The sequence below is a fragment of the Pedobacter sp. Leaf216 genome, from assembly GCF_001421515.1.
Classification (GTDB): domain Bacteria; phylum Bacteroidota; class Bacteroidia; order Sphingobacteriales; family Sphingobacteriaceae; genus Pedobacter.
The window spans coordinates 1-230,686 of sequence record NZ_LMKM01000007.1; the positions used below are offsets into that span (position 1 = coordinate 1).

The following is a 230,686-nucleotide window of genomic DNA, read 5'->3' on the forward strand; positions in this document are numbered from 1 at the left end:
GTCACCCACGACACCCTTGTCTCGAGCTAACACTTCCTACTGCTAAGCGTGTTCGGGACTTGAACCCTATAGTCGATTGCCATGCCCGGCGCACGAAACAAAAAAAGTCCTGATTTGCATCAGGACTTTTTATTATAATTTCGTTACTAATTATTCTGCAGGTGCAGCTTCTTCAGTAGTTTCGTCTTTTTTGGTTGCTTTTTTAGCAGGTGCTTTTTTAGCTGGAGCAGCTTCAACAGCAACAACTTCTTGCTCAGCAGCTGCTTTCTTAGCAACTGGTGCTTTAGCTATAGCAGCTTCGATTTCAGCTTCAGTAATTGGAAGGATTGAAACGTAAGATTTGTTATCTTGTTTCTTTCTGAAAATTACAGTACCATCAACTAAAGCGAATAAAGTATGGTCTCTACCAATACCAACACCTTTATCAGGGTGGTGTTTTGTTCCACGTTGACGTACTAAAATGTTTCCAGCGATAGCCAATTGCCCACCGAAAATTTTAATACCTAAACGCTTACTATGCGATTCACGTCCGTTTTTCGAACTACCGGCTCCTTTTTTGTGTGCCATGATTTTATATTTTGTAACTCGCTAAAAAGCGAATTATTGGGTTAACAATTAATTATAGAGTGATGTCAGAAATCTGAATCTTAGTGAAAAACTGGCGGTGACCATTTTTCTTTTTGTAACCTTTTCTACGTTTTTTGTGGAAAATAATCACTTTATCACCTTTTAAATGAGATACGATCTTAGCTGAAACTTTAGCACCTTTAACTGCAGGAGCCCCTACAGTAATTGCACCACCGTTGTCAACCAACAATACATTATCAAATTCAATACTAGCGCCTTCATCTCCTTGTAATCTGTGTACAAAAAGGTGCTGGTCTTTAGCAACTTTAAATTGCTGCCCTGCTATATTTACTATTGCGTACATTGTTTAAATATTAGTTTTTTAATTTTTATTTAACGAGGTGCAAATATAGAACAAATTCAATTAACACACAAATACATATCGAAAATATTTTCTATATATATTTTATTTTTATGCCAACCTTTAATTTCAGTCTGTTTTAAGATTAACGATGACATGAAACCGTAACAAATTTTAGTTCTTCTTATTATTTACCGCTTCTTTTTTCAGCTTGATTTATCGTTTCTTCGATAATTTTTCTCATCTGTACAGCAGCATCCAACAATTTTGGGTTACCATCAAAATCACCATAAATCACAACGTGTTTAGATTTTTCTTTATACTTGAAAAGAATCTCGTAGCGCGGAACAGCCAAAGCTTTAGCACTCTTTTTTCCAATGGTATCAGGAAAATTCCAAAGGCCGATTTCATTTGCTTTTGAATGCATAAACAAAATATCGTCGCTTTTTAAAAACACCTTTTTCCGAACAACAGAATCTACATTATTTACATACTGATATTCGCCAGTAGCAGAATTATAATGATTTTCTAATGTATCCTTTATCCCCCATTTGTAGTCCATCGATACAAAATCCTTTTTCCTGAACGGTGCATTTTGAATGATTGGCTTGTAATAAATATAACAATAAATAATCATCGGAAGGATGATGCTAAGGGCTAAGAATATTTTTTTTCCTTTACTTGACACTTGATATTAAATTATTGATTGAATGTTTAAATTATTATAAGGAATGAACTATTGAGATTAAATAAAATGCTAAACCGCTGATTCTTTTAACTCCCCTTCCCATTTACTCACCACTGCAGTGGCAATACTATTTCCAACAACATTAGTTGCCGAACGGCCCATATCCAATAATGGATCAATGCCTATTAATAACGCCAAACCTGCTTCAGGAATATTGAAGCTGGCAATGGTACCAGCAATTACCACCAGCGATGCCCGTGGTACCCCTGCAATGCCTTTACTGGTAAGCATTAAAATTAAAAGCATCGAAATTTGTTGCTCAAAACCCAAATGGATTCCATAAGCTTGGGCAATAAATAAGGAAGCAAACGTCATGTACATCATCGAACCATCGAGGTTAAAAGAGTATCCAAGTGGCAATACAAAACTTACAATTTTATCTTTACATCCAAACCGCTCCAGAAGCATCATAGTTTTCGGATAAGCTGCCTCGCTACTTGCGGTACTAAAGGCCAAAAGCGCAGGTTCTTTCATATCGTTAACCAAACGGAAAATGCGTTTTTTTAATACCAAAAAGCCTAAGAAAATCAATACCATCCACAGTATGCCCAACCCTAAATAAAACTCACCGATAAAAATGGCATAGGTATTCAATACATTCAGTCCTTGTTTGGCTACAATGGCTGTCATGGCTCCAAAAACAGCTAATGGTGCAAAATTCATCACATAACCGGTCATCTTTAAAATAACGTGCGCAATGGCATCAAAAGCTTTAATTACGATCTGCCCCAAATCACCAATTGCAGCTGTGGCTACACCAAAAAATAAAGAGAAAACAACGATCTGTAAAATCTCGTTGGTTGACATAGATTCGGCGATACTCTTAGGAAAAACGTGTGCGATGAAATCTTTTACACTCATTGCAGCTTTCTGGATTCCGGTATTCACCAATTGATCTGGCAACGATAATTTCATATGTCTTCCAGGTTCGAATAAATTGACAAGAATCATCCCCAGTACTAACGACATTAGCGACATGGCTAAAAACCAACCTAATGTTTTACCGCCTATTCTCCCAACTGCTTTAATATCGCCAACTTTAGCCACACCAACAACAAGGGTTGTAAATACCAATGGAGCAACAATCATTTTAATCAGGCGAAGAAAAATATCGCTTAACAGAGTGAAATATTCTAGTTTTTTCTCTCTAATATCTTCATTCTCTTTTTTGATTTTGGCGTTAGCTTTACGCTCTGCTTTAAGTTGCGTATACACAATACTGGTGGTATCGGTTGTTTTAGCAATACTTACCTCTATACTTTTAACTTTTGCATCAGCATTAAGTATATTCTGGTTGTAAACATCGATTGAATTGACATTTAAAATATAGCCCAGTGCAATACCCGCAATCAGCGCTAAGAAAATAAAAAGCGTGAGTTTGTTTTTCTTCATGAATATAAAAAGTTTGTGGTACTCTTAATTTGGTAAAACTACGATATTTACGGCTTGTAACAAATTTTGATAACAGCTGGAATTAAAAAATATATTATTTTTGGCACTTTGTTGTAACAAAAAATGCTCAACATCATCTAAAACGCAACCTTCAACCCCTAAATGGAACAAAAAGACAAGCTATTTAAAGAAATTTTTGATTCAAACTCCAAAAAGATTTTCCATTTATGTTATGGTTATACTGGCGATACCGACGCTGCCAATGATCTTTTACAGGAAACTTTTTTAAAGGTTTGGCAAAACCTGGATAAATTCAGGAACAAATCTTTAATTTCTACATGGATTTACAGAATTGCCGTAAACACCTGTTTAACCTACTTAAGATCAGAGAAACGACAGGCAAAAGACGAATTAACGGACAACATAATTGAAAATAAAATAGAAGAGTTTTCGGAGAAAAACGAACAGGTTGCCCTTCTTTATAAATGTATATCCAAACTCGAAGAAAATGACCGCTTGATTATAACAATGGTATTAGATGAATTACCATATCACGAAATTGCCGATATCTCTGGAATAAGTGAAGGCAATTTAAGAGTAAAAATTCACCGAATTAAACAAAAGTTAACAGAATTATATAGTCAGTATGCAAGCGTTTGATCAAATACAGGAGCTGTGGCAAAATCACAAAGTAGAAGTTAAGGTTTCTGCAGATGAAATGCTACAACAAGTGAAGAAAGAAGTAAATGGATTAAAGCTTAAATCTGCTTTGAACATCCTGGGGATGCTGGCATCATTTATTGCTATTGCTGCACTATGGATATTTTTTCATTTCGAATCGTGGACAACCCACGTGGGCATCAGCATCACAATTATTGCAATTGGTGTATATACATTGATTCTTTACCGTGATTACCGTTTAATCTCGAAAACCGATTTTACGGCTCATCCCCATCAGTATCTGAATAACCTAAAAACTTATCAGTTAAACCGCTATAAGCTTTACAATTCTTTATACTGGTTTTATGCAATTGCCCTCTCATTAGGCATTATGTTCTATTTCGTAGAAATTCTTTCTCGTTTTAATACCATTCAAAAGGTACTGGCAATAGGATTTACAGCATTTTGGATGGTATTTTGCTCAACAATTCTGAGAAAAGCGGTAATAAGCCGAGAAAAAGAACGCATTGCTTTATTGATTGAAAAATTTGAACGCATTAGCGAACAGATTTCTACCCCGGAATAATTTTAGGCACGGTTTTTTCATTGTAAAAACTGATACATTGAAAACATTATGATTTATCGCCAGATAATGAAATTGTTAAATCATAATCGCTTCACTACAGTTGAAACTAAAATTATACCGTTGAAAAAACAAATTTTATCCATACTTTTTTTGCTGGCCCTGCCATGCACATTTGCGTTTAAACAAGACTTGAGCCAACCAGTACAACTTGACTGGGAAACTCATTTTAAAGGTAAACCAGATATGCAATCGCCCTTTTTTGCTTTAACGGCAATGACCTGGAAATACAGCTACTCAAGCACTGTTTACCGCAACCGGGTTGCCATCAATTTAAAGAATGAAGCCACAATTGATAAAACAAGATCGTGGGTGAAATGGGACAAGATTAAAGATCCTGACATTAGGGCAAGTTTGTTGCACCACGAACAAGGACACGCTGATATTCAATATGTTTTACTTTTAGAAGCCGAAAGGGTGCTGAAGAACAGAAACTATTCAGTAAACAACTACAAAGCACAAATTTCAGAACTGGCAAACCAGATCAGCGAGTATTTTGATACCATGCAACGCAATTACGACGAGGAAACTGAACACGGCAGCAACCATAAAATGCAGGCCAGATGGGATGAAATTATTCAGGATAAAATTGAAGAATCAAGAGCAGCAACAGCAGAATTACAAAAATAGCTTCGGCACAAATATGATGCAACCTACAGCGACGGCCAAAAATGCTGCAACCAAAACAGCCGCCGCAGCCAAATCTTTTACCAATTTGATTTTTGGATGATAATCTGGTGAAACAACATCTGCTAGTTTCTCAATGCTTGTGTTTATTATTTCAGCCATAAAAACTGCAACAATTACAGATAATATTGCAATCCATTCTAAGCCAGAAATTTTTAAATAAAAAGATAACGCAACCGCAACAATTGCTGAAACTAAATGAATCCTCCCATTGTGTTCATTAACAAAAAACAACCTTAATCCATTAAAAGCATATTTAAAGCTCCTTACCCGCTCTATAATTGAAAATTTCTGGCTGCTCATTATTTTAATTTTAGCTAGGCATTAAAGATGCTGAAACAAGATAATGCCTTATATGTGCGAAGCATGTGATTTTTAACCCTTAAAAGTTAGCTTTTACCTTTCCCTTCTTCAGGCTTTACTTCGCTCGTAGAAAAACTGCTACCACTTAATTTATATTGATAAGTCTTGCTAATTGTTTTAGTGCTATCTACAGTATCTTTAACAGGAAAAGAGCGAAAAAGATCGCCATTTTTAATAAAAAATTTATCATTCCCTGCATATCCTTTTTTCTGGTTAGCACTTAAAGAAGGAAAACCTATCTTATTAAAATCTCCACCGGCGTATTCGAAAACATTCAGATCGGAAACGTTTTTTTTGCTTAGTAACTGGATATAGATTTCCGGGTTACCATCATTATCCAGGTCCATATTCCATGCATCCGTTATTATTCCTTTGCGATCTACCGCAGCAGATTTATAATTGTTACGTACGGAATCAGACATTAAAATTTGATACCCGCCAATTGAATCAACGCCTTTCCCCCAGCTTAAAATCTCAAAATTCAAACCCGGTTTTACTTCTATATCCTTATAAAAACGGAAAGGGTTCTTTTCAATTTTAGTAGCTTCTGTTATAACTGGTTTTGGTTTTTCTTCTGTGCATGCAAAACAAAACAGCATCCCTGCTATTAACAAAAGATGCTGTTTTGTATATTTCTGTAGTTTCATTCTATTTGGGACGTTTGGTTGCCCCAAATTAAGTATTTTAGCTTACCTAAGCAACATTATTTCTTGGCCTCTGCCTTTACTTCTGGCGCACCATTATTTAAAACAGTCTCTGCAGTAACACTTCTTCTACCACTTGGTGCAATAACTATGGTTTTTAGAACTCTCTTCTCTCCTTGCGGAACAGTAATTTTTAGAGGAGCAGTATATAAGAATGCATTTTCGGATGGACGCGCCAAATCGATAGTATAATAAATTTTTGCACCGGTAACAGGTGCTTTCAAATCAATGGTAAAATCGCCACCGGTTAAAGGTTTATCACTTTGACCTATTGGTGTAGGCACCCAAAAATTTATGTTCATTTTATCTAAACGCGCCAAATGCACTGGTAGGCGTTGCTCAGAAAAATTCTTAATATCTTTCCGCTCCACCGGCGACCATGCAATTTCAGCCAAGGCCAACAAACGCGGGAAAGCATGATTTTCTGCCTTCGCTGTTGTTTTAATGTACTCTGTCCACATATTTGCTTGCACCCCTTTAATGTATTTACGCTCATCGGCAGTTAACACTTTAGGAATTGGATCGTAAGCATAAATCTTTTGGTATGGCGCAAATCCACCAATAGTAACCGGCTCATCAGGAGAATTGGATTGTTTATGGTCAATATATAAACCCATCGAACCTGGAGTCATAATTACGTCGTGTTTTTGTTGTGCAGCAGCAATTCCACCATCTTCACCTCTCCAACTCATTACTGTTGCATTTGGGGCTAAACCACCTTCCAAAATCTCATCCCAGCCAATAATTGAGCGTCCTTTTCCATTTACATGTTTCTCTATGGTTTGAATAAAATAACTCTGTAATTCATGCTCATCTTTCAAACCTTTTTCTTTCATTAAATTCTGACAGAATGTCGATTCTTTCCAATAGGTTTTAGGAGCTTCATCACCACCAATATGAATGTATTTAGAAGGAAAAATAGCAATCACTTCATCCAAAACATTTTCTAAAAAGGTAAAGGTATTGGCTGATGGTACAAAAATATCATCAAAAACACCCCAGGTTTGTTGCACCTGCTTTCCTTTTCTACTGCCTGCCCATGGTGTTTTATCACTGATAAAAGTATCACGCTCAGGGAAACAGCTTAACTCAGGGTAAGAAGCAATGGCAGCTGAAGCATGACCAGGCAATTCGATTTCCGGAATTACGGTGATGTATTTGCTCGCTGCATAGCGAACAACTTCTTTAGCTTCTTCTTGTGTGTAAAAACCTTTAACAGGTGTAAGGTAATTGCCATTGCCTGGATAATTCCCAATAATACTTCCATTGCGTGAAGAGCCGATTTCGGTTAGCTTTGGATATTTTTTAATCTCTAACCTCCAACCTTGATCATCTGTTAAATGCCAGTGAAAAGTGTTGATTTTATAATAAGCCAATTGATCGATATATTTTTTGATGAAAGATATTGGGAAAAAATGACGGCACACATCCAACATGGTTCCACGATAAGCAAACCGAGGATAATCGTTAATGTTTACCGCAGGTAATGTAATTTTATCTGCAACTTTATCTGGCAACATTTGCATCAGTGATTGTACGGCATAAAAAAGTCCGGCACCCTTTCCTGTTAAAACGATTTGGTTGGGTGTAACTTTAATGGTGTAACCTTCGGCAGGCAATTTATCTGCGCCAACAGAAGTAAGTATAAGTGCTTTTTGATTGGGTTGAGTTACTTTATTTTCTCTCAAGGCAAAACCGGCTTTTGTAACGATAAAAGCGTTTAATAAATCAGACATCTTTGCTCCGTCGATGCTCTGGTTTACCAAAACAGTGGTTTTATCCAAAATAAAATTTCCATTTGCTCTTGTAATGGCTACTGGTGCAGGTATGATTCCCAAATTGGGATCGCTCTGCGCAAACGCACTTGTGCTGATTAATACTCCAATAAAAATCGATAATGCTTTGTTCATGTTGTGTTTTTGGTTTTAAATTTATTTGATTATTACAACCAATATAGAGATTATGGGCAGATCCTGAACCTCACATTTTTGTTACAATTTAAATCAACCGTTTGACTGGACTGCCCAATGCAGATAAATTTTAACCCGAAGGCTTATGCGTTTTTTCTAATGCTTTTGATAATACATTTATAATAAAAATCCTAGTATTTTTTTGAAAATCAAATGCAGTAGCGTTTTGGGTTGGAACAGTCCCGCTCCCGCTTCTGCCGATTGAAAAATCTGCATCCCGCTTTGATCGGGTTTAGGTGGCGCAGACAATGGTACTTGTTATGGTTGCAATGTGCAGAAGACAATTGATGAACGGTGTTATTCAACTTTCAATAGCAGCAAAAACCTGCGTATATAAACCTTATTGCATTGCAAAGCCCGGAGCGCAGCGAGGACTTGTAATGGAAAGCAGGACTAACAATAAAAAGAGCTGCTGAAATTGCTTTCCAAAAAAATCAATCACAAAAAAAGAGAAACCGTTAATGATTTCTCTTTCTAAAATAATATTTAAATGTGTTTATGCTTCTACAGGGTGTTCTTTAGCAGCCAAATACCTTTCAGCATCAAGTGCGGCCATACAACCAGAACCCGCTGCAGTTACCGCTTGTCTGTAATACATATCCTGAACATCGCCACAGGCAAAAACGCCTTCGATATTGGTTAATGTAGAACCTGGTTTAGTAGCTAAGTATCCGGTTTCATCCATATCCAACTGGCCTTTAAAAATATCGGTATTTGGTTTATGACCGATGGCCACAAAGAAACCTTCTACTTCGATATCAGATTCTTCACCTGTTTTGTTATTTAAAACTTTAACAGCAGTAACATTTTTACCATTACCTAAAATTTCCTGGGTTTCGGTGTTGTAATGTACCACAATGTTTGGGGTTGCTAAAACACGACTTACCATTGCTTTTGAAGCCCTGAATTCGTCTCTGCGAACCAATAAATGAACAGTTTTACATAGTTTAGCTAAATAAGTTGCTTCCTCAGCAGCGGTATCACCAGCACCTACGATAGCTACATCCTGTCCTTTAAAAAAGAAACCGTCGCAAACGGCACAAGCAGAAACCCCGAAACCATTATATTGTTGCTCGCTTGGTAAGCCTAACCATTTTGCTGTTGCACCGGTAGCAATAATTACAGTATCAGCGGTAATGGTTTTAATTTCATCTACAACTACTTTATGTGGTGTAGAAGAAAAATCAACTGAGCTTACATAACCAAAACGGATATCGGTACCAAAACGTTCTGCTTGTTTACGGAAATCTTCCATCATTTCTGGCCCCATAATTCCTTGTGGGTAACCCGGAAAATTCTCAACATCAGTAGTTTGCGTAAGCTGTCCACCAGCTTGCATACCAGTATACATAATTGGTTTTAAATCGGCTCTGGCAGCATAAATTGCAGCAGTATAACCTGCAGGGCCTGAGCCTATAATTAAACACTGAACGTGCTCGTTTTCTTGTGACATTATATTGTGTGTTTGAAATTCATTAATTGTAGCGCAAATTTAATGCTTTAATTAATTGTTAACAAACTTACATTGTCAACATAGTTTACTTATTAACAGCTGAGGTTAAGAGGCAGGGCATAAAGCAACTTTAGGCCTAATAAAATGTATGATTTGTGGTTTCAGGTGTTTCCATTAGGCTGAGATTAAATTTATACGACAGTTGAGATACCATAGCAATTAAACTCTACAGCTCAATTGAATACTAAATTTATTTTGATTAATTTCTTTAGAATAGAATAAATTCTCGTTTAAAGCAAATTCTATTAAGTGGATTGCTTCTTCACTTTTGAGATACTTTTGTTTTTTAATTCCGAAGCTTGCTTTCTCATTTGTGCTAAGGAAACTTTGCACTTTTTTAAGTTGGCTTGCTGCCCCAGTTGATCCATCTCCGAAAATGATATTTTGTAATTCATTTTTAATACTTTTCATTAAAAGCTTGTTCCAAAGTTAATAAATATTTTTTCTTTCGAAAATGTCTTCTGCATCACCTAGCAAAATCCCACAACACCTAAGTTTGTATAATACCCACATTAAATTTCTTTTTAACTGGCGATTGGTTGGCTGCCTCAATGCCCATTGAAATTACTTTTCTTGTTTCCAGTGGATCGATAATGCCATCTACCCAAAGGCGCGAAGCTGCATAATATGGAGTGGTTTGGCTATCGTACTTATCAGTGATTTCTTTTAACAACTCTGCTTCTTTTTCTGGCGTTATTACCTCCCCTTTTGCTTTTAAGGAAGCATCCTGAATTTGCAATAATGTTTTAGCGGCCTGTGCGCCACCCATTACGGCTATTTTTGCAGTTGGCCAGGCATATATCAATCTTGGATCGTAAGCTTTACCGCACATGGCATAATTACCAGCACCATAAGAATTTCCCAATACAATTGTGAATTTTGGCACCACAGAGTTGGCTACAGCGTTAACCATTTTAGCGCCATCTTTAATAATACCGCTTTGCTCAGATCGGCTGCCCACCATAAAACCGGTTACATCCTGCAAAAACACCAATGGAATTTTCTTTTGATTACAGTTCATTATGAAACGGCTGGCTTTATCTGCACTATCAGAATAAATTACGCCACCAAACTGCATCTCCCCTTTTTTTGATTTTACCACTTTGCGTTGATTTGCTACAATACCTACAGCCCAACCATCAATACGCCCCAAACCACAAACAATGCTTTGTCCGTAACCTTTTTTATATTCTTCAAATTCCGATCCATCAACCAATCGATTAATGATATCCATGATTTCATAAGGTTTATCACGGTTTTCAGGTAAGATACCGTAAAGTTCTTCCTCATTTTCTTTTGGCTTTGCAGGCTTTATCCGATCAAATCCTGCATTTTGTGGTGCACCTAACATACTCATGATGTTTTTGATACTATCCAAACAAGCCTGATCATTGGGATGTTTATAATCGGTAACACCCGAAATTTCGCAATGTGTAGTTGCTCCACCCAAAGTTTCATTATCAACTTCCTCACCGATAGCGGATTTTACGAGATAAGATCCTGCTAAAAATACCGATCCGGTTTTATCAACAATCATGGCTTCATCGCTCATAATGGGTAAGTAAGCCCCACCTGCAACACAAGCACCCATAATAGCCGAAATCTGAACAATTCCTTCTGATGACATGATGGCATTATTGCGGAACATTCTTCCAAAATGCTCTTTATCCGGGAAAATTTCATCCTGCATGGGTAAATACACTCCGGCACTATCTACCAGGTAAATTACAGGCAAACGGTTTTCCATCGCAATTTCCTGTGCACGAAGATTCTTTTTCGCCGTCATCGGGAACCATGCACCAGCTTTTACCGTGGCATCATTGGCAACAATCATACATTGCCTTCCACTCACATAACCAATTCCACAAACTACCCCCGCAGCTGGGCAGCCCCCTTGTTCCAGGTACATACCGTCAGCGGCAAATGCACCAATTTCTAAAAAATCAGCGTCTTTATCAATCAGGTATGCAATACGTTCGCGGGCCAACAGCTTACCTTTTTCTTTTTGCTTGGCAGCATTTTTTTCACCACCGCCCAAGTATATTTTTTTGAGTTTGGTTTTCAGTTCGTAAACCAACTGTTTGTTCACATCCTCATTTTTATTGAATTCGATATTCATGGAGGCAATTTAAATTTATTTTTAGAAAAACAATATTGACCAAAACGGTTTCTGGTACAAAGCAATTTTTAACCACAGCAAAAACAAGAGAAATTAATGAGGACAAAGAGATCTCAACGCTTTATTTAAGATTGGATTACCTACAATTTGAGCGATAACTAAAGTATTTTCTCCGTTTACCGCTATGTAAAAACTCTGCTTCCGCTGTGGTTAAATATCCGTTTAAAATGATATTTTTGGCTAAACCCTAAAAATGGAACTAACCATCAATATTCCTGCGTTATTATTTCCAGCCATCAGCTTAATCATGCTGGCTTATACCAACCGTTTTCTGGCCTTGGCCACGCTTGTTCGCAGCTTAAAATCGAAGTATGAGGGTGGTGATAAAAATGTGGTGCTTCATAAGCAGATTGAAAACCTGCGCTATAGATTAAGATTAATCAAAAACATGCAGGCTTTTGGAGTAATAAGCTTTGCATGTTGTCTTTTTTGTATGTTTTTTATTTATTTGAAGTGGAATACCTTTGCAGAAATACTCTTTGCACTCAGCTTGGTATTTTTTATGATTTCTCTTGTCATTTCGCTCATTGAAATTCAAATCAGTACAAAAGCACTCGAACTCGAACTAAGCAGTTTAGAAGAACTCGAAAACCCAACACTTGTAGGAAGATTAAAAAAGAAATTTGATAAGAATTATACTTCAGGTGAGCAGTAAAGCTTGAGTATGAGCCTATTTTTGAGTAACGACACCGTTAATAATCAGTTTCTTCCAATTTCCAGAAAATCCTACACCTTTAACATATTTTACCTGATATGGATGGCCTTTTAAGTTCTCCTGATAAACGATATCGAATGAAAAAACCATTTCTGAATCTGTTTTTTGAACAACAGTAACTTCATTGTCATTAACATCTTTTGCGCCGGTAGTAAAAAACTTATCCCCTACCTTTGCATTAAAATCGGCTTTTAGATAACTTTTTGCTGGTGCACTGGGATAGCTTTCTATTAACCGGTTTTGCTCATCAATTCTTAAGTAGGAAATGGCTTCAGCATCGCCACCTATCAATGAATAAAACTTGTAAAAAAGTTTATTATTTAGGCGAAGTGTATCTGTAATTTCGGTAAAATTTTCATTGTTGTGGTACCATAGATTTCCGATTTGCATGGGCAAAAAAGAATTATTGTTTGCTTGTTCTTTTTCTTTTTTACATGCGCCAAAAGCACAGCACACAAATAACATTAAAATTAAGCTGGCATTTTTGCAAATATTATTCATGAGCGTTTTTTTTATCAAAACGTTCATTACTTTAAAAACGCTACATAGTAAATAATTAATTTATAAAATGATACAAGAAAACCACTTCGCCACTAAAGGCAGGTTTTTTCTGATCTTCAATTTCCATTTCAATAGCCATATTAACCTTTGTAACTCCTCTTAAGTTGATAATTGATGCCAACCTAGCTTTTAACCTTACCTTGCTGTTTACGGTAACAGCTTGTGCAAACCTTAAACTTTCGATGCCATAATTGATCTCCATTTTTAATTTTTGAATATCCACAATCTCTTTCCATAAATAAGGAATTAATGATAATGTTAAATAGCCATGCGCAATAGTTGCTTTAAAAGGTCCTTCATTTTGTGCCCTTTCTTCATCAACATGTATCCATTGATGATCTAGTGTTGCATCAGCAAATTTATTAATCTGTTCTTGTGTAATGGTATGCCATGAAGAAACGCCTAATTCCTTGCCAAGGTATTGTTCAAATTCTGCGTGGGATGTAATGATTTGCATTAGATATGTATTTTAGCACCAGGCGTTTTGCGCATGGGGGATTGATAATTGCTTATAAATTATTAATTTTTAACTCAGGTTCCTTTCTCTAAACCAAACCTCATCGGGTACGGCAGAGAAATTATCCATCTTATTGATCAGATCTTCAGCATTGGATTCGTTAAAAACGAGGTCGCGATTGGCAGGTTTTAAAAACTTACTTTGCACCATCATCTCCATCTGGGCAAATAAAGGATCGTAAAAGCCATTTACATTAAGTACACCGATTGGTTTATGGTGTAAACCTAACTGCAACCATGTCAATACCTCAAAAAATTCTTCCAATGTACCAAAACCGCCAGGTAAAATCACGAACCCATCGCTTAAATCAGCCATTTTTTGTTTTCTCTGGTGCATATTTTCAGTTACGATCATTTCGGTTAAGCCGTTATGACCAACTTCTTTATCCATTAGAAACTGAGGGATAATGCCAGTCACCAAACCTCCTAATTCGAGTACATCATTAGCTAAAACACCCATAACTCCAACACTACCACCGCCATATACCAGCCTGATTCGTTGTGTTACCAGCGTTTCTGCCAATTGTTTTATTGCATTCCGTAATTGTACATCGCCATTAAAGTTTGAGCCACAATACACACAAACGGATTTAAGCTTGTTCATCTGATTAAAATTTTTCCGAAGTTAATACTTTATCGCTTGTATGTAAATTTTAATTCTGCACAAAGCTGTTACAGATTGTGATTAAGTATCATTAAGCCTTTATTATGGTATATAATATGGTATCGGATAAATAGATATTTGGATAATGCATTAGCTGTTACTTCATTAGTGCAATGGCACTAGAAGACTCAGTGGTGTGTTTAACATCATTAAATTGTAAACTCAAAACAAAAAAGGAGTAGCATTTGGCCACTCCTTTTTAAAAATATGATTTAGTTTACCTTAAAAAGCATAGCGAATGGTTGCACCGTAAGTTCTAGGATCGCCAAGTACACCAGCATACAAACCAGAGTTACCTGCTGCAGCCTGTAATTGTTCGTAATAGTTTTTATTGGCAATGTTTCTGCTCCATACAAACAATGAAAATTTATCAGATTTAAAACCTAACCTCGCATTGAATAAGGCATAACCTTTAACATTTAAAACGCTTGAAGGTGTTGGGTTTGAAGAGTACTCAGAACGGTAACTTGCATCGCCAGCGATAAAGTAACGGCCTGCTCTGGTAGCTAAATTGCCAGGTGTGCTAAACTCCGATCCACCTGAAATATTCCATTTTGAAATACCTGGTAACCTGCCTCCTGATGCATCTTTAAATGCCACTTGCGTTGCTACACCATTTACCAGTTCGGTATGTCCCGTTTCTTCCAATGGAAGCGGAGCATTGGTAAATTTTACATATTTACCATCTAGATAGGCTACTGCTGCATTTAATGTTAAAAATCTTTCCAATTGATAGGTTCCATCAATTTCCAAACCTTTTACTTTAACTTTTTCTGCATTTGCCAGATAACCTCTGTTTACCCCTAATTGTGGCGATTGTACATTGGTTTGATAATCTTTAATATCTGTATTAAATGCAGTAACATTTAGTATAGCACCTTTAACAGGTTTTGTTTTTAAACCCAATTCGTAGTGTTGAACATATTCTGGTTTAACAACGGCTAGCGACAAATCTGCTTGTCCGGTTGAGGTAGTTGGCAAACCACCAACATTTACACCAACTGGTTTATATGCAGTAGAAAAAGTACCATATACGTTTAATTTGGTATTCGGACGGTAAGAAACTGTTACGTTACCAGATAGATTATTGTTATCTACCTTGGTTGTAAACTGCTGATTGCTATAAACTGCCGATTTTAAAGCAAGCAAAGCAGCATCTGTAGTTTGTAAGCCACCGTAAGTTACACGGTCATAATCAACATCTTTTTTGTCGTAAGTATACCTTAATCCTGGTAAAACGTGAAAATGTTCAAGAAATTCCCAATCTACCTGGGCAAAAATGGCTGCACTTAATGATTTAATAGTTGAATTTGTTTTAATGCCGAAACCATCTAATAAGCCTGGAGTTGAATATAAGGCCTGACTACCAGTGTTGCTGGTTTGTACAAACCGCCACTGGTCTTTACCAACTTCTTCGGTTTGAGATAAGCCTTTTAAGTTTTGTGCAAGCGCAAATACACCAATTACACCACTCAATTTATCAGTAATGTTTCCTGCGTACCTGATTTCCTGCGAATATTGATCATGACGGGAAGTCCCTTGTGATTTTGTTAAAGCAGACAGCTCCGAGAAATCCCTGTCGTTTGTAGGATCCCAGTTCCAGAAACGCCATGCCGTTGTCGAAGTAAGTGTTCCACCACCTATTTTGTAATCTACGTTTAAAGAGATACCACCAATCGATTGGTTATGTTTCCAAGGGGTATTGGTATTGATTTCTCTTGAAAAAGGATCAATTTTAGGCTGTTGATAACCTAAATCGGATACAATTTTTGCATACTGGCGATAAGCACTTCGCTCGGTAGTGGTTACTCCTGCAATAACCAATGGATAACCTGCCGGATGCTGAATGCTTACATCTCCACTCAATAAAATCTGTAATTTATCTGATGGAGTAAAATACAGTTGTCCTTTAAAACCTAGGTTGTTCTGCCCGCTATATTTACGTTCTTCCCTGGTGTTCCAGATGGTACCATCGCGCTGTGTACCGGAAATTGAAATTTTTGCGGCCAGATTTTTTGCTACGCCGCCTGAAACTGATGTTTTAGCTTGCAAAAAGTTATAATTACCAACACTCATTTCTACTTTTGCACTTGGCGTTTGAGTTGGTTTTGTGGTGGTGATGTTGAATGCACCAGCCGTAGTATTTTTTCCGAATAATGTACCTTGTGGGCCACGGATTACTTCAATCTGTTCGATATCAAGAAAATCGGTAGAAGTTGCTGCCGGACGGGCATGGTAAACGCCGTCAACATAAAAACCCACCCCTGGGTCGATACCATCATTTGTTAAACCAAATGTTGACCCCAATCCCCTGATATTTAAAGTTGTATTTCTTGCATTTGAAGCATATAACTGTACTGATGGCACCAATTCTTTTAATCGGTTTACATTAAATGCACCTGCATTTTCTGCTGCCTGACCACCGATAACGGTAATTGGAATTGGCACATCCTGTAATACCTCTGAACGCCTTCTGGAAGTTACCACGATTTCATCCAAAAGTGCGTTTTCTACCAAAACCAATTCTATCGGCGTATCCTGAAGTTTTAATATTTGAAAATCCTGAGGTTTAAAGCCTACTGAGCTTACTTGCAGGTAAAATGGGGTTTCTTGTTTGATGTTAATGCTGAAAGCTCCATTATCATCGGCTACCACAGCTTGGTTAGTGCCCCTTACTTTTACAGTTGCATGCGGAATTGTAGTACCATTAGATGTTTTAATTACCCCGGTTAAAGAACTTTGGGCAAATGTATAGCTTGCAAAGAGTAAAAATGAAAAGAGAAAAAATAAACTTTTGTTCATGATTGTTTATATAGTTTGTTTAAGTGTTGTTTAATAATGACCCGTTCGAAAATATTCGATTAATGTTTGTGAATGACTACAACAACAATAAGAGCGCGATTTTTGATCCATATTCATAATAATTATATAAAACCTATAGATTTAGTCGACAAATATATTAAAATTTTCTAGCTGCCAAATTTTATTTTGTTATTTTTCTGTTTTCTTAGAAGTCTAAAGATTTACGGGCCTTCATTTTGGACCTGTATTTTTGCGTTAGGGATTGGAAGGGTTTAGTACCGGTTCTTCACCGTACCGCAGCAAAGCGCAGCCCTGTAAAAGCCCGCCCCTTGCGCAGCTTGGGTAACGCCCGTAATAATTTTATGATTAAATTTATAAAATAGCTATACATAAAAACGGGGCAATCGTAAAAGATACCCCGCTGTATTAATCTATAAAAATTCTGCCTAATGAGATTGCTTCGTTTCCTGTAATAATTAATTATTGGAAAAAAACTTAACTACCTGGTATAATTAGGGGCTTCTTTCGTAATTGTGATATCGTGTGGATGGCTTTCGCGCATACCTGCCGCAGTAATCTGTACAAATTGCGCTTCTTGTAAGGCTTCTATATTGGCTGCTCCGCAATAGCCCATACTCGCACGTAAACCACCGATGTATTGGTACATTACTTCTGCCAATGTACCTTTAAATGGCACTCGACCAACAATTCCTTCTGGCACTAATTTTTTAATGTCATCTTCCACATCTTGGAAATAACGGTCTTTAGAACCTTGTTCCATGGCCTCAATTGAACCCATGCCACGGTAAGATTTAAATTTACGTCCTTCATAGATAATGGTTTCGCCTGGCGATTCTTCTACTCCTGCAAATAGCGAACCTGCCATTACAGTGCTTGCTCCAGAAGCAATTGCCTTCGCAATATCACCTGTATGTTTAATACCACCATCGGCAATAACGGGTACACCTGTGCCTTTTAAAGCCTTAGCGCATTCGTAAACAGCATATAATTGTGGTACACCAACACCGGCAATAATTCTGGTGGTACAAATAGAACCCGGACCAATACCTACTTTAACCGCATCAGCACCGGCATCTGCTAAAAATCTGGCTGCCGCACCAGTAGCAATATTACCTACAATTACCTGTAGATCAGGATATTTAGCTTTAACCTCTTTTAATTTATCTACAACACCTTTAGTATGGCCATGAGCGGTATCAATTGTAATTACATCAACACCTGCATGTACCAAAGCATCAACACGTTGTAAAGTATCGGCAGTAACACCAACGGCAGCACCTACACGTAAACGGCCACGCTCATCTTTACAGGCAACCGGGTAATTTTTAACTTTTGATATGTCTTTAAAAGTAATTAAGCCACTTAAGTAGCCATTTTTACTTACTACAGGCAGTTTCTCTATTTTGTGGTTTTGAAGAATCTCTTCGGCCTGTACCAACGTGGTACCTTCTGGTGCAATAATTAAATTTTCTTTGGTCATCACCTCAGAAATTGGTCTTTTCATGTCTTTTTGGAAACGCAAATCCCTGTTGGTAATAATTCCAACCAATTTATTATCGCTGCTTACCACCGGAATACCACCAATTTTATGCTCTTTCATAATTTTGAAAGCATCGGCCACAACTGCTGTTTCAAGCAAAGTAACCGGATCTTGAATCATGCCACTTTCAGAACGTTTAACCTTACGAACTTCTGCAGCTTGTCTTTCGATAGTCATGTTTTTATGCAACATGCCAATACCACCATTTTGCGCAATGGCAATGGCGAGTTCGGCTTCTGTTACTGTATCCATTGCGGCAGAAATCAATGGAACATTAAGTTTGATTTTTTTTGTTAAAAAAGTGGATGTATTTACTTCACGGGGCAGAATTTCAGAATATGCGGGTACTAATAGTACGTCGTCATACGTTAAACCTGTAGCAATAAACTTTGTGGAATCGAGTTGCATAGCAAATAAATTAGGATTTATTATTTGCCAGGCAAAGATACGAAAATTGAGGGAATATAAAATTATAAAATCAAAAATGCTTAAATATTGAGCTTGGCTGACAAATGTCAGCTTGCTAAAAATTACTGTTGAAAAAAAAATACTGCAACATTATTATCAGCAAAAGCATAAATATTTGATTAAAGTTTAAGTTTTATATAAATTCATCAAACCAAATATATGATATGTTAGATTTTTTTGAAAGTGTAAAAGAATGGCTCACAGGTTTTTTCGGTCTATCAGGCCTATTTAACCTGCTTAAAACAAACGATTACAGTCAGTTTATGACCTGGAATGGAATTGGTGCCCTCATTGGCCCTTTAGTCCCTTTTTTGTTGGTTTTCGAAATCATCAGGATGACATTTTACCGCCGTTTTAAGGTGGTTGATTACCGGATTTCGTTCTTTTCACTGGTAATCAATTCTTTCATTGGTCGCATAATTTCCATCGGTATGGTTTCACTCTGTATCGGGCTTTTTGGAAAATATGCCATATTTAAAACTGAGATTACCTGGTACTGGCTTATTTATGGTTACGTAATATGGGAATTCGGGCATTTTATATATCATTTTTTAGCACATAAGGTCAGGTTATTCTGGTGTCTTCATTCCACTCATCATGCGCCCGAAACGATGAATTTATCTGTTAATTTTGCCCACTTTTTTCTGGAAGCTCCCTATGCCGATCTCATCCGTACCACCACCTGCATTCTTTTAGGGGTGAGTCCTGCACTGCTCTTTTTAATTATGTTTATTGATGGTTTCTGGGGCTCATTTATTCATATCGGCGAGAATATTTCTAAAGATGGCCGTTTTGGTTTTTTGAACAAAATTATCCTCACTCCCTCCCACCACCGTGTGCACCATGCAAAAAATGCCTTGTATATGGATACCAACTTCTGCAATCTGCTACCGATTTGGGATAGAATTTTTAAAACCTACCAGGAAGAGGATAAAACCATTAAAATTGAATATGGCATTACCCGTGAAATGAAAAAGAATAGTTTTTTAGATGCTTATTTTGGTGAAATTATTCTTTTAGCCAAGGATGTATGGCACGCTCCGGGATTGAAAAACAAATTTCTTTACATTTTTATGCCTCCTGGATGGAGCCACAACCAAGACCATAAGACAGCAAAACTGGTGAGAATGGAATATTTAGAAAAACGCAGACAGGAAGTTTCTTAACTGACAACAGTTTTTATGGATAATCGGTAGAATGTTTATATAATTGCACTTACTCAAAAAATCCTGATAAGTTGGCACATTAATGATCATGCAGACGAAAAAGGGGCAATTTTAACCAAACTACATTAAATTAGATATGATAACCGAGAACCAATACTTTGACGGAAATGTAAAATCGTTAGGATATGAAACCACAGAGGGTAAATCGACCATTGGAATTATAAACCCTGGAGAATATACTTTTGGCACCGCACAAAAAGAAATTATGCATGTTATTGAAGGTGAACTATTTGCACAGCTTCCAGGTGAAACAGAATGGAAAAGTATTAAAGCGGGTAGCAGCTTTGAAGTAGCTGCAGATTCATCATTTAAGGTTAAAGCAAGCGTTCAAACTGCATACCTTTGCCAATACCGGTAAAAAGCCGTAAATTATTATAAGATATCATTCTGAGCCTGTCGGAAAACACATTTAACATGTTCAGCATTTCGACAGACTCAGTTTTAATATTTAGTGAAATAATTAAGACTCTTTAAATTAAGTAACTTATCTATTTCTTCCCAATTACTACTTCGGTAAATTGATCTGTAATGAGATATTTGTTTGCAAGGGCAAGCAATTCTTCAGCAGTTACAGTTTTTACTTTTTCGATATAATTGGTATAATAATCGTAGTTAAGCCCTGAGAAGTAAATATTTTTAAATTTATCGGCATGTGAAAAAACGTTTTCCAAACTGCCCAACATCGAACCTAACATGTAATTACGAACAAGATTTAACTCCTCTTCTCCTACCGGTTCATTTTTTAAAATATCAATTTCTTTATAAATCTCTGTTAACGCAGCCGAACAAACATCAGCCCCAACTTCTGTGGCAATAAAAAGATAACCAGCTTGTTGTAACGAAGAAATACCAGAACCGATACCATAAGTATAGCCTTTATCTTCACGGATGTTGTTCATTAAACGTGAACCAAAATAACCGCCTAAAACCGTATTCAAAATTTGCAAACCAGAAAAATCTTCATGTTTACGGTTAATGGCCAACTGCCCAATACGGATAGCCGATTGTAAGGCATCTGGTTTTTCAGTGTAAACAAACTGCTTTTCTGTGGTAGTGAAACTAAAACTGTTTTTTACAGCATTACTCTTTTCCCAATCCTTTCCAAAAGTATCGTTTAAAAGATTGAAGCTGCCATCATCAAATTTTCCAGAAATAACGATAGTACAATTGTTTGGCGCATAAGCTGCTTTAAAATAATCAACCAGATCATCTCGCTTTAAAGCATCGTAATGGTCTGCATTGATGTTAACACCGTAAGCAGTATCGCCAAATAAAGCATTGGCAAATTCTTTTCTCGAAAGAACATCATTTTTCTTGAGGTTTACCTGCAGCTTTTGTTTTTGGTTTTGAATATAAATATCCAGTTCCTGCTGAGGAAACTGACTTTCAGATAGAACATCTTTTACAAGCGGTAGCACCGAATGGAGGTGTTTATTTAGGGTGTATAGTGTTACCGTAGATTGATCCTGAACATATTCCGTTTGAAAAAATGCGCCATAAAAATCAATCTGCTCGGCTATTTGTTTTGCCGATAGTTTATTGGTTCCATTATTGATAAGCGAACTTACAGCAATGGCCTGTAATGGTTTTTCGAGTTTCCAGTTTACGTTTTCAAATATAAATTCGATTCGCACCAAATCCTGTTCACCAGAATATATTGTAAAAACAGGTACACCATTGTCTAATTCCTTTTTCGATGGCTGGATAAAATTTATTGTCGATACCTGCTTAAAATCAGGCGCTTGTTGTCTGTTAAGCATTTTCTTCGGTTAAATAATATAAGGTAGATGATGAATTAGGACTGAAGGTTTCGTTAGAAATTCTTTTGATATCCTCTGCATTCACATTTAAAAATTCCGCAGTTTCATTATTTAATAAAGCCGCATCGCCCAATAGTTCATAGTAAGCCAGGTTCATTGCTTTATCTAACAAGCTCATTTCAGAAAATACAAGCACTGATTCTACTTTATTTTTTACTTTGGTTAATTCGATATCGGTTACAAGTTCTGTTTTTAACTTATTTAACTCTGTCCAGATAGCTTTTTCGGCAGTTTCAACAGATACGCCTTCTATAAGTTTTCCTTCTACAATGAATAATCCGGGATCTAAACTACTTGATATATATGCATTTATATCACTAAATAGCTGTTGTTCTTTTAACAAACTGTTATACAAACGTGATGATTGTCCACGTGATAAAATATCAGACAATAAATCAAAAGCATAATAATCCTGGTTTAACCTTCCCGGCATTTTAAAAGCCATATAAATGGCGTTTAAAGGTACGTTGGCTTTTACCGTTTCATGTCTGGCCTCCGTTTGCGGTTCTTCCTGTATCAAGTCACGGTTGTATTTATCTCCGGCAGGAATCGGTTCGAACCACTTTTCGGCCAGCTTTTTCACATCCTCGGTTTTCACATTCCCACCAACAACCAAAATTGCATTTTGTGGGGTATAATGCTTTTTAAAAAATGATTTTACATCATCCATCGTTGCATTTTCTATATGAGAAAGTTCTTTGCCAATTGTTGCCCAACGATAAGAATGCTTTTTATAAGCTAGTGGACGTAATTTTAACCAAACATCGCCATAAGGCTGGTTTAAATAACGTTGCTTAAATTCCTCACTTACCACATTCCGCTGTGTATCTAAACTTTTTTCAGAAAAGGCCAAGCTCAGCATACGATCGCTCTCTAACCAAAATGCCGTTTCGATATTTTCTGCAGGCAAAGTGATGTAATAATTGGTGATATCATTACTGGTAAAAGCATTGTTTTCGCCCCCTACACGTTGCAACGGTTCATCATAGTTAGGAATGTTTACCGATCCGCCGAACATTAAATGCTCAAACAAATGTGCAAAACCCGTTTTTTCAGGATCCTCGTCGCGGGCACCCACATCATATAAAATATTTAAAACTGCCATTGGAGTTGTTGCATCTTCATGCACCAAAACTTTTAAGCCATTGGCCAGCGTAAAACGATTAAAATCTACCATATCAATTTTTAGAACCGTAAAGATATTATTTTAAGGGAAACTGGAAGATGGAAAATGTAAGAGGAAGGACACAAAATCAAAACATAAGAATATATTACTTATAAAGTGGTAATTCTTTTACTAAAGCCTGACGACTTACACCTTTTGACTAACGACTTTTATTTATCTTTGTACTATGAATACAGCCGATTTACTGCAACGGGCATTACATTTTGATTTTTTGAGCCTCGAAGAAGGTGTACATTTATATCATCACGCCGATACGGCATCATTGATGTTTGTAGCCAATGAGTTAAGAAAAATCCAGGTGCCAAGTGGCAAAGTAACCTGGCAGATAGACCGGAATGTAAACACCACAAACGTTTGTATTGCCAACTGTAAATTCTGTAATTTCTTCCGCAGACCAGGTCATGATGAAAGTTATATTACTGATATTGAAACCTATAAAGTAAAAATTGAAGAAACTTTTCGCTTAGGTGGGGATCAATTGTTGTTGCAGGGCGGCCACCATCCGGATTTGGGATTATCTTTTTATGCTGATCTTTTTAAAAAACTCAAAGAATTATATCCTGATTTAAAACTTCATGCCTTAGGTCCACCGGAAATTGCACACGTTGCAAAATTGGAAGGGATGACGCATACTGAAGTGTTAAAAGCTTTAAAAGAAGCAGGAATGGATTCTTTGCCAGGAGCTGGAGCAGAAATTTTGAACGATCGGGTTAGGCGTTTAATTTCAAAAGGAAAATGTGGCGGGCAAGAATGGCTTGACGTAATGCGTGCCTGTCACCAATTGGATATTACTACTTCAGCTACCATGATGTTTGGCCATGTAGAAACCATTGAAGAACGTTTTGAACATTTGGTATGGATCCGCCAGGTACAAAGCGAAAAGCCTGCTGATGCAAATGGATTTCTTGCCTTTATACCTTGGCCTTTTCAGGATGATGGAACTTTACTAAAAAGATTACGTGGAATAAGCAACAATGTAACTGCTGATGAATATATCCGCATGATTGCTTTGAGCCGTATTATGTTACCGAATATCAAAAATATCCAAGCCAGCTGGCTAACCGTTGGTAAAGCAACTGCACAATTATGTTTACATGCCGGAGCAAATGATTTCGGATCGATTATGATAGAAGAAAATGTAGTATCAGCTGCAGGTGCACCACACCGTTTTACAGCTAATGGCATACAACAATCTATCAAAGCGGCAGGTTTTGAACCACAATTGCGTGGCCAGAAATATAATTATAGGGATTTACCTGAGCATTTGGAAGAACAGGTGATTACGTACTAAAAATAAATCTTTAAGAAGGCCTCATAAGTATATTATTTATGGGGCCTTTTCATTTAGCATGATTTTAATTCTATCGATACGTTCATTTTAATTATAATTTATCAATAGAAATAACCCATCTATAGCAACGAAATATGTGACAATATTAGCTGTGACAAATAAAATTGTCACACAAAAATTTGTCACAAAATTTATTTTCAACTAAATGACAAACTCTTAGAAATACCACTTGATTTTAACGATTGCTATAAACAATAAAGGGAAGTAAAACCTAAGTTCTACCTCCCTACCTTAAACTAAACATTACCTAATTAATAATGTAAATATTTTGCGGTTATAATTACAATTTCTTACCGTCTCTTAAAAATAAGTTTGCAATGGTAGCTACACTAGCCTTATCCAATGGCTCATCAAAACTTTCTACAGCTATTGCTTTGGTTATACCAGCATTACCGCCAAGGCCTATAATATTTGCACCAGCTTGAACTGTTAAATCTTCACCAGCATATACTGCATCAACCTGAGGCACACCTGAATCATTTGCTTGACCTGAAGCACCTAAGCTAACCCATGGTTTAAATACTGGGGTTCCTCCTGAAGCAGCTGTACGCATTTGACGGATGTGTGAAGCGTGACGAGCTTCTACCGAGTGGATTTGTAAAGCAATTTGTAATACACTTGGGCTCACTAATAAATTACCTGCCTGGCCTTTGTATGCTCTAACACCAGTATCTTCAAAACCTTGTGCTACAGCTAAAAAAGTACCATAGTCAGAGTATACAGTTGAAAACGTTCCACCTGCTCTAAAATCTGTATCAGCATAAGCAATTGGAGCACGTGCAGAACTTCCTAAAGCACCTACTAATAAATCAACGTGTGCCTTCTCATGATCGCGGATAGTTGTAATCGCTGCCTGACTTGCTGCATTTGGAAAAGCAAATGTAACATCTGTTACGGCAGATCCAGGAGTTTTACCTACAATACAGTGATTATAAAAATGGTATTCTAAATACTCTAAAGATAATGCAAAGTTTAATACATCAACAACTGCTGCTGGTAAAGTTGTTTGTCCGTAAGCTTTTTGGAACATTGATCCTAAAGCTAATGGCACAGCTGCCAGGGAGATTTTTTTACCTACGTTGAAAAAGCTTTTCATTGCAGCTCTTCTAGGATTTAACCTTTCATAGATTTCACCATCTACTTTTTCAATTTCTTCTAATATATTTACGATATTCATGATTTTCTGATTTTAAAAATTAAAGATTGATTACATTAATTTTGGTTTTAACATATTTTCCAGCAATGGCCAACACTTTATCTGGTGTTAAAGCAGCATCCAAGCCTTTGGCATTGTCAGCACCTAGTGCAGTAAGACTATTTAAATCAGCAAACGTTCCATTCGAAATCAAATCACGTACATACGCCGCGTGACGGGCTTCTACTGAAACAATTTTACCTGCTAATAATAAATAAGTTGCACTTTTAAGTCTCGGACCAGCACCATTGTAAGCTGAAACCCCTAAATCTTCGAAAGCCATAGCAGTACCTAATACACTGGTTGCACTAGTAAAATCAATTGAAGAAAAATCAACTTCCAAACTACCAATTGCAGCAGTGCTTAAAGCTGCTTTAAAAAACTCTCTGTGCGCAATCTCGTGAAACTGGATATCTTGGAAATATGCTTTCTGAGCAGCTGTAAAACTTGCTGGAGGTGCTGAAGCAACTTTAACATAAAATGCAGCTTCTAATTGCTCTAAAGCATAAGCATAATTTAATACACCGAAATCATCTTTAAAATCTAATGTTGCGCCGCCATTCATTGTTGGGTTTTCGTAACCGCGATCTTTTTTACAACCGGCCGCTACTAATGCAATACCTGCTGCACCAGCACCTGCATACTGAAGAAAAGATCTTCTGCCTACAGTTTTGTCAAATAAACTTTCTTCCCGAAGTTCACTTTTTGTTTCTAGTTCATTGTTTTTCATAGTCATCTATGTTTAGTGGTTTTGAATTCGTTTGGTGATACATACGTGACAATTTGCACGCTGGTTTTTTTGATTTGCATTTTTTTTTATAAGCGCATTTTAATACATTCACCAACCTATAGCCATGACTACATTAAAAGCCATTATTGTTGATGATGAGGAGTTTGCCCGATCGTCGTTATTTTTTTTACTGCAACAGAATTGTACACAGGTAGAAATTACCGGTATAGCCAGATCTGTAGCGGAGGCAAAGGATATTTTAGCAAACCACCGGATCGATTTAATCTTTCTGGATATTGCCATGCCAGGAGGTAATGGTTTTGAACTGATACCTGATGCACATAAGCATAACGCCGCCGTTATATTTACCACTGCGTACGATCAATATGCACTAAAAGCCATTAAGGCAAATGCACTGGATTATTTATTAAAACCAATCGATATTGATGAACTTAAAGTTGCTGTAGATAAGGTTTCTCAACATATAAAGCTTTTTAAAGGTCAAAATGAGAACGACGAAAGAATTAACAACCTGGCATCGAGTTTAAGTTCGAGATCGGAAATTAAAAAGCTTACCCTCCCCTATGGTCAAGGCTTTAAAATGATTGATATTGATGACATTATTTACATAGAAGCGGACAGCAATTATTCTATCGTGCATTTAAACAACCACGATAAAATTACCGTATCGAAAGTTTTACGTGAGTTTGAAGAACTTTTACCGAGCGATCAGTTTGTTAGAATTCATAAATCCAGTATCATTAACCTTAACCATTTAAAAGAATACAATTCTAAAAACGGACTTCAGGTTTTTTTAAAAAATGGAGAAAGCATTAACATCTCCAGAAGAAGAGCAAGCGATTTTTTCGAGAAAATAAAATTATTTACAAAAACAAATAGTGATCATTAATCAACACATAAAAGTTTTTTCAGTTAAACCGGGGTTAGCCATCGGACGTACTTTTTATGTTTTTTTGCTATTGCTTCTTGCTTCAATATGTTCAAAAAACACAGCAGCTCAAACTACTTATCTCCCCCATTATACCTCTAAAAACGGTTTGGCCAGCAATAATTGCTATTACATTTTACAGGATAAAAAAGGTTTTATATGGATTGCTACAGATAATGGCTTAAGCCGTTTTGATGGCACAAATTTTCAGAATTTTACAATTGAAGATGGCTTGCCCGATACCCAGATTCTTCAAATGAAAGAAGATAAAGAGGGACGCTTGTGGTTTTTTGCACTCAATGGCCAGCTGAGCTACCTAAAAGAAGGCAAGTTCTATAACCAGGATAATGACGAATTGCTAAAAAAGTTAAACTTCAATACGGTAATTGTTTCATTTTTGGTGGATAGGAGCGGAAAAATATGGTTAGGCACAAATGCCAATTTAATTGTATGCTGGGATGGTAAAACGATCAAAAAATACATTTCTCCTAATCCGAATGATAAGTTTATAAATGCCTTTATACATGAGGATGAACAGGGCAATATAATTGCATACAGCGATTTAAGCGTTCAACAATTTAATGGAAAAACTTTTTCCATGGTGAAGTCGAAAGTTCAGCCACTTTCTTATATGACGGCCGCCAACTCCAGTCACAGATCTTTATTCTACTTAGATGCCGGGGGCTTAAAACAGTATCGGCATGGAAGCATTAACGACCTTATTCCTATCCCTCAGAACCTGATCAAAAACATGTCGGGGTACTTTTATTACGATAACACCAATAAAGAAGTATGGTTATCAAATGCAAATGGTGCCTTTGCTTTAAACAAGAGTGGAAAAACTGTTCAATATTTACAGGATATTTCGGTTAACCAAGTTATTAAAGACAACAATCAAAATATGTGGTTTGCCACCAATCAGGGCATTTATATGCTTCCTAATGCGAACAACAGGCTATCGATTATTGATGCAGAATCGGGTTTGAGCAGTAACGTTATTAAAAGCATCACAAAAGATGCTAAAAACCGACTTTGGCTGGGAACGGATGATGCGGTGATTGACGTTTTAACAATCAATAATTACCAGGTAGATGAAATTGGTTTAGATGATTTTAAGAAATACAAAACAATTAAACAGATTACCTTCGATCCAAAAGATCAATCCATTTATTTCGCATCCGATTATGGAATGGGGGTTTTTAAAAATATCTACAGCAAAAATAATGAGGTAAGTTATTTAAAGGAATCAAATAATTCGATGTTTGTAATCAAACATTTCAGTGTAAGTGAAAATAATGATCATTTAGCGCTCGCACTTTCTTCAGGTGTTGTTTTCTTATCAGACAGGAGAAACAAATTTGAATTTAATGCTGCAAAATACCGCGAAAAAGAAGATTTCTTTAAAGATAGGTCTTATCATGTTTTTTATGATCGCGAAGGCAGTTTATGGTTTTCCAATATTAACGGTTTATCTCAATTTTCAAAAGGAAAACTGATTAAACACTATGAAAATCATCCATTACTTACCAAAAGGATAAATGACATAAAACAACTTGCTGATGGAACGTTAATTTTAGCTACAGATGGATATGGCTTAATCTTTTATAAAAATAATGAAATCACCAGGCAGATAACCCAAAAAGATGGATTAACCAATAATATTTGCACCAAAATATTTGTTAAAAACAACGAAATATGGGTTTTAACCAATAAAGGCGTAAATAAAATAGCAGATTATCCAAATCAACCCAGCGTGGCCAATTTCGATTATGGAAAAGACCTTTTAAGTGATGATATCAATAGTTTATTTATTGATGACAGTACAGCCTATTTTGCCACAAACAAGGGCTTGATTTTATTTAAATACAATAACAAAAATATTATTAAAAATTTGCCGAAAGTATATGTTACCTCTATCATTAAAGACAATGAGCGGCTACCTGTGAACCAGGGAAATTTCACATTTGAAACAGGCAATAACACCATATTATTTACTTTTAGTGCTGTAGATTTTACCACAAGTGATATTACATACCGGTACCGTTTAAACGAAAATTCGGCATGGGTAGAAACCAGAACAAGGCGACTGGATTTTTCTTCTCTCCAACCTGGCGATTATGTTTTTGAAGTTAGTGCAAAAAGTCAGAATGGGAATTGGGGCCAACCTGCCAAAATCTCCTTCACTATTAAAAAACATTTTTGGCAAAGTTTGTGGTTTTTATCAATTTTAATACTCCTTGTAGCATATATATTCTACAAAGTGGCTGTTTACATTACCCGTAAGCAAAAAGATAAGGAGCAAGAACAACTGTTATTGAAAAATAAAGTTTTGATGCTCGAACAACAAGCTCTGCAAGCCATGATGAATCCGCATTTTGTATTTAATGTAATGAATTCCATTCAACATTATATCAATACTCAAAATACAGCCTCTGCAAACAAAGTGTTAACAGGTTTTGCCAGGTTGATCAGAAAAAACCTTGAAATTTGTACAAAAAGCTATATTTCTTTAGAAGAAGAGCTGGAATATTTAAACCTTTACTTAAAATTGGAAAAAAACCGTTTTGGCGATAAATTGAAGTACATTTTTAATATTGACGAAGAAATTGATAAGGAGGAAACGTTCATACCGTCTATGCTTCTGCAACCTTATGTTGAAAACGCGATCTGGCATGGCATAATGCCCAAAGAAACCGGGGGTGAAATACAGATCAATATTAAATTGCAGGATGAATTTTACTTAAACATTGAAATTATTGATGATGGAATTGGAATTGATAACTCTTTAAAGGAGAAAAAGGATACCCACATCAGCAAAGGTATGCAACTTACAAAAGAAAGATTACATCTTTTAGGGCAGATTGGAGCAAAACCTATACACCTGAGCGTAAAACAAAATACGATAAATGGTACAACTGTATCCATTTCTATACCGTTAAAATAGAAAATTTACCGTTTACTCAATTATTAATACCACTCACTAAATAGAATCATAATCAAACCTGCTTTAGCCTTAAACTTGTGTTAGAAATAAACGATAGTGTTTATCAAAGACGTTCTTATAGAATTGATATAGATATTTAATAACCTAACCTAAAACTATATCTTAATTCAGGTTTCATTTGTGTGTTGAAAGCGGTCTTGTTTTTAAAAGCGAGACCGCTTTTTTTATGCCCGAAAATTCTATTTTTGCATATGGCCAATCATAACATCACCAGGCACATCGAAGCCCTTATATTTTCTTCCAGCCAAAGCATCGGTACACAAGAAATTATACTTGCCTTAAATGCCGTTTTCGAGGAAGAATTTATAGAAACACAGGTATTTGAAAGTATTGAGCGCATTAAAAAAAAGTATAGCCATGATGAGTATGCCATCGAACTGGTATTTTTAAATAACGGTTATCAGTTTCTTACCAAAAAAGATTATCACGAAACAGTTAATCAACTTCAATTACACCGCTCAAAGAAAAAATTAAGTCAGGCCGCCATGGAAACATTGGCCATAATAGCTTACCGCCAACCCATTACCAAATTGGAAATTGAACAGATCAGGGGAGTTAATTCAGATTATTCTGTTCAAAGGTTACTGGAGAAAGAACTTATCAGCATTGAAGGGAAGGCTGAAACACCTGGCAGGCCCATTCTATACACCACCAGTACGCTATTTATGGATTACTTCGGATTGAATAACCTTAGCCAGCTTCCACAGTTAAAAGACATCGTAAAAGAGGAAAATTCGGTGGGGGAAAATGTTGAATAAATAAATTAATTTCTTTGCTTCCAGATTGTTATTAAAAAAAGTTTTTTTGTATTTTTAAACTATAAAAGCAATTTTTATTTTTGTGTTATGAAAGCGCCAAAGAAACTACCAACTAAGCCAACTACCAAAAAACAGGTAGATGAAGATGATGATCTTGAAGATGATGACGATATTCAGACAACGAACAAGAAGCCTCAGGATGATGAAGATGATGATGATTTTGATCTGCCATTAGATGACCTTGACAATTTCGATAATTTCGATGACGACGACGACGATTATTAATATTTAAAAAAACATATATATGAAAAAGCATCCGCCCGCTTGGTTGGATGCTTTTTATTTTAAAATCTGCCCATGCAAATTATAGCTGTAAACAATTCATCATTAAAAAAGGACTTTCTAGATACCCCAAAAATTCTCTACAAAAATGATAAAAACTGGATCTGTCCTTTAGATAGCGAAGTAGAAAATGTTTTTAATCCAGAAAAAAATACCTTTTTCGCGCATGGAAAGTGTACACGTTGGGTTTTAAAAGATGATGCAGAAAATTTGATTGGCCGTGTAGCAGCTTTTATTAATGAGAAAAAAGCTTACCATTATGATCAGCCAACTGGAGGAATTGGCTTTTTTGAATGTATTGATGATGAAAAAGCAGCTTTCCTTTTATTTGATACAGCTAAAGCCTGGTTAATCGAAAATGGAATGAAAGCGATGGACGGTCCAATTAATTTTGGCGAAAACGATACTTTTTGGGGCTTATTGGTAGAGGGCTTCACTCCTCCTTCTTTCGGAATGAATTATAACTTCCCATACTATCAGATTTTTTTTGACAAGTATGGTTTTGTTACCCAATACGAACAGTTAACCAACCATATTAACCTTACAATCCCCTTCCCAGAGCGTTTTACCAAAATTGCCAACTGGGTAAGAAATAAACCAGGTTATACTTTCGAATATTTCAGCAAGGAAAATTCGACTAAATACATTAATGATTTAATGGAAATTTACAATGATGGTTGGCAGGATTTTGAAAACTTTGTTCCAATTAAGAAGGAAACACTCGAAGAAAGCTTCAAAAGCATGGAGCCTATTATGGATGAACATTTGATTCAATTTGCTTACTTTAATGGCGAACCGGCATCTTTTGTGGTATTGATTCCTGATGCCAACCAAATGATTAAGGGTTTTAACGGAAAGTTAGGTTTAATAGAAAAATTAAAGTTTGCTTATCGCCGCTGGGTTGGTGTTACACGTATGCGCGCAATTGTTATGGGCACTAAACCTAAATTTCAGAAACATGGCTTAGAATCGGTACTTTTTATCCGTTTAGGTGAATATGTGTTGCCTAAAAATCAATATAAAGAGCTTGAATTGAGCTGGGTTGGCGATTTTAATGAACAAATGATTGCTATACACAAAGCTACAGGCGCAACTTTTGGCAAAAAGCATTTAACAATGCGCAAAGTATTTTAAACTTAACAGGCCCTTCACCTGCAAAGGTTCGTTTCTCCACAAACCTTCTTTTTTTTTGCAACGGAAACACATATAAATCAAAAAAGCCTCATCGTCCTCGTTTGTAACGAGGATGAAGGAGAAAGGCGATTTCATCGCCATCGAACTTTCTTACTTCGCATTATAAATGTGGACCTCGTTAATCCACGTTGCAAATGAGGATTATATTACTAATCCAAGCTTGGTGACTCCCCAAGCTTTTTAAATTTTCTGATATAGGTTTCTCCATTTCTTTTTTAAAAGATGTGGTTGTTGAGCTACCAACCATGGAATACATGAATTTGAGTCTATGCACTTGTATACTTCGGCAGGTTAATCAAAAGCACACTACCTAATATAATTACCAGTCCAATTACCTGCGTAAGGCCAATTACCTCGTTGGTAAAGGTTAAACTCAATAAAACTGCAACCACAGGATTTACATATGCATAAGTACTTACCTGAGTTGCAGGACGTACTTTAAGCAACCATACATAAGCACTGAATGCAGCAATTGATCCAAAAAGAATCAGGTAAATAATTGATAGCCATGCATCTAGTGATATATGATTCCAATCCAATAATTCAAATTCTGATTTCAACATTGCTCCTGGTAAAAATGCCAAACTAGCCATCAACATTTGCCAGCCTGTATTTGCGGATACCGAACTCTCTGTAGTGGGGTGATATTTAGAATAAAGCGATCCCCCTGCCCAGGCAATTGGCCCGAAAACAAGCAATACCATGCCTATAATCTGCAATTTACTTTGTTGTTTATCCAATGCCTGCACGATTTGATTGCCAAATAAGAGCACAACACCTAAAAAGCCAATAACCAATCCGGACACAATAAATTTATTGCTCAGATTTTCTTTCCAGTGCGATTTATCCAATATTACAAACCAGATTGCAGCAGAGGCTACCATTATGGCCACAAGGCCACTAGGTATATACTGTTCTACCCAAATTACAATGCCATTTCCCAAACCCAGCATTAAAATTCCGCTGACAGCAGCAATTTTTATCGTTTTAAGGTTAAAGATTTCCTCCCCTTTAACCTTGCACCAGGTCAACATTAAAATTCCGGCAACAGAAAACCGGAAAGCTCCCAAAATGAACGGAGGAAAGCCGACCAATGCCTTTTGGATGAAAAAATATGTTGAACCCCAAACGATGTATACGATAGCAAAAGCAATGTAAACCATTACCGGAGATGCTGTTTTGTTTAAATTTGCCATAAATTATTTTTGTGGGATAACCAATTGTTGCTGCTCTTTTACCGTTTCTAACACGATTGTAGTTTTCACAGATAAAATATTTGGAACCTTACTAAATTCATCACGGAGCAAGGCCATTAACGAAGCTGAATCAGCGGTTCTTACTTTAACAAGAAAACAGTCATCTCCCGCAATTACGTGCACTTCCTGCACATCAGGAATTTTTGCCAGCTCGATAGCGGTATCATTACAACTAAAACTCTGTGATGATTTCATGGAAATAAAAGCAAGCAATCTCAAATCTACAGCAATGGGATTTACCTTTGCATTGTACCCGGTAATTACATTTTTCTTTTCAAGCTTTTTAACCCTTTCCAGTACAGCTGAAGGGACTAAATCTAAAGCCCTAGCTAAATCTACATTTGAAATGCGCGCATTATCTTGCATCAGTCTGAGGATAGCCAGATCGATATGATCTAAACTAAAATTGTTATCGATTACCATTCGATAAAATTATAAATATTTTGAATAAAATTCATAATAATTATAATAAAAATGAATATTATTCTATTATAAAGTGATATTAGATAATTAATCTGAAAAATATAAAATAAACCGAATTTTAAATACCAAGCTTATCGTATAGGTCGATTACTTTTTTACGCAGTTTATTGATTTCATCTTCCTTTTCTAGCAGTTCTTTTTTTAGCAAAGTCAATTCAGCAGAGGGTTCTGCTCCTGCTGTTTTACCATCGATCAATTGTACAACAGGAACTTTAAAGGTTTTGGAAATCTGGATTAAACGGGAAATATTGAGATCGGTTTGACCCGTTTCTATTTTACAAAAAGCCGGGGTAGAGATATTTAATTTTTTTGCAGCATCAGCCTGACTTAAACCTAAGGCCAATCTGCTTTGTTTGATATGTTCTCCAATGCTTTTCATTGATTAGATATGAGATTTGAGATACCAGATATGAGACAAAAAAGGGATTTGAGATACTTGATATTAAATTTGAGAGGGGTTTGATCTTTAAAATCTTACCTCTCAAATCTCATTTCTCAAATCTCACTTCTCCAAGGCAGCCGCCAATTCAGGCAGATCGAAACCTGCATAATTACCAGAACTCATCATTAGCAGATTGGTGTTTTCATAATGGAGACTTAACAGATAAGCTTTTAATTTTGTCGCATTATTAAAAAACTTCAGCTTTGGATTGGCAAATGCTTGCTGAACATCATCCTCAGAAAATGGTTCCATCCGTTTTTGTTCAAAAGATTTTATATCGATAAATACAATTGCCTCATCGGCTTTATTCATTGCTCCGGTATACTCTTTTAAAAAATCTTTGTTCAAACTACTAAAAGTATGCAACTCAATACATGCTACCAATTTGCGGTTAGCAAACTGCGCTTTAACGGCATCAATTGTGGCTTTTAATTTTGATGGAGAATGCGCAAAGTCTTTATAAACATTTGTTGAATCATCGGCAGAAATAACCTCCAACCGCTTGGCGGCACCCGTAAATGAGGCAATGGCAGCATCAAACTCATCTTCGCTGATATTTAACTGCTTACACACCAGTTTGGCTGCATTTAGGTTCATCAGGTTATGATCACCAAAAACCTTTAATGCTGTTTTTTCAGGCAGCAAATAGGTTATTCCGTTTCTAATTTCATGCTCAGGGATAGCGTATCCAATTTTGGTAACATTTGCTTTTGAATGTTCTACGATTTCATTTAAATCATGATCAGCCTTACAATAAATTAAGGTTCCGTTTTCCTCAATCGTATCAATAAATTTATCAAATTGCAAGGTATAATCTGCATACGTAGGAAAAACATTAATGTGATCCCAGGCAATGCCGCTAATTACAGCAACATTTGCTTTGTACAGATGAAATTTAGGTCTTCTGTCAATTGGAGAGGATAAATATTCATCTCCCTCAATAATCATTACCGGCGCTTCTTCGGTAACTTTAACCATGGTTTCAAAACCAGCCAGCTGTGCGCCAACTAGATAATCAAAATCATGTTTATAGTAATTAAGCACATGCAAAATCATACTGGTAATGGTAGTTTTACCATGACTGCCACCAATCACTACACGTAATTTATTTTTGCTTTGCTCGTAAATATATTCCGGATAGGAATATATTTTAATACACAGCTCCTTTGCTTTCAGTAATTCAGGATTATCGATCCGCGCGTGCATACCCAAAATTACGGCATCAAGATCTTTCGCAATGCGATTTTCATCCCAGCCCATTTCGGCAGGCAATAAACCATATTTATCCAAACGGGATTTGGCAGGTTCGAAAATAACATCATCAGAACCTGTAATCTGATAACCCTTTTTATGTAAAGCAATAGCCAGATTGTGCATTGCACTACCACCAATCGCTATAAAATGTATGCGCATATTTTTTCTGTTTAAGATTTGGGATGCTAGATTTGAGATATGAGACACAAGATTGGAGACTGGAGATATGAAAACAAGTCTTGCGTTTTAGACCTTAATCCCATCACCCTAAACCTTCCGCCCTCTACCCTTCTACCTTTTTCTCAAACTGAGCCGCAACCCAGTCGCCATTTTGTTTATGATCGACGTATTTAATGCCGTATTTAGCACATTCTGCAGTAATCATACCCAAATCAGGATCTAAATAAAAGCCACTGAAGAAAATTTTACCTTCAGCTTTTAAAACCCCGGCATAACGGTGGATTTGATCTAAAAGAATATTTCTATTGATATTGGCAAAAATAACATCATATTCTTCGTCGGGGATTACTTCTTTACTGCCACATAATGCCTTTAAATTATTTACATTATTAAGCGCAGCATTTTCTATGGTACTTTCATAGCAAATGTCATCATAATCAATTGCCATTAAGCTTTTAGCACCTAATTTTGAGGCCAAAATCGCTAAAATACCAGTACCGCAACCCATATCCAAAATATCTTTATCCTTTAAATCGGCTGCTAAAATATATTGCATCACCATCGTTGTGGTTTGATGATGACCGGTGCCAAAAGCCATTTTAGGATCTATTACAATCTCGTATGGATATGAAGGTTGAGGCTCATGAAAGGTTGCCCTCACGTAACAAACGTCATCAATAATCAGCGGACTGAAGTTTTTTTCCCATTCAGCATTCCAGTTTTCGTCGGCAACATCTTCCAAAACATAATCTGTTGCAAACTCCTCACTATAATTTGCTAAAAGTTCTTTTAACTCTTTTTCGTTAAAATTATCCTTGATAACGAAGGCTGTAAATCCACTTTCACTATCTTCGAAGGTATCGAAGCCTAAATCGGCAAGATCGCTGATCAGCAAATCCTGTTGATAATCTTCGATACCTTTGAATGTAAATATTGCTTTTATGTATTGCATTTAGCTGTTTAATGCTTTGATAATATCTGTAAAATCACGTGATTTCAATGATGCGCCACCAATTAAGCCACCATCAATATCTTTTTGAGAGAATAAACTTGCTGCATTACCAGGATTACAGCTACCACCATACAAAATGGTTGTATCATCAGCAACATTAAAACCATAATTGGCTTCAATTTCACTGCGAATAAAAGCATGTATATCTTGTGCCTGCTCTGGCGAAGCAGTTAAACCTGTGCCAATAGCCCAAACCGGCTCATAAGCAATAACGATCTTTTTAAAATCTTCTTCAGTTAAGCTGAAAATGCCTTCTACCAATTGTTTTTTTAATACTTCGTAGTAGCTGCCGTTGTTTCTTTCATCTAAAGTTTCGCCAATACAGAAAATAGGAATTAAACCGTTCGATAAAGCTACTTTTGTTTTTTCAGCCAATAAAGCATCGCTTTCTGCAAAATACTGTCTGCGTTCTGAGTGACCTAAAATAACATATTCTGCACCAACAGATTTTACCATTTTAGCCGAAGTTTCGCCAGTATAAGCACCACTTTCTTTATCGCTGATGTTTTGAGCGCCAATTTTAACATCGTTACCACCCAATTTTGCCAAGCTGTTTAAATGAATAAATGGTGAGCAAATAATGGCCAGTTGATCGCCTTTGCGCTCATCTTTAACCATATTTACAATTTCGCTGAATAACGAAACGCCTTCATTATAATCTAAGTTCATTTTCCAGTTACCGGCAACAATCTTTTTTCTCATTTTGTATTATTTAATGGTTGGTTGATCTTTTTCAGATCGGTTTTATATTAAAATCGTCTATACGATTCAGTTAATTCAAATATTTTGGCAACAATGTTTTTTTCAGTTTCATCAAACAACAAATCTTTTCTTGAGAATACCTTTTCTGTTGTTCCGAACATCTTATCCAGCCTGTAGGCTTCAAAACCACTAGCCCCTCCCCAACTAAAATCAGGAACATGGTTTGGCGGGAAACCTGCACCGAAAACATTCGTTCCAACTCCAACTACACTTCCGGTATTAAACATGGTATTAATACCGCTCTTTGCATGATCAGCCATGATTAAACCACAGAATTGCAAATTGGTATTGCGCATTTTTTTGCTTTCATAATCGTAAAGTTTTACTTCAGCGTAATTATTTTTGAGGTTCGAATTATTGGTATCAGCACCAATATTGCACCATTCGCCCATTACTGAATTACCAAGATAACCCTCGTGGCCTTTTGCCGAATTGCCCCAGATAACAGAATTGTTAATTTCGCCTCCTGCACGGCTGTTTGGACCTATTGTAGTGCCAGAATATATTTTAGCACCCATTTTTATTGATGAATTTTCGCAAAGCGCAAAAGATCCTCTTATTAAACTACCCTCCCAAACTTCGGCATTTTTACCCAGATAAATTGGGCCATAGGTGGTATTAAAAACGCTGCATTCGGCTTTGGCACCTTCTTCAAGAAAAATATCATCGCCCAATAATTGATTCGTGCTACTTAATTTAGCTGAAACTCGGCCTTCAGTTAATAATTTATAATCTTTCCTGATTTCGCCTGGATTATTAATAAAAATATGCTCAGGATACACAATTTGCACAAAATCACGTGCATATTCAATTGGTTTTAATGACTTAACAGACTCTATATCATGATTTGCTGAGATATAAGCAATAATTACATCTTTTTTATAGAGCACTTCTCCATTCCTTAAACTATTTACAGCATTTACTAAAGCTTCATCCGGACAAATGGAACCATTTATACATAAATCGGCATTAGGTTTCGGGGCGAATTTTACAGAAAGGTAATCTTGCGTGTGAAAACCAAAATCAGCTTTTAAATATTTGGCCCATTTTTCGGCAATGGTTAAAATACCAATGCGTAAATCGGCTACCGGCCTGGTAAAGGTAAGCGGACGTAGCGACATCCAGGAAGCATCATCAAATAGATTGATTGTCATAAGCCACAAAAATAAAAAAAGTCCCGATGCTTTTGGCAAAGGGACTTCAAAAAATGCTTTTTACTGCTAAAATTATTTCTTAGCGTAACGGTTTTTGAATTTATCGATACGTCCTGCTGTATCAACCAATTTCATTTTACCAGTATAAAAAGGGTGTGATGTATGAGAAATCTCTAATTTATAAAGAGGATATTCGTTACCATCTTCCCATTTAATTGTTTCTTTAGTATCTACGCAAGATTTTGTTAAGAAAGCATATTCGTTAGACATATCTTTAAAAACAACTGGTCTGTAGCTTGTTGGGTGCAAATCTTTTTTCATTTGAATATTATTTTTAGTTATTTGTGTGAAAGCATCAAGAACATTTTTGCAATTTGCTGGCAACAACGCTTATGACATTTCCTATTAGTCTTTCTACCTCTATTTTAGAGGATGCAAATATCTTAATTTTATTTCTGATTTACAAGCCAAAATTAAAATTTTAAATTATAAGACATTTCGGTTCTTAATTTAGAAAAACAGATCAGCTTATGTTTAGTTAAACTGATACCGCAGTTAACCATAACCGCAACAAAATTAAACTTTTTTGGATTTAATATTGTTTTTCAGATATTTAAAAAATATATGTAATTTTGATATATGAGAAAAGACAGCGAATTTGATGGAATTATCCATGCCAACAGCAGCGGAAAACTCTACATTAAAAGTCCCGATTTCTTTGCACAGCCAAGGGTTATCCAAATGGTAAGCTCCTTAATGGAATCGAGCATCTTTAAAAAAATAGAAAAAGATAAAAAAAGAAAATAGTTATAATGCCCTTTAACCTACTGCTCTTTCCTCTTGTAGGTGGCTATTATATCTTAATCAGGTTCAGATACCTGAGGTATGTGCAATATCGGCTCGAAAGTCAACGCATACTATTAAACTCTGCTTTTGCCGGCATCCTTTTACTTGGTGCATGTTTTATATTCAGGGCAATACTGATCGCCATTTGGCCGGAAACAGTTGAACAACTAAGTAAATTACTCCCTATACGTACCGCTTATTTCGGAACCACCAGCATGTCGTTATTTGTAGCCGTAGCTGCAACAGAAATTGCTAATCTTTTTATTAACCGTTTAAAGGCCATTAAAAGCGCAATTGCTACCTCAGGAAATGAATTTGAGTTGTTATTAAGTTCGTCTTTTTTTGATGCGCACCTTTTACAGTTTACCATGGATAGCGGCAAATTTTATGTAGGCTGGGTTAAAGAGCTTCCCAAACCTTTTACCACAAGTTATATCCGCATTACCCCTGCATTTAGCGGCTACCGCAAAGCTGATGATAAAGAACTGGTTTTTACCACGCAATATTTAACGGTTTACGCCAGTTATATTGAAGATGGCTCTGTTGAAAATACAAATGAATTAAAAACCGACCTTGTTTTAAAAGCAGATAAAATTAATTCAGTTTCATTTTTTGATATGGATATGTATAACCGCTTTAATCCGGCGCAGGAATAAATACGCTAAAAACTAATCTTTCTTAGGGCTGTATTTTGCCCATGTTTCTATTTTGGCTTTCTGACGGGCAATATAAGCATCGGCAATTACTTCAGCCGAACTTGAGCCTTCCACAGTTTGTAATAATTCTTTTAATTTATATTGATCTACATCTGCTTTATATAAAATCTGAATCAGTTTCGGAAAATCGTTATCGATAAGGTAAGCGAAAGCATCTACCACTGCACTACGCAGCTGACTTTCTGAAAGGTTAGCTGGTATATCGAAATCTTTATTGATAATGCTAATTAATGACATGGAAAAGGTTTTTAGAGTTGTAGAAACAATGATCAGTTTTATAACATTAGCCTTAGGCAATTTGCACCAACAGAAGAACCACAGGCCAAAATTTAATAAACCTGATAAAAGCGGCAGCTTCCGATTCTTCATTGGAACTATAGCGGTTAGCAGGACTGAAAAGGCAATGGAATACAGCCCTTTCGTTTTCAAAATTATAATGAAGTTATTAACCGCTTTAAGATCCCCGCATGCGCGAGGATGATGGCATTAAAAAACAAACTTCACCTTATATCCATTTAATTTCCTGGCAAATCTCAATCAGCACGCCATTGGTATCTTTTGGATGCACAAAACACACCATTTTATTATCCGCCCCTTTTTTGGGCGAATCGCTAAGCAGCACAAATCCTTCTTTGTGTAACCGTTCCATTTCGGCCAGGATATCATCAACCAGAAAAGCAATGTGGTGGATTCCCTCCCCTTTTTTCTCGATAAATTTAGCAATTGCACTATCCGGAGCCGTAGCCTGAAGGAGCTCAACCTTATTTTCGCCTGTTTTAAAGAAAGCCGTATTTACAAATTCTGATGCAACCTGCTCTGTTTTATAGCAATCGGTATTTAATAGTTTTTGATAAAGATCTATCGAACTGTTAAGGTCTTTTACCGCGATTCCGATGTGTTCTATCTTATTCATAGATTATAAGGTTATGTGAATGTAAAAATGCGGCTTTTCTCTATAAGGTCATAGCTAATATTTATAATTGTTAAATAAGTTTTTTCGTATCTTTGTGTTATAATTAACAGAATAGAGATGAAACAGCCGATATATTTAGATAATAATGCAACAACCCCACTAGATCCAAGGGTGTTGGAAGCAATGCTACCTTACTTTACAGAGAAATTTGGAAATGCCGCAAGTCGTAATCACGCGTTTGGCTGGGTGGCTGAAGAGGGTGTAGATTATGCTCGTGAGCAGGTAGCCAAATTAATCGGCTGTACTGAAAAAGAAATTATTTTTACATCAGGTGCTACCGAAGCCGATAACCTGGCAATTAAAGGTGTATTTGAAATGTACAAAGAAAAAGGTAACCACATTATTACTGCGGTTACTGAACATAAAGCAGTTTTAGATACTTGTAAACACTTAGAAAAAAACGGTGCCCGTGTAACGTATCTAGGCGTTAAAGAAGATGGTTTAATTGATTTAGCTGAATTGGAAGCTGCCATGACTCCTGAAACGATTTTGGTTTCGATTATGTATGGCAACAACGAAATTGGCGTAATACAACCGGTTAAAGAAATTGCAGCTATTGCGCACAAACACGGTGCTTTATTTATGACTGATGCTACGCAGGCAGTTGGTAAAATACCTGTTGATGTAAATACTGACGGTATTGACTTAATGGCTTTCTCGGCACATAAAATGTACGGTCCGAAAGGTGTTGGCGTACTTTACGTTCGTCGTAAAAACCCAAGGGTTAAAGTAACTGCACAAATGGACGGTGGTGGCCACGAGCGTGGAATGCGTTCTGGTACATTAAATGTTCCTGGTATTGTTGGTTTAGGAAAAGCCTGCGAACTTTGCCGTTTAGAAATGGAAAGTGAATCAATCCGTTTATCTGCACTACGTGATAAATTGGAAAGTACGCTAAACCAAATGGAAGAGAGTTATGTTAATGGTAATACACAACACCGTTTACCACATGTAGCCAATATTTCTTTCAAATATGTTGAGGGTGAAGGTTTAATGATGGCCATGAGTGATTTAGCAGTATCTTCTGGATCGGCTTGTACTTCAGCTTCATTAGAACCATCATATGTATTAAAAAGCTTGGGTTTATCTGATGATTTAGCGCACTCTTCTATCCGTTACGGTTTAGGAAGATTTACTACAGAAGAAGAAATTGACCAGGCTATTGGAGTTACCCAAAAAGCAGTTAACCACTTAAGAGAACTTTCTCCACTTTGGGAAATGTTTAAAGAAGGAATTGACTTGAGTAAAATTGAGTGGGCAGAACACTAGGACAGTTTGGAATTGGCAGTTCGCAGTATTGAGTTGCTAAATGATAATTGAAAACTGATAATTAATAAATAAAACTATCTCCGAAGGGAGTTTTAAGAAATAGAAAACATGGCATATTCAGAAAAAGTAATTGACCATTACAATAACCCACGTAACGTAGGTACATTAAATAAAGACAGCAAATTTGTAGGAACAGGATTAGTTGGCGCACCTGAGTGTGGCGACGTAATGCGCTTACAAATTGAAGTTGGAGAAGATAACGTAATCACAGATGCCAAATTTAAAACATTTGGTTGTGGTTCGGCTATTGCTTCCTCTTCATTGGCTACAGAATGGTTAAAAGGAAAAACAATTGATGAAGCATTATCTATCGATAACATGGATATTGTTGAAGAATTGGCTTTACCTCCAGTAAAAATTCACTGCTCAGTTTTAGCAGAAGATGCAATTAAATCGGCTATTAACGATTACCGCGTTAAAAATGGCTTAGAAGCAATTGTATTGGAAAAATCACACCATTAGAATAGATGTGAGACAATAGATTTGAGATGTGAGAGCACCTAACTTAGGGCGCTCAAATATTTCTCAAATCTAATCTCTCAAATCACAAATCTCGATCACAATGATTACAATAACAGATAAAGCAAAAGATAAAATCACACACTTAATGCAGGATTCAGAAATGGGTTCTGATTACTTTTTGCGTGTTTCGGTAAAAGGTGGTGGTTGCTCGGGTTTATCATATAACTTAGATTTTGATAACGAAGAACAAAAGGGCGATCAGTTTTTTGAAGACAGAGGAATTAAAATTGCTTTGGATATGAAATCATTCCTTTATTTGGCCGGTACTGAATTAGATTTCACTGATGGTTTAAATGGAAAAGGTTTTAACTTTATAAATCCAAATGCCAGTCGTAGCTGTGGCTGTGGCGAAAGTTTTTCAGTTTAATCTAATCAATAAATTATACAGGAAGGTTTCATTTTATGGAACCTTTTTTGCGTTTTAAGAGATTTCATTATCCTTTCATTTTTTTCTATAAGATTTACTCAGATCTTAAACCTGTTCCATAATTTTAGTTATTTGGTGAAGGAAACATTCAGCACCTTAAATAAAAATCAATTTAATCTGCACCTATTTTCTTTCTAATCTACCGAAAAAATCAACAACCAAAGCAATCTTAAAGCTACCTGACCAACGAAACACTAGCCCCAATTTGTATTTTTAAACCAAAAAGCCTTATAATTGTCAATTATATTAGCGAACCAAATTACGAGCATGCCATTAATAAACGAATTTTCAACTGTTCCTACCTTATTGAGAAATGTTGTAAAAAACATTCATAAGCCACAAGAAACTTTTTTGATTCACAAACAAGGTGCAGAATGGACTGAAATTTCTTATGAAGATACCTTAAAAAGGGCTGATGCGGTTTCTGCTTTCTTTTTAGAAAAAGGAATAAAAAAAGGAGACCGCTTAGGTTTGATGATTGAAAATTCGCCAGAATATGTTTATTATGATCAGGGCATACAACAGATCGGTGTAATTAACGTATCCATTTACCCAACCCTTTCTGAGCAGGAAGTAGCTTACATCATTAACGATTCTGGCATAAAAGCCATTCTTGTTGGGAATAATTTTCTTTATCGTAAAGTACTCAAAGTTGCAGCCAATTGTAAAGCATTAAAATATATCATTCCTGCTTTTAAGGATTTTGAAAAAGTTGTTATTCCTTCGGAAGTAAATGTAGAGATAATTGCATTTTCCGACATTCTTGCGCTGAAACATCAGGTAACTGCAGCAGAAAAAGCAGAAATCGACCAATGTAGAAGTCTGGTTTTACCTGATGATGTTTCTTCATTAATTTATACCTCAGGAACCACAGGAACACCAAAAGGCGTAATGCTTACCCATTATAATTTTGTAAAAAATGTTGAAGTTTGCTTACAGCAAATACCCGTAATCGATCAAACTGAAACCTTTTTATCATTTTTACCACTCTCTCACGTATTCGAACGAACCGCAACTTATCATGTTTGTTGTGCCCAAGGCTGTAAAATTGCTTTTGCGCAAAGTTTAGAGTTGTTGGCAAAAAACATGGGCGAAGTTAAACCTACGGTAATGAGCTGTGTACCGCGTTTGTTAGAGCGGATACATGATAAAGCAATTAAAGGTGGAACCGCTGGCGGAGGTACAAAAGCAAAAATATTTGCCTGGGCTTTAGAAACCGGCAATAAATTCCGCGTAGCAAAAGAAGCAGGTAAAAATCCAGGGTTGCTGTTATCCGTTAAAAAAGGAATAGCAGAGAAACTGGTTTTCAGTAAAATTAAAGAGAAAACAGGCGGCCGGCTGAAATTTATGATTTCTGGCGGTGCTGCCCTTCCGAAAAATGTAGGTGAGTTTTTTGGCGATCTGGGTATTAAAATATTGGAGGGTTTTGGCTTAACAGAAACATCACCTGTAATGTCGGTAACTGAATACCACAGACAGGTTTATGGTACTGTAGGTCGTGTTATCCCTGGTATCGAAGTGGGTATTCAGGATGTAGAAAGCAAAGAAATGTTGAGCATTCAAACACATAATACTTTTAATGAAGAATTTGAATGTGCCGAAGGCGAAGTAATTGTTCGCGGCCATTGTGTAATGAAAGGTTACTTTAATAAACCTGCTGAAACTGCAGAGGCGATAGATAAAGACATGTGGTTCCACACTGGGGATATTGGGCGTTTTTATAAGGGTAATTTACAGATTACAGACCGGTTGAAAAATATGATCGTAAATGCTTATGGTAAAAATGTTTATCCTACCCCGGTTGAAAACATTTATTTAAAAAGCCCGAAGATTGATCAGCTGTTTTTAATTGGAGATAAACGCGAATTTATCACTGCTATTATTATTCCGAACAGAGAAACTTTAGAAGAAACATTTAAGCTTAAGCCCTCATTTTTCGATGAGTCAGACCCTTTTATCCGTGAACAGGAAATTTTGGATTGGATGGAACTGGATATCAAAAAAATATCAAATGAACTAGCCAAATTTGAACGCATCAAAAATTTTAAGATCAAACGTAATCCTTTCAACATAGATGAAGGTGAAATTACGCCAACAATGAAAGTGAAACGCCGTATTGTAGAAAAAAAATATGCTGAGGCGATTGATGAAATGTATGAGGAAGGTATTGAGGCCGAATAGAATGCCTTTAAAAGGTAATCTGTAGTATATAAAGCATATTAAAATAAAGGATCACATATTGTATTGATTTACATATTGTAAATAATGGCCTATTCAGAAATACAGCCTCATTTGGCCTTAAAACCTTATATTGATGCCTATTGGGTAGTTGAAGTTACTGAATATACGCTTTACAAGAACAAGATTTTACCAGATGGATGTATAGACATCATTTTTAATATTGAAGATGATTACCGTACTGATGATGGATGTGTGTTAATGAAAAGTGAAGCCATTTATCTTGTTGGTACAATGATGCGCTTCAAAGAATATAATACAATTGGTAAAGTAAAAATTTTGGGCGTTCGGTTTAAACCTGCCGCATTCACCCATTTCTTCAAATTTCCATCATTACATGAACTTACTGATGAAAGTATTGAGTTAAAAGATAGGCTGCTCCCTGTAATACATTACATAGATGAGTACACTTTTGCAACACTCGATCATTTTTTTCTCAATAAATTATCTTTACCTAAGTATTCTATCCTTACTATTGTTGAGGATATCCGGGCTCAGCATGGCAAATTAAGAGTAGTTGAGCTCGCTAAGAAACATTACACCACAACAAGGCAACTTGAACGCTCTTTTAAAAATTCAATGGGCGTTAGTCCAAAAGAATTTATTAATCTTGTGCGTTATCAATTTGCGCATCGCCAAATTAAGAAACATAATCAGAATAAATGTTTGGGCGAAATAGCATTCGAATCTGGTTACTATGACCAGGCTCATCTCACCAATGAGATCAAAAAATTTACCGGCTCAGTTCCTACACTTTTATAGATTTTGTCGCATTTTTCCAAAAACAGGGTTATTTCTAGCCTTATATTTGATAAAAAATAACATCATGGTAAAATTTGGCTACACAATACTCTACGTTAAAGACGTAGTTGAATCGATAGAATTTTATGAGAAAGCTTTCGGTTTCAAAAGAAAATTTATTACTCCCGAAAATAATTATGGAGAATTATTAAGTGGTGACACTACCCTATCATTTGCCGATATTCACCTTGCCAATTCAAATCTATCAAACGGTTTTAAAGAAAGTTTAAAAGGCGAAAAACCTTTTGGAATTGAGTTGGGATTTACAACTGAAAATGTTGAACTTATTTTTAACCAGGCAGTTGAAATGGGTGCTACTCCACTTGAAAAAATTAAAATAAAACCCTGGGGACAAGCAGTTGCCTATGTACAGGACATCAATGGCTTTTTAATAGAAATATGCTCTCCTATGTAGTAATTGATAAAAGAAATCATCTTTAAGGTTGAATTAAGGAGGGGTGAACCACTACCCCTCCAAATCATCAACTTATTAACCTAATAACTTAAACCAAAAGTAAAGATCATTATTGGTAATTCCAAGTAAATGCAACAAAATTGCTTTAATAATTCGTTGATATAAAACCTACTCAAATAGGTAATTAGAAAGTTTTGTACATTAACACTTCCACCGAATCATTGGTTCATTCGGCAACTCTTCTACCCTACTTACAGATTTTAATATAAAATCCTCACTAAAATCATGATTGTAGATGTGGAAATCAATCGGCCATTCATCTTTAATCATACCTGATACATATTTGCTAAAAATGCGCTCAAAAGCTTCAAAATTTACTGCTGGCTTACAGATAAGCATAAATTCGCAATCTGATTTGGCAATAACCTCCGCAATTAACTTGGGCCATCGGTTACAAATTTCTGCTGATAAAATATGATAGTTTTGCCGGTCGATCAATTTCCCAGCTCCTTTAATCATTTCAGGAGGAAGGCATTCACCTAAAACTGCTTCCCACTTCCCTGCTCTTTTTTCTATGCTGCCTAAAAACTCATCTCCATCTAAAGTAGACCAAGAACCGCCGTTAGTAAACTGGATTAACTGGTAGGTAAATTTATCCCCATCCGGTGTTTCAAAAAAGTAATTTAATTCAATCATTGATTATAAACATGGCACATCTGCGGCCTTAAATAGAACGCATTCTAATATTACAAATATGCATTTTAAACCACAATATTACTAATATTTTTAGTAAAAAAATATCAATCACATCTTACTATTAGAAAGTAACAGAAATTTTAATGAAGGGCTAACCCTTACTTCCTGCCATCTGCAATGGCATATTTACCCTACAAGTTGCACATTTACAGTTGTTAACATCAGTAACATGTTGATTACGCTCAATAGGTTTAGAAATCCTGTCTGTATTTTTATACCACACACAAATAAATTAATGAGGGTTTTTACTAAATCGATTTTCTTGTTCCTGCTACTGGCAGGACTTTACAAAAGCAGTAATGCGCAAAGCTACACTGTAAAAGGCACGGTGCTGGATACTGCAGGCCTGCCGCTTCCAGGTGCTGTGGTTAGGATAAAATCAATTACAGATAGCATAGGTACTTCTGCCAACCCAGATGGCACATTCACAATTGGAAAAATTAAATCCAAGCAATTTACCCTATCGGCTGCATTTATTGGTTTTGATACTTTTATCAAAAAGTATCTGATTGAAAAAGGCAACAGTATAAATATAACCGATATCAAACTGAAACCATCATCGAACACATTAGATGCTGTAGTGATTTCGGGCGTACCGCCTGTTAAAGTTACAGAAGATACGGTAAGTTTTAATGCAAAAGCTTTTCCTGTAAGGGATGGGGATGCTGTTGATGAGGTACTGAAAAGGCTTCCGGGAATAAAAGTAGATAAAGATGGTAATGTAACCAGTCAGGGAGCTCCTGTTACCAAAATACGTGTTAATGGGAAAGATTTTTTTGGAACAGATGTAGCTACGGCCATTAAAAACCTTCCTGCCGATATTATAAAGAACCTTCAATTTATAGATGATTATGGTGATCAGGCAAAACTCACTGGAATTAAAACTGGCGAGCCGGAAAAGATACTGAACCTTACCATCCAGGAAGATAAAAAGAAAGGCTATTTTGCCAGGGCATCTGCCGGTGTAGGCAATTCAGACCGTTACAATACCAACATCAGAGGCAATAGCATGAAAGGCGAACAGCAAATCTCTTTTGACGGAACATCTGCCAATGCCAATATGCGCGGAGGCGGAGGCGATGGGGTTACCACCAGGAATGCAATCGGATTAAACTACAAAAATGAGTTCGGCACTAAATTATCTGCAGATGCTGCTTATAATTTCAATAATGATAAAAATAACACCATCAGCACCACATACACACAAAATTTTTTACAGGATGCTGCTCAAAATCCAATCAGCCGACTTGAAAATGCAAATAACAACAGTATAAGCAACAATCGCAATCACTGGTTTGGCGGTAACCTGGAGTATAAAATCGATACAATGAATTACCTCAAAATCTCACCAAACCTTTCTTATAGCATCAATAATGGAAATAATACTGGAGGTTCTATAATTACAGAGGATACACTGTCTACGCGGAAAGAAAGTTCAGGATTCAGTAATTCAAACAATGTAAATGCAAGAACGAACTTATTTTTTAACCATAAGTTCGCAAAAAAAGGACGCAATCTAACAGTTTGGAGCAGTATTAATTACACTAATGGCGAAAATTACCGCGATTCGTACAACAGCTACATCAATACGCATAGCAATGTTGCCGATTCTGTAATCCAAAATCAGCTGAACAATCAGGATAACAGAAACTTCGGACTAAACGCCGGTGCATCGTATATGGAACCGCTTTGGAAAAAAACTTTTTTCGAAGTAAATTACAATTGGAACCGATCGGCAACCAATAATGCTAAAGATACCTATGATGTTGTTGATGGTAAACAGGTTTTTAACCAAAACTTAAGCAACATTTACGATTACCAGTTTATTACCAATAAAGTTGGATTAAATTACCGTTACATAGGCGAAAAGCTAAATTATACCCTCGGTTTAAATGCACAGCCTGCATTGCTACGCGGGCAGAATTTAAACAATGATATTCAAACAGTTAACCGAACTTTTAACCTCATACCCTCAGGGCGTTTTTCTTATAAATTTTCCAACCAGGAATCATTTGATATTAATTACTGGGGCAGAAACAATCAGCCTGGCTTTCTCCAACTGCAACCTATAACCGACAATTCTAACCTTCAGAATACCATTACAGGAAACCCAAACCTGAAACCTGAATTTATCCACAGCATTAACGCACATTACAAACAAGCAGATTGGAATGCGGGGAAAGTGATTCAGGCCAATTTAAAATTCGAACAGACAAACGACCGGATTGTAACCACTAAGGAGCGTGTACCCAATACCGTGAACCAGCGCACGAGTTATATCAATGCAGATGGTTATTACACCCTGCAAGGCGACTACAACATTAGCAAACCGCTTTCTGCTGAACGTAAATTTACCATTGGTTATTCTGGTTCCGGACAGGTAAATAATAATATCACATTTACAGACAACAGTAAAATTGAAGCAAGGAATATTGCATGGCGACAGGAACTTGAATTTAGGGTTGATTTAAAAGACATAACAAATTTTGAGATCGAAACTTCTTATTCGCAAAACCTTACCAATTACAGTAGCGATACATTTGCCGATCGCCAGTCGAACCGCTTTGAATACGGTATTGAAGGCCGGAATTATTTTTTTAAGAGCTTAACACTCGGTTATGATTTTAGCAAACAAATCAATTCTGGTTTTGATAATGGTGCAGTGCGAAACCCTACATTATTGCGCTTATCAATGGAATATAAATTTATGAAAAACGATATGGCTGCACTCCGGGTAGAAGGATTTGACCTTTTCGATCAGAATTCGGGTATATCAAGAGATGTTTTCGATAATGTGATTGTAGATAGGCAGGTAAATCGCCTGGGCAGATACTTTATGCTGTCATTAATATACAGGGTGCGCAAATTCGGCTGATCATACCTCGAAACATTATAAAGGGTAAGTGTTATAAAATATTTAATAAAATAAATAGCTTTATATTTTACTTGCACCACATGAATCAGGATTTATTTTTTGAACAGGTTTGGGATTTAACCCGCGAAATCCCTAAAGGAAGGGTAACATCTTACGGTGCAATTGCCAAAGCCATTGGTGCTCCAAACCTATCAAGAATGGTTGCCCGCGCCATAGGTGCATGTGGTAACGCCAGGCCGCCTGTACCCTATCATCGCGTAATCAGTAGCAATGGTACACTGAGTGGAGATCCATCTTCTACTCAAAAAAGACAACAATTATTGGAGCATGAAGGGGTTGAGGTCAGGAACCTTAAAATTCAAAACCTTAAAAAGATATTTTGGGATCCATTAAATGATCTCTAGTGATTAAATGCGCTGTAATCTCCAATAAAGCATTTATTAATTACAATACCTTTCTTATCTTTGCCAAAATCTATTTTTAAAAGATAATTTTTATTGGTAACGATTAATTATTCTTTTAATAACTAGATTGCAATTACAAATTTTAAACAAATTGCAAATCATTACTTTTGCAAAAAATACCCAAAATGAGTATAGGATTATCAGAACAGGAAATATTACGACGTGAGTCGCTAAAACAATTACGCGCATTGGGCATTGAGCCTTATCCTGCAGAAGCTTTTGAAGTTAATGCATATGCTGCAGATATATTAGCCAATTATGAAGCAGATAAAACGGCATATAAGACAGTAATTTTGGCGGGTAGAATTATGAGCCGCAACATTATGGGTGCTGCTTCTTTTACTGAGCTGCAGGATTCTACCGGTAGAATTCAGATTTACCTAAAGCGTGATGAGCTTTGTCCTGGCGATGATAAAACCCTATACAATACCGTATTTAAAAAGCTTTTGGATATCGGTGATTTCATTGGTGTGAAAGGTTATGTATTTACCACGCAAACAGGAGAAATTTCTGTACACGTAACCGAATTTAAAGTTCTTTCAAAATCTTTACGTCCGCTACCGATTGTAAAACGTGATGATGAAGGAAACGTTTACGATGGTTTTACCAATCCTGAATTGCGTTACCGCATGCGTTATGTAGATTTAACGGTAAATCCTGATTACAAACAAATTTTCATCAAACGAAGCAAGGTAATTAACAGCATGCGCAATTACTTTGATGAGCAAGGCTGGATGGAAGTAGAAACCCCTATCCTTCAACCTATCCACGGTGGTGCTGCTGCACGTCCTTTTGCTACACACCACAATACATTGGATATGCCGCTTTATTTGCGTATTGCTAATGAGCTTTATCTTAAAAGATTAATTGTTGCTGGTTTTGATGGCGTTTATGAATTTGGTAAAATGTTCCGTAATGAAGGAATGGACCGTACGCATAATCCAGAATATACCTCGATGGAGATATATGTAGCCTATAAAGATTATATCTGGATGATGGCTATGGTAGAAGAATGTTTAGAAAAAGTAGCCATCGCTACAAATGGCTCGGCAGTAGTTAAAGTTGGCGAAAACAACATCAATTTCGAAGGACCATACGAAAAATTAACGATGTACGAATCAATCCAGAAATATACTGGGATTGATGTATCTGCAATGACCGAAGATGAACTTCTACAAACTTGTGCATCATTAAACATTGAAACCGATTCTACAATGGGTCGTGGTAAATTGGTAGATGAAATTTTTAGCGCAAAAGTAGAGGCCAATTTAATACAGCCTACTTTTATTACCGATTATCCAATTGAGATGACTCCGCTTGCTAAAAAGCACCGTACTGCGGCCGGATTAGTTGAGCGTTTCGAAATATTTGTAAATGGTAAAGAAATTGGAAATGCTTATTCAGAGCTTAACGATCCGATTGATCAAAAAGAGCGTTTTGAAGATCAGTTGAAACTTGCCGATCGTGGCGATGCAGAAGCAATGGCCATGGATGATGATTTTGTTCGTGCTTTAGAGTACGGTATGCCGCCTACATCAGGTTTAGGTTTCGGTATCGATCGTATTGTGATGTTAATGACCAACCAAAGCACCATTCAGGAGGTTTTATTCTTCCCGCAGATGCGCCCGGAGAAAAAGAAAATCGAAATGACACCAGAAGAAACTGAATTGTATTCATTAATTACCGAAGGTGAGCAATATTTACTAACTGAGGTAAAGGCAAAACTGGCAGATTGGAGCAATAAGAAGTGGGATACTACATTGAAAGCCTTAACCGGTAAAAATATCTTAAAGGTTGCTAAAACCGACGAAGGTTTATTCTTATCACATAAATAGTCAAATTGATGTTCCTAAACGGGAATAATGGATTTGATTTTAACAAAAACATAACATAAACTTAAAAGGCTTGCTAACAATTGTTTAGCAAGCCTTTTCTATATTTACAGCAATCGATAAATAAATCATTGCCCTATGAATACGTCAAGTTTAGAAATCAACGAAAGAGAGTACTGCATCAAATTAAGTAAAGATGCTTTTGACTTAACCCTGGTACGCCAATTAATAAAAAGAATCCAGGCCGAAGCCTTATTTTTCTCAAGAGTTCAAGCCGAAGAAGAAGATATCTTAAGCAAAAGAGCCCAAAGAGAAGAATTTGAGGGATTTGATTATTTAGGAGATAAATAAAATACGACCGTCACCCTGAATTTATTTCAGGGTCTATAAGATGCTGAAATAAATTGAGCATGACGAAAAATTTAATCAACCTCCAAAGTTCCCTCTACCGAATCATCCATGGTTTTTCCGGTAATAACAGATGCTGCCATTTTCAAAAATGCAACTGCTGTACCGTGTTTGGTATCCCAATAATATCCTTCTGAAGGGATAACTTTGATCAATGTAATATTTGGATCGTCTTTTCCACCTTGAAACCAGGTTTTAATAAACGGACTCCAAAGTTCATCTATTTTCGCCTGATCCCTGCTAATTTCAGAGATTCCGTAAATATTTACAAAACCCGAATGTGCACCGGCCTGAAACAATAAATGTGTAAAAGGATCGGTTGAAATCTCTTCATTTTTATGACTGTCTTTCATACTCATAAACCAGATGTTCCCTTCATCATCAATTTGTTGGATGGCCATAGGCCTAACAGATAAAGGTATACCCGTTTTAATATTGGTACAAAAAAAACAGCTTTCGGCTTTGTCTGCCAATTCTCTTAACTTATCGATAGCCGCTTTGCCACCTAAATCTTTAATATTATTTTCTTCCTGAGTATTGTTAGTACTCCCTTCTTGTGATGTTGCCATAGTTAATATATTTTTATATAAACTACAATGGAAGATGGAGTTTAGTTTTGAGTTTTTGTTTTGTGCATAGCAGGAAAAGCAATAAGTGCATGGCAAAAGCATTCGGAGTGAAATCAATCCATATTTTGTTGAATAAAATTATAGAACATTTAATGAAACAGAATAACTTTAGTTGATGGAAGTAAAAAAACCAAAACCTTTTAACGCTCAGATTCAAATTATAGGCATCAATCCTTATGTATTTGTACCGGAAGAAACATTAAATTATATTTTTAATAAGGCCGGAAAAAACAAAGGCAAACTGCCGGTTATAATGAAAATTGATGGCTTTGAGTTTAAGCAAACCCTCATTAAGTATGCTGGCGATTGGCGCTTGTACCTGAATATGCCCATGCGTAAAGCTGCTGGTAAGGTTGTGGGGGACACTGCAGATTTTGAAATAGAATTTGATACTAAAGAAAGGTTAATAGCCGTGCATCCAAAATTGACCAATGCTTTGGCAAAAAATAAACAAGCAAATGAAATATTCGAGAACCTTCCTCCTTATTTGCAAAAAGAGATTATCCGTTATATCGCCAATCTCAAAACAGATGAAGCTGTAGATCAAAATGTTAAACGGGCCATTCGTTTTCTTTTGGGTAAAGAAAGATTTATCGGGAGGGATAAACCTTAATCAGAAATAGACATCTTGCGATTATATTTTCAAAAAAAAAGCCACTTCAAATGATGAAATGGCTTCTCTAAGTATTATTCAAGTCTATCGGTAACGAACTTGCTGTTGTTTATCCATCATGCCCATCTGATCTTTCATTTGTTTAATTTGATCAGCCAATAATTTATTTTTATCTGCTTTTTTTGCTTCGGTCAGATACATGGTTGCTTCGCGTTTGTTGCGTTTAGCCATTGCAATACCCGCTAAACTTAATTTTGCTAAAGCAATATTATGATCCATCTGCATACCTAAAGCAAGCGATTTTTTAAAATATTTTTCACTTTGCATTGGAGCAGTTCTGCTTTCAATTAAACCAATTAACAAATTATAATAACCATGTTGAACCTTTATCAACTGACTTTCGTAATTGGTAATCCGATCTAAAAACATTTTAGCTTTAGGCATGTTGTCTTTCCTAAGAAACCATTGTGCTAAAAGCATGTTTTCGTTAAAGAAGTAGGTTACCAGCACAATTATTCCCAATAAGATGGCAACAATGCCCCAAGGCCAAAAGCCGAAAATAAATAAAGCTACTGCGCCACCCAGTAAAGCAAACCCCGCAATTAATCTGATAATATTTGGCATAAATTTTATTCTAATTATTTTTTTTTGCAAATATCGTGTTTAAATGGCAGAATTTAGATTTTAAAACAATAATTTCATTAAAAATTTCAAAGCAACAATAAAGCATCTCACAAATATGAAAATCCTCTTATCTATAACCCTAATCGTACTTGCAATGAACGTTTCTGCACAGGAATTGAATAAAAAAATCCACGATCAAGTCCACAATAAAGATATTCTGATTAACGCCTGCACCCGCGAAGGTATAAGCACTTTTCCAGAATTTAAAGAAATGTACGATCCACTTTATGCAGCTTACATACCAGATGCAGCAACAATGATCGAACTTAAAAAACTGATTAAAAATGAAAAAATTAAAATCGTTTTTGGTACCTGGTGCGGAGATAGTAAAGTGAATGTCCCTAATTTCTTCAAAATTTTGTATGCACTTCATTTCAAAGAAAAAAACGTAGAAATTATTGCTGTTGACGGTAATAAAAAGGCCGAAAATGGCATTTTAGACGGCTTGGATATTTTAAGAGTTCCCACATTTATTGTTTTGGATAAAAAGGGTAAAGAGCTGGGTAGAATTATTGAAGGCCCGAAAACAACCCTTGAAGGAGATTTGTTAGCAATTTATAAGAAAAAATCATAAAATTTGAAAGAATTATGGTTGATAGGTTGATGGATTACGGCTCATAGTTTGATGGTCAATGGTTCATAGTCTTTTGGTCAATGGTTGATAGCCTGATGGTTTATAGATTGATGGATCATAGTTTGATGGTCAATGGGGTTGATAGCCTGATGGTTCATTGTTCATAGTCTGATAGTCCATGGTTGATAGTTTGATGGTCAATGATTCATAGTCTTATAGTCCATGGTTAATAGCCTGATGTATCATGGTTTATAGTCTTATGGTCAAGATTACAGTCACTCCATCGGCTTCTGCTCAACACCTTACCATTGACTATCAACTATTATACTATTAACCATATTACATTATACATTTTACATTTAAAAACATGTCTGCAGCATTAGAACCAGGTTGGTTAGCCGTTTTAGAAGAAGAATTTGAAAAAGACTACATGAAAAACCTGAAGTCTTTTTTACAGGAAGAAAAAAATAACGGGGTAACGGTTTACCCTAAAGGGGCAGATATTTTTAATGCTTTAAATACTACTCCTTTTGATCAGGTTAAGGTGGTTATTTTAGGTCAGGATCCTTACCATGGTGTTGGGCAGGCCCATGGTTTATCTTTTTCTGTTCAGCGTGGTGTTACCGTTCCGCCCTCATTAAAAAATATTTACAAAGAATTAGAAACAGATATTGAAGGTTTTAAAACACCAAATCACGGGCATTTAACGCATTGGGCAGAACAAGGCGTATTGCTGTTAAATGCAACGTTAACGGTTCGGGCATCTGAAGCTGGCTCGCATCAAAACCGAGGCTGGGAAATTTTTACAGACGAAATTATTAAGGCGCTATCTCAAAAACGCGAACACATTGTTTTCTTATTATGGGGAAAATATGCACAACAAAAAGCAGCTTTAATCGACCAAAAGAAACATTATGTATTAACCGCAGCGCACCCTTCACCGTTTTCGGCGTATAATGGTTTTTTCGGCTCGAAGCATTTCTCAAAAGCAAATCAACTTCTGGTACAGAATAACCTTAAACCGATTGACTGGAACCTGCCAGCCTAATGAATGTTTATTTTATAAGCGGTTTGGGTGCCGACAAAAGGATTTTCTCAAAATTAAAGCTTGACGATCAACTCAATGAAATACACATCGATTGGATTCAGCCTAATAAAAGTGAATCACTTTCTTCTTATGCAAAGCGGTTAAGCAATGTTATCGACACCACAAAACCCTTTGCATTAGTTGGTGTTTCTTTTGGCGGAATGATTGCTGTTGAGATTGCCAAAATTTTAAACCCAACAAAAACAATCATTATCTCGAGTACAGTTTTGGCTGCTCAGTTACCAATGCTTTATCGTTTTGCAGGTAAACTCGGCCTATTGAAACTGATACCTGCAAAATTCCTGAAATCATCGAACAAACTCACACAAAACTACTATTTCGGTACACGCTCGGGGAGTGAAAAAAGCTTATTAAGCAAGATTATAAATGATACTGATCCTTACTTTTTGAAATGGGCCATTGGCAGTATTTTGGCTTGGAAGAATAATATCCGGCCATTAAACACTTATCACATCCATGGCACAAATGATAAGATTTTATATTCCAAAAAAGCAAAACCAGATTATGTGATTAAGAGCGGCACGCACTTCATGGTTTATCAAAATGCTAAGGAAATATCAGGAATTATTGACCATATTATCTTGAATAACGGAACCGACTAATTTCATCTTATGCGTCACCCTGAATTTATTTCAGTGACTTAACAGATAGATAGGTGCTGAAATAAATTCAGCAAGACGCAATACTTATCAAGACGTAAAACTCACAAGACACATTTACCCCACACGTCACCCCTAATTTATTTCAGGGACTTAACAAATAGATAGATGCTGGAATAAATTCAGCAAGACGAAATTCTTAGTAAGACGTAATATTTAGCAAGACGCATTTACTCCACACGTCACCCTGAATTTATTTCAGGGACTTAACAAATAGATAGATGCTGAAATAAATTCAGCAAGACGAAATTCTTAGCAAGGCGTAAAACTCACAAGACGCATTTACCCCACACGTCACCCTGAATTTATTTCAGTGACTTAACAAATAGATAGATGCTGAAATAAATTCGGCAAGACGAAATTCTTAGCAAGGCGCATTTACCCAACACGTCACCCTGAATTTATTTCAGGGACTTAACAGTTAGATAGATGCTGAAATAAATTCAGCAAGACGAAATTCTTAGTAATACGCAATAACCCAACACGTCAGCATAAAGTTATTTCAGAGACTAATAAGCTGTTTATAGTTTTAATACTCCAATGGCACAATCGGTTCCTTTTTCGTGGTCGACATGATCATCATCGTTTGAAAGGTTTTAACCACAGATATCTTACTGATTTTATCCATAATTAAACGTTCGTATGCTTTGATATCTTTTACGTAAACTTTCAATAAAAAATCGGCCTGCCCCGTAACATGATGGCATTCCGTAATTTCTTTAATCTGGTTTACTTCATCTAAAAAGATTTGTATAGTGTTGTTCTTATGAAAATCCAGCTGAATCTGAATAAAGGTTTTAATCCCTAAACCCAGCTTTTCTTCATCTACCAGTGCATGATAACTTTTAATATAGCCTGCCATTTCGAGCTTGCGTACACGCTCTAAAGTTGGTGCAGGTGATAAACCAATTTCCTGGGATAAAAGTAAGTTGGTAATTCTTCCGTTTTCTTGAAGAATTCTTAAAATTTTGAAGTCAATTTTATCTAATTCAGATGCCATATGGTGTTAAAGGTATTTGAGAATACAAACATAACCAAATTATATTCTAAATTTTAACATAATTTATCATATATATTTTAAATAATTATTTTTAGATTTACCTAAAAATAAAATTAGATAAATATAAATGCAAAGTTATACCGAAGAGAACTATCTAAAAACTATTTATCATTTAGCAGAGAAAACTACTAACGTTCAAACCAATGCCATTGCAGAACAAATGCAAACCAAACCTGCATCTGTTACCGATATGATTAAAAAATTGGCCGATAAAGGTTTAGTAGATTACATCAAATATCAGGGCGTTACCTTAACTGAAACCGGAAAAAATACTGCGATTGATATTGTACGTAAACACCGTTTATGGGAAGTTTTTTTGGTTGATAAATTAAATTTTAAATGGGATGAGGTGCATGATGTAGCCGAAGAACTCGAACACATCAAATCTATCGAACTGATTGAAAGATTAGATGAATTTTTGGGTTTCCCTAAGGCAGATCCGCATGGAGATCCCATACCTGATAAAAACGGTAGGTTTGCTAAAACCCAATTTATAAAACTTATTGAGTTAAAAGTTGGAGATGCTGGTACCATTACAGGCGTTAGTCAGCACAGCTCTGCATTTTTAAAACACTTAGAAAAATTAGGGCTCACTCTGGGCAAACAAATCCAGATCAATGATGTTACCGATTTTGATGGTTCGGTAGAAATCCTGTTATCCGATAAACAAGTTAATATTAGTAGAGAAGTTGCAAAACACATTTTAATCAGCAGTAATGGCAAAAACTGAATCCTTAAGTGAAGTACATCAAAGCGTAAATACAGATAAAAGAAAGGGCTGGAAGCGGATTTTGGCTTTTATTGGTCCCGCTTATTTAATTAGCGTTGGTTATATGGACCCTGGCAACTGGGCTACAGACCTTGCCGGGGGTAGCAAATTCGGTTATCAACTGATCTGGGTTTTACTGATGTCGAACCTCATTGCGCTGCTCCTCCAATCGTTAAGTGCCCGTTTGGGTATTGTTAGGGGGTTAGATCTTGCACAGGCATCTAAACAAGCCTATCCGCGCTGGGCAAACATTCCACTATTCGCTTTGGCGCAAACGGCAATTATAGCCTGCGATTTAGCCGAAATTATCGGTATGGCCATTGGTTTACAACTCCTGTTTGGTTTGCCACTAATCTGGGGAATTTCTATCACCATATTTGATACCATTTTACTGCTCTTTTTACTTAACAAAGGCATGCGTGCCATGGAGGGCTTTATCGTATCGATGGTTTTTATTGTGGGCATTTCGTTTTTAGTAGAAATGTTTATTGTAGAACCCTCTCTAAAAGAAGTTGCAAGAGGTTTCGAACCTTCTATATTAAATGGAGATGCTCTTTATATCGCCATCGGGATTATTGGTGCCACCGTAATGCCACATAACCTGTACCTGCATTCATCACTGGTACAAACCAGAAAAATTGAGCGTAGCAATAAAGGAATTAAAGAGGCTTTAAAATTTAACCTGATTGATACCACTGTAGCCCTTAACCTTGCCTTTTTTGTTAACGCTGCCATTTTAATACTTGCGGCTGCTGCCTTTTACAAAAATGGCTTACATGAAGTTGCCGAAATACAGGATGCACATAAATTATTGTCGAATATTTTTGGCAATATCGCCCCAACCCTATTCGCTATTGCATTAATTGCCGCCGGACAAAGCTCTACGGTTACGGGTACTTTAGCCGGACAGATTATTATGGAAGGCCACATTAACTTAAGGATCCAACCATGGCTTAGGCGTTTGATTACCCGTTTATTGGCCATAATACCAGCCTTTTTTACCATTTTACATTATGGCGATGATGCCCTGGGCGGCTTATTGGTGCTCAGTCAGGTGGTATTAAGTTTACAGTTGGGCTTTGCAATTATTCCGCTTATCCATTTCACATCAGACAGGAAACTGATGAAAGATTTTGCAATTAAGCCCTGGATTAAGGTATTGGCCTGGGCAAGCGCGCTTGTTATTATTGCCCTTAATGTAAAACTGGTTATAGAAGAAATAAGCGGATGGGCAAAAGGCGGCAACAACTGGTGGATTTACGTAATCGTATTGCCAGCATTAATCCTGATTGTTTTATTACTTCTTTATGTATTTCTTCATCCTCTTTTAGAAAAGAAGAAAAATGATGCACGGCAGATGGTGCCACATGGAAATGCATTGGATATTGGTAAAATAGATAAGATAAATTATAAAAGAATCGGTATCGCAGTAGATTTTTCTAAAAATGACCGGAATACCATTCGTCATGCGTTAATTCAGGGCGGAAAAGAAGCACATTACTTCCTGATCCACGTGGTAGAAACGGCTGCTGCAAGATATCATGGCAATAACGTTATGGACCATGAAACTCAAAGTGATGCAGCTAACCTTGAAAAATACAGAACCAATCTTGAAGATCTCGGCTACGACTCCACACCGTTTATTGGTTTCGGAAATACAGGAAAAGCCATTGCCGATATCAGCAACAGGAATGAAATGGAATTACTGGTAATGGGTGCACATGGCCACAAGGGTTTAAAAGACCTTGTTTTTGGCACCACTGTTGATTCTGTTAGGCATAAGGTTAACATCCCGGTACTCATTATAAGGTAATTTTAATGAAACCTCGCTGCGTTGGGCAGCGAATAATTATGAGGGTCATGAAACCTTCCTGCCATGGGCAGCGAACAATCATGAGGGTCATGAAACCTTCCTGCCATGGGCAGCGAACAATCATGAGGGTCATGATACCTTTCTGCCACCTGCTGCTTGGAATAATTATAAACAACTTGTTTTACCTAATGCAGGGCTAAAATTATGATTGTGCGCTAAAATTGAACACAACCAAATTGATTAAACAGCACTAAAGCAATGGGCATTATTTGTTTACCACTGTCATTAATTTTTTAATGCCACCATCGCCAGATTCGTACATTAACAGTTTACCTGCCTGAGAATATAAATACATTGCCGGGTATTGTTTAGGTAAGAAAGTTGGAATAAACATGCGTTTTTTATCCTGCAACACCAATACATTGGGTTTCGCATTTAAACCTTTAGCGTATGAATTGAAAAATTGCGGAATAATATAGCCCTCATCCATCGTAATCATGTAAATATTTACATCCTTAAACTTTGCATAATTGGCATTTAAAACTTTACTCTCTCTTTGGCAATGTTCGCAGGTACAATCAAACAGAATAAAAAGGTTTTTCTTTCCTTGTTTAATATCAGTATTGGAAAATGCCTTTCCATCTAAACGGTAAAAGGTAAATTGGGGCAATAAGGTAGGCTGCTGTGCCTTTACCTGGAAAGTGATGGCGAATAATAAGATTAAAAGTAGGTTTCTGAATTTCATTTTAGATATTTAAACTCCAAACTTAAACGAATAAATACGAACATAATAATATATCCTTAGCTTTTACAAACAGATGAAAAATTTTAATAGCCAAGTAAGCTTGCATGCACAATATAATGTATTTTAAAGCTTTAGTTACGTTGTAATATTTTAAAAATGATTGCCGGCATTCCATAGCAATTGCAGCCCCGCCATCCACTTTATTCCGATGAAAGATCGGAATGTTCGCTCCTGTCGGGTTTAGGAACAAGGGTTTGGTAGGCATATGAAAGGTTTGAGTATGATGCAGAGGCCTGTGTTAAATAAACCCGATTGACGCGGAAACCAAAAGCTTTTTTGCTTTTGTTGAAGCAAAAAGCGGGATTGAAGTTGCCAAAAGCATTCACCGCACATTTTCAAATGATATCCACATATGGAGGATTTATGTTTCTTAGCGATTTGGCCATTCAAATTTCACATATTTAATCGCTGCTATAAAAAATTAAAAAAAATTATCACGCCAATTTTTAGGATATTTGCAACCCAACATTTATATTTCACATACTTGTTGGGCATTACAACATCACATACTTTATTAAATTTTGAAAAACGATATCAACATAAAAAATAAAAGAGCTTATTTCGACTACAATCTTTTAGATAAATACGTAGCGGGAATTGCCCTTTTAGGAACTGAAATAAAAGCAATAAGACAGGGGAAGGCCAACATGACGGATGCATTTTGCATGTTTATAGGAGGCAACCTCTACGTGCGCAATCTTCATGTTTCTGAATATTCTCACAGTTCTTTTTACCACCACGATATTAAGCGCGACCGTGCCCTATTGTTACAGAAAAAAGAAATTAGAAAATTAAAGCTAAAGGGAGAAGAAAAGGGCTATACCATAGTACCCCTGCGTATTTTTATTAACGAAAGAGGCTTTGCTAAAATGGAAATTGCACTTGCTCAGGGTAAAAAAGAATTCGACAAACGCGATAGCATTAAAGATCGGGATACAAAACGGGAGTTGGATAGAGCGATGAAGAGGTAAATTAGTTTGGAGATGAGGGTTTGGAGCTGGGAGTTAAATTAACTCAAAACTCCAATCTCCAAACTCCCAACTCAATCACCATGCTTGGTCGCCTACTAAAGGTACAAACCTGAAAGTATCCAGTACAATTTTCTCGTAATCGGTTTCACTTACGCGGATAACAGTTACCATTTTCTGTGTTTTCTCGTCGCCAACCGGAATTACAAGAATGCCACCTATCCTTAATTGCTTTAATAAAATTTCAGGAACCAAAGGAGCTCCGGCAGTAACGATTATTTTGTCGTACGGCGCATGAGCTGCGATACCTTTTGAGCCATCTCCGCAATAAAAGGTTGGCCGGTACCCCATTCCAGGCAAAACCTGAACGGTTCTGTTGTAAATATTTTCTTGTCTTTCAATCGTAAAAACATTTGCGCCCAGTTCCATTAAAATACAGGTTTGATAGCCAGAACCGGTTCCGATTTCGAGTACCTTATCTCCTTTTTTAATGTGTAAAAGTTCGCTTTGATAGGCAACGGTATAAGGTTGTGATATGGTTTGCCCATCACCTATCGGAAAAGCTATATCCTTGTAAGATTGGTTCCAGAAAGTTTCGTCAAAAAAGAAATGCCTGGGAACTTTACCAATAGCCTTTAATACATTTTCATCTTCAATCCCTCGAGATCTCAACAACTCTACAAGTTTTTTTCTCGCTCCACGTTCCCGGTAATTATCAACAAATTTATACGCCATGAGCATCAAAATTAGCTTTTTTTAAACGGTGATACAATGGCAAAATGTGAGAATGATTAAATTAATAAATGGATTACCTGAATTAGAGATTGATACATTTTCCACATTGGGAATATTATGGAATGAATGAATTTTGAATGAGTGAGTTTTAAATAATTGGTTTTCTTTGAATCATTCAATCATTCCATCCCTCAATTATTCACCCAGTTTAATACGGATCTACATCGATTTGTGTAAAAACACCTTTAAACTCTTTGGTCGCGTTAAATTGCGTAAGGGTTTCTCTTAAGGCATCTTTAACTTTCTGAATGGCAGTATGCTTATCGGCTTTTATAATAATCTGTTTAATATAAAGATTGCGCACACGGCTAACCAAAGGTTGTTCGGGCCCTAAAACCCTTTTGCCAAACTTTGCTTTTAAGATATTGGCCAGCGTAAATGCAGCGTGATCCAGAACATGCGAGTCCTTGTGTTTTACATAAAGAAATATCATCCGTGAAAATGGCGGATACAGGAATTTCTCCCTTTCTACAATTTCATCGTTATACATCCCTTCATAATCGTTATTTACAACCTGTTTGATGATGCGGTTTTCGGCATCGTAGGTTTGGATGCACACATTCCCTTGGTCGGCCCTTCGCCCTGCCCTACCCGCAACCTGGGCCAATAATTGAAAGCTGCGTTCGTAAGCACGGAAATCAGGGTAACCCAAAAGCGTATCCGCATTGATTACCCCAATAAGGTTCAGGTTATCAAAATCCAATCCTTTTGCCACCATCTGTGTACCGATCAGAATATCCGTTTTCTTCTCCTGAAAGTCGTTTAAAATCTGTTGCAGTCCGTTTTTTGTGCGGGTGCTGTCCATATCCAGTCTGGCAATTGTTACCTCAGGATAAAGCAACCTGAGTTCTTCTTCAATACGCTCTGTACCAAATCCTTTTTGTTCTACATGCACTGAGCCACAAGCCGGACAAATGTTAACACTACTTTGCTGATAACCACAATAATGACAATGTAATTTACCACTGCTTTTATGGTAGGTTAAACTTACATCGCAGTTTACACATTTAGGGGTATAGCCACAGGTAGCGCAAATCAAAATGGTTGCATAACCCCTCCTGTTCTGAAACAGAACGATTTGTTCTTTTTTTGCTAGCGCCAGATCTATATCTTTAATCAACACGCTCGAAAAATACGAGCTCATTGTTTTTTTCTTCGTTTCTTCGGAGATACTTACCACCTGCTGGTTCGGAAGCTGAACCCCACCGAAACGTTCTTTCATTTCTACAAGGCCATATTTACCTTGCAAGGCATTATAGTAACTCTCTAATGAGGGTGTGGCCGATCCTAATACAACTTTAGCCTGATGGAGATAACCCAGGTAAATAGCAGCATCACGGGCCTGGTAACGTGGTGCCGGATCATACTGTTTATAAGAAGGCTCATGCTCCTCATCAACCACAATGAGTTTTAAATGTTCAAAAGGAAGAAAAACAGCCGAACGTGCACCCAAAATCACTTTATAAGCACCTGTACGTACTTTATTCCAGATTTCTACGCGCTCACTGTTGTTAAATTTGGAGTGGTATACCCCGATTGAGTTGCCAAAATAACGTTTAATCCGCTCTACAATCTGCGTAGTTAAAGCAATTTCGGGCAGCAAAAATAGCACCTGGCCATCTGTATTTTGGATAATCTTTTCGATCAGTTTAATATATACCTGCGTTTTTCCTGATGCGGTAACGCCATGTAATAAAACCACCTCTTTTTCTTCAAAATGTTGGTTAATCTGATTTAAAGCTTTCTGCTGACCTTCATTTAGCTCAAAATTTACACTAAATTCTTCATCATGAGCAGCCAAACGACTAACAGGTCTTTTCATTATCACAAAAATATCTTTGTCGGTTAATGCTTTTAATGCCGCAGGGCCGCAATTACTCTCTTCTAAAAGCTGTTCTTTAGAAATGGGAAGATTGGATTTTTGTAATTTCAGATAGGCCAACAGCGCATCAAGCTGTTTAGGTGCTCTTTCCAGAACGTTAAAAAGTTCTTTCAGGTGCTCCTCTTCGCTATAAAAATCGTTTAAAAGGATAAATGATTTTAGTAAAGGTTTATATTTCTGCACCACTTCTTCAGCAACTAACACCAGTTCTTTATCCAATAGGTGATTAATAATCGGATAAACTGTTTTCTGCCCCAAAAGTTTAGAAACATCATTAACTGTTAGTTTTTGCTGTTGCTTTAAGGCATTAATAATAATTTCTTCCTTATCAGTAAGTTCAGTATCCTCATTGTACTCCTCGCGCAACATCAGTATGGTTTCGCTGGCCAGCTTTAAACTTGCCGGTAAGGCAGCTGCCATTACATCGCCTTCGTTGCACATGTAGTAATTCGTCATCCACGACCAGAATTTAAGCTGCGTTGGCGTAATTACCGGTTCGTGATCTACTACATCAATAATATATTTTGCCTCGTAAACGGTAGGTGGTACTGTAGAAATCCCACTGATAAGTGCGGTATAAATTTTATGTTTACCAAATTGCACTACAACACGTTTCCCAACCGCAATCTGGTCATTGAGATCAAAAGGCACACGATAAGTATAGTTTTTTGCCAAAGATAATGGCAAAATGACTTCTACAAAAAGTGTTTCTCTTTCTGCAAAAATATCGTTTTCGTAAATATTCATTATTTATCTTTAAATGCTGCAAAAAAGAGCATTATCCATCCCAATACAAATAACAAACCGCCAATTGGCGTTATCGGGCCAATAAATTCAGTAAATCCTAAATGGGATATGCTTCTGGTGGCTAATAAATACAATGAGCCCGAGAAAAGAATAATACCAAATGTAAAGCAGAAATAGGCAATATTAATCAGCTTGTTCCGGTAACGTGCAAAGGTAGAAAGGTATAACAAAGCAAACGTATGATAGAACTGATAATCAACACCTTTTTGCCAGATTTCTAATGACGGACCATCAATTAAGGCCTTAAGGCCATGGGCACCAAATGCACCCAGTAAAACAGCAACAGCACCAAAAAAAGAAGCAGTAAGGATTATTCGTTTATTCATAATTATTGCCAATAGCAATCGCTAAATTAATAAATTGAGAAAGAACTTCTCACTAATCAATGTAATAAATTAAATTTGTTGCATAGCAGATGAAAAAAATCGTAATTCTAACAAGTGCATTATTTTTGGGTGTAGCCTTTATGGCCTACATCTATTTTTCAAAATTGGGAACAGATAATGATGCAAAAGATCTTGCCTTGCAATCTGCCACAAACAATGCGGCACTGGTATTTTCTTTCCAGAATGATAAGGGTTTTTATGACATTATGGAAGGCCAACAACTGATCCAGCAGGTTTTAGGTAAAGACAAAACAAACCTCTTAAAACAACTTAAAACAGCTATCATTAACGATAATCAGCTTAACCGATACCTTAAAGATCAACAGATTTACATCAGTGTACTTCCGGATTCGAACAAAACACTAAATTTTCTGATTACGCTACAACTCCAGGAAGAAAAGGACTTAAAAAAATTGTACGAGCAATTGAAACTTAAAAAAGCAATTTCCGAACAGTCGAAAAACCGCTATACCGTTAAAGTGAATGATAGTTTATCTATTTATTTGGGTATCAACAACCAGGTGCTCACTGCTTCTACCTCTTTAAAACTGATTAATGATGCCAATGTGCGTTTAACTGAAAATCCATTTACTGATTACATTAAAGAGAACAACAGGCAGATTAAAAATGTATTGGCCCATGTGTATATCAACTTCAATCAAGCTCCATTATTGCTGAAAAGCATTGTAGCAGGTAACCTGAACGGCGAAATATCGATTTTTAATCAACAGAACAGTTTTGCCGTACTCAATTATAATTTTAGTAAAGAAAAAGTACTTTTCAGTGGAAATACAGAATTGAAAGACCAGCTTAACTACCTTAAACTTTTCGAAAATACCGCTGCCCAAAACACATCTATACAAAATATTTTACCTGATAATACAGCAAATTATGCTCTTTATGCTTATGATGATTATAATCAATGGCTCAAAAAGCTAAAAGCCTGGCAAGAGCAAACCAAAGTAACAAACAAAGTTAATGGCGTAATTGGAAACGTTAAAAATAATTACAGGATAGATTTAAACGCCGTATTTTCTACCTACACTAAAAACCAGTTTATCCTGTTTCAGCTCAGTACTACTGAAAAACTGGGCGCTGTGGCATTATCGAACGGAGAAAAAGTAAAACAGCTGCTATTGGATGTTAGTGCCGATTACAATGAAGACATTAAGTTGTTTAAATCATCAGACATTTTATACAGCTATTTTGGCGAGCCTTTTAAAAAATTTGGGAGGCCTTACTATGCCATTGTTGATAATAATTTGGTGGTGGCCAACAACGCAAGTACAGTGCAGTCATTTTTAAATGATTATAAAAACAACAGGCTTTTAATCCAAACGCCACAATACCTGGATGCGGTAAACCAAATTTCGACAACTTCTAATGTTAGCTATTACATTAACACTAAAAACTCGGCAGAAATTTTCAGGAACAATATTCAACTTCCATTTTACAAACATTTAAGGGCAGATAGTGGTTTAAAAAGTTTCGATACTTTTTATTATCAGATGAGTGCAGACAAGAGCAAGTTTATTACTAACTTGCTTTTAAACAAATATTTAAAACCGGAAATACCAGATTCGTTAAGTAACCGTTAATTAGAAACAAGCCAGAAAACCATTTTACATGAAGAAACTTTTACTTGCGTTACTGGCTTTGGCCTGCTTCGGGGTTGCAAATGCTCAACAGTATGCACTTTTCGGAACGAAAACAATGTTTGATGCTTTCGAAAACCCTTCCCAAAAATCATTCACCCTTGATTCATCCCGGAAATTTTCTTCAAATTTTCTGCTGCCTTATTTTGGCGTAAATGCGATTAACAAGGGAGGTTCTAAATTTTTTATCCGCAGACTGACGCAGGAAGGCGAATATAATACCTCAGGGATACCGATAGGAACAGGAGAGATTAATCATTTCTTCCAGAACAGTAACATTTATCTGGCTACCTTCCGCCTGTTTAAATCCTATAAATACCAAAAAGAAATGGGATTTTCCTGGCAGATCAGGTCTGATGCAAATATTGATTATACGAATGAAACTCTTGCAATTTTCGATTCCTTTGAACGGTTTAACAAAGGCCAGCAATACTATGGCCTATTCGATACCAAAGGATACGAACAAAGTTACCATCAATTTAGCTTTACTTACCGTGAAAACTGGAACAAAAGGCTGGCTTTTGGGCTTAAGGCCAGTATATTAAGCGGAATACTTTACAACAAACTCGATATTTCCAATTCATACTTATATATAGATCCTACCGCATCGGCATTATTGATTGGATTAAATGGCACATATTCGAGTAATTTCTCCGATTTTAATGAAGTAGATAAGAAAAATTTCTTTCCAAATTTTAAAAACCCAGGTTTATCACTAAGCTTTGGAACAAATTACACCACAAAAAAAGGGCTGTTTTTAATGGCTAATATTAAAGATTTAGGCTTTATCTGGTGGAGAAGCAATACCCAAAGAACTACAGTTAACCAATCTAAAATAATCGAGGATTTAGGAGATCGAAACAATACCAACCAGGAAATAAAAGATATTTTTCTCCTTTCAGAACAAAGCAAAAAATTTTTAACACCAACAAATGCAAAATTAGATATCTATCTATCTAAACGCTATGGTTTTTATAAACCTGGTTTAGCGGTTTCTAAAAGTTTGTTTTACAAAGGTGGAGATATAGCCCTTGTAAATGCTTTTATTGCCAATAACTTTTCGGGAAGTATTACTCCTTTATATAATTTTAACGACGTTTTTATGGTCGGACTGCAAGGGAAATACCAAACTCCTAATTTCGAAATCTTTATGGGTACCGATAATTTAGTTGCAACCAGTTTTCAAACCTACGGCCTCCTTAAAAAAGATGCAACTATAGGAAGTGGTCCAAACGGGGCTTCTTTTTACATGGGTGTTGGCATAAAATTCGGCAATGTGGTTAACCATCCACAGTTTGCAGATGTAATACCAGGCATTAATGATAAGGAAGAAGGAAGTTTCTTTAAAAATCTATTTTCTGTTTTTAAGCGGAAATAACCCAAACTAACTTTGCGCCTGCTGCTTTTTAGATTGCGTAACCACAAAATCTTTTAAATAAAAAGGCTCAAAATAAGCTACATCTTCAAAATTGCCTTTATTAAAAGCTTCGGTTGCCAAACGCGACATATAAGTTGCCGAATTGTAATTTGCTGCATCAAACGCTGTATGTACATGCGTTAATACTGCTGCACATTTTGCAGCACCATCGCCTAAAAAGGTTATAGGTTGTTGTGAAAGAAAATCGCCAAAACTTGTTTCATCAATAATTTTAGCTTCAGTTGGCGTAATTACATTTAAAGAAGGGTCAAAAATAGAGGTATAAACTTCCATTCTGCGGGCATCAATCATCGGGCAGATTAAACCGGTATAATGAGGATTTTTAGCAAGAAAGCCTGCAGCCATCATGGCTAAAGTTTCAATTGCAATTAAAGGCTTATCCAAAGCATAACAAAGTCCTTTAGCCGTAGAAACCCCAATGCGAAGACCGGTATAAGATCCTGGCCCCTTACTTACTGCAATGGCATCTAATTCCTGATAGTTCAATCCAGCAGCTTTAATTACTTCATCTATAAATAAAGTGAGGTTAGCCGCATGCAGGTTTTGCCCCTGCTCTTCTTTTAATGAAATTGTTTCGCCGTTTACAGATAACGCCACAGAACAGATAGCAGTAGCCGTTTCTATTTGAAGTATATTAGCCATTGCCCAAAGATAAGTAAAAATGGAACAAAGATAAGTTTGGAGTTAGTCGTTTGGAGTAGATAACCTATTTAAGCACCTCGTTTGAAAAACTATCCCTCTTGGCATATCATCCTGAGGGGTGATTTATTTAACTAATATAAGTGACAGAAGAATTTCAGGTAAATAAATTTACGCCGAGGGGCGTCATTGCTGAGAAAGCTTTTTCAGCCAACGAAACAATCTTATAACAATCGCTACTAGCGTGGGCTTGTAGGATAGCTTCGTACCAGCAATGTCGACCGCTTTACTGATACCTGTGAATGGTAGCGTAGTCGAAAGATAAAACAAATGACTAATGAATAACGGAATGAATAAACCTACTAAGGAACAGGATCGTGACCGTGTGCACCCCAGGGATGACAGCGGCCAATGCGTTTTAAGGCAAGCCAGCCACCTTTAAATGGTCCGTGCTTTTTAATGGCTTCAATTCCATATTGCGAGCAGGTAGGTGTAAACCGGCAGTTTGCCCCTAACATTGGCGAAATAGCGTATTGATACACTTTAATCAGTCCTAAAAAAAACCACCCGAAAATTTTATTGATGAATTTCATTAGGTTGGATTAAATTTTGAAAGCGTTTAAAGGTTGCAATCAATTTTTTCTCGATAAAAGCAAATTCATATTTATCTTTTCCCACAAACTGAATAGAAAATAAAAGCAAGCCCTTATCTGTAGGCAGTGGCAGATACAATTTATCTTGTTTGTTTAAGCGATAAGCTTCGCGGATACGGCGTTTAAGCAGATTACGATCTACTGCCCGTTTATATCTTTTTTTAGGAACATTAATCACCACCTGCGCTTGTACATCAGCCGGATGATCTATAAAAAGATAGGAAACCCGAAATGGGTATAATAAAAAAGAAGAACCGTTTTTAAACAACAGGTCTAAATGTTTCCTGCTGCATAACCGTTCTTCTTTTCTGAATGTGTACATATATTTTTGATTGATAATTGCAGATTTTGATCTGCCGATTCCGAGTTAACGGAAAAGCAATCAAAAATTATGCTTTATGCTTGCGTTCGTCAGAAACTGTTAATCTTTTTCTTCCTTTAGCACGACGTGATGCTAATACTCGTCTGCCGTTAGCTGTTGCCATTCTTTCGCGGAAGCCGTGTTTGTTTCTTCTCTTTCTTTGCGAAGGTTGGTATGTTCTTTTCATGACTGTATATTATCTATTGTAAAATTAAGAGGTGCAAATATAAAGCGATTTCTCTACAAATGCAAGAGTGATTAATTATTATTTTTTCTATTTGATGCAAATTTATAAAATCTTTCGAAAAACGCGACTAATGGTCTGTTTATAATTGATTGTTTGCGTTATTTGTTGCTCTTCATTAAACATTCCTTAGGGCAATCGTCATGCTGATCCGATAGCTATCGGATTTATTTCAGCATCTTTTAAGCTACCTTGAAGCGTTTACTAATAAGGAACCTTAATTACATATAATGAAAAGCAGAACTAATAATAACTTTAGCACTCAATTGCTTTCCAAAATATATTAGTCCGGTAAAACACCAACCGATTGATTGAATTGAAGGGTTAGTTACAAACCCAGCGCTGCCTTTAACTTTACATAACCAGTTTTACTTACCGGCAACCAGATATCTGATTTTAACAACACTACGTAACTATCTTTCTCTTTGAGCTCTATTTTGGTTACCTGTGCAAGGTTAATGATGTAAGATCGATGTATGCGGATAAACTGGCTCACTTCGAGTGTTTGTTCGAAATAAGCCATTGTTTTATTTTTGTAAAAAGCACCATCTACCGTACTCAATTTCACATAATCATCATCTGCTTCGAGGTAGTTGATATCGGCGACAGGAATAATCTTTATTACGCCATCTTTTTTAACCACTACCCTATTGTTTTGCGCCGGACTTAAAGCTGCTGCATCCAAAATAGCCTCTGTATTTGCGGTTTGGTTTAATTTGTTGGGTATTTTTTTAATTGCGGCATCAAAACGCGATTTATCAATAGGTTTCAGCAGATAATCTACTGCATTAACTTCAAAAGCTTTAATGGCAAACTCATCGAAAGCAGTGGTAAAAATTACCGCAGGTTTATCTTCAACCAGTTCGAGCATTTCGAAACCGCTTATTTTGGGCATCTGGATATCCAAAAAAATTAAATCAGGCTTATGCAAGGTAATCGCTTTTAAGCCTTCAAACCCATCACCACATTCGGCTACAATTTCTATTTCTGCATGATCTGAAAGGTAATATTTTACAATATCTCTTGCTAAAGGCTCATCGTCAATTAGTATTGTTCTGATCATTTTTTTGTGGAATTTTTAGGGTTGTAATATATAAATTATTTGCCTCAATATCGGTTTGCAACAGATGAGTATTCGCAAATAACAGATATAACCTTCGTTTTATGGCAGTTAAACCAAATCCTGTCCCTCCCGCTGCTTTCATTTCCGGATCGAAAGGATTTTGTACACGCAACTGCAGAATATTGTGTTCAACCGTAACATCTACTTTAATCGTAATGCCGGCAGAAGTATTGTAAAGGCCGAATTTTATGGCATTTTCTACAATAGGCTGCAACAACGTACCTGGCAAACAAAGGTTTAAGGTATCTTCGGCTACATTTACTTCGATATTTAACCTATGGCTAAACCTTACCTTCTCAATATCAAGGTACAATTGAATATACTCCATTTCTTCTTCTACCGAAACCCACAATTCATCATCACGTTTTAAAGTTCCACGAAGAAAAGAAGCCAGTTTGGTAATCATTACTCCTGCCTCTTTCGGGTTTACCATAGTTAAGGCAAATACCGAGTTTAAGCTGTTAAAAAGGAAGTGTGGTTGTAATTGGTGCCTTAATTTATTCAGTTCGGCCTCTTTAGCCAAACTTTTGACCGCAGAAAGCCTTTCGTGCGTTTCTGATTGTTCTTCCAGTCTGTACCATAGAATATTGGCCAAAGCACACCAGGCCAAACACATAAATGAAATCAATCCCCTAAAAGCAAAAGAAAAATTGTAGAAATCTTTATACTCTTTATAATCTGCAAAAATATAGAGCACTGCATATTTAGCAGCAAAAATAATTACAAAGGTAAGTGCAAGCGTAATAATGAGCACATACAATATCCGTTCATTTTTAGGTTGATAGTAACCCAGCATATTGCTGATACCAATACAGGCCAGGGCCAGTAAAAAATTATTGATCAGGCTATCCGTTACCGAAATCCACCACGAAAAATTTACTACATAATGCAATCCAACACCACACAATACAGTCCATACTATTGCAATGGAAAGGGATGTTTTCTGTATTTGCGGAACGGATAAAGGTCTAGTTGTCAAAATGGTTTTGATTAGTTAATGATTTATTGCGGTGTTTCAGCTTTTCCAGATAATGGTCTACTGATTTCGGCTCAACAATTTTCGAACTGATTTCCACACCATCGGTAAGTTCTGCCACTTCCGATATTCCACCTACACCGATAAACTTCCATACTACTTTTTCTCCCTGGCAATTGTTAAAAGAGGGATTAAAATGAACGGCATTTAATTTGGCTTTATCTAAGGCCTGCGTTATACTTTCTGCTAGGATTAAACGCGTTTGCTCATTAAACTGGGGACTATGTTTCCCCTCACCACAAATTACCTGATAGATACAATTTACTGCAAACCATTTCATAGGCGATGTTTTATTAAATGTTTAGAAACTTTTTATCTCGATCCCCCCAAACAAAGCTGTCCCATCTAAAATTAATGTTTTTGTCATTTCAGCTACCGGCATCAAATGCGATCTTTTATCTTCCACGCTACCGAACAATGCAGTAACGTTCGATTTTATGGCCCAATTTTGTGGCACGATTAGTTTTACGCCTCCAAAAACAGCAGTAACATCAAGCGATACCGTTTCGGGGAAATCAGCCTGCGTCATTACAATATCCGCCCCTCCAAATACAGCCGTAATATCACCCCCCTGAAAGTTTTTAGAATAAACCGTTTGATTACTGCCTCCAAATACCGCCATTACATCAATAACATCGTTATTATTTGCAGTTTTGTCATCGGTGGCAGTGCCAAAATCAAATTCAGGTCTATTCTTGTCTTTACGTTTTTTCTTAAAAAAAGCATTATCCTTTGGCCTGAAGATTAAGAAACCGCCTACTATTACCAAACCCATACCCAAGGCATATTTAGAAAGATCAAAATTTAAACCCGGTATATTTGTTAAAGTATTATAAGCACCAACCAAAATTAAAACCAGCCAGCCTATTCCTTTAAAGTTACGACGAACGCCGATAAATACACCTAAAACGATTAAAAAATTAGACCAACTAAAAATCCATCTTGGAATATTTAGCCCCATATTGTTTAATAAAAATGCAAACCCTATAATTACGATGAGGAAACCGCTCCAAACCCTTCCCGAATTTTTAAGCTGATTGTTATCGTTATGATTAATATTTTCCATGTGTGTTCATATTTAATAATCCAAAAGTATCGATAAGCTCCCGAATCAAATAGATGATCCATGCAACAAGCGCATAAATGGCGGTAAGTAACCTTATTTTATCGGTGAAAATATTTTTGTTATTTTGAGATATGAAAATTTCCCTGTTTATAATGATGTTTACGATTTCTACCGGCTTATGTGCGCAGGAAATTAATAAGCAGTATAAGATTTACGATGTAAAAAAGCAGAAAACAATTTCGATAGATGAAATTGTTAATGATATGAACACAACTGATGTTTTATTTTATGGCGAAGACCATAACGATTCTATAGGACATTACCTGGAAGCAGAACTCTTTAAAAAACTTAACACCAAATACCCAAAAACAGCATTATCGTTAGAAATGTTCGCTACAGATGTACAGCCGGAAATGGATGAATTTTTGGCAGGCGTAATTTCTGAAAAGAATTTTATAAAAGAAGCCAGGGCATGGGGAAACTATAGCGACTATAAACCTATGGTAGATTATGCCAAACAGCACCAACTCCAGGTAATTGCGGCAAATGCAGCCACGCGCTATAGCAACGCAGTTACCATGGGTGGATTGAAAGCGTTGGAAAAATTTCCTAAAACATCATTTAATTTTTTGCCAGCATTGCCTATCGATACCGCACAAGGCAGATATTATGAAAAGTTTAACGAAACCCTGGGCGGCCATAACATGGGGACGATGAAAATTTACCAGACTCAAAATTTATGGGATGCAACAATGGCGTGGGCTATCAACAAATTTATTAAAGCCAATAAAGGGACAAAGGTATTACAGCTTAACGGGCGTTTTCATAGTGATGAAAAATTGGGCACCTTAGCAAAACTGGCAAAAGCCAACCCCAAATTAAAAATCCTGAACATTTCATCCTTTTCTGATGAAAGCTTTTCCAATCCTGATTGGGGAAAATTTACAAATCTTGGCGATTACATTATTATAACCAATCCAGCCGTAAAAAGAAGTTATCAATAACAAAAAAGCCGTCTCGATGTATTAACGAAACGGCTTTTTATGTATTATGCTTTAGCTTTTAGCAAATCTCTGATTTCTGCTAAAAGCACTTCTTCTTTTGTTGGTACAACAGGTGCAGTAACGGCTACCGCTTCCTCTTTCTTCTTCATTCTGTTTATGGCTTTAACCATAATAAAAACAATAAGTGCCAGCAGCAGAAAATTGATGGCAACCGTAATAAAATTGCCATAGGCAAAAATTGCAGCATCGGGGGCAGCTTTTTTCGCATCAGCTAGTGAGGCTCCTGCCGGGATAAGTTCTGCACCTTTTCCCATAGCAAAATAAATGCTGCTAAAATCTGGCTTACCAACCATGGCGGCAACAACCGGCATAATCAAATCTTCAATTATACTGGTAACGATTTTACCAAAGGCACCGCCAATAATTACGCCGACAGCTAAATCGAAGGCATTACCTTTTACGGCAAACTCTTTAAATTCTTTTACAAACCCCATATTTTGTTTAGTATTAGTTTAAATATTTACTAAAGTAGCAAACATTAAATTCAATACAAACGTTTAGGAAATAATTTTAAAACCAAACATATAGATAGCATTTAAGGCAAATCAGCATAATATCTGAAATCTATTGTTTATTTTTGGCCCATTCTTTTATAATTAATATGCTAAAGCAACACTTACAACAAAAATTATTACAAAAGTTATCACCTCAACAAATACAGTTTATCAAGCTGTTACAGGTGCCAACCGTTGCTTTAGATACCCGCGTAAAAGAAGAACTGGAAGAAAATCCGGCACTTGAAGATCCGAGTTTAATGACCCAGGATGAGCCAAAAAGCGAATATGACGACTTAAACGACGGTCCGGAAGATTACGAACAGTCATCAGAAGATACCAGCATGGACGAATTTAATGTAGATGATTATTTACAGGATGATTCGGCAAACGATTATAGCACCAATTATAACAATGGTGACGATGACGAGGAGAAAAAAGAAACGCCAATCGCTATTGAAAGTACTTTTTTTGAAAGTTTACAAGAGCAGCTCGACCTTATTCCCCTTTCCGATCAGGATTTTATCATTGGAAAGCAAATAATAGGAAGTTTAGACGATGATGGTTATTTACGCCGCCCGCTAGGTTCGATGATTGATGACCTTGCTTTTTCGCAAAATGTGATGGTTGAGGAAGAAGACGTACTGGAAATGTTAAAACTGATTCAAAGTTTTGATCCTCCGGGTATTGGTGCGAGAGATCTGAAAGAGTGTTTATTGATTCAGTTAAAGAGAAAAGATCCGGGCAACCCCATCATTATCAAAGCAATGAATGTGGTAGAAAACTACCTGGATGAATTTACGCGCAAGCATTACGATAAATTAGAAAAAAGTTTAGGTTTAGATAGCGAAGAACTAAAAGAGGTTGTAAACGAAATTTTGCGTTTAAACCCTAAACCGGGTGATGCCAACCAGGTAACCACCAAACAAATGCAGATTATTCCTGATTTTCACATCAGCAATAATGACGGTGTATTAATTCTTACTTTAAACTCAAAAAATGCTCCTGAATTAAAAGTAAGCCGTTCGTACCAGGAAATGTTTGAGCATTACGATAAAGCTTCATCAAAAGATAAAAAACTAAAAGAAGCCGTTCAGTTTGTTAAACAGAAATTGGACTCGGCCAGGTGGTTTATAGATGCCATTAAACAAAGACAACAAACTTTGTTAAAAACGATGAATGCCATTATGCATTATCAATATGAATACTTTTTAACAGCTGATGAGCGTAAAATGCGCCCGATGATTTTAAAAGATATTGCTGATAAGATTGATATGGATATCTCAACCGTTTCGAGGGTGGCCAACTCTAAATATGTACAAACAGAATTCGGTACATTTTTGTTAAAATCATTTTTCTCAGAAGCCATTCAAACCGAAAATGGCGAAGAAGTTTCGAATAAAGAAGTTAAAAAAATATTGGAAGATTGTATCGGTAACGAAGACAAACGTAAACCTTTGGCAGATGAAAAGCTAACCGAAATTTTAAAAGAAAGAGGTTACAATATTGCGCGGAGAACGGTTGCTAAATACCGTGAGCAGATGAATATTCCAGTTGCAAGGTTAAGAAAAGAACTATAGGTCAGTTTGTAGTTTTTAATTTTTGGTTTTCAGTTTACTACAAATTTTCCAAAACTTAAATGGCGAACTTTATAATTGACCTCCGACCCCAATCATTTGCCCTCTGACCCTAATCGTTTGCCCTCTGACCCCAATCGTTTGCCCTCTGACCCCAATCGTTTGGCCTTTGACCCCAATCGTTTGCCCTCTGACCCCAATCGTTTGCCCTCTGACCCTAATCATTTGACCTCTGACCCCAATCGTTTGACCTCTGACCCCAATCGTTTGACCTCTGACCCCAATCGTTTGACCTCCGACCTCAATCGTTTGACCTCTGACCCCAATCGTTTGACCTTTGACCCCAATCGTTTGACCTCTGACCCTAATCGTTTGACCTCTGACCCTAATCATTTGCCTTCTGACCCTAATCGTTTGACCTCTGACCTCAATCGTTTGACCTCTGACCCTAATCGTTTGCCCTATGACCCCAATCGTTTGAACTCTGACCCCAATCGTTTGACCTAAAAGCTCCGACTCACTACTTAAAAGCTCCGACTCGCTACCTAAAAGCTCCGACTCGCTACCTAAAAGCTCCGACTCACTACCTAAAAGCAACTTATCTGCTATTGTTGGCTATGGTGCTTTAACTACAGTGGTATTTTGCACCAGCATAGGAAATGATGGAAGGAGAAAACGTTAAAGCTTTATCAATAGCTTTCCCCTCCCTCACTGCATTGAGGCAGCATTAAGATTCCCGCATGCGCGAGAATGACGACCGTGTTAGAAACTTACTAGAAAAATTGCTTCAGCTCGCTCTCTCCCAGCTTCGCAATGACGGATTTAACGCATTTCCTGCATCCTGCTATTTGAACTATGCTATCTGCTCACTGCTTTCCGGCATAGGAAATGATCGAAGGATAAAACGTTAAAGCTTTATCGTTACCTTTTTCTTTCATTACTGAATTGAGGCAGCACACACTTTCCGCCCCTTCGGCGGAACTTGTGCTGACGACCAAAAAGCTTTWACGAATTTATCCGACATCAKTTCCAAGCCTTTCAGTTATGCCTTGTTTTTTGTTGTYTTTATAGGTAGTCATGCTTTCGCTGCGCTCAGGTTTGTTACTTTTGGGCCAAGCCAAAAGTAAAAGCCCTTCGGTGGCCGACCTGTACCGATTTCATATCGGTAACCGAGGCAAGCCCGAGCGGAGCGAAAGCTTGTTACTTTTGGGCCAAGCCAAAAGTAAAAGCCCTTCGGTGGCCGACCTGTACCGATTTCATATCGGTAACCGAGGCAAGCCCGAGCGGAGCGAAAGCATTACGATTCCCGCATACGCGAGAATGACGGCCGTGTGTTAAAAAACTTAAAAGATTGCTTCAGCTCGCTCTCCCCCAGCTTCGCAATGACGGATTTAACGCATTCCCTCAATGTTTTAAACAGCAGAAAAGTTTTTGAAATAATCCCGATAGCTATCGGATCAGCATGACAATCGCCTTAGGCATAGAGACGAACATGTATGTAAAACCCAGCTACCGCATTACGATTCCCGCATGCGCGAGAATGACGACCGTTTAGAAACACGACGAAAAAGATTGCTTCGGCTCGCTCTTCCCCAGCCTCGCAATGACGAATTTAACGCATTCCCTGCATCATGCCATTTGAATTATGCTATCTCCTCCCTGCTATCCGGCATAGGAAATGATGGAAGGATAAAACGTTAAAGCTTTATCGTTACCTTTTTCTTTCATTACTGAATTGAGGCAGCACACACTTTCCGCCCCTTCGGCGGAACTTGTGCTGACGACCAAAAAGCTTTAACGAATTTATCCGACATCAGTTCCAAGCCTTTCAGTTATGCCTTATTGTTTTTTGTTTTTATAGGTAGTCATGCTTTCGCTGCGCTCAGGTTTGTTACTTTTGGGCCAAGCCAAAAGTAAAAGCCCTTCGGTGGCCAACCGAGGCAAGCCCGAGCGAAGCGAAAGCATTAAGATTCCCGCATGCGCGAGAATGACGGATTTATGGTGCTAGCAAGCCCAAAGATCTCTCCACTACGGTCGAGATGAAGATATTATACATCCCTTCAACGCTGAAAAACTACAAACCGCTTCCCCTCATCACCACATTTTAATATAAGACGGTACTTTATAAATATTATTCAGCAACAGCCCTAAAACAATTTCATGACTCCCATTACTTACCTGGTTCAGTTCCGAAGTAGTAAAATCGTAAGAGTAGGTTAAGTTAACCATTTTACCAATATTAAAACCTGCCATTGCGGCAAAAGAATCATCTTTACGGTAGCTCGCACCCAACCATATTTTATCTTTAAAAGCCAGTTTCAGGTTTAAATCGACAGATACCGGTGCTGGAGAAACGTATTTAACCATCACCGACGGGATAGCTGCAATTTCATCATCAACAAAAAATTTATATCCCGCTGTGGCAAAATAATGCGGCACTTCTTTTCCTAAATTATAATTATTATCACCTGAAAAACTTAGTTTTTGTGGCAAAATCTGCTGAACAGATAAACCTGCAAATAACCTTGCGCCGTATAACCATAAACCAATACTTAAATCAGGCTTAATCTGGTTAACCAAGGCTCTGTTTAATACCGGATCAATCGGCATATCAAAAGTAAGCGCATTAACATCCAATGAGATACTCGAAATCCCAGCGGCAATACCAGCCGATAAGTTAAAATTATTGCTTAACTGCAAATGGTAAGCATAGGTAACATTTGCATCCAACCTTTTTATCGGCCCGGTTTTATCCAGTACAGCTGTAACCCCCATCCCATGATGTGAAGGCGACGACATGTAGTTTTGCATGTAATTCCGATCCATCGGATTTCCGGTTTGCTCCGGAAAAGAAGTTAACGCATTACTCCATAATTGCTTATCTCCCAAAGCCCAATGTGCAGAAACAAAAGATGTTTGCGGCGCATCGGTAATACCCGACCACTGCTTGCGGTAACCTGCTTTAAAATCAAGGTAATTTTCGATGCCCGAAAGTGCCGGATTTAATAAATATTGATTAAAAATGTACTGGGTATATTGTGGTTTTTGTTGCGCAAAAGCTTTAACCGACACTAAAAGTGCAAATATGAAGATGATTCTTTTCAATTTTATCTGATTATAGTAAGCGGTCCGGTTATAGTTTTCCTGCCATTACGCGGATTGATAATAAAGTAGTAAACCCCTACAGGTAATGGTTCGTTCTGGTAGGTACCATCGAATGGAATTTTATACCCAGTACTAAAAAACACCTTATTTCCGTTTCTGTTAAAAACTTCTACAGTTGCATTTGGATAAGATTCTAAATACTTAATAATCCAGGTATCGTTTACATTATCCCCATTTGGCGTAAAAGAATTCGGAGGCGTTAAAACCTGTAGTACCTTAACCAATACTTTAGAAGTGGTAACACAACCTTCGGGCTGCGTAGTGGCCGTTAAAGTATATTCAGTATCCTCATCCGGCGAGGCCACCGGATTTAAGACATCGGTTCTATTTAGCCCCTTTGCCGGAGCCCACTCGTATTTTAAATTATTTCCTTCAGCACTTGCCGGAATTTCAACCTGTCCGCCAGCCAAAAGATAAATCAGCGTACCAGCATTAGCCACTGGCGATTTGTATACTGTAATGGTATTTGAGATAGAAGTGGAACAGCCATTATCTCCGGTAAAGGTAAAAGTAATGGTGTGTGGCCCAACTCCGGCTATTTTAGGGTTAAAAGTGCCATTTGCACGCATACCATCACCACTGTATACGCCGGGAGGCCCATTCAGTTCTAATCCGGTTTTCTGTTTGCCTTGCGTGATTAAAACCGTACCATCGGCCTCACAAACAGGGGGAATATCATCAAATACCAATTGAGGAACTGGTTTTAAGGTAAGTGTTTGATCTGAAAATTTAGAGCAGTTTTCTCCTGAATAAGCTACAAGCCTAATGGTAAAAGTTTGGTCAGCAGCACCACCAAAGTTATCATATTTAAGAACAAAAATTTCGTTATCATCCGGATAATTGATTGTTTTATAAATGGAAGATTCCCTGCCAAAATCTCTGTAAATTTCAATCTTTGTAATGCGACCGGTAAATACTGAAGCAGTATTCTTAATCAAAATATCTTCGGTTGCGCAGCTATTATTATTTATAATTTCAAAATCAGCAGCTTTTACATCACCATTAACATTAAAGGTTTGTGCGAAAGATGTTTCGCAGCCTTCGGCATTTTTAAGACTTAATGTAACCGTGTAAGCTCCTAAACTTGTTGGCGTAAAAGCCCCATCAAAACCGGTAGATGTAGCAACTGTATTGCCATTAAAGGCATAAGTCCATTTTGCAGTTAAACCTGTTGTGCTAACATCGGTATTTTTTGAAGTATTTTTAAACCTGGCTACCCCATCAGCCAAACAGAAATCAGGAAGTGTAAAATTCAAATCCTTAGGAGGATCATATACATTTATATTAACGCGCTTAACATTTGAGCACCCAAGATCACTTTCAACAGTTAAAGTAATTATATAAGCACCCGGAGCAGCATATTGATGCACAGGGGCTACATGATTATCCAGTATTGCAGGAGTAGTTCCATCACCAAAATTCCAGGTCCACTTTACAATGGTTCCGGTGGCCTCGATGCTTGATTGATCTGTTAAAACAGTTGGCGTATTGGTGCACAATCCGTTCACATCAAAATTGGCCAATGGCGAAGGATTTATTAAAATTTCGACAGGATCCGAAGTGTCCGAACAATTCGAACCCGTGGTAACAGTTAACCTTACTATATATTTACCAGCTTTGGTATAAATATGCTCCGGATTTTGTTCGGTAGCAGGCGTACTACCATCACCAAAATCCCATAACCACTTGGTTACGGCAAAATCGGCATTATTAGGTATGCTCGCATCTGTAAATTTCACAACAGCATTTGAACAACCAACAACAGGATCAAACTTTGCAGTCGGAAGATCGTAAATATTAAACGTATAATTGGTTGTTAAATCACCCGATACGCATGATGATGTATTGGGCACATGGGCAACAATTTCTAAACTGTGCTTACCTTTTTCAGCATAGGTTTTGGTATAAGGCGATTCAAAAGTAAAGATGTTCGATCCATCAGGCAAAGTTTTAGTTTCGATAAGCACGGGTGGATTTTGATTAATAACAGTTTCATTATCCAGCGACCAATTGATGTAATCAGGCTTATATGGAAGCGAAAGCTTAATATTGTACGTTTCCCCTACACATCCATTTTGTCCCTCTTCATTTTTAGCAGTATTAAAAACTGTGAGGTAGTTGTTCGACGATAAATTTGTACCCGCAGAATAAGCATAAGATTCATGATCGCCAAAGCCGTAAGCAATCGCATTAAAACCATCATCTGCGGTAAGCGTTATACTCTCCGCATTAACAGGTATTTGTGTGTAAGAATAAGTAGGATTGCCATCCAATACCGTCCAGTTGGTACCAGGGGCTATCCCATTATACCTAAAGCCCGCTATCTTGTCAGTCTTAATTAATACGTTTACATATTTGTTACTAATATTCTGTAAACCAGATGAAAAAACGGTAACACTTTTAATGTTAAATTCTATCGGGTTTAAGATTACCATTTCAGGGTCGCCGATTATCCCCCCTCCGCTGGCTGCAGAACAATCTTGCGATAAGGAGTACTGCGCTACACTGATTAACTTATCAGCAGTGATAAAAGTAGAAGCTGTTAACTGATCGCTTTCTATAAATCTGCCTTTATTAACGGTATAGGTATTGCCATTATAAGTAACACTGGTATTGTCTTCCTGAGCAAGAATCCTGACGATGTATTTCCTGTTGATAAAAGGTACAACACCATAATTTTTCCCCCAACTGTTTGTAGCATAAAGCTGCTGAAACAGTGGATCCTGAGAAGTATTACATACAATTCCTATTACCGAAGTTCCAGAAAATGCAGCAAAGCGTTTGCAGGATGATGTTGCAGGATCAGTTTCTACAAAAACCCCAGTTAAATCCTGTGTTCCCGAAGCCAGATATTCATAAACGTCGCCAGCCTTACGTAAGGTTATAGGAATTGTAGTGCCATTACTTTCATGTAAAATAATATTTGTTTCATCTTCTACCGCCACTAAGGTTAAAAAATTATTCCCACCACTGCTTTGAGTAAAATTCATGGAGTAATATGTTTGCCCTAAAGTTTCGAAAGGCAAAATTAAAGAAGCTGCAGACCTTGCTGCACCATAAATATGCGTGTAAACAGAAACCTTTGGTTTGCCATCTGTAACCTTAACGTGTATCCCCTTATTTGTTAAAACCTGGTTTGCCTCTGTTTGTCCATCAATATAGGCATTGGCTCTTGGTACATCAAACCTAACAGCTGTATTGGCAGGGATAACTTTAGTAACAGGGGCAGCGTTACCGCAGGTAACAGTTACCTCTGAAGTGGATCTTGAAGTTACAAAAACCGCTATATTTCCATATGGAACTACGCCATTAACAGCTCTTGAGGGCACATGGGTTGGAAAAACCGTCCAAAAATCAGTTCCTTCATTAGAAATATTTTGTCCGGATGCTTTAAGAAATAACAAAGACACCAATAAAACCAATAACCAATGCCTTTTCATTACCTATCAGTTTAGTTGAAAACGTTATACATTTTTGTTTGATATAGTAGGCAATATACTACAAATCAGCACACAAGAAAAACAATTAATAGAATTTAACAAATTTGAAGCAAATAGCTCCTGAGGAGTATTCAATTAGAAGTTTAGGGAATAATTTTGCAGAGAAAATCCTTTGAAATCGGATAGAACAGAAAACAAAAAAGCCAATCTTATTAAAATTGGCTACAATATAAATATTCAGTTGTTACTTTGATCGGATTGATCTCCGCTCCCATATTTTGCAGAGAAATCTTTTGCTTGCTCATCTGCATTAACGTTGTTATGATCTTCCGGTTCTAAATTTTCATCTAATCGATCATTCCAATCATTCAATCCCTGATCAGGATGTTGTTTATTTTCTTCAGTAAAATCGGATTTAGATTTGGCCTGGTTTTGTTTTTGATTATCCATTTTGAGGTTTATTTCATTTAAAACATCACCTTAACTAGAAAGTTTTATTCACCGCAATTATTTAACGGGAGGTTCATCTTTAGCATCTTTAAATTCTTTAACACTCTTCCCTATCCCACGCATTAACTCTGGTAACTTTTTACCCCCGAAAATGAGCAAAATCACCACTCCTATTAAAATAATTTCTATTGCCGACATATCCCTATATATTTTGAACAATATACGTTAATTCTCCTGAATTGGTTTAATTAGATTTTTGTAATGAGATCCTACCGGAACAAGATGCTTTACCATCAGCAAGAAAGATCCTGAAAACATAAAATACCCACAAACAATTACAATTTATCTCAGCACTTCAATGAGCAATGCGATAATAGTATATTCTACTTTAAGCCCTAAACAGAAATAGCATTTAAAGTTCTTTTTTTAATTTTTGGTACTGCACCATGTCTTAAAAATTCAGCGTAACCTTTTAATTGTTTAATGGATTTAATGGCCTCATATCCTTCATATGATGTTCTGATTTTATTCAGCAACATGGTATCTGTTTTAAACATATCGTTTTCCACTAAAATCCCTTTACTTAAAAAATTTTTAATCAATTCGGCCATCTTCCCATTGGCATAAAGGTGCAGCGGGAGTTTAAACACTTCATTATTTAGTTTTTCAAAAACCTCATTAATCCAGTTTGCTTCAGTTTCTGCATTTACCGCAATTTTCCCGTCTTTTAAAACAATAGCGGTTAAAAATTCGCGTGCGCGCTGGCGCGAAATTATCCCTCCATGCACCCCATCCCGTAAAGTATAATCCAACCGATCTGCACAAAGTGCTGGCAAAGGCTGTTCTAAAATATCAAATGTGCCATATAAAATCTGGTTAACATCATATCCATATTTTAACAATACATCAGGCACTTCCGATTTGCACAAAACCGCTGCAAAAACTTTTTCATGGTAATCTTCATCTGTATTATCAAAAACATAATCGCCAACATGAGAAAAAGCGGTATGCGAAATATCATGTAGCAAACCCGCAATTTGCTCAAGTTCAGAACCACCAAGCATTCTAATCAACATGGTTACCCCGATGGCATGTTCTAAACGCGAATGGCAGATATCAGGATTAACCAAAAATATGGCACCACTTTGATGTACCCCCGCCAATCTTTTTAAAATAGCTGTTTCTAAAAGATCTGAAAATACTTCAGGTAATTCCATTTTGCCGTATAAAAAATCATTAAGCTGAATCATATTTTCAAATTTAAATTTAGGGATTAATCAGGCTCAAAAATACTAAATAATTTAGTTTTATCATTTAAATTTATCCACATTAAAAATTACTAAAACTAAAATTGTTAGCCTAAAAACCAACTTTCAAATATTTTGAAAGCTATTATTACAATTTAATGATCAACAAAGCCTATGGCGAAAAAACAAGCCAGTAAATTAAACGTTATACTTGTAAAAAAACAGCTATGGCAACAGCTCAACAAATAAGAAATGCATATTTAGATTATGTATTAAGCAACAATGAAAAACCAAAATCGGTTTATGTTTTCGCAAAGAAAATTAAAATTACCGAAGCGGATTTTTATCAATTCTTCTCTTCTTTTGAAAGCATAGAAAAAACCATTTGGTTTGAGCTTACGTTTGAAACCATCAGCAAAATAAAAGAACAGGAAGTTTGGCTCCAATATACAGCAAGAGAAAAAATGCTTTCTTTCTTTTACAGTTACCTGGAAAACCTTAAAAATCAACGCAGTTTTATTATTTACAGTTTAAAAAATCACCGTGGTAAATTTGCAACCCCTGATGTTTTAGCCGGTGTAAAACCCATTTTTGAAAACTTTGCACAGGAGATTATTGAAGAAGGTTTAGATAGCGGAGAACTTGCTGAACGCCGTTTTTTAAGCAAAAGATATAAAGATGCCTTATGGATCCAATTTGCTTTTATTGTTAATTTCTGGATTAACGATGACAGTGAAGGTTTTGAAAAAAGTGACGAAGCAATAGAAAAAGGCATTAACGTAACTTTTGATCTTTTTCAGCATTCGCCAATTGACAATTTACTAGAATACGGCAAGTTTTTATCTAGAAATGGAAAGTTTGCAGATAAGATGAGGTTTTAAACGATAAATGAAGACACAAAAAAGTATTCCTACCACGAAAGTAGAACGCTCTGCAAAATTTGTTAAAACAGGAATCCAAATCGGGGGCAATTACATAAAACATTATTCAAAAAAACTGTTCAATCCGGATATGGATCGCGATCAGTTGAATGAGGATAATGCAACCGATATTTATAAATCGCTAAGCGAACTAAAAGGAAGTGCTTTAAAAATTGCACAGATGCTGAGCATGGATAAAAATATCCTGCCAAAATCTTACGTTGATAAATTTACGCAATCGCAGTACAATGCCCCACCCCTTTCTGGTCCTTTAATTGTACGCACATTTACCAAAAATTTCGGCAAAACACCTGAAGATATTTACGATAGTTTTAACCTTATTTCGAGCAATGCCGCCTCAATTGGCCAGGTTCATCAAGCCATGCTAAATGGAAAAAAACTTGCAATAAAAATTCAATACCCAGGGGTTGGCGACAGTATTTCTTCTGATTTGAAGCTGGTAAAACCTTTCGCATTCCGTTTACTCGGCATGTCTGAAAGGGAATTAAATGTTTACATTAAAGAAGTTGAAGAACGTTTATTGGAAGAAACAGATTATGAACTGGAAGTTAAACGCTCCATTGAATTTTCTGAAGCCTGCAAAAACCTCAATCACGTTGTATTTCCAAAATATTATCCAGAGCTATCAGGAAAACGGATTATTACCATGGACTGGATTGAAGGGCTCCATTTAAAAGAGTTTTTACAAACAAATCCTTCGCAGGAATTGAGGAACATAATTGGCCAGGCCCTTTGGGATTTTTATAATTTTCAACAACACGAACTCAGGGCAGTACATGCCGATCCACATCCGGGAAATTTTATTATTACCCCTGATGAAAACCTTGGCGTAATCGATTTTGGATGTATTAAAGAGCTACCTGATGATTTTTACTATCCATTTTTCGCATTAATTTCTACTGATGTGATTAACGATAAAAACAAAACGGTTGATGCCTTTAGAAAACTGGATATGATTCATACAGATGATACTCCCGAACAAGTAGAATTTTACCACAAATCATACAAGGAAATGATCAGCCTGTTTGCAAAACCATATATCAGTGAATCTTTTGATTTTAGCAAACCTGATTTCTTCGAGCAACTGTATATTTATGGTGAAAAGATTTCCAAAATGCCTGAGTTTAAGCAAGCCCGTGGCGTAAAACACTTTATTTATGTAAACCGCACCAACTTTGGTTTATATACCATATTACATGAATTGAAAGCAACTGTTAAAACAGATACTTTTAAACCACATGTTAATCTTTAAAAAGAAATATAAATCGTCATTCTCGAGTAATTGGGAATGACGATGATCTATTATTCAGAAAAATCTCTTTTAAGCGGTCCCTCAATGTTACTACCAGCACCTCACTATCTGGTATAGGAAATGATTGTATTTTGTTAAGCGTTTTTCTTTACCACTTCTACCATATGGTCGATATCAAATGGTTTTTCGATATAATCATCAGCTTTGCAATCTTCAGCCTGCTGTGGGAGATTATTGGATGTAGAGGTTAATACGGCAGATACATCTTCAGTATCGGGATCAGATTTTAATGCTTTAATTACTTCCGAACCTTTTTTTCTTCCTTTGATGTGGTCATCTACTATAACCAGGTCTGGATCTATTCTATCTATATTGTCTATCGGTTCAGTGGTAAGTGATGCTGTAACATCAAAACCTTCTTCTTCCAATACCTGGTCCATTATATCAAGGATATCTTTATTATCCTGAACAAGTACAACCTTTTTCTTCATAAATAAAACAGACTAAAATCTTGTTAAAGATAAAGAAAAACTAGAATCCTGGAATGCTTCTTAAAATATTTTACAATTGGAAAAGAAAATTTCAAGTTTTGTCTTGAATTAATGCCTGTTCGTCGACTATTAGTTATCGGTTGTATAATAATGCAATATGGGCTGCAACGTTTTTCATTTCATGGCGTCTTATCTACAAAACTTAAACAAAAACACTTAAACATTTAAATAACAATTAATTAACATTTAATTTTTAAATAAAGATATTATGAAAACCTCATTCAAAACCCTAATCGCAACTTCATTAACAGCAATCGTTCTTACTTCAGCTGCATTTACCACAAGTGTATCAGCAAGAGAAAAAGATCCTGAAAACATTATCAAAATTGCCGCTTTTAAAAGAGTTTCTGTAAAAGGAAATATCGAGCTAACCATTATACAGAGAAATGCTATCGGTGTTGCTTATAATGATGACAATACCGGAACTGCTAAAGTGATGCAAGATGGAGACAATTTAAAAATTACTTCAACAAGCATTGAAAAAGTAAAACTTACAATTTATGTAAACGACTTCTACAGAATTGAAGCATCAGAAAATGCCGTTGTTAAAACTGAAGGAAAATTAACTACAAAATATCTTCAAATCTTTTTAAAAGGAAATGCCCATGCAGAAATCAATACCAGCACTGAAGGTTTATATACTGTAATTGCAGAAAATGCAGATTTAAAATTAAGCGGCTCTACCGATAACCATTCATTGGTGATGGGCAACTCGCAAAAATTAACCATTGATAGGTTTGCAGCTTTAAAAACCAACATCAGTTCGATAGAAACTGTTGCGGTAGAAAAAGAGATTGCCTCAATTAAATAACATTAAAACACACAAATGAAATAAGGCTTTCTGATCAGATCAGAAAGCCTTTTATTTTTTTACAGATAATGATTTTGAAGTAATATTCACAAAACCAAAGATGGCCTACAATTAAAAAGCTTATTGAAGCAAAATAAGGCTAGTGATGTGCGTAAGCGGTTTCCAATTCGGCAACTTCTACTTCGCCATCGGCAGTAATTTCCAAAAGCTTTACTGCTTTTAGTTCATTTACCATCACCGGATCGTATTTAGCACGAACTTTTACATAGTTTTTTGTAAATCCATGCATGTAACCTGATTTTTGATCAGCTTCGAAAAGCACTTCACCTTCAGTGCCAATTTGCGATTGGTAGAAAGCCCTGCGTTTTTTATCAGATAAGATATGGAGCATTTTACTCCGTTCATTGCGTACGCTACCGGCAACAACACCTTTCATTTCGGCAGCAGCGGTAAGTTCACGTTCTGAATAGGTAAATACATGCAAATAAGAAATATCAAGTTGGTTTAAAAACTGGTAAGTATCCAGGAAATCCTCTTTGGTTTCGCCAGGAAATCCAACGATAACATCTACACCAATACAGCAGTGTGGCATTACCTCTTTAATTTTAGCAACACGCTCTACATATAAATCGGTACGGTACCGACGGCGCATTAAACCTAAAATTTTATCAGAACCTGATTGTAAAGGAATATGAAAATGTGGAACAAATCTTTTTGATGTAGCCACAAATTGAATGATTTCATTACTTAAGAGATTAGGCTCAATTGATGAAATACGGATTCTTTCAATTCCTTCAACCTCATCCAAAGCTTTAACAAGGTCGAAAAATTTATCTTCCCGCTGGCCATTACGAATCCCAAAATCTCCCAGGTTTACCCCTGTTAACACAATTTCCTTTACACCGCTTTGGGCAATCATTTTTGCCCGGTTCACCACATTTTCGATGGTATCGCTACGGCTTGCGCCACGGGCCAACGGAATGGTACAATAGGTACATGGATAATCGCAACCATCCTGTACTTTCAAAAAAGTACGGGTTCTATCGCCAATAGAATAAGAAGCAATAAAATTGTGGTTTACTTTTTCTATATTTTGCTGATGAACAACCGCTTTAGGTTGTTTTGTTAAATCGGTAATATACTCAACAATCCTGAATTTTTCTGCAGCACCTAAAACCATATCAACGCCTTCTATTTCGGCAATTTCCTGTGGTTTTAACTGTGCGTAGCATCCTACTATGGTTACAAAAGCGTTAGGAGAATATTTTAATGCTTCTTTAACAACTTTACGGCATTTTTTATCTGCGTGTTCGGTTACCGAGCAAGTATTGATCACATAAACATCAGCCTGATCCTGAAACTCTACTACAGCATATCCTGCATCAGTAAATAACCTACCAATGGTTGAAGTTTCTGAGAAATTGAGTTTACAACCTAATGTATAAAATGCGACCTTTTTCATTGAGGTTGCAAAGATAAGAAATTTGTTTGGAGTTGGGAGTTTGCGGCAGTTATACCGCACATATTACAGTGAATTAACAAAAGATAGGTTTAGATTTGAGCGTTTAGAGCTTAAAAACTTCCTAAATGGATTAACTTACAGCTGAGATACAACTCAATACGCCCAGCTAATTTTCCTGCCAGCGGTAACTTTCCTGCTCAAAGCCGGCTAAATCCAATACCCTGCTCACAACTGTTCCGGCTACATCTTCAATGCTTTTGGGTAAACTGTAAAAAGAAGGATTTGCAGGACATATTATTCCGCCTGCCTCGGTAATAGTTTTCATATTATTGATATGGATTAAACTAAAAGGTGTATCTCTAACCACAGCAATTAACTTTCTACGCTCTTTTAATATTACATCAGCAGCCCTGGAGATCAAATCGTTGGAAATACCATGTGCAATACGCCCTAGCGTACCCATAGAGCATGGAACGATAATCATCGTATCATATTTTGCAGATCCTGATGCGAAAGGGGCATTAAAATCATTTTTATTGTAGAAAGTAAAATCACTGAATTGGTCATAATCCTGGTTTCCAAGTTCAAATTTCCATACTTCTTTAGCATTGTCGCTCATTACTACCCCTACTGCTTCAATCTGGTCTTTAAGTTTCAATAACTGTCCAAATAACACCTTTGCATATATCGAACCGCTAGCCCCGGTAACCGCAACAATCACTTTCTTTTTTATCATCATACAAAAATAGGTTTTCTGAAAGATACTAAATAAAAAAGGGCCAGAACATTGTTCTGACCCTACATCTACCTATGAAAAACATACCCTCGAAAGGGTAAGAACAAATATATATAAATTTTTAAAAAAATATAAGTGAGAAGTGTTAAATCGTGTAAATGACGGACATAAATCAAATACTAAATATAACACACTGAAATACAGGTAAATAATTTTCGCGAAAAATGTCAAAAAACTGATTTTCGTGTAAAAAAAGCTTGATTTTATAAAACATTATCAAAAAATATGTCTTACAAATCAGTCACTTTTACTCAATAAGGCAATACACCTAATGATTTGTTCTGTAATTTGAGCAATTGCCTTTACAATTATTTGTTATTAAAATAACAGTAAATTAAAAATTATCGATGTTAAAATTCATTGAATATTTGTTAAGACGGAGATAAAGCACTCGTACCGGAAGCCAGTTTAGATCTGATTCGGCTCAACGTTTCTAACCTCATGCATAAAAAAGAAGCAATGTATTTTAATGGCACTCTATTGATCAGATCAGGGTAAGATTTCACAAAACGTAGGTATCGTTTTTCGGCTGATTGCAACCTCGAAATTAATGCCCGCTCACAGGCTTGCAGATAATGGAGTTGTGTCATTTTCCGGCTCACATAATTGGCAATATGGTGATTGAGGTATAACTGCTTCGACATGCTGTAAGGCACCGCAATTGCAACCACATCTTCAATGGCCTGCACATATTCTTCACTTGGCAAAGCTTCATCCCAAAAATTGCTGATGTTGCCTACAAATTCATTTTCCTTGGCAATCCAGGTCGTAATTTCTTTGTCATCATCTTTCATATAACCCCTGGCAACACCATTTAACAACAGGTAGGTGTATTTATCGCGGTGTAGCGGAGATGAAATAAATTTATTCTTTTTAAAACTTACAGGAAAAGTATGGTTGTTGATGATGAACTCTATCTCTGGCGTTAAATCATGAAATGATCTATAAACCCTGATTAATGGGGAGTATCCATTAAATGGCAACCATTTATCTTCTGTATAAATGTTTTCGGGACTCATAAGCTTATCTAAAATGTAACTGCAAACAGCCACCGTTTGGTGGCAAACGAAAATACTATCTACCCTATTTTTTGAACAGTAAAATAAACGAAAATGTTTTGTGAAAAACCTTTTCTTAGTTGAAGTAGCGTGCAATTTCTAGCAAAACACGCCCCTATAGCATGTGTTAGACGTTTTTGTAGTATAAATGTTATACAATTACAGCAAACGGGTTGGCAATTAAAGTCTTAAGAAGTATATTTGGGTAAGCGCCACTTAAATTTATGATCGATTTAACTTCCTCTTTTTTAAAAGCACTATTAAAGCATTCTAAATCGCCGATCATTATATTTAAGATAAAACCAATTCTTGTAGTTGTTGAGCATAATGATGCCTACCGGAATTTAATAGCGCGGATTGGAGTGGATTTAGCTTTTTATGATATCAATATTATTCCCAACCTCATATCCGATCAGGAAAAAGAGTTGTTGATTGAAACTGTGAATCAGGTTAGCGAACGAAAGGAAGAGGCAAACCTGATTATCCATCCCATTTATTCCAATTCGCCGAATGTAAATTGGGAACTGACATTCTCCCCCGTTTTACAAAGCAACCAGCCTATTGAGTACATCATCTGCTCATTAAAAGAAATACCAACGAATGAAAACGGCATTGAACAGATTTTACTGGAGCTATCAGAAAGTGAAGCCAGGTTTAGAGGTTTTTTTGAGCAGGCACCTTTAGGCATGTGTGTGTTGCGAGGTAAAGAGCTTGTAACTGAATATGCGAATGATAATATTTTAAAACTTTGGGGAAAAACAAGAAAAGAAATCATCGGTATACCCCAAGTTGAAGCCAGGCCTGAATTAGGTTTACAAAAATCGCTATTGAACCGTGTTAAAGGCATTTTTAAAACTGGTGAGCCCCTGGTTTTAAATGAGTTGAAGATTGCAACGGCACTTACTGATGGCTTTTTTATTGCTATGTACCAACCTTTAAAAAACGACAAAAATGAAGTAACCAGAATTTTAGTCATTATTAAGGACATTACAGAACAGGTAAATTTTAAAAAAGAGTTGCTTAAGGCGAAAGATATCCTCAAAATAGCCATGGATGCATCAGAAATGGGCTCCTGGAATATAGATATTGAAAGCCGAAAAGTGCTATTATCCGATAGGGCACAACAAATTTATGAGCTGGAAAGCAATAATTTAGGCATTGAAGAAGCTAAAGCTTTAATCAGCGCTGATGATTTTTCTGCACTTACCGGAGGAATCCGATATGCATTGCACCATCGGAAAGCTTTTAATATAGAATACCGGATTAATATAAATGGTATCAATACCAAAACCAAATGGCTAAGAACGGCAGGTAAAGCCTATTATAATGAAGATGGCAAAGCCATTTACATTGCTGGGGCTGTGCTGGATATTACTGAGCATAAACAGGATGAGATTAGAAAAAACGACTTCATTGGCATGGTAAGTCATGAATTGAAAACACCTTTAACAGCCTTAAGTGCATACGTACAGCTTTTACAATTTAAATTAAAAGATACCGACAATTCTTTTACGATTGAAACGCTCGATAAGATAAATGTGCAGTTAAAAAGAATGTCGCTGATGATAGATGGTTTTTTAAATGTATCACTGCTAGAATCTGGTAAAATTTTACTGCATAAAACGGATTTTGATCTGGTAGACCTTATCAAAACTATAGCTGAAGAAAACAGGGTGATTTTACCAAGTCATTTTATACAGGTTGTTGGTTTGGAAGAGATTATTGTGAATGCAGATCGTGAAAAAATTGGCAATGTGATTAACAACCTGATCAGTAATGCTGCCAAATACTCCAAAAAAGAATCGTTAATTGCTATAAAGTGCGAGAAACAAAAAGGCGAAGCAATTATTAGTGTTGAAGATGAAGGTATTGGAATTAAAGAAAGCGATATCCCTAAGCTTTTTGATCGTTTTTACCGCGTAGAAAGCATAAGTACGCAAACCATAGCGGGCTTTGGGGTAGGTTTATATATTTGTGCCGAGGTAATGGAAAGACATAAAGGCAAAATATGGGTGGAAAGTAAATTTGGACAAGGCTCTACATTCTTATTTAGCTTGCCTGTAGAAGAAATGCTTACGAACGAAGGTTAACCAATTCCTGATCAAGTATTACGTTTGCAGCCATTAATCCGTTTCTTGTAAGTACAATTTCAAAAGTTACCTTCGAATTTACAGTGATGTTAACTAAGGTTTCGGCTAAAAGAAATTGAATATCCTGGCCATTTGCATCAATAATAACTCCATAGCCACGTTCATTATCGATCAGTGTAACGTTTCCGTTTCTTCTATCATTCATAAGGTTTTATAAAAAGTGGACAATTATACTAAAAATTCGTAGAATTAAAAATACATCAGCATAAAAATAAGCACAACTTTTAGTACTATTAAAACGTTTTACGAAAATTCCAGTCAACCATTATGAAGTATAAAATTATTGTTCTAATGCTTTACACTTCCGATCAGCAAATTGTTTGTATTAAGTGATTAAATATGAATCCCTTGGTGATTTATAATTACTAAAGGATAAAATAATTCGCAAAAAGCGTATAAAACAAAGAATTACGCAACTAACTGATTAACATATTGTTATTTTAAATAAAAAAAGTTATTTTTATAAAACAAAAACGAGCTTGTATTGTTATTTACCGAATTAATCATCCCAATTATGAAAAATCTCAACCAAACATCAAGCATTAAAGAAGAAATTATCTTATTATCTGAAGAAACAGACCGTAATTACTGGGCAGACCGTTTAGGAGTAACATCAGAAGCACTTAAATCTGCAGTAAGGGCAACAAGATGTATTACTTTAAACCAGGTAACTGCTTATTTAAATCAGCAAAAGCAAACCATCAGTATTTCTTAATTCTTTATAAACTACATTATAATATTGTATTTATTTGCGCAGAAGCATTGGCCATTGGTTGATGCTTTTTTTATTATATGAGATTGTTTAAACCTTTTATCAAAAGTCATGGTTCTTTATACAAATACCTATAAAAAATAGAATTATGGCAACCACAACAAAAACAAGCACAAAGTCTACCGCTACAAAAGCAAAGACAGCAGCAAGCAAAACAGCAGGTGCTGCTACAAAATCATCATCAGCAAATTTAAAATCTTCGACAAAACCTCAGAATAAAACTGGTAAAATGGAAGATTCTGAATTCCACAAGTTTTTTGTAGATGAGTTAAAAGATATTTACTGGGCAGAACAACATTTGGCTAAAGCATTGCCTAAAATGAAAAAAGCTGCAACCAGTAGCGAATTGGCTGCTGCATTTGATAAACATACTGCAGAAACTGAAACCCACATTGAAACATTGGTACAGATATTCTCTCTTTTAGACGAGAAAGCCAGTGCGAAAAAATGCGAAGCCATGGCTGGATTATTGGAAGAGGCCAATGGAATTATTGAAGAAACAGAAAAAGGTACAATGATTCGCGATGCTGGATTAATTTTAGCAGCGCAAAAAGTAGAGCATTATGAAATTGCTACTTACGGTACCTTAAAAGTTTTTGCTGAAAATATGGGCCATACAGAAGTGGCTGATTTATTGGCGCAAACTTTAGAAAATGAAAAAGCTACAGATGTAACTTTAACAGAAATTGCTGAAAGTTTCATCAATCAAGAAGCAGCTGCAGAATAACACACTGTTATTTCACATTTAAATAATTTGTATTGAATAACAGTAACGATTCTAATTTTCGCTGTTACAATACCGAAAGCAATTTGAAGATAACGCTCCTAGCGATCGTTTTCAGATTGCTTTTTTTGTGTTCCGAGGTCTTATTCAGGATGCACAATGAAGTTTATTCTTTTTCGAAAAAATGATTATAATTACGAAAGAAGAACGAGATCTGGTATACGTATCTTTCTATGTTTTAGGCTAAATATCGATTTTCTTTAATATTTATTTGTTTTAGCATAATAAAGTCGTCAATCTAATGGTATAAACGATTAAAAAAGCTATAGGAAAGAACAAATTAAACTACTGAATTTAACCAAAAGTTTTAAAGAAGTATGGAATACAAAATGCTATAAAATTGCTTTCAACCAGCGTTCCATTATAACTTAAAAAAAAATCAATCAACATATTATATAAACAAAAAAGGGTTGAAAAATTAATTTCAACCCTTTTTTGTTTTTTATCTAAAATTTATTTTTGAGATTGCTCAGGTGCTTTACCAATCAGATCCATAAACTGATCTAACTTAGGCGTAATAATAATTTGGGTACGTCTGTTTTTGGCCTTACCTCCTGCTGTTGCATTATCGGCAATCGGATTAAATTCTCCACGTCCGCCAGCTGTTAAACGCTTAGGGTCAACCGCATATTTTGTTTGTAATACCTGTACAACTGATGAAGCACGTAAAGCACTTAAATCCCAGTTGTTGCGGATATTGGTTTGGGTAATCGGCACATTATCTGTGTTACCTTCGATTAAAACATCATAAGTATCGTAATCTTTAATGATTTTGGCTATTTTACTTAAGGTTTCTCCTGCTTTATCAGATACTTCATAGCTACCAGATTTGTATAACATGTTATCAGCCAAAGAGATGTAAACTACACCTTTAAGTACCTGAACATCAACATCTCCAAGTTCTTCACGACTTAACGAACGGGTTAAGTTATTGGTTAACACCATATTAAGTGAGTCGCTTTTATTTTTAGCATTTACCAATTGTTTAATGTACTTGTTCGAACTGTTTATCTCATCAACCAGTTTAGAAATGTTTACATTCCCCTGGCTACTCGAATTTAAACATTTGTTAAGCGCATCCTGTAAAGCGGTAACATTGGCTTTTTCTGAAGCAATCTGCTCTTCTAAACTTTTAACTCTGCTAGTGGTGCCGCTTAATTCGCGTTGGCTATCCTGATATTTATTGCTTAGTTCCTGATTTCTTTCTCTCAGTTTTGAATAAGTATCCTGGAGCTCTGCATATTTTTTATTGCTTACGCAACCTGCTGCAAGTGCAATTCCAAAGAGCATTAGTGGTATTGATTTGTATAATTTCATAATTTTATTTTTAGTTATTGATAATACGTTAACAAATTCCTTGCCGCAATGTTTTTTATCGTGTTTATGTTGTGTTAAAAAGCGTTAATCTTAACAGAATCAAAGCTGGCCAAAGCTTTGTAAGCTCTTAAACCTATGCTGCCAGATTTGTATTGGGCATCTGTTGCAGATAGTATTGGTTTCGCTGATCCGTTGATAAAAACGTCAAATTTATCCCCTTTGGCCACTATCTTTAAAGTATACATTTTGTTCATCTCAACCGGGTATTTTCCCGAGTTCAGAACAATCCATTTTTGATCGCTCGCCTTTCCTATTTGTACGGTACCATTAAGTTGATTCAAGCCAACATAATAACCTTCATAGGCATCAGCACCGATTGCCGGATTAGAAACCCTGAACATCAGGCCTGCATCGCCAGCAGTATTAATTTTAACATCGGCCTGGTAGGTAAAGTCTTTAAAATCTGTTCCATTGGCCACATATTTAGCACCGTTTATGCCATAACCGCCTGAACCTGCATTTGAAGCTGAATTTACCTGACCATCTTTCCAGAACCAACCGCCACCATAGAAAACCCAATCAGAAGCCATTCCATTTTCAAAATTTTCTGTTAAATTCTTATTCAATTTTTTAGGCTGACCAATTACCGGAAAACAGCTCAAACGGATATTTTCAGATCCATAAGGTACCAAGGTAATTTCTTCATCCTTTTCATTTGATATAACGGGGCTGTAAGGCACATCAAAGGCTGAAACCTTATTGTAACCCATGCCCCAGGATGGAATTTTTTTACCCATCACTTTTAATTTTACCGGAGAATTTGTTGCAATAAAAGGATTTTCAGTCATGGTTGATCTTACTACTTTAACTGCGTGATTGAGGTTGCCGTTACTTAAAGATAAACCATAATTCCATGCTGATTCCGGCCGTATTTCATAATCTGTAAAACCAGGTACAGGATGCGTTTTGGTAATATTATTTGAAGCTTTTATTTCGAGTGCATACACAATAGGGCCACGTGTGATACTTACCGAGTTATTTACCTGTTTTTGCGAGGCGATTTCCATCGGAAAATCAAGTGTCAATTGATCCTGATCTTTCCATTGGCGGTTAATTGTAAACATTTCTCCAGCTTTTATACCAGTTAGTATTTTGCCATTTAAGGAAATTGTTGGTTTTACACTCCATGACGGAATTCTTAAGATAAGCGGGAATGCTGTTGAAGTTTGAAGATTAATTTTTAGTTTGATCTGTTCTTCAAAAGGATAATTTGTTTCTTCGGTAACTTTGACTTTTTTATTTCCGGCAACCAACGTTTCAATCTCCATTGGTCCGTAAGTAATTATTGCAAGGCCATGATCGGGTGTTGCTACCACGCTACTTTTAACAAAGTATGGCCAGCCCATGTGCATATTATAACGGCAACAGCCATAACCAGAATAGGGACTGGAAACAACACCGGAACTATAATCCTGATTAAAACCATGTTCTCCATGCACGCTTTGCACCTGATTTGGCAGGGTGTAATAGGAATGATTTTTAAAATCTCTGCTGAACTGAGCGGGTAAGGCATTAAAAGCTACTTTTTCCAACTGATCGCCAATGTTTGCATCATGAAGCACTTTTGCAGCTGTTTCCAAACTTTGCATCCATTCTACCACTGTGCAGGTTTCTACACCTTCTACACTACTGGTGCCTGCTAAAAATTCTGTTCCCGAACCTAAGCCTTCTGGTTGACCATGATCGTGCATAATGTGTTTTATGCCTTTGGCCAGTGCATCCCGGTTTGTTAAATTATCCTCTAATTGTGCGTAAACAACTGGAAATTTTAATGCCTGAGCAACATTTACCATATGTTTTGGCTGAAAATCATCACCATAAAAGTAAAACTCATTATTGGTGTAAATATCGATCCAGGGGTAAGCCTGCTGCTTTAATTTTTCTACCAATTTTAACAGGTCCTGATCTCCAGTTTTATTGTAAAGCCAAATGGCAATTTCCATGTTATCACCAGCTCTGGATTTTCCCCACTCTTTTAATGGATCGGCATCGAGATTTGCCAGTTCGTATTTAAAATATTTAGATAAAAAAGGAATTACCCTTTTATCGCTTGTAGCTTCGTAATAACTTTGCAGCGCATACATCATTGGCATGCGTGGCCACCAATCTTTCATTTTTGGCGGGCCGAACAATCCATTGGTTTGCTGACTATTTAAAGTCCATTCGATATATTTTTGAGCCTTTGCTTTAAGGGCAGCATCATCTAAGGTATAAGCTAAAGCCACCAAACCTTTAACATAATAAGGTACACGCTCCCATCCATTACCATCTCCGCCGAGCCAATCAGAATCTTTTCCTAAATTATCTTTTTCCGGATAGAGTTCTTCTGCCATACCAGTTGCCCCATCCCTTTGTTGCTCAAGCTGTTTTAACAACCATCCTTTGGCTTTTATGCTGCCTATTGGCAATTGTACATAAACGCCTTGTTTTAGTGGTGTTTTATTAAATTCGGTTAAATTTTGTGCTTTTAAGGTATTAATGGATATACAGGAAACCAAGAAACAAATTGAGGTTACTACTTTTTTCATAAAGGGATTATTGGTTAGATCATTATGCCATAAAACTAATCATTATGAACGAATAATAAAACGTTTTACTAAACTACCTTTTAAATAATCTCAATCAAATACTGATCTTGAAAACCTTGCTGAACAGCTCATTACCGCAATTGGTTAAATAAATAATTTGCACAGTTAGTTAGGTAGTATTTTACAACTATTATGCTTTATTCATCAATGTTACCTCTTGTTTGTGGCTAGTTATAGCGGCAACTAACCCTGAGTTTGGTAGAAGATGAGATTAGTTTTATATTAGATTTAGAGAGCGTTAATTTAGAATCGGGGGGTAGCCATTGGTTATTCCCCGTTCTTATTTTTTAGCTAATCTTTTATACAGAAATGCTGGTGCAGCTGGCCGAAATTACTTTCCATTCTTCGCGCACTTTCCCCCAAACACGTAACCACTGGTATTTGCCATTGAGTAAAATATCAGAATAACTTCCTTTTATAAACAGGCATGCCGAAACAATTACTATGGATTCGAAAACACGTATCTCGCGCCTGGATACGTCGATTTTATTGATCCTTACCATACCGGTTCGATAAGCCTCCATATCCATTTCCTTATCCAGTACGTTACCATATTGATCATGAAAAAGCATTCCATCGGCAAACAACAAATCGAGTGTTGGCAGATCTGTTTTTTTAAACCCATCTAGTAATTTTTCTTCAAGCTCGGCAATCAGAAGAATTGTTTCCTGATCGGATAAAGTGTTTGGCATAATTTCCGGTTAGGCAGTAAAAGTATAAAGTAAGCCACAAAGAATTATGGAACTTTAAATATTGCCTGCATTACACGGATTTGCACACACAAATTGCACAAATTTTAGGTAAATTATTTCTTTCCGAAGGTAATGCCCTGCCAGGTATCGGTTCTAAATGGCGAAGCTGGCAAACCATCGTTACTAACAAGATTGGATATCGGATTATTTCCCCAGGCGTAGCGGACGGCTACAGGATTTGCAACCAGGCTGCTACTCACTACTACTTGGTTGCCTTGAATGATTGCTTTTGCCCAATAAAACTTTTTATCAGCCCCTGCAATGGCAAAACCTGTTAATTCTTTATCTCCACCGGCCTTTAATCCGTTTTGCGTATTTAAAAAAGACAACCGAATCTGTTTCCCCTCGGTTTTACTGCTTTGGTAAACAGGACCTGAATAGTTATTTTTTTGTCCGTAAGTTTTAGCAAGTGCAATTAACCCCAATCTTCTGCCTACTTCCTGCTTATTTTTAGGGTGAATATCTTTTGCTTCGCCAATATCGATAATGGTGGCCATACCTGTATTTGGTAATGCCAGTGTTTTTTGCTGTGCTTCTCTCAATTCGGCCCATGCCGATTCTACCGGAATGTTATCTACCTGCATGAAGTTAGCCAGTTGCACAAAATAAAATGGAAAATCGCCTTGCCCCCATTTCTGACGCCAATCTTTAATCATTATAGGAAACAAATCACGGTATTGATAAGCTCTATCGGCATTGCTTTCTCCCTGATACCAAATGGCACCTTTTATTGAAAACTGGAGATAAGGGTGCAACATGGCGTTATACAAAACGGTTGGGCGATTAGGGCCATTGTCTTCATAAGGTTTTGCTTCTATATTTTTAAAATCAAGGCCAACTTTATATTTCCAATCGCCGGTTAATGAAATTTTATCTCCTGCATTATTGGTTAAATTCAATTCTTTGGCTTCACCATATATACCACCGCCACCACTGCTATCAAAAACCCTTACGGTTATAATATTCTCCCCTGGTTTAAGTAAATCTGCAGGAATGGTATAGGTACGGGCGAGGTTCCATCCTGCTGTTTCGCCAACTTTTACACCATTAACAAAGGTGATATCATTATCATCAATGGCACCTAAACTCAATTTGATGCCACTTGTTTTCCAATTTTGAGGGATGGTAATCGTTTTGCTAAACCATACGATACCATCGAAATTTTTAAGTGCTGCATCTTCCCATAAGGTTGGCAAATTCATGTTTTTCCAATTGGTGGTTTCTGCGGCGGCCCATTTTAACTGTCCGGCCTGGTATCCCGAATCTTTATCGGTGGTTATTTTAATCCAGTTTTGTAATTTTTCCTCGTAAGAAACAGTTGAAGGATTTGTAGCTTCTGCTTTAATCTTATCCACTGCGGCAGAAAAATCGGTCATTTTTTTAAGTGATTCGGCACTTGTCCAGGCTTCGGCAATTGTTCCTCCCCAGGAGGTATGTATCAATCCGATCGGAATTTTTGTTTTTTCGTAAACTTCCCTGGCAAAGAAATAAGCTGTAGAAGAAAATTCGGCAATGTATTTGGGGCTACATTCCTGCCAGCCATTATTTGCGACTTTAGCATCAGTCAAAGGAACATTACTGGTAATGTGCTCTGCCTGCAACAAGCGGATATTTGGGTATTTAGCATCGGCAATTTCTTTTTCATAATTAAGAATTTTACCCCATCCGGCGAGGGGCATTTCCATATTAGACTGGCCTGAGCAAATCCAAACATCACCAATTAGTACGTTATTAAGCACAAGTAATTCGCCATCAGAAATGGTGATGGTGTATGGGCCACCGTAAGCGGGCGTTGCAACTTTAATTTTCCAGTTGCCGTTGGCATCGGTTATGGTTCCATAATTTACTTTATTCCATGATACATTTATTTTAACAGCTTTACCAGCAGTGGCTTTACCCCAAATGGCTGCATTCGTTTTTTGCTGCAAAACCATGTTATCACTGAAAACCGAAGGCAATAAAATTTTAGCTTGTATAAACTGTGAACTGAATACTAGAAACGCAATTAGAATTACAGATTTTAACCTATAGTTGCTCATATATTACCTATTTTTTGATGATTAGAAAGCGAATGTACATTTTCTGTGGCTCAACATCAATACATATATCTGCTGATCATTGATTTATGATAAAAATGAATCAAAATTCATTCAATTAGTTTGGGTAAGAATATCATTTTGCTTATTTTGCAGGTCTAAAAGAACAGCTCTGGATTTAAGATCAATTCTACCGGACGTTCTCTCAAATTACAGCATAAATGGTTAAGATTTTTATAGGTGGCCTTCCGGACAATATCCAAGAAATGGATTTGGCAATACTGGCCAGCCTCCACGGTAGAGTAGAAACGATTAAAATTGTTCGCGATAGATCAACGGGAAAGTGCAAGGGCTATGCTTTTCTTGAAATATACAGCCTGCCCGATGCTAAAAATATTGTTTCTACCTTGAATGGGGAAACTTTTAAAGGCAATGTGATTACAGTTAAAATTTCTGAAGAAGAAACTCCTGCCAAAACAGCAAAACCACAAGGCAGTCAACCATTTAAAAGTAAAAGACCAAGGTTACAGCGTTAATCTTTTTTCATGTTGTCATTTTAAATTTCTTCATCTATAATACAGAAGTTCCTGATCTTTATTTGCCTCTATTGATTAGTTTTTGATCCAAAACTTTGTATTGCCATACTAAACGTATATTTTGTGCCTGTTGTTTTGATACTGATTAAACAACCGACATAAACAGATATGGAAAATTATGCCATTGTAATATTTATTTTAGCGGTAATGATTGGCCTCTCATCCATTGCCGATCGCATTAAAATCCCCTATCCTATTTTATTGATTGTTGCCGGTATTGCCGTTGGTTTTATACCCTCTTTACCGCCTATTGATATTAATCCTGAAATTATTTTTCTGATTTTTTTACCTCCATTGCTTTACGATGCTGCTTTTAACATTTCGTTTAAGGAATTTAAAACGAATATCAATACCATATTTGCGCTGGCCATAACACTGGTATTTATAACCGCTATTGGCATTGCTGTGGTTGCACATTACATGATCCCTGGGATGAGCTGGCCGATATCTTTTGTATTGGGTGCTATTTTATCGGCTACAGATGCTGTTGCGGCCATGAGTATCACCAAGGGCTTAGGTTTATCGCACAAAACGAATACGATACTGGAAGGCGAAAGTTTGGTAAATGATGCTTCTGCATTGGTAGAATATCGTTTTGCTGTAGCTGCTGTAACCGGCACCGCTTTCGTTTTCTGGAAAGCATCGCTTGAATTTGCCATTTTAATGGTTGGAGGCTTTTTAGTGGGTGTAGTAATGGCAAGAATACTGGCTTTTATTATTGAAAGAATACATGATAACCGACTGGCAACCATTAGCTTTTTATTGTTAATGCCTTTTGTAACCTATTTAATTGCAGAAGAAATACATGTTTCCGGAGTAATTGCCGTGGTGATGCTGGGTTTGGGCATATCGAGATTCAGTAATATGGTATTTCCTGAAGCGCTTAAAAACCAATCGAAAAATATATGGGACATCATTATCTTTTTATTGAACGGACTCATTTTTATCTTAATCGGATTGCAGTTTCCTTATGTATATAAAAACATAAACAGTGGAGATATATTACCTTATATCGGCTATTCGCTGGTAATTACTGTTGTGGCTTTACTACTGAGAATGGCCCGTGTTTTTCTGCAAAGGTTTAATCTGCAAAAAGCTTTTCAGAAAGGGAAACACCGGATTACCGAAGATGCATTATTGGATTTTAAAAATAGTTTAATCATCAGCTGGTCGGGTATGCGCGGAATAGTATCATTAGCCATTGCAATTGGATTACCTGCAACATTAGCTGATGGAAGTGCTTTTCCGCAACGTAATGCCATTATATTTATATCGGTGGTGGTGGTACTTTTTACACTAATCGGGCAAGGACTTACTTTACCCTGGTTGGTTAAAAAGCTGGCTACTGATGAGGAAAAGTAATTGCTGTTAACAATCTAAAGTAACTGGCAAGTTCAAATTTCACTGTAAAGCTATTTCAGCATCTTACGGAAAGATCATAAATAAAAAGGGATAAAATCTTCTGATTTTATCCCTTTTCTAAATATTAAACAATTGTTTACCAGTACACACTGTAAAGTGCAACCAATAAGCCAACAATCAATAGTGCACCTACTGCAAAGCTGGTTGATGTTTTGAACATTTTGGCATCAATTGCAAGTCCTTTTTCCTCTGCTTTAGCTTTATTACTGGCCATACTGATGATGAACATACCTGCAATACAGAAAATAAATACGAAGCCCATACGATCTAAAAATGGAATTTCGTATACGCCAGCTGCATTTTTAACAGAGAAACCTGATTTCGACAACCAAGAAAGATCGGCCATGTTAGGGAGGAATTTAAGGAAAATAGATAAGCCGAAACCACCGATGGTTGCAAACAATGCAGCACCTGATGTTGCTCTTTTCCAGAAGAAACCTAAAATAAACATGGCAAAAATACCAGGCGATACAAAACCTGTATATTCCTGAATGTATTGAAAACCACCTTTTTTATCAATCCCTAAAAATGGTGCAATGATTACACCAAGAAACATAGCCACAACAATAGAAATTTTTCCTGTTGTTACCAGGTTTTTTTCTGAAGCTTCTACATTTAAAACTTTTTTATAAATATCCAAAGTAAAAATGGTGGCAATACTATTTGCCTTACCAGCTAATGAAGCCACAACGGCAGCTGTTAATGCAGCGAACGAAAGTCCTTTTAATCCGGCAGGAAGCAAGTTTAACAATACCGGGTAAGCACGATCCGGATTTACAGAACCGCCCTGAATCATTTCGGATTGAAATGCACCATCTTTATATAAAACATATGCTGCAATACCTGGCAATACCACAATAATTGGCATTAACAGTTTTAAGAAAGCGGCAAAAAGAATACCACCCCGTGCAGTTTCCAAATTGGCACCTAAAGCACGTTGTGTGATGTACTGGTTACAGCCCCAATAATTCAGGTTTACAATCCACATACCGCCAACCAATACGCTTAATCCTGGTAAATCTATATAATTCTCATTATCAGGCTTTAAAATCATGTGAAAATGTTCTGATGCTTTAGAAGTCATTAAACTATAACCTTCAAAAATACCAGTTGTGCCATAATGGGTAGATACAAGATTTAAAGCCAGGTAAGTTGTTGCCAAGCCGCCTAAAATCAAGAAAAACACTTGTATTACATCTGTATAACCAATTACTTTCATCCCGCCAAGGGTAATGATAATGGCAAAAATTGCAATTGCATACATACAGAAGTTAAGGTCGAAACCAGAAATACTGCTTACTGCCAAGGCACCTAAATAAAGGATTGAGGTAAGGTTAACCACCACATACAGCAATAACCAGAACACAGCCATAATCATAGCCACGGTACCGTTATAACGCTGATGCAGAAACTGCGGCATGGTGGCAATTTTGTTTTTGAGGTATACAGGAATGAAAAATACCGCAACCACCACTAAGGTTAGTGCGCCCATCCATTCGTAAGTTGCAATGGCTAAACCCATTTTAAAGCCTGAACCGCTCATTCCGATAAACTGCTCTGCAGAGATATTTGATGCAATTAACGATGCACCAATGGCCCACCATGTTAAAGAACCTTCTGCAAGAAAATAATCTTTGGAACCTGTGGATTCTGATTTTTTCTTATTGTAAATGTAGAGCCCGTAAGCCGCTACAATAACGAAATAGACTGCAAATACAATGTAATCTTTCGTGTCTAATAAATTGTTTTTCATTGATTTATTTTGGTTAGTATACCTTGAGTTATTTTATATTTAATTGTATAAACTGGTTCCATTATCGGTTTGTACGGTATAAGCATCAAGCTTTAAACCAAACTGCAACAAATATTTAGCGGCTAGTTCTTCTGTAAGCTCGTCAATTTTTTCTTCTTTAACAATATTAATGGTACAACCACCAAAACCGCCACCCATCATCCTGGCACCCAACACATAATCGAGCGGTTTAACAGCCTCTACCAGAAAATCCAATTCTTTGCAGCTTACTTCATAATCTTTGCTTAAACCTTCATGTGTTTCAAACATCAGGTTACCCAAACCTTTTAAATTACCGTTTTCGAGCTGTTCTGCAGCGGTAAGCAAACGGCCGATTTCTTTAACCACGAAGCTGCATTTGGTATACACTTCTAAATCTTTTGGTTTTACAAGTGTTTCCAGCATGCTCAAATCAACATCCCTTAAGGTATTTACATTTGGGTATTGCTCCCTAACCCAGGCCACCCCCTGCTCGCATTGTGCTCTTCTTTTATTGTATGCAGAATCTGCAAGCGCATGTTTTACATTGGTATTTAAGAGCAGAAGCTTATATCCATCTAATTTTAGCGGAATGTAAATGTGTTTCATCGATCTGCAATCGAGCATAATCGCCTGATCTTTTTTACCAAATACAGATGCAAACTGATCCATAATGCCACAGTTTACGCCTGCAAAGGTTTGTTCTGCCTTTTGTGCAATTAAAGCAATGTCCATTTTCGGAACGTTAAGCGAAAAAAGCTGATCGAGTGCAAATCCTGTAGCACACTCTACAGCTGCAGATGAGGATAAACCTGCTCCCAGCGGCACATCTCCATCAATGTAATAGTTAAAGCCACCCAACTGGTAACCTCTTTCTTTTAATTGATCGGCAACCCCTAAGATATAATTGGCCCAGCTATTTTCGGATTTTTTCAGGTTTTTTACAGATGAAATATCAAATTCCTGGTAACTTTCTGAAAATAAATGGATTTCATCATCTTCTCTTTTAGATATGGCTACATAAATGGCTTTATCAATCGCAGCCGGCATCACAAACCCGCCATTGTAATCAGTATGCTCACCGATAATATTGATCCTTCCCGGCGAACGTACCAAAATCGGTTCGGCATTGAAAAGTTTTTTAAATGTACTTTTTAAATGTTGTGCATTCATTATTTAATAAATTTTAGTCTTCAGCCTTGCTGATTTTATAGTGGATTGTAGACATTTCTTTTAAACGGTTGGCGGCAAACTCGGGGGTGATATCACGCTGTGGATTAGCCAGCATCTCATAACCTACCATAAATTTTTTAACAGATGCCGAGCGTAATAATGGTGGATAAAAATGCATGTGCCAGTGCCATTCGGGGTAATAACCGTTATTTACAGGTGCCTGGTGCATACCTGCCGAGTAAGGGAAAGAGGTTTCGAAAAGGTTGTCGTATTTGGTTGTTAATATTTTAATTGCTTCGGCCAGTGATTTCTTTTCGTCAGCAGTGAAAAGCTTAATGCTGTTAACATGACGTTTACTGATAATCATGGTTTCGTATGGCCAAACTGCCCAAAAAGGCACCAATACAGCAAAATGATCATTTTCGAATATAATGCGCTCATTTTTCTTTTGTTCAAGCTTTAAATAGTCGGCAAGCAAACTCCTCCTATGGATGGCGTAATAAGTTTTCTGACGCTCAGTTTCTTTGGCAATTTCTAAAGGGATATCACTCTGCGACCAAATCTGGCCATGTGGATGAGGATTACTGCAACCCATTATTTCGCCTTTATTTTCAAAAATTTGAATGTATTTAATCCATTCATGTTCGGCCAGGCTATTAAATTCATTCTGCCAAACGTTTACCACGGCAGTTATCGCCTCTACACTCATTTCTGGGAGTGTTAAGTTATGCTTAGGGCTAAAGCTGATTACCCTGCAAAGGCCGCGCTGGTTAGTGGCTACCAACAAATCATCTTCGTTCATCCTGCCTTCGGGAGTATCTTCGAGCAGGGCAGCAAAATCATTGTTAAAAACAAAGCTTTCAGTATAATCAGGATTGCTATCGCCATCTGCCCTGCCATTGCCCGGGCATAAATAACATTTAGGATCATATTCTGGGCGGTTATTAGGCGTAATGTCTTCAACCTTACCCTGCCATGGTCTTTTAGTGCGGTGTGGAGATACTAATACCCTTTCGCCAGTTAATATATTTAACCTGGTATGCGGGTTACTATCGAGTTCGAATGTTTGGTTCATTTTATATTTTTCAATTGGTTAGAAAAAAGAAAGCCACTTAGCTTAACCCATCTAAGCCGCCAAATTATAAAATTAATATTAATTGTCAAAACGACAATTAATATTAATTTTTATATTCGTAAAAATTTGAACATATTAAGCCCTTTAAAACCTCTGACAAAAAATGATTGAATATTCCAGGCAGCCGCATTATCTTGTTGCTGTTGATTGTATTGTATTTGGATTTGATGGCGAACACCTTAAAATTCTGTTGGTTAAACGTGGTTTAGAGCCCGAAATAAACAAATGGAGTTTAATGGGCGGTTTTGTTGGTGCAGATGAAAGTCCGGATGATGCAGCGAACAGGGTACTCAAAAAAATGACTGGTTTAGAAGGCGTTTACTTAGAGCAGATGCAAATTTATGGCGAGCCCACCCGCGATCCTATAGAGCGCACACTTTCTGTAGGTTATTTTGCTTTAATCGACATCCATAAATATGAGGCGCAGTTAAATGATGATTATGAGGCAGAATGGTTTTTGATTAACGAACGGCCTAAACTCATATTCGACCATAACCAAATGGTTGCCGATGCGCGAACAAAACTCAGGTATAAGGCTGCGCTCCATCCTATTTTGTTCGAAATGCTGCCTAAAAAGTTTACCATTCCGCAATTGCACATTCTTTTTGAGGAGGTTAACGATACTAAAATAGATACGCGCAACTTCAGCCGTAAAATTACTTCAACGGGTTTATTGATTAAGTTGGCAGAAAAAGATAAAACAGGATCAAAAAAAGGTGCTTTTTATTTTAAACTGGATAAAAAGAAATATGCTGCTAATGCCCAGGCCTTTTTAAACTTAATGCCCAATTTAAAGAGTTAGCCACACGCTGTGTCTTCAGCGCTTCTGGTGCTATAATAGGTAAAACAAAACCACGGTTTCATTCCTTTGGTAGGATATACTTTAATATGGCCAACCACGAGAAAAGAACATTCCAGCCGATAGAAAACTATGGTGTTATCGGCAACCTGAAAACTGTTGCGTTAGTTTCGCTACAAGGCTCAATAGATTTTTTGTGCGCACCCAGGTTCGATTCGCCCACTGTTTTTGCCACCATGCTGGATTCGAAAAAAGGTGGTTATTTTTCTGTGGAGCCACAATTGGAAAATTACACCAGCAAACAGCTTTACCTGCCCGGGACAGCGGTTTTATTAACGCGCTTTTTTGCTGAGCAAGGCATTGCCGAACTTACCGATTACATGCCACTTTCGAAAGAAACTGATTTTCCAAGTGCAATAGTGCGCCAAATAAAATCAGTTAGGGGCGATATTACTTTTAAAGTATTTTGTGTGCCGAGTTTTGGTTATACCGAAAGTGAGCACAGTACAAAGCATGAAAACAATGAACTCGTATTTTTCTCTGAAGCAGAAAAACTGACCATCAAATTGAAAGCGGATGTGCCTTTACACATCAAAAAAGGAAGTGGTTATGCTGAATTTACCCTTCAGGAATCGAAAACGGTTCATATTGTTATGGAAATTATTGAGGCGGAAAAGGCAGACGCTCAATTAAACCATTATACTGAGCACGGTTACCGCAAGACAATTGATTACTGGAGAAGCTGGATTAATCAAACTACTTATAAAGGCCGATACGATGAAATTATCAGAAGATCGGCTATAACATTGAAATTATTAACTTCTGCTGAATTTGGATCTGTAGTGGCTGCACCAACTTTCGGGCTACCGGAAACCATTGGCGGCAACCGCAACTGGGACTACCGTTTTACATGGATCAGGGACGCTGCGTTTACCATGTATGCGTTTTTAAGGCTTGGCTTTTTTGATGAGGCTACCGCCTTTATGGAATGGATATTTAATTTATGCCACAAGATAGATTTACAATTGGTATATCAAATTGATGGCAATCCAAAAATTAAGGAAGTTGAGCTGGACCAACTTGAAGGTTACCAGAATTCTAAACCAGTACGCATTGGCAATGAAGCTGCTCAACAGTTGCAGATAGACATTTATGGCGAATTGATTGATACGGTTTATATTTATAACAAATCGCACAAACCGATTACTTACGAATTTTGGACATTGATAGAAAAGCAGGTCGAATGTGTAATTAAACAGTGGAAAAAGCCCGATCATGGTATCTGGGAAATCAGGAACGATAAAAAAGAATTTTTACATACGCGTTTAATGTGCTGGGTGGCCATGGATAGGGCTATAAAAATTGCAGAAAACCGATCATTCCCCTACCCTGAAAATGAATGGCACAGCATCCGCAGCGAAATTTACAAAGATATTTACCACAATTTCTGGAATGAAAAACTCGGTGCCTGGGTACAATATAAAGGCGCAGAACATGTTGATGCAAGCGCATTACTGATGCCTTTGACACATTTTATATCTCCCCTTGAACCACGGTGGCTTTCGACCATGAAAAAGATTGATGAAGAACTGGTGCTTGATGTTCTGGTTTACCGCTATATAAACGGAATGACTAAAATTGATGGCTTGGAAGGCGAAGAAGGCACTTTTAACATGTGTTCGTTTTGGTTTATTGAGGCATTGGCCAAAAGTGGAGAACTGGAACGTGCAGTAGAAAATTTCGAAAAGATGATCAGTTATTCCAACCATCTTTTATTGTTTAGTGAAGAACTTGGCCGAAAAGGTGAACACCTGGGTAATTTTCCGCAGGCTTTTACGCACCTGGCATTAATCAGTGCTGCCGTTGAACTAAATAAACAGCTTAATCGTGAAACCAGTTAAGTTTATTTACTGCTCTTCGTAATGGTAGGTTAAACCACCATCAACAAAATAGGTAGATCCAGTTACGTAGGCAGCATCATCAGAAGCGAGAAAAGCCACTACACCGGCTACATCTTCTACTTTTCCCATTCTTCTTAATGGAATATTTTGAAGCACTTTTTTCAATTGCGCTTTGTCTTCGAGTAAATCCTGGTTAATTGGTGTTGATACCGCGCCAGGTGCTACATTATTAATCCTAATGTTAAAAGGAGCTAATTCTGTGGCCAAATTTCTGGTTAGCATTCTTAAACCGCCTTTACTGGCACAATAGGCTGCAAAATGTGGAAATACAATCTCTTCATGAACGGAACTCATGTTAATTACCGCTCCTTCCACTTTATTTTTTCTACAATAATTTACAAACGACTGGATTCCGAAGAAAACCCCTTTTAAATTGGTGTCCATTACCAGGTCATAATCTTCTTCTGTTACTTCCCAAAAGTTTGCATTTTTTTCTACCCCGGCATTATTTACCAAAATATCTAAACGGCTAAATGTATCAACAGCGTCGGTAACGAGTTTAATGGCTTCTTTTGCTTTACTTAAATCGGCTACCAAAAAAGCGGCCTTTCTTCCCATCCCTTCAATTTCAGCAATAAGTTTTTCTCCTCTTTCATCAAATTTATGGCCGTTTAAAATAATATCACAGCCATCTTTAGCCAATCTTAAGGCACATGCTGCACCAATGCCCTGGCTACTTCCAGTAATTAAAGCTACTTTGTTTTCAAATCGGTTCATATCAGAATATTATAATAGATAAAGTAAATTTCGAGGAATATGTTTGAAGAAAATTATATTAAAAAAAGTTCTGATTAAAAATAAACTGAGTGAAAACAATGCAAAAAACAGACTTCATTTTTAAAGGATAAAATGTAAAAATATAAGTTCTGCAAAAAAAGATCGTTATAGCTGTAATCATTTATTAGTATGTTTGGGCAACAAACGCACAATAAACTTAAATTAATTTTAAAACATGAACATTACCAAAAACCTTTTATTTACCACGCTTATTGCATTGTTTACACTCACCATGTATTCTTGTAAAACAAAAAAACTGGCAGCAAAACCGGCTACGCCTGTTGCAAAACCAGCACCACCGGTTGAAGAGAAAAAACCAGCTCCGGCTCCTGAAAAAGAAGAAGCTCCGGCTCCTGAGGAAAAACCAAACTTTAATTTAGATAATATTCAGTTCGAATTTAATTCGTTTGTACTTAAAACTTCTTCATTCGCTATATTAGATAAGGCCGTTGCTGAAATGAAAAAATCGCCAACCACCAAATTTATTCTTAATGGGCACTCCTCTGCTGAAGGTACGCCTGATCACAATATGCAACTTTCTATAGACCGTGCAAATGCAGTAAAATCGTATTTTATTAATGCAGGTTTAAATGGCAGCAATTTTACTGTTGTTGGGCATGGAGAAAAAGAACCAATCAGCTCAAACGACAGTGAGGAAGGCCGAATGGTGAACAGAAGAACAGAAATTAAAGTTCAGAAGTAATTTTATTTAGACCTCGCAGGTTTTAAAAACCTGCGAGGTCTTTAAGTTATAAGCCTTTACACTACGCTCAGGGTAATAGACTACAGTAGAATAATCGGTATTGCGAAATACGAAACATCTAAGCACGTTTGAGTAGTAATCGTTGTAAGATTGCTTCGTCGGCTGAAAAAGCCTTCTCGCAATGACGATACAAGTATTAGAAGGAATTTTATTTAGACCTCGCAGGTTTTAAAAACCTGCGAGGTCTTTAAGTTATAAGCCCTTCGACTACATTTAGGGTAAAAGATGAGTAGATGGATCGGTATTGCGAAATACGAAACATCTTAAAGCTTGATGAGTAGCGATCGTTATAAGATTGCTTCGTCGGCTGAAAAAGCCTTCTCGCAATGACGATACAAGTATTAGAAGTAATTTTATTTAGACCTCGCAGGTTTTTAAAACCTGCGAGGTCTTTAAGTTATAAGCCCTTCCTCTACGCTCAGGGTAATAGACTACAGTAGAATAATCGGTATTGCGAAATACGAAACATCTAAGCACGTTTGAGTAGCAATCGTTGTAAGATTGCTTCGTCGGCTGAAAAAGCCTTCTCGCAATGACGACATCAATATTAGAAGTAATTTTATTTAGACCTCGCAGGTTTTAAAAACCTGCGAGGTCTTTAAGTTATAAGCCTTTACACTACGCGCAGGGTAATAGACTACAGTAGAATAATCGGTATTGCGAAATACGAAACATCTAAGCACGTTTGAGTAGCAATCGTTGTAAGATTACTTCGTCGGCTGAAAAAGCCTTACAGCAATGACGATACAAATATTAGAAGTAATTTTATTTAGACCTCGCAGGTTTTAAAAACCTGCGAGGTCTTTAAGTTATAAGCCCTTCCATTACGTTCAGGGTAACGTATTAAACAATATTTATTTTTGGTATACCCTAACGTAATCTATCTCCATACGATTGGGAAATTTGGTATCGTTCAAGGGGCCACCGTTCATACCACCCATTGCCAAATCAAATAATATATAATGGGGTTGTTTAAAGGGATGAAAATCTGATCCGTCGTCGTTTTTTAGGTCGCTTAACAAAGTTTTGTTCAAAAGCATTCCATCTACAAAAAGGCTGATTGCTTCACTATCCCAATCCATACGCCATGTATGAAATGCTGAAGCCCATTTTTTACCACCGAGTTCGCTAACTGGCTTGGTATTGCTATACCATTTTGCTTTCTTATTGGCACCCAAGCTTGCAATATTGGCCAGTAATTTACCTTTGTAATATTCCATAATATCAATTTCTCCATTGGCAGGCCAGTGGCCTTTCACACCCAGCGTCCAAAATGCCGGCCAAAGGCCATCAGAAATATCAATCTTCCCCCTCATTTCGAACCGGCCATATTGCCAGCTTTGCAAACCTTTGGTAATGATACAGGCAGAAGTATACTGGATGTTTTTCAGTTTTTTACGCCAATCGTTACTTCCTTCAACATACAAGGGATTAGGTTTTTCTTCTTTTCGGGCTTCGATAATCAGTTTACCATCTTTGCAAAAAGCATTTTCTGGTTGATACCATTGTAACTCCTCGTTGCGCACAAAACCTTTCTCATAATCCCAATTGGCAGGGTTGGGTTTTCCATCTTTTTCAAACTCATCACTCCAAACGAGTTTGTAACCTTCGGTGAAGTAGGCATTAGAAAAATTTTGAGCTTTTTTTAGCGCACAGGATTGGATTAGTAGAATAATACATATAAAGGGAAATCGAAATTTGCGTTGCATATCATTTTTTTTGATTTGCTAATTTAAAGTTAATCTTAAATAAAATATTCTCTGGGATTCATTGTGAATATCCCAGAGAATTGGCAATGGATTATAAGGTAGGTTAAAGAGATTTTAATGTAACTTCTTTCACAATCCAAAATTGATTTCCTGTAGTCATGGTAGCCAGAAAACCCAGCGAAACCGTTGTTGATTGTGCTAATGTAAATTGAAACTTATTATTGGCAAAATTGGTATATCCCAGTGAAGTAGCAATATCGGCAACATCCGGTAAAGTATTGCCGGCCGCAGCTACAATATAAACGGGATCAAGTGCTTCATTTTTAGCCATGGTAATTTCGAAACTGTAACTCCCTGCAGGTAACGTAAAGGTTTGAAAAATTTTACCATTGGTAATTTTAGCGGTTCCATCCCATCCCATTTCCATGGCCAAACAGCCTCCAGAATCAGCACACCAACCGCCTAAACCACCATGATTTTTAATGTTCGGTGTAACTATCCAATCGGCAATATTTCGCCACCTGCCACCACTTGCAGCAGCCAAAAAGGGATTGCCTTTATTTTTAAAGTAGGTTGCGGTAATGTCCGCACCTACCCTTTGGGTTTGGAAAGCTGTAGAAAAAGTATCAATCGAAACTGTGTCTGGTAAAAACAGCGTCCGGTATCTCAAATTTGTTCCCGGTTTAATATCGGCAATGGCTGTTGTAGTTTCGTCAATCTTGGTTCTGATTTTTTTCAGCACGTTATTCAGATTGGTATATTCTACCTCTGTGGCAAATACGCCTGTTAGCCGATCCATCCCTTGCCATGAAATTTTAGTTGCGCCACTCGCATCGGTAAATGCAGATTCTATTGGCCGATTAAATAACGAAGCCTGATACCTGGCCCCGTAAGATCTTCCTGTTTTATATACAGGAATTGATTTATTGCCAATGCCATCGTAAGTATAAATTTCAAAATTTTGAACACCTTCTTTTACATTTTCAACAAAATATTTCAAGGTATCTATTGCATACTTCTTTTTAACTGGGATAATGACAGAATCGGCCCTGTTATTCCAGAAAATTTTACACTGCGTTACTTTAGGATCGGATAAAAACAAGCCGCGGATATATACACGGTTACTACCAGACATTATTTTAACGGAATCTAGTTTACCAGTGTAAGAAATTTCACCTTGCTCAGTAAACTTTTTGTAATCATCAGATTTTGTACAGGAAAAATAGACCCCTGCCAAAATTACCATAAAAGCCAGTTTTATGGATTGTAAATTTATTGTTCGATTGTTCATCTTAAAATTCTTTTAAATAATTGCCCTTATCTTGGATCTCCGTAAAGCTGAACTTCTGATATACTCATAAAAGAAGTACCTTGCCAATTGTTGATGGATTTAATCCTGATATACCTAACTTTTTTAAGGCCAACAGCAAAATTGTAACTGATACCTGCATTGGCAAATGCATAATCTTCGCTGGTTTGCACACCATAAGCACTTTTAGAGGGTTTTTGTGAAGTATATTTACCCAACAATACCCAGTTATTGTAACTCCCATCAGCAGGAGGATTATCAGTTCCCCAGATTTCAAAATCCTTTAAATTGCCACCATAATAGTACGTACGCCCAGCATTTAGGTATTCAGGATAATTCCATACCACAATGCGGCTTAAGGTTGCAGTTTTACCAAGATCGAAAGTTACCCACTGTGGCGTTAATACAGTTGTTTTGGTTAAACATACACTAGGCCAGTCGATAATGTTACCATCCCACATTTTTGATACTCCGGTATTTGAATATTCTTGTGGTGTATCGCTCGGTAGAATAACTTCTTTATAGGTAGATTTAGATAACACGGTTTCATAAAGGGGCTTTAAGGTTGTAAAAAGGGTATCACTGTAATTTAACCAGCGATCTCTAATGGTAATGGCAAATTTCTGACTTAGGGTATCCAACCCTCTGATAGATTGATCGATATCGATAGCTGCCGTATAGATATTTTTTGATGTTGGCACGTACTTTCCTTTTGAGAAAACCAGTACTTCGATTGCCAGATCTGCCTTTGAGGGGTTACTGCCTTTAAAGTTTAGGCCACCAAAATCTGCTACAGCCTTAAGGCTCCTGTAAACACCCCATATCGGATTTTCTAGTGGCTTAACTTTAACAATAATTGGCTCTGAAGCAGTTTCACTTCTGTTTACACTATAAACTTTCACTTCATGCTCTTTGGTATCACCAAAACCTTCTACCAGAAGTGTATTGCCATAATAAGAAGTTTTTACTTCCATTTCCTGGCCATTTGCCAGGTAATATACAGCCTTAACATATAACAAGTCTTTATCACTAGGCAAACTAAACGTTATGGATGCATTACCTGGTCCATTTGTAACCGATACATTTGAAATTTTTCCGGGAGGCGTTGTATTGTTTTCTAATGGTGAAAGTACATCTTCCTTGCAGCTCGAAAACGCTACTGTTAAACCAAACAGCAATACCATCAGGCTTTTATTGATCTTTTTCATTTTGAATATTTTTATAAAAATTAAAACTACCAGCCTGGGTTTTGTACCAGTTTAGGGTTAACAGTTAAATCGTATGTTCTTAAAGGCCATAAATAATCGCGTGGTGCAACAAAGTTTTGGTTAAAAATGGTTCTAACGCGGTAATACTCTGATGCTGTTGGCTGGTAAACACTCCAACCTGTAATCGACTGATTGAACATTTCAGCAGCACGTTTCCAGCGTTTTATGTCCCAATAGCGGCTCCCTTCAAATGCCATTTCAATAAGCCGTTCCTGTTGAATAATTTCACGTAAACCATCCTTTGATGTATACTTGGCAGGATTATTTGAAAAATTTGACCATGAGGTTTGCACCGTTTGCAGCCCTGCCCTGGTTCTAATCCGGTTAAGGTATTCGTAAACATCAGCAGATGGGCTTGATAAACTTTCATTCAAAGCTTCGGCATACATTAAATACAAATCTGCCATTCTTACCTGTGGCCATGGGTAATCGCGGTAACTCGCACCATTTGTACCATTAATCATATTCCAGTCTACCAGTTTCTTTATAAAATAACCTGTTTCATTATACCAGCCGAAGTTATTGGCACCGGCTACCTGATTAGATTTGCCTTCTAAAACAAAAGTTCCTTCATCAGAATTTGTTGGACTATCGTACTTGTACCAGATACCTCCATCGAAACCTAAATCAGCATAAAACCTTGGCTCTCTGTCGAAATTAATTCTTGCAGTGGTGTAGCCCTCTTTAACATAAAACCGCTCGCTTTTAACAGCAGTACGTAAAGTATATTTATTGGTGAAATCGAGCGTTTTATCTTCATTAATCGGCACCCCGTTTTTGCTGTAAAACATTTCAGCAATTTTTAAGGGTGGTGCCAACTGTTGCCTGGCACTACCTACCACCACAGTTGCAGCCAAACGTGGCATAGCCGCTCTTTGCATATTGAAAGTACGGGAATTCGGATTTGCCCAAACATGTTCTAAATTCACATTAAAACGCTCTGTTACGGCACCTTTTATAGTCAACTGTCTTAGTGTGGTATCTGATAGTTTAAACGTAGTACCCGGAAACTGGTACAATTTAAATCCCGCAGCTTCTGCACCATCAATTGCTGCTTTGGCAGCATCAGCTGCTCTTTTCCACTTTCCGGCATCGTAAATGGTATTAAAAAGTACAACACCGTCTTTATCCCTAAAATTGCTATAATCTGTATTTCCATTAAAGAGCGGGCTTGCTGCCATGAGTAAAAGTTTGGCTTTAATTGCAAGGGCGATCGGTTTGGTGATGCGTCCTAATTCAGTACTTTTATCAGTAATGATCTGAGGCAGATTGGGGATAGCCTGATCCAGTAACCCGGCCACGTAATTTACACATTCATCAAAAGGCATTCTTTTAACCCGCACATCTTCTTCGGTAGCACTAATCCCCAAATTGGCATCAATAATCGGAATTGGGCCATACATCCTCAGGAGATAAAAATTATAATAAGCCTTTAAAAACTTCACCTCTGCTATCCAGCGCTGCCTTTCATCCAGGCGTAAATCTGGTATTTTACTTGCATCCTGTACGTTTTCTAAAAAGATATTACAATTTCTAATGGCTTTAAACAATCCATAATTGCCATCGGGGTTATCAGTATAATTAAAAACATTGCCACCACCCTGGTAACGGCCGTTCCAGGCATCAAGAAATGGGTTTTCTGCACCCTGGCTTCCCCTGGCCATTCTCCAGCCATAAGAAATAAATTCCCTTTCATCTAATGAGGTCCAAATTTCGTCTCCTGCCATAAAACCCGCATTCAATAACGGCTCCCCATCTTTTGGAAGAAATGAATAACAGGTAAACAGGTATTTTTCGGCCTCATTTCTTAAAGTGAAGGCATTATCGATGGTTGCCACGTTATCAGGCACAATATCCAGATACTTTTTACAAGAACTTGTGGATAAAATGATAAAGAGCATGGTTAGCATAAGTTTTGCTACACTAAGCTTTGCCATATATTTTCTAAATAATATATTATTGATTTTCATATTTTCTTTTTTAAGTTCAATCGTTAGAATGAAACATTTAAACCTAAATTATATACTGTTTGAACAGGATAGCCCAAACCATTTCCGCCCATTTCAGGATCCCAAAGTTTAAATGCACTTAAAGCCCAAAGGTTAGTGGCATTGGCATAAATCCGGGCACTGCTGAGGCCAAGTCTTTTTTGAAGCTTAGTTTGTAAGTTGTAACCAAGCTCTACACTTTTTAGCCTTAAAAATGCGCCGTTGCGCATCCACCAGGTTGAGGTACGGGTATTATTGTTCACAAAATTAGGACTCAAACGTGGCCAGAAAGCGTAACTATCTCTATTCTGCTCAGACCAATGGCTGTTTGCAATTACATCCAATAAGCCGTTTTGCGTTACATTTGGGTTTCCGCTTTCATTATTAAGCACAAATGGAGAAATGTTGCCCGGATTGATAAAAAATGATGACCGTGCAGAACCTTGTAAGAATGCAGAAATATCAAAACCTTTAAATCCAAAGGTGCCACCAAAGCCATAAATAATTTCCGGACTTGTAGGTAAACCTATTGGTACCTGATCTACATCACTGATTATACCATCTCCATTTACATCGCGGTACTTAATGTCTCCGCCACCATAATCTAACCCAGGTACGCCTGCAAATTGCACCGGTGAATTTTTGGCTTCGGCATCATCAACAAATAAACGTTCGGCTATGTAACCAAATGCTTGTGTAGTGGGTAAACCGATGTGGTAACGGTAAGCTTCATTTGCTTTGAATGATGGCTCATCATAGATTAAAATTTTATTTGTAGCGTAAGTAAAATTACCCCTTAACTGAAGAAACATACTGTTGCTAAATGATTTGTTGTAACTCGCAGAAAAATCTACTCCTTTACTTTCTGCTTTGTTAGTATTTGCCCTTACTGCGGCCTGTAAGCCCATTGTACTTGGAATAAAAGTTCTATCCGTTAAAATATTCGACCGTTCGTTCTTGTATATATCAAAGGTTAAGTTTAAGCTGTTAAACAAGGTCATATCCAAACCGATATTTGTTTGCTTGGATCTTTCCCAGGTAATTAATGGGTTAGAATACCTCGAAATCGAAATCCCATCACGGTAGTACAAGCCATCCTCACCAAAACTTGCTCCAAAGGTTCCATTATTCATGTTTACTTCCGATAGGTAGAAAAAACGATCAGCAGCATTACCAATCTGATCATTACCAACCAAGCCATAAGTTGCCCTTAACTTTAAACTGTTAATCACTTTTGTAAGTGGCTTAAAATATTTTTCGTTCGAAACAACATACCCTAAACCAAATGATGGGAAGAAACCGAAGCGGTTGTTCTCTGCAAATCGTTCTGAACCATTATAACCAAAGTTAAACTCGGCCAGATAACGATTATCGTATCCATAGGTAGCCCTTCCAGATACACCCTGGTTGCGTGATGGAAGCGAAAGCTGGAGACTGCCGGGATTGGCCGCCAGGTAATTTCTCATTGTGGTAATGAGCATTGCGCCTACAGCATGTTTCTCTTTAAAAGTACGGTTATAGTTTGCAGAAAATTCGGCATAAAAGGTAGAGTTAAGGTCTTTAGTGCCTTCCGAATAACCTAAATATTCGGTACCAACATTGCCAATGGAAAGCGCACCACCACCATTAATTAAGCTTAGGCTGATAGATTTATCCGGTTGCTCGGTAGCGGAATAATAAAATGGATTGTAAGCACGCGAAATATCGAAATACGAGTACCTCCTGGCATAAGTCATCATCCTTGCGGTTAAACCCGGTGTAATGAATTTTAAATCCTGCTTAATTTCGATCTGAGTTTGTAAGGTTGAGGAATTTTTATCTTGATAACCTTTCACCATTTCGGCATAGGGGTTCATATAAAGGCCTCCGCGTGGAGAAATGGCATTGCCAAATAGCGGGTGATTGCTAAAAGGCGATAAGCTGGCGGGATAAACAGCCGGAAACATAACCGGATTAGACCAAATTGCCCTGTTAAAGGTTGCTCCACCACCCCCAACAGGTCCGGTATAATCATCAAACTGGCCATAAACACGTATAATTGCTTCTGTAGTATTGGTTAGGTTGATGTTAACGTTAGAACGTACTGAGTAATTTTTCAACTTAATGTTGCTGTTAAAATTATTTAAATCTGCTACTTTTAATACTCCATTATCAATGTTATAAGTACCCGCGATATAGTAGCTTGCTTTTGTACCACCGCCAGAAATATTAAGGTTATAACGCTGGTTAATGGTATAATCCTTTATCAGCTGTTCTATCCAGTTGTTGTTGGGATAAAGCAATTCATTTTCTCCTGCGGCAGTAGCATCGATTTTGGTTTGCAGATATGGCAAAATGGCTAACCTGTTGCGTGTTAAAGCGGCTTCGTTGGCCAATTTCATATAGGTTACATTATCTGCAAACTGGAAGTTTTTGGTGTTTGAGGATAATGATGATTCTGCCCTAAAACCAAATTTGGTTTGTCCGGCTACGCCAGATTTTGTGAGAATGAGTACAACGCCATTTGCACCTCTTGCACCATACACTGCCGAAGCTGTAGCATCTTTAAGTACGTTAAACGATGAAATATCATCTGGTTGCAGGCGCGCCATATCATTTTGGCTTGACTCTATTCCATCAATAAGAATTAATGGATCTTGCTTACCAGCACCAAAAGTGCCCAGGCCGCGAATAAAAAACTGTGCATTATCAGCACCAGGTTCGCCACTTCTCTGGTACGCAATCATCCCGGCAACCCTGCCGGCCATCATCGTAGTTAAGTTACTGGTTGGGCCTTTAAGCTCCTTAGGATTAATGGCCGTAATAGAACTGATTACACTCGTTTTTTTCTGGGTACCAAAGCCTACAACAGCAACTTCATCCAAAGAATTATCATCTGATAAAAGCGTTACGTTAACCACATAAACACCTTCGGCATTTTTATCATAATTGGCTATGGCTACATTTTTAGCTTTGTAACCAACTAATGAAAATAACAGTTTACCAGTTCGTGGTAACTTAATCGAATAACGGCCAAATTCATCTGTTGATACTCCCCTGTTGGTACCAGAAACCTTTACATTTACTCCTGGCAAGCCGCCTAAAGTATCTTTAACTAATCCTTTTACGGTTACATCGTTTTGTGCTGATGCAGTAACGCACGAAACGGTGGTAAATAAAAAGAACAACAGTTTTAAGATCGATTTTAAATCAATACCCTGCTTTTGGCGCGGGACCTTCTTCGGTAATTTTTTCTTCATAAAATTGGTTTAAATTGGTTAGTTTATTATTAATCAGCGCATTACTTAGCTTCCTTAAGCTTCAGTTAGGCAATAGGAAGCCAATCCGGTCGAAATATTCAATCGGTAATGCTTTGTGGGAATTTAGCCCAATGCTTTTGATGTAATTGTTTTACAGCAGTAATTGCAGTTTAAAACTGTGCCTTAATGATAGGGATGGTTTGTTTTAAATTTCTTCATAAAGATAGATTTCTGAGTTTGTAGTGAGTTAGGTTTGAGGGTAGACAAGAACGACCGGGCTATTCATCATTGCGTGCACAGCAATAAAGTAATTTTAATCGTGTTGTTCTGGTCATGATCTTATCAATGGTATTTGGTATGCTGAAGAACTGGCGGTAACAATCGTTAATGAAGTTACAACCATCAATTATCCTAGGTAGTTAATCTTGGAAAGGCGCATCGGAGCTTGTTATACTTGGTTGAAACAAATTAACCATAAAAAATGCCAATGTAGTGAGGGGTAATACGGTAATAAATAGGGGTTAAATCGTTACTTTTTAGTGTTTTTTGATGCAAACAATCACTTTGACGAAAATTAAACGTCAAAACAACGTTTAATAAAAAACATTTTGAATGTATCTTAAAGTCTCTATGCATATATTAAAGTGCCCGATAACTGAATATATTACCTCCACACTTTGAATTTATTTAAAATAAACCTAAAAATGCTTGTTATGGCATTGCGTATTATATTTATTAAAAAACTTACCCTAAAATAAAAATGCGCTGCAACTTTCTAAATTGAAAGATGCAGCGCATTGAATTGGAGCGTTATTACTTATCAAGCTCTTATTATCGTAATTCCATAGTAGGTTTCGAGCCAAATGTCCAATGTGCAAATAAGTTTGGCTTTCGTTTATGTAAACGCCTTATCCATTTCATCGCACTGGTCAAACTAACCCTTAACCCTTTGTATTTTCTGATTGCCCAGTTGGCCAGCTTCGCGTTAACCCTACGCAAAAAGCCTTTCAACTTWGYGCTATAGAATTTTCCGTAATAGTTGATCAAACCCTGCAATACCGGATTCATTTCTTTGGCAACAGATTCTATCTCAATACCTGCAATTCGTAGTATCGGCAACTTGTTGAGCTTTTCATTCATTGCTTTCATTGCTTTCATACTTACTGCGGGAAGAAAGTTGGTAAAACTGACATGCCTCTTGGTGTTCAATGCCTGTCTGGGCTTGAATGTATAACCAAGAAAGTCAAACGATACCGCCTTCTCTGTTTCTCCCCTGCGGTTGCTGTCCTTGCAATAGACAATCTTAGTTTTCTCTTCATGCATCTCCAGTCCACAATCCTTTAGCCGTTGTCCTAATGATTCCTTCAAGTGGATGGCCTGTTCCTCTGTTTTGCAGTGAATGACTGCGTCATCTGCATAACGCTCAAAAGCATGATCCGGATAGTTGGCTTTTAGCCACACATCCATTGCATAATGCAGATAAAGATTTGAAAGAACCGGACCAATAACAGAGCCTTGAGGTACTCCTTTACTCCTTGCAACTACTGTTCCATCTTCCAGTTGTAAAGATGCTACCAGCCATCTTTTGATGTAAAGAACCATCCAATCTTCTTCTGTGTGCTTTTCAACGGCTAACATCAGCAAGTCATGCGGAATATTGTCGAAGAACCCTTTAATATCGACATCCAGTAACCAGTTGTATGCCCAGCACCTTTCACGTGCCTTGGCAACTGCCTGTAATGCTGATTTCTTTGGGCGATAACCGTAAGAATCTTCGTGGAATAAGTTGTCGACCACTTCTCCCAGTCTTACTGCTACCACTGCCTGTCCAATCCGGTCGGTTRTCGTGGGAATRCCCAATGGCCTTTTACCGCCATCTTTCTTGGGGATCTCTACCAACTTGATGGCGGGTGGTACATAGCTACCAGAACTCATCTGGTTCCATAACTTGTAAAGATGCTTTTGGGATTGCATGTCAAATGCTTCCATACTCATCTTGTCTACACCCGCTGCGCCTTTGTTGGCTTTGATCTTCAAGTAGGCTTCCTGGACCGACTTTCTTGAAATACAATATGGTTTTGGCCTGTACATCCTCTATACCTCCTGTAGTATTAACCTTGAACAGTTTCTATCAATGTACAGCGCCTGATAATGCCACTCCTTCGTTCCAGTCAAGTTTCCAAGACTATCATCACTACTACAGGTGGCTCTGCCCCCGTGGATGGCATCGGTACTTTCGACCTTACGGGTTCCTCCGCTTGGACTTTTCCCTTCACATCCTTCCGACAGGTTCACAAGTTCCATCTGATTGCCTGTATAAAGCTCATGCTGCCTATACGCCGGATGCCACAGAGACGGTAAACAGGTCGTCCTCCCTGCTGATAATAAAGTGTTACTGTACTTTAGTTTTGACATCATCTAATCCTTTCGACGCCTCTTCGGCAGTTCATTTGCATTCATCTTCTTTATACTTACCTGACACCTTTAAGATGCCTTTTCCTCTGACGCTCACCACCAGGACACTTAATCCAAGCAGCTCAGAGGCGGTTTGGTACCTGCTCCTGTAAGCCGATACCGAGGGGCCTACCCTCATCAATCAGACAGCACTGATTTGCTCGCGCAAATCATTCATGTCGCTCAATAACCNTTTGGTACCTGCTCCTGTAAGCCGATACCGAGGGGCCTACCCTCATCAATCAGACAGCACTGATTTGCTCGCGCAAATCATTCATGTCGCTCAATAACCTGGGTTTTGTGTTAAATTAAAATTGGCGTCAATAGCCACTTGCGGAATGGGTAAAAGCTTGGCAGTTGGTTTATAACCTGCTTTTATTGCGCTTAATACGGCATCGGCTTCCCCGGTACGTTTTAAGTTGAACCACCGGAATGCCTGCTCACAAAAAAATTCTTTTCGGTTTTCCAGAGCAATATCGGCCAGTAAAGCAACAGGTGTTGTAGCAACACTTTCGGTTGCCGCAGCTCTTGAACGGATGGTATTCAGATCTGCCAAGGCTCCGGTTAAATTAGATCCAATTCTTGCCCTTGCCTCTGCACGGATTAAATACAATTCGGCCAGCCTGATTACGGTTTGATATTCTGTAACACCTGCCGCTAATGCCAATGCCTGCGTACGGTACTTATACTTAAAAGGGATGGAATAAACATTGCCTGAAAGCGTGGTATGGTTCATCCAGTTAATACGCCTTAAATCAGTATTTTCAAAAAGGGCTGTAAAACGGGGATCAATCCGGTATGCAAAACTTGTTACTGCTGTTATGGTAGCAGGAATAAATGTTGCTGCCTCATTGGTGTATTGGTTAAGGGCGGTTATAGGCGGAGGGGTTTGCCAAATGCTTTCTGCACTATTTTTAATAAACAAAGCAGTTCCCATTGTTGCCCTTGGTATTAAACTGTAAAGACTTGATGCGATCACTTCAGATGCATTCGTTTCTGCCAGCGCATAGTCGCCAGTAAACATGTATACCCTGGCCAGCAAGGCAGTAGCTACAAACCTGTTTACGCCTATCCTATCGCCTGTGGTTGCTGAGTAGTTGCTCAAAAGATTATTCTTTGCATCGTTAAGGTCAGCAATAATTTTAGCATAAACATTTGCCGAAGTTTCTCTTGGCTGGAAGGCGGTAATTGTTGGATCTGTAACCAATACAAGCGGTACATCGCCGAAAGTATTAACCAGGTTAAAGTAACAGTAAGCCCTAACAAATTTTGCCTCTGCTATGTACTGCTTTTTAATGGCCACACTTGTGCCAGTAGAATTTTCCAAACCCAAAATAATTGCGTTTGCCCGGTAAATTATCGAATACCATTCTGAAAATAGCGCTGATTGGCCTGTACTAAGCACATTGTAGCTGTTGTTGTTATATTCTTGCAGCCCGGCAACTGTAGAAAGGTACAATAGATCATCGGCTTGCAATGAGCTGTAAAGTGTAACATTTATCGATTGCGTGCTCATTTGAGAAAGGCTGCTGAACATACCTGATCGTGCACTTGTTGCCAGCTTATCAGAAGAAAAAACCTGGTCGGTTGTAACCTGATTAAGAGGTTCTTCAATATCGATAAGCTTTTTACACCCTGATACTGTAATCACTAAAACAACGAGAACGTATTTTATGATGTTGTATTTTGATTTTAACATGATGATTAAGATTTAAAAGGTAAGTTGTAAACCAGCTACCAGCGTGCGTAGCGGTGGCGTTGCCACACCCTGAGATTCGGGATCAAAGCCCTCATAATTGGTTATCGTAAAAAGGTTTTGGCCCTGTGCATAAACACGGATGCTTGTTCCCTCTCTTTTTGAAATCCATTTTGTTGGTAAGGAATATGACAGGTTCACATTTTTTAACCTGATAAATGAAGCATCTACCAATGAAGCATCAGAAGCTGTATAGTAGCTATAGGCCAGGTAAGCTGCAGAACCTGCTGCTCCCCTTGTACCTGCAGTTACCAGATAATCCTGAGCACCCAAGGCCAGATAACCATTTACTACACTTAAAGCGGCATTGCTAAAGAATCCAGGGGGATAAAAAGATGAGGCCAGCAAACTTCTGCCCTTTTGTTTTACAAATTGAAACGTGAAATCAAGCGTCAGTTTTTTATAGCTCAATGCATTGGTAAGCCCTCCACTAAATTTTGGGTAAGCCGTGCCTGCATAGTAACGGTCGCCCCTACCGGTTGAGGCAAAGCCGCCTGTAGGATTATTAATGCCGCCAACACCGTTAAAATCAGTAAATGAAGGCAAATTGGTGGCCGGATTAATCCCTGCATACTGATACAGATAATAAGAACTGATTGGATTACCAACCACATAAGTGGTAAAATAAGATGATTTTTCGATGCCAGGAAACGACAGCAATTTATTATGATTCTGACTGATATTGAAGGAGGATGTCCACGAGAAATCTTTTTTACGGATATTTGTACTCGTTAAAGACAGCTCCCAGCCTGAGTTTTGAACAGTTGCAGGTAAATTGCTCTGGTATCCTGTAAAGCCTGTTTGCGCACTTGTTGTTAAATTAATTAACTGGTTGCTTGTACGGTTACGGTAATACGAACCACTTAACGACAAACGGTCATTAAAGAATGCAAGATCAAGCCCTATATCCAGTTTTTTAGTTTCCTCCCATTTATAATCCGGATTGGGTAAACGCGATGGATTAAGACCGGTTGAACCCGCATAAACATAGCCAGAATTGGTATAAGTATCTAAATAACCATAGTTATCAATGTCATCGCTCCCTATTACGCCATAACTGCCCCTAAGTTTTCCAAAACTGAACCAGCTTATTTTATCTTTTAGAAAGCTTTCTTGAGAGAAGATCCAGGCAGCACCTACCGAACCGAAGTTGCCGTATTTATTGTTGGGCCCAAATCTTGATGAACCGTCTCTTCTAAAGTTAACATTAAGGATATACTTATCAGCTACGTTATAATTTAAACGCCCAAATAAAGAAGCATATTTATAATCAACAGAGCTACTGGTTGTGGTTACTGTAGTTGCAGCCGTCACCGTTCTTAAAAAATCATCAGAAAGAAATCCGGAAGCACTTGTACTGTATGGTAACCTGGATTTTTTGAACTGATAGGTTCCTCCAACAAGCGCATTTAAAGTACCTTTCCATATCTTATTGGTATAAGTAACCTGAGGCTCAGCAATGTAATTATTGGTGTAGTTGTAAGTGTAATTTGCTGTACCTGAAGTGGGTGCAAAATCGGGGTTTAAAGAAGAAAGTGGCCTGGTTACAACCTGATTTAAATCTGTTTTACTATACCCTAAACTTGCTCTTACATCAAGTCCTTTTAAAATAGTATATTTCAGAGCCAGGTTAGTTAATAAATTAGAACTGCGGTTATCGTTAGCCTGTTTTAAATATCCTAATGGATTATTGATCGAACCTTCCCAGTTTAGGCTGCCATCAGCTTTGTACAGCGGAAAGTTTGGCGGCAAACTGTAGGCCCATGTTGCTAAATCAGTTGTAGAAATTGTATTTTTATCTGCAGAGTAAATGGCATTAAAAGATAAGTTAAAACGCTGATCCAATGATGAATGATTTAAATTAACTTTCATACCACCACGCTGGTAGCCTTGGTCACCAGGAAATACATTCCCTTCTTTATGGTATGTTCCGCTGATGAAAAAATTTGTGCTATTGTCTCCACCCGAAAGACTTGCATTAACATCATGTGTTTGTGCAGTATTCCCAAGCATTTCCTTTTGAAAATCGGTATAGCCGTTCTGATCCCAAACCAACAGGTCGGGTGCAGTTGTTGCTGATGGCGTAGCCGGATTGGTGGTATTGTTGGCAAAAGCTTTTCTACGCAGTGCTAAATATTGTTCAGTGCCAACTGTTTCTACAAAATGCGAAACATTGGAAACCCCGGTTGATGCATTTACATCAAATTTGGTTCTGCCCGGTTTCCCTTTTTTAGTGGTAATCAGCACTACACCATTTGCTCCCCTCGAACCATATATTGCTGTAGCATCCGCATCTTTTAATACTTCTATGCTTTCAATATCTGATGGGTTTATGGTATTCATTGGGCTGGTATTACCCTCTGCGGATGGCAACGCCGCACCAGATTGACTTGAAGCAAAAGCAGCCGTATTAATGGGTTCAGATAAAAAAGGCACTCCATCAATTATGTATAACGGACGGTTTGCTTTTACCCCATTTAAGCCAATGGCGTTTGCGCCGCGAATTTGAATATTAATACCTGCACCCGGCAAACCATTGGTTTGGGTTACCGTTACCCCAGCCATCCGCGCGGCCATGGCCTGCAAAACATTTGTGATAGGTTGGTTGCCGATATCTTTTGCACTGATGCCAGATTGTGAACCGGTGCTTAACCTGCGGGTAGTTGTTCCATAGCCAATTACCATAACTTCATCCAATCTTGCCGGATCCAGCACCATGTTTACAGTAAGTGTTGAGGTAGCAGTAATTTCTATGGTTTTATAACCCACGTACGATAAAATCAATGTCGGGTTATCATCAGTAGCTGAAATATAAAATTTACCATTGTTTCCGCTAACGGTATTTCTGGTGGTACCTTTTACCTTCACAATTACGCCGGGTAATGGCAGCCCTTTTTCATCAACCACAATACCTGTTACCGTAATGTTATCAAAATAGCCGGTTACCTTATCTATTAAGGTCTTTTCCTGTATAACTATTATTTTGTTTTCAATAGTAAAAGATAAAGATTGATTGGCCAGTGTGCGCGCTAAAGCCTCTTTAAGCTCAACATTTTTTAAGTTGACACTTACCGGTAAAGATTTGGAAATCAGATCCTGATCATAGATAAAATCATAGCCGGTTTGGGTTCTGATTGATTTGAATATAGCTGTAAGCGTTGCGTTTTTCTGATTAATCGTTATTCTTTGAGCAAGAGTTGTTGCACTCACTTGCATCATTGCAGCCAATAACAGAAACGTAGTCACACGCATAATCAGCAGAATTTTTTGGATATGGTCTGGCGACCCACCCAGTTTGTTTGGGTAAAATTTGTACATTTGTTTGGTTTTTAAGTTGTATAGTCAGTCGATTGATATAGGGCGCTAAAAATCTTTGACCAGAGGTGTTCCACCACTTCTGGTTTTTTCATTTTTTAGAACCACGCTTTTTTATTTGGTTACCGTGATCCTCCTTCCTTCAATTTTAAAGTGAACTTTACCTGTTTCTTCCATCACACTGAGAATAGAAGATATATTTTTCGACCTGGATATCCAGCCCCCTAGGTTTAATTTTCTTGGTGCATCCTCACTATAAATGATTTCCACATCATACCAGCGGGCAATTTTGCGCATAACCGACCTAAAATCGTTGTGTTCAAGAATAAAATCACCGTTTTTCCAATCTATAAAGTCTTCGGCATTTACGTTTAGCACTTTAATGTTTTCATGGTTACCAATTGCCTGCTCACCGGGTTTTAACATAAAACCATTGTTAACTTTTACACTGCCTTCAAGCAGGGTTGTTTTGGTAACAGCTTCATCTGCATAGGCATTCACATTAAAATGTGTACCCAGCACTTCAATTTTTTGATTTTTACTTTCCACCACAAAAGGAATCCTTTTTCCCTTTTCAAGTATTTTACTCACCTCAAAATATGCCTCTCCATTGAGTTTAACATTTCTTAGCGCATCAGGAGAAGTAGAATAAGTTAATGATGATGAAGCATTTAGCCACACTTTTGTTCCATCAGGTAGGTAGAGCTGGTATTGCCCTCCGGCAGGGGTTTCAATCGTATTGTAGGCTGTTTCGTCAGTTTCGACTTTGTTTTCAGGTATCTGATAAATAATTTGACCATCTGCTGTTTTAGAAATTTCTATACCATTCTGACTGGCAAGATGACCTTCGCGGATCTGCTCAAGATTGATGCGCGTACCATTAGCCAACGTTAAAACAGCTTTATTTTTGCCCGCTTTAATATCCTTTTCAGGAGAAATACTGGCTAAATTAGAAGTGGAAGCATTTTGCTTATAAACCACAATACTTATCAGAGAAATAACCGCCAAAGCTGCTGCAACATATATTAAAATATGCAGTTTTAGCTTTTTTGCGGGTTTGGTAGCCGCATACACACCCTGCCAAATCTGTTGCGAACCGCTTTCGAGAAAAGGCTCAGTATATTCAGGAAGATGCTTATTGTTTAAATTGATATAGGCAGACTCTAACCAGGCTTCCTCTTCAGGTGTGGCATTTCCGGCAATATATCGATCTAAAACCTCATTGAATTTTTGCGCTTCCATTTCAGCTTATTACGTGTTGATTATAAGTAATACAACCGTAGCCAATGGATTGGGGATATGAAATTAAAATTTATTTAACATTAAGGTAATAAAGGACGATTATTGCTGGTCCGATTTTGTTTTTTAAGATGCGGAGCGCCTTTTTCATTTGATCAGCCACGGTTGATTCGGTTATACCCAACCTGGCTGCAACCTCTTTATTAGAAAGATTTTCATTTCTGCGCAATTCAAAAACGGTCCGCATACGGGGCGGTAAATTGGCAATTTCTGCCGCGATCATTGCTGCAAACTGCTTTTCTCTAACCAGGGTATCCGTATAAATACCACTATCATCATTGGCTTTAGAAAACTGTGCGGCATAAGTATTTACCAGGTTTTTATGTTTAATCAGATTAAAAATTCCGTTTCTTAAAGCAATAAATAAATAGCCCGATAAATTGTTCCCCTGTTCTATAGAATCACGTTTATGCCAGATTTTCATAAACATTTCCTGTACAACATCTCTCGCATCGCCCTCATCACGGAGTTTATTAAAAGCATGTGCATACAGAAGATTGCTGTAACGGTTAAAAATTTCCGTAAAAGCAGAATGATCATCCTTTTTAAGGTGATATATCAGATCATCATCCGTTAAACTTGCATATGGAATGCCCGCAACCTTCATTTATAAGATAAAATATTTATTGATCAGGAATAGGTAGAAGAGCAATCAAAAATAGTATTTATTCATACAATTACTCTACGTTTTGTAACAAAAAAAACACATACCATTATTTTCATGCATCTTTACATTCATTAAACAAATTAATTATTCCTAAAATTACTTTGATGTGCATTTATTGAAGATTAAATGCAAGTAATTCCTTATCTATTATATCAGAAGAGGGTTAGCCATGAATTTTTAAATCATTAAAACTAAAAAAGCCTGCAAATCGATGATTTGCAGGCTCATTATGTTAAGGATACTGAGTTTTAAATGATAAATTTTCTTTTTTATTCAATAACAATATCGAAAATGTAATATGTATCGGTTAATAACCTTGGTTTTGCTTAATTGATTTCGTTACATCAAGCGTAGCCTGCGGAATCGGAAAAATTCTTCTGAATGGCTGTGTGGTAGGTTTTGCGCTAAATGGTTGCTCAAACTTACCAAAGCGGATCATTTGTGGCCGCCTTAATAATTCCCAGTAGGTTTCGAAAGCAATTTCCTTATAAAGTATAGCCTCATTAAGCGATGGTATGGCAACACCAGGTGCATTACCATAAAGTGCTTCCCTTGTTCTGGAAGTACGCAACCTGTTGATATCAGCCAATGCTTCGGTAGTTAGTCCTTTGCGGAAATAAGCTTCAGCACGCATTGTATAAATTGCACCCAAACGGATTAATGGAATATCTACATTGCTACTTCCGTTACCTTCTTCAGGATCGAATTCGTATTTAAAACAGCGTGCCCCCCTATTGATCTCGTTCTGTGCAAAAACAGCCTGCGTTGGTTTCGAAAAGTTAAGTGCAGGAGTAAAATCCATCTTTGTTGAGGTACTTTTCTCCATTACCAGCTCAGATACTTTGATCCTTCCATCCGAAGTCATTTCAAATGTATTTGTAGAGGTAAGTTTTGGTCCGTATTGCTGGCCAACCATAATCCCCCTGTTAAAGTGGAACCAGGGCACACCCGGGCTGCTGTTGGGAACAAGATCCGTTGCGGGCACACTACCCGGTCCGTTGTTCATAAACCAGGTACCATCTGCATATTGGTATTTTCTTTCAAACCTTGGGTCTTCATGGTTACCATCCCAGCTGGCATAAAATTCAGGACTGATACAGGCTGCATTGGTTCCCCGGTTTAACGGTGATGGTTTCTGGTTACGCTCTACACATACATAGGCAAAAGAATTGGAGCCATTATGGATGTAATCGATTTTCTGCGTTACTACAAAAATCAGTTCCGAACCACCGGAGTTTTTAATAGCAAAATTGTCGAAATAGTTGCTCAACAAACTAAACTTGCTCGAATTGATCAACAACGAAGTATAACTGATTACCTTATCCATATCGGTTTCGCTTGTGTTTACCGATTTTTCATTAAAGTTAAATGAGGCCGCATAACGATCTTTAAACACTGCCCGGTTAAGGTACATATTGGCAAGCAACCCATAAGCAGCTTCTTTTGTAAACCTTCCGTTATGTGTAGATTGCTGCCCCAAAGTGGCCAGATCAGGAATCAGTGCCTCAACCTGTAAAATCAAATTATCAATCTCGGTTGCTGCCTGTTTCATCTCAAGCGGAGCTTTTTCATCCATCGGATCACGGTAAGGTGCCTGCCCGAAAAGATCAAGCGTGGTATAAGTATAAAAGGCTAGCAAACCTTTGGCTTCTGCTAAAAACAGTGTTCTTTGCGGTATGCTGCTTTCGGTAACCTGTTTAATTGCTGTTAACGATCTGGTAATCCCGTTGGTAAGCATGTTCCAGTTATCAGTTACAATAGGATTGTCTGATGCCCATGTAAACTCGTGCATTGAACGCCATTTACCACCATCGCCCCAATCACTTCCACGTGTAGCCAATATGGCTTCATCAGTGGTATATTCCTGTAATGAAAATACAGCGCCATGATCTACAAAAGTACCATCGCCTAAACGGTCGTAAGCAGCCGCTAAAGCTCCCGCAGGGCTTTGCGCATTGTTGCCTAAAACTTCATCGAGTACCTTTTCATCCAATTTGGTACAGCTGGTAAAAATGAGCGCTGTAACCAGGAATATGATATTTTTTGTTTTTAATAATTGATATGTTTTCATTGTTATAATTTTAGGGTAGCACCAAAAATAAATGTTCTTGCAGTTGGGTAACTGGTATAATCAATACCCAGCGATTGGTTACCGCCGGTTGCTTTCGGGCTGTTGATTAAAGGATCGTAACCACTATAGTTGGTGATGGTAAATAAATTTTGGCCGGTAACATACACGCCAAGTCCTTGTAACCAGCTCAGTTTTTTAAGCTTAATGTTATAACCCAAACGCACAGAATTAAGCCTGATAAAATCAGATTTCTCCAGGTACAAAGAAGATAACTGAGGAGGATTAGCAGGATTGGCACCTGATTCGAAGTATTGTTTGGCCACATTCCGATCTGAAGCAAGGTTATTGATATTTAACGCATTTAAACCAGTATTGTTAACCAGGTAACCTCCTGTTTGCCCGATGAATGAGAACGAGAAATCGAAGTTCTGGTAAGTCATCTGGCTATTTAAGCCATAAGTAAACGTTGGAATCGCGCCCTGAAAAATTACACGGTCTTTGTTATCAATTATACCATCGCTGTTTACATCCTTAAAAATATTTGCCCCTTTACTGTCAAAGCCCATATGTTCCAACAGGTAAAACGAACCCGCTGCGTAACCACTTCTGTAAATATTTGCAGTTACTCCAGAAAGACCCGGACCAGAAATGGTACCTGAAAGAATTTCTGAAACCGGAAGATCTTTTATTTTATTGTTTAAGGTTGCGCCGTTAACATCTACGTTCCAGTTAAATTTTCCTGTATTGATTACTTTTGAACCCAACATAAATTCAAATCCTTTATTAATAATCTTTCCATCAATATTTACCCAAACAGTTGATGTTGGGCTTAATACCTGTGAAGGAATATTTAGAATTGCATCGGTTGTGGTTTTGTTAAAATAATCTAACGTACCGTAAAATTTACCTTTAAAAAGTTCAAAATCAAGCCCCACGTTGTATTGGGTAACCACCTCCCATTTCAAATCGGGATTAGGTGTTCTGGTTACAGAAATGCCGTTAACCAATGCCAGGTCGTTATATAAATAATATCCATCGCCTGCAGATAGTGCGTAACTGGCCTGGGTAAGCTTATTCTGTACTTCCTGATTACCCGTTTGGCCCCAGCTTGCCCTTAACTTAAGCTCGTTAAGAAAAGGAATCTTTTTAAAGAAATCTTCCTGTGCCATGTTCCAACCCAAGGCAAACGATGGGAAATAACCGTATTTATTATTTGCACCGAAACGCGTAGAACCATCTGCACGCACAGATGCTGTTACCAGGTATTTATTGTCGTAAGCATAATTTACCCTCGAAAAAAACGATTGAAGCTCATTAATCTGCGCAAAACCGAAAACACCAGTCTGCTTTCCGGCGTAGCCAGGGTTATTTTCAGGTAAAATACCATTGCCCTTTGCTGCTATTCCATCAAGGTTAAAGCTACTTCCTCCCCTTTCGAATTTCTGATAAGAGAAACCGCCGATAGCTTCAAGTTTGTGCTTTCCTGTTAGCAAACTGTAATTCAGGTAATGCTCCATCAACGTACTTTTCGAATCTAAGTTGGCCTGGATGTACTTACCTATAGGGTTTAAATCAGTTGTATTAGGAAAAATAGTGGTATTTCTTTCGCCCACAGAACGATCAAGCCCTAAGTTAAACTTATACTCAAGTCCTTTTAAAATTCTGAACGATAAATCCAGGTTACCCAATACCCTCAATGTGCGGGTACGGTCGCGGTAAATATCCAAAAGATAAGCCGGATTGTAGTTTGCGTTTGCTTTAAAGTTGGTAAAATTTCCATTTTCATCGAACACCGAACGGGTTGGGTTAGACATTAATGCCTGGATAATCAACTGACCATTAGAACCACCATCATCACTGGTTGGTACGCCATCGTCGCGGGTTTCGCTTCCGGTTAAGTTGATGCCAATTTTAAGGCGTTTATCATCTAAAAACGACTCAGAAGCATTAATCCTTGCCGAAGTACGTCTGAATTCGCTATTCTTTACAATACCTTCCTGGTCCATTTGTGCAGCAGAAACATAATAGTTACCAGTTGCTGTGGCTTTTGAAAATGATACTGCATTGTTTAGCGTTTTAGCCTGACGGTAAATTACATCCTGCCAGTCGGTATTGCCGCCATGATCAAAAGCTTTGTCTTTAACCGCATTGCGGTATTCGTCTGCACTCAAAATGTCGAGTTTATGGGCAACCGTAGAAAGACCAAGGTAAGAATCGTAGGTAAAAGTTCCCTCGCCTTTTATTCCCTTTTTAGTGGTTACAATTACCACACCGTTTGATCCACGTGCACCGTAAATGGCTGCTGCAGAAGCATCTTTTAATACAGAAATGGATTCGATATCACTGGTATTTAAAAAGTTTAACGGGTTTTTTGCTTTAGAAGAACCGAAACCAACGTTCGAGCCACCAGGGCTTACATCATCATTGGTTAAAGGAACTCCATCTACTACAAAAAGTGGCGTACTACCGCTACGGATAGAACCTACCCCGCGGATGGTTACATCAACACCTCCGCCAGGTTCGCCACTGCCTGCAACCACCCTTACACCGGCAATTTTACCCTGCAATAAATTATCTGCAGAAGTAACAACACCCTGTCTGAAGTTTTTTTCATCAAGCTGTGTAACCGCACCTGTAACGTCTTTTTTGGTCTGTTTACCATAACCAACAACCAAAACCTCATCCATGGTAGATGCATCGGGTTCTAGTTTAATATTCAGTACATCGGCATTTGCTGCTATCAGTTTTGTTTTGTAACCGATAAACGAAACCTCCAATGTTTTGCCTTTTACGGCATTGATTTTAAATTCACCTTTGGTACCGGTTGAAACAGCATTGGAAGTGCCCTGTTCTTTTACCGTAGCACCAATTAATGGCTGATCGGTTTCATCGGTAATCCGGCCAGAGATTGATCTCCCCGGTTGTTGTGCGAATACAGCTATCGACACCATCAAGAGTACAACTGAAAACATAACTTTCAGAAATAAAGGTGGCGACAAGCGAAAATTAAGCGTATAAATTCCTGTCATGAGCATAATTAATAAATAGTAAGTGTTTGGTTTTTGGGATATTTGTGAACTAACGAAATCGCACAAAGATGTCTTTTTGATGTAAGCAGTATTATCCAGTAAGATTATTAAATTGTTAAATTATACCGACTTCAAAGCGTGCAATAAGTGGCAATTTGGAAGGATGCGCCGAACCAACGCGAATAAGTAATGGAGAGATTTGTGAATTGTATTATAGTTTTGATCGCTGTAGATGCTTGCGCTCGTTTCAAACGAGCTTAAATAGCTTTAGGATTAAATTGGAATAAAATGATAAGCGATTAAACGTCATATATATATATTCCGTAGAAGATTACAGAATTCCATCGACGCTTAAATCAATAAAGATTAACTTAAATATTTAGTGATGGCCAGAAAGGTTTTCGCCGGCAGTTTTATCTAACCTTAAAAAAATTAAGCTCGTAACTGCGGTGATAGAGGCCAATGTTAAAAATGTATATTTAAAAGCGATAAAAACATTTTCGGTTTGCAACCATGATTTATCGCTGTATTTTGCCAGTAAAAAAGCACCTACCGAAATACCCAAACTCATTGATAATTGTTGCATTACAAGCAATAAACTGTTGCCGCTGCTAGCAGTTTCATTATCAAGTGCCGATAAAGATATTGTATTCATACTGGTAAGCTGGATGCTGTTTACCGCGCCATAAATTACCAAAAGGGGGATTAGGTTTGCAAGTTTTGTATGTGCATCAACCAATGAAAACAAGCCAATTACGATAGCTATTATCATGGTATTGATGATCAGCGTGTTTTTATAACCCAGTTTTTTAACAATAGGCACAACCCACGATTTTATAATTACCGATGTTAATGCCACCGGAATTAACATAATGCCCGAGGTCATTGCAGATTGCTTTAAGCCAAGCTGAAACAAAAGTGGCAGCAGCAGCGGCATACCACCGATTCCTAAACGTGTTAAAAGATTGCCGAATACACCAATTCTTAGCGTTTTTATCCGGATAAGACTCAGGTTAATCAATGCCCTTTCTTTAAGCCGCCTAAAATGAAAATAATACAGGTTCATAAGCACAAAGCTTGTTGCAAAAACCGATAATAAGATCGATTCATGAATAATATCGTGTGTACCTAATTCTATACCCAGCGTAAGCAGCAGCAACGAACCGCCAAATAACAGCATGCCCAAAAAGTCAAATCCATCTTCAGGGCGTTTATATTGCGGCATATTTTTGGCAGCATAGTAAATTCCGAATATGCCTATCGGGATGTTAATAATAAAGATCCAATGCCAGGAAGCAATTTCTACCAGCCACCCGCCGAGCGTAGGACCAATAATTGGCCCAACCAAGCCAGGTATTGTAATAAAATTAATTACCCCAAGCAGTTTCTCTTTTTCATAAGTATACAAAATAGCCAGTCGCGAAACAGGAACCATCATGGAGCCGCCAATTGCCTGGATTACCCTGGATACGATTAAAGCTGTTAATGATTGCGACAGGGCACAGCACAACGAACCCACCGTAAAAATTGCAATCGCGATTACAAATACATTTTTCGACCCAAAACGATCTGATAACCAGCCGCTAAGCGGAATAAGCAAGGCCAACACCAGCACATAACTAATAATGATACTTTGAAGAGTGAGTGGTGGTTTATGTAAATCGGCCGCGATAGAAGGCAGTGCGGTGTTAAGAATGGTACCATCAAGAGATTGCATAAACATTGCCAAAGCGGCTATCCATGGGAGTTTCTTCTGTATCGACGTTTGTTCCATATTGTGTTAACATAAAGCGGCCACCTGTAGTTTGCAAAAAAATGCTAACCAATTGTTTCGCTGTTTCTACATTAAATCATTCCCAATTCATCAATTCGTTTTAAATAATCTGCCATTTAAAGATAATCATCCCGATCATTTTATTGCTGCGCATTGGATAATCTGCTCTTATTATGCTTAATTGCCTTGCAACAAATTTAGATCATCTTCGGCAGGCTAAACCAAAACCGTGTATACTCCTCAGGTACACTATCAACACCAATTTCTCCCCCATGTTTACGGATAATATTGGCTGAAATAAACAAACCCAGCCCTAAACCCGAATATTGATTTTGCTGCTCATCTGCCTGATAATAACGATCGAACAACAAAGGAATTTTCTCAGCAACAATTCCCGGTCCCTGGTCTACAACCGAAACTTCCACTGCAGTATCCGTGTCAATAAGCTCAACTCTAATCTCTGTAGTTGCAGGAGCATATTTAATTGCATTACTGATTAAATTGGTAATTACGCGGCCAATCCGTTCTGAATCTGCATGAATTTTAATATTTTCTTTGCCTATAACACTTACCGCAGGGAAATCCTCTAAGGTAAAAAGTTCAGCTATTTCTCTGGCCAGCTCAAACAGGTTAAAGCTCGTTTTACGGAGTTTTACCTGGTCTCTGTAGTTTTTACCTGCATTAAGCAAGTCGTCAATAATCAACGATATCCGGTTTATACCTCTACTGGCCTGAGCAACCAATTGCTTGGTACGGCTCGATTGATGATCGGTATCACGCTGCAACATTTGCAATGAACCCTTTAAACTGGTAACAGGGGTTTTAAGCTCATGGCTGGCAATACTAATAAAGTCATCCTTATGCCGTTCCGCAATTTTGTCTTTCGTAATGTCATTAATAACTCCGATCACCTTCACAGCCCTACCTTGCTCATCATTTTCGGTTTTACCCTTAATATTTAACCATTGGAGCACGCCATCAACCCTTTTTACCCTGAGTTGCACATCTATACCGCCATTAACCTGAATATTCGCCAGGGCTTCTTCAAATACAGGTAAATCTTCGGGCATAATGTGCGGGTAATAGTTTTCAAGCTTCCATTTCGGCTTCCTGTTTTGGTAACCGAAAATTTTATCATGGTCAGGAGAACGGAAAACCTCTTTTGTATCCACATTCAGTTCCCAAATGGCGGTATCAGTATATTTAAGTGCAACATTTAGGCGTTTTTGACTCTCTTCCAGGTGCTTTAACCCCGAAATATCATCAAGTACAGTAAAACCAAAAGTTTCTCCCTGATCAGTATAAAGTATAGTGGTTACATCAACCCAAACACGGCTCCTGTCTTTTCGGTAAAGGCAGGCCTGGAGTTTAAAAAACGGCACCTGGTTAGACCAGATTTCTTCCTGGAGGCGATGCCAGTGAGGGATATATTCTTCACAAGCGTGATCAAGAATTTTTGTTCCTTCGATTTCTTCTGGTGGATAATCTAAAAGTTCGCAAAGGGCTTTATTTACCTTTAAAATGGTAAGATCAGACCTGATGATTTTTGAAGCAACACTGGTAAGCTTAAATATCGTGTTGAATTTATCATCACATTCTTTGAACCTTTTCTCAAAATTATTTTGCTCTTTTTTTTCCTGCATAACAACTTTCAGCTAATAATCTGATAACAATTTATTACCAATTATGTTTAGCACACAGGTACAAGAAGCTACGAATAAGATAATTACAATAAAAAAAATAAACCTTCAAACTATCCGCATGAAGGTTTACTTTCGAAATTCTGCTATTGATTTCTTATTGAAAATCTATTTCATCAAACTGATATTGGTAAGCCCCCCATCTGAAAGAATTTCGGTGCCAACTATAAAAGATGAATCATAGGAAGCTAAAAATACAGCAGCATTGCCGATATCTGCAGGCAAGCCCTGTTTACCAACAGGTGTGATGTAGATCCACATTTGTTTTACCTGTTGGTTTATTTGGTACCGGAAAGTAGAAGCAAATACTAACCGATACCGCCTGAAACCAGGGACTATTTTTTGGCATTTCTCACTGCACAATATCACCAACGGGCCTGTGCATGAGCTACTGATTATAATTTAAGATTGTGGTGAAGCAATACTTCTTTAATTTCTTTTATTGATTTTGTTCCTAAATTACGGTTGATTTTAAGTTTAGGAAGCCCGTAATTCATAATATCTTTAACCAGTTTAATGTCTAATTTCGAGAAAACTTTTTTTACCCTTGAAGAGAAATATAGATTATCAACAGGTGTTTCGAGCACTTGAATTGATAATTTTTCGTTAGCAATTTTTTCTGCTTGTGTTTCCACCTGGTAATGGAATTTTTTAACAGTTTGCAGGGCAGAAATATATTCCTCATAAGTAATTTCTTCGCCAACGTTGCCAATATCATCTAATTTACTCATACGATTAAAGTGTATTTAAAGTAGCTATCTACTTCTATTTATTTTGTCTACGTTTCCATTAAGGGATTTTAGGTAAGGTATTTTGGTTTATTAAATGGTTGCTTTAATTCGTTATTTGCAGCTTACAGGGAATATGCTGCGCATTAACATGAAGTTGCTATTTCTTAATTTTCGAGGTATCAATTTCCCAGTTATCTGTACGGAACGGAGCAACAGGTAAGCCCGATTTAGCAAACAAATTCCCTATCCCTGCATTGCTAAATTGATAACGCACCGCAACATGCTTTTTAACAAAGTCGCTGTATACCTGAATGGTATTGCCTTTAATCTTAATTTTCGCAGGATAAAATTTTTGATCGATACCAGCTATAAAAAGCTCTTTTGGCGTTTCTCCTTTTAACACCAAGCCACTTTCGGCATAATTAAAATCGATTAATACGTTACTTTTATTCACACCAAAAGATTTAAAAAGTGGGCTTTTAGTGCCAGGCTTATTTAATTGATAGGTTTCTGCCAAGGCAAGATTGGCAAGGCGGGCACCAACATCTTTTTTATTTGTAGGGTGAATGCTTAGCGTATCGCTAACAAGATCGGAAATTACAACCATTCCGGTTTTTGGTAAAGCCAGGTTTTTAGTCTGAGCTTCTCTTACCAGTGCACCAACATTATATTTATCGTATTTAAAAGGTGCTATTTGAACATAATAAAAAGGGAAATCATTTTTCCACGCTTTGCGCCACGCCCCTACCATTGTATTGATAAGCTCGCTGTACGTGCCTGATGTTTCCCGGTTACTTTCTCCCTGGTACCATATAGTGCCTGCGATATTGAAATTTACAATTGGCGCAATCATTGCATTATAAGTAAAACCCGGGTTTACGGGCCACCATTGCGATTGTACATTTTTTGCGGCTGCCTCCTTTAACGCAGTGTTATTTTCTACAAGGGTATCCGGTGTCCAAACTTCAGCAGGTGTACCACCCCAATTGCTGCTGATTAAACCAATGGGTACATTGAAATCCTGATTAAGCTGCTTGCCAAAATAAAAACCTACTGCACTAAATTTCTTAATGGTGTTGCTGTCGCAAACCGTCCAGGTACCCTCACAATTATCCTGCATAGTATTGGAAGTGGTTTTAGGAATATTAAATAACTTGATATTTAATTTAGCAAGTTGATCAAACTCGTCTTTAATACTCTTAATACCTGAGTTGTAGTTCCACTCCATGTTGGATTGTCCGCTGCAAACCCATACTTCGCCAATAAAAATATTTTCGAGTGTTATTTTGTTCTGCCCCTGGAAAGTGATGCTATACGGGCCGCCCGCCTGTGGCGTTTGCAGTTCTGTTTGCCAGTTTGCATTACCACCGGCCATAACTTCTACCGTGGCACTGTTCCACGAAGTGGTAATTTTAACTTTTTCATTTGGCGAAGCCCAACCCCACAATTTGGTGGTAGTTTTTTGTTGCAATACCATATTACTGCTCAAAATGTTTGGCAGGCGAACATCTGCAAACAGAGAGAAACTGACTAAAAATAGAATAAAAAATAACGTTTGCTTTTTCATTTACGAATGCTTTGTGTGTTGTTTGGTTAGGTTATTTATTTCAAAAACGGAATTTGTTTAGCTAAACTAAACAAAGTTTATAAATATTGCAAGTACTTACCTTAGAAATTAATGCTTAAAAAACTTTTTTATAATGGAGAATGGTTAATGCCTTTGCAATATAATGTTCAATTATGCTGGGTTTTACATACAAAACAGTAAGATGATGCCATAACTAAACTTCCAAAAACGCATCAACATTCTCACCATTTATCAGAAGGAAAAGATCAGTGAAAATAGGAGTTAAAAATGCCCTTACACCTGTTTGAGATTAAAATAATGAGTTATAAAAGTATAAAATATTGCAAAAGAAGGCGAATTTATGTTTAGTATTTATAAACATAAATTTACATAGGTATAAAATTATATTGGTACCGCAAATTTTAATGAGTACCGAGATTTGCGAAAGTTATGCTTAACACAATTCGAAGTCAAAATCTATTTAAATTTTTTAAAAAAATCTTCCGGTACGGGATAAAACTCGTAAAAACTATCGAGAATGTGATTTCCAACCCTAAAAATTACACATTTACGGCTAATAATTTCTTGTAATGCCAAGTTCGAGGCCACGCAGCTCTGCCAAACCGCGCAATCGGCCTATGGCTGAATAGCCAGGGTTACTTTGTTTGGCCAGGTCATCCAACATCTGGTGCCCATGGTCGGGCCTGAAAGGAATGCTGGTATCACGCAATGCATTTTCTTCAGTAAGGGCTTTCATAATTGCATACATATTCACATCGCCACCTAAATGATCGGCTTCATAAAAACTGCCGTCCTCATCTTTGGTTACATTACGCAGGTGCGCAAAGTAAACACGTTCCTTTACTGCCTTAAAAATTTCCAAAGCATTATTATCCACGCCTGCACCTAACGAACCTGTACAAAAACACACCCCATTAAATGGCTTATTTACCTGTTGCATGATATAATTAAAATCATCAAGTGTACTGGCAATTCTTGGTAAACCTAAAATCGGGTAAGGCGGATCATCAGGATGAATGGTCATTTTAATACCTTCATTGGTACATACTTCTGCTATTGAGGATAAAAAATAAACCAGGTTTTCTCTCAAACCTTTAAATCCGATTGCTTTATATTCGCTGATGCTGTTGCGGAGCGTTTCGAGTTCAATTTCCTTTTCATTAGGAATCCCCATCAGCACATTTATCCTTAAATCGGTTAATTGCTGTTGGTTTAAGGTGGCGTATTTGGTTTCTGCACGTGCTAAAACTGAGCGCGGGTAATCTGCATCGGCACCTGCTCTTTTAAGGATATAGAGATCAAAAACCGCCAGGTCAATCCAATTAAAATACAATGCCTTAGAACCATCTTTCATTTCAAAATCAAGCTGGGTGCGGGTCCAATCCAACACGGGCATAAAATTATAACATACTGTTTTAATACCACAGGCAGCAAGGTTTTTAAGCGATGTTTTATAGTTTTCAATAAATATATCCCTATCGGCCCTCCCGGTTTTAACAGCCTCATGCACGGGTACACTTTCTACTACCGACCAGCTTAGGCCTGAAGCTTCAATAATCGATTTCCGTTCCTCAATATCCGCCAGGGGCCAAATTTCTCCATGTGGAATGTGGTGCAATGCCGTAACAATACCCGTGGCACCCGCCTGTTTAACATCCTGCAAGGTAACCGGATCGTTTGGCCCGTACCAGCGCCAGGTTTGCACTAAGTTTTTATATTGTATGTTCATCAGTTGTTTAAGAAAATAAATTAAGCCTGTTCCACATGTGCCATTTGCCGATTTAAAGCCATCTTATCTTCATTTAATTTAATGTAAGAAGATACGATACTCAGCATTGTTTCATGGGATCGGTTTGTACTTTGCCAATCGGTACTTACTGATACCATGTAGGCAATACCATCAGCCAGTGAGGTATAAGCAATGCTAAAGGTTGTTGTAAAAAGCCATTCGGGAAGGTTTTCATCATCCAGTAAGATTTTACAATTTGCGATACTAACTCCCGGCCTTTTGTGATCGGTATTTAAGGTATAAGCTATCGGTAAATCTATAATGCCAAAATCGGGCAGGTGTACCAGTACATTTATCGTTTCTGACATCTGTTTATCTCCTCTCATAACCGCTATCCTATTTTAATTGATCATTGAATTGTTGCAGACTTGAGCGCAATACCTGCTGATGCGATTTTTGGCAATGATGAATCGCGTATTTCTAACTGCGTGGTTAAAACTGCCTTAATTCTATTTTTATTGAAATTATCAGTTAAGCGGTACATCAAAATTTCCATAATCTTATCTGCAATTTGCTCAAGGGGCTGGGCGATTGCCGTTATAGCCGGCACAAAATATTTTAACAATTCCAGGTCATCGAACGATACCATGGCAATATCTTCACCAATTTTAAGCTTAAGTTGCCCTATGGCATCCAAACCATCCATTGTAAGGTAATTGCATGAAAAAACAATGGCATCTATCTCGTTGTGTTGTTTAAGAAAATCGATGATTTCGGCAACACTTTCTGTTTTACCCTGGTAATTAATCTTTTTAATAATGGGTGTTAATCCAGCTTCATGTATGGCTTTTTCGTAACCTTTGGTACGGTCTAACATCTGCGACTGATCAGTTTCTATCGTTACAAAAGCAATTTTACCAAAGCCGTTATCAATCAGATGTCTGGTTGCGTTGGCTGCACTGTTTTCATTATCAATCAATACATAATCACTTTCAAAACCAGGGATGTAGCGATCGAAAAGTATCACCGGTATATCACTGGCAATTACTGCACGCACCTCTTTTTCGAGTCCGTGAGGTAAAGCAATGATAAAAGCATCAACATGGCGTTCATTAAACACCTGCAAAACTTCTCCGCCTCTTTTTTTACTGTTTTTGGTGCTGCTGAACAGGATATTATAGCCAAATGCAGATGCTTTTTCGTCGATATATTTTGCAATTCCGGAGAAAAAAGGTTGAGAAATCTCGTCTACAATAAAGCCGATCGTCATTGTTTTACCCGTACGGAAACTTTTGGCCAAAGCATTAGGATGATAATTAAGCTCAGTTACCAATTGCTCAACCCTATCAATCAGTAGCTGACTGATATTTTTTTCCCTGGCCTTACCATTAATAACAAATGAAACTGTTGTAGTCGAAGTTCCCAATTGCCTGGCAATGTCGGTTATAGACAACCTTTTTTCTCTCACTTTACTATATTTTAGTTAATACATTTCTGGCCAGATGCAATACCATATCCTAATAGATTACGACAAAATTTGGCTAGTTCACATTACCGATCAAAAGCTATAAGCTGTTATCAATCAGTAAATGATAAAGCGAAGTTGTTAAAAAAAGTAAGCCTTTAACTTAATTTTAGGGTATTTATTTGCGTAAACGTTTAAGTAAAAACAGTGATTTTTTACATAGCTGGCCCGACTGATAAGCTTTAATCAATGACACAGTTTATTGAACAGACCCGAAGGCTCAACTGCGACTTCAGAACTACCTACTGCGACTTCAGAACTATCTACTGCGACTTCAGAACTATCTACTGCGACTTCAGAACTATCAACTGCGACTTCAGAACTATCTACTGCGACTTCAGAGACTTCAGAACTATCTACTGCGACTTCAGAACTACCTACTGCGACTTCAGAACTATCTACTGCGACTTCAGAACTATCTACTGCGACTTCAGAACTRTCTACTGCGACTTCAGAACTATCTACTGCGACTTCAGAACTATCTACTGCGAGTATAGAACTATCTACTGCGACTTCAGAACTACCTACTGCGACTTCAGAACTATCTACTGCGACTTCAGAACTAYCWACTGCGACTTCAGAACTATCTACTGCGAGTATAGAACTATCTACTGCGACTTCAGAACTACCTACTGCGACTTCAGAACTATCTACTGTGAGTATAGAACTATCTACTGCGACTTCAGAACTACCTACTGCGACTTCAGAACTATCAACTGCGACTTCAGAACTATCTTCAGAACTACCTACTGCGACTTCAGAACTATCTACTGCGACTTCAGAACTACCTACTGCGACTTCAGAACTATCTACTGCGACTTCAGAACTATCAACTGCGAGTATAGAACTATCTACTGCGACTTCAGAACTGTCTACTGCGACTTCAGAACTATCAACTGCAACTTCAGAACTATCAACTGCAACTTCAGAACTATCTACTGCGAGTATAGAACTATTAACTGCGACTTCAGAACTATCTACTGCGACTTCAGAACTATCAACTGCGACTTCAGAACTATCAACTGCGACCGTTGTAGAAACTTGGTGATAGCTAATCCAAAGATCTCTCCACTACGGTCGAGATGACGAATTTATGCGTTTCCTCATAGTTTTAGAATAATCAATTTACACATGCCTGAATCTGCGCTTCGCCATTTGAACCTCGCTATCTCCTACCTGCTATCCGGCATAGGAAATGATGGAAGGAGAAAACGTTAAAGCTTTATCATTACCTTTTTCTTTCCTCACTGCATTGAGGCAGCACACACTTTCCGCCCCCTTCGGCGGAACTTGTGCTGACGACCAAAAAGCTTTAACGAATTTATCCGACATCAGTTCCAAGCCTTGGACTTTTGTTACTTTTGGGCCAAGCCAAAAGTAAGAGCCTCCTCGGTGGCTAACCGAGGCAAGCATGAGCGGAGCGAAAACATAGCAACCACATTACGATTCCCGCATGCGCGGGAATGACGACCGTGTTAAAAACTTATTAGAAAGATTGCTTCGGCTCGCTCTTTCCCTGCCTCGCAATGACGGATTTAACGCATTCCCTGCATCATGCTATTTGAATTATGCTATCTCCTCCCTGCTATCCGGCATAGGAAATGATGGAAGGAGAAAACGTTAAAGCTTTATCGTTACCTTTTCTTTATAATTGCATTAAGGCAGCACACACTTTCCGCCCCCTTCGGCGGAACTTGTGCTGACGACCAAAAAGCTTTAACGAATTTATCCGACATCAGTTCCAAGCCTAAGCCCGAGCGAAGCGAAAAACAGCAACCGCATTACGATTCCCGCATGGGCGAGAATGACGACCGTCTAGAAGCATTACTAAAAAGATTGCTTCGGCTCGCTCTCCCCCAGCCTCGCAATGACGAATTTAACGTATTCCTTGCCTTATGCTATTTGAACCTCGCTATATGCTTCCTGCTTCCGGCATAGGAAATGATGGAAGGAGAAAACGTTATAACCATACTTACTTCTCAACAGTCGATTCATTAAAATTTACGATTCTAATTTTACTTACATTTTTCTGTTCCAAAGCTTTCCCTGCATAATCCGGTTTATTGGTTCCCCAGGCAACATTGCTGTTCAGCACACTAATGTATCCGGTATTTTCGAAATAAAACCCGGCAATAGCGCTCTTAACCAACCCCTCAACATTACTAGGTCTGCGGTCGTAAATTCCACCAGCCTCATTTGTGGTTTTATCGAGATGCACACTCACCTGATCGAAATAAATTTCAGCAATTTTATCTTTACTTTCTCCACTAATATATACCCCACTTTCTCCGGTACAGCGAATATTACTGAAATAAATATTTTTAACAGCCCCTACCTTACCTTGGATTTGTCCTTTGGGTAATCGCCAGCCTGCATCTTTGTTATTGCTGGTGGCACGGGGGTAAGCGGTTATATAAATGGGTTCGGCCTTGCCCCACCATACATCCGAAAAAAGTTTCGATTCGATAAGCAAATTAGAAAAAACCACATTGCTTACCGTTCCTTCATCACGGTTTTGAATGCCTATACCCCGGTTACTTTTTTTGATGTTGCAGTTATTAATCAGCACATTACTGATGCGGTCCATATTTTCCGAACCAATTTTAATGGCACACGAACTGGAGGTCATGGTACAGTTGCTGATCACAATATTTTCGCAGGCACCATACTCTTCATATTCACGTCGGTTTTTAAGGCATATACAATCATCACCAGATTCGATGTAACAATTGTTAATCCTTACATTTTTACTGTGATCGAGGTCGATGCCGTCGCTATTGCGGATTTTGATGCTATTCAATAAGGTAATATTGGAGATGGATACATCATTACAACCAACCAGATGAACCGTCCAATAAGCAGAGTTTTGAAAAGTTACCCCATCGATATTCAGTTTATTACAGCCAATTAAAGTAAGCAAATGCGGTCTGGGATCTACAACATTAAAGGGTTTCAGCACATACGAATCGCTCAGTTCCTCACCCATAAAAGATATCCCGTTACCATCAATTATCCCTGTGCCGCTAATGCTTACCTGTTCGAGTTTTTCGCCGCCAATCCAGATCGTTCCCTCACCTTTATTTTCTTTAAAAGCACTTTTGGTATATATTTTTTCATCCGGACTTGCCAAAAGTTTAGCACCACCTTCAACCCTTAAATCAATAAATGATTTTAAATTAAAAGGACCCGTTAAAAATACATGCCCAGCAGGTACAATTACCTGTCCGCCGCCAGCTGCTGTACAGGCATCAATCGCTTTTTGAATGGCAGCAGCATCATTCGTTTTGCCATCGCCAACTGCACCATAGTTTTTTATATTGTAAGTTTTATTTTGTGCCATTGCTGTAAAAGAGAGCAGCAGAGCAGCAAAAATCAGTATGTTAATTTTCATCTGAGTTTGTTAGGGATATTGTTGTAAAACATAATTTGATTACCAGAAAACGGTATAAAGTGCAGCCAGTATACCACAAATAATTACAGAGGCAATGGTAAATGCAGGCGTAACCTTAAACATGCTACTATCAATTTCAAGGCCCTGAGGATTATCTTTACTCTTAGGGTCAGTAAGGGTAACAATAACCATTAATACCAGGATAATCATAAACACCCACGACATCCGGTTTAGAAAAGGAATTTCGGCAATGGCCCCACCAGTTAACGTTGGTAAAAATTTAAATAAGGTAGATAAAGGAATGGTTAACAAAGCCGCGGTGAGTGCTGCACGCGAAGTGGTTTTTTTCCAGAAAAAGCCCAGTAAAAAAATAGCAAATACACCAGGCGAAATAAAGCCCACATATTCCTGTATAAACTGGTAAACCTGGTCGAAACTGCGCAAGGCCGGCGCAATAACTATGGCAATTAATGAGGCCACCACTACCGACCATCTGCCTACCGAAACCATTTGCGTTTCTGAAGCTTCGGGTTTAATAAATTTCTTATAAATATCTAAAGTAAAAATAGTGGCTATGCTGTTGCATTTTCCCGCCAGCGAAGCAACAATAGCTGCTGTAAGGGCTGCAAAAGCAAGTCCTTTGATCCCGGCAGGCAGCAAATTCATCAACACCGGGTAAGCATGATCGGGTTTTACCGTTCCGGCAGCATCCAACATCTCCGAATGGAAATAACCACGTTGATACAGCACATAAGCTGCAATGCCCGGAATAACCACAATTACCGGAATCAATAATTTTAAAAAGGCAGCAAAGATTAATCCACTACGGCCCGTTTTTAAATCGGCACCCAAAGCGCGCTGAACAATATACTGGTTGCAACCCCAGTAATTTAAATTATTAATCCAAAGGCCACCAACCAAAACGGCAATGCCCGGCAGTTCATGATAAAACTTATCCCCTTTAGCAAATATCATATGGAAGTGATCCGATGCTTCACTGCGAAGTAGAGGAAGGGCAGCAAAAACACTGGGGGCATCCAACTTTTCTGATACCAGCTTAAGCGCCATGTAACAGGTAATCAAGCCTCCTGCAACCAGCACAAAAACCTGTATTACATCCGTATAGCCAATTACTTTCATGCCGCCAAGCGTAATAATGGCCGAAAAAATAGCCAGAAATATAATGCAGAGGTTAAAAGGAACCCCGGTAATGGTTTCTATCGCAATAGCACCAAGAAAAAATATTGAGGTTAAATTTACAAACACATAAACAAGCAACCAAAAAACAGCCATTAGTGTACTTACCGTATTGTTATACCGGTTAGATAGAAACTGCGGCATGGTGTAAATTTTATTCTTAATGTAAATGGGAAGAAAAAATACCGCCACAATAATTAAGGTAGCGGCGGCCATCCATTCGTAACTGGCAATGGCAAGCCCCATGGCAAAACCCGAGCCCGACATGCCGATAAAGTGCTCGGCAGAAATATTAGATGCAATAATTGATGCCCCTATTGCCCACCAGGTTAGTGAACCTTCAGCCAAAAAATAATCTTTGGTATCCGTACGTTTTTTCTTCTTACTCCGATAAACCCAAAAGCCATATGCCGAAACAATAATAAAATACATCAAAAAAACGGCATAATCGAATGCTGACAAATGGTTCATAAAGATCTTTTTATATTTGGTTTTTTTAAAAGTCAGAAAAAAACCCAAAGTTGCAGGCTTAATTCTATTATTTAATTACGTAAACGTTTTCGCGTGGCCAGCTTAAATAGCTGTTCCTAAATAACGCTAACAAGCAGTAGAGTCGCGTTTGATCAGCATTGACTTTAGCACAATATTCTGTTCATCATCCAGTTGTTTGTTATGAAGAATTTTGAACAGGCACTTTGCAGCTTCACGGCCAATTTCGAAGGCCGGTTGGGTAATGGTAGTAAGTGAAGGATTTAATAATGGAGCCGTACTAAGGTTAGAAAAGCTTAGTATTTTAACAGCAGAAGGAATTTGTAAGCATAATTCTTTACAGGCACAATAAGCAGGAATAATAAATTCTTCAATAGATGAGAACAATGCATCAGGCTGGTGTACCTGGAGTAACGTTTTAATTTGCTGCAGGTTGGTTTCTTCATCATCGCTATATTTAACAACAAGCTGTTCGCTAACCTCCAACTGGTGTGCTTTTAAAGCATCAGCATAACCTGCAAACCTCGCCTTCCCTGCCGGAAGGTTTTCTAGCCCATATAAATAAGCAATTTTGGTACAACCGCATTCAATTAAATGTACTGTAGCCTCAAAAGCAATTTCGTAATCATCAGTAGTGACTTTTACAGCATCGAGGTTTTCGTAAACCCGGTCGAAAAACACCAACGGAATTTTCTTTACCAGGTTGGTATAATATTCACTGTTATATTCGCTGCTTGATACTGATGTAAGTATTCCATCAACCCGGCCGCTTAATAAACTATTGGTAAAAGCCACTTCTGCTTCAATATTTTCGTGCGTTTGGTAAATAAGGACATGGTATCCATACTGACGGGCAATTTCTTCAATCCCTTTTATAGATAAGGAAAAAAAGTTATTGGCTACACAGGGAATAACCACGGCAACAGTTTTGGTTTTATGGCTCCTCAGGTTACTTGCCGCGGGGTTTGGCGTGTAGTTCAGTTCCTTTGCCAGCGTCCACACCCTGTTTTTGGTTTTTAAACTGATTTCGTAACTGTCGTTAAGCGCTTTTGATACGGTGGCTATAGAAATATTCAACTCCTGAGCCAACCGCTTAATATTTACTGTTTCCGCCATGTTTTAAGTTTGTTAGTTAATTTTTTTAAACGGAATTAATGCTATCGGCAATGGTTTATTATTGAATCGACAGCACTATCCATTTTCTTCACCAGCATATCTATCAAAAACAAAAGTTACCAGGTAAGCCAGGCAATTCGATGTTCATAACAAGCTATTTGGTTACAGCATTACAATACCATTTTGACTAAGAAAAAGTATCCTGCTACAAACGAAAATATAAAATAATCGTAACAAGAACGTTTATTTTTTTTCTTTTGCGCATTTCAGGCTCAGGTGTTTTAGGCAGAAAGTAGCACCCTTGCAATCAATACTTACTATAACCTATTAAATTTAAACAAATTAACCCGGATTATACAAGCCTAAATAAGATTTTACTTAATCGTTTACGTAAATAAAATTGGCAAAAAATAAAAGTTTAAGCTTTCAAAAACTCAACTTTAACCTACGAACCAACAAAAATTTTTAACCAAATCAATTTCTTGCCTTATGAGAAACCAAAATCCAGCTTCGATGGATGATCAAAATCCATTACAAAACCTTGATCAATGGGAAGAGGATATTTTGATCCGTTACCCCGACCCTAAAAACATCAATGCAGAAAAAAAAGAAGAACAGTTTAGAAACTACGAAGAAACTGAAAAGGACAGTGTAAAAGAATTTTACAGACTTAACCATACTTACCAAACCTACGATTTTGTAAAACAGAAAAAAGCAGATTATTTAAAGTTCGACAAACAGGAAATGCCGATCTGGAGTGCTTTTGATTTTCTGAATAAACTGGTAGATGATTCTGACCCCGATACAGATCTTGATCAGATGCAGCATTTATTACAAACATCAGAAGCCATTAGAAATGATGGACACCCCGATTGGATGGTGCTTGTGGGCTTAATTCACGATATGGGTAAAGTACTTTGTTTATTTGGAGAACCGCAATGGGCAGTTGTGGGCGATACCTTCCCGGTGGGTTGTGCCTATTCGGATAAAATTGTTTACCCGGAGTTTTTTAGTCAGAACCCTGATATTAACAACGAAACTTATCAAACCAAATTAGGCGTATACACGCAAAATTGTGGTTTGGATAATGTAGACATGTCGTGGGGCCACGATGAATACGTATACCACATGATGAAACCTTACCTGCCTGAACCAGGATTATACATGCTCCGTTACCATTCCTTTTATTCGCAACACAGGGAAAACGCATACAACCACCTGATGAGCGAAAAAGACCATGAAATGTTTAAATGGGTTAACCTTTTTAACCCTTACGATCTGTACTCTAAAAACCCGAACCAAAAAAGCTGGGCCGAACTGGAGCCTTACTATAAAGCACTTGTAGCTAAATATCTACCCGCTACAATTAAATTTTAACATTCTATCTCAAAAACAATATATAACCAAATTAAAACCATTTATGAACTTAAATTTACTAAAATCATGAGATTTAAATGTACAAGCTTAAAGTATGGCAGCATCTTTTTGCTGTTTTTACTCATCAGCCAGGCGTTCAATGCGGCCTATGCCCAGAACGAACGAAAAATTACCGGAAATTTATTGGATACCAGAAACCTGCCTGTTATAGGGGCCTCTGTTTCGGTAAAGGGCACCAACAAAATTACAGCTACCGGAGATAACGGTGCTTTTAGCATTACAGCAAAAAACGGAGATAAACTGGTGTTTACCTTTATGGGTTACGAGGCTAAGGAAATTACCATAGGTGCAGCCGCTAACTATAAGGTAACCATAAGCGAAGCCAATACATCACTTACAGATGTGGTGGTGGTTGGATACGGTAAAGGCTCCCGCAAAGGGCTTTCGAGTGCCATTACTTCAGTTAAGCCTGAAGATTTAAATAAAGGAGCCATAGCAGATGTTGGCCAGTTATTGCAGGGTAAAGTTCCGGGGCTGAACATCAGCTCCAGTGGCGATCCAAACAAGCCGGCGGCAGTTATTTTACGTGGTGCCTCTACCATTAACAGTCCGGGAGCACCTTTTTATGTAATTGATGGTGTACCTGGAGCAGATATTGCAGCAATTGCACCTGCAGATATTGCCACAATTGATGTATTAAAAGATGCCGCAGCAACAGCCATTTATGGTAACAGGGCAGCAAGTGGTGTAATTATAGTAACTACAAAACGTGGTAAATCGGGCATACCGCAGTTAAGTTACAGCGGCTATGTGGCTGCCGAAAAAGTAAGTAACCAGCTTGATTTAATGAATGCCGATCAGTTAAGGGCATTCCTTACTGCTAACAAAGTTGCTTTTTCGCCAAATGATGATAAAGGTGAAAATGTAGATTGGATGAAAGCCATTGAGCGTTCTACAGCATACTCACAAAACCATAACCTTTCATTTAGCGGTGGTACCGATCACAGCAACTACAGTGCAAGTTTAAACTACTTTAATAAAGAAGGTATTTTAAGCCAAAGTTCATTAAACCGCATCATTGGCCGGTTAAATATAGATCAGTACGCATTTAATGATAAAGTAAAATTTAGCTTAAACCTGTCAAATTCTACTAGCAAATCAATCAACGAGCCGCTACAGAATATTGTATTGTTACAAGCGGCTAAACGCTTGCCGGTTTCGCCTATTCTTAATGCAGACGGAAGTTATTTCGAAAACCTGAATAATACCGGATATTTTAATCCTTTAGCCATTGCCAACAATGCGCAAGACGAAACAAAGTACAACGTGTTAATCGGTGGTTTTAACACCGAAGTAAAACTCCCTTTCGGTTTTACCTATAACCTAAATCTGTCTTACCAGAAAACTACTGCCGCACATGGCGAATTTTATGGCAGTTATTTCGGAAAATATCCAACATCGAACTTTTACAATAACCCCGATCCAGGTATCGGCATTGCGCATACCTTAATTGGTAGTGTGTTCGGCACCAATGGTTCGGCTTTAAGAAGTAATTTTGAAAACACCAATAAAATATTGGAAACCTTTTTAACCTGGGATAAAAAACTGGGCGACCATACTTTAAATGCAGTATTGGGTTACAGTTATCAGGATAATATTGTAGGTGATGGTTTTCAAACCTCAAGTACAAACTTCCCTACAGATTTTGTTGGCTATCAAAACCTTACACTCGGTAATCCATATGCCATTCCATCTTACCGCATTAACTTAGGGAATGACCTTACTTACCAAAGAATTTTGTTGATCTCAGACTTCTTCAGGTTAAATTACAACTACAAGAGTAAATACTTTTTACAGGGTTCAATCAGACGTGACGGAAGCTCTGCATTTGGAAAAAATAACCAATGGGGTTATTTCCCATCTGTTGGTTTAGCCTGGAGGGTTATTGAAGAGGATTTTATGAAAGGACAATCATTTGTGAGTGATTTAAAAATCCGTGCCAGTTATGGTGTTACCGGAAACTCATCAGGTATTGGTGCTTATTATGGCCAGTTAATTTATGGCATTAGCGGTACGTATTATAATAATGGCGTTCAGGCCGCTGCATATGCGCCAATACAAGGTGCAAACCCTGATTTGAAATGGGAAAGAACATCAACCAAAAACCTTGGTGTTGATTTCGGGATCTTAAACAACAAAATTACCGGTAGTGTAGATGTGTATGATAAAAATACCAATGGCATGCTCTTCAAATACAGTGTACCACAAGCACTTGTACCAGGCGGCCAGTTATTTGCAAATGGTGGCAGCATCAACAATAAAGGTATCGAAGTAAGTATTAATGTATCGCCAGTTGCTACCAAAAGTTTTTCATGGATAAGCAGCATTAACATGGCCTACAATAAAAACAAAATTACCAGTTTGCAAGGTCCAATCTCCAATGCAGATTCTGTGCGTTACTCAGATCCTGAAGGACCGGGACAAACCAATGCTACTTTACAAATTCTGAAAGTTGGTTACCCGCTTGGCCAGTTTTTTACGCTAAAATATGCAGGTAAAGATGCGAGTGGCAACTCATTGTTTTACAAACGCGATGGCTCTACCACAACTACACCAAGCATTGGAACCGATTATTTTTACCAGGGCAATGCACAGCCAAAAATATTAATGGGCTGGAGCAATACCTTTAAATACAAAGCATTTGAGCTGAACATCTTTTTAAGAGGAACATTTGGCAATAAGATATTTAACGCTACCAAAGCAGATTTATCTTACACAGCAGGCGCAGCAGTTAATAACATATTAAACAGTGCTGCTGATGATAAAGTATCAGATACAAGAAACTCATTCTACTCAGACCGTTATATAGAAAGTGGCTCTTACGTGCGTTTGGATAATGCAACCTTAGGCTACAATTTTAAAAACGCAATTAAGTATGTAAGTAATATAAGGTTATATGTATCAACCAACAATTTATTTACCATTACTGGTTATAAAGGGATCGACCCTGAGATTAACCAGGGAGGTGCTGCCCCGGGTATAGATTACAATAACTTCTACCCTAAAACACGTACTTTTTTATTCGGTGTTAACGCATCATTTTAAACACAAAATTTAAAGACATGAAAAAGATATTATTTGGAATATTATTTGCACTAACCGGAGCATTAATATTTACCTCCTGTCAAAAAATAGAGGTACCAGTTACATCCGAGCTTACACCAGAAACTTATCCTCAAACAGCCGCACAGTTAACATCGGCATCCGGGGCGGTATACATCAATTTAAGAAGCGATTATGCCACAACCTACTTCTTTTTACAAAGTTCATCAACAGATGAATCGGTACTGCCAATTTTTGCTTCCGATTGGATTGATGGAAACAAATACCTTGAACTGCACCGCCACACCTGGACAAAAGATAACGCATGGGTTGCAGCAGGCTGGAGTTACCTCACCAATATTATAGGTACAGCCAATCAAACCATCTCCATTATCGGCCAATCTGCACCGGCTGGAGCAGCAAAAAACACCAACCTTGCAGAATTAAAAACCATGCGCGCCTTATCGTACTTTATGATGATGGATTTATATGGAAACGTTCCGTTAGATACCCTATATGGTGCAACAGCGTTAAAAACAAATGCTACACGTGTACAGGTTTTTAACTATGTAGAAAGCGAACTAAAAGCAGCTATCCCTTATTTAAAATCGACTACCGGCGTAGCAACCTATGGTTTACCTACCAAATACCTGGCCTATTCTATATTGGCGAAAATGTACTTAAATGCTGCCGTTTATACAGGTACTGCACGTTATGACGATTGTATAGCGGCCTGCGATCAGATGATCAGCTCAGGGTTATACAGCATAGAGCCCATGTCTAGCTATCTGCAAATGTTTTATCCAACCAATGGCCCATCACAAAAGGAATTCATTTTTGCAATCCCTTTTGATGCCTCAACCTCATCTGGCAATATGTTTATGGCCCGTTACGATTTAAACCGTAACCTTGGTATTCGTTATCAGTACTCTGGCTCTACACCCGGCACATTTACCAACCCGGTGATGAACCAAAGCAGTGGCGGTGGCTTATCAAACAATAAACCAAGCGGACCAAGAATGACCACTACTGAATTTTATGCAAATTTTACCGATGCAAATGATATCAGAAACAAACAATGGCTTACCGGCGCACAATACTGGCCAGATGGAAGCCCGATATTGGTGAGCACCACTAATTTAGGCTATGATCAGTTTTATACCGGTGGCACTCCTGCAGGTACGTTAACTTATCAGTTAAACTTAAGTCCGTTAAGCAGTTCGCGTTTGGGTGCAAATGCATACGATTTAGGCAAAGATGAAATTGCCTGGAACACCGGCTACCGCAACATTAAATTTATAGCCGATTATACCAATCCAACAAACAGAAATCAAAATAACGACATGCCATTGTTCCGCTATTCAGATATCATTTTAATGAAAGCAGAAGCCATATTTAGAGGTGGTACGCCAACATTGGGTGCTACCGCATTAGGCCTGGTAAACAGTGTAAGAAGCAACCGCACAACTTCTGCAGCATTGGGTACCTTAACTTTGGATGCGCTTTACAATGAGCGTTCTAAAGAATTTGCTTGGGAGTGCTGGCACCGTAATGATATGATCAGATTTGGAAAATTTGAGAACACTTACGGTTTATCTAAAACAAATACCGACACTTACCGCCGCATTTTCCCAATTCCAAGTACTGCAATAGCAACAAACAATACCCTGGTACAAAACCCTGGTTACAATTAATCTACGGTGAGTGCAACAAGAATTTCTCTGGGGTAACAGCCAGAGAAATTTTTAATTTTTCATCTTTTTGCCGATGATTTACCAAAACATTAAACCAATTTCCATGAGGAAACATTTACTTTTATTCATTCTCCTATTTAACTATTGCTTTTCACAAGCTCAGGTATTGCTAAAAACACCATCTGAAGCCACTCCCCCAACAAAAATATTAACCAAAGAAGCTTCATCGCTTAACTTTATTGCCATGGGCGATTGGGGCCGTAACGGTGCCGACCACCAGAAACAGGTAGCCCAGCAAATGGGAGTAACCGCAGCCGATGTAAAAGCGCAGTTTATCATTTCTACCGGAGATAACTTTTACCCAAGCGGCGTAATCAGTGAGCACGACCCGCTTTTTAAATATTCATTTGAAGATATTTATACTGCATTTTCTTTGCAGTGGGATTGGTATCCGGTATTGGGCAACCACGATTATAAATCCAACCCAGATGCACAGGTTGCCTATTCTAAAATCAGCAGAAGGTGGAAAATGCCTTCACGCTATTATGCAAAAAAAATTCCCATCAATGGCGATCCCAACAATCAGGTTCTCATTGCTTTTATTGATACCAACCCATTGATGCCCGAATTTTACAAAAACGCAGAGTATGGCCCCAATGTAAAAGGCCAGGATACCACCCAACAAAAGCGCTGGCTCATTAAAACATTAAGTGATCCCGATCCAAGTATCCGATGGAAAATTGTTGTGGGCCATCATCCCATGTATACCGGGGGCAGCCGTACAGATGGATATGATACAAAAGCAATCCGCAGTTCACTCAAATCACTGTTCGATCGTTGTGGCGTAGATGTATACCTTACCGGGCACGAACACAGCTTGCAATACATTAAGCCCGCCGGAAAAACGCATCATTTTATTTCAGGAGCAGCTTCAGAAAAAACGCCTGTAAAACTCATCGATGATGCACAAATGGTAGCCTCTGTATATGGCTTTATGCTCTTTTCGGTAAGTAAAGATTTAATCAGGGTACAAACCATTAACGATGAAGGAGAAATCATCTACAATACGGTACTTAAAAAATAATCACTGTTTCCCTCCTTTAACAATACTAAGGAAAGAAGTTAACATTGCCGATCATTAGATTTTAATAAATATTATGACCAATACCGAACCAGTACAACAAAATCTGCTTCCAAAAAAGAAAAGGCTTCTTTCATTAGATGCTTTACGCGGTTTTGACATGTTTTGGATCATCAGTGGAGAAGGCATTTTCCATGGATTGGCCAATGGTGTAATGGTCGATCACGCTTTAACCAGAAACCGCAGCAACTGGATAATCGCCACCAATAACAGCCTGTCATTTTTTGAACGGATTTTGGTAGGCATCAGCAATCAGCTGCACCACACAGTTTGGAATGGTTTTACCTTTTATGATCTTATTTTTCCACTTTTCATCTTTATTTCAGGTGTCTCTATGCCTTTTTCATATGAAAAGTATTTAAACTCCGGTAACGATAAAAAAACTGCTGCAAAAGGAATATATTATGCGCTGATTAAACGAACATTGATTTTAATCATGCTTGGCATGGTGGTAAATGGCTTATTGCAAGGCCATGGATACACAAACACCCGTTTTGCCAGTGTACTTGCCCGAATCGCCTTATCTACATTTTTCGCCGCATTAATTTACCTTAACGCTTCGCAAAAGAAACAGGTATTGTGGTTTGCCGGAATATTAATCGGATATTATATTTTAATGATTACCATACCAGTACCTGGGTTCGGGAAAGGTATTTTAACGCCAGAAGGTAATCTGGCTGCTTATGTAGACCGATTATGGTTACCAGGAAAACTTCACCGCGTGGTTTACGATCCCGAAGGCTTATTGAGCACCATTCCGGCCATTGCATCAGCATTACTGGGTGTGTTTACAGGATCATTCTTAAACGCAAAAAACAACCACCTTTCAGCCATAAAAAAAACATTTTACCTGCTATTGGCGGGCCTAACACTTGTTCTGCTAGGCATCATGTGGCATACGGCTTTCCCTATCAATAAAAACATGTGGACCAGTTCTTTCGTGTTAGTGGCTGGCGGTTTAAGTATGGTTTTATTTGCTCTATTTTACTTTATTATCGATGTTAAGGGCTTTCAAAAATGGAGCATGCCATTTATTTGGATAGGTACAAATTCGATTTTAATTTACGTTTGTGCCCATGGCCTGTTCAATTTCGAAGCTAGCTCACAGTTTATTTTTGGCGGGCTGATCACATACATTCCTTTGGCCTGGCAACAGGCGGGTATATGGTTTGGCGTTCTCCTTGTTCAACTAGCCCTATTAAAATTCCTTTATGATAGAAAATGGTTTTTAAAGGTTTAAGCAATGCCATAAAAATCTGAGACTTAGCCGGGATAATGAAAGAGGATATATTTTACGCTAAATCCTAACGCTGAATATCGAAACAAACAAAATAACCAGATGAAATTTAAAATATTCCTTTTCGCATCACTTTTAACCTTATTATGTGCTAAAGCAGGTGCACAAGATTACCTTAAAGCCTCAAACGAACTCATTAAACGAGTTTTACCCAATAAATACCAGGCTTTTGAAACGCAAAGTATTGCTGCGGAAAAAGGTTTGGATGTTTTTGAAATTGAAAGCAAAAAAAATACCATTATATTACGTGGAAGCAGTGGTGTGGCTATTGCTTCGGCATTTTACTACTATTTAACCGAATACGCCCATTGCCAGGCAACCTGGAACGGTACAAACCTGAATTTACCCAAAAATTTACCAGTTGTAAAAAACAAAATCAGAAAATCTACCCCCTACGAATACCGATATTACCTTAATTATTGCACTTTTAATTATAGCATGAGCTGGTGGGACTGGCCCCGGTGGGAAAAAGAAATAGACTGGATGGCACTCCATGGCATTAATATGCCTTTAGCCATTACCGGAGAAGAGTATACCTGGTATTTGGTGTATAAAGAAATGGGCTTTTCTGATAACGACCTGAAGGATTTTTTTACAGGTCCGGCTTATTTTTCTTGGTTTTGGATGGGCAATATTGATGGCTGGGGCGGACCACTCCCCCTCACATGGATGAAAAGCCACTTCGAATTGCAAAAGAAAATTTTAGCCAGACAGCGTTCAATGGGTATGAAACCCGTTCTGCCGGCATTTACCGGACATGTACCGGCGGCATTTAAAAAGAAGTTTCCCACTGCAAAACTAAAAGCCACCAACTGGACAAATGGTTTCGCAGATACATATATCCTCGATTCTGAAGATCCGATGTTTGCCGCAATTGGTAAAAAATTTCTTCAAAAACAAACGGCATTGCTCGGTACCGATCACCTTTACTCTGCCGATACCTTTAACGAAAACGAACCATCATCTGCTGAGCCCGACTTTTTAGGTAAATTAAGCGCAAGAATATACGATGGCATGAGCCAGGCAGATCCAAAAGCAATTTGGGTAATGCAAGGTTGGTTATTTTACAGTGATCGAAAATTTTGGAAAGCACCTCAAACAGAAGCCCTTTTAAAAGCCGTACCCGATGATAAAATGATACTACTGGATTTAGCCACCGAAATTGAACCCGTTTGGAAACGAACTTCAGGTTTTTATGGTAAACCCTGGATTTGGAACATGTTGCACAATTTTGGCGGAAATACCAATCTCTTTGGCCGGATGGATGTAGTGGCAAATGCACCTGCCGAAGCTTTAAATGATCCACAAAGTGGTAAAATGAAAGGAATTGGCCTCACCATGGAAGGAATTGAACAAAACCCGGTTTTATATGAACTGATGATGGCCAATGTTTGGCAATCTAAACCGATAGATTTAAAAACATGGTTACCCAATTTCGTATTAAACCGATATGGCAATAATAATATCAATGCACAAAAAGCCTGGCAGATATTAAGAAAAATAGTTTACAAAGTACCGGCCGATAAATACATCAGAGATGGTGCAGAATCAATCATCCAGGCCCGCCCAACGCTTGATTCACTAACCCGTTGGGCAAAAACAACATTAAATTACAACGAACGCGACTTGCTGCCCGCCTGGGATGAGTTGCTAAAAGCTGCATCAGCTTGCCAAAATAGCGATGGATTTCAATACGATGTGGTGGATATAACCCGGCAAACTATGGCAAATTATGCCCTGCATTTACAGCGCAATTTTGTAACGGCCTACCAAAAAAAGGATATGGCTGCTTTTAAAACAGAAAGTTTAAAATTTATACAACTGATTGATGATTTGGATAGGTTATTGGCTACCCGAAAAGATTTTTTGCTAGGCCCGTGGATAAATCAAGCCAGAGCCTGGGGAAACAACCCGGCAGAAAAAGCACTTTACGAAATGAATGCCAAAGATTTGATCACCTTATGGGGTGATCAAGAAAGTCCGTTAAATGAATATGCCTGCAGGCAATGGAGCGGTTTATTAAGTGATTTTTATAAACACAGGTGGGAACTTTTTTTCAAATATGCAACAACGGCAATTAATCAGCAAAAGGCAATCGAAATTAAACAGTTTAATGAAGAAGTAAGCAAATGGGAATGGAAATGGGTAAACCAGAGAAAAGATTATTCAACAAAAACTGAAGGTAACCCGGTTACAACAGCCATTTTAATGCACAAAAAGTACCGCAGCCTGATGCAAAAAGCCTATCAATAAAAAAATGAAGCACAATTATGAAAATCCTTCCCTGTTTATTTATTTTATCAGTGTTTTTTTCAAATGCAGAAGCACAAAACAAATCATTCAACATTGTTGATTTTGGTGCAAAAGCAGGTCTGCAATTCTCCAACAGCAAAGCCATTCAGCAAACCATAAATGTAGCTGCAAAGGCAGGAGGACGTGTATTTTTCCCTTCGGGGCAGTTTGTTACCGGGCCAATTGAAATGAAATCGAACGTAACACTTTATCTTTCCGAAGGTGCAGAACTTTTAGGCAGTACCAACCGGTTAGATTATGGTAAAAACGATGCAAAGGCACTTATTTCGGCCAAAGCACAACACAATATTGCCATAACAGGCAAAGGAACGATTAATGGTCGTGGTGCCGAAGTGGTAAAAAACCTGTTATTGTGCCTGCACCAAGGCCTACTGGAGGATGAAACCTGGAGAATAAAGAGGCCATCAGAAAATAACCGCCCAAGGTTAATCGCTTTTTCCAATTGTGAAGATATAACCGTAAAAAATGTAACCCTAAAAAACAGTGCGGGCTGGGTACAGGATTTTGTAAACTGCAACCGCCTCAATATAGATCGTGTTACCGTAGAAAGTACCGCTTATTGGAATAATGATGGTATTGATATTGTAAACAGCAAAAACGTAAACATCACCAATTGCAATATCGATGCGGCTGATGATGGCATTTGCTTAAAATCAGAAGGAAGCCCAGGTATTTGCGAAAATGTATCGGTATCAAATTGTACCATCCGCTCCAGTGCCAGTGGTTTTAAACTCGGAACAGGTTCCTATGGAGGCTTTAAAAATATCAAAGTAAGAAATATTACCGTTTACAATACCTACCGTTCGGCCATTGCGCTCGAAGCTGTTGATGGTGGTTTTATCGATAATGTAGATATTGAAGGCGTTACAGCAAAATACACCGGAAACGCTATTTTTATCCGTTTAGGCCATCGGAATAAAACCAGCCAGTACAGCAGCATTAAAAATGTCCGCATTGCGAAAGTAAAGGCAGATATTCCGGATGCTAAGCCTGATGCAGGTTACCCGCTTGAAGGGCCGTTGCCTAAAGTACCGCCGCACAATTTACTGCCCGCTTCCATTACAGGAATCCCAGGCCATCTGGTAGAAGATATAGTGCTCGAAGATATTGAAATTACTTACGGCGGTGGTGCTTCCGAAAAAACAGCCAATATTCCTGTTGATCAACTCGATAATGTAGTGGAAAATGAAGCCGGATACCCTGAATTTACCATGTTTGGTGAGTTGCCGGCCTGGGGTTTTTACATTCGCCACGCCAAAGGCATCTCCTTTAAAAACATTAAACTGAACTATAAAACAACAGATTTCAGACCAGCAGTAATTTTCGATGATGTTACCTCAATCAATCTTGATAATTTACAGGTTGAAAAAGGAGAAAACCCCCACCAGGTGATTCTGAAAAAAACGGAAAAGGTTTCCATAAAAAACATCAAATTACCCCTTAATGATAAAGAATCAGTAAAGGTACTTCAATAACAAAAGTTTATATTCACATTTCCATATGTTGTTAACTGATATAAAATATAAAGCTCCAAAACATAAAAATACAGTGAGAATTTTTGTGTGCTTAATGGTCTTTTTTACCACCGGGGCCATTAATACCATAAATGCGCAGCAAAAAAGCTTAATTCCTTATGTGCAGCCTTTTTCAGGTACATCGGCCAGCACTACGCTGGCCAGTCAGCATGTTGAAGATAAAACCGAACGCCTCGCCAATACCATTCCAGCTGTTGCGCCACCCTTTAGTATGACACAGTGGACGCCCCAAACCCAGCTCACCGAAAAAAAATGTCTTGCCCCCTATTACTACAACAACAAAAAATTTTACGGTTTCCGCGCAACCCATTGGATAAGTGGATCCTGCACTCAGGATTATGGAAGTTTTACCATTATGCCCATTTCTGGTCAACTTAAAACCAATGCTATGCAATACGCCGAAGATTATGTTCATGAAAACGAAGTGGCTACCCCTTCCTACTACAAACTGAAACTACCTCGGCAACATTTGCTTACCGAACTTACGGCCAGCTTACGATGTGGAGTGATGCGGATTACAGCCTTAAAAACAGATAGCGTTTATATTTTAGTGAGTCCAAACAGCGATCAAAACAAGGGCTTCATCCAGGTTGATGCAAAAAAAGGTGAGATTTCAGGCTACAATCCTGTGCACCGCATTTATCAGGGATGGGGAGAACCGGCAGGTTTTAGTGGTTATTTTTTCATCCGCATAAAAAAAACATTTACATCCGCCGGGGTTTACGCTGAGGGTAATATCTTCAACCAGCAAAACATCAGTAATAAAAAAGATATAGGAGCTTATGCAGGTTTTAAACTTCAAAAAGGAGAACAGTTACTCATTTATTCAGGTACTTCGTTCACAAGCATCGCCGCTGCTAAAGCTAACCTGGAGCGCGAAATTAAAAATGAAAGTTTTGATGCTGTTTTGGCACAAACCAATCAGAGTTGGGAAAAATCCTTGTCACAGGTACGTATTTCTGACGACAATGAAAAAGGCAAAAAAATATTTTATACCGCACTCTATCACGCCATGCAACACCCACGTTTATACAATGATGTTGATGGAAAATATCCACAATTTGATGCAAAATACCAGAACAATTCCATTAAAGAAGGCAATTATTATGATGATTTTTCCATGTGGGACATCTACCGTGCGCAATTGCCGTTAATTGAGTTACTAAAACCAGATTTAGCAAATAGTTTAGTAAATTCCATGGTACTTAAAGGGCAACAAGGTGGTTGGATGCCTATATTTCCTTGCTGGAACAGCTATACCGCTGCAATGATTGGCGATCATGCCACTGCATTTATTGCTTCAGCATACAATAAGGGCATCCGCAATTATAATATTCAGGAAGCTTACCGCTTAATGAGGCAAAATGCTTTTAACATGCCCGATTCTGCTGATTATTTGAATGGAAAAGGCAGAAGAGGGATAAATAGCTATTTAAAATATGGTTATATCCCGATGGAAGATAGTATTCCGAATGCCTTTCATAAAAAAGAGCAAGTAAGCAGAACTTTGGAATATGCCTACGATGATTATGCATTATCGACTATTGCGAAAGATTTAGGCAAAAAAAGCGATTACCTCCAACTTGCAAAACGATCACTCAATTACCAGAATGTGTTTAATCAGAAGGTTGGAATGGTTAGCGGACGATATGCTGATGGCAGGTGGTATGCCCCTTTCTATCCCGATCACCGCGAGCCTTATATAACAGAAGGAACACCTAGGCAATATACTTTTTATGTTCCGCATGATATGCCCGGCTTAATTAAATTAATGGGCGGGAATAAAAAGCTGGAAAATGAACTCGATTCGCTCTTTGATAAAAAAGAATATTGGCATGGAAACGAGCCTGGCCACCAGATTCCTTTTTTATATAATTACACCTCTTCGCAATGGAAAACACAATTGCAGGTTTCGCGCATTTTAGCCGAAGAATATAGCGATGGTGCTGGCGGATTAAGCGGAAATGATGATGCGGGGCAGATGTCGGCCTGGTATGTATTTGCAGCACTGGGATTTTACCCTGTTGATCCTGTTTCAGCAAATTACCAGTTAACCAGTCCTTTATTCAAAAATGCTGTAATATCATTCAATAATGGTAGGAAATTAACCATTGAGGCGTTAAAAAAGAGTGATAAGTCTATATATATATCAAAAATTGAAATAAACGGCAAAACTTTTGATAAAAATCAGGTTACTCATCAAATGCTTACCAACGGAGGCAAAATGATTTTCTACCTTGAAGATCAGCCAAGAAAAAAATAATAGTTCTTCGACTACGCAATCATTGAAAGGCTTGATTAAAGCGGCCGTTATTGAGGGGCACTAAGCAATATTAAAGTGCTCGCTGGCAGCTAAAGTTTTAAGATTGTGGAGGCGAAATCTTAGGATATAGGCTAAATACTTTATAGAACATAGCCAATGCTTTAAGATTCCCGCATGCGCGAGAATGACGACCGTGTTAGAAACATTTCTAGAAAGATTGCTTCGGCTCGCTCTTTCCCAACCTCTTAATTAAGGAGTTATGTTGATAGCAAATCCAAAGATCTCTCCACTGCGGTCGAGATGACGACTTTAACGCATTCCCTGCATCATGCTATTTGCACCTCGCTATTTGAATTTTGCTATGTGCACCCCGCTATCCGGCCTAGGAAATGATGGAAGGAGAAAACGTTAAAGCTTTATCAATACCTTTTTCTTTATAATAGCATTAAGGCAGCACACACTTTCCGCCCCCTTCGGCGGAACTTNCTGACGACCAAAAAGCTTTAACGAATTTATCCGACATCAGTTCCAAGCCTTGGACTTTTGTTACTTTTGGGCCAAGCCAAAAGTAAGAGCCCCCTCGGCGGCGGTGAGCCGAGGCAAGCCCGAGCCAAGGGCAAAAATTGCAACCGCATTAAGATTCCCGCATGCGCGAGAATGACGATGGTAGTAGAAACTTACTAGGAAGATTGCTTCAGCTCGCTCTCTCCCAGCTTCGCAATGACGGATTTAACGCATTCCCTGCACCTCGCTATTTGAATCATGCTATCTCCTCCCTGCAATCCGGCCTAGGAAATGATGGAAGGAGAAAACGTTAAAGCTTTATCATTACCTTTTCTTCCATCGTTGCATTAAGGCAGCACACACTTTCCGCCCCCTTCGGCGGAACTTGTGCTGACGACCAAAAAGCTTTAACGAATTTATCCGACATCAGTTCCAAGCCTTGGGTTTTTGTTACTTTTGGGCCAAGCCAAAAGTAAGAGCCCTTCGGTGGCTGACCTGTACCGATTTTACATCGGTAACCGAGGCAAGCCCCAGCGGAGCGAAAACAAAGCGATCGCATTACGATTCCCGCATGCGCGGGAATGACGACCGTGTTAGAAACACTGCTAAAAAGATTGCTTCAAATTCAGCACAATAATCGCCTTAAACATCCACCTAACAATCCTGAAACATAGCAAAGGCTTTCGCATTCCTTTGATAAAGCATATTTTTAAAGATTTAAACAAAACTAACAGGCTTAAAACCAAACAATTTGCACACTTTTCTGTATAGCTTAAGATACTAAGCTTTTACCTATCGGTTTAGCATAAAAATTTAATAAAAAAGCATAAAATATATTGATTGAAGCAATGAAAATACGAACCGAAAAACAATGGCAACAGAAAAAGAGCTAAATGCCAATCACAACGAGCTGAAACCTGTTGGGCGGTTTGCAGCTTGGTTCATTTCCCTTTATGAAGTTTTTAAATTCATTGGCCGTTTTTTCAGGGAAGCCTTTCTTCCACCCTACGAGCTGAAAGAACTGGTAAGGCAATGTTATGAAATTGGTTACCGCTCTGCCTTACTTATTTCTACAACAGGCTTCATTACCGGCCTGGTATTTACAAAACAATCAAGGCCATCACTTTCAGAGTTTGGCGCAACCTCATGGCTACCTTCGTTGGTTGGTATAGCCTTGCTGCGAACGCTTGCTCCCCTCCTTACCGGGTTAATTGCTGCAGGAAAGGTTGGTTCCAGCATTGGGGCCGAACTGGGTTCGATGAAGGTAAGCGAACAGATTGATGCGATGGAAGTTTCTGCAACCAATCCGTTTAAGTTTTTGGTGAGTACACGTGTTTTGGCAGCCACGATTACCATGCCCATTCTCACTTTTTACACCGCAATGGTGGGTATGTTAGGTGCGCTGCTTAATGTTTCGGTAAATGAAGGAACAAGTGCAACTACATTTTTTCAAAGTGCACTCGAAAGCATTACTTATCTGGATATTGTTGCCTCAACGGTTAAAGCTATACTCTTTGGCTTCACAATAGCCATTGTAGGTTGTTATCAGGGCTATCATTCTTCTAAAGGTACCGAAGGTGTAGGTAAAGCAGCCAATTCTTCGGTGGTTACCGCCATGTTTCTAATTTTTGTTGAGGAAGTAGTATGCGTGCAAATTTTTAGTTTATTTAATACATAAGCCCGCATTTATGAAAGAAAAACAGTTTACAGATGAAAGTGTAGAAAAGGTTATTGAGATTAAAGGGCTAAACAAATCCTTTGGCAGCTATACTGTACTCGAAAATGCTTCACTCGATGTATACAAAGGTGAAAACCTGGTGGTTTTGGGTAAATCCGGAACGGGTAAATCAGTATTGATTAAAATTATTATCGGCCTGCTTAAACCCGATTCGGGACTGGTGAGCGTACTGAACCAGGTAGTGGATGAAATTTCTTATAAAGAACTTTTGGCACTCAGACTAAGGGTTGGCTTTTCTTTCCAGAACAGTGCCCTTTATGATAGTATGACCGTAAGAGAAAACCTTGAATTTCCTTTGGTACGCAACCGGAAAGACCTAAGCAAACAGGAAGTAAATAGCTCTGTAGAGGAAATGCTGGATGCTGTAGGACTTTCGCAAACCATTAACCAAATGCCTTCTGAACTTTCTGGTGGACAGCGGAAACGCATAGGCATAGCACGGACATTAATTTTAAGACCTGAAATTATGCTTTATGATGAGCCTACTGCCGGCCTAGACCCGATAACCTCACGTGAGATTAATAAACTCATTAACGATGTTCAGGAACGTTACCATACCAGCGCAATTATTATTACCCACGATCTTACCTGTGCCAAAGAAGTTGGCAATAGGGTTGCCATGTTAATTGAACGGAATTTTGAAAGACAGGGTTCTTTTGAGCAGGTTTTTAATTCAGGAGATCAGCAGGCACAACCATTTTTTGATTACAACTTTATACAATAACCATGAATGAAAACAGAAAAAAAGTAACAGTAGGAATTTTCATCGCTATTGGCATCCTGATTTTTGTATTGGGAATATTTACCCTGGGCAGCCAGAAAAAAACTTTTGTTAAAAGTTTTACCCTAACTGTTGTTTTTAACGATATACAGGGACTAAAAAAAGGCAATAATGTTTGGTTTTCGGGGGTAAAAATAGGTACAATTAAGAAAATTGAATTTTTTGGCACTTCCCAGGTTAAGGTATACCTAAGTGTGGAGGAAGATATTCATAAATACATACATAAAGATGCTGGCGCGAGCATTGGTGCAGATGGACTGATTGGAAATAAAATTGTAGTAATTACCGGAGGAAACCCAAAATTCCCTTTTGTTGAAGATGGTGATATGCTGAAAGTTAATTCTGCACTTTCTACCGATGATATTATGAAAACCTTACAGGTGAACAACAAAAACCTGGTTGATGTTACGGGCGACTTCAAAATACTGTCCAGAAATCTGATTGATGGAAAAGGTGCTGCCGGAGCTTTGTTATCGGATGAAGAACTTGCCAAAAACTTTAAATCGATGGTGGCAAACCTCAATAAAACTTCCATAGCAACAGCGCAAAGTGCCGAACTCCTTGGCCGTTTTGGAAAAACATTAAATACTAAAAACGGACTGATGGATAAAATGCTGACGGATACTGCTGTGTTTAAAAAGCTGGAACGTTCTGCTGCTACTCTACAAAAATCGGTTGAATCGGCTTCAAGTTTAGCGGCAAATCTTGATGCTGCCTCTGCAAAACTAAAAACATCTGACAACGCCGCAGGGCTTTTGTTAAACGATCAGAAAACTGCCGAACAGGTTAGAACAATTATGTTAAACCTCGAAAAAAGCAGCAAAAAATTAGATGAAGACCTGGAAGCAGTACAAAGCAATTTTCTGCTCCGTGGTTTTTTCAAAAAAAGAGCAAAAGATTCATTAAGAAAGCAGCAGTAACAATTGCCCTCATTAATTAATTAAAAATGGGATTGTATAATCCAGAAAAACTATTTAGCTGTCGATTTTAACGATATTGAGTACAGCTTTTTGTAAAAGCATGCGTGTTGGATGGAGTTTACCTTGCACTTTCATGTATACAAAATTACAGAATACGGAACAGGAAATTAATAGAAATAAACAGAAGCGGAAAGTAATGGGATTTCCTAAACTTTCCGCTTTAAAATTATTGCTTAATCAAAATCAATCAATGCTTTTATTACCGATTGATCTCCTGCCAACTGACTAAATTGATCCTTAACCGCATTTAGATTAAGTCTATGGGAAATAAAATCCAAAGGTTTAACCACTCCTTGCTTTATACAATCTATTACATGGGCAAAATCTTTAGGCAATGCATTCCTGCTGCTCATCAGCATAGCTTCCCTTTTATGAAATTCTGGATGTACAACCTCAATTGTTCCTTTTTGAAGGCCTATCATAATAAACTTGCCACCATGCGCTAAAAACTTGAAACTGCCATTAATTGCATTTAAATTGCCCGTACAATCGATTACCACGGTGGCCATATCGCCATTTGAAATTTCTTTAAGCCGGGCAAATACATCTGTTTTAATGGGATTAATAACATATTCAACGCCGAGTTGATCACTGCAAAAAGCCAATCTGTTATAATTTACATCAGCAACAATAACCCTGGCACCCGCAATTTTTGCAAATGCAATTGTTCCCAAGCCAATTGGTCCGGCACCAATAATAAGAACAGTTTCTTCTTTCCTAATATCGGCAAGGCCAACACCATGTGCACCAATAGCCAAAGGCTCAACGAGTGCAAGTTCATCAACAGAAAGGCCCTGCCCGGCCACAACAGCATCAGCCGGAACTGAAATATACTCCTGCATGGCACCATCAATATGTACGCCGAAAACTTGCATATTTACGCAACAGTTTGATTTACCATTTCGGCAGGCAATACAATGGCCACATGAAAAATATGGACTGATGGTAACCAGATCACCTGGCTTAAAATTATTTTGACTTGCAGTTTCAACAACTTCTGCCGCAATTTCGTGCCCTAATATCCTAGGATAGGCAAAAAAGGGCTGTGTACCTTCAAAAGCATGATAATCCGTACCACAGATTCCTAGCCTCTTCATTTTAAGCAGCACATTATTTTCTTTTACAGCAGGTAAATCTTTTTCTACATAGTTAAATTCACCCGGGGATTTACAGATCAGTGCTTTCATTAAAGGTTTAAAATTTGAAGTTCAATTAATCCAAGGTTTTCCATTTCATACCAGAATTCAGCAGGAAGGGCTTTTGATGCAAGTGCAACATTCACCGCTACTTTATCGGGCCTGGTGGTATTTAATGCAATACTGGCCACACCGGGGAAACGGTATGAAAAATTAAAACAGGCTTCTGCCGGCAGCACATCAAACTTACTGCATACATAAAAAAAATCTTTCCTCCAGTTCAGCAATGTTCTACCTGCAATGCTTTCGTAATCAACCTTTTGATAGTTATAAAAATCACCACCGGTTAAAAATCCACCATTAAAAACAGCAGAATTAATCACTTTTATGTTTTTCTTACCTAAATTTTCTACGAATTTTATCAAAGCTTTTGGATGCGACTTAACTGTTAAACTATTCGCAATCATAACCCAATCCAGATCAACATCCCTGGCAATCATTTCGATTACTTTCCAATCTTTTGCACCTACGCCTACAGAGGTTACCAGTCCTTCATCTTTCAATTCACCAAGAGCCCTGTAAGCACCTAAAATGTGTTGATATCTTTCTTTGTATTCTGCCTCATTATTGCCTGTAAAAAGGTATTCATCAGGATCATGTACCGATACCATTTGGGCACTATAATCTCCCAATAAACTATTTCCCTGTTCAAAACATTTCATAATGCCCTCATAACTGATTATTTGTACGGCATCGTGTTGAATATTTTTCCAGATACCAGGCTCGAAAGTTGGCTCGGGGGTTACAAGCGGCATCCGGTACCAACCAAGCTTATTGCTGATGATTACCTTTTCGGGATCGGCTTTTAGCTTAGCAAGGCATTTACCAAGCGATTCCAAAGCCAAACCTGCACCATATTTCCCGGCGGTATCAAAAACTGTTAATGGTGCTGATGATTTTACACATTGCTCCACAATTTCCAACCTAACCTCATCATCAATTGCCTGGTAAAGGTTCCCTAAACTGCTTGTGCCGAAAATAACAGCTGGTAAAACGCAATCATCCTGCCTGTTATTAGTTTGCCCGTTTTGCTGTTTCATAACACCTCACTTTTTAATCTAAAAATATTTTTCATCAACAGCCATTTTTCACCGGGCCTGGCCAGTGGCAGTGCCTGCTGATATTTCCACATCAGTGCTTCCCATTCCTGTACCTTTGGATTTGCAGCGTCCATGGCGGCTTTTCCTTCAAAACTAAAATCTTCTCCAACTTCCATTATCATAAAAAGCCTGTTGGAAATTCGGTATATTTCCATATCAATAATCCCCGCACTTATAATACTTTCCTTAATTTCAGGCCAACCATTAACGTGGTAGGCTTCATATTCTGCAATCAGATCAGGATCATCGATCAGATCAAGTGCTAAACAATATCTTTTCATTTTTTTATAAAATCTGTGAGGGTTCGTTAATTGTACTTTTTCCTTTACTCCGGTGCCCTTTTAAGCCAAATAGCACGATAACCGCAAAACATGCCATGGGTACGTAGTAGCCATTTTGTATATTTCCGGTTTCATCACTTAAATACCCGAAAATTCTTGGCAGAACGGCCCCTCCTACTATCGACATAATGATAAGACTGCTGCCTAATTCAGTATCGGATTCGAGCCCTTTTATACCCAAAGAAAATATGGTTGGGAACATTACCGACATAAAAAAGCAGATGGCTATTACCGCATATATGGTTACCATCCCCGTACCTATAATGGCCACTTCGCACAACAGTAAACTAACAAAAGCGTAAATGGCCAGCAGGTTATGAGCCCGAAAAAAGCGCATTAAGAAAGTGGTGAAAAATCTGCCTGTTAAAAAGGCAAAACCACAGATACCCAGGTAATAGGTGGCTTTTTCTTCGGAAATACCTGCAGATTTTGTAGCATAAAGGATAAACAGACTAAAAACAGAAACTTGTGCACCTACATAAAAAAACTGCGCCACAATTCCCCACGATAACTGGCTATGCCTAAACACGCTCCAAAAACTTTTTTGGGCAGTTCCTTCCACTTTTGTGCGGATATCCGGCAGTTTAATGAAAAAGAACACAATAGCCAGAATTAAGAGAATACTGCCGAGCACAAAGTACGGAACTTGAACAGAAGCTGCCTCTGAGGCCAGTGTTGATGCTTTTAAAGCAGGGGTCATTTTTGCAAGTTCGCTCTCTGGAACACCTTTAAGTAAAATCAGTTTACCCCCAATAATTGGTGCCAATGAAGCGGCTAAGCCATTGAATGACTGTGCCAGGTTTAACCTAAAAGTAGAAGTTTCTGGTGGCCCAACTAAAGAAATGTATGGATTTGCTGCTGTTTCCAATATAGTAAGGCCGCAGGCGATAATAAAAAGTGCCATTAAAAAAAATGTATACGACTGTACGGCGGCAGCTGGCAAAAAAAGATAACATCCTGTCGAAAAGATCAGCAACCCGATAATGATCCCTGTTTTATAGCCATATTTTTTCATGATTATACCTGCGGGCAGTGCCATAATGAAATAAGCAATAAAAACAGCCGAATCTACAAGGGTTGCCTGAACGGTTGTGAGGGTGAAAGAGCGTTTTAAATGCGGAATTAATATTGGGTCGAGATTATGGGCAAAACCCCATAGAAAAAATAGGGAGGTAATTAGTATTACCGCCAGACCGATGTTTTTGGTTTTCATTTGTTTGGAAAGAGATTATGGTTGTTAAACCTATTTTTTAAATTCAATTTTGAAACCCGTTACCTGCCACACCGGATAATCTGCTGGTTTGGTAATCACAAGCGCATCATCCTCTTGCACCCATTTTAACTTTTTATTGCTGCCAAGCAGGCTAACAGAGGCAATAGCATGATCCAGGTATTTGGATTTTGCACCAAGTAAATTCAATCTAATCTCTCCTTGAGGAATATTTAAACAAAAAGCAAATAGGTTGCCGTTTTTGGTGGTATACCTAATATCACTGGACAGGTATTCGCGGGTATCAGTTAGGCCGCCAAAACGCCCTTTCTTTTGATTGGATTTAATGGTTGATGGTCCTTCCCCATATACTTTCCATGGCCTTGTACCATAAATACCTTCTCCGTTTAGTTTGGTCCACTCGCCAATTTCAGTTACAATTTTTACCACATCCGGCTCGAGGTCTCCCTCTGGGGTTTGCACCACATTAATTAATAAATTACCGTTTTTGCTTACAATATCAATCAGTAACTGGGCAATTTCATTTGCGCTTCTGTAACGTTGCCCTGTTCGGTAATACCAATCTCCAATGGAAGTATCTGTTTGCCATGGAAACTCGCTGATAGAATCCAACACACCACGTTCTACATCTTGTGCCCACTTACCTTCTGAAGGTTCTTTAGGGGTATAAACAGCTTCGAGTTTACCTTTATTTTTTGCGATATCCTGGTTGTAAAAATGCGCTAACATATTTCTTCCGGTATCTTCAAAAGGAAGTTTACTATCTGAATAAAGCAAATCAGGATGATACAAATCAATAAGTTCGTTTACATTTTCCAACCATTTTTTGTGCCAGCCAGCATTATTTGTCAGCCATTCCTGAACATTGCTGGAATCTGCAGGCAAATGATAAAGGTCGGCATACTGAGGATTACGCCCATCATAAGGAACACCCGCAAACTGGCCATCTTTATCTGCACCATGACTGGCCTGAAACCAGTTAAAACTAGCCGCAAGGTGCTCGGAAACGCCAAAGCGAAGACCTTCTTTTTGAGCAGCTTTTTGCCATAATCCTACAACATCTTTATGTGGCCCCATATTTACCGAATTCCACTTATGGATTTTTGAGTTCCATAAAAAGAAATTATCATGGTGGGAGCCCATGGATACAAAATATTTTGCGCCGGCTTTTTTATAAAGTGCCATCAATTGATCAGGATTCCATTTTTCTGCTTTCCATAATGGAATAATATCTTTATAACCAAACTTGGAAGGCGTACCATAAGTGGCCACATGGTACTTATTTTGATCGCTGCCCTGTACATACATATTTTTGGCATACCAATCTCCCCGCCTCGGAACTGCCTGCGGGCCCCAATGCGACCATATTCCGAATTTCGCATCACGGAACCATTCCGGATACTTATACTGTTTTAACGATTCGTCAGTAGGTTTAAATTTTCCCTGTTCTACCTTTGTCTCTTTTTGTTGTGCAAGGCTGCTAAGTGCCAAAAACGCAAGCGTAAAGCTGAATAATAATGTTTTTTTCATTTCCTGGTTAGTTAAATATTATGGTTACGGTCTTTTTAAGGTTATTAATAACAGGTAGCCGGGTAAACTGCTTAATGATAATGCAGAAAGCTTCTTTTATTTTTTGAAGTTTGGTATTGAATAACAGATCAAAATCGCATTCGCAACTTGGTTTTATATTTGGTTAACTTTACCAAAGCTAGGTAACTCATCCGTGCTAAAATTGGAAAAATTAGACTTTTTGTTGTAAAAATCCGACATTTAACTAATGATCAAAAGAATATTGCAGAACACTTTTTCCCTGCTGAATGTAGATTATGTAAAACTGACCTCGAAGTGGGATTACAAAAATGTAATCAGCCCCTACTATCGGATTTATTATATAGATAACGGTTTGGGCGAAGTTTCGGATCAAAGCGATGTATTGACACTTGAACCAGGATATTTATACATTATCCCAAGCTTTACGCTGTGTAATCTGAAGTGTAAAGATTATTTAAGTCAGTATTTCGTTCAGTTTTTTGAAGAATCTGCAGATGGGGTTTCCCTTTTTGCACAGCGGCGGGCACTTACAAAAGTAAAGGCAACTTCGATGGATATTGATCTTTTTAAAAGGCTTCTGGAAATTAATCCCGGTCGCGGGATCAACAGGTCTGACGACCCTAAGGTATACGAAAAAAATATTTATTATAAAGAATACCAAGAACTTAACAACAGGCAAAACCTGGCCAGTTATTTCGAAACTCAGGGCATTTTATTACAGCTAATGGGCCGTTTTTTAAAGGGCCAGCAGCATCAGGCACATGGAATGCATCATGCGCCGCTAAAAATTGCTGAAACAATTGGCCATATCCTGGTTAACCTGCACGAAGAACTATCTGTAACCGCACTGGCATCACGCGTTAACCAGCATCCCGATTATTTTTCAAGGCAGTTTAAAGCTTTTACAGGTGAACGACCGGTAAATTACATCCTTGGCAAGCGTATTGAGCGCGCGCAGCATCTGTTGGCCACAAGCCAGTTAACATATTCTGAAATTGCCATTCAAACAGGCTTCGAATCGCTTTCCTACTTTTCTAAATCCTTTAAAAAAATTACAGGTTTATCACCGCGTGAATATAAGAAACAGGTTTACCTGGTTGGTTTTGCAATGTAACAACCATATACCTAATAAAATATAGGCTATATGAATCTAATGTAGATTATCCACCGAGCAATAACGATAAAATGCAGAATTTTTGCTCGCCGCAGCTTAACAATTAAGGTTAAATCATTTTATGGCCCGTGTAGCTTTATCAAACGACAAAACGAGTGCTTTTTGATTAACCTGTTTTAAAGCAACATCATGACTAGCTTTACCATTGCCTACTGTAAAATAAACCTCGGCTTTAACGGTAGCCCCTTTTTCGAGCCCTTCCTCAAATAAAGCAATGCCGAACAAAGTGCTGTCGACCTTTGAAGATGCGATTACACTCACAGTACCCAAATCGTAATTGCCGTTATTTTTTAAAGTTACCACGCCATCTTTATAGGTATAACTCACACCTTTTAGTGTTTCGAGGTAAGTTTTATTCTTACTGGTAATTGCCTGGTAAGTTTGTGCATAACCAGAAAAACCAGCCATTGCAAGTAATAAGATTAAAATAGTTTTTTTCATGTTTTCAAAATTTAACGTTGCAAAAATCAAACTCACTTTACCAAATTGGTGGTGTTATTTCATTTGGGTCAGGGTAGCTTTAAGTTTTCCTATTTCATCATCAGGATCTCCCTGAGAGGCAAAAATCTGCGCTACATCCATATCTTTTCCGTAAACGGTTGCATTTGCAGCAGCATCAATTTCCAGTGATGCACCATTAACTGACAGGCCTGCAAAAAGGCCCTTACTACGGGAGTAGGAATAAACCTCTGCATCGAGTTTATAATCAGTATTTACGGCAGAACTCCGCCCCAAAGGCCCGGCTGCAACAGAAAGATCGCCACCAAGTGTAAAACTACTTTGCTTAATGGAAGTTAAACTATTGGCATGCGTAAAAACCAGCACAAGTTCTGTTGATTGTACCCCTGCTTGAAGGCCGATACTGCCGCCTGTAATGGTAACAAATACAGGATTGCTCCAGCTTCCATCTGCTCTTTTCACCATTGCAATACCTCTCCCTCGTTTACCACCTACCACAAAACCAGCGTTAATAAGCTTCGGTACAACAACAATACCCTGGGTTAGCTCAAGTAATTTGGAGGGAATAGACTCTTTCATTTTTCCGAAACCGGAAAGCACCTGAGTGGATTGTTGTATTCTTTTTTGCTCCTTTTGCTGAGCAATGGCTGAAACAGGAAATAGTAATGCTGCGCAGCAGAGTACCGCGAGATTCGTTTTAATTAAATTAACAATATTCATATCGGATAAAAAAACAAACTATAATACGCTGATTTACGCTTTTAAACGGTCTGGAACTGCAATATTATATCTTTTATTTCTTTTCCCTACCGGTATTTTGGTAAATTACGTTTCTGTGAGAAAATTCTTTCTTACACAATATGTTTATGTAATCATTTACTTTAAACCAGGTGAAATTTGTTGTTGATTCTATTAATCACGTAAATAATGTTCTATAAACCATTTCAGGGCAGGATTTTTATTAGATGCCTTGTAAGCCAGTACAACCTCGGTATTAACCGGAATTCCATGAAGTTCTACAAAGGAGATTTTCATACCGCTATACTGCTTTTTTAATGAAAGCGGTAAAATAGATACGCCAAGCCCGGCTTCAACCAGTTGCAATATAGAATGTACATTATTAGCTTCGTGCGTAATATCCGGTCGGAAACCCAGTCTCTGACAGATTTCCATCAGCTTTTCATTATACTGGGGAGCATAATCTTTATTAAAAAAAATAAACGGACGGTTTTTAAGGAAATCTCCAAGTGCTTCAATTTCGCCAAGTTTTTCATCTCTAAAAGGAATAACCACTACAAAGGGATCAAAAAACAAAGATTCGACCTTTAATTTTTCTGATAATACGGGTGCGCGCAAAATTCCGGCATCTAATTTCCCTTCTTCCAGAGCTTTGATTTGGGTAAGCGTAGGCACTTCGAACAGACTTGTTTTTAAATAAGGAAAAGCGATTTGCATGGATTTTAAAATTTCGGCCATGTGCGATTGGTATACAGAACTGATGTAACCGATTTTAAGTTCGCCGCTTAATCCTCCATGAATTTGGCGCACAATTTCTTTGCTTTCGGCTAATTTAGTAAACAGGGCATCAACCTCGTCTTTAAAGTATTTGCCAGCATTGGTTAAGGTTACCTGCTTGTTGTTCCGTTCAAACAACCTAACGCTGAGTTCTTCTTCTAATTCTTTTATCTGGCGACTTAACGGAGGCTGCGATATGAAAAGTTTGTTGGCCGCTTTGGTGAAATGAAGCTCTTCGGCTACGGTTTTAAAATATAAGAGATGTCGGAGTTCCATGTTTTATAATACCTATTAAGTATCAATATATGCATAAATTAATATTTTACAAATATGATGAGTGATGTTAACTTTAACAAAAAAATATTTTATGAATCCACATAACACCCAAAAAGCAACCATTGAAGAAATAAGAAGCCGCTTTGATGAGGATGTAGAACGCTTTTCTAATCTGGAAACCGGACAGCAAACCACAATTGATGCACCCTTAACCATGGAACTTTGTACAGAGGCTGCAAAGTATATTAATCCTGAAGCAAAGGAATTACTCGATATTGGCTGTGGAGCGGGTAATTATACCTTAAAGATGCTGAGTAAAATTGCAAATCTTAACTGCACATTAAACGATCTGAGCCTGCCAATGCTTGAAAAAGCTAAGGAACGGATACTGGCACAAACTACTGGCCGGGTAAACCTGATACAGGATGATATGCTTAATTTAAATTTGCCTGCGGAGCATTTCGACATTATACTTTCTGCGGCAGCATTTCACCATTTGCGTAGTGATGCCGATTGGGAGCTCATGTTTACCAAAATTTACCGGGCTTTGAAACCTGGTGGAAGCATCTGGATTTCTGATCTTATTGCCCATGATTCGCCACTGGTTGATCAGCTTTTCCGTAAACAATATGGCGCATACCTGGAAACTCTTGGCGGGCCCGAATACAGACAAAAGGTATTTGATTACATTGCTTATGAGGATACTCCGCGCTCGCTTAACTACCAATTGAGCCTGTTGCATAAAGTTGGCTTTACAGTAACCGAAGTTCTGCACAAAAACGGTTACTTTGCTGCTTTTGGAGCGATTAAATAAGGTGGTTTCATCCTGAGCCCTCATGTGTCTACCATCATCTTATGCGTCTTCCTGAACTTGTTTCAGGATCTTAATCATGAGTTAACCACAGCTACTTAGTGCGTGTTTTTTATTGTATTTGCCACAGAAACACAGAAAGCACGGAAAATTCATAGATCTTAATCCCTTAATTGTGTCATCCTGGGGGTTAATTTATTGTATAAAATCAATATGAGTGACATAATTTTTAAATAAATACCCAATGTTATCGTCATTGCGAGAAGGCTTTTTCAGCCGACGAAGCAATCTTACAACGATCGCTACTAGCGTGTGCTTTAGGATTGCTTCGTACCGCGCAATAACGACCGCTTTACTGAAGCCTGTTAATGCTAGCGTACTCAAATACCCACCCAGCTTTGTGTTCTTTGCGCCTTCCCCTTGTGTTCTTTGTGGTTAAAAAAACGATGCATTGCGTTTCATAAATTCGCTATGATGAACGATCGCCAATAGCTTCTACACCCCACAAATCACGAAGATACCCGCTAATTATCTGCCTGAGCGCAGTCGAAAACCTCTTATTTAATCTCTTTTGTGCTATAAATCCTCCTGATTAAACTCGGAAGCACTATTAACAAAAGTGCCAACGCAACAATAAAGCCTCCTATAACGGCAATGGCCAATGGCTGGTGCAACTGTGCGCCTGCTCCTATACCGAGGGCCAACGGCAATAAAGCAATAATTGCCCCTAAAGCCGTCATTAGTTTTGGCCTTAACCGCGTAGAAATGGCGAAAGTAATTGCATCATCCATATTTTTTTCATCTAATGATTCTTTAAACTGCAAAAAGGTAAACACGGCGTTTTCCCCAATAATTCCAACAATCATAATCAGACCGGTATAACTGCCAACATTCAAAGGTGTACCTGTAAGTAACAGGGCTATATAACTGCCTGCAATCCCTAATACAGCAATCAACAGAATCAGGAAGGCAATCTTAAAATCCCTGAAAAGGAAAAGAATTACACTGAAAACCAGCAAGCTCGACGCTATTAAAATGGTTAAGAGTTCGGAAAAGGATTGTTGCTGCTCTTTATAAGCACCACCATACTCAATATGGTAACCTGATGGGAGGTTCACTTTGCTGTTAACTGCCAATTTAATATCTCTCATTACACTCCCAAGGTCCCTGTTATCCAGCCTTGCAGAAATGGCTCCGATGGTTTGCAGGTTTTCTCTTTCTACCTCGGCATTTCCCGGTTGAAGATCAACTTTGGCGAGATTCTGAATCGGCACAGCCACACCATTGGGAAGAAATATTTTAAGTGATGAAATATCCGATACACCAAAAACCCTGCTTCCGGGATATACCATCCGGATGGGAGAAAGTTGCTGTTTATCATATAAATCTCCAATGATATTGCCCTGCATAGCGGTTTGCACCTGTGCCTGGAAAGAAAGCGGCGTAATGCCATATTGGGCAAGCATGGTAAAGTTAGGCTGAATATTTACTGTTGGCCCTGAAAGGATAATGCCATCAAAAACATCTGCTGTGCCGTTTACCTTCGAAACCAGACCTGCTACCTGTTTAGCCAATTGCTGCAATTTCTGCTGGTCGTTACCAAAAACCTTAATTTCAACAGGCTTTGTTGAGCTCATTAAATCGCCGAGCATATCGCCTATTACCTGACCAAAATCGACAACCAGCGCAGGTTGGGTATGCTCAATATGTGCTCTTATTTCGGAAATTACCTCATCGGTACTTTTTTTACGGTTTGGCTTCAACTGGATCAGATAATCTCCGGTATTGGGTTCGGTGATGAAAAACCCCATTTGTGTGCCTGTCCTTCTCGAATAGGCTTGTACATCCGGAATTTTAACCATTTCTTTTTCCACTTCCCTTAGCATTCTGTCGGTTTCTTCTAACGATGTACCTGGAGGCGATGCATAATCGAGCACAATACTGCCCTCGTCCATTTCGGGTAAAAACCCGGTTTGCAACCTTGGGTATATCAGAATGATGGATGCAACAAGGAACAGGATAAAACCATAAGAAATATAGGGCCTTTGGATAAAATAACGAACCCAGTTTTGAGCCTTTACCTCATGCACAATAACCGCTTTACCAGATGCATTTTGATGCGAATTTTTAGTTAGCAGTAAATAAATTACGGGCAAGCCGATCCAGGTTACAAAAAATGAGCATACGAGTGCAATAATCATCGTATTGGTCATTACCTGGAAATATGACCCTGCAACACCCGTCATCAGTACGAAAGGCACAAAAATAACTATGGTACTGATGGATGAGCCGAGCATAGCCGGAAAAAGATAACCAATCGCTTTGCTAATTAGCGGTGCAGTTGGCTCATTTGGGTGTTCCTCGTGTGTACGGTGAATCTGTTCTACTACTACAATTGCATCGTCGATAATTAGTCCGATGGCCGCTGCAATGGCCCCGAGAGTCATGATATTTAAAGAGTAACCCACAAAATAAAGCACAATTACGGTAAGGCAGAGCGTAATTGGGATGGTGATGAGTATGGTGGCACTGGCCTTTAGCGAGCGCAGAAAAATAATGGCCACTACAATGGCCAGGGCAAGGCCGATTAATAAACTATCGCGCACACTTTTAACCGATTCGTTTACAAAATCGGCCTGTACATAGTATGGTTTAAGGCTCACCACTGCCGGAAGAATCTTTTTAAGCTGTTTAACCTTTGCGGCCATTTCTGCAGAAAGATCAACCAGGTTTGCATTTGGCTGTTTAATTACGGCAATGAGTATCCCATCTTTTCCGTTTGCGTTAATGCGGGTATACTCTACACTTTGCTGAATATCCACTTTGGCCACATCTACTATTCGGATGGTTCTATTTCCTTTTCTGGTGAGCACCAGTTCTTCCAGATCGCTTTTCGTTTTTACGGTGGCATCGGTTACCGATAAATAAAGGAAATTATGATCGGATAGGTAACCGTTTGATTTAATAAAATTGGTTTGCGAAAGGGCAGCGGTAACCTGATCTGGCGAAATGCCAAGCGACTGCATCTTTTGTACATCGAGTGTTAACCAGTATTCTTTCGTTTTGCCACCAATTACACGGATTTCTGAAACACCATCTACCTGAGAAAGAAAGGGTTTTACTGTGTAGGTAGCTATTTTTTTAAGTTCGACAGGTGAATAGTTATGGCTTTCTAAACTGTATCCGCTTACGGGAAGTATAGAAGGGTTCATTTTTTCTACTGAAATATTTACTCCAGCAGGCAAGGTTGCAGAAATTTTAGCAATCTGCGATTCAATCCTTTGTTGACTGAGATCAATATCTGCACCTGGATTCATAAACGCAGAAAGCTCACAACTGCCGCGGCTGGTGGTACTTCTTACCAATTGCAGATCGGGTACCTGTTTTACGGCGTTTTCGAGTGGCCGGGTTACAGTAACCACCATTTTATCTACCGGCTGAAGTTCTGCATCGGCAATGATTTTTATTTTAGGGAAGGTAATTTCGGGAAAAAGACCTGTTTTAAGCTGCTGAAATGAATAAATACCGCCAACAATAATGATAATGAGTACGGCCAGGATGGGATTTTTATGGGAAATAAAGAATTTATTCATGGCTATTTCTGTATTTTAACCCTGGCTGTATCGGCAATGCCATAGTTTCCGGTTTTAATAATGCGATCGGTTTTTATAAACCTGGGTGCTATTACTTCAACCAAAGCATTGGTTTCTATCCCTTTTTTCACATTTACTTTTACGGCAGTAGAATCATTGATCATTTTCATCACCCAAAATTCGTCTTCTGTTTCGTTTGATAATACGGCCGATTTTGGCAATACCTGTGTGTTTACATGGTTAAACTTTAATAACCTCACTTTGGCAATTAACCCTTGTGGAATATCTTTTGCGGAAGCTATTTTAATGATGTAACGCTGGGTTTGGGCAAGCGAATCTACCGATGGCATGGTGCCAGAAACCGCTCCGGTTAGTCTTTTCCCGTCAGGCAGCTGTATATCAACCGTTTTATTCTGTAAGATAATCTGATTCAATTCGTAAGGAAGATCGAGTAAAAACACAAGGCTGTTGCGGTTGCTGATGGTGGCCAATGCTTCGCCATCCTGTACATAATCGCCATTTTGATGGTTTACCTGCACAATGGTGCCAGCCTGGCCCGAGCGGATATTGGAAACACCTGAAAATTTAAAGCCAGGATCGAGTTGGTTTACGCTATTGCCGATAGATCGGGCTTCTTTTGTAATGAGCGTAAACAGTAAGGTTCCGTTTCCAACCTGCTCTCCTGTTTTTGCATTTGTGCGCTGCACGTATCCATTGATGTTTGCTTTTACAAAACTTTTTTCAAGGTAGGCTGATACAGCGGTAAGTTCTACAAACTGAGCAATGGAGCTATCTTTTGGGTTGGTAATCTGCACAGGTGTTACGGGAGATGGCTCATCGGTATCGGCGGCAGCATCATCGTTACGGCAGGCCGAAAAAAAGGAAAGTACAGCCAATGCACTAAAAATTAATTTTAAATATTTTCGCGTCATTATCTGTTCCAGTAATTAAATTGATTAATCAGTTTCAATCGGTTGATATTTGTTTGTTGCAATAAGTTTTGGGCAGAAAGGTAATTGTTAATGGCAATGATAAAATCAGACACCTTTAAATCGCCTGTATGGAGCAATTTACTATCCACTTCGATAAGGCCTTTACTAAAGCGGATTTGCTCATTTATTTTATCAAAAAGAGCATTTGTTTGGGTAATCTGCTGCCTAATGAGGTTAATTTGCTGGCTTTGCTGTTTACTAAAAAAATTTCTGTAGCCTGCAACGGTATTGGCTGAAAGCGCCAGTTTATTGTACTGCATTTTTTTTTGGTGGCCATCATAAATTGGAACCGAAAATGTAAAACCCACACTTGTGCCAAAATTTTTATAGGGTTGTAGCACCAGCGAGGAGCTGTAACCACCGTTGGCATAAATACCCAGCTTTGGCTTATAATTTAGGTCGATTCCGTTTTTGAGATTGATATTTTTGAGGCTATCGAGTTCGAAGCGTTTGGTAAAAAAACTTTTGTTTCCGGCAAATGCTTCTCGTTCAAGTTTAGGTTCGGCAAGGGTGGCTTGTGTGGTATCGGCTATGCCAGCGAGGTAATTAAGCGTTGCATAATCATTTTTAAACTGCAGTTCTGCCTGCTTAAGGCTAAGTTGCTGTTGCTGAAGGGTAACCAGAAAGGTAAGGTATTCTGATTGTTTATAAATATTGCTCCTGGTTAGGGTTTTTAGTAGTTTTTCTTCCCGATTTAACAGCATAACCACTTCACGGTTAAAATCTACCTGTTGCTGACTGGCAAAAGCGGTAATGTATTGGTCTACAATTGATCTGTTTAAATCGAACAGCGAAAGTTGCCCTGCATACCTTATCGAATCGCTTTGAATTTTTATGCCTTGTAACTGGTTATTGATTCGTTTTTTATTTAAAAGATCATAATTTACAGTGAGCATGGCTTCGAGGGCCTGGCCATTGCTTAGTACTTCATCATAGCCATAACCCCGTACTATTGGCGCATATAAGCCATTGCCATTGCCGGTAACCTGAGGTTTTGCGGTTGCACGAACAATAAGGCTATCAATGCCGGCACTTTTACTTTGGTTTTCATAATCTTTTAATACCGCACTGGATGCTTTAGCCTCACCTAAATAATAATCAAGGCTTTTAACCGGTACTTGCGCCCTTACTGCAGTGGCTATAACAACCAGCAAAATGGTAAAGCGCAGTTTATAGATCATGTTCATTGCTATTTTTAATCTTAAGCAGATTTTAATTTTAACTGTTGTATATGGCTAAGTTAATATCCAATTATGAAGTAATTCTGTAGTTATCTTTTTAGGGCACATTTGATATAATCATGGGCATTATTATAAAAAGCGGGGGCATCATTATAAAAAGCAGGGGCATCATTATAAAAAGCGGGGGCATCATTATAAAAAGCGGGGGCGTCATTATAAAAAGCGGGGGCATCATTATAAAAAGCGGGGGCATCATTATAAAAAGCAGGGGCATCATTATAAAAAGCGGGGGCGTCATTATAAAAAGCGGGGGCATCATTATAAAAAGCGGGGGCATCATTATAAAAAGCGGGGGCATCATTATAAAAAGCGGGGGCATCATTATAAAAAGCAGGGGCATCATTATAAAAAGCAGGGCATCATTATAAAAAGCAGGGCATCATTATAAAAAGCAGGGCATCATTATAAAAAGCAGGGGCATCATTATAAAAAGCGATGTGGTATTTTTTTTTAGGGCATAACCTGAATTCTTTTTGTGGTTTTTAATCAGCTAAAACCTTCCTGAAAGCATCAATCCGGTACTGCCGGGCTGATGAAAAGGCATTAATGTAAAATTGCCTTCTTTTTTTGTTGTAAAAAGGCTTTTCATATAGGGATAAATCAGGTAAGCAATTTTTGTAGAGGCAATACCGAAGCCCGCTCCGGCTACCACATCGCTAAACCAGTGTTTGTTGTTGTACATCCTTAATGTTCCTGTTGCAGTGGCTACAAAATAACCTGCATAACTAATCCATGGGTTAACATCTTTATACTCTTGATGAAGAAATTCTGCCGCCATAAATGCAGAGGCGGTATGCCCTGAAGGGAAAGAGTTTGTGCCTGAATTATCTGGCCGCTCCCTGCCTACTCCCTGTTTTACAAAATGGGTAGAAACGCCCATTATTGCAGCCGAGGTTAGGTAGAGCATAGAGGCATCGAAAAGATTGTGTTTGCCTTTTATACCCGATAAATTAAGGGCATACACTGCCGCAGCCGGTGCCAGTTGTAAATAATCATCAACATGGGCGGCAAAAAGCGGGTGGTCTTCCTGCAATTCGGCCCTGGTGCTAACATCAAGCTGCTTAAGTGGGCCATGATCGTAAACTGCTGCAAAACCATAACCCATTAATACCACAGGGGCAATAAAAACCACTGGCCTAAATTTGGTTTTTGCAATCGGATTTCCGGCATACCATCTTCCTGCAGAATCAGCTGGAAGTTTTGCTACAGAATCAATCACCTGTGCGGAACAAATTGATGTTGTAATGGTAAATAACAAGACAAAAAGGGATATTCTGCGCATGATGTAGTTTTAATTATTAATCAAAACTATAAGGCAATTATGTAGCAATTCTGTAGTGAAGTGCCTTATCCTAAATTAATTGAAAAAATATGCAGGTTTTCTTTATGGCTATATTCAATATCGAACCCGTAAAGATTGCAGATTTGTTTACTAATGGCCAATCCAAGTCCCATTCCTTCAGATTCTGTCGACTTTGAAAATCGATCGAACATGCGGTTTTGAATATTTAAGGTTTTACCGGTATTGGATACGGTAAATATTTCTTGCGTTAATTCAACTTCTATCCTGCCGCCATTAATATTATGCCTTAAGGCGTTGCTAAAAATGTTGTTTAATAAAATATCGGCCAGGTAGCGGCTCATGGTTACCTTCCGTTCAGTTAAATTTAGGGTTACAATTAAACCGTCTCTACCAAAAAGTTCATGAAACTGACGGATTTTTGCTTCAATCATTTCTTTTAAGTCGATTTCCTGAAGGTCAGCTATTAAGTTATTTTCAATCCTCGCCAAAAGCAATAAAGATTGGTGCAACCTGGAAAGCCTGCCTGTGGCCTGGTAAATATCTTGCAGTAACGCTCCCTGCTGCTCGGTAAAAGATTCTGTTTGCAGGAGCGAATCCAGTTTCGAATTGATTACGGCCAGGGGTGTCATCATTTCATGTGAGGCATTATCGGTAAAACTTTTCAGTTCTTTATAATCCTGTTTCACTTTCCTGGCCATTGCATTTACCGATTTATTGAGTTCGTTAAATTCATCAATCCGCGTTGGTTCTTCAATAATATCATCCATACGGGCAACCTCAAAAGCTTTCATGCGGTTAAGCACAACGTAAAAGGGTTTCCAAAGTCTGTTCAGTACCAAGCGGTTAATCAGCAAGAGCGAAAACAGAAGCAATACGGTTATGCCAATGGTGATTAATAAGATAATCCGCACCAGATCTTCTGATTCGACACGCGATTTGGTAATGGTTACAATTACCGTTTTTCCATCAAGGTTTACGGTGGTAATCAGGCTTCTGCCCGGCTCGTATTCTTTTTCCTTGGCATTAAAATAAGTGGTAAAGTTAAATTCGCGCACATCGGTTGTATCACCCTTTGGCTTGCTGTAAGCAACCTGCTGATCGAGATAACTGGCAGGAAGCGGAAGTTTTTTATAGGTATTGGTATACTGCCTGATTTCGTTTTCTTCAACGGCAAGGTCTTTATCCAGTTTATTGGTTAAAATAAGGTGGATAACGAGGTAATAAATAATCCCGGTAATAATCAGCACGATAATGGAAGTGATGATGTTTACCCTGTTGTAACGGGTAGCGAGTTTCATTGGCTGCTAAATTTATAACCGATACCGTAAACCGAACGCAGGTAATCTTTTGCACCAGCCTCGCTGAGCTTCTTTTTTAAATTTTTTACGTGGGTATAAATAAAGTCGAAATCATCTGACAGGTCCATCTCATCGCCCCAAAGGTGTTCGGCCATTGCATTTTTAGTAACCACTTTGTTTTTATTGGAAAGAAAATACACCAATAAATCGAACTCTTTTTTAGTTAAAACAACAGGTTGCTCATTTACGGTTGTTTTCATTGCAGCAACATCAACCTTAATTTCATTGAAGATAATGAGGTTATTGCCATCGAAATTCTTTCTTCTAACAATTGCACTTACCCGTGCTTTTAACTCCGAAAGGTGAAAAGGTTTTACCAGGTAATCATCAGCGCCTAAATCAAGTCCGGCCAAACGGTCATCAAGCGAGTGCCTTGCCGAAATAATCAGAACTCCATCTTTTTTATTAATACTTTTCAATTGTGTCAACAGTTCAAGCCCTTCCCCATCAGGCAAGCCGAGGTCTAGCAAAATACAATCGTAATGGTAAAGGGCTATTTTTTCTGATGCGGAAGCAAAGTTGGTTGCAAGCTCACAAATATTACCCTCACCGGTAAAATAGGCCAGAATACTTTCGTAAAGTGCTTGTTCATCTTCAACAACCAAAATTTTCATGGTGTAAATTATTAAATTATGCCCAAATTTTAAAGTAAAGCTTAACCAATCCGGTCGGTTAGTTTATTAATATTCAACATTTTCCTTTCTTGCAAAGTTTTTTTGCCGTAAGGGGTAAAATATTCGTGCCTGCTGAGCATTTCCAGGTTTAATGCATCCCAGGTAGTATTTGGATACACCAATCCGAGGTTTTCTTCCCATTCCGCTTTTAATCTATCGGCATAATCCTGGTAATTAGGTAAAGAAAAATGGTAAAAATCTGCATCACAGATCACCATTTCGAGTTCATTTTTAGGGTATTGCGGAAAACGCGTAGCCATAATGCATTCGCCCACGAGTTCAATCCTGTCCTGATCAAAGTTATTTTCTGTAAGAAATCGGGCCGCAATAGCTGCACTGGCTTCCTCATGCCCAATATATTTTTCGGTATAACCTAAATCGTGTAAATAAGCTGCAAGCACCACCACCAGGCGGTCGGCCGCCGTAAGCCCAACGTGCCGGCTGATCTCCTCCACACCCTTAACTACCAGTAAAGTATGGTCTAGATTGTGGAAATACATTTTTTGCGAAAGCCTGTTTTTTAAACGGTCTTCTACAAATGTTGCTACCCTGGTTAGTAATTGATCGGCTATGTAATGCATTTACATTAATATATCTAACGCAATAATAAAAAGTAAATCTGGAGAAAATCTGTAGTGGGTGTAATTATACTTTATATCAACAAATCAATTCAGTTGTAAATTCCGGTTGCATGAGTTGGTTTCAGCCAAATGATCTGCTTCGTTATTTTTAATAAAGTGGTTTAGGCTAAACCAAACTCAGATTTGGATAAATGCTGTTCCTAAAAGGTGTTGATATTTGTATCAACAAAAGAAAAAATAATCATGCGTGTATTTGTTACAGGAGCTACAGGCTTCATTGGTACTGCAGTTGTGCAGGAATTAATTAAAAACGGTCATCAGGTATTGGGTTTGGCCCGGTCAGATGCATCAGCTCAAAAATTGCTTGCCGCCGGTGCAGAAGTTCACCGAGGTGATTTAGAAGATCTTGAAAGCTTAAAAAGTGGTTCTGCTTTAGCAGATGCCGTAATTCATGCCGGCTTTATCCATGATTTCACCAGGTTTGCAGAAGTTTGCAAGATAGACGAAAAAGCCATCGAAACCATTGGCGAAGTACTTGCAGGTACGCAACGCCAACTTATCGTAACTTCAGGTAGCGCACTGGTAAGTCAGGGCAAATTGGCTACAGAAGATATTATTCCTCCATTTAATCCTGCATGGCCAAGGGCTTCTGAACAGGCTGCAGATGCTTTAGCTGCAAAGGGTATACTTACATCAGTTATGCGCTTATCTCCATCGGTACATGGCGAGGATGATTTACATGGGTTTATTCCTATATTGATTAATATTGCCCGCGAAAAAGGAGTTTCTGCCTATATTGGCAACGGACTTAACCGATGGAATGCTGTACACCGCCTTGATGCAGCCCGTTTATTCCGCCTTGCTTTAGAAAACACTACACCGGGCGTGCGCTTTCATGCATTGGCTGAAGAAGCCATTACGGTAAAAGAGATAGCCGAAGCAATTGGTAAACAACTCAATATCCCGGCCGTATCAATACCCGAAGAAGCAGCTGCCGAACACTTTGGCTGGTTTTCACACATGGCTGCTATAGATTGCCCGGCATCGAGTAAATGGACGCAGGATCAATTGAACTGGCATCCTTCACAACCAACACTAATGGCCGATATTGAGAATGGTATTTATACAAAATAAATGAAACCTGCATTCGGTAATTTATAGTAAATGTTGGCGCATCCTTAACTAGATATTAGTTGCAGATTAATTATGTAAGGATAAAATTGACAGCGTTTGCTGAAGCTTACCCTAAAAATTACGAACTTTATTAATGTTATGAACAACCAACAGCTTTTTCGTTTCAGTAGCATTACCGAATATCAACGTGCAGCGGGTTTGCCTAAACCGGCACACCCGCTCATTAGTGTGGTGCATATGGAAGACCTTAAGCGGCCCATGGCCGAAGGTTCTTTTAGCATGATTTTTAATTTTTATTCGATTGCGATGAAAAGAGTAAAAAATGCCAAATTTAAATATGGCCAGCAGGCCAGTGATTTTGATGAGGGCGTATTGTTCTTTATGTCTCCAGGGCAGGTATTTGGGGTAGAATATGAAAAAGGAAGCGAAAACCAGCACCCCGAAGGATGGATGATCCTGATCCACCAGGATTTTTTATGGAATACCACACTTGCTAAATCCATAAAACAATACGAATTTTTTAATTACTCCGTTAATGAGGCACTTTACTTATCAGATAAAGAAGAAACCATACTCAACGCACTCGCCATTAACATTGAGCAAGAGTACCATGCCAATATCGATCGTTTTAGTCAGAACGTAATTATTGCGCAGCTGGAGCTGTTGCTAACGTATTCGGAAAGGTATTACCAACGCCAGTTTATTACCCGTAAAATTGCAAATCATGAAATACTGATTAAACTGGAAAATTTGCTTGATGGTTATTTTAACAGCGGTTTGCTTAGCGAAAAAGGATTGCCTAGTGTAACTTACATTGCCGATAATTTAAATATTTCGCAGGGCTACCTAAGCGGCCTGCTCAAATCTCTTACCGGGCAGAATACGCAACAGCACCTGCATCATAAACTGATTGAACTGGCGAAAGAAAAACTTTCTACAACCAATTTATCTGTGAGCGAAATTGCTTACCAACTGGGGTTCGAACACCTTCAATCGTTCAGTAAATTGTTTAAAACAAAAACCAACCTCTCGCCTATTGAATTTCGTCATTCTTTTAATTAAAAAATTACTAAGTAAAAGAAAGAAGAATGCCTAATTCACAACCGAATTTTTAATGTTTTTTACCAGTACCCAGCCACAAAAGTGCATTAATTAATAATTTGTCCTGATCAGGATTTCCAAAAGAAGAAGAAAGTGATTGATTGGTATTGCCATATTTATGCTCGTAATCCATATCGTTGTGGCCCATGTTTATATAAATCATTTTAAATTTTTTTTGCTCCAAACTACGGGATAAAAGCCACCATGCCAGATTTCGCTTTGCTTGGGCCCTGTGCCAAGCGGAAAACTTGTAGAATCGATAGATAACAGGATATCAATAGCTGGATTTTTGCGTAAATCGTTTGTCCAGCGGTACCATTCATTGGGCTGGGCCTTAAATAGTTTAGGCAAGCCTGATGTTACCGGATGATTTAATTCAACCTTTAAAACCGCAGAAGTAGGTCGCCAGGTATTGCTACCATATTCTCCAGAGCCTAAAAAATAATTGTGGTACCAATCCCAGTTTTGTGGTATAGCCGAATTGTTTAAACTAAAGGCAGCAAAATGAAAGCCCATCCAAGCGCCGCCATTTTCCATATATTGCTGAAAAGCCTCGCGTTGTTCTTGCTTTTCCGGCCGGGTATCTAAAAACAACACTACCTGGTAATCAGCCAGAAATTTCTTGTTTAAATTTTCCCAGTTGGAGGTAGAATCGTACTCGAAGTGGTATTTCTTAGCCATTAAAGGAAACCAGGCATTGGCTTCGTGCACAAAACTGATGTGTGCTAAATCACTTTTAGCAGTATAAAAAGCGATCACCTTAAATTTCTTTTTCTGCAATGCGCTTGCCAGATCTGCATTAAATATACAAATGAGCACGATTACGATAGCCAGTAATACTTTTTTCATAGTGGTATTTATAGAGATAAAAATAATCAAAACTACTCAACTTGCACTAAAAGGCTATTTCAATCTGATCAAATCAATATGTATTAATTTACGAGTATTAATAAGGCAGAATATACGGCTTGTTTAAAATTAGATTGTTAAATCAATTGTAAGGCAATGGAAAATGCGATAAATTAGCTTAAAAATTCATAGCCAACCATTTTTTTGGCTAATTAGCGAACAATTGATGTAAATAGATGATGCCCAAAACCAAAATATACCCGCTAAGTATTCTTTTTTTGCTGTTTTTATGCTGTTGGCTACCTTCAAGAGGACAGATTGTTTTAAAGGATAAAAAATACCATGTAGAAACCAAAATTTTTTCTCAAACGGATTCGAATACACTCAAGTTGGATATTTATTATCGTGGCGAACTCAATGAGCCGAAACCAACGGTGTTATTTGTATTTGGTGGCGGCTTTGTAACGGGCCGTAGAGACAGTAAATTATTCGATCAATACTTTAATACCTTAATTGAGCACAATTACAAAGTAGTTTCTGTTGATTACAGGCTCGGGCTTAAGGGCAAAAAATTTCCTACGGCATTTAATACCTCAAGCTTAAAATCGGCAATTGATACCGCAACAACCGACGTTTTTAATGCGACCAATTACCTGATTAAAAATGCCAAAACACTCGGTATAGATACTGCAATGATTATCCTTTCGGGCTCAAGTGCGGGGGCAATTACAGCTTTAAATGCCGATTACAATAAACGGAATGCCAGTTTACTTGCAGCAAAACTTCCCCTTAAATTCCAATACAAGGGCGTAATTTCTTTTGCAGGGGCTATTTTAAGTTATAAAGGCGCACCAAAATATGCCATACCTCCGGCCCCTACCATGCTTTTTCATGGCACGGCTGATAAACTTGTGCCTTATAATAAAGTAAGACTGCTTAACCGCGGCTTTTTTGGATCGAAATATCTAGCGCGTGTTTTTAAAAAAAATAACTATCCTTATTACTTTCAGTATGTGCAAGATATGGGGCATGAAATAGCAGGTTCACCTATGACAGAAAATCTTCCTGATATTTTATGGTTTATTGATCAGTACATCATTAAACAAAAGCATTATTTTATGGAAGTAGATTTTAAGGATGCCGATAAAAAGCGCACATTCAGTATTCCCAAATCTTTTAAAAAGTAATGCAATTAACTTAAAGCCGCTTTAATTCCAATACAGCAACAACTGGCAAATGATCGGAAGCATAACGTTCAGGAATTACGGTGTGTGAGATTACATTAAAGGGATTTCCTTTTTTAAAGCCAATATGATCGATGGTTTTATCAGGATTGTTTACCGGAATTGTAAAACCACAATCGCTACAGGTTCTGGTGAAAGCCTGGTCGAATATTTTAATACTTTCTGAACTGGGATCGGCATTAAGATCTCCGGCAACAATAAGTGGTAAAGTTTCTTGTTCCGTTAAGCGATTAATTTCTTTAGCTTGTAAAATGCGGTTTTCTTCTGCCCGCTGCGCATCAAGGTGGGTAGATGCAAATCTGATAAACACACCATTTTCTATTTCGGCAGTTACCATTGCCAACACTCTTTGTTCTGCTTTAACATTGTTATTTTTAGGCAACATAAAAGTTTTTTGCGCCGATAACGGAAACCGGGATAAAATGGCTACGCCGTATTCACCTCCATCATGGTTTATCGCTTTGCCAAAATAAAAATTCATCTTTAACCTGGTGGCCAGCAAAACTGCTTCGTTAATACTACCTGATCTTTTTGTATTTACATCAACCTCCTGTAGCGCAACCAGATCAGGTTTTTGCAATGCAATTACTTTAGCAATGGCATCTACATCAATAGTACCTTCTTTTTCTTTTGATGGCGGGTTGCAATGGTGCAGGTTATACGTCATGATGCGTAAGGCACTGCTATTTTGGGATGTTGAAGTGGGTGCAAGTTTCGGAGAACAACTACCTAAAAGGCAAATTGCCAACAGTACAAGAGCGGATAACTTTATATTCATTATGATCAGGTTAATTTTCGTGCTCACCGGTATGTTCACTCAGTATCCTTTCCATTTCGACCATCATTTGCTCGGCCAGCCGTTGTTTCGCCAGCGATTTTGAAAGGTAGGCATCTGCAAAAGTAGCATCCAGTTCATCCATAATGAAGGCGTATTTAGCCTTAAGTTCGATGAGATCAATCTGAAGCTTCTTGGAAAGATTTTGCATAGTACAAAGCTAAAAAAGCAAAAGTAATTTCTGGTAAGCCGCTGTATTTTTCTTTCTAAAAAAAAATTAAATAATCTCAGGTTTGCAAAAACAATCTGATGGTGCTTTCGTTTATATCATGATTCCGGCGTGGTTTCTGGAATACATTTGTTTGGTTAGTTGATTAGGGATCAATCTCAAATTGAATCCCTTTTCTTTTTTTTAACCTGCTCCTCATCAAACATCCACAACTCTTCGCTCATTAATAGCCCTATTTTGTTACCTAAAAGAATTAAAGATTATAGGATAGAAATGTATCTTGTGCAGTAAAACCATTAACCAAATAAATTAAACGCCCAAGTTTAAAAGAATGAAAAAACCAAACCCTGAATTATCCTTTTACCTCGCTGCGCTATTCTTAATCAACATAATTTCGTGCATCAGCAATCAGGCAATTGCCCAATCCACCAACATTAAAAATGATATTTTCTGGAATACCAAAGATGGTAAACCTATTTACAGCCAGGGTGGTGGGATATTTAAATTTGCAGATCCTAAAACGGGAATTAAAAAATATTATTGGTACGGTGTACATTATGCCGAAGCAGATATTTATCGCAATACACCATTTATTACGCAACCTAAAAATACATTTGAATCAGTAACTTGCTATAGCTCAACAGATTTGGTAAACTGGACATTCGAAGCGGATGTGTTAAAAAAAGATAGCGTAAACAAAGCTGGCAAAACCTGGGTTGGCCGCTTAGGTGTGGCCTACATTAAAGCTTTAAAACAATATGCCATGTTTGTTCAACATGGCAGTCGCGTGCTAATTGCAACTGCTGATTCTCCTGCCGGATCATTTAAATGGCATCAGGAAATTAGCATGGAAAAAATGATCGGAACATCGAACACAGGTGATCAAACTGTATTTACCGATGATGATAGCGGAAAATCCTATCTCATTTATTCTTACGGTAGAGGACGCAACAAAATTTATGTGTCAGAAATTGGCGCAATAGATGGGAAGGTAAACCTTTTAGATTGTACCCAGGTTTTTGCTGGCGAAAGCAGAGAAGGAAATTGCATGTTTAAATACAACAATAAATATTACATGTGCGCCTCCAATATTTATGGATGGGATGCCTCGCATGCTTATTATTTGGTAGCCGATCACATTAAAGGCCCCTACTTACCCACCAATAAAATGCTGGTAATGAAAGGCGCTGATCAGGATTATGCGCATGTTTCGCAAACTGGATTTTTTGTTACCGTAAAAGGCAACCAACAGGAAACCGTAATTTACTGCGGCGATAGGTGGGCTAATTTTGCCGGTAATGGTTTGGGCTACAACCAATGGTGCCCGATTTCTTTTGATGGCGATACTCCTTATTTTAATTCGCTCAGCTCATGGAACCTGGATGCTATGAGTGGGAAATGGACAGTTGGTAAAGACAATAATTATGTTAAAAATGGAAGTTTTGAAGCCGATAGACGACACATTCCAAGTACTTTTAAACCAGTGCAGGAGCAATTAACGGGCTGGCTAACCACAATAGAAAGTGGAAATACCATCTCACTTGACAGTACAAGTTCTCCGGTTTTAAATTATTTTAATACTGAAAACGACAGAAAAATGGTAATCGGCGAAAAAAGCCTGAACATTAGTGATAAGATTAATTTTAAGCGTAAAGTGTTTCAAAATATTACTTCCTCACCTTATGTTAAACTGGAAGATGGAATTTACACGCTCAGTGCAAAAATAAAAAATAGCAAGGGTTTTAATCAATTGGAAATCTATGCCTTAAGTGATGGAAAAGCTTTTAATTATATTATCAAAAAGGAAAATGCTGCCTGGCAAAACTTTAGTGTAGAAAACATAAGGGTTAAAGGTGGTAGTGTAGAAATTGGATTTATAGCGGATGGTTTGGCCAATGCTATGTGTAATGTAGATGATATCTCGTTGACTAAAAACCCTTAATATTAAAAAATCATCCACTAATTAAAGCATGGTGGATGATTTTTAAATTACTTACTTAGCTATTATAGGCAAGCGCAAATTGTGCTGCAAAATCTTCCAACTTAATTTTTCCTTTGGGGGTAATATTTTTAGCTTCAAAATCTTCCCATAATATGCCACTGCTAATGGCATTTCCCATTTCAACATAGTTTTTAGCAATTTCTGAAGGTAAACCTGCGCCAACCATTCCGTCATAAGCCTGTGTATCATCAAAAGCTACCCATGGCAAATCTGCCTTTCCAATGGCTGTACCAATTGCTGAAGCAACTTCTTTAAGTTTACGTTTATCGCTGGCAATATAAAGGATGCTCCTTCCGTTAAAACCCTCTGCTATTTTTTCAGCCGCAGCCGCAGCAATATCTTTTGGATCTACCAATACAATAGATTGATCTGCTTCATAATTAGACCCGATAATGCCCATATGTTTAATCAGATCGATGTTTGCATAAAAGTTATTGTAAAAAAATCCGGGACGAAGTGTTAACACATCAAGATTTTCTAATCCGCTAAAAATCTGCTCCACATCATGCAAACCTGCTATCGGTCCGGTACCATGAGCTAAATGAGCACCAATACTGCTTAATAAAACTACTTTATTTACCCCTGCTGCTTTAACTGCATTAGCATAGTGTTGACCAATACTTTTAATGTAGGCCCGGAAATCATTTACCGAAAAATCTGGTGGAACCATCAGGTAAACTAAATCCGCTCCCTTAAAAGTATCGATAAGAAAATTCTCATCGCTTACCGATCCTATCGCCGCTTCTGCTCCTAACTGGGTTATCTCAGCAGATTTTTCTGGATTACTGCTGATTACGGTTACTTTTTGCCCTTTAGAAATTAATGTAGTGGCTAATGGCCTGCTAATATTACCTAGAGAGCCTGTTATAATTATTTTCATGATTTATGGTGTTTTAATGTATAAGCAAAGGTATATTTGTACTTACTTTTATACAAGTACTTACCCCAAAGTATGTATCATGACAGCCATTAAAGAAAATTCGACATTAAACGCCAACAAAAAAATTAGCAAAGCATCCTGTCCGGTAAGTTTTGTAATGAGCAAAATTGGCGGTCATTGGAAACCGATTATATTATTTCACCTTTTAAGCGGCACCAAAAGATATAGCGAACTGAAAAAGCTGATTCCAGCCATTACCGAGAAAATGTTGATTCAACACCTAAAACAAATGCAGGAAGATAACCTGGTGATCCGTGAAGCACAAAATGTAGTGCCTCCTTTCGTAACCTATACCCTTAGTAATGAAGGCGAACAGTTATGGCCAGTACTTGATGCTATGGTAACATGGGCATTTGCGCAGGATTTTAAAATGGATTGAGATTTTAGTAATTAAATATTTTTTCAAAATACTGATTATCCTGCCAAACAATATTTATGTCCTATCGTTTAATAGGTAATTCCGGCGTGGTTTCCGGAATTCATTTGTTTGGTTAGTTGATTAGGGATCAATCTCAATTGAATCCCTTTTCTTTTTTATAAAACTTTCTAAATCATATTTCAAACAATATTTTCTAAATTCAAAGCTTTTATAACAGGTAAAAAATGGAAGAAATTAAATGGGGCATTATTGGCTGTGGCGATGTAACGGAAGTAAAAAGCGGCCCTGCATTTAGCAAAGTGGCCAATTCTAAACTGGTAGCAGTAATGCGACGGGATGGTGCTAAAGCCGCCGATTATGCCAGTCGCCATAAAGTTGCTAAATGGTATGATGATGCTTCCGATTTAATAAACGACCCTGAAGTAAATGCCGTTTATATTGCCACACCCCCATTACAGCACGAAGCTTACACCATTGCAGCCTTAAAAGCTGGCAAACCTGTATATGTAGAAAAACCAATGACTTTGGATGCTGCTTCGGCGCAGTGTATGACAGATGCAGCCAACCAGCTGAAAGTGAAACTTTGTGTGGCCCATTATCGCCGTGCACAACCAATGTTTTTAAAAGTTAAAGCTTTGCTAAATGCAAATAGCATTGGAGATGTCCGCCTGGTCAGGTTAAAAATGCTTCAGCCGCCTAACCCTGCCCTTATTGCTAAAACGGAAGATAATTGGCGGATCAATCCGGCAATTTCAGGGGGAGGTTTATTCCATGATCTGGCCCCGCACCAGTTAGATTTAATGACTTATTATTTCGGCGCAGTTAAAAATGCTGTCGGCATTGCCACTAAACAGCAGCAAAATACGGAGGTTGATGACCTCGTTGCAGGTAATATTCTTTTCGAAAATGGAATTGTTTTTAGTGGTACCTGGTGTTTCTCTGTTGCGCCTGCAGATCAAGCTGATAGTTGTGAAATTTATGGATCAAAAGGGCGTATTAGTTTCCCAATGTTTGGCAATAAAGTTATCGTCACTACTGATTGTACAGAGGAGTTCACTTTTGAACCTTTGCAACATGTACAACAGCCGATGATCGAAAAAGTGGTTGATTATTTTTTTAACAAAGGAGAAAATCCTTGCAGTGGCGAAGATGCACTGATTACCATGAAGTTAATGGATGATTTTACCAGAAAGTAAGAATATTTTAACGAAGGATTATTTTAACCAAAACGCCATCGTCATTCATAACTCAATTGGTAATCCAAATGCCTTGGCAGGTAATCCGCATTAAGATTCCCGCCTGCGCGAGAATGACGTAAGAAGGAACTAAACTCCATCGTCATTTCCCAAATCGATTGGGAATCGTAATACCGTAGCATGTAATTTCCGGATTAAGATTCCCGCCTGCGCGAGAATGACGTAAGAGGGAACTAAACGCCATCGTCAATCCCAACTCGATTGGGAATCGTAATACCGTAGCAGGTAATTCCGCATTAAGATTTCCGCCTGCTCGATAATGACATAAGAGGGAACTAAACGCCATCGTCATTCCCAACCTGATTGGGAATCGTAATGCTTTGCAGGTAATTCCGCATTAAGATTCCCGCCTGCGCGAGAATGATGTAAGTTTCCAGACCAACTATCTCCTTACATCATCTTCTTAAAGCCTTCCCATTTCACCTTCCATGTTCCATCTTTCGGGAAGCCTGGATTGGCTGTAGTATTACCATCCCAGCCGGCACACATTAAAGCTATAGCAGTAAGTAAACCACCGTTCCCTGGTAAATAGATGCGCAGGCGATCATCCTGAAAGTTGTGGCCATTTATAAGATAAGTATTGGTTTGTACAGGCATCATCAAGGCATCAATTGCTTTATCGGGCATGCCTAATCGTGTGGCCGTCATGGCTGTCATCGGGAAATCCCAACCCCAGGTATCATTCCAACTCCAGTCTGTCCAAACCAAATCGAAGGTTTTACGCATGGTTACTTTATCAAGCAGATCGGTTTCGGGTAGCATGCCAAAGGTGCCTAATACGGATGGATGATCTGTTTTATATTCGGGATTGGTATAAGAATCAGGCGCACTTTCGGCTGCCAGGTATACTCCGTTTTGTACTGGCAGCTTGGCAAGTTTTGCCATTACATCATCCCATTTTGAGTTTCTTGGCATTCCTAAACGTTCGCGCCATTGTTGTGCGGTTTTTAATCCCCATTGCCAGTAGGCCAGTTCATAAGTTGGATTAAAGGTTGTTTCGGCTTTAAAACGTTCTTGTGCAGGAATTAAACCTGGTCCGAGTGTATAACAGCCTTTTTCTACATCATAATGCGCAAAAGAGGCCATAAAATCTGCTGTTTCAAATACCAGGGTTTTATATTTCTCCAATACCTTTTTATCATGTTTTGCACGGTATTCCAGTTCGGCAAAGGTGATGAAGTGTGGCTGTTGCCAGATTAGCATTGCACCAATGGAAGATGGACTTTCTTTCCCGTTATGATCGGTCATTTTTTGCCAGCGTAAACCATCAAAGCCTTGATTGTGTGCAATTTTCCTGGCATTTGCTGCCGCTTTAAAATACCAATCAGTACTCCGTTTCAACAGCTCGGGCCTTCCCCAAAGCGCAAAGTGTACTCCATGCCACCAGTGCATTTCGAGGTGAGGTTTACCAAACCAACTGTTATAGGTTAAACCCGTTTCCTGGGGAGGAAAATCACCCGAACATTGTATTTTGGTAAGGTATTCAGATAAGATAATCCTTCTCTCAAGTTCAAATGCACGTTTATCAATACTTCCGCTAAAATCAACTGCGGCACCACTCAACCAAAAAGCTTTCCATTTAGTCCTGCTGTTCTGCCGGGCTTGTACAAAAGGAACAACTGCTGTTCGATTTTTCTGTTGAGAGAAAAGGCAGCTAAAAGTAAATACCCGATCAGTTTTATTGGGTGTAATGGTAAAATAATGCGCTTGTTTTTGGGCCAGTTGTGCTTTACCCTTCCAAGAAAAAGATGTGTAATAAATTGCAGAATCAATATCCCTTTTAATAATTGCTCCATCAGTACTTTGTGCCAGTACTTGCGAAACATGTTTATCATCATTTGCCCAATGGTTACCAACATCAGCCCATTCTCCGGTAGATGCGGGATAACGGATTCTTATTTTTAATCGCCCTGCGCCAATTAGAGGTGATGAAACAGATGCGCTGATGAGATCAAGATCCTGATGCCCAACTGTAATTACTTCAACAGGCACTCCCTCCAGCGTAAAGCTGCTTTTAATTTCGCCTGTCCAGGGATTTAAACTTTGATTGATATTTTTAATGTCGTTTGCTTTAGCCGGTTGACCGTTCTTCTTAACCAGGTCGAAACCAATGTTGCCCAACTGAAGGCGATGCACATTCTGACGGAAATAGTTGGAGGCTTCCTTAGCCCTAAGCGGCGTGTTTAATTGTACTGTATATGGTATTTTACGTCCGTATTGATCGTAATATTTATAAGCCTCCCTAATGTTGAAGTTTCCTTCATTTTTGTAAGATCCCCAGCCCCATTGCGACTCCGTACCCAATGGAACGCCCTTGGCATAACGCTCCGGAAAAGTTTGTAGTCCTGTCGCATCAACAGTAAAAGCAAATCGCCCATTTCCTACGGATAAGGAAGAAAGGGAATCTATTTTTTTAATTAACACGGTATGCCGTGTTACCAGTGCTTCCCTGTTGATTTGTGCAAAAGCGGTTTGAATGCTAAAGAATGCAACCAATAGTATTGATAGATTAAAATGTTTTTTGAGTACAAACATGCCGTTATTACTAAATTATTATTATTCCAGGTTGTTAAAGCCATTAATTAGCAAGCCTGTAATTACAAAAGCGATAATTTTAAGCGCATAGAATGTTTAAATACAACAAAGTGGATGCTTTTCATAATTCTGAAATATATTTGGTTAAATTTTGCTGCAATTGTTGTCCATCAGCTGGTTTAATTAGGAGTAATATATAGAAAGACTGCCGCCTAACCATCCTGCTGTATCCTGCATGCATCGATGCATATAACCTGGTGAAATCTTCTTCAAACTATTACAAGTCCTTAACGTTTAATAATTGCCCAACCACCGTTGTATTCCTCCTAAAAATGAAAATACTTTTAAAATACTTAAAGCCTCACCAAAAACTTATTATCTTTTCCCTCTTACTTGCTGCAGCAGCACAACTTTTAAGCCTGCTGGATCCCATTATCTTTGGAAAAATTATCGACGATTATTCGACCAACAAACACCATTTGGGCGAACGTAAATTAATTAGTGAAGTTTTTTACTGGTTGCTTATTGCGCTCGCTATTGCGCTTGTGGCCAGGCTTTGCCGCTCGGTGCAGGAATTTACCACCCGTAAAGCTGTTGCCCGTTTTGGCATGAATATTTTTAACGATGGCTTGAAACAAACCCTGCGCCTCTCCTTTCAGGAATTTGAAGAAAGCCGCAGCGGAACCACGCTTTCAGTATTACAAAAGGTAAAAACCGATGCCGAGCGTTTCATCAATGCTTTTATCAATATTCTTTTTTCTTCTTTGGTTGGTATCGGTTTTTTACTGTGGTATAGTTTAAACAAAAACTGGCTTTTAGTGCCCGTATTTTTTGTAGGGGTATTGGTATTGGGCTCTTTAACCGGGTTACTTTCTAAAAAAATAAAAGCCATTCAACGTTCTATAAACCGACAGGCAGATAAACAGGCAGGTGTAATTACCGAAAGTTTGCGCAATATCGAACTGGTAAAAAGTTTGGGCTTAACCTTTGCCGAAATCAGGCGGTTAAATGTACAAACCTTAAAAATTTTCGATCTTGAAATGCTAAAAGCCAAAAAAGTAAGCATGTTATCCTTTCTCCAGGGTAATTTGCTCAACTTATTAAAACAATCAGTGCTTTTCATTCTGCTCTGGCTTATTTTTCGAAAAATACTGAGCACAGGAGAATTAATTGCGATGCAGTTTATCTCCACCGCAATTTTTACTCCGCTACAAGATCTTGGCAATATGATTATTCTATACAGAGAGGCCGATGCTTCGCTTAAAACCTTTGATAGTTTAATGCAAAAGCCAATAGAAACACGCCCTGAAAATGCGGTAGAAATTGATGCGTTAAAAAGACTGGAATTTAAAAATGTTGTTTTCAAGCACAAAACTGCTGGTTACAATGCAATTGATGATATTTCTTTTGAAATTCAAAACGGTGAAACAGCCGCTTTTGTTGGTCCTTCAGGTTCGGGTAAATCAACTTTGGTAAAACTTTTAGTAGGGCTTTACCTCCCTGTTGAAGGCGAAATACTTTTCAATGAAACCAGTTCTAAACGCATCCGTTACAACCCTTTGCGCCGTCAGATTGGTTTTGTTACCCAAGATACACAGCTTTACGCCGGATCAATCAGGGATAACATGCGATTTGTAAATCCGACTGCCAGTGAAGAAGATATTATCGAAGCATTAAGAAAAGCATCTGCAACCGCGCTTATTGCCAAAGCCGCCCAGGGTATTGATACCGTATTAGGCGAAAATGGAATGAAACTTTCAGGTGGAGAAAAACAGCGGATTTCTATTGCAAGGGCTTTATTGAGAAAACCACGTTTACTCATTTTCGATGAAGCTACCTCGGCTCTCGATTCGCTCACTGAAGAAGAAATATCAGCAACCATCCGAGAAATTTCAGATAGAAGAGAGCAGATGACCATTCTTATTGCACACCGACTATCAACTATTATGCATGCGGATAAGATTTACGTACTCGAAAAAGGAAAAGTATCAGAAACAGGTAGCCACAACGAGCTGTTGGAGAAAAAAGGTTTGTATTATTCCATGTGGCGGCAGCAAATTGGCGAACGCAGGTAAATTTCAGCGATTTAAAAGAAACGCATAAAGAGTTGCTAAAGGCAGAGAAGGATTTATTTTGGAGCGGAAGTTTTATACAATTCCTTAATGGCCTCCCGTTTTACGCCTTTACGCTTCTCCTTCTTACCTCAGCCCTCAGGGTAACCATCGTAATTATCATCCTGAGGGGTAATTTATGGTATAAAAAATCAATATGAGTGACATGATTTTAAGGAAATGGATATCCTATGGGTATTGTTATTGCGAGAAGGCTTTTTCAGCCTAAAAAGCAATCTTAAAACGATCGCTACTAGCGTATGCTTTAAGATTGCTTAGTACCAACAATGACGACCGCTTTATTGAAAGCTATCCATGGTAGCGGAGTCGAAAGTCTATAGAGTCTTAAACCAAATAAACCTAAAGCTTCGAAAGCAACAGTTGTACAGAAGCCCGTTTTTGATAATTCGGATCGAAATGAACATATTTAATTTTTCCGGAGCGGTCTATGATATAGGTAGCCGGCACCGGTAAAGTATGGCGGTTGTTGCCATTATTGGCATCTAAATCTATCCCGTAACCCTTGTACTTAGTAAAGGTAGCCTCATCCATCATAAAATTAACATTGTAGGCTTTCATAATTTCATCGTTTTTATCCTGGAGGATAGAAAAGCCAGCACTTGTTTTTTTAATTGTTTTATTGATGTTTTCTTTGGTTTCTGGTGTAACTCCAATAACATAAGCATCTTTATTGCTCAACAAACTCAACGAATCCTGTAGCTCTTTAATGTGCTTATTGCAATATGGGCACCATTGGCCGCGATAAAAGAACAAAACCACAGATTGATGTGCCTTTAATGCACTTTTTAAACTTACCGTTTTGCCATTTTGATCAACACCCATAAACATCGGGGCCTTATCCCCTTCTTTCAAACCCTTTTGAGCCTTTACCTGAAAGGATAATGCAGCAATTAAGCCAACAAATAGTACAATTCTTTTCATTTTTATATTTACTTAATAAAAGGCAGGGGATTAAGCCCCCTGCCTGCTTTTTCTTTACATTTTACTTTTCGACATTTTTCCTTTGGCCATTTTTGATTTTTCCATTTTGGCTTTTTTCATTGAATCGGATTTCATCTTGTCCATTTTCTTGCTGTCCATTTTCTTGCCGTCCATTTTACCTTGTTTCATTTTAGACATTTTTTCTTGTAATGGACTGTTAACCGAAGCGAAACCTGGTAATGAAAGACTGGTTACAACTAGAGTGGCCATAAACAATTTTGCTGCTGATTTTAGAATTTGATTTTTCATGTTTTTGTGTTTTGTTTATCCCTTAGTCGATGCGATAGCCATTACCTTACAAGAAAAATTAATTTTTATTCATTTCTTTTTCGATCTGCTCTGTTAAAGTCTTTTTAAAGGCTTCGTCCAGTTTAAAATCAGCGTTCTCAAAGCCTGCAAACACCCTGTTAATCAATATACTTTGTTTTTGATAAACTTTGCAAACCGAACAACCGGCCAGGTGCACATGCAATTGTAGTGTTTCAGCAGCTGTAATTTTGCCTGAAATTCTTTTCTCAATCAAAAAAGTAGCCTGTTTACAGTTATAAATAATATTTTTTAGCGCGCTCGTCATATCAGTTCCAGTTTTTTTGAAGGCAAGCCCTCAGGTTAAGTTTTGTACGGTGCATAATTACCCAAAAGTTTGCAGCCGTGAGTTTTAGTTCGGTACAAATCAGCTCAGAAGCCAGATCATCCATGTGTTTCATCGAAAATACAGAAAACCATAAGCCCGGAAGTTTGGCTAAACATTCATTTAAAATGCTGCCCAGCTCTTTCATCACTAAAGGATCATCCACCTCTAAACCAAATGCCCTGGGATAGTTTCTTTCAGTCCAATGCCCTGTTTCAGGATCAAAAAATTCCTGCTGCTCCCCTTCGGCATCCGTTATTTTTAAATCACTCAGTCTGCCCGTGGATTGCTTCCGGTAAAAATCAGCAATTTTGTTTTTAAGGATTGCTGTTAACCATGTTTTCTCCTCGCTATTTCCTTCAAAACGATCTAAATGCTGCAAAGCAGCCAAAAAGGTATCCTGCACCAAATCTTTGGCTACCTCTTCATCCCTTAACCTCGCCATAGCAAATCCATAAAGATAATCGGCATATTTTTCTACCCAACTAAGCGGATCTGAATGTCTGCTTTTGGGTAAAGGGACTTTGTCTGTTTCGTTTTGCATTTTTTACGTATCTTATATAAATATAGTGCTTAATAGGTTAGTCGGGCGATAGGAAACATCCTTACATATTATTTTTATTTTTTTGTAAGGCTTTGGTATTAAATACGACTAAGATTCAAATTAATAACCATGATCAGAAAAATAGCATTGCCTCTTTTGGTAATAGGCTTCCTAGGTGTTGCCTTTGTTGCCGATCAAAAAAACAATCCGAATTCACCTGAAAAAGGAGGTTTTGCAGTTGTAGAACTCTTTACTTCAGAAGGCTGCTCAAGCTGCCCTCCGGCCGATGCACTATTAGCACAGATTGAAAAAGAAAGTCAAAACAAGCCAGTGTATTTATTGGCTTTTCATGTAGATTATTGGGACAGGCTAGGTTGGAAAGATAGTTTTAGCAGCTCAAAATTTTCTGCACGGCAAAACCAGTATGCAAACTGGTTAAAGCTTAAAACTGTGTACACCCCCCAGGTTGTGGTAAATGGAAGTAAAGAATTTATTGGCTCAGAAGAAAATACCCTTCGCAATAGTATTAAAACCGCCCTGGCAAATCCATCAACAGGCAATTTGGCGGTGGCACTAAGTAAAAGTGACAAAGATAAACTTACATTGAATTATAATACAGATCAACCAACCGACGGTTACTCGCTCGCTGTAGCTTTGGTGTTGGCAAAAGCAAGCAATCGGATTTTAAAAGGCGAAAATAAAGGACTAACACTAAGTCATGTACAAATAGTTTCTCAGTTTGAAACCTTTGCATTGGGAGGAAAAAGTGGCGGCTCTGTACAAATCAATAAATTGAACGGACAACAACCTACAGAACTCATAGCCTTTTTACAAGAGAATAAAACAGGTAAGATAACCGCTGCAACCAGATTAAAATATCTGGATAGCAACACATTAACCAACAAATCCGAATGAGAGGCTATTGCGTTTATCAACTAAAAAACTGCCACCATGAAAGTAATTAAAGAAAAACACTCGCTTTTAATGCGGTGGACGCACTGGGTTAATTTTCCTGTTCTGGCAGTGATGATCTGGAGCGGACTTTTTATTTATTGGGCCAATGATGCATATGGCATTTCAATTTTTGGCTACAGTTTAATTAAATTTTTCCCTGAGTGGTTTTACGATTATTTTCACATTTCGAGTCGGTTAGCCGAAGGAATGGCTTTCCATTTTCTCTTCATGTGGTTCTTTTTTATAAATGGTTTACTTTACATCCTTTACACTATTTTTTCGGGTGCCTGGAAAGCGTTGTTACCCAATAAACACACGTTTAAAGAAGCCTGGCAGGTACTACTTCACGATCTTCATATCCGTAAAACTGTTCCGCCGCAAAAAAAATACAATGCCGCACAGCGCATAGCTTATACCTTAATTATATTAATGGGTATGGGTTCAGTAGCCACGGGTTTAGCAATTTATAAACCGGTACAATTTTATTGGCTTTGCTGGTTATGTGGTGGTTATCATTTCGCCAGGATTCTGCATTTCGCATTAACAATCGGCTATGTATTTTTCTTTATCATCCACATTGTGCAGGTAGCACTTGCCGGATGGAACAACTTTAGGGCTGTTATAGCGGGATTTGAAGTAATAGAAGAAAAGCCTCAACTTAAACACGAACCAGTAATAACTGAAAAAACCGAGAATAAAGATGAAAGCAAACGCTAACAAGAAAGTTAAGGCTCCATTAACGGTTGAGCAGAAGATCAAAAGACGTACCTTTATCTCATTTGGAGCATTCGGCGCAATGGGTCTTGGTGCTGTTGCCAGCTGGAAATGGCTATTAGCTGCTCCTGAAGAAACACCTGGCATTACTGGTGGCACGCGTGTTCCTTTGCGTAGGGCATTGAATAAAACAGAACTCTTTTTCCGCAATTTTTTCAGCAACAAACACCTCGTTAAAACGTATCCTGTAGCTGATGCCGCTAAAACGCCAAGGGTAAACAGCTTAATTGGTATTGAAGATGATGAAAATTTTGATGCAGATGATTGGAAACTCACGGTAAAATTTAAAAACAAAACTAACCAGTATATCAGCCTGGAGGCAATAAAAGCATTGCCCAAAACAGAAATTGTTTACGATTTTAAATGTGTGGAGGGCTGGGATGAGATACAACACTGGGCCGGTGTAAAACTCAGTGATTTTTTAGCACATTTTAAGCTTGAAGAAGAAGCCAAAAAACAATATATGGGATTGGAAACACCAAACGGATCTTATTATGTAGGCCTTGAGCGAGAAAGCATCCTGCACCCGCAAACAATATTGGCTTATGAAATGAATGGTAAACCGATCAGTATCGATCATGGCGCACCGCTAAGGTTGATTGTTCCTGTTAAGTATGGCATAAAAAACCTGAAAAGAATCGGAACGATGAGTTTTAGCAATAACAGACCAAGGGATTACTGGGCAGAGCAAGGTTACGATTACTATTCAGGATTATAGAATTTTACTTTTGATATTCAGGTTTTAGATAGGCCCTTCTGTTTTTTCTGAGCTTTATCACTTTTGGTGCCGATACACCTTGAATATAAGAATTACCCGGATGTAACTTAAAATAGTCCTGATGGTAATTTTCTGCCGGATAAAAAATTTTTATCGGTGTTACGGTCGTCACAATCGGATCGGCATAGTGATGACTTGCATTCACCTTTGCAATTGCTGTTTTTAATTCTTTTTCTTCTTCTGGTGTGCGGTAAAATGCAATGGAACGGTAATCTTCACCTTCATCAGGCCCTTGCCTGTTCAGCGTAGTTGGATCATGTGCATAAAAAAATGACTCTGCCAGTTCAGCATAGCTAACCAGTTTTGGGTTGTAATATACCTGTACAGCTTCTGCATGCCCGGTATTGTCGCTACAAACTTCTTCATAACTAGGGTTCTTAACCGTGCCGCCAGCATAACCTGATACTACTTCATTAACTCCTTTAAGTTCGCTAAGTCCTTCGGCAAGTGCCCAAAAACAGCCTCCTGCAAAGGTGGCAACTTTTTCATCTGGTTTAGCGATTGGTAATTTTGCAAAAGCATTTTCACTTTTACGGTTTTGGCCATTGGCACAGGCACTCAGAAAAACAAGTCCAAGTAACCACGTATTGTATTTCCTCATCATGGCAGCTTATTTGGAAGGGATAAACTTTAATGCATAAGAATTCATGCAGTATCTTTTACCCGTTGGCGCTGGTCCATCATCAAATACATGCCCTAAATGCAAACCGGTGCTGGCTTCAACCACTTCATCCCTTACCATACCATCCGATTTGTCGGTTACAATTTTAATTGCTTTCGGATCGATTGGTTTAAAAAAACTAGGCCATCCTGTTCCCGATTCAAATTTTGTTTCTGAAGAAAATAAGGGTTTACCTGTAGCCGCGCTCACATAAACTCCTTTTTTGTGGTTGTTCCAATAAGGGTTTTTATATGGCGTTTCTGTTCCGCTGTTCACCATAATTTCGTAGGCATTGGCCGAAAGGAGTTTTTTCCAATCGGCTGCAGGTTTAGCTTCTGGATACAAGCTGGTTTTATTTTCCATTTTTGTACCCGTAGGCTTGCCCTGGCTACATGCGTTTAACGCAAGAGCCATAAATGGTATCATCAATAATTTTAACTTTTTCATATTACGTTAGTCGTATGGTAAGGAAAATCCTTACAAATGGGTTAAACTTATGCTGAATACCAGTAAAATCTGAATTACGAACGGCTTTATTAAGCTTGTTTTGGTACTTCTGGTTTTTCTTCTTCTTGCCCGGCTTTAAATTCTTTTATGCCTTTACCTAATCCTTTCATTAGTTCAGGGATTTTTTTGCCGCCGAACAATAATAAAACAGCAACTCCAACAAGGATCATTTCAGGGCCTCCAAGCAAGGCAGCGATGGTTGTATTCAACATTTCGTTTTTAATTTATGGATATGTTACACTTACGCATAAACCAGGGCTTTGGTTCTTCAAAAGCAATATTTAAAATAGTTAAAAAAAAACACTTTTATTTAAAGTAATTTTCAAAGTTGTACGTCTACTGCTCATAACAAACCTAAAACTTTTCATTATGATTGCCGTTTTCAAAACAAATGTATCTACGGATAGCGAGTTAAATGAAATTAGCCCACTGTTAAACAGTCGCTTTAAAGAAATAAAATGGAATATCGATCTGTGGGATGCTGATAAAATATTGAGGGTAGATTCGCCAAGAGATTGGACAAAAGAAATTACCGAACTTTTTAATAGCATAGGTTTGCGCTGTATCAATCTCGAAATTTTTCATTCGGAGCCTTTTTAAATATTTTAAAAAAAGTTCATCTATAAAAACTATTTCCGAGCCTGCCATAACGCTTATTAATGATTTTAATCCTGTCAGGATTTGATAATACTTTATTTTAGGAGACTAAGTTCGCAGCTATGCAGGCCGGTAATTGTATAAGGCCTAACATTACAGATAGCGTTACTATTTACCTACAATTTCTTCAAGTGGCTGATAATCTTCTTTAATGCACCTCTAGTAGTTATCACTCCTGATTAAATACCTATAGTGAAATACGCTAACAAATTATTAAATGCGAGAGTATGCCATGTATTGTCGCATCAAAAAAAATATAGATCGCTTATAGCTACTTAATCCGTTTCGGCATTATTGCCATTTCTAACAGATTATCATTAAATTGCATCATCTATTGATCTATCCCTAATGAAAGAAATTACCGATATTATAAAGGCCTACCATAAGGCGGGCAAGGAGAAGAAAAGAATGGCGTTGGCAACGGTAGTTAAGGTAGAAGGTTCATCTTACCGCAGGCCTGGCGCCAGGATGCTCATTACCGAAGATGGGCAGTTAACAGGTGCCATTAGCGGGGGTTGCCTGGAAGGTGATGCACTAAGAAAAGCTCTTTCGGCTATTGTACAGCAAGAAAATAAACTAATTACTTATGATACTACTGATGAAGACGATGCCAAATTTGGTGTTCAGTTGGGCTGCAACGGTATTGTGCATATTCTTTTCGAGCCTATTATCGATCAAGATGAACTAAACCCGATAACCATATTAATCGCTTTGCAAAGCACCAGAGAAAGTGCCGTATTGGCAACACTTTTCTCGCTAACCGATAAACTTCAATTGGGCACTAGTTTATTATTTAAGCAGCATACAATACAATCAAAAATACCTACATCAATTAAAGATGAACTCATTAGGGATACAGAAAAGGTTTTCGCGAATAAAACAACTGCTTTTAATGTATATAAAATTAGCGATGAGCAAATTGATGCCTTTTTGGAGTTTATACACCCACCAATTTCCTTAATTATAGCTGGTGCAGGCAACGATGCACAGCCACTGGCCGAAATGGCTTACCTTTTAGGCTGGGAAGTTACAGTTGTTGATGGAAGACCTACACATGCTACTGCTCAACGTTTTGTAAACGCTTCACGGATTTTAGTAAGCAAACCCGATAATGTGCTTGCTCAGGTAGAAATAGATGAACAAACTGCTTTGGTATTGATGACACATAATTACAATTATGATCTTGAGCTGCTAAAATATTTATTGGATACCAACGCACCATATATTGGTACTTTAGGCCCGAAGAAAAAACTGATCAGAATGTTGGAAGAGTTGAATTTGGCCACACCAGAAAATGAAACACGTGTTCACGGCCCCATCGGACTGGATATTGGTGCTGAAACTGCAGAAGAAATTGCCATTTCTATTTTAGCAGAAATTAAATCGGTGTTTACCGGTGCCTCGGCATCTTTCTTGAAAGAGAAAAAAAATCCCATTCATGTTTACGAATTAAAAAACAATTAAATGTTAAGAACGGGCATCATTATATTGGCAGCAGGTAATTCTTCTCGCATGGGGAGGCCAAAACAACTTTTAGATTATAAAGGCAAAACACTATTGCAAACCGTAATAGATGAAGCCCTTAAAACAAACTTTAAACCTGTTATTGTTGTTTTAGGTGCAAATGCTGAAGAAATTGCCAAACACCATCAAACTGATGAGGTTACTTTTGTGGTTAACGACAGTTGGGAAAAAGGAATGGCTACAAGCATTGTTGCCGGACTTTCGACATTAATAAACAATGATAGCGAAATTGAAAGTACCATTATTGCAGTTGCCGACCAGGCTTTTATAAAAATGAGTAACTTTAATAACTTAATTGAGAAGCAGAAGGAAACAGGTAAAAATATAATTGCCAGTAAATATGCCGAAACGATAGGAACACCCGTTCTATTTAAAGAACATTATTTTGATTCACTTCTATCCCTTACAGGTGATGAAGGTGCAAAAAACTTATTAAAGCAATATCCTCAAGACGTGGAAACAGTAGTTTTTGAAGAAGGAGAAATTGATATTGACACAGAAACCGATTATAACCATTTAATTAGCCAACAATGATAGCAGATTCTTTTGGAAGAATACACGATTACCTGCGGATATCGCTCACTGACAACTGCAATTTTCGCTGCTTTTATTGTATGCCGGAAGAGGAATACGACTTTACCCCTGCTTCAAGACTTATGCAAACTGATGAAATTATCAAACTAGCTGAAATCTTTGTAGCCAATGGCGTAAAAAAAATAAGGCTTACCGGAGGCGAACCACTGGTTAGAAAAGATGCTGCCGAAATTATTGCTGCATTAGGTAAACTTCCTGTAGAACTTGTAATTACCACAAATGGAACACGCATTGCAGAAATGCTCCCTGTGCTAAAAGAGGCAGGCATTAAAACCATAAATATAAGCCTAGATACGCTGCAACCCGAAAAGTTTTTTATGATTACCCGAAGAGATGTTTTTCATCAGGTACGCAGCAACATCGAACTGCTTTTACAACACAAAATCAAAGTAAAAGTAAACATGGTGGTAATGAAAGGCCTTAATGATAACGAAATAAACGATTTTATCAGTTGGACCAAACATAACCCTATTCAGATCAGGTTTATTGAGTTTATGCCATTTAGCGGCAACAAATGGACGAGCAACAAAATGTTTTCTCTTGATGAAATACTGGCAGTGGTAGAAAAAGATTTCACGGTTTTGCCTGTTAAGGGTGAACCGCACGATACCGCCAAAAGTTTCATGATCCCCGGTCACGAAGGTTCATTTGCCATTATCAGCACCATGACCAATCCTTTTTGCGATACCTGTAACCGCATGCGTTTAACTGCAGATGGCAAACTAAAAAACTGCTTATTTTCTGATAGCGAAACAGATTTACTTACCGCATTGCGCAACAATGAAGAAGTGTTACCCTTAATCCAATCTACTATTTGGAGCAAAAAGAAAGCCTTAGGGGGGCAATTGGTGAGCGATTTCGAAAAAATTGATGCCACTACCATTCAAAACAGGAGTATGATTACCATTGGAGGATAAAATTTTCATGATCAGCGTAAAAGAAGCAAAAAACCTCATTTCTAAACATACAAAAGCACTTAATCCTGTTTCAATCGATTTGGCAAAGGCATCAGGGCATATCCTTGCTGCTGATGTTTACGCACAATACGATATTCCGGCATTTAGTCAATCTTCTATGGATGGTTATGCAATTAAATTTGCAGACCGCGAAAAAGAACTTGTTCTTATCGGCGAAATGGCCGCAGGAACGGAGACAGATATCACCATTCAAAATGGCGAAACCAGCAGAATTTTTACAGGGGCCCCATTACCCAAAGGTGCTGATACTGTGGTGATGCAGGAGAAAATTATCCGTGCAGATGGGAGAATAACCATACAAGATTCAAATTTAAAACTGGGTTTAAATGTACGCGATAAAGGTTCTGAAATAAAAGCCGGAGCATTGGCTATGGAAAAAGGGAGTATGCTGAGTGCTGCCGCAATTGGATTTTTGGCTGGCATAGGCTTAAATAACCTAAGCGTTTACCCAATGCCAAGGGCTGCCATTATTGTAACGGGGAAAGAGCTGCAACAGCCCGGAAAAATGCTTGGATTTGGGCAAGTGTACGAATCTAATTCTTATTCTTTATCGGCTGCTTTAAAACACGAAGGTATTGAACAGATTACTGTTTACGAAGCTGATGATAACCTGCAAATTCTTAAAAATGTACTTCAAAAGGCAATAGCAGGTAATGATGTTGTATTGCTAACGGGAGGAGTAAGTGTGGGCGATTATGATTTTGTAATCGAAGCAGCAGCACAGTGTGGCATCAAACAAATTTTCCATAAAGTGAAGCAAAAACCTGGCAAACCATTGTTTTTCGGCACAATAGCAGAAAAACTAATCTTTGGTCTTCCTGGTAATCCTTCATCTGTACTCAGTTGTTACTATAATTACGTGCTTCCTTCTATCAAATCACTCTCAAATAAAGTAAATAATTTGATGGAAATCGAGGCCGAACTTACACATCCATACAGTAAACCGGCAGGCCTTGCACATTTTCTTAAAGGCCGTTATGATAAGGGAAAGGTTACGCCTTTAAATGCACAGGAATCGTACAAGTTGAGTTCATTTGCGCAAGCCAATTGCCTCATCTGCCTGGAGGAAAAAGTAGAACATTACGAAAAAGGTGATGTACTAACGGTAATGCTTTTCCCTTATTAAAACACGATGGCAAACTTTGTGTTATCTGTGAGGATTGGGATGAATGATTCGCAAAAAAGAAGTTTTAAAACAGGATGGGGCAAAACCAGCATCTTAACGGTAAATTAGCAGCATGAAAATCGAAATGATCAGTTTTGGCAAAATAGCCGAGTTTATCAGCAATCAAAACATTGATGTTGATGGCATAGCCGATACCGATGCTTTTAAACAGTATCTTGAAAATCAGTTTCCTGCTTTAAAAAGCATGAAATATAAACTTGCCCTTAACAAAAATATTGTTCAGGAAAATACTACAATCAACAATAACGCTACAATAGCAATAATGCCACCTTTTTCGGGGGGATAAAAATATGAGTGCAGAGCGATACAACCGGCAAATTATCCTTAAAGGGTTTGGAGAAGAGGCACAACAACTGCTTTTAAGGGCAAAGGTACTCGTTATTGGCGCCGGTGGTTTAGGCTGCCCTGCCCTGCAATACCTGGCCGCTGCCGGCATTGGCCACATTGGCATTGTTGATGATGATGCGATTGCTTTATCCAACCTGCACAGACAGATTCTGTTTACAACGGCTGATATTGGTAAGCTGAAAGTAGAAGTTGCGGCAAAACGCCTTCAGGAGATGAATACCCAAATCGGGATTATCCGCCATCCCATCCGTTTGCAAAAAAACAATATCCTCGATATCATATCCAGATACGATTACATACTTGATGGTACAGATAATTTTGAATCGAGATACCTCATAAACGATGCCTGTGCCTTGCTAAACAAACCATTGATTTTTGCTGCTGTATCAGGGTTTGAAGGTCAGCTCGCCATATTTAACACCCCTGATCATTTAATGCCCAGCACCAATTACCGCGATCTTTTCCCCATTCCACCCGATAAGGGAGAAATACCAAATTGTGCTGAAAATGGTGTTATTGGCGTGTTACCAGGCATTTTAGGCACCATGGCCGCAGCAGAAACAATCAAATTAATTGCAAGAATTGGGCAACCCCTCACCAACAAAATATTAAGTTATAATTTACTTACACAAGAACAATATACCATCGGCATCAGTCGCGGAGAAGGTTATACCCTACCCAAAACTGTTGATGAATTTTTAAATATGAATTATCAGGATACGAACGAAAAGCCACAGAGTTATATAGAAATTGATGCCAATGAACTGGTTAAACTCCAACAGCTGGAATCGGTTATTTTAATCGATGTACGTGAACGACATGAAGTACCAGTGTTGGATAAACAGATTTTTACGCAGGTACCCATGTCAGAATTTGGTGCTTTTATGACTAAAGAATTTTATCAGAAACATGTGGTTTTAATTTGTCAGCACGGCATTAGAAGCGTAGCCGCAGCAGAGGCCATGCAAGAAAAATATGGCGACGCAAAAAAGATTTACAGTTTAAAAGGTGGTATTGTAAAATGGAGAGATCATTTTCTCAGATCGTAACATGAGCGAAAAAAAGATAAAAAATATATTTGTAAACGGTCGGATCGAGCCTGATTTTATAGCCGATAGCATAGCCAAACACAGCAACAAAACCGCTATTGGCGGTCATAGTATTTTTATGGGTCAGGTGAGGAAAGATGAAATTGAAGGCAAATTTGTAGCTGCGATTGATTACACCGCTTATGAAGATCTTGCCCTTGAAAAAATGCACCAGATCAGAGCAGATATTTTTGAGAAATATCCCCTTAACTGCATGCACATTTACCATAGCCTGGGTAAGGTTAAGACTGGCGAAATATGCCTTTTTGTTTTTACTTCATCGGCACACCGCAAACCTGCAATAGCCGCTTGCAGCGAAGTGGTAGACCGCTTAAAAGCAGAATTACCAATTTGGGGAAAAGAAATATTCGAAGACGAAACACACCAATGGAAAGAAAATACGTAACATGGTAAACATTACAAAAAAATCCAACACTTTAAGGATTGCCGTTGCAACCGCTACTGTTAAAGTATCGAAACAGGAAACTATTGATGCCATTGAACAACGTAAAATACCAAAAGGTGATGTATTTGAATTTGCCCGTGCAGCCGGATTATTCGGAGTAAAAAAAACCAGCGATGTGATTCCGGATTGCCACCCGCTCCCTATAGAATATACCGCTATTACCTACGAAATTACTGGTTTAACCATTATTATCACTGTAGAAGTACATACCATATACAAAACTGGTGTAGAAGTTGAAGCCATGCACGGCGCATCGGTAACGGCTTTAACCATGTATGATATGCTAAAGCCGATTGATAAAGGCGTAGAGATTGAAAATATCAGACTTTTAAAAAAATCAGGCGGAAAATCAGACCTTAAAAATGCCCGGTTCCCCGAAATAAAAGCTGCTGTGGTGGTATGTTCGGATTCTGTTTTTGAAAACAAAGCACAGGATAGTTCTGGTAAAGCAATTATTTCGCGTTTAAGGCAATGGGAAATTGATGTAGAAAAATACGAAATTGTACCTGATGAGGTAAATATCATTAGGGATAAAGCGCTTGAATTAAGCAATAGCGGTTACCAACTTGTGATTTTTACTGGAGGAACCGGACTTTCGCCACGCGATGTTACACCAGAAGCCATTTCACCTTTACTAGACCGGAATATTGAAGGGATTATGGAAACTGCCCGCAGTTATGGCCAGGAGCGTATGCCTTATGCCATGCTTTCGCGTGGTGTGGCAGGTTTTAGGGGAGAAACGTTGGTACTTACCTTTCCAGGTTCTAAAAGCGGTGTTGAAGAAAGTATGGATGCCCTGTTTCCGCAGGTTTTACATTTATTTAAGGTGGTTAAGGGTGAGAAACATTAATGGAATTTAAATCCTGACCACATCTGAAATCGTTATTGCGAGGAGGAACTACGAAGCAATTTTTCATGCTAATGGTTCTTGCCACAAAGATTGCTTCGTCGGCTGAAAAAGCCTTCTCGCAATGACGACCTCGCTACCTTTAGTTGTTTAAGAGCGATAAAATCGCTTTACTCGTACATCCTCGTTACAAACGAGGACGATGTAGTGGGATGGTTAAGAGTGAGAAACATTAATGGAATTTAAATCCTGACCACATCTGAAATCGTTATTGAGAGGAAGAACTACGAAGCAATTTTTCATGCTAGTGGTTCTTGCCACAAAGATTGCTTCGTCGGCTGAAAAAGCCTTCTCGCAATGACGACCGCGCTACTATTGTTGTAAGTCTGAGCGTAGTTGAAGCTTAAATAGTCCTCGTTTGTAACGAGGATTTTTGAGGTACGCATTTGCAATGCGAAAATAATTCCTTTAAGAGCGATTAAATCGCTTTACTCGTACATCCTCGTTACAAACGAGGACGATGTAGTGTGAGAAATATTAATAAAATTTAAATCCTGACCAACATCTAAAATCGTTATTGAGAGGAGGAACTACGAAGCAATCTTTCATTGCTAGTGGTTCTTGCCACAAAGATTGCTTCGTCGGCTGAAAAAGCCTTCTCGCAATGACGACCTCACTACTATTGTTGTGAGTCTGAGCGTAGTTGAAGCCCCATAAACGATGTTTAAAATTCTTAAATAGTCCTCGTTTGTAACGAGGATTTTTGAGGTACGCATTTGCAATGCGAAAATAATTCCTTTAGAGCGATTAAATCGCTTTATTCGTACATCCTCGTTACAAACGAGGACGATGTAGTGTGAGAAATATTAATAAAATTTAAATCCTGACCATATCTGAATCGTTATTGCGAGGAGGACTACGAAGCAATTTTTCATGCTAATGGTTCTTGCCACAAAGATTGCTTCGTCGGCTGAAAAAGCCTTCTCGCAATGACGACTGCGCTACTATTGTTGTAAGTCTGAGCGTAGTTGAAGCCCCATAAACGATGTTTAAAATGCTTAAATAGTCCTCGTTTGTAACGAGGATTTTTGAGGTACGCATTTGCAATGCGAAAATAATTCCTTTAAGAGCGATTAAATCGCTTTATTCGTACATCCTCGTTACAAACGAGGACGATGTAGTTTACAGTGCTTTCTGTGTTTCCGTAGCAAAAATCATCTCTAATTCTATTGGCATCAAATAACAAGCTAAAAGCTTCAAAGCAGAACCTATTAGGTTCAAATAACAAGCTAATAGCATCAACTTAAAACCTAATAGCATCTAACAATAACCTATTAGGATCATCATGTTGAGCCTTGAAATAATAATTGAGCGATACAATTGTTGATATAAATCAAAGATCAGAAATATTAAATTTAAACAGTAAAAATCTCTTCTCTGATCAAAAATTAAGTCCTATTTTTGCGGCATGTCCTCTAAATATAAGATTTTATACTTTTTCCAAAATACAGATACCGTTATATTAGAAATTAAGCGTTTGGATCTGCCCGCTAATGCAGATGCTGAAGCAACTTTTCATTGGCTTTATTTTGATAAAATTACAGGCTCTTTAATTAAATTATGGTTTAGATCGATGGATTCTTCAAACGAAATTGAAGAACGTTATTTTGAGCAAGGGTATTTAAAATTTAATAAAACTGAGGCTACGTATATCGAAAAGCACAATTCTTCTCAACAAAAGCTTAATAACATGGGCAATAGGGCAATTGGGGAGGATATTAGTGCTTTATTGGAAAATTACCTGAAATAACTCAGGCCATTTCTGGCAGCTCAGCTTCCAATCTGATTTTACTTAAGGGATACCTTGAAGCGTAATAATCTTTAACTGACATACAAAAACGAGGATACCAATCTTGCTTTTGCATATTTTCTAAAAGCTGCGCACAGGCCAAAACATCCGCATCAGCCTGATTAATGGCATGGGCAACAAAATTAACCACATCCCAAATGCCATCTACCATTAAAAACCTAAAGGCAGAGAGGATTGCAGACCATTGCACTTTTTTAGCCTGCAACAAAAAGAACCGCGAAACAGGACTACACAATCGTTTAAAAGCCATATAATCTTCTTCTGCCCCCTCGAGGTTTAAAAGGCCATCGCTGTAAGGGAGGTTTGCAATTCCGGCGGCAATTTTATCGCGACCATGAAAATACACGCTACCTGCACAAATGGAAGAAATTGATATTAACGCTAAATGATCGTAAATTTCGGGATGCATTTTTAATGTGCCGTTGCGTACAAATACCAGTCCGCCTTTTTTAGCATTACCTTGTTGATTATTCATAGCAGATAAACTTAAAAGCTCAAATTCACCGGCAAAATTGAGTGCAGTTACAAACTGTGCCGCAGCCATAAAAGTACCACGATCAATAGGTTTGTTATTTAAAACAGGTTCCTGAATTGAAAAAATAGAAAGTTGCAAAAATATTAGTCTGTTTGGTTCCGGCCGAATGTATCGACAAGAGCAAAAATAAAAATCCAATCCAGAAAACAACTACAGGAAGTAGCATCAAGACTGATTAAGTCGGTAATTGACTAGAAATGAGAAAGAAATTTTTTCAACTTTTTTATTTAGTAAATTAGATTTGCGTTGCGAACAATTAAAAGCAAATTACTGTGCAAAAAAAAAGCAGGACTAAATCCTGCTCAAAATCTTTTTAGGGAAGAATTAAACAACTCTTACTTTCACTGCATTAAGGCCTTTTTTGCCTTCTTGAACTTCGTATTCAACTGTATCATTCTCTCTGATTTCATCAATCAGGCCTGATGCATGCACAAAAATCTCAGATCCGCTGTCTTCTTTAATAAAGCCAAAGCCTTTTTCTGAGTTAAAAAATTTTACTGTTCCGTTTTTCATTATACTGGATGTTTTTAAATTAAAAATCAAAAATAGGATTAAAACCCAAAAACCAAAATTACTGGCAAACAAAATTGAAGTTTATGCACAAAATATTTACAACTGTAAAGATTGTTTGCCATTTTACCGTATGAGTACGGTTAAAAAGTTAGATAGATTTTCTCTGGGTGATTGAAGAATACCAATTGATGGGATGTGATCTTAAATTCATACCGTCACTTTCAATATGATACAAAATGATCGGCATACTGAAATCTACAAAACGTTCTACCTGCCTTGAAAGTTTACCAAGAAAATCGATACTCGAAATGCCTTCTTTTAAATGAACGTAGATTACATTGCCTGTTTTAAACTCAAAGCGCTCTACAACTCCGGGCCACTCTGCTTTAATTTTGCTGAGGAAAGCTTTGATTTTGGTTTCTTCTTTTAGATTTTCCATAAGCTTATCAGTATTTTTAATGTATGCTAATTTAACCAATTATAATGAATAAGGTTAATTGTAACAGTAGATATACAATTATTTAACATTACATATTATATCACACTGCAGTCATTTAGAGCGAAGCACAGCGCAGCCGATAAATCTTTTAAAGTGCTCAAGATCAAACTCAATAATGTTTAAAATCACAATCAAAGATTTCTCCGCTACGGTCGAAATGACGATTTATTTTATGGCAACCGTCATTTCGAGCGAAGCATAGCGCAGCCGAGAAATTTTTTAAAGTGCTTAAGATCWYACTCAATAATGTTTAAAATCACAATCAAAGATTTCTCCGCTACGGTCGAAATGACGATTTATTTTATGGCAACCGTCATTTCCAGCGAAGCACAGCGCAGCCGAGAAATCTTTCCAATCAAAAGAAAAGCCCAATCAGATAACCAATCACTACTTCACAGCAACAATTTCTACACCACCATCCTGCAACCCCTTACCTTTAACTTTCAACTGTATTGCACCAGCTTTTTTATCCGATTGTACTAAAACAACCAATTTGCCGCTGAACAACTTCATGGTTGGTTTTACGAAAGACTCTAAAGAAGTGGCATCGCCATTACAAACTGCTTTAAATTTGCCTGCTCCTTTTACTTCTAAATTTAAAGCATTGGTTGCGGTAGGACAAGGATTTCCGTTTTTATCTACCACAGATACAGTTACAAAAGAAAGGTCTTTTCCATCTGCACTAATCTGTTTTCGATCAGCTGTAAGTACTATTTTAGCTGGTTTGCCTGCGGTATTAATTTTTTCTTCGGCTACAGGCTTCCCATTACTATCTAACGCCACCACTTTTAATGTGCCAGGCTCGTACTTAACGTCCTTCCACATTAACCGGTAACGGTTTTGTGGTGTTGATTTATCCTTTTTACGTATACCTAAACTTTTACCATTTAAAAAAAGTTCGGCACTATCGTAACTGGTGTATACAAATACAGGTGTGGTTTGCCCTTCTCTGCCCTCCCAGTTCCAATGTGGAAGTAAATGCAAGGTAGGTGCTGTTTTGTTCCAACGGCTCCGGTACAAATAATAACGGTCTTTAGGTAAGCCAGCAAGATCAGAAATTCCGAAATAAGAACTTCTTGATGGCCAGCTGCTATCGTAAGGAGTTGGTTCGCCAAGGTAATCGAAACCTGTCCATACGAACTCCCCTATTACCCAGGGCTTATCATCCTGCATTACAAAATCATCGTCGGGCACGTTAGACCAGCTGCAATATTCGAGATCATAAGATGAGGACTGAAAATCAGGATACTGTTTATCAAATCCCTTAACTACCGGAAATTTATAAATCCCTCTCGAACTTACGGTTGATGCGGTTTCTGATCCAAGGATAAATCCCTGAGGAAATACCTTATTTGCTTCTTCGTAAAGGGGTACCCGATAATTTAAACCTGGGATATCCATTACAGCTCCAAAACCCGATTGCATGGTTGCTTTCACCTGGTCCATCCCTACAGTAACCGGGCGGGTAGGATCTTCGCGGTGGAAAATTCCCTGAAGCCATTTGGCCCGCTTAACCCCTTCTGCTCCAAACTGATCGGGAACTTCATTTCCTGAACTCCACATTACAATACATGCATGATTTTTATTGGCCTGCACCAGGTTTACAACATCTTTTTCGGCATCGGTGTTAAAATACAAATGATAACCATTTTCCACTTTCGCTTTTGCCCATTCATCAAAACTTTCTGCCAAAAACATAAAGCCCATTTCATCACAAAGCTCCAGTTGCTCGGGCGAAGGCATATTGTGCGAACTTCTGATGGCATCGCAACCCATTTCTTTTAAAATGGTTAACTGTCTCCTTAATGCAGCGGTGTTAATGGCAGCACCAAGCGGCCCTAAATCGTGGTGCAAACAAACGCCTTTAAATTTTCTCACTTTACCGTTAAGGCTGAAACCTATACCAGCACTAAAACTTATGCTTCTAATGCCAAACCTCGTTTTCACTACATCTTTTAATGTGTTTCCTTCATAAACACTCGATACTGAGGTATACAAATATGGCCTCTCCGGACTCCAGAGTTTAGGATTGCTGATTTCTATATTTTGATCAGTTTCATTTCCGAAGATGGATTTTGCTGTATCAAGTGCTACCTGTTTTCCTAAACTATCCAAAATCTGCGTTACCAAGCGAATCCCTTTTCCGGTCAGTTTGGTTTTAATATTTACTTTGGCAAATTCTTTCTTAACTATCGGGGTGGTAACGGTGATGCCCCATTGTTCGATACCTTTATCTTCTTTAATGATTACATGAACATTGCGGTATAAACCTGCCCCAGGGTACCAGCGTGACGATTTTGGCATATTCCTCAGGTGAATGGCCAAAATATTGTCATTCGCTTTTAAATCATTGGTGATATCAATATAAAAATAGTTGTAACCGTAATTCCATTGCCCAACCTGTTTGCCATTCAGGTATACGCGTGGCTCACTCATTGCTCCATCGATTTGAAGCAGTACTTGTTGATTTGGCTTAATTGCCGGCAGATTCAGTTTTTTTCTGTACCAACCTTCACCTATATAAGGTAAAGCACCGGTACGACCTGTTTTTTCACTGGCTTTATTTTCTCCGTTCTGAGTAATTGCAACCACCTGTTTATCTATTTCCTTATCAAATGGCCCGCTAATGGCCCAATCGTGCGGAACAGCAACTGTTTCCCAGCGTGTATCGTTAAAAGTAGATTCGGCAGCATTTGAAAAATTTCCTTTGGAGAATTTCCAGCCTTCATCTAACAGGATTTCTGTTCTTTGTGCAAAGGCATTTAAATGGAAAAGTACAGCAATAACAAGCGAGAAAAAGATTTTTTTCATTTAGAATATTTTGGATGATTGATTCGACAGGCAAGATAACTTCTTTTTAAACCATTACCACATCCAATGTTAATTACATGCTTTTCTGCACTAAAATTTTTGCTTTTATTGCTTAAAATTTAGTCAAAAATGTGAAGTTTATTGCCAGCAGTATTTGTTTGTTTTGATTTTCAGAACAGCGCGTTAAAAGTAAAAAAGCCCTTCAATCCTGAGAGGGCTTTTTCATAGTCGTCTATCCCTATAAGTAGGAAGCTCAAAACTAAATAATGACTTTAATATTTTTTGGGTATGAATAAACTGAACAGAAAAAATTTTCTGTTTAATTCATCCTTAATTATCAGGTATTTAACGTTGTTCAAGGGCTGTTACTCTACTCCTTTTGCGTTCGTTGGCATTACATAAAGCGATTTCGAGGCCGTAATAAATAGTATATTTTTCTTTATTCCACCAAAACAAATGTTTCCACACCACTCCTCAGGCACATCAATATGTCCGATTTTTTCTCCGCTTGGTTTGTAAATGTTTACGCCTTTTCCTGTTATATAAATGTTTCCATTGCTATCTAAAGTCATCCCATCCGAATTTTGGTTAAGAATAAGCTGCCTGTCTGTTAGTTTAGCATCCGCATTAATGGTATAACGGTATGTTTTATTGGCGCTCATATCAGCAACGTATAAAAATTTACCATCTGGCGTACCTACAATTCCATTAGGCTTAATTACATCATCTGCAACTACAACCGCTTCTTTTTTGCCCTTTGGCAGGTAATACACTTTCTCTCCTTGTATTTCGGGCGATTTACGCGTCCAGTAATCACGCTGATAGTAAGGATCGGTAAAATAAATCCCTCCCTTGGCATCTAACCAGATATCGTTTGGTCCGTTTACTTTTTTGCCTTCATAATCGTTGAAGAGTACTTTAATTTTTTTGTTCTTATCGATAGACCAGATCTGGTTATTTTCATCAGCACAAACAATGAGGTTGCCTTTTTTATCAAAGTAGGTACCATTGGCCCTGCCCGATTTATCCATATATAGGCTCAGCTTGTTATCTGAACTATATTTCCAGATTTTATCGTTTGGCTGATCGGTAAAAAAAACATTTCCCTGTTTATCAACCGATGCACCTTCAGTAAATTTAAATTGTGATGAAATCAACTTTAAGCTATCTTGAACAAAAATGTTTTGATCGTTGCTTTGTGCAAAGGATGCTATACTTAAGGCAGAAAATGCCAGCGAAAATAAATACTTTTTCATTTGTGTTATTATTATTTGATTACACCCCACAGGTTTTCGAAACCTGCTAGATCTTTAAAGATATTAACTTACCCGCTTCCCTTTAAGTAACATATTTAATGCATCATTCAACGTACCTGCCTTCTGCACTTCTCCTTCATTTACAAAATAAATTTCGTCGGCATTTTCAATCGTATTTAAACGGTGTGCAATAATTACGAGGGTGGTTTCTTTCGGGAGTTTGTTTAAAATACTACCTAAAAGTTGTTCGGTTATGGTATCAATATTGGCTGTAGCCTCATCGAGGATTAATAATTCAGGATTTCGTAAAACTGCACGCATAAAGGCAAGCAACTGCTTCTGTCCTAAACTTATACTGTCTGAGCCAGAGGTGATCTGCGTATTTAATCCTTCATCAAATATCGCCAGGAGTGCATTCAGATTGGCTTCTTCAATTATTTTTTCCAATTCTGCATCACTAACATCTTTGTACTGACTGTTGCCATACAAAATATTTTCTTTTACAGTGCCCGTAAATAAAAATGGCTCCTGTAAAATAAAACCGATTTTCTGAGTTCGCTCCTGCGCTGAAAAAGAACGGATATCTTTCCCATTTAACAAAACAGTACCTTTTGTGGCATCGTACAAACGGGAAATTAAGGATGCTGTGGTTGTTTTGCCACCCCCGGTTGGCCCAATTAAAGCATAAGTTTTTCCTTTTTCGAACCTCAGGTTAATGTTATGGAGAATTTCTTTACTGTCATCATATGAGAAATGCACATTTTTAAATTCCAGCAAAGCATCAGAAGTTGTGGTTCCTTCACCTTGGATTTGTTTTAAGTCACTCTCTAATGATAAAATCTGCGAAATCCTGTCCCAACTTGCCATAGCCACCTGAAAACTGGTCCAAAGGGCGGCCAATTGCCTTAGTGGATTATAAAAATTGGTGGTATAAGCAATATAACTCACCAATAAACCCAGGGTAAAATTACCGTTAGATATGAGATGAATACCAAATAATAAGGTAATTAACTGTGCAACGCTCGACAGCAGGCCATAAACCGGCACAAAAATGTTATTGGCCAAACCTGCCCCAATGGCTGTTTTATAGTTTTCGGCATTGGCTTCGTCAAAACGTTTCCTAAAATAATCTCTGCGGTTAAAAGCAATAATTACTTTAAAATTGTTCAGACTTTCTTGTATTTCGGCACTCATGCCGCCAACGCTTTTTAGGTTTTTGGCATTTTTTCCTTTTACCCATGGCGATAAAACCACCGTGAAAAGCACAATAACCACAGCGGGCGATAATGTTGCCGCACCAAGTTCCAGATTAATCGAAAGCAAGAAAATACCGGCACCAATCATGGTTACAATACTGCCTATAAACTGCATTAACGATTGTGAGAAAAACTGATTGAGCTTATCGGTATCGTTATTTACCCTCGATATTAAATCTCCGGCTTTATTCTGATTGAAAAACGAAACCGGCAATTCTTGCAGTTTATTAAAAATGGCATTGCGCAAAGTATATAACATGCGCTGGCCAACCCCACCCATCAACCTGGTTTGGGTATACCCGGTAACCATGGCAATCATGTACATCACCAATAAAATGCCGCCAAAAATAAGCACACCATGAAATTGTTTGGTACGGATATAGGTATCAACCGTGTGCCCAACCAATAATGGCCCCAAAAGCAATAAACCTGAATTTACTAAAATGGCAATGAGTGCCAGCCAAAGATTTCTTCTTTCGGCAGAGATGAGTTTAAGCAAACTCTTTAGCGCCTTATAAGTAGATTGCTTTTCCTGCCCGGTGTTAAGCTGGTTAAGATTGTAGTTCATAATTGCTGGTGCTCTGTTGTGAATTGTAAATCTGAACATATTCAGGACTGCTTTTCAGTAATTCCTGATGAGTTCCTTCTGCAATGATTTCGCCCTGCATCAGCAAAATCACCTTGTCATAATGTTCAACAGAACCTATTTTTTGGGTGATGGATAGTAAAGTTAAACCCGGATAATTTTGCTGGATGTTCTCCAAAATCCTTTTCTCGGTGTTGTTATCAACACGGGCGGTAAAATCATCAAGTAATAATATTTTTGGATTTACCGCCAATGCCCGGGCAAGCATAATGCGTTGTTTTTGTCCGCCTGAAAGACTGTTGCCCCGTTCAGAAACAATGGTATTCAACTGATCGGGCAAGGCATCAACAAAATCTTTAAGTTCGGCTGTGGCAATTGCTTTGGCCAGAGATTCATCTGTAACGGTATCGCTAAAAGCAATGTTTTCCCTGATGCTCATGTTAAACATAATGCTATCCTGAAATACAAAACCTACCTGCTGGTGGAAATTCTCCTGATTGTAATGTTTAATCTCTTCCCCATCATATAATACCGCACCAGAATCTGCATCAATCAAACCCGTTAAAATATACAGCAATTGGGTTTTCCCTGCAGCAGTTGGACCGATTATAGCTGTTTTTGAACCTGCCTTTGCAGAAAATGAAACAGCTTTCAGAACTGGTTTCTGCCCAAAACTTAAATTAATGTCTTTCGCCTCCACATCGCCATTTAGCTGGGTAGTAAGTGTACCGGGATGATTGATTTCTGCAGCATTTAGCACACTTTCTATCCTTTGGTAAGAGGCCGTAGCCTGCGCAATTACATTGCTCATAAACCCAATTACCAAAATGGGGAATATGATAAGGGTTAAGTAGCTGCTAAAGGCTGTAAACTCTCCTAGCGACATTGAATTTGTAA

The 230,686-nt window shown here is 38.0% G+C and carries 204 protein-coding genes (1 of these 204 cut by a window edge); 81 read left to right on the forward strand and 123 right to left on the reverse strand.

Translation table 11 applies throughout. From position 1 onward, the window contains the following. Positions 1-150: 150 nt before the first annotated feature. From rpmA to ASE74_RS05125, 4 genes are all read right to left on the reverse strand, one after another. Positions 151-567: a 50S ribosomal protein L27 gene (gene rpmA / locus ASE74_RS24325; RefSeq protein ID WP_082458656.1), complete on the reverse strand. Its 417-nt coding sequence runs from the start codon at positions 565-567 to the stop codon at positions 151-153. Between the two features lie 52 nt (positions 568-619). Next, positions 620-931, reverse strand: a complete 312-nt coding sequence (rplU, locus tag ASE74_RS05115) for a 50S ribosomal protein L21 (RefSeq protein WP_025146774.1) — start codon at positions 929-931, stop codon at positions 620-622. Positions 932-1,115: 184 nt separating this feature from the next. Continuing rightward, on the reverse strand, positions 1,116-1,616 hold the full coding sequence (locus tag ASE74_RS05120; RefSeq protein WP_055905172.1) for a hypothetical protein: 501 nt from the start codon (positions 1,614-1,616) through the stop codon (positions 1,116-1,118). 69 nt (positions 1,617-1,685) lie between these two features. Further along, positions 1,686-3,068 carry a dicarboxylate/amino acid:cation symporter gene (locus tag ASE74_RS05125; RefSeq protein ID WP_055905177.1) on the reverse strand — a complete coding sequence of 461 codons (1,383 nt, stop codon included), beginning with the start codon at positions 3,066-3,068 and terminating at the stop codon, positions 1,686-1,688. Positions 3,069-3,230: 162 nt separating this feature from the next. Here ASE74_RS05125 and ASE74_RS05130 point away from each other — a divergent pair, with 162 nt between their 5' ends. From ASE74_RS05130 to ASE74_RS05140, 3 genes are all read left to right on the forward strand, one after another. Beyond that, complete coding sequence (locus tag ASE74_RS05130) at positions 3,231-3,728, forward strand: RNA polymerase sigma factor (protein ID WP_029275756.1); 498 nt, start codon at positions 3,231-3,233, stop codon at positions 3,726-3,728. After that, the gene (locus ASE74_RS05135; protein WP_055905180.1) at positions 3,715-4,314 is read left to right on the forward strand and encodes a hypothetical protein; all 600 of its coding nucleotides are present in this window, start codon (positions 3,715-3,717) and stop codon (positions 4,312-4,314) included. Before ASE74_RS05130 ends, ASE74_RS05135 begins: the two co-directional genes overlap by 14 nt. A 120-nt stretch (positions 4,315-4,434) precedes the next feature. Next, positions 4,435-5,001 (forward strand): DUF922 domain-containing protein, encoded by a 567-nt coding sequence (locus ASE74_RS05140; protein ID WP_162235794.1) that lies wholly within the window; start codon positions 4,435-4,437, stop codon positions 4,999-5,001. Here the strand turns inward: ASE74_RS05140 and ASE74_RS05145 are convergent. The 6 genes from ASE74_RS05145 to ASE74_RS05170 form a co-directional block, all read right to left on the reverse strand. Further along, a complete protein-coding gene (locus ASE74_RS05145) occupies positions 4,990-5,361 on the reverse strand; it encodes a diacylglycerol kinase family protein (RefSeq protein WP_055905185.1) in 372 nt (123 codons plus the stop codon). The genes ASE74_RS05140 and ASE74_RS05145 overlap by 12 nt on opposite strands. Positions 5,362-5,447: 86 nt before the next feature. Further along, positions 5,448-6,068: a hypothetical protein gene (locus ASE74_RS05150; RefSeq protein ID WP_055905188.1), complete on the reverse strand. Its 621-nt coding sequence runs from the start codon at positions 6,066-6,068 to the stop codon at positions 5,448-5,450. A 56-nt stretch (positions 6,069-6,124) separates the two neighbouring features. Further along, positions 6,125-8,035 (reverse strand): beta-N-acetylhexosaminidase, encoded by a 1,911-nt coding sequence (locus ASE74_RS05155; RefSeq protein ID WP_055905192.1) that lies wholly within the window; start codon positions 8,033-8,035, stop codon positions 6,125-6,127. 556 nt (positions 8,036-8,591) lie between these two features. Further along, the gene (gene trxB, locus ASE74_RS05160; protein WP_055905195.1) at positions 8,592-9,548 is read right to left on the reverse strand and encodes a thioredoxin-disulfide reductase; all 957 of its coding nucleotides are present in this window, start codon (positions 9,546-9,548) and stop codon (positions 8,592-8,594) included. Positions 9,549-9,767: 219 nt separating this feature from the next. After that, positions 9,768-10,019, reverse strand: a complete 252-nt coding sequence (locus ASE74_RS05165) for a hypothetical protein (RefSeq protein ID WP_055905198.1) — start codon at positions 10,017-10,019, stop codon at positions 9,768-9,770. A gap of 79 nt (positions 10,020-10,098) precedes the next feature. Beyond that, on the reverse strand, positions 10,099-11,727 hold the full coding sequence (locus ASE74_RS05170) for an acyl-CoA carboxylase subunit beta (protein WP_055905201.1): 1,629 nt from the start codon (positions 11,725-11,727) through the stop codon (positions 10,099-10,101). A 253-nt stretch (positions 11,728-11,980) separates the two neighbouring features. On the opposite strand from ASE74_RS05170, the gene ASE74_RS05175 reads away from it, so the two are divergent. Then, a complete protein-coding gene (locus ASE74_RS05175) occupies positions 11,981-12,442 on the forward strand; it encodes a DUF2721 domain-containing protein (protein WP_055905205.1) in 462 nt (153 codons plus the stop codon). 15 nt (positions 12,443-12,457) lie between these two features. On the opposite strand, the gene ASE74_RS05180 is transcribed toward ASE74_RS05175, so the two are convergent. The 5 genes from ASE74_RS05180 to guaB form a co-directional block, all read right to left on the reverse strand. Then, the gene (locus ASE74_RS05180; protein ID WP_157255351.1) at positions 12,458-13,003 is read right to left on the reverse strand and encodes a hypothetical protein; all 546 of its coding nucleotides are present in this window, start codon (positions 13,001-13,003) and stop codon (positions 12,458-12,460) included. A gap of 55 nt (positions 13,004-13,058) precedes the next feature. Continuing rightward, complete coding sequence (locus ASE74_RS05185) at positions 13,059-13,520, reverse strand: MaoC family dehydratase (protein ID WP_055905211.1); 462 nt, start codon at positions 13,518-13,520, stop codon at positions 13,059-13,061. A 69-nt stretch (positions 13,521-13,589) separates the two neighbouring features. Then, positions 13,590-14,183 (reverse strand): TIGR00730 family Rossman fold protein, encoded by a 594-nt coding sequence (locus ASE74_RS05190; RefSeq protein ID WP_055905214.1) that lies wholly within the window; start codon positions 14,181-14,183, stop codon positions 13,590-13,592. A 282-nt stretch (positions 14,184-14,465) separates the two neighbouring features. Beyond that, positions 14,466-17,045 (reverse strand): TonB-dependent receptor, encoded by a 2,580-nt coding sequence (locus ASE74_RS05195; RefSeq protein WP_055905217.1) that lies wholly within the window; start codon positions 17,043-17,045, stop codon positions 14,466-14,468. Between the two features lie 499 nt (positions 17,046-17,544). Then, on the reverse strand, positions 17,545-19,014 hold the full coding sequence (gene guaB, locus ASE74_RS05200; protein WP_055905220.1) for an IMP dehydrogenase: 1,470 nt from the start codon (positions 19,012-19,014) through the stop codon (positions 17,545-17,547). Positions 19,015-19,238: 224 nt separating this feature from the next. Between guaB and ASE74_RS05205 the strand changes: the two genes are divergently transcribed. Then, entirely contained in the window at positions 19,239-20,240 is a 1,002-nt protein-coding gene (locus ASE74_RS05205; RefSeq protein WP_055905223.1) for a sterol desaturase family protein, read from the forward strand. A 136-nt stretch (positions 20,241-20,376) separates the two neighbouring features. Further along, the gene (locus tag ASE74_RS05210; protein ID WP_055905226.1) at positions 20,377-20,658 is read left to right on the forward strand and encodes a pyrimidine/purine nucleoside phosphorylase; all 282 of its coding nucleotides are present in this window, start codon (positions 20,377-20,379) and stop codon (positions 20,656-20,658) included. Positions 20,659-20,788: 130 nt separating this feature from the next. On the opposite strand, the gene ASE74_RS05215 is transcribed toward ASE74_RS05210, so the two are convergent. Together ASE74_RS05215 and ASE74_RS05220 are read right to left on the reverse strand one after the other, a co-directional pair. Continuing rightward, positions 20,789-22,060 (reverse strand): pitrilysin family protein, encoded by a 1,272-nt coding sequence (locus ASE74_RS05215; RefSeq protein WP_055905229.1) that lies wholly within the window; start codon positions 22,058-22,060, stop codon positions 20,789-20,791. Next, positions 22,053-23,297: a pitrilysin family protein gene (locus ASE74_RS05220; protein WP_055905232.1), complete on the reverse strand. Its 1,245-nt coding sequence runs from the start codon at positions 23,295-23,297 to the stop codon at positions 22,053-22,055. Before ASE74_RS05220 ends, ASE74_RS05215 begins: the two co-directional genes overlap by 8 nt. A gap of 175 nt (positions 23,298-23,472) precedes the next feature. Here ASE74_RS05220 and ASE74_RS05225 point away from each other — a divergent pair, with 175 nt between their 5' ends. Further along, positions 23,473-24,597, forward strand: coding sequence for a CofH family radical SAM protein (locus ASE74_RS05225; protein ID WP_055905235.1), 1,125 nt, complete (start codon positions 23,473-23,475; stop codon positions 24,595-24,597). Between the two features lie 340 nt (positions 24,598-24,937). Here the strand turns inward: ASE74_RS05225 and ASE74_RS05230 are convergent, their stop codons facing one another. Together ASE74_RS05230 and ASE74_RS05235 are read right to left on the reverse strand one after the other, a co-directional pair. After that, positions 24,938-25,834: a ferritin-like domain-containing protein gene (locus ASE74_RS05230; RefSeq protein WP_055905238.1), complete on the reverse strand. Its 897-nt coding sequence runs from the start codon at positions 25,832-25,834 to the stop codon at positions 24,938-24,940. 19 nt (positions 25,835-25,853) lie between these two features. Further along, positions 25,854-26,582: a ferritin-like domain-containing protein gene (locus ASE74_RS05235; RefSeq protein ID WP_055905241.1), complete on the reverse strand. Its 729-nt coding sequence runs from the start codon at positions 26,580-26,582 to the stop codon at positions 25,854-25,856. A 124-nt stretch (positions 26,583-26,706) separates the two neighbouring features. On the opposite strand from ASE74_RS05235, the gene ASE74_RS05240 reads away from it, so the two are divergent. From ASE74_RS05240 to ASE74_RS05260, 5 genes are all read left to right on the forward strand, one after another. Next, positions 26,707-27,492 carry a LytTR family DNA-binding domain-containing protein gene (locus ASE74_RS05240; protein ID WP_055905244.1) on the forward strand — a complete coding sequence of 262 codons (786 nt, stop codon included), beginning with the start codon at positions 26,707-26,709 and terminating at the stop codon, positions 27,490-27,492. Then, entirely contained in the window at positions 27,482-30,475 is a 2,994-nt protein-coding gene (locus ASE74_RS05245) for a two-component regulator propeller domain-containing protein (RefSeq protein ID WP_055905247.1), read from the forward strand. The genes ASE74_RS05240 and ASE74_RS05245 overlap by 11 nt, the downstream gene beginning before the upstream one ends. Before the next feature lie 251 nt (positions 30,476-30,726). Continuing rightward, a complete protein-coding gene (gene scpB, locus ASE74_RS05250) occupies positions 30,727-31,293 on the forward strand; it encodes an SMC-Scp complex subunit ScpB (protein ID WP_055905250.1) in 567 nt (188 codons plus the stop codon). Between the two features lie 87 nt (positions 31,294-31,380). Beyond that, on the forward strand, positions 31,381-31,578 hold the full coding sequence (locus tag ASE74_RS05255; protein ID WP_055905253.1) for a hypothetical protein: 198 nt from the start codon (positions 31,381-31,383) through the stop codon (positions 31,576-31,578). 72 nt (positions 31,579-31,650) lie between these two features. Then, positions 31,651-32,769 carry a hypothetical protein gene (locus ASE74_RS05260; RefSeq protein ID WP_055905256.1) on the forward strand — a complete coding sequence of 373 codons (1,119 nt, stop codon included), beginning with the start codon at positions 31,651-31,653 and terminating at the stop codon, positions 32,767-32,769. A gap of 326 nt (positions 32,770-33,095) precedes the next feature. Here ASE74_RS05260 and ASE74_RS05265 read toward each other — a convergent pair whose 3' ends face one another. The 8 genes from ASE74_RS05265 to ASE74_RS05300 all read right to left on the reverse strand — a co-directional run bounded on the left by ASE74_RS05265 (position 33,096) and on the right by ASE74_RS05300 (position 39,693). Continuing rightward, a complete protein-coding gene (locus ASE74_RS05265) occupies positions 33,096-34,025 on the reverse strand; it encodes an EamA family transporter (RefSeq protein ID WP_055905259.1) in 930 nt (309 codons plus the stop codon). Between the two features lie 3 nt (positions 34,026-34,028). Further along, positions 34,029-34,508, reverse strand: a complete 480-nt coding sequence (locus tag ASE74_RS05270; protein ID WP_055905263.1) for an Lrp/AsnC family transcriptional regulator — start codon at positions 34,506-34,508, stop codon at positions 34,029-34,031. 118 nt (positions 34,509-34,626) lie between these two features. After that, a complete protein-coding gene (locus ASE74_RS05275; RefSeq protein WP_055905266.1) occupies positions 34,627-34,947 on the reverse strand; it encodes a helix-turn-helix domain-containing protein in 321 nt (106 codons plus the stop codon). 123 nt (positions 34,948-35,070) lie between these two features. After that, positions 35,071-36,423 carry a UDP-N-acetylmuramate--L-alanine ligase gene (gene murC, locus ASE74_RS05280; protein WP_055905269.1) on the reverse strand — a complete coding sequence of 451 codons (1,353 nt, stop codon included), beginning with the start codon at positions 36,421-36,423 and terminating at the stop codon, positions 35,071-35,073. A 124-nt stretch (positions 36,424-36,547) separates the two neighbouring features. Continuing rightward, positions 36,548-37,396 (reverse strand): 50S ribosomal protein L11 methyltransferase, encoded by an 849-nt coding sequence (gene prmA / locus ASE74_RS05285; protein ID WP_055905272.1) that lies wholly within the window; start codon positions 37,394-37,396, stop codon positions 36,548-36,550. Continuing rightward, a complete protein-coding gene (gene tpiA / locus ASE74_RS05290; protein ID WP_055905276.1) occupies positions 37,397-38,158 on the reverse strand; it encodes a triose-phosphate isomerase in 762 nt (253 codons plus the stop codon). It abuts the gene before it with no gap. Between the two features lie 47 nt (positions 38,159-38,205). Next, positions 38,206-39,372 carry a putative sugar nucleotidyl transferase gene (locus ASE74_RS05295; protein ID WP_055905279.1) on the reverse strand — a complete coding sequence of 389 codons (1,167 nt, stop codon included), beginning with the start codon at positions 39,370-39,372 and terminating at the stop codon, positions 38,206-38,208. Between the two features lie 72 nt (positions 39,373-39,444). Continuing rightward, entirely contained in the window at positions 39,445-39,693 is a 249-nt protein-coding gene (locus ASE74_RS05300; RefSeq protein WP_025142617.1) for a type B 50S ribosomal protein L31, read from the reverse strand. Between the two features lie 318 nt (positions 39,694-40,011). Here ASE74_RS05300 and ASE74_RS24690 point away from each other — a divergent pair, with 318 nt between their 5' ends. Further along, positions 40,012-40,179 (forward strand): hypothetical protein, encoded by a 168-nt coding sequence (locus ASE74_RS24690; protein WP_157255353.1) that lies wholly within the window; start codon positions 40,012-40,014, stop codon positions 40,177-40,179. A 5-nt stretch (positions 40,180-40,184) separates the two neighbouring features. Further along, positions 40,185-40,874, forward strand: a complete 690-nt coding sequence (locus ASE74_RS05305; RefSeq protein ID WP_055905282.1) for a hypothetical protein — start codon at positions 40,185-40,187, stop codon at positions 40,872-40,874. A 12-nt stretch (positions 40,875-40,886) separates the two neighbouring features. Here ASE74_RS05305 and ASE74_RS05310 read toward each other — a convergent pair whose 3' ends face one another. Continuing rightward, complete coding sequence (locus ASE74_RS05310; protein ID WP_055905285.1) at positions 40,887-41,171, reverse strand: hypothetical protein; 285 nt, start codon at positions 41,169-41,171, stop codon at positions 40,887-40,889. A gap of 268 nt (positions 41,172-41,439) precedes the next feature. After that, entirely contained in the window at positions 41,440-41,847 is a 408-nt protein-coding gene (mce, locus tag ASE74_RS05320; RefSeq protein WP_055905290.1) for a methylmalonyl-CoA epimerase, read from the reverse strand. Between the two features lie 117 nt (positions 41,848-41,964). On the opposite strand from mce, the gene ASE74_RS05325 reads away from it, so the two are divergent. From ASE74_RS05325 to ASE74_RS05350, 6 genes are all read left to right on the forward strand, one after another. After that, the gene (locus ASE74_RS05325; protein ID WP_055905293.1) at positions 41,965-43,176 is read left to right on the forward strand and encodes an IscS subfamily cysteine desulfurase; all 1,212 of its coding nucleotides are present in this window, start codon (positions 41,965-41,967) and stop codon (positions 43,174-43,176) included. A gap of 108 nt (positions 43,177-43,284) precedes the next feature. Beyond that, on the forward strand, positions 43,285-43,698 hold the full coding sequence (gene iscU, locus ASE74_RS05330) for a Fe-S cluster assembly scaffold IscU (RefSeq protein WP_025142622.1): 414 nt from the start codon (positions 43,285-43,287) through the stop codon (positions 43,696-43,698). A 100-nt stretch (positions 43,699-43,798) separates the two neighbouring features. Next, a complete protein-coding gene (locus tag ASE74_RS05335) occupies positions 43,799-44,125 on the forward strand; it encodes an iron-sulfur cluster assembly accessory protein (protein ID WP_055905297.1) in 327 nt (108 codons plus the stop codon). A gap of 327 nt (positions 44,126-44,452) precedes the next feature. After that, complete coding sequence (locus ASE74_RS05340) at positions 44,453-46,366, forward strand: long-chain fatty acid--CoA ligase (RefSeq protein WP_055905300.1); 1,914 nt, start codon at positions 44,453-44,455, stop codon at positions 46,364-46,366. Between the two features lie 84 nt (positions 46,367-46,450). Then, a complete protein-coding gene (locus tag ASE74_RS05345; RefSeq protein ID WP_055905303.1) occupies positions 46,451-47,185 on the forward strand; it encodes a helix-turn-helix transcriptional regulator in 735 nt (244 codons plus the stop codon). A 64-nt stretch (positions 47,186-47,249) separates the two neighbouring features. Then, positions 47,250-47,639, forward strand: a complete 390-nt coding sequence (locus tag ASE74_RS05350; protein WP_055905306.1) for a VOC family protein — start codon at positions 47,250-47,252, stop codon at positions 47,637-47,639. A gap of 201 nt (positions 47,640-47,840) precedes the next feature. On the opposite strand, the gene ASE74_RS05355 is transcribed toward ASE74_RS05350, so the two are convergent. Continuing rightward, positions 47,841-48,335: a hypothetical protein gene (locus ASE74_RS05355; RefSeq protein WP_055905309.1), complete on the reverse strand. Its 495-nt coding sequence runs from the start codon at positions 48,333-48,335 to the stop codon at positions 47,841-47,843. 295 nt (positions 48,336-48,630) lie between these two features. On the opposite strand from ASE74_RS05355, the gene ASE74_RS05360 reads away from it, so the two are divergent. The 4 genes from ASE74_RS05360 (at position 48,631) to ASE74_RS05375 (ending at position 53,917) form a co-directional block, all read left to right on the forward strand. Further along, positions 48,631-51,270, forward strand: a complete 2,640-nt coding sequence (locus ASE74_RS05360; RefSeq protein WP_055905312.1) for a TonB-dependent receptor — start codon at positions 48,631-48,633, stop codon at positions 51,268-51,270. 80 nt (positions 51,271-51,350) lie between these two features. Next, positions 51,351-51,674 carry an MGMT family protein gene (locus ASE74_RS05365; RefSeq protein WP_055905314.1) on the forward strand — a complete coding sequence of 108 codons (324 nt, stop codon included), beginning with the start codon at positions 51,351-51,353 and terminating at the stop codon, positions 51,672-51,674. Between the two features lie 185 nt (positions 51,675-51,859). Beyond that, complete coding sequence (lysS, locus tag ASE74_RS05370; protein WP_055905317.1) at positions 51,860-53,569, forward strand: lysine--tRNA ligase; 1,710 nt, start codon at positions 51,860-51,862, stop codon at positions 53,567-53,569. A 135-nt stretch (positions 53,570-53,704) separates the two neighbouring features. Then, positions 53,705-53,917 carry a hypothetical protein gene (locus tag ASE74_RS05375; RefSeq protein ID WP_029275714.1) on the forward strand — a complete coding sequence of 71 codons (213 nt, stop codon included), beginning with the start codon at positions 53,705-53,707 and terminating at the stop codon, positions 53,915-53,917. 71 nt (positions 53,918-53,988) lie between these two features. Here ASE74_RS05375 and ASE74_RS05380 read toward each other — a convergent pair whose 3' ends face one another. Continuing rightward, positions 53,989-54,543 carry a pyridoxamine 5'-phosphate oxidase family protein gene (locus tag ASE74_RS05380; protein ID WP_055905320.1) on the reverse strand — a complete coding sequence of 185 codons (555 nt, stop codon included), beginning with the start codon at positions 54,541-54,543 and terminating at the stop codon, positions 53,989-53,991. A 175-nt stretch (positions 54,544-54,718) separates the two neighbouring features. On the opposite strand from ASE74_RS05380, the gene ASE74_RS05385 reads away from it, so the two are divergent. Beyond that, complete coding sequence (locus tag ASE74_RS05385) at positions 54,719-55,216, forward strand: YdeI/OmpD-associated family protein (RefSeq protein WP_055905323.1); 498 nt, start codon at positions 54,719-54,721, stop codon at positions 55,214-55,216. A gap of 84 nt (positions 55,217-55,300) precedes the next feature. On the opposite strand, the gene ASE74_RS05390 is transcribed toward ASE74_RS05385, so the two are convergent. After that, positions 55,301-55,840, reverse strand: a complete 540-nt coding sequence (locus tag ASE74_RS05390) for a DUF2892 domain-containing protein (RefSeq protein WP_055905325.1) — start codon at positions 55,838-55,840, stop codon at positions 55,301-55,303. A 115-nt stretch (positions 55,841-55,955) separates the two neighbouring features. On the opposite strand from ASE74_RS05390, the gene ASE74_RS05395 reads away from it, so the two are divergent. The 3 genes from ASE74_RS05395 (at position 55,956) to ASE74_RS05405 (ending at position 58,184) form a co-directional block, all read left to right on the forward strand. Further along, positions 55,956-56,474: a thioredoxin family protein gene (locus tag ASE74_RS05395; RefSeq protein ID WP_055905327.1), complete on the forward strand. Its 519-nt coding sequence runs from the start codon at positions 55,956-55,958 to the stop codon at positions 56,472-56,474. A 367-nt stretch (positions 56,475-56,841) separates the two neighbouring features. Continuing rightward, on the forward strand, positions 56,842-57,522 hold the full coding sequence (gene ung, locus ASE74_RS05400; RefSeq protein ID WP_055905329.1) for a uracil-DNA glycosylase: 681 nt from the start codon (positions 56,842-56,844) through the stop codon (positions 57,520-57,522). Next, complete coding sequence (locus ASE74_RS05405; RefSeq protein WP_055905332.1) at positions 57,522-58,184, forward strand: alpha/beta fold hydrolase; 663 nt, start codon at positions 57,522-57,524, stop codon at positions 58,182-58,184. Before ung ends, ASE74_RS05405 begins: the two co-directional genes overlap by 1 nt. Positions 58,185-58,770: 586 nt before the next feature. Here the strand turns inward: ASE74_RS05405 and ASE74_RS05410 are convergent. After that, positions 58,771-59,241, reverse strand: a complete 471-nt coding sequence (locus ASE74_RS05410; protein ID WP_025142637.1) for an Lrp/AsnC family transcriptional regulator — start codon at positions 59,239-59,241, stop codon at positions 58,771-58,773. A 127-nt stretch (positions 59,242-59,368) separates the two neighbouring features. Between ASE74_RS05410 and ASE74_RS05415 the strand changes: the two genes are divergently transcribed. Both ASE74_RS05415 and ASE74_RS05420 read left to right on the forward strand, forming a co-directional pair. Further along, on the forward strand, positions 59,369-60,031 hold the full coding sequence (locus ASE74_RS05415) for a metal-dependent transcriptional regulator (protein WP_055905335.1): 663 nt from the start codon (positions 59,369-59,371) through the stop codon (positions 60,029-60,031). Then, the gene (locus ASE74_RS05420) at positions 60,018-61,883 is read left to right on the forward strand and encodes an Nramp family divalent metal transporter (RefSeq protein ID WP_055905338.1); all 1,866 of its coding nucleotides are present in this window, start codon (positions 60,018-60,020) and stop codon (positions 61,881-61,883) included. Before ASE74_RS05415 ends, ASE74_RS05420 begins: the two co-directional genes overlap by 14 nt. A gap of 265 nt (positions 61,884-62,148) precedes the next feature. Here ASE74_RS05420 and ASE74_RS05425 read toward each other — a convergent pair whose 3' ends face one another. Further along, positions 62,149-62,628: a redoxin domain-containing protein gene (locus ASE74_RS05425; RefSeq protein ID WP_055905342.1), complete on the reverse strand. Its 480-nt coding sequence runs from the start codon at positions 62,626-62,628 to the stop codon at positions 62,149-62,151. A 581-nt stretch (positions 62,629-63,209) separates the two neighbouring features. On the opposite strand from ASE74_RS05425, the gene smpB reads away from it, so the two are divergent. Next, positions 63,210-63,659: an SsrA-binding protein gene (gene smpB / locus ASE74_RS05435; RefSeq protein ID WP_055905348.1), complete on the forward strand. Its 450-nt coding sequence runs from the start codon at positions 63,210-63,212 to the stop codon at positions 63,657-63,659. A 75-nt stretch (positions 63,660-63,734) separates the two neighbouring features. Here the strand turns inward: smpB and ASE74_RS05440 are convergent, their stop codons facing one another. The 3 genes from ASE74_RS05440 to ASE74_RS05450 all read right to left on the reverse strand — a co-directional run bounded on the left by ASE74_RS05440 (position 63,735) and on the right by ASE74_RS05450 (position 67,466). Then, positions 63,735-64,391 carry a protein-L-isoaspartate(D-aspartate) O-methyltransferase gene (locus ASE74_RS05440; protein ID WP_055906551.1) on the reverse strand — a complete coding sequence of 219 codons (657 nt, stop codon included), beginning with the start codon at positions 64,389-64,391 and terminating at the stop codon, positions 63,735-63,737. A 208-nt stretch (positions 64,392-64,599) separates the two neighbouring features. Next, positions 64,600-67,080, reverse strand: a complete 2,481-nt coding sequence (priA, locus tag ASE74_RS05445; protein WP_055905351.1) for a primosomal protein N' — start codon at positions 67,078-67,080, stop codon at positions 64,600-64,602. Then, the gene (locus tag ASE74_RS05450; RefSeq protein WP_029279875.1) at positions 67,080-67,466 is read right to left on the reverse strand and encodes a DUF423 domain-containing protein; all 387 of its coding nucleotides are present in this window, start codon (positions 67,464-67,466) and stop codon (positions 67,080-67,082) included. The genes priA and ASE74_RS05450 overlap by 1 nt, the downstream gene beginning before the upstream one ends. Positions 67,467-67,555: 89 nt before the next feature. Here ASE74_RS05450 and ASE74_RS05455 point away from each other — a divergent pair, with 89 nt between their 5' ends. Together ASE74_RS05455 and ASE74_RS05460 are read left to right on the forward strand one after the other, a co-directional pair. Beyond that, entirely contained in the window at positions 67,556-69,124 is a 1,569-nt protein-coding gene (locus ASE74_RS05455) for a hypothetical protein (RefSeq protein WP_055905354.1), read from the forward strand. A gap of 28 nt (positions 69,125-69,152) precedes the next feature. Further along, positions 69,153-70,559, forward strand: a complete 1,407-nt coding sequence (locus tag ASE74_RS05460) for a DUF5723 family protein (protein ID WP_055905357.1) — start codon at positions 69,153-69,155, stop codon at positions 70,557-70,559. A gap of 6 nt (positions 70,560-70,565) precedes the next feature. On the opposite strand, the gene tsaB is transcribed toward ASE74_RS05460, so the two are convergent. The 8 genes from tsaB to ASE74_RS05500 all read right to left on the reverse strand — a co-directional run bounded on the left by tsaB (position 70,566) and on the right by ASE74_RS05500 (position 75,741). Continuing rightward, entirely contained in the window at positions 70,566-71,261 is a 696-nt protein-coding gene (tsaB, locus tag ASE74_RS05465; protein ID WP_055905359.1) for a tRNA (adenosine(37)-N6)-threonylcarbamoyltransferase complex dimerization subunit type 1 TsaB, read from the reverse strand. 359 nt (positions 71,262-71,620) lie between these two features. Next, positions 71,621-71,851, reverse strand: a complete 231-nt coding sequence (yidD, locus tag ASE74_RS05470) for a membrane protein insertion efficiency factor YidD (protein WP_055905362.1) — start codon at positions 71,849-71,851, stop codon at positions 71,621-71,623. Continuing rightward, complete coding sequence (locus ASE74_RS05475; RefSeq protein WP_055905365.1) at positions 71,835-72,233, reverse strand: ribonuclease P protein component; 399 nt, start codon at positions 72,231-72,233, stop codon at positions 71,835-71,837. Before ASE74_RS05475 ends, yidD begins: the two co-directional genes overlap by 17 nt. A gap of 67 nt (positions 72,234-72,300) precedes the next feature. Further along, complete coding sequence (rpmH, locus tag ASE74_RS05480; RefSeq protein ID WP_010601723.1) at positions 72,301-72,459, reverse strand: 50S ribosomal protein L34; 159 nt, start codon at positions 72,457-72,459, stop codon at positions 72,301-72,303. 385 nt (positions 72,460-72,844) lie between these two features. Then, on the reverse strand, positions 72,845-73,579 hold the full coding sequence (locus ASE74_RS05485; RefSeq protein ID WP_055905369.1) for a LytTR family DNA-binding domain-containing protein: 735 nt from the start codon (positions 73,577-73,579) through the stop codon (positions 72,845-72,847). Further along, a complete protein-coding gene (locus ASE74_RS05490; protein WP_235526012.1) occupies positions 73,557-74,618 on the reverse strand; it encodes a sensor histidine kinase in 1,062 nt (353 codons plus the stop codon). Before ASE74_RS05490 ends, ASE74_RS05485 begins: the two co-directional genes overlap by 23 nt. Beyond that, entirely contained in the window at positions 74,608-74,955 is a 348-nt protein-coding gene (locus ASE74_RS05495; protein WP_055905373.1) for a DUF4288 domain-containing protein, read from the reverse strand. Before ASE74_RS05495 ends, ASE74_RS05490 begins: the two co-directional genes overlap by 11 nt. Positions 74,956-74,976: 21 nt before the next feature. After that, a complete protein-coding gene (locus tag ASE74_RS05500; protein ID WP_055905376.1) occupies positions 74,977-75,741 on the reverse strand; it encodes a LiaF domain-containing protein in 765 nt (254 codons plus the stop codon). Between the two features lie 131 nt (positions 75,742-75,872). On the opposite strand from ASE74_RS05500, the gene ASE74_RS05505 reads away from it, so the two are divergent. Beyond that, on the forward strand, positions 75,873-76,745 hold the full coding sequence (locus ASE74_RS05505) for a ChaN family lipoprotein (RefSeq protein ID WP_055905379.1): 873 nt from the start codon (positions 75,873-75,875) through the stop codon (positions 76,743-76,745). Between the two features lie 44 nt (positions 76,746-76,789). Here the strand turns inward: ASE74_RS05505 and mscL are convergent, their stop codons facing one another. Next, positions 76,790-77,239 carry a large conductance mechanosensitive channel protein MscL gene (gene mscL / locus ASE74_RS05510; RefSeq protein WP_055905382.1) on the reverse strand — a complete coding sequence of 150 codons (450 nt, stop codon included), beginning with the start codon at positions 77,237-77,239 and terminating at the stop codon, positions 76,790-76,792. A 167-nt stretch (positions 77,240-77,406) separates the two neighbouring features. Here mscL and rpoN point away from each other — a divergent pair, with 167 nt between their 5' ends. Further along, positions 77,407-78,879 (forward strand): RNA polymerase factor sigma-54, encoded by a 1,473-nt coding sequence (gene rpoN / locus ASE74_RS05515; RefSeq protein WP_055905386.1) that lies wholly within the window; start codon positions 77,407-77,409, stop codon positions 78,877-78,879. Positions 78,880-80,970: 2,091 nt separating this feature from the next. Here the strand turns inward: rpoN and ASE74_RS05530 are convergent. The 5 genes from ASE74_RS05530 to ASE74_RS05545 form a co-directional block, all read right to left on the reverse strand. Next, complete coding sequence (locus ASE74_RS05530) at positions 80,971-81,981, reverse strand: type IX secretion system membrane protein PorP/SprF (RefSeq protein WP_055905396.1); 1,011 nt, start codon at positions 81,979-81,981, stop codon at positions 80,971-80,973. Between the two features lie 2 nt (positions 81,982-81,983). Then, a complete protein-coding gene (locus tag ASE74_RS05535; protein WP_055905399.1) occupies positions 81,984-85,481 on the reverse strand; it encodes a PKD domain-containing protein in 3,498 nt (1,165 codons plus the stop codon). A gap of 237 nt (positions 85,482-85,718) precedes the next feature. After that, positions 85,719-85,931 (reverse strand): hypothetical protein, encoded by a 213-nt coding sequence (locus ASE74_RS05540; RefSeq protein ID WP_055905402.1) that lies wholly within the window; start codon positions 85,929-85,931, stop codon positions 85,719-85,721. A 57-nt stretch (positions 85,932-85,988) separates the two neighbouring features. After that, complete coding sequence (locus tag ASE74_RS24335) at positions 85,989-86,129, reverse strand: twin-arginine translocase TatA/TatE family subunit (protein WP_029280163.1); 141 nt, start codon at positions 86,127-86,129, stop codon at positions 85,989-85,991. A 197-nt stretch (positions 86,130-86,326) separates the two neighbouring features. Further along, positions 86,327-87,181, reverse strand: coding sequence for an HD domain-containing protein (locus tag ASE74_RS05545; protein ID WP_055905405.1), 855 nt, complete (start codon positions 87,179-87,181; stop codon positions 86,327-86,329). Between the two features lie 224 nt (positions 87,182-87,405). On the opposite strand from ASE74_RS05545, the gene ASE74_RS05550 reads away from it, so the two are divergent. Beyond that, the gene (locus ASE74_RS05550; protein ID WP_055905407.1) at positions 87,406-88,059 is read left to right on the forward strand and encodes a TetR/AcrR family transcriptional regulator; all 654 of its coding nucleotides are present in this window, start codon (positions 87,406-87,408) and stop codon (positions 88,057-88,059) included. A 7-nt stretch (positions 88,060-88,066) separates the two neighbouring features. Next, positions 88,067-89,371 carry an AarF/ABC1/UbiB kinase family protein gene (locus tag ASE74_RS05555; RefSeq protein WP_055905410.1) on the forward strand — a complete coding sequence of 435 codons (1,305 nt, stop codon included), beginning with the start codon at positions 88,067-88,069 and terminating at the stop codon, positions 89,369-89,371. A 134-nt stretch (positions 89,372-89,505) separates the two neighbouring features. Here the strand turns inward: ASE74_RS05555 and ASE74_RS05560 are convergent, their stop codons facing one another. Beyond that, the gene (locus ASE74_RS05560; RefSeq protein WP_055905413.1) at positions 89,506-89,862 is read right to left on the reverse strand and encodes a two-component system response regulator; all 357 of its coding nucleotides are present in this window, start codon (positions 89,860-89,862) and stop codon (positions 89,506-89,508) included. Between the two features lie 268 nt (positions 89,863-90,130). Between ASE74_RS05560 and ASE74_RS05565 the strand changes: the two genes are divergently transcribed. Further along, positions 90,131-90,733: a GIN domain-containing protein gene (locus tag ASE74_RS05565; RefSeq protein ID WP_055905416.1), complete on the forward strand. Its 603-nt coding sequence runs from the start codon at positions 90,131-90,133 to the stop codon at positions 90,731-90,733. Between the two features lie 139 nt (positions 90,734-90,872). On the opposite strand, the gene mtaB is transcribed toward ASE74_RS05565, so the two are convergent. The 3 genes from mtaB to ASE74_RS05580 all read right to left on the reverse strand — a co-directional run bounded on the left by mtaB (position 90,873) and on the right by ASE74_RS05580 (position 94,010). After that, the gene (gene mtaB / locus ASE74_RS05570) at positions 90,873-92,195 is read right to left on the reverse strand and encodes a tRNA (N(6)-L-threonylcarbamoyladenosine(37)-C(2))-methylthiotransferase MtaB (RefSeq protein WP_055905420.1); all 1,323 of its coding nucleotides are present in this window, start codon (positions 92,193-92,195) and stop codon (positions 90,873-90,875) included. Between the two features lie 166 nt (positions 92,196-92,361). After that, a complete protein-coding gene (locus tag ASE74_RS05575) occupies positions 92,362-92,931 on the reverse strand; it encodes a UbiX family flavin prenyltransferase (RefSeq protein ID WP_055905422.1) in 570 nt (189 codons plus the stop codon). A 431-nt stretch (positions 92,932-93,362) separates the two neighbouring features. Beyond that, on the reverse strand, positions 93,363-94,010 hold the full coding sequence (locus tag ASE74_RS05580) for a Crp/Fnr family transcriptional regulator (protein WP_055905424.1): 648 nt from the start codon (positions 94,008-94,010) through the stop codon (positions 93,363-93,365). 263 nt (positions 94,011-94,273) lie between these two features. On the opposite strand from ASE74_RS05580, the gene ASE74_RS05585 reads away from it, so the two are divergent. Then, the gene (locus ASE74_RS05585) at positions 94,274-96,139 is read left to right on the forward strand and encodes an ATP-binding protein (protein WP_055905428.1); all 1,866 of its coding nucleotides are present in this window, start codon (positions 94,274-94,276) and stop codon (positions 96,137-96,139) included. Here the strand turns inward: ASE74_RS05585 and ASE74_RS05590 are convergent. Next, positions 96,123-96,344: a cold shock domain-containing protein gene (locus tag ASE74_RS05590; protein WP_055905431.1), complete on the reverse strand. Its 222-nt coding sequence runs from the start codon at positions 96,342-96,344 to the stop codon at positions 96,123-96,125. The genes ASE74_RS05585 and ASE74_RS05590 overlap by 17 nt on opposite strands. 369 nt (positions 96,345-96,713) lie before the next feature. Here ASE74_RS05590 and ASE74_RS05595 point away from each other — a divergent pair, with 369 nt between their 5' ends. Together ASE74_RS05595 and ASE74_RS05600 are read left to right on the forward strand one after the other, a co-directional pair. Then, a complete protein-coding gene (locus ASE74_RS05595; protein WP_055905433.1) occupies positions 96,714-96,914 on the forward strand; it encodes a DUF3606 domain-containing protein in 201 nt (66 codons plus the stop codon). A gap of 145 nt (positions 96,915-97,059) precedes the next feature. Then, a complete protein-coding gene (locus ASE74_RS05600; RefSeq protein ID WP_082458658.1) occupies positions 97,060-97,698 on the forward strand; it encodes a ferritin-like domain-containing protein in 639 nt (212 codons plus the stop codon). A 510-nt stretch (positions 97,699-98,208) separates the two neighbouring features. Here ASE74_RS05600 and ASE74_RS05605 read toward each other — a convergent pair. The 4 genes from ASE74_RS05605 to ASE74_RS05620 all read right to left on the reverse strand — a co-directional run bounded on the left by ASE74_RS05605 (position 98,209) and on the right by ASE74_RS05620 (position 104,511). Then, positions 98,209-99,072: an OmpA family protein gene (locus ASE74_RS05605; RefSeq protein WP_055905436.1), complete on the reverse strand. Its 864-nt coding sequence runs from the start codon at positions 99,070-99,072 to the stop codon at positions 98,209-98,211. 74 nt (positions 99,073-99,146) lie between these two features. Next, positions 99,147-101,660: a beta-L-arabinofuranosidase domain-containing protein gene (locus tag ASE74_RS05610; RefSeq protein ID WP_055905439.1), complete on the reverse strand. Its 2,514-nt coding sequence runs from the start codon at positions 101,658-101,660 to the stop codon at positions 99,147-99,149. Positions 101,661-102,019: 359 nt separating this feature from the next. Then, positions 102,020-102,412 carry a nuclear transport factor 2 family protein gene (locus ASE74_RS05615; RefSeq protein WP_055905442.1) on the reverse strand — a complete coding sequence of 131 codons (393 nt, stop codon included), beginning with the start codon at positions 102,410-102,412 and terminating at the stop codon, positions 102,020-102,022. A gap of 113 nt (positions 102,413-102,525) precedes the next feature. Continuing rightward, positions 102,526-104,511, reverse strand: a complete 1,986-nt coding sequence (locus ASE74_RS05620) for a sialate O-acetylesterase (RefSeq protein ID WP_055905445.1) — start codon at positions 104,509-104,511, stop codon at positions 102,526-102,528. A 218-nt stretch (positions 104,512-104,729) separates the two neighbouring features. On the opposite strand from ASE74_RS05620, the gene ASE74_RS05625 reads away from it, so the two are divergent. Both ASE74_RS05625 and ASE74_RS05630 read left to right on the forward strand, forming a co-directional pair. Then, positions 104,730-105,044, forward strand: coding sequence for an RNA-binding protein (locus tag ASE74_RS05625; RefSeq protein ID WP_055905448.1), 315 nt, complete (start codon positions 104,730-104,732; stop codon positions 105,042-105,044). Positions 105,045-105,212: 168 nt separating this feature from the next. Beyond that, on the forward strand, positions 105,213-106,466 hold the full coding sequence (locus ASE74_RS05630; RefSeq protein WP_055905451.1) for a Na+/H+ antiporter: 1,254 nt from the start codon (positions 105,213-105,215) through the stop codon (positions 106,464-106,466). Between the two features lie 136 nt (positions 106,467-106,602). Here ASE74_RS05630 and ASE74_RS05635 read toward each other — a convergent pair whose 3' ends face one another. From ASE74_RS05635 to ASE74_RS05645, 3 genes are read right to left on the reverse strand one after another with little or no spacing between them, the layout of a single operon-like run. Then, positions 106,603-108,279 (reverse strand): sodium/sugar symporter, encoded by a 1,677-nt coding sequence (locus ASE74_RS05635; RefSeq protein ID WP_055905454.1) that lies wholly within the window; start codon positions 108,277-108,279, stop codon positions 106,603-106,605. 39 nt (positions 108,280-108,318) lie between these two features. Further along, positions 108,319-109,470 (reverse strand): galactokinase, encoded by a 1,152-nt coding sequence (locus ASE74_RS05640; RefSeq protein WP_055905456.1) that lies wholly within the window; start codon positions 109,468-109,470, stop codon positions 108,319-108,321. Between the two features lie 13 nt (positions 109,471-109,483). Then, on the reverse strand, positions 109,484-110,545 hold the full coding sequence (locus tag ASE74_RS05645) for a UDP-glucose--hexose-1-phosphate uridylyltransferase (RefSeq protein ID WP_082458659.1): 1,062 nt from the start codon (positions 110,543-110,545) through the stop codon (positions 109,484-109,486). 163 nt (positions 110,546-110,708) lie between these two features. Between ASE74_RS05645 and ASE74_RS05650 the strand changes: the two genes are divergently transcribed. Continuing rightward, positions 110,709-111,407 carry an NUDIX domain-containing protein gene (locus ASE74_RS05650; protein ID WP_055905458.1) on the forward strand — a complete coding sequence of 233 codons (699 nt, stop codon included), beginning with the start codon at positions 110,709-110,711 and terminating at the stop codon, positions 111,405-111,407. Positions 111,408-111,493: 86 nt separating this feature from the next. Then, entirely contained in the window at positions 111,494-113,305 is a 1,812-nt protein-coding gene (locus tag ASE74_RS05655; RefSeq protein WP_055905460.1) for a glycoside hydrolase family 15 protein, read from the forward strand. Between the two features lie 6 nt (positions 113,306-113,311). Here ASE74_RS05655 and ASE74_RS05660 read toward each other — a convergent pair whose 3' ends face one another. Continuing rightward, positions 113,312-114,082, reverse strand: coding sequence for an SDR family NAD(P)-dependent oxidoreductase (locus ASE74_RS05660; protein WP_055905463.1), 771 nt, complete (start codon positions 114,080-114,082; stop codon positions 113,312-113,314). Between the two features lie 235 nt (positions 114,083-114,317). On the opposite strand from ASE74_RS05660, the gene ASE74_RS05665 reads away from it, so the two are divergent. Beyond that, entirely contained in the window at positions 114,318-114,845 is a 528-nt protein-coding gene (locus tag ASE74_RS05665; protein ID WP_055905466.1) for an OmpA family protein, read from the forward strand. 914 nt (positions 114,846-115,759) lie between these two features. Here ASE74_RS05665 and ASE74_RS05670 read toward each other — a convergent pair. The 20 genes from ASE74_RS05670 to ASE74_RS05765 form a co-directional block, all read right to left on the reverse strand. After that, positions 115,760-116,614, reverse strand: a complete 855-nt coding sequence (locus tag ASE74_RS05670; protein ID WP_055905469.1) for a family 16 glycosylhydrolase — start codon at positions 116,612-116,614, stop codon at positions 115,760-115,762. Between the two features lie 103 nt (positions 116,615-116,717). Next, positions 116,718-117,905 carry a DUF4998 domain-containing protein gene (locus ASE74_RS05675; RefSeq protein ID WP_082458660.1) on the reverse strand — a complete coding sequence of 396 codons (1,188 nt, stop codon included), beginning with the start codon at positions 117,903-117,905 and terminating at the stop codon, positions 116,718-116,720. Between the two features lie 26 nt (positions 117,906-117,931). Further along, entirely contained in the window at positions 117,932-119,131 is a 1,200-nt protein-coding gene (locus tag ASE74_RS05680) for a DUF5000 domain-containing lipoprotein (RefSeq protein WP_055905475.1), read from the reverse strand. A gap of 26 nt (positions 119,132-119,157) precedes the next feature. Continuing rightward, the gene (locus ASE74_RS05685) at positions 119,158-121,161 is read right to left on the reverse strand and encodes a RagB/SusD family nutrient uptake outer membrane protein (RefSeq protein WP_082458661.1); all 2,004 of its coding nucleotides are present in this window, start codon (positions 121,159-121,161) and stop codon (positions 119,158-119,160) included. A gap of 23 nt (positions 121,162-121,184) precedes the next feature. Then, positions 121,185-124,418, reverse strand: coding sequence for a TonB-dependent receptor (locus ASE74_RS05690; RefSeq protein WP_082458662.1), 3,234 nt, complete (start codon positions 124,416-124,418; stop codon positions 121,185-121,187). 831 nt (positions 124,419-125,249) lie between these two features. Next, positions 125,250-126,509 carry a group II intron reverse transcriptase/maturase gene (gene ltrA, locus ASE74_RS05695; protein WP_055905478.1) on the reverse strand — a complete coding sequence of 420 codons (1,260 nt, stop codon included), beginning with the start codon at positions 126,507-126,509 and terminating at the stop codon, positions 125,250-125,252. A gap of 646 nt (positions 126,510-127,155) precedes the next feature. Then, complete coding sequence (locus ASE74_RS05705; RefSeq protein ID WP_055905484.1) at positions 127,156-128,571, reverse strand: RagB/SusD family nutrient uptake outer membrane protein; 1,416 nt, start codon at positions 128,569-128,571, stop codon at positions 127,156-127,158. Between the two features lie 12 nt (positions 128,572-128,583). Continuing rightward, positions 128,584-131,946: a TonB-dependent receptor gene (locus ASE74_RS05710; RefSeq protein WP_055905487.1), complete on the reverse strand. Its 3,363-nt coding sequence runs from the start codon at positions 131,944-131,946 to the stop codon at positions 128,584-128,586. A 111-nt stretch (positions 131,947-132,057) separates the two neighbouring features. Continuing rightward, positions 132,058-133,185 (reverse strand): FecR family protein, encoded by a 1,128-nt coding sequence (locus ASE74_RS05715; RefSeq protein WP_055905490.1) that lies wholly within the window; start codon positions 133,183-133,185, stop codon positions 132,058-132,060. Between the two features lie 70 nt (positions 133,186-133,255). Continuing rightward, positions 133,256-133,849, reverse strand: coding sequence for an RNA polymerase sigma factor (locus ASE74_RS05720; protein WP_055905493.1), 594 nt, complete (start codon positions 133,847-133,849; stop codon positions 133,256-133,258). Positions 133,850-134,216: 367 nt separating this feature from the next. Next, on the reverse strand, positions 134,217-135,980 hold the full coding sequence (locus ASE74_RS05725; protein ID WP_055905496.1) for a RagB/SusD family nutrient uptake outer membrane protein: 1,764 nt from the start codon (positions 135,978-135,980) through the stop codon (positions 134,217-134,219). Between the two features lie 2 nt (positions 135,981-135,982). Beyond that, a complete protein-coding gene (locus ASE74_RS05730) occupies positions 135,983-139,009 on the reverse strand; it encodes a TonB-dependent receptor (protein ID WP_157255354.1) in 3,027 nt (1,008 codons plus the stop codon). A 379-nt stretch (positions 139,010-139,388) separates the two neighbouring features. Continuing rightward, positions 139,389-140,783, reverse strand: a complete 1,395-nt coding sequence (locus ASE74_RS05735) for a DHA2 family efflux MFS transporter permease subunit (protein WP_055905499.1) — start codon at positions 140,781-140,783, stop codon at positions 139,389-139,391. A gap of 197 nt (positions 140,784-140,980) precedes the next feature. Then, on the reverse strand, positions 140,981-142,426 hold the full coding sequence (locus ASE74_RS05740) for a PAS domain-containing sensor histidine kinase (RefSeq protein WP_055905502.1): 1,446 nt from the start codon (positions 142,424-142,426) through the stop codon (positions 140,981-140,983). Positions 142,427-142,591: 165 nt separating this feature from the next. Continuing rightward, positions 142,592-142,852, reverse strand: coding sequence for an SDR family oxidoreductase (locus ASE74_RS25325; protein WP_255352027.1), 261 nt, complete (start codon positions 142,850-142,852; stop codon positions 142,592-142,594). Positions 142,853-142,878: 26 nt separating this feature from the next. Further along, on the reverse strand, positions 142,879-143,214 hold the full coding sequence (locus ASE74_RS05745; protein ID WP_055905505.1) for a DNA-directed RNA polymerase subunit alpha C-terminal domain-containing protein: 336 nt from the start codon (positions 143,212-143,214) through the stop codon (positions 142,879-142,881). Positions 143,215-143,371: 157 nt separating this feature from the next. After that, positions 143,372-144,781: a sialate O-acetylesterase gene (locus ASE74_RS05750; RefSeq protein WP_055905508.1), complete on the reverse strand. Its 1,410-nt coding sequence runs from the start codon at positions 144,779-144,781 to the stop codon at positions 143,372-143,374. 574 nt (positions 144,782-145,355) lie between these two features. Next, positions 145,356-146,531, reverse strand: a complete 1,176-nt coding sequence (gene uxuA, locus ASE74_RS05755) for a mannonate dehydratase (RefSeq protein WP_055905511.1) — start codon at positions 146,529-146,531, stop codon at positions 145,356-145,358. Between the two features lie 20 nt (positions 146,532-146,551). Next, positions 146,552-146,917, reverse strand: a complete 366-nt coding sequence (locus ASE74_RS05760) for a hypothetical protein (RefSeq protein ID WP_055905514.1) — start codon at positions 146,915-146,917, stop codon at positions 146,552-146,554. Between the two features lie 23 nt (positions 146,918-146,940). Further along, positions 146,941-147,999, reverse strand: a complete 1,059-nt coding sequence (locus tag ASE74_RS05765; RefSeq protein ID WP_055905517.1) for a LacI family DNA-binding transcriptional regulator — start codon at positions 147,997-147,999, stop codon at positions 146,941-146,943. Positions 148,000-148,245: 246 nt separating this feature from the next. On the opposite strand from ASE74_RS05765, the gene ASE74_RS25070 reads away from it, so the two are divergent. Further along, positions 148,246-149,142, forward strand: a complete 897-nt coding sequence (locus ASE74_RS25070) for a hypothetical protein (protein ID WP_235526014.1) — start codon at positions 148,246-148,248, stop codon at positions 149,140-149,142. 109 nt (positions 149,143-149,251) lie between these two features. Further along, positions 149,252-149,437: a hypothetical protein gene (locus ASE74_RS24695; RefSeq protein ID WP_157255355.1), complete on the forward strand. Its 186-nt coding sequence runs from the start codon at positions 149,252-149,254 to the stop codon at positions 149,435-149,437. 591 nt (positions 149,438-150,028) lie between these two features. On the opposite strand, the gene ASE74_RS05780 is transcribed toward ASE74_RS24695, so the two are convergent. The 3 genes from ASE74_RS05780 to ASE74_RS05790 all read right to left on the reverse strand — a co-directional run bounded on the left by ASE74_RS05780 (position 150,029) and on the right by ASE74_RS05790 (position 154,249). After that, complete coding sequence (locus tag ASE74_RS05780; RefSeq protein WP_055905528.1) at positions 150,029-151,447, reverse strand: glycoside hydrolase family 28 protein; 1,419 nt, start codon at positions 151,445-151,447, stop codon at positions 150,029-150,031. A 39-nt stretch (positions 151,448-151,486) separates the two neighbouring features. Further along, the gene (locus ASE74_RS05785; RefSeq protein ID WP_055906572.1) at positions 151,487-153,115 is read right to left on the reverse strand and encodes a sodium/sugar symporter; all 1,629 of its coding nucleotides are present in this window, start codon (positions 153,113-153,115) and stop codon (positions 151,487-151,489) included. Between the two features lie 126 nt (positions 153,116-153,241). After that, positions 153,242-154,249, reverse strand: coding sequence for a LacI family DNA-binding transcriptional regulator (locus tag ASE74_RS05790; protein WP_055905531.1), 1,008 nt, complete (start codon positions 154,247-154,249; stop codon positions 153,242-153,244). 489 nt (positions 154,250-154,738) lie between these two features. Between ASE74_RS05790 and ASE74_RS05795 the strand changes: the two genes are divergently transcribed. The 11 genes from ASE74_RS05795 to ASE74_RS05850 all read left to right on the forward strand — a co-directional run bounded on the left by ASE74_RS05795 (position 154,739) and on the right by ASE74_RS05850 (position 172,914). Then, positions 154,739-155,626, forward strand: a complete 888-nt coding sequence (locus ASE74_RS05795) for an inositol oxygenase family protein (RefSeq protein ID WP_055905533.1) — start codon at positions 154,739-154,741, stop codon at positions 155,624-155,626. Positions 155,627-155,692: 66 nt separating this feature from the next. Next, positions 155,693-158,731, forward strand: a complete 3,039-nt coding sequence (locus tag ASE74_RS05800) for a SusC/RagA family TonB-linked outer membrane protein (RefSeq protein ID WP_082458664.1) — start codon at positions 155,693-155,695, stop codon at positions 158,729-158,731. 17 nt (positions 158,732-158,748) lie between these two features. Next, positions 158,749-160,422 carry a RagB/SusD family nutrient uptake outer membrane protein gene (locus tag ASE74_RS05805; protein WP_055905535.1) on the forward strand — a complete coding sequence of 558 codons (1,674 nt, stop codon included), beginning with the start codon at positions 158,749-158,751 and terminating at the stop codon, positions 160,420-160,422. A gap of 103 nt (positions 160,423-160,525) precedes the next feature. Beyond that, positions 160,526-161,506, forward strand: a complete 981-nt coding sequence (locus ASE74_RS05810) for a metallophosphoesterase (RefSeq protein ID WP_162235795.1) — start codon at positions 160,526-160,528, stop codon at positions 161,504-161,506. Positions 161,507-161,579: 73 nt separating this feature from the next. Next, complete coding sequence (locus ASE74_RS05815; RefSeq protein ID WP_055905540.1) at positions 161,580-162,803, forward strand: acyltransferase family protein; 1,224 nt, start codon at positions 161,580-161,582, stop codon at positions 162,801-162,803. Between the two features lie 99 nt (positions 162,804-162,902). Further along, on the forward strand, positions 162,903-165,113 hold the full coding sequence (locus ASE74_RS05820) for an alpha-N-acetylglucosaminidase (protein ID WP_055905543.1): 2,211 nt from the start codon (positions 162,903-162,905) through the stop codon (positions 165,111-165,113). Positions 165,114-165,130: 17 nt separating this feature from the next. After that, positions 165,131-166,648 (forward strand): glycoside hydrolase family 28 protein, encoded by a 1,518-nt coding sequence (locus tag ASE74_RS05825; RefSeq protein WP_055905546.1) that lies wholly within the window; start codon positions 165,131-165,133, stop codon positions 166,646-166,648. Positions 166,649-166,721: 73 nt separating this feature from the next. Next, positions 166,722-168,971, forward strand: a complete 2,250-nt coding sequence (locus ASE74_RS05830) for a GH92 family glycosyl hydrolase (RefSeq protein WP_235526015.1) — start codon at positions 166,722-166,724, stop codon at positions 168,969-168,971. Positions 168,972-170,346: 1,375 nt separating this feature from the next. Then, on the forward strand, positions 170,347-171,153 hold the full coding sequence (locus ASE74_RS05840; protein WP_055905556.1) for an ABC transporter permease: 807 nt from the start codon (positions 170,347-170,349) through the stop codon (positions 171,151-171,153). A gap of 10 nt (positions 171,154-171,163) precedes the next feature. Beyond that, complete coding sequence (locus ASE74_RS05845; protein ID WP_055905559.1) at positions 171,164-171,937, forward strand: ABC transporter ATP-binding protein; 774 nt, start codon at positions 171,164-171,166, stop codon at positions 171,935-171,937. Positions 171,938-171,939: 2 nt separating this feature from the next. Further along, entirely contained in the window at positions 171,940-172,914 is a 975-nt protein-coding gene (locus ASE74_RS05850) for an MlaD family protein (protein WP_082458666.1), read from the forward strand. 233 nt (positions 172,915-173,147) lie between these two features. On the opposite strand, the gene ASE74_RS05855 is transcribed toward ASE74_RS05850, so the two are convergent. From ASE74_RS05855 to ASE74_RS05875, 5 genes are read right to left on the reverse strand one after another with little or no spacing between them, the layout of a single operon-like run. Then, positions 173,148-174,161, reverse strand: coding sequence for a zinc-binding alcohol dehydrogenase family protein (locus ASE74_RS05855; protein ID WP_055905562.1), 1,014 nt, complete (start codon positions 174,159-174,161; stop codon positions 173,148-173,150). Next, a complete protein-coding gene (locus ASE74_RS05860; RefSeq protein WP_055905567.1) occupies positions 174,161-175,210 on the reverse strand; it encodes an aldo/keto reductase in 1,050 nt (349 codons plus the stop codon). Before ASE74_RS05860 ends, ASE74_RS05855 begins: the two co-directional genes overlap by 1 nt. Beyond that, a complete protein-coding gene (locus ASE74_RS05865; RefSeq protein WP_055905569.1) occupies positions 175,207-175,551 on the reverse strand; it encodes an L-rhamnose mutarotase in 345 nt (114 codons plus the stop codon). The genes ASE74_RS05860 and ASE74_RS05865 overlap by 4 nt, the downstream gene beginning before the upstream one ends. Positions 175,552-175,555: 4 nt before the next feature. Further along, entirely contained in the window at positions 175,556-176,824 is a 1,269-nt protein-coding gene (gene fucP, locus ASE74_RS05870) for an L-fucose:H+ symporter permease (RefSeq protein WP_055905571.1), read from the reverse strand. Positions 176,825-176,854: 30 nt separating this feature from the next. Continuing rightward, complete coding sequence (locus tag ASE74_RS05875) at positions 176,855-178,372, reverse strand: alpha-L-fucosidase (protein WP_055905574.1); 1,518 nt, start codon at positions 178,370-178,372, stop codon at positions 176,855-176,857. Between the two features lie 247 nt (positions 178,373-178,619). Between ASE74_RS05875 and ASE74_RS05880 the strand changes: the two genes are divergently transcribed. Continuing rightward, a complete protein-coding gene (locus ASE74_RS05880; protein ID WP_055905578.1) occupies positions 178,620-179,507 on the forward strand; it encodes a helix-turn-helix domain-containing protein in 888 nt (295 codons plus the stop codon). A gap of 114 nt (positions 179,508-179,621) precedes the next feature. Here the strand turns inward: ASE74_RS05880 and ASE74_RS05885 are convergent, their stop codons facing one another. The 3 genes from ASE74_RS05885 to ASE74_RS05895 all read right to left on the reverse strand — a co-directional run bounded on the left by ASE74_RS05885 (position 179,622) and on the right by ASE74_RS05895 (position 181,817). After that, on the reverse strand, positions 179,622-180,008 hold the full coding sequence (locus ASE74_RS05885; protein WP_055905580.1) for a hypothetical protein: 387 nt from the start codon (positions 180,006-180,008) through the stop codon (positions 179,622-179,624). A gap of 54 nt (positions 180,009-180,062) precedes the next feature. Next, a complete protein-coding gene (locus ASE74_RS05890; RefSeq protein WP_055905588.1) occupies positions 180,063-180,746 on the reverse strand; it encodes a lipid-binding SYLF domain-containing protein in 684 nt (227 codons plus the stop codon). A 192-nt stretch (positions 180,747-180,938) separates the two neighbouring features. Continuing rightward, positions 180,939-181,817 carry a LysR family transcriptional regulator gene (locus ASE74_RS05895; protein ID WP_055905591.1) on the reverse strand — a complete coding sequence of 293 codons (879 nt, stop codon included), beginning with the start codon at positions 181,815-181,817 and terminating at the stop codon, positions 180,939-180,941. Between the two features lie 91 nt (positions 181,818-181,908). Between ASE74_RS05895 and ASE74_RS05900 the strand changes: the two genes are divergently transcribed. Then, a complete protein-coding gene (locus tag ASE74_RS05900; protein ID WP_055906581.1) occupies positions 181,909-182,631 on the forward strand; it encodes a class I SAM-dependent methyltransferase in 723 nt (240 codons plus the stop codon). Positions 182,632-183,185: 554 nt separating this feature from the next. On the opposite strand, the gene ASE74_RS05905 is transcribed toward ASE74_RS05900, so the two are convergent. From ASE74_RS05905 to ASE74_RS05940, 8 genes are all read right to left on the reverse strand, one after another. Then, entirely contained in the window at positions 183,186-186,221 is a 3,036-nt protein-coding gene (locus ASE74_RS05905; protein ID WP_055905594.1) for an efflux RND transporter permease subunit, read from the reverse strand. A 2-nt stretch (positions 186,222-186,223) separates the two neighbouring features. Further along, positions 186,224-187,153, reverse strand: a complete 930-nt coding sequence (locus tag ASE74_RS05910; protein WP_055905598.1) for an HlyD family efflux transporter periplasmic adaptor subunit — start codon at positions 187,151-187,153, stop codon at positions 186,224-186,226. Then, the gene (locus ASE74_RS05915) at positions 187,153-188,400 is read right to left on the reverse strand and encodes a TolC family protein (protein WP_055905601.1); all 1,248 of its coding nucleotides are present in this window, start codon (positions 188,398-188,400) and stop codon (positions 187,153-187,155) included. The genes ASE74_RS05910 and ASE74_RS05915 overlap by 1 nt, the downstream gene beginning before the upstream one ends. Positions 188,401-188,491: 91 nt before the next feature. Then, a complete protein-coding gene (locus ASE74_RS24700; RefSeq protein WP_157255356.1) occupies positions 188,492-188,797 on the reverse strand; it encodes a hypothetical protein in 306 nt (101 codons plus the stop codon). Between the two features lie 147 nt (positions 188,798-188,944). Continuing rightward, entirely contained in the window at positions 188,945-189,736 is a 792-nt protein-coding gene (locus ASE74_RS05925) for a phosphatase PAP2 family protein (protein ID WP_055905607.1), read from the reverse strand. 65 nt (positions 189,737-189,801) lie between these two features. Further along, complete coding sequence (locus ASE74_RS05930; protein WP_055905610.1) at positions 189,802-191,055, reverse strand: HAMP domain-containing sensor histidine kinase; 1,254 nt, start codon at positions 191,053-191,055, stop codon at positions 189,802-189,804. Further along, positions 191,052-191,729: a response regulator transcription factor gene (locus tag ASE74_RS05935; protein WP_055905613.1), complete on the reverse strand. Its 678-nt coding sequence runs from the start codon at positions 191,727-191,729 to the stop codon at positions 191,052-191,054. The genes ASE74_RS05930 and ASE74_RS05935 overlap by 4 nt, the downstream gene beginning before the upstream one ends. 41 nt (positions 191,730-191,770) lie before the next feature. Further along, entirely contained in the window at positions 191,771-192,370 is a 600-nt protein-coding gene (locus tag ASE74_RS05940; protein WP_055905616.1) for an HD domain-containing protein, read from the reverse strand. Between the two features lie 243 nt (positions 192,371-192,613). Here ASE74_RS05940 and ASE74_RS05945 point away from each other — a divergent pair, with 243 nt between their 5' ends. Then, entirely contained in the window at positions 192,614-193,504 is an 891-nt protein-coding gene (locus ASE74_RS05945; RefSeq protein ID WP_055905620.1) for an SDR family oxidoreductase, read from the forward strand. A 138-nt stretch (positions 193,505-193,642) separates the two neighbouring features. Then, positions 193,643-194,566 carry an AraC family transcriptional regulator gene (locus ASE74_RS05950; RefSeq protein WP_055905623.1) on the forward strand — a complete coding sequence of 308 codons (924 nt, stop codon included), beginning with the start codon at positions 193,643-193,645 and terminating at the stop codon, positions 194,564-194,566. A 49-nt stretch (positions 194,567-194,615) separates the two neighbouring features. Here ASE74_RS05950 and ASE74_RS24965 read toward each other — a convergent pair whose 3' ends face one another. Together ASE74_RS24965 and ASE74_RS05955 are read right to left on the reverse strand one after the other, a co-directional pair. Beyond that, positions 194,616-194,768 carry a hypothetical protein gene (locus ASE74_RS24965; protein ID WP_200912270.1) on the reverse strand — a complete coding sequence of 51 codons (153 nt, stop codon included), beginning with the start codon at positions 194,766-194,768 and terminating at the stop codon, positions 194,616-194,618. Beyond that, a complete protein-coding gene (locus ASE74_RS05955) occupies positions 194,765-195,454 on the reverse strand; it encodes a ThuA domain-containing protein (protein WP_200912271.1) in 690 nt (229 codons plus the stop codon). Before ASE74_RS05955 ends, ASE74_RS24965 begins: the two co-directional genes overlap by 4 nt. Positions 195,455-195,690: 236 nt before the next feature. On the opposite strand from ASE74_RS05955, the gene ASE74_RS05960 reads away from it, so the two are divergent. After that, positions 195,691-196,641 carry an alpha/beta hydrolase gene (locus ASE74_RS05960; RefSeq protein WP_055905626.1) on the forward strand — a complete coding sequence of 317 codons (951 nt, stop codon included), beginning with the start codon at positions 195,691-195,693 and terminating at the stop codon, positions 196,639-196,641. 10 nt (positions 196,642-196,651) lie between these two features. Here the strand turns inward: ASE74_RS05960 and ASE74_RS05965 are convergent, their stop codons facing one another. Both ASE74_RS05965 and ASE74_RS05970 read right to left on the reverse strand, forming a co-directional pair. After that, positions 196,652-197,476 (reverse strand): endonuclease/exonuclease/phosphatase family protein, encoded by an 825-nt coding sequence (locus ASE74_RS05965; protein WP_200912272.1) that lies wholly within the window; start codon positions 197,474-197,476, stop codon positions 196,652-196,654. A 10-nt stretch (positions 197,477-197,486) separates the two neighbouring features. Then, positions 197,487-197,684 carry a hypothetical protein gene (locus tag ASE74_RS05970; protein WP_055905631.1) on the reverse strand — a complete coding sequence of 66 codons (198 nt, stop codon included), beginning with the start codon at positions 197,682-197,684 and terminating at the stop codon, positions 197,487-197,489. A 349-nt stretch (positions 197,685-198,033) separates the two neighbouring features. Here ASE74_RS05970 and ASE74_RS05975 point away from each other — a divergent pair, with 349 nt between their 5' ends. Next, positions 198,034-199,644 (forward strand): family 43 glycosylhydrolase, encoded by a 1,611-nt coding sequence (locus ASE74_RS05975; RefSeq protein ID WP_055905635.1) that lies wholly within the window; start codon positions 198,034-198,036, stop codon positions 199,642-199,644. A gap of 55 nt (positions 199,645-199,699) precedes the next feature. On the opposite strand, the gene ASE74_RS05980 is transcribed toward ASE74_RS05975, so the two are convergent. Continuing rightward, on the reverse strand, positions 199,700-200,584 hold the full coding sequence (locus ASE74_RS05980) for an NAD(P)H-binding protein (protein WP_055905638.1): 885 nt from the start codon (positions 200,582-200,584) through the stop codon (positions 199,700-199,702). Positions 200,585-200,663: 79 nt separating this feature from the next. On the opposite strand from ASE74_RS05980, the gene ASE74_RS05985 reads away from it, so the two are divergent. Next, positions 200,664-201,023, forward strand: coding sequence for a helix-turn-helix domain-containing protein (locus ASE74_RS05985; protein WP_055905641.1), 360 nt, complete (start codon positions 200,664-200,666; stop codon positions 201,021-201,023). A 224-nt stretch (positions 201,024-201,247) separates the two neighbouring features. Continuing rightward, positions 201,248-202,219: a Gfo/Idh/MocA family protein gene (locus tag ASE74_RS05990; RefSeq protein WP_055905643.1), complete on the forward strand. Its 972-nt coding sequence runs from the start codon at positions 201,248-201,250 to the stop codon at positions 202,217-202,219. A gap of 450 nt (positions 202,220-202,669) precedes the next feature. Here ASE74_RS05990 and ASE74_RS05995 read toward each other — a convergent pair whose 3' ends face one another. Next, on the reverse strand, positions 202,670-204,814 hold the full coding sequence (locus ASE74_RS05995) for a hypothetical protein (protein ID WP_055905646.1): 2,145 nt from the start codon (positions 204,812-204,814) through the stop codon (positions 202,670-202,672). Positions 204,815-205,146: 332 nt separating this feature from the next. Here ASE74_RS05995 and ASE74_RS06000 point away from each other — a divergent pair, with 332 nt between their 5' ends. Further along, the gene (locus ASE74_RS06000) at positions 205,147-206,889 is read left to right on the forward strand and encodes an ABC transporter ATP-binding protein (protein ID WP_055905648.1); all 1,743 of its coding nucleotides are present in this window, start codon (positions 205,147-205,149) and stop codon (positions 206,887-206,889) included. 396 nt (positions 206,890-207,285) lie between these two features. Here ASE74_RS06000 and ASE74_RS06005 read toward each other — a convergent pair whose 3' ends face one another. The 4 genes from ASE74_RS06005 to ASE74_RS06020 are packed head-to-tail and all read right to left on the reverse strand — an operon-like array spanning position 207,286 to position 209,102. Next, a complete protein-coding gene (locus tag ASE74_RS06005; protein ID WP_055905652.1) occupies positions 207,286-207,867 on the reverse strand; it encodes a peroxiredoxin-like family protein in 582 nt (193 codons plus the stop codon). 54 nt (positions 207,868-207,921) lie between these two features. Continuing rightward, positions 207,922-208,176: a hypothetical protein gene (locus tag ASE74_RS06010; RefSeq protein ID WP_055905655.1), complete on the reverse strand. Its 255-nt coding sequence runs from the start codon at positions 208,174-208,176 to the stop codon at positions 207,922-207,924. A 58-nt stretch (positions 208,177-208,234) separates the two neighbouring features. Next, the gene (locus ASE74_RS06015) at positions 208,235-208,501 is read right to left on the reverse strand and encodes a zf-HC2 domain-containing protein (RefSeq protein WP_055905658.1); all 267 of its coding nucleotides are present in this window, start codon (positions 208,499-208,501) and stop codon (positions 208,235-208,237) included. A 1-nt stretch (position 208,502) separates the two neighbouring features. Beyond that, a complete protein-coding gene (locus ASE74_RS06020) occupies positions 208,503-209,102 on the reverse strand; it encodes a sigma-70 family RNA polymerase sigma factor (protein ID WP_055905661.1) in 600 nt (199 codons plus the stop codon). A gap of 129 nt (positions 209,103-209,231) precedes the next feature. Here ASE74_RS06020 and ASE74_RS06025 point away from each other — a divergent pair, with 129 nt between their 5' ends. Genes ASE74_RS06025 through ASE74_RS06035 form a run of 3 tightly spaced genes read left to right on the forward strand, consistent with a single transcriptional unit; the run spans position 209,232 to position 211,548 of the window. After that, complete coding sequence (locus tag ASE74_RS06025) at positions 209,232-210,017, forward strand: thioredoxin family protein (RefSeq protein ID WP_055905665.1); 786 nt, start codon at positions 209,232-209,234, stop codon at positions 210,015-210,017. 36 nt (positions 210,018-210,053) lie between these two features. Further along, entirely contained in the window at positions 210,054-210,773 is a 720-nt protein-coding gene (locus ASE74_RS06030) for a cytochrome b/b6 domain-containing protein (RefSeq protein WP_055905668.1), read from the forward strand. Further along, positions 210,757-211,548: a molybdopterin-dependent oxidoreductase gene (locus ASE74_RS06035; RefSeq protein ID WP_055905671.1), complete on the forward strand. Its 792-nt coding sequence runs from the start codon at positions 210,757-210,759 to the stop codon at positions 211,546-211,548. Before ASE74_RS06030 ends, ASE74_RS06035 begins: the two co-directional genes overlap by 17 nt. A 4-nt stretch (positions 211,549-211,552) precedes the next feature. Here the strand turns inward: ASE74_RS06035 and msrA are convergent, their stop codons facing one another. The 3 genes from msrA to ASE74_RS06050 form a co-directional block, all read right to left on the reverse strand. Then, positions 211,553-212,212 (reverse strand): peptide-methionine (S)-S-oxide reductase MsrA, encoded by a 660-nt coding sequence (msrA, locus tag ASE74_RS06040; RefSeq protein WP_235526016.1) that lies wholly within the window; start codon positions 212,210-212,212, stop codon positions 211,553-211,555. Positions 212,213-212,218: 6 nt separating this feature from the next. Beyond that, a complete protein-coding gene (msrB, locus tag ASE74_RS06045; RefSeq protein ID WP_082458667.1) occupies positions 212,219-212,716 on the reverse strand; it encodes a peptide-methionine (R)-S-oxide reductase MsrB in 498 nt (165 codons plus the stop codon). 89 nt (positions 212,717-212,805) lie between these two features. Next, entirely contained in the window at positions 212,806-212,988 is a 183-nt protein-coding gene (locus tag ASE74_RS06050) for a twin-arginine translocase TatA/TatE family subunit (RefSeq protein ID WP_055905682.1), read from the reverse strand. Between the two features lie 157 nt (positions 212,989-213,145). On the opposite strand from ASE74_RS06050, the gene ASE74_RS06055 reads away from it, so the two are divergent. From ASE74_RS06055 to ASE74_RS06100, 10 genes are all read left to right on the forward strand, one after another. After that, on the forward strand, positions 213,146-213,376 hold the full coding sequence (locus tag ASE74_RS06055) for a hypothetical protein (protein ID WP_055905684.1): 231 nt from the start codon (positions 213,146-213,148) through the stop codon (positions 213,374-213,376). Between the two features lie 405 nt (positions 213,377-213,781). Continuing rightward, the gene (locus ASE74_RS06060; RefSeq protein ID WP_055905687.1) at positions 213,782-214,897 is read left to right on the forward strand and encodes an XdhC family protein; all 1,116 of its coding nucleotides are present in this window, start codon (positions 213,782-213,784) and stop codon (positions 214,895-214,897) included. Then, the gene (locus tag ASE74_RS06065) at positions 214,898-215,491 is read left to right on the forward strand and encodes an NTP transferase domain-containing protein (protein ID WP_055905690.1); all 594 of its coding nucleotides are present in this window, start codon (positions 214,898-214,900) and stop codon (positions 215,489-215,491) included. Continuing rightward, entirely contained in the window at positions 215,488-216,468 is a 981-nt protein-coding gene (moaA, locus tag ASE74_RS06070) for a GTP 3',8-cyclase MoaA (protein WP_055905693.1), read from the forward strand. The genes ASE74_RS06065 and moaA overlap by 4 nt, the downstream gene beginning before the upstream one ends. 7 nt (positions 216,469-216,475) lie before the next feature. Further along, a complete protein-coding gene (gene glp / locus ASE74_RS06075; RefSeq protein ID WP_055905695.1) occupies positions 216,476-217,654 on the forward strand; it encodes a gephyrin-like molybdotransferase Glp in 1,179 nt (392 codons plus the stop codon). Positions 217,655-217,766: 112 nt separating this feature from the next. Continuing rightward, positions 217,767-218,000 (forward strand): MoaD/ThiS family protein, encoded by a 234-nt coding sequence (locus ASE74_RS06080; RefSeq protein ID WP_055905698.1) that lies wholly within the window; start codon positions 217,767-217,769, stop codon positions 217,998-218,000. 4 nt (positions 218,001-218,004) lie between these two features. Then, positions 218,005-219,111, forward strand: a complete 1,107-nt coding sequence (locus ASE74_RS06085) for a ThiF family adenylyltransferase (RefSeq protein WP_055905701.1) — start codon at positions 218,005-218,007, stop codon at positions 219,109-219,111. 1 nt (position 219,112) lies between these two features. After that, positions 219,113-219,556: a molybdenum cofactor biosynthesis protein MoaE gene (locus ASE74_RS06090; RefSeq protein WP_055905704.1), complete on the forward strand. Its 444-nt coding sequence runs from the start codon at positions 219,113-219,115 to the stop codon at positions 219,554-219,556. Between the two features lies 1 nt (position 219,557). Beyond that, the gene (gene moaCB / locus ASE74_RS06095; protein ID WP_055905707.1) at positions 219,558-220,466 is read left to right on the forward strand and encodes a bifunctional molybdenum cofactor biosynthesis protein MoaC/MoaB; all 909 of its coding nucleotides are present in this window, start codon (positions 219,558-219,560) and stop codon (positions 220,464-220,466) included. A 1,465-nt stretch (positions 220,467-221,931) separates the two neighbouring features. Further along, positions 221,932-222,273 (forward strand): hypothetical protein, encoded by a 342-nt coding sequence (locus ASE74_RS06100; RefSeq protein WP_055905710.1) that lies wholly within the window; start codon positions 221,932-221,934, stop codon positions 222,271-222,273. Between the two features lies 1 nt (position 222,274). On the opposite strand, the gene ASE74_RS06105 is transcribed toward ASE74_RS06100, so the two are convergent. The 7 genes from ASE74_RS06105 to ASE74_RS06135 form a co-directional block, all read right to left on the reverse strand. Continuing rightward, a complete protein-coding gene (locus ASE74_RS06105) occupies positions 222,275-222,946 on the reverse strand; it encodes a hypothetical protein (RefSeq protein WP_157255357.1) in 672 nt (223 codons plus the stop codon). A 246-nt stretch (positions 222,947-223,192) separates the two neighbouring features. After that, a complete protein-coding gene (locus ASE74_RS06110; protein WP_055906587.1) occupies positions 223,193-223,381 on the reverse strand; it encodes a cold-shock protein in 189 nt (62 codons plus the stop codon). Between the two features lie 148 nt (positions 223,382-223,529). Continuing rightward, a complete protein-coding gene (locus ASE74_RS06115; RefSeq protein WP_055906590.1) occupies positions 223,530-223,820 on the reverse strand; it encodes a hypothetical protein in 291 nt (96 codons plus the stop codon). 447 nt (positions 223,821-224,267) lie between these two features. Further along, positions 224,268-226,691, reverse strand: coding sequence for a DUF4982 domain-containing protein (locus tag ASE74_RS06120; RefSeq protein WP_055905718.1), 2,424 nt, complete (start codon positions 226,689-226,691; stop codon positions 224,268-224,270). A 365-nt stretch (positions 226,692-227,056) separates the two neighbouring features. Further along, on the reverse strand, positions 227,057-227,947 hold the full coding sequence (locus ASE74_RS06125; RefSeq protein ID WP_055905720.1) for an SMP-30/gluconolactonase/LRE family protein: 891 nt from the start codon (positions 227,945-227,947) through the stop codon (positions 227,057-227,059). 63 nt (positions 227,948-228,010) lie between these two features. After that, positions 228,011-229,771 (reverse strand): ABC transporter ATP-binding protein, encoded by a 1,761-nt coding sequence (locus ASE74_RS06130; RefSeq protein WP_055905723.1) that lies wholly within the window; start codon positions 229,769-229,771, stop codon positions 228,011-228,013. After that, a protein-coding gene (locus tag ASE74_RS06135; RefSeq protein WP_055905726.1) for an ABC transporter ATP-binding protein crosses the window boundary here: on the reverse strand, positions 229,755-230,686 show its 3' portion. The gene runs 805 nt beyond the window's last position; 932 of the gene's 1,737 nt are visible here — the last part of the coding sequence; its start codon lies off the right edge, out of view; the stop codon is at positions 229,755-229,757. Before ASE74_RS06135 ends, ASE74_RS06130 begins: the two co-directional genes overlap by 17 nt.

Bases quoted from the DNA above. Each gene is read 5' to 3' on its own strand.
- ASE74_RS05550 (WP_055905407.1), top strand. From the start codon at position 87,406: ATGGCAACAGCTCAACAAATAAGAAATGCATATTTAGATTATGTATTA.
- ASE74_RS06005 (WP_055905652.1), bottom strand. From the start codon at position 207,867: ATGAAAAGAATTGTACTATTTGTTGGCTTAATTGCTGCATTATCCTTT.
- ASE74_RS05165 (WP_055905198.1), bottom strand. From the start codon at position 10,019: ATGAAAAGTATTAAAAATGAATTACAAAATATCATTTTCGGAGATGGA.
- ASE74_RS05610 (WP_055905439.1), bottom strand. From the start codon at position 101,660: ATGAAAAAAGTAGTAACCTCAATTTGTTTCTTGGTTTCCTGTATATCC.
- ASE74_RS06080 (WP_055905698.1), top strand. From the start codon at position 217,767: ATGAAAATCGAAATGATCAGTTTTGGCAAAATAGCCGAGTTTATCAGC.
- ASE74_RS05540 (WP_055905402.1), bottom strand. From the start codon at position 85,931: ATGGATAATCAAAAACAAAACCAGGCCAAATCTAAATCCGATTTTACT.
- ASE74_RS05265 (WP_055905259.1), bottom strand. From the start codon at position 34,025: ATGGCAAATTTAAACAAAACAGCATCTCCGGTAATGGTTTACATTGCT.
- ASE74_RS05675 (WP_082458660.1), bottom strand. From the start codon at position 117,905: ATGAACAATCGAACAATAAATTTACAATCCATAAAACTGGCTTTTATG.
- ASE74_RS24965 (WP_200912270.1), bottom strand. From the start codon at position 194,768: ATGATTTATATAAACATGGGCCACAACGATATGGATTACGAGCATAAA.
- mce (WP_055905290.1), bottom strand. From the start codon at position 41,847: ATGAATAAGATAGAACACATCGGAATCGCGGTAAAAGACCTTAACAGT.
- ASE74_RS05705 (WP_055905484.1), bottom strand. From the start codon at position 128,571: ATGTTAAAATCAAAATACAACATCATAAAATACGTTCTCGTTGTTTTA.
- ASE74_RS05720 (WP_055905493.1), bottom strand. From the start codon at position 133,849: ATGAAGGTTGCGGGCATTCCATATGCAAGTTTAACGGATGATGATCTG.
- ASE74_RS05235 (WP_055905241.1), bottom strand. From the start codon at position 26,582: ATGAAAAACAATGAACTAGAAACAAAAAGTGAACTTCGGGAAGAAAGT.
- ASE74_RS05865 (WP_055905569.1), bottom strand. From the start codon at position 175,551: ATGAAAAGATATTGTTTAGCACTTGATCTGATCGATGATCCTGATCTG.
- ASE74_RS05555 (WP_055905410.1), top strand. From the start codon at position 88,067: ATGAAGACACAAAAAAGTATTCCTACCACGAAAGTAGAACGCTCTGCA.
- ASE74_RS05385 (WP_055905323.1), top strand. From the start codon at position 54,719: ATGGAAGTAAAAAAACCAAAACCTTTTAACGCTCAGATTCAAATTATA.
- ASE74_RS05325 (WP_055905293.1), top strand. From the start codon at position 41,965: ATGAAACAGCCGATATATTTAGATAATAATGCAACAACCCCACTAGAT.
- tsaB (WP_055905359.1), bottom strand. From the start codon at position 71,261: ATGGCTAATATACTTCAAATAGAAACGGCTACTGCTATCTGTTCTGTG.
- ASE74_RS05640 (WP_055905456.1), bottom strand. From the start codon at position 109,470: ATGAATGCACAACATTTAAAAAGTACATTTAAAAAACTTTTCAATGCC.
- ASE74_RS05125 (WP_055905177.1), bottom strand. From the start codon at position 3,068: ATGAAGAAAAACAAACTCACGCTTTTTATTTTCTTAGCGCTGATTGCG.
- ASE74_RS05880 (WP_055905578.1), top strand. From the start codon at position 178,620: ATGATCAAAAGAATATTGCAGAACACTTTTTCCCTGCTGAATGTAGAT.
- ASE74_RS05485 (WP_055905369.1), bottom strand. From the start codon at position 73,579: ATGATCAGAACAATACTAATTGACGATGAGCCTTTAGCAAGAGATATT.
- ung (WP_055905329.1), top strand. From the start codon at position 56,842: ATGTCTGCAGCATTAGAACCAGGTTGGTTAGCCGTTTTAGAAGAAGAA.
- ASE74_RS05685 (WP_082458661.1), bottom strand. From the start codon at position 121,161: ATGAAAATCAATAATATATTATTTAGAAAATATATGGCAAAGCTTAGT.
- ASE74_RS05860 (WP_055905567.1), bottom strand. From the start codon at position 175,210: ATGAAACAGCAAAACGGGCAAACTAATAACAGGCAGGATGATTGCGTT.
- ASE74_RS05505 (WP_055905379.1), top strand. From the start codon at position 75,873: ATGAAAATTTCCCTGTTTATAATGATGTTTACGATTTCTACCGGCTTA.
- ASE74_RS24335 (WP_029280163.1), bottom strand. From the start codon at position 86,129: ATGTCGGCAATAGAAATTATTTTAATAGGAGTGGTGATTTTGCTCATT.
- moaCB (WP_055905707.1), top strand. From the start codon at position 219,558: ATGGTAAACATTACAAAAAAATCCAACACTTTAAGGATTGCCGTTGCA.
- ASE74_RS05725 (WP_055905496.1), bottom strand. From the start codon at position 135,980: ATGAAAACATATCAATTATTAAAAACAAAAAATATCATATTCCTGGTT.
- ASE74_RS06115 (WP_055906590.1), bottom strand. From the start codon at position 223,820: ATGGAAAATCTAAAAGAAGAAACCAAAATCAAAGCTTTCCTCAGCAAA.
- ASE74_RS05130 (WP_029275756.1), top strand. From the start codon at position 3,231: ATGGAACAAAAAGACAAGCTATTTAAAGAAATTTTTGATTCAAACTCC.
- ASE74_RS05940 (WP_055905616.1), bottom strand. From the start codon at position 192,370: ATGCATTACATAGCCGATCAATTACTAACCAGGGTAGCAACATTTGTA.
- ASE74_RS05225 (WP_055905235.1), top strand. From the start codon at position 23,473: ATGAATACAGCCGATTTACTGCAACGGGCATTACATTTTGATTTTTTG.
- ASE74_RS06025 (WP_055905665.1), top strand. From the start codon at position 209,232: ATGATCAGAAAAATAGCATTGCCTCTTTTGGTAATAGGCTTCCTAGGT.
- ASE74_RS06015 (WP_055905658.1), bottom strand. From the start codon at position 208,501: ATGACGAGCGCGCTAAAAAATATTATTTATAACTGTAAACAGGCTACT.
- ASE74_RS05815 (WP_055905540.1), top strand. From the start codon at position 161,580: ATGACCAATACCGAACCAGTACAACAAAATCTGCTTCCAAAAAAGAAA.
- moaA (WP_055905693.1), top strand. From the start codon at position 215,488: ATGATAGCAGATTCTTTTGGAAGAATACACGATTACCTGCGGATATCG.
- ASE74_RS24700 (WP_157255356.1), bottom strand. From the start codon at position 188,797: ATGATGCCCCTGCTTTTTATAATGATGCCCCCGCTTTTTATAATGATG.
- ASE74_RS05635 (WP_055905454.1), bottom strand. From the start codon at position 108,279: ATGAAAAACAATTTATTAGACACGAAAGATTACATTGTATTTGCAGTC.
- ASE74_RS05175 (WP_055905205.1), top strand. From the start codon at position 11,981: ATGGAACTAACCATCAATATTCCTGCGTTATTATTTCCAGCCATCAGC.
- ASE74_RS05460 (WP_055905357.1), top strand. From the start codon at position 69,153: ATGAAGAAACTTTTACTTGCGTTACTGGCTTTGGCCTGCTTCGGGGTT.
- ASE74_RS05795 (WP_055905533.1), top strand. From the start codon at position 154,739: ATGAGAAACCAAAATCCAGCTTCGATGGATGATCAAAATCCATTACAA.
- ASE74_RS05780 (WP_055905528.1), bottom strand. From the start codon at position 151,447: ATGAAAATTAACATACTGATTTTTGCTGCTCTGCTGCTCTCTTTTACA.
- ASE74_RS05930 (WP_055905610.1), bottom strand. From the start codon at position 191,055: ATGAAACTCGCTACCCGTTACAACAGGGTAAACATCATCACTTCCATT.
- ASE74_RS06050 (WP_055905682.1), bottom strand. From the start codon at position 212,988: ATGTTGAATACAACCATCGCTGCCTTGCTTGGAGGCCCTGAAATGATC.
- ASE74_RS05300 (WP_025142617.1), bottom strand. From the start codon at position 39,693: ATGAAAAAAGATTTGCACCCAACAAGCTACAGACCAGTTGTTTTTAAA.
- ASE74_RS05960 (WP_055905626.1), top strand. From the start codon at position 195,691: ATGATGCCCAAAACCAAAATATACCCGCTAAGTATTCTTTTTTTGCTG.
- ASE74_RS05335 (WP_055905297.1), top strand. From the start codon at position 43,799: ATGATTACAATAACAGATAAAGCAAAAGATAAAATCACACACTTAATG.
- ASE74_RS05965 (WP_200912272.1), bottom strand. From the start codon at position 197,476: ATGAATATAAAGTTATCCGCTCTTGTACTGTTGGCAATTTGCCTTTTA.
- rplU (WP_025146774.1), bottom strand. From the start codon at position 931: ATGTACGCAATAGTAAATATAGCAGGGCAGCAATTTAAAGTTGCTAAA.
- ASE74_RS05305 (WP_055905282.1), top strand. From the start codon at position 40,185: ATGCCCTTTAACCTACTGCTCTTTCCTCTTGTAGGTGGCTATTATATC.
- ASE74_RS05205 (WP_055905223.1), top strand. From the start codon at position 19,239: ATGTTAGATTTTTTTGAAAGTGTAAAAGAATGGCTCACAGGTTTTTTC.
- ASE74_RS06030 (WP_055905668.1), top strand. From the start codon at position 210,054: ATGAAAGTAATTAAAGAAAAACACTCGCTTTTAATGCGGTGGACGCAC.
- ASE74_RS05135 (WP_055905180.1), top strand. From the start codon at position 3,715: ATGCAAGCGTTTGATCAAATACAGGAGCTGTGGCAAAATCACAAAGTA.
- ASE74_RS05890 (WP_055905588.1), bottom strand. From the start codon at position 180,746: ATGAATATTGTTAATTTAATTAAAACGAATCTCGCGGTACTCTGCTGC.
- ASE74_RS06010 (WP_055905655.1), bottom strand. From the start codon at position 208,176: ATGAAAAATCAAATTCTAAAATCAGCAGCAAAATTGTTTATGGCCACT.
- ASE74_RS06110 (WP_055906587.1), bottom strand. From the start codon at position 223,381: ATGAAAAACGGAACAGTAAAATTTTTTAACTCAGAAAAAGGCTTTGGC.
- ASE74_RS05150 (WP_055905188.1), bottom strand. From the start codon at position 6,068: ATGAAACTACAGAAATATACAAAACAGCATCTTTTGTTAATAGCAGGG.
- lysS (WP_055905317.1), top strand. From the start codon at position 51,860: ATGAGTATAGGATTATCAGAACAGGAAATATTACGACGTGAGTCGCTA.
- ASE74_RS05690 (WP_082458662.1), bottom strand. From the start codon at position 124,418: ATGAAGAAAAAATTACCGAAGAAGGTCCCGCGCCAAAAGCAGGGTATT.
- ASE74_RS05155 (WP_055905192.1), bottom strand. From the start codon at position 8,035: ATGAACAAAGCATTATCGATTTTTATTGGAGTATTAATCAGCACAAGT.
- ASE74_RS05925 (WP_055905607.1), bottom strand. From the start codon at position 189,736: ATGCGCAGAATATCCCTTTTTGTCTTGTTATTTACCATTACAACATCA.
- ASE74_RS05900 (WP_055906581.1), top strand. From the start codon at position 181,909: ATGAATCCACATAACACCCAAAAAGCAACCATTGAAGAAATAAGAAGC.
- ASE74_RS05665 (WP_055905466.1), top strand. From the start codon at position 114,318: ATGAACATTACCAAAAACCTTTTATTTACCACGCTTATTGCATTGTTT.
- ASE74_RS05230 (WP_055905238.1), bottom strand. From the start codon at position 25,834: ATGAATATCGTAAATATATTAGAAGAAATTGAAAAAGTAGATGGTGAA.
- ASE74_RS05355 (WP_055905309.1), bottom strand. From the start codon at position 48,335: ATGATTGAATTAAATTACTTTTTTGAAACACCGGATGGGGATAAATTT.
- ASE74_RS06085 (WP_055905701.1), top strand. From the start codon at position 218,005: ATGAGTGCAGAGCGATACAACCGGCAAATTATCCTTAAAGGGTTTGGA.
- ASE74_RS05360 (WP_055905312.1), top strand. From the start codon at position 48,631: ATGAGGGTTTTTACTAAATCGATTTTCTTGTTCCTGCTACTGGCAGGA.
- mtaB (WP_055905420.1), bottom strand. From the start codon at position 92,195: ATGAAAAAGGTCGCATTTTATACATTAGGTTGTAAACTCAATTTCTCA.
- ASE74_RS05650 (WP_055905458.1), top strand. From the start codon at position 110,709: ATGATTGAATATTCCAGGCAGCCGCATTATCTTGTTGCTGTTGATTGT.
- guaB (WP_055905220.1), bottom strand. From the start codon at position 19,014: ATGCAACTCGATTCCACAAAGTTTATTGCTACAGGTTTAACGTATGAC.
- ASE74_RS05255 (WP_055905253.1), top strand. From the start codon at position 31,381: ATGAAAGCGCCAAAGAAACTACCAACTAAGCCAACTACCAAAAAACAG.
- ASE74_RS05760 (WP_055905514.1), bottom strand. From the start codon at position 146,917: ATGAGAGGAGATAAACAGATGTCAGAAACGATAAATGTACTGGTACAC.
- ASE74_RS05750 (WP_055905508.1), bottom strand. From the start codon at position 144,781: ATGAAAAAGCAAACGTTATTTTTTATTCTATTTTTAGTCAGTTTCTCT.
- ASE74_RS05710 (WP_055905487.1), bottom strand. From the start codon at position 131,946: ATGTACAAATTTTACCCAAACAAACTGGGTGGGTCGCCAGACCATATC.
- ASE74_RS05495 (WP_055905373.1), bottom strand. From the start codon at position 74,955: ATGAAATGGTTTGCAGTAAATTGTATCTATCAGGTAATTTGTGGTGAG.
- ASE74_RS05210 (WP_055905226.1), top strand. From the start codon at position 20,377: ATGATAACCGAGAACCAATACTTTGACGGAAATGTAAAATCGTTAGGA.
- ASE74_RS05260 (WP_055905256.1), top strand. From the start codon at position 31,651: ATGCAAATTATAGCTGTAAACAATTCATCATTAAAAAAGGACTTTCTA.
- ASE74_RS05195 (WP_055905217.1), bottom strand. From the start codon at position 17,045: ATGAACAAAAGTTTATTTTTTCTCTTTTCATTTTTACTCTTTGCAAGC.
- ASE74_RS05270 (WP_055905263.1), bottom strand. From the start codon at position 34,508: ATGGTAATCGATAACAATTTTAGTTTAGATCATATCGATCTGGCTATC.
- ASE74_RS05590 (WP_055905431.1), bottom strand. From the start codon at position 96,344: ATGAATGATAGAAGAAACGGAAACGTTACACTGATCGATAATGAACGT.
- ASE74_RS06120 (WP_055905718.1), bottom strand. From the start codon at position 226,691: ATGAAAAAAATCTTTTTCTCGCTTGTTATTGCTGTACTTTTCCATTTA.
- msrB (WP_082458667.1), bottom strand. From the start codon at position 212,716: ATGAAAAAGTTAAAATTATTGATGATACCATTTATGGCTCTTGCGTTA.
- ASE74_RS05935 (WP_055905613.1), bottom strand. From the start codon at position 191,729: ATGAAAATTTTGGTTGTTGAAGATGAACAAGCACTTTACGAAAGTATT.
- ASE74_RS05630 (WP_055905451.1), top strand. From the start codon at position 105,213: ATGGAAAATTATGCCATTGTAATATTTATTTTAGCGGTAATGATTGGC.
- tpiA (WP_055905276.1), bottom strand. From the start codon at position 38,158: ATGAGAAAAAAGATTGTTGCCGGTAACTGGAAAATGAACTTAGATTAT.
- ASE74_RS05365 (WP_055905314.1), top strand. From the start codon at position 51,351: ATGAATCAGGATTTATTTTTTGAACAGGTTTGGGATTTAACCCGCGAA.
- ASE74_RS05595 (WP_055905433.1), top strand. From the start codon at position 96,714: ATGAAAAATCTCAACCAAACATCAAGCATTAAAGAAGAAATTATCTTA.
- ASE74_RS05975 (WP_055905635.1), top strand. From the start codon at position 198,034: ATGAAAAAACCAAACCCTGAATTATCCTTTTACCTCGCTGCGCTATTC.
- ASE74_RS05625 (WP_055905448.1), top strand. From the start codon at position 104,730: ATGGTTAAGATTTTTATAGGTGGCCTTCCGGACAATATCCAAGAAATG.
- ASE74_RS05785 (WP_055906572.1), bottom strand. From the start codon at position 153,115: ATGAACCATTTGTCAGCATTCGATTATGCCGTTTTTTTGATGTATTTT.
- scpB (WP_055905250.1), top strand. From the start codon at position 30,727: ATGGCCAATCATAACATCACCAGGCACATCGAAGCCCTTATATTTTCT.
- ASE74_RS05535 (WP_055905399.1), bottom strand. From the start codon at position 85,481: ATGAAAAGGCATTGGTTATTGGTTTTATTGGTGTCTTTGTTATTTCTT.
- ASE74_RS05875 (WP_055905574.1), bottom strand. From the start codon at position 178,372: ATGAAAAAAACATTATTATTCAGCTTTACGCTTGCGTTTTTGGCACTT.
- ASE74_RS05980 (WP_055905638.1), bottom strand. From the start codon at position 200,584: ATGAAAATAATTATAACAGGCTCTCTAGGTAATATTAGCAGGCCATTA.
- ASE74_RS05805 (WP_055905535.1), top strand. From the start codon at position 158,749: ATGAAAAAGATATTATTTGGAATATTATTTGCACTAACCGGAGCATTA.
- ASE74_RS05500 (WP_055905376.1), bottom strand. From the start codon at position 75,741: ATGGAAAATATTAATCATAACGATAACAATCAGCTTAAAAATTCGGGA.
- ASE74_RS05560 (WP_055905413.1), bottom strand. From the start codon at position 89,862: ATGAAGAAAAAGGTTGTACTTGTTCAGGATAATAAAGATATCCTTGAT.
- ASE74_RS05375 (WP_029275714.1), top strand. From the start codon at position 53,705: ATGAATACGTCAAGTTTAGAAATCAACGAAAGAGAGTACTGCATCAAA.
- ASE74_RS05295 (WP_055905279.1), bottom strand. From the start codon at position 39,372: ATGACAATCAATCTATTTGATGATGCTTCCTGGATGTCGCTACGTCCG.
- ASE74_RS05185 (WP_055905211.1), bottom strand. From the start codon at position 13,520: ATGCAAATCATTACATCCCACGCAGAATTTGAACAATACCTTGGCAAG.
- ASE74_RS05660 (WP_055905463.1), bottom strand. From the start codon at position 114,082: ATGAACCGATTTGAAAACAAAGTAGCTTTAATTACTGGAAGTAGCCAG.
- ASE74_RS05345 (WP_055905303.1), top strand. From the start codon at position 46,451: ATGGCCTATTCAGAAATACAGCCTCATTTGGCCTTAAAACCTTATATT.
- rpmA (WP_082458656.1), bottom strand. From the start codon at position 567: ATGGCACACAAAAAAGGAGCCGGTAGTTCGAAAAACGGACGTGAATCG.
- ASE74_RS05910 (WP_055905598.1), bottom strand. From the start codon at position 187,153: ATGACGCGAAAATATTTAAAATTAATTTTTAGTGCATTGGCTGTACTT.
- rpmH (WP_010601723.1), bottom strand. From the start codon at position 72,459: ATGAAAAGAACATACCAACCTTCGCAAAGAAAGAGAAGAAACAAACAC.
- ASE74_RS05455 (WP_055905354.1), top strand. From the start codon at position 67,556: ATGAAAAAAATCGTAATTCTAACAAGTGCATTATTTTTGGGTGTAGCC.
- ASE74_RS06055 (WP_055905684.1), top strand. From the start codon at position 213,146: ATGATTGCCGTTTTCAAAACAAATGTATCTACGGATAGCGAGTTAAAT.
- ASE74_RS06090 (WP_055905704.1), top strand. From the start codon at position 219,113: ATGAGCGAAAAAAAGATAAAAAATATATTTGTAAACGGTCGGATCGAG.
- yidD (WP_055905362.1), bottom strand. From the start codon at position 71,851: ATGAAATTCATCAATAAAATTTTCGGGTGGTTTTTTTTAGGACTGATT.
- ASE74_RS05950 (WP_055905623.1), top strand. From the start codon at position 193,643: ATGAACAACCAACAGCTTTTTCGTTTCAGTAGCATTACCGAATATCAA.
- ASE74_RS05600 (WP_082458658.1), top strand. From the start codon at position 97,060: ATGGCAACCACAACAAAAACAAGCACAAAGTCTACCGCTACAAAAGCA.
- ASE74_RS05615 (WP_055905442.1), bottom strand. From the start codon at position 102,412: ATGCCAAACACTTTATCCGATCAGGAAACAATTCTTCTGATTGCCGAG.
- ASE74_RS05440 (WP_055906551.1), bottom strand. From the start codon at position 64,391: ATGGCGTATAAATTTGTTGATAATTACCGGGAACGTGGAGCGAGAAAA.
- ASE74_RS05885 (WP_055905580.1), bottom strand. From the start codon at position 180,008: ATGAAAAAAACTATTTTAATCTTATTACTTGCAATGGCTGGTTTTTCT.
- ASE74_RS05275 (WP_055905266.1), bottom strand. From the start codon at position 34,947: ATGAAAAGCATTGGAGAACATATCAAACAAAGCAGATTGGCCTTAGGT.
- ASE74_RS05970 (WP_055905631.1), bottom strand. From the start codon at position 197,684: ATGCAAAATCTTTCCAAGAAGCTTCAGATTGATCTCATCGAACTTAAG.
- ASE74_RS05545 (WP_055905405.1), bottom strand. From the start codon at position 87,181: ATGATTCAGCTTAATGATTTTTTATACGGCAAAATGGAATTACCTGAA.
- ASE74_RS05670 (WP_055905469.1), bottom strand. From the start codon at position 116,614: ATGCAACGCAAATTTCGATTTCCCTTTATATGTATTATTCTACTAATC.
- ASE74_RS05475 (WP_055905365.1), bottom strand. From the start codon at position 72,233: ATGTACACATTCAGAAAAGAAGAACGGTTATGCAGCAGGAAACATTTA.
- ASE74_RS06020 (WP_055905661.1), bottom strand. From the start codon at position 209,102: ATGCAAAACGAAACAGACAAAGTCCCTTTACCCAAAAGCAGACATTCA.
- mscL (WP_055905382.1), bottom strand. From the start codon at position 77,239: ATGGGGTTTGTAAAAGAATTTAAAGAGTTTGCCGTAAAAGGTAATGCC.
- glp (WP_055905695.1), top strand. From the start codon at position 216,476: ATGATCAGCGTAAAAGAAGCAAAAAACCTCATTTCTAAACATACAAAA.
- ASE74_RS05655 (WP_055905460.1), top strand. From the start codon at position 111,494: ATGGCCAACCACGAGAAAAGAACATTCCAGCCGATAGAAAACTATGGT.
- ASE74_RS05450 (WP_029279875.1), bottom strand. From the start codon at position 67,466: ATGAATAAACGAATAATCCTTACTGCTTCTTTTTTTGGTGCTGTTGCT.
- ASE74_RS05895 (WP_055905591.1), bottom strand. From the start codon at position 181,817: ATGGAACTCCGACATCTCTTATATTTTAAAACCGTAGCCGAAGAGCTT.
- ASE74_RS06065 (WP_055905690.1), top strand. From the start codon at position 214,898: ATGTTAAGAACGGGCATCATTATATTGGCAGCAGGTAATTCTTCTCGC.
- ASE74_RS05395 (WP_055905327.1), top strand. From the start codon at position 55,956: ATGAAAATCCTCTTATCTATAACCCTAATCGTACTTGCAATGAACGTT.
- ASE74_RS05425 (WP_055905342.1), bottom strand. From the start codon at position 62,628: ATGAAATTCAGAAACCTACTTTTAATCTTATTATTCGCCATCACTTTC.
- ASE74_RS05845 (WP_055905559.1), top strand. From the start codon at position 171,164: ATGAAAGAAAAACAGTTTACAGATGAAAGTGTAGAAAAGGTTATTGAG.
- ASE74_RS05715 (WP_055905490.1), bottom strand. From the start codon at position 133,185: ATGGAAGCGCAAAAATTCAATGAGGTTTTAGATCGATATATTGCCGGA.
- ASE74_RS06100 (WP_055905710.1), top strand. From the start codon at position 221,932: ATGTCCTCTAAATATAAGATTTTATACTTTTTCCAAAATACAGATACC.
- rpoN (WP_055905386.1), top strand. From the start codon at position 77,407: ATGCTAAAGCAACACTTACAACAAAAATTATTACAAAAGTTATCACCT.
- ASE74_RS06035 (WP_055905671.1), top strand. From the start codon at position 210,757: ATGAAAGCAAACGCTAACAAGAAAGTTAAGGCTCCATTAACGGTTGAG.
- ASE74_RS05985 (WP_055905641.1), top strand. From the start codon at position 200,664: ATGACAGCCATTAAAGAAAATTCGACATTAAACGCCAACAAAAAAATT.
- ASE74_RS05340 (WP_055905300.1), top strand. From the start codon at position 44,453: ATGCCATTAATAAACGAATTTTCAACTGTTCCTACCTTATTGAGAAAT.
- ASE74_RS05825 (WP_055905546.1), top strand. From the start codon at position 165,131: ATGAAAATCCTTCCCTGTTTATTTATTTTATCAGTGTTTTTTTCAAAT.
- ASE74_RS05310 (WP_055905285.1), bottom strand. From the start codon at position 41,171: ATGTCATTAATTAGCATTATCAATAAAGATTTCGATATACCAGCTAAC.
- ASE74_RS05415 (WP_055905335.1), top strand. From the start codon at position 59,369: ATGCAAAGTTATACCGAAGAGAACTATCTAAAAACTATTTATCATTTA.
- ASE74_RS24690 (WP_157255353.1), top strand. From the start codon at position 40,012: ATGAGAAAAGACAGCGAATTTGATGGAATTATCCATGCCAACAGCAGC.
- uxuA (WP_055905511.1), bottom strand. From the start codon at position 146,531: ATGAACATACAATATAAAAACTTAGTGCAAACCTGGCGCTGGTACGGG.
- trxB (WP_055905195.1), bottom strand. From the start codon at position 9,548: ATGTCACAAGAAAACGAGCACGTTCAGTGTTTAATTATAGGCTCAGGC.
- ASE74_RS05905 (WP_055905594.1), bottom strand. From the start codon at position 186,221: ATGAATAAATTCTTTATTTCCCATAAAAATCCCATCCTGGCCGTACTC.
- ASE74_RS06000 (WP_055905648.1), top strand. From the start codon at position 205,147: ATGAAAATACTTTTAAAATACTTAAAGCCTCACCAAAAACTTATTATC.
- prmA (WP_055905272.1), bottom strand. From the start codon at position 37,396: ATGCAATACATAAAAGCAATATTTACATTCAAAGGTATCGAAGATTAT.
- iscU (WP_025142622.1), top strand. From the start codon at position 43,285: ATGGCATATTCAGAAAAAGTAATTGACCATTACAATAACCCACGTAAC.
- ASE74_RS06125 (WP_055905720.1), bottom strand. From the start codon at position 227,947: ATGAAAAAGTATTTATTTTCGCTGGCATTTTCTGCCTTAAGTATAGCA.
- ASE74_RS05420 (WP_055905338.1), top strand. From the start codon at position 60,018: ATGGCAAAAACTGAATCCTTAAGTGAAGTACATCAAAGCGTAAATACA.
- ASE74_RS05620 (WP_055905445.1), bottom strand. From the start codon at position 104,511: ATGAGCAACTATAGGTTAAAATCTGTAATTCTAATTGCGTTTCTAGTA.
- murC (WP_055905269.1), bottom strand. From the start codon at position 36,423: ATGCGCATACATTTTATAGCGATTGGTGGTAGTGCAATGCACAATCTG.
- ASE74_RS05915 (WP_055905601.1), bottom strand. From the start codon at position 188,400: ATGAACATGATCTATAAACTGCGCTTTACCATTTTGCTGGTTGTTATA.
- msrA (WP_235526016.1), bottom strand. From the start codon at position 212,212: ATGATGAGGAAATACAATACGTGGTTACTTGGACTTGTTTTTCTGAGT.
- ASE74_RS05820 (WP_055905543.1), top strand. From the start codon at position 162,903: ATGAAATTTAAAATATTCCTTTTCGCATCACTTTTAACCTTATTATGT.
- fucP (WP_055905571.1), bottom strand. From the start codon at position 176,824: ATGAAAACCAAAAACATCGGTCTGGCGGTAATACTAATTACCTCCCTA.
- ASE74_RS24695 (WP_157255355.1), top strand. From the start codon at position 149,252: ATGATGGAAGGAGAAAACGTTAAAGCTTTATCATTACCTTTTTCTTTC.
- ASE74_RS05945 (WP_055905620.1), top strand. From the start codon at position 192,614: ATGCGTGTATTTGTTACAGGAGCTACAGGCTTCATTGGTACTGCAGTT.
- ASE74_RS05580 (WP_055905424.1), bottom strand. From the start codon at position 94,010: ATGAGTCCCGAAAACATTTATACAGAAGATAAATGGTTGCCATTTAAT.
- ASE74_RS05840 (WP_055905556.1), top strand. From the start codon at position 170,347: ATGGCAACAGAAAAAGAGCTAAATGCCAATCACAACGAGCTGAAACCT.
- ASE74_RS05170 (WP_055905201.1), bottom strand. From the start codon at position 11,727: ATGAATATCGAATTCAATAAAAATGAGGATGTGAACAAACAGTTGGTT.
- ASE74_RS05380 (WP_055905320.1), bottom strand. From the start codon at position 54,543: ATGGCAACATCACAAGAAGGGAGTACTAACAATACTCAGGAAGAAAAT.
- ASE74_RS05790 (WP_055905531.1), bottom strand. From the start codon at position 154,249: ATGGCGGAAACAGTAAATATTAAGCGGTTGGCTCAGGAGTTGAATATT.
- ASE74_RS06130 (WP_055905723.1), bottom strand. From the start codon at position 229,771: ATGAACTACAATCTTAACCAGCTTAACACCGGGCAGGAAAAGCAATCT.
- ASE74_RS05585 (WP_055905428.1), top strand. From the start codon at position 94,274: ATGATCGATTTAACTTCCTCTTTTTTAAAAGCACTATTAAAGCATTCT.
- ASE74_RS05745 (WP_055905505.1), bottom strand. From the start codon at position 143,214: ATGAGTAAATTAGATGATATTGGCAACGTTGGCGAAGAAATTACTTAT.
- ASE74_RS05740 (WP_055905502.1), bottom strand. From the start codon at position 142,426: ATGCAGGAAAAAAAAGAGCAAAATAATTTTGAGAAAAGGTTCAAAGAA.
- ASE74_RS05565 (WP_055905416.1), top strand. From the start codon at position 90,131: ATGAAAACCTCATTCAAAACCCTAATCGCAACTTCATTAACAGCAATC.
- ASE74_RS05800 (WP_082458664.1), top strand. From the start codon at position 155,693: ATGAGATTTAAATGTACAAGCTTAAAGTATGGCAGCATCTTTTTGCTG.
- ASE74_RS05810 (WP_162235795.1), top strand. From the start codon at position 160,526: ATGAGGAAACATTTACTTTTATTCATTCTCCTATTTAACTATTGCTTT.
- ASE74_RS05645 (WP_082458659.1), bottom strand. From the start codon at position 110,545: ATGAACCAAACATTCGAACTCGATAGTAACCCGCATACCAGGTTAAAT.
- ASE74_RS05215 (WP_055905229.1), bottom strand. From the start codon at position 22,060: ATGCTTAACAGACAACAAGCGCCTGATTTTAAGCAGGTATCGACAATA.
- ASE74_RS05855 (WP_055905562.1), bottom strand. From the start codon at position 174,161: ATGAAAGCACTGATCTGTAAATCCCCGGGTGAATTTAACTATGTAGAA.
- ASE74_RS05575 (WP_055905422.1), bottom strand. From the start codon at position 92,931: ATGATAAAAAAGAAAGTGATTGTTGCGGTTACCGGGGCTAGCGGTTCG.
- ASE74_RS05410 (WP_025142637.1), bottom strand. From the start codon at position 59,241: ATGGCATCTGAATTAGATAAAATTGACTTCAAAATTTTAAGAATTCTT.
- ASE74_RS05240 (WP_055905244.1), top strand. From the start codon at position 26,707: ATGACTACATTAAAAGCCATTATTGTTGATGATGAGGAGTTTGCCCGA.
- ASE74_RS05735 (WP_055905499.1), bottom strand. From the start codon at position 140,783: ATGGAACAAACGTCGATACAGAAGAAACTCCCATGGATAGCCGCTTTG.
- ASE74_RS06060 (WP_055905687.1), top strand. From the start codon at position 213,782: ATGAAAGAAATTACCGATATTATAAAGGCCTACCATAAGGCGGGCAAG.
- ASE74_RS05405 (WP_055905332.1), top strand. From the start codon at position 57,522: ATGAATGTTTATTTTATAAGCGGTTTGGGTGCCGACAAAAGGATTTTC.
- ASE74_RS05145 (WP_055905185.1), bottom strand. From the start codon at position 5,361: ATGAGCAGCCAGAAATTTTCAATTATAGAGCGGGTAAGGAGCTTTAAA.
- priA (WP_055905351.1), bottom strand. From the start codon at position 67,080: ATGAATATTTACGAAAACGATATTTTTGCAGAAAGAGAAACACTTTTT.
- ASE74_RS05605 (WP_055905436.1), bottom strand. From the start codon at position 99,072: ATGAAATTATACAAATCAATACCACTAATGCTCTTTGGAATTGCACTT.
- ASE74_RS05990 (WP_055905643.1), top strand. From the start codon at position 201,248: ATGGAAGAAATTAAATGGGGCATTATTGGCTGTGGCGATGTAACGGAA.
- ASE74_RS05850 (WP_082458666.1), top strand. From the start codon at position 171,940: ATGAATGAAAACAGAAAAAAAGTAACAGTAGGAATTTTCATCGCTATT.
- ASE74_RS05220 (WP_055905232.1), bottom strand. From the start codon at position 23,297: ATGGTAGATTTTAATCGTTTTACGCTGGCCAATGGCTTAAAAGTTTTG.
- ASE74_RS05180 (WP_157255351.1), bottom strand. From the start codon at position 13,003: ATGAATAATATTTGCAAAAATGCCAGCTTAATTTTAATGTTATTTGTG.
- ASE74_RS05730 (WP_157255354.1), bottom strand. From the start codon at position 139,009: ATGACAGGAATTTATACGCTTAATTTTCGCTTGTCGCCACCTTTATTT.
- ASE74_RS05955 (WP_200912271.1), bottom strand. From the start codon at position 195,454: ATGAAAAAAGTATTACTGGCTATCGTAATCGTGCTCATTTGTATATTT.
- ASE74_RS05680 (WP_055905475.1), bottom strand. From the start codon at position 119,131: ATGAAAAAGATCAATAAAAGCCTGATGGTATTGCTGTTTGGTTTAACA.
- ASE74_RS05350 (WP_055905306.1), top strand. From the start codon at position 47,250: ATGGTAAAATTTGGCTACACAATACTCTACGTTAAAGACGTAGTTGAA.
- ASE74_RS05190 (WP_055905214.1), bottom strand. From the start codon at position 14,183: ATGAACAAGCTTAAATCCGTTTGTGTGTATTGTGGCTCAAACTTTAAT.
- ASE74_RS05995 (WP_055905646.1), bottom strand. From the start codon at position 204,814: ATGTTTGTACTCAAAAAACATTTTAATCTATCAATACTATTGGTTGCA.
- ASE74_RS05390 (WP_055905325.1), bottom strand. From the start codon at position 55,840: ATGCCAAATATTATCAGATTAATTGCGGGGTTTGCTTTACTGGGTGGC.